Source organism: Conexibacter sp. JCM 18997 (genome assembly GCF_055391915.1).
Genome location: NZ_AP043885.1, coordinates 3,752,946 through 3,975,661, shown reverse-complemented (window position 1 = coordinate 3,975,661; position 222,716 = coordinate 3,752,946). Strand labels below are relative to the sequence as shown.

Here is a 222,716-nt window from a genome sequence, read left to right as displayed (position 1 = left end):
GTACCTGGCCGGCGCGATGGTCGTCGCGCTGGTGGTCTACGTGCCGCTGGCGCTGGTCGCCAGCACGCTGGCCGGGATCTGGTGGGCCCTGCTGGCGTTGATGGCGGTGCGCCTGGTGACCGTCGGCTGGCGCTACGGGCGCCGGCGCTGGCTGGTGCTGGGCGTCAGCCCGCAGGAAGCGTGATCGAGCCGTCCGTGGCCAGCGGCCAGTCGGGGTTGTGGGCGACCTCCCACACGTAGCCGTCGGGATCGGCGAAGGCGCCGCTGTAGCCGCCCCACTCCATGACCTGGGCGGCCCGGCGCAGCTCGCCGCCGGCGGCGACCGCCTGCTCCAGCACGGCGTCCACGGCCTCGGGTGACTCGACGTTGTGGGCGATCTCGATGCCCGGCGCGCCGTGGCCGCCGAGCTCGGTCCACAGGCCGAAGACCATGGGGCCCGCCTGATAGAAGGCCACCTCGCCGTCGGGGGCGAGCGGTTGGCTGAAGCCGAGCGCCTCGTAGAAGGCGCGGGCGCGCGCGAGGTTGCGCACGCCGAGGGTGATGAGCGTGATGCGCGGTTGCATGCCCTCATGGTCGCGGGTGCGCGACGGTCCGTCTTGGAGGAAACGGACGCAAATGTTGTGGTCGATGTTGGTGGTCGATCCCATTGCGCGGGTGGCCTCGGGCGATCTAGCGTCGCGTCATGCTCGCTCGCGCCGTCGTCGCCGCCCTCCTGTCGTTCGCCGTCGCGCTGCCGGTCGCGTCGGCCACCGCCGCGCCCGCCAAGGCCAAGAAGTGCAAGTCGGGCCAGGTGCGCAAGGGCAAGAAGTGCGTGAAGAAGAAGAAGACGCCGGCGGTCACCCCCGCGGCGCCGGTCGCGCCGACCGCCCCGGTGGCCCCGACGGCGCCCGCCACCCCGGCGCCCGCGCTGCCCACCCAGCCGCAGGTCCAGCTCACGCCCGACGACGCCGCCGCCCAGCAGGCGCTGGCCAACGGGCTGTGGCTGGAGCGCTCCGAGTTCGCCAGCAACGGCATGTTCGCCACCTACTACCGGCTCTTCTTCTACGCGGGAGGCGCGTTCAAGGCGGTCACGGCCGAGTGGAACACGGTGTCGGGCGAGATCTGCTCCAAGGTGACCCGCGGCACCTGGTCGGTGCTCAAGGGCTACCGGTTCGACGTGGGCGGCGGCGGGGTGGTCGCGCAGGTGCAGATCACGGCCGGCGGGACCAGCGGTCCCGAGCTGCTCGTGGGCTACAACGCGGACCGCAGCCACGTCGGCGTGGGCAACAACGAGGTCAAGTTCGAGGTCAACCCGAACATGCTCGACGGCTGCAACTGAGGCCAAACCTGCGCGTCCGTGCCCCAAAGCTGCGCAAAGACGCAGCATGCTCCACGCGCGCGGGCCGGCCCGGCGACAAATGCGCACATGAGCCAGATCGTCCAAAGCAGTCGCCTCGGGCTGACCGCGTCGCAAGCGGCGCGCGCCCTCGGGGTGTCGGTGAGCACCGTGCGCCGCTGGTCCGACAGCGGCGCGCTGCGCGGCTATCGCACCCCCGGCGGTCAACGCCGCTTCAGCCGTGACCAGATCGACGAGTTCATCGCCTCGCTGGAGCCCGCCGACGGCCCGCAGTGACCCGTTCCTGCCGGCGCACGTGATCTTGCGTCGTGCAGGGCGGCTTGCGCCGCTTGCGCAAACCTCGCCAAAGCTCGACAACTGCTGGGCGATGAGCGTCGTCCGAACCAACGCTGCTGCGGCCATGCTGGGGGTCAGCCCCAACACGCTGCGCTCCTGGGAGCGCCGGTTCGGCTACCCGCGCCCGCAGCGCACGCAGGGCGGCCATCGCCAGTTCGAGCTGGCCGAGATCGAGGCCCTGCGCCAGGCCTTCAGCGAGACGCACAACATCTCCTCGGCCATCTCGATCGCCCAGCAGCGCGGCGAGGGTCCCGCGTCGCCGTCGCGCCTGTCCGACGCCTTCGCCCGCTTCGACGAGGACCGCGCCGACCGCCTGCTCGAGGAGAGCCTGGCCGTCCGCTCCGTCGAGCGCACCGTCGAGGAGGTCCTGCTCGTCGCCGTGGACGCGCTGGTCACGTCGACCGCGCCGCGTTCGCCCGAGGTCGGCTTCGCCTGGCGCTACGCCACTGGCTGGCTGGCCGCCAACCAGCGCGTGGCCCCGCCCGCGCACCGGGCCGACGGCGTCCTGATCTTCGACGCCTGCGCCCCGATCGACGTCGACGCGCTGCGCGTCCAGGCGCTGGAGCTGTCGCTGCGCCGCAGCGGCGTGCGCACGCTGACGCTCAGCGTGGATCTCGACGTGGACCGCATCGCCCGGGCCCTGCGCGCGCTGTCGCCGACCGCGATGGTGCTGGCCGGCGGCCCCGCCGACCTCGACGTGCTCGGCCGCCTGGTCTACGCCGCGCGCCGGTACGCACCGGGCGTGGACGTCCTCGACTTCTGCGGCGCGCTGCCCGACACCGGCGCGTCGACCGTGCCCCGCCTCGGCCACGCGCCGATGGCCGCGCGCGACCTGCTGCTCGATCGCCTCAGCCGGCGGGCGCCCCAGCACGTCGACGACGCGCTCGAAGCGCTCCTCGAAGCCCGCTAGAGCGCCCGAGGACGTCCGCCTCGGCGGGTACGTTCCCGCCCGCGATGAGTCTCGTTCCCGGCGACCCGCTGGCCCACCGAGCGCTGGAGTCGTTGTTGCGCGCCGAGGCGCAGGTGCGCCGTCGTCTGAGCGCCGATCTGGAGCGCGAGGGGCTGTCGGCCACCGGGTTCAGCGTGCTCGTCGTGCTCAGCACCGCCGGCGGCGAGCTGGAGCTGCGCTCGCTGCGCATGCGACTGCGCACCAGCAAGGCCAACGCGACCGAGGTGGTCAGCACGCTGGAGACCCGCGGGATGGTCATCCGCCGGCGCCTGCCGCACGACCGCCGGGCCGCCTCCGTGCTGCTGACGCCGACCGGCCAGGAGATCGTCGACCGGCTGTTCCCCGAGCACACCGAGCGCGTCTCGGCCGCCTTCGCCGTGCTCGACGAGCAGGAGAAGCGCTCGCTGGCCGAGATCTGCCGCAAGCTCGCCGCGTAGCCCGGCTACAGCGCCACGAACGCGACCGCGGCGAACTGCAGCGCGGCGGCGGCGATGACCAGCGCGTGGAAGACCTCGTGGTAGCCGAAGACCATCGGCACCGGGTCGGGCTTGCGCGTCGCGTAGACCACCGCGCCGATCGTGTAGAGCACGCCTCCCAGCGCGACGAGGATCGTCGACCCGAGTCCGGCGTGCTCGAGCAGCTGCGGGAACACGGCCACCGCGACCCAGCCCAGCGCGACGTAGCAGAGCGCGCCGAGCCATTTGGGCGCGTCGATCCAGCCCAGCTTGAGGACGATCCCGCCCGCGGCGCCGGCCCACACGGTGATGAGGATCACCGTGGCCATCGTCCCGTGCAGCACGAGCAGGGCGAAGGGCGTGTACGTGCCGGCGATGAGCAGGAAGATCATCGAGTGGTCCGCGCGGCGCATCCAGGCGCGCGCGCCCGCCGAGCGCCAGGGGATCCGGTGGTAGAGCGCGCTGACGCCGAACAGGCCGGCGATCGACACGGCGTACACCGCCAGAGCGATGCGCGCGCGGCCGTCGGGCGCGAACGCGACGAGCAGCAGGCCGCCGAGCACGGCCACGAAGAACGCGTAGGCGTGGCTGCGGCCCCGCCACAGAGGGCGGGCGGCGACGTCGGGAAGCAGAGGCACGGACACGACTGCCACCCAGCGTACGCATCCCACAGCGGACTTTTTGTGACACTGGTGCCAAATGTCTGGCGATGTCGCGCGTGAGCGCCCTTGGGAGGACCTGCCGCCGGGCATCGCCGCCGTGCTCCGCCCGGCGCTGCCCGGCCTGACCGAGTCGATCATCGGCGCGATCGCCGTCTCGATCCCCGAGTACAAGCGCCCGATCGACGGCGCCTTCGGCGACGGGTTGCGCCTGGGCGTCTCCGAGGCGCTGGAGCGCTTCGTGCGCCTGATCGAGGAGCCCGGCCTGCGCGTCGGCGAGTCGCCGGTCTACCGCGCGCTGGGTCGCGGGGAGATGCGCGCCGGGCGCAGCCTCGACGCGCTCCAGGCCGCCTACCGGCTGGGCGCGCGCATCGCCTGGCGCCACCTGGCCGACGCGGCCACCGCGGCCGACTTCCCGACCGACGCCTTGCCCACGCTGGCCGAGGCCATCTTCGCCTACATCGACGAGATCGCGGGGCAGTCGGTCGAGGGCTACGCCGAGGCGCAGTCCGCCGCGGCGGGCGAGCGCGGACGCCGGCGGGCGCGCCTGCTGGACCTGCTGCTGACCGACGACGAGGTGGCGATCGACCGCGAGGCGGTCGAGGCGGCGGCCACGCGCGCGGGCTGGCCGCTGCCCCGCACGGTGGCCGCCGTCGCGCTGCGCCGCGGCGCGGACGCCGAGCTGATCGCTCGCCGGGTCGGCGCCGACGTGCTGGCCGGGCGCACGCCCGAGGGGCCCTGCGCGCTGGTCCCCGACCCCGCGGGGCCGGGCCGCGGCGACCTGCTGGCCGCCGCGCTGGCCGGCCGGGCGGCCGCGATCGGCACGATCGTCGAGCCGCTGCACGCCTGCCGCTCGCTGCGCTCGGCCCGCCGCCTGCTCGTGCTGGCCGTCGCGGACGCCCCGCTGCGCGTCGACGACCACCTCACGCTGCTGGCGCTCGACGCCGCGCGCGAGCCGCTGGCCGCGCTCGCGCTGCGCCGCCTGGAGCCGCTGACGGGCCGCACCGACGCGTCGCGCGCCCGCCTGGAGGAGACGCTGCTGGCCTGGCTGGAGCTGCAGGGCAGCGCACCGGCGGTGGCCCGCGCGCTGCACGTGCATCCCCAGACCGTCCGCTACCGGCTGGCGCGGCTGCGCGAGGCGCTCGGCGACCAGCTCGACGACCCGCAGGCGCGCTTCGAGCTGCAGCTCGTGCTCCGGGCCAGGCAGCTTGCGCCCCGTTCGTAGACTCAGGGGTCAGATGGCCGTCGATCCCAACGTGAACTTCCCGCAGCTCGAGGAGCGCATCCTCCAGCGTTGGCGTGACCGCGACGTCTTCCAGGAGTCCGTCCGCCGCCGCGAGGGCGCCCCGCCGTTCGTCTTCTACGAGGGCCCGCCGACCGCCAACGGCCGCCCGGGCAGCCACCACGTGCTGGCCCGCGTGTTCAAGGACATCTACCCGCGCTACAAGACGATGCAGGGCTTCCAGGTCGACCGCCGCGGCGGCTGGGACACCCACGGCCTGCCCGTGGAGATCGCCGTCGAGCAGCAGCTGGGCCTGACGAACAAGCACGAGATCGAGGCCTACGGCATCGCCGAGTTCAACCAGCGCTGCCGCGACTCGGTGTTCGAGTTCCTGGAGGACTGGAACGCGCTGACCGAGCGGATCGGCTTCTGGGTCGACCTGGAGCACGCCTACCGCACGCTGGACCCGACCTACATCGAGTCGGTCTGGTGGGCGCTGAAGCAGATCGCCGACAAGGACCTGCTCTACGAGGGCCACCGCGTGGTCCCCTACTGCCCGCGCTGCGGCACCGCGCTGTCCAGCCACGAGGTCGCGCTGGGCTACAAGGACGTCCACGACCCGTCGGTCTACGTGCGCTTCCCGGTCATCGAGGACGGTGGCCCCGCCCAGCGCGGCGACGACCTGATCGCCTGGACGACGACGCCGTGGACGCTGGTCTCCAACGCCGCCGTCGCGGTGCATCCCGAGCTGACCTACGTGCGCGCCACCTACTCCGGCGGCGTGGCGATCGTGGCCGAGGCGCTGGTCGAGAAGGTGCTCGGCCCCTCGGCGCGGGTGATCGCCCGCTTCCAGGGCGCGGCGCTGGACGGCGTGCGCTACGAGCCGCCGTTCGCCTACATCCCCGGCGCCGACTACGGCGAGCGCGGCCACACCGTCCTGCTGGCCGACTTCGTCACCGCCACCGACGGCACGGGCATCGTCCACACCGCGATCGCCTTCGGCGAGGACGACTACCAGCTGGGCCTGCGCTACGGCCTCAACGTGATCAACCCGGTGCGCCTGGACGGCACCTACGACGAGCGCATCGGCACCTACGAGGGCGTCTTCGTCAAGGACGCCGACCGCGACCTGATCGAGGACCTGCGCCGCCGCGGCCGGCTGCTGCGCGAGGAGTCCTACGAGCACGCCTACCCGCACTGCTGGCGCTGCGGCACCCCGCTGCTCTACTACGCCAAGCCCTCCTGGTACATCGCCACGTCGACCCTGCGCGACCGCCTGCTGGCCGCCAACGAGACGGTCAACTGGCACCCGCCGCACATCAAGCACGGGCGCTTCGGCGACTGGCTGAACAACAACGTCGACTGGGCGCTGTCGCGCGAGCGCTACTGGGGCACGCCGCTGCCCGTGTGGCGCAGCGAGGACGGCGAGGAGATCCACGTGATCGGCTCCTTCGACGAGCTCGAGGAGCTGTCGGGCGTGCGCCTGGAGGACCCGCACCGGCCCTACGTCGACGAGGTCACGTTCACCTCGCCGACCAGCGGGAAGCTGATGCGCCGCGTGCCCGAGGTGATCGACGTGTGGTTCGACTCGGGCGCGATGCCCTTCGCGCAGGAGCACGCGCCGTTCGAGAACCAGGAGTACTTCGAGAGCCACTTCCCGGCCGACTACATCTGCGAGGCGCTGGACCAGACGCGCGGGTGGTTCTACTCGCTGCTGGCCGTCTCCACGCTGCTGTTCGACCGCGCGCCCTACAAGAACGTCGTCTGCCTCGGCCTGATCCTCGATGAGGAAGGCCAGAAGATGAGCAAGTCCAAGGGCAACATCGTCGTGCCCTGGGACGTGCTGGAGGAGCACGGCGCGGACGCGTTCCGCTGGTACTTCTTCACCTCCAAGCAGCCGTGGGACGGCTACCGCTTCTCGACCGAGTCGATCGGCGAGGGCTGGCGCGGGTTCATGCGCCAGCTGTGGAACACCTACGCGTTCCTGGACCGCTACACGGCCGAACGGCCGTCGCAGCCCACGGAACTGGATCGGTGGGCCCTGTCGCGCCTGAGCGCCACGGTCAGCGAGGTCACGGAGCGGCTGGACGCCTACGACGCCACCACCGCCGGCCGGGCGATCGCCGCCTTCGTCGACGATCTCTCCAACTGGTACGTGCGCCGCTCGCGGCCGCGGTTCTGGGCCGGCGACCAGGCCGCGTTCGACACGTTGCACACGTGTCTGGTCACGATCAGCCAGCTGCTGGCGCCGTTCACCCCGTTCGTGGCCGACGAGATCTACACCGAGCTCGACGGCACCGAGCCCTCGGTCCACCTGACCGACTGGCCGGTGGCCGGCGAGCGCGACGAGGCGCTGGAGGCCGCGATGGCCGTCGCCCGCGAGACCGTGCGCCTGGGCCACTCCGCCCGCAAGCAGTCCAAGATGAAGACCCGCCAGCCGCTGCGCGCCGCCGTGGTCGTGGCCGACGGCACCGAGCGCGCGGCGATCGAGCGCCTGGCCGACGTGGTCTCCGACGAGCTCAACGTCAAGGAGCTGCGCTTCGTCGACACCGCCGACGAGCTCGGCTCCTACGAGATCAAGGCCAACTACCGCTCGCTCGGGCCGCGCTTCGGCAAGGCGATGCCGCAGGCCGCGGCCGCGATCGCCGCGCTCGATCCGGCCCACGTGGCCGCCGCGCTGCGCGAAGGCCGCCACATCGGCCTGTCGATCGACGGCAAGGACCACGAGCTCGGGCCCGAGGACCTGCAGCTGGCCATGCAGCCGCTGGAGGGCTACCAGCTCGAGCGCGAGGGCTCCCACGCCGTCGCCCTGGAGCTGGGCCTCGACCAGGAGCTGATCATGGAGGGCCTGGCCCGCGAGGTCGTGCGCGCCGTCCAGGAGACGCGCAAGCGCGCGGGCCTGGAGGTCGAGGACCGCATCGCGCTGACGCTCGGCGGCGACCTGGACCTGCTCGACGCCGCCCGCGCCTTCGAGGGCTACGTGAGCGGCGAGACGCTGGCCACGTCGGTCATCTACAACGGGGCCGACATCCCGGGCGAGCCGGCCACGATCGAAGGCCGCGAGCTGTTCATCGCGGTCGCCAAGGCCTAGGCCCGACGGTGCCCAACACGTTCGCCGGGGCGTCGCTGGATCGGGTCTCCTGGCGCCGCACCGACGAGGCGTGGCTGGCCCAGTGCGCGGCGGATCCCGCGGCGCGGGCGCTGGTCAGCGTGCGCGGCGAGCTGGCCGTCGGCGCGGACGGCCAGCCGGCGGAGCGGCCGCTGGGCGAGGTCGCGCCGCTGGAGGGCACGATCCCCGCGCTGCTCGGGCTGCGCGACGGCGCCACGCCGGTGTACGCGATCGAGGCGGCGGCGCTGCCCGCGGACACCCGTGCGGCGTCCCTGCGCGACCTCGTGCCGCTGCTCACCCAGGACGCCGGTGGCACCGTTGCCTACGCCACCGCGATCGGCAACTGGCACCGCACCCACCGCTTCTGCGCCAACTGCGGTCAGGCCACCGACGTGGTCTCCGCGGGCTTCCAGCGCACCTGCCCCAACTGCGGCACGCATCACTTCCCGCGCACCGATCCCGTGGTGATCATGCTCGTCGTGGACCCGGCGCGCGACCGCGTGCTGCTGGGGCGCCAGGCGGCCTGGCCGACCGGCCGCTACTCGTGCCTGGCCGGGTTCGTCGAGCCGGGCGAGTCGCTGGAGGAGGCGGTCGCCCGCGAGGTCGACGAGGAGTCGGCCGTCGCCGTCGACGAGGTCCAGTACCGCTCCTCGCAGCCGTGGCCGTTCCCGGCGTCGCTGATGCTCGGGTTCCGCTGCCACTACACCGGCGGTGGGGCCTACCGCCGCGACGGGGAGCTGGAGGACGTGCGCTGGTTCGAGCGCGCGGAGCTGGCGGACGGGTCGGCGATCCTGCCGCCGCCGCTGGCCATCGCGCGCGTGCTGATCGACGAGTGGCTGGAGGAGGCCAGGTGATGGTCGTACACGAGTTCGGCGACAGCGCCGATCCGCCGGTGATCGTGCTGATGCCCGCCCCGGGTGTGATCCCGGGGCTGCTGGAGCTGGCCCAACGGCTGGCCGACGAGGGGTTCCACGCGCTGGTGCCCGAGCTCTACCACCGCCTGGGCGACGGCGTCACGTTCGACTCGGCCACCCAGCGCGACGAGATGGTCCAGGCCATGGGCACGTTGAGCGACGCCATGGCGGTCGCCGACGTCGGAGCCGTCCTGGCCGACCTCGACCCGAACACCGACGTCGGCGTGATCGGCTTCTGCATGGGCGGGCGCTTCGTCGTGCGGGCCATGGGCGCCTTCCCCGAGCGCATCGTGGCCGGCGCCGCGCTGCACCCGTCGCGGCTGCTGCAGGACGGTGAGGACTCCCCGCACCTGGACCTGGCCCGGATCAGCGGCCCGCTGTACGTGGGCTTCGGCCGCGACGACGAGATCGTCCCGCCGGAGCACTGGAGCGCGGTCGACGCGCAGGCCACCGCGCACGGCAAGGCGGTGCAGATCGAGGTGCACCCGGGCGCCGAGCACGGCTTCATGATCCCGGGCCCGCGCTACCACGAGGCCGCGGCGGAGGCGTCCTGGGACGGGACGCTGGACGCGCTGGACGCATTGCGGGACTAGGAGCGGCGCCCGCCGGGAAGGCTCCGGATCGGGATGCGCAGGATCGATGCTGCAGAAGGTGGTCGCTTGACGGCCGAGTTCGCGTTGCGCCGCAGCGCTGACGGCGCCGTCTACGACGGCCCGCACGGTCCGATCACGGTCGTCAGCGCGTCCGCGCTGCGCACCCCGCACGGTCCGGCGACGATCGACTGGGCGCGCGACATGCCCGACGACCTGCTCCTGGAAGGCGACGGCCTGGCGGTGGCGATCGCCGGCGCGGCGTCCGGGCGCCTGCGGCGCCACGGGCGCGCGCTGCACATGGCCGGCGAGGATGGCGAGACCCTCGCCGTCGTCCGCCCCAAGCGCTTCGGGCGCCTGCGGATGGAGCGGCCCGACGGGACCGAGCTGGCCACCTGGAAGGACTCGCGCGGCAAGGTCACGACGTCGGCCACCTTCGCCGACGTCGTGTTGATGCTGCTGGTGATGGCCTCGCGCGTCGACGTGCGGCTGGACCGCCCGGCGCTCGCGCTCTGACACCTAGCCCAGCGCGGGCTCCAGCTCCTTCTCGATCTTGCGCTTGGGGTAGGCGCCGATGATCTTCGTGGCCACGTCGCCGTTCTTGAAGAGGATCATCGTGGGGATCGACAGGACGCCGTACTTGGACGCGGTCTCCTGGTTGTCGTCGACGTTCAGCTTGACGACGCGCAGGCCCTTCTCGGCCGCGATCTCCTCGAGCACGGGGCCGACGACGCGGCACGGACCGCACCACGGGGCCCAGAAGTCGACGAGCACCGGCTCACCGGACTCGATGACCTCGGCCTGGAAGTTGTTGTCGGTGACGTCCTGCAGGTCGGCCATGGCGTACTCCTCGGAAAGGTTGCACGGGACACTATACAAAATGAAGCGCTATCGACGACGGCGGTTGCGGCGCAGTCGGGGGACCAACAGGGCTGCTTCCGGGACGATGCCCCAGTGCATCTTGGACTGCCCCAGGCGGCGGTCGCGGAAGCGGATCGGCACCTCGACGATCCGAAAGCCCGCCTGCGCCGCACGGTAGGTCAGCTCGACCTGGAAGGCGTAGCCCTTGGACTCCACCGTGGGCAGGTCGATCGCCTCCAGCACCTCGCGCCGGAAGCACTTGAAGCCGCCGGTCAGGTCCCGCACCGCCAAGCCCAGCACCAGCGACGCGTACAGCGAGCCGCCGCGCGAGATCACGCGGCGCAGCAGCGTCCAGTCCTCGACCCCGCCGCCCGCCGCGTAGCGCGACCCGAGCGCCAGATCGGCGGTGCCCGAACGCACCGTGTCCAGCAGGCGCGCGAGGTCGGCGGGATCGTGGGAGAAGTCGGCGTCCATCTCCAGCACGAAGGCCGCGCCGGCGGCCAGCGCGTGGTGGAAGCCGGCCAGGTAGGCGGGCCCCAGGCCCTCGCGGACCGGGCGGTGCAGCACCTGCACCTCAGGCAGCTCGGCGGCCAGCGCATCGGCCATCTGCCCCGTCCCGTCGGGCGAGCCGTCGTCGACGACGAGGATCGTGAACCCCTCCGGCGAGGACTGTGCGAGCACCGCGTGGGACGCGCGCACGATCGCATCCACGTTGGGCGCCTCGTTGTAGGTGGGCAGGACGAGCCAGGGACGCGAGGACACGTGAGCGGGGTACTGTAGGCCAGCGCCGTGCCGGACTTCTCCAACATGGCCATCGCCGCCGCCTTCGACGAGCTCGGGGACCTCTACGAGCTCGACGGCGCCGTGGTCCACCGCGTGCTGGCCTACCGCAACGCCGCGCGGGCGATCCGCGACGCGCCCGTGTCGGTGGCCACGCTGACCCGCGAGGGCAAGGTCACGTCGCTGCCCGGCGTGGGCAAGACGATCGAGGAGAAGACGATCGCGCTGCTGGACACGGGCACGATCCCGGCGATGGAGAAGCTGCGCGCGAAGTTCCCGCCCGGCCTCCTGGAGCTGACCCGCCTGCCCGGCCTGGGCCCCAAGCGGGCGCGCATGCTGTTCGACACGCTGGGCATCGACTCGCTCAGCGCGCTGCGCGAGGCCGCCGAGGCCCAGCAGCTGCGCGCGATCCGCGGCCTGGGCCCGCGCTTCGAGGCGCAGGTGATCGAGGCGATCGACGCCGGCCTGGGCGAGCGCCCGGCCCCGCGGGTGCTGCTGCCCCGCGCGCTGGGCCTGGGCGAGCAGCTGCGCGACGCGCTGCGCGCCCATCCGGCCGCGGTGCGCGTCGAGCTGGGCGGCGGCGTGCGCCGGCTGGCCGACAGCGTCAAGGACCTCGACATCGTCGCCGCGGCCGAGGACCCCGGCGTGCTGGCCGCCGCGCTGTCGGAGATCGACGTCGTCGAGTCCGCCTCCAGCGCAGGGCCGAACGCCGCCCGCGCCCGCACGCACAACGGGATGCCGGTGGACCTGCGCGTGGTCGAGCCCGACCAGTTCGGCAACCTGTGGCAGCACTTCACCGGGTCGGCCGCGCACAACGTGCAGCTGCGCGAGCTGGTCACGCGACGCGGGCTGCACGTCAGCGAGTACGGGATCCTCGACGACGCGACCGGCCAGACGCTGCGCTGCGCGACCGAGGAGGAGGTGTACGGCGCCCTCGGGCTGGCCTGGATCCCACCGGAGCTGCGCGAGGGGCGCGGCGAGCTGCAGGCCGCGGCCGACGGGACGCTGCCCGAGCGCCTGATCGAGGCCACCGACCTGCGCGGCGACCTGCACATGCACACGACGGCCAGCGACGGGCGCAACTCGATCGAGCAGATGGCCATCGCCTGCCGCGACACGCGCGGGCTGGAGTACATCGCGATCACCGACCACTCGGCCACCCACGGGTTCGGCAACCACGTCACGCCCGACCACCTGAAGGCGCAGATCGAGGCGGTCCGCGAGGTGGATGCCCAGGTCGACGGGATCCGCGTGCTGATCGGCACCGAGACGAACATCCTGCCCGACGGCTCGCCCGACTACGACGACGAGCTGCTGGCCCAGTTGGACTGGGTGATCGGCTCCGTGCACACGTCGTTCGGGATGAGCGAGGCGGAGATGACCAAGCGCATGGTCACCGCCTGCGAGCACCCGTACATCGACGCGATCGGCCACCCGACCGGTCGCAAGATCGAGTCGCGGCCACCGTACGCGCTGAACACCGACGCGCTGTTCGAGGCCGCGGCCCGCACGCACACGATGATCGAGATCAACTCGTCGGGCGACCGCCGCGACCTCAACGACGTCAACGCGCGCGCCGCGCGCGACGCGGGCGTGCGGATCCTGGTCAACACCGACGCGCACGGCGTGTCGACGCTGTCGATCGTGCGCTGGGGGATCGCCACCGCGCGGCGGGCCTGGCTGCAGGCCGGCGACGTGGCCAACACGTTGCCCTGGGACGAGTTCGCGCCCCTGCGCAAACGTTCCATGTGAGGCTGTGATGGATCTGCGGCGTGGTCGTAGTAAGGACGTGACCACGCTCGCCGCTTCGCCACCAGTCGCCGACGCCCGGTTGAGCTTTGACGCTGTCTACCGCGAGAACCGCGACGCCGTCTTCGGCTACGTCACGGGGATGCTCGGGGACCGTCACGCCGCCGAGGACGTCACCGCGCTCGCCTTCGAGCGCGCGTTCCGCAAGCGCAGTTCGTACAAGCCGTCGCGCGGCACGCCGCGCGCCTGGCTGTTCACGATCGCGCGCAACGCCGCCCTCGACGAGCTGCGCCGGCGCCGGCGCTCCGCGCCGCTGCTGGGTGAGCTGCCCGACGAGGGCATCGCCGATCCGGCGGCCAGCGCGGAGGGCGCGCTGCGCCGCAACGCGCTGCTGGCCGCGCTGCGCGAGCTCGAGCCACGCGAGCGCGAGATCGTCGCCCTGAAGTTCTGGGGCGGCCTGACCAACGCCGAGCTGGCCCGCGTGCTCGACGTCAGCGAGTCCAACGCCGGCACCCTCTTGCACCGTGCCATGACGAAGCTCCGGGAGACCTGCCATGTCTGATCCAACGACGCTGTTCGCCGACGAGCAGGACCTGCTCGACGAGCTGCGCGCGATGGCGCCGCGGCCGTCGGCCGAGTTCGCCAGCACGCTGGACGCGCGGGTGGCCGAGCGGTTCGGCGAGCCCGAACGTCCGGCCCCCGCGCCGCGTCCGCGCCGCCGGTGGCGGCTCCCGTCGGTGCCGCTGCTGGCCGGCTCGCTGGCCTCCGCGTGCGTCGCGGTGATCGTCGTCGTGGCGATCGTGACCGGCGGCAGCAGCGACAGCAGCGAGTCGTTCTCGGCCAGCACCAGCGCGGGCAGCGTGACCCAGTCCTCGTCCGCGGCGACCGAGGTGGCGCCGCAGCGTTCCGCCGACGCGACGTCCGGGGCCGGCGCGGCCGCGGCCGATTCCGCCGCTCCCGCGCCCACGACGGCGGGCTCGGAGCCCCGCCGCGTCGAGCGCCAGGCCCAGCTGACCGTCTCCGTGGAAGCCGGGAAGTTCGACGACGCGGCCGCGCGCGTGCCCCAGATCGCCGCGGGCGCCAACGCGATCATCGACACCTCGCGGGTGTCCAGCGACAGCACCGGCGGCCAGGCCAGCTACACGCTGCGCGTGCCGGTCTCGCGGCTGGGTGACACGCTGGCGCAGCTGTCCAAACTCGGTCGCGTCACCTCGCGTGACGAGACCGGCAACGACATCACCGGCGCCGTGGTCAGCACCGAGGACCGCCTGGGCGACCTGCGGGCGGAGCGCGACTCCGTGCGCCGGCGGCTGGCCCAGGAGACCGACGACGAGCGCGCCGCGCAGCTGCGCGACGAGCTCAGCACCCTGCGCCGTCAGGTGGCCGAGGTGCGCGGCGAGGCGATCCGCCTGCAGCAGCGCACGAGCTACGCCGTCGTCAGCCTGACGCTCGACGAGCGTCGCTCGGGCGACAGCAGCAGCAGCGCCGACGACGACCAGGGCGGCATCGCCGGCGCGCTGGACGACGCCGGGAACATCCTCAGCGGGATGGCCGCCGCCGGCATCGTGATCGCCGCCGTGGCGATCCCGGTCCTGCTGCTGCTCGGGCTGCTGTGGAAGGGCGGGGCTATCGCCCGGCGCCGGCGCCGCGAAGCCGGGCTGGCCTGAGCGGCAGCGGCTCGCGGTAGTACGCGGCCGCCAGGCGGTAGAACAGCCCGCCGTCGGTCTGCGCCGAGGTGGTGCCCTCCGCGCCCCCGCCGAACAGCAGCGCGACGACCCCCGCGTCGCGCAGCTGGACCAGGCGGGGGCGCTGGCCCAGCCAGGTCTCCACCCGCGTGTCCTGGAAGTGCTCCCATTCGTTGGACAGCGTCGAGTTGCCCAGCGGGATCTGCCAGATGACGATCGGCTGGCGGGTGCGGGCGTGGAAGGCCTGCAGATAGGCGGCGTTGCGGTCGTAGTCGGTGGCGTCCCAGCCGCTGTCGGGGTCGCCGTTGATCTTCGCGTTGAAGCCCGCGTCGCGGTCCTCGACGTCGACGAAGGTCAGGTCGAACCGGTTGCCGTGGGCGGCGCGCCAGAAGCGGGCCGACTTCGCGGCCAGCGCGGCCATGTGACCGACCGGCGGGTTGGAGTACGTCGGGTCCTCGCCGGTGCCCCAGATCGACAGGTGCCAGGCCAGCACGACGTTGGGTGCCAGCCGGTTGCGCAGGCGCACGACGCGGTCGGCGAAGCGGCGCGCGGTGGTGCTGTCACCCGCCTGCTGCAGGTAGCCCCACAGGTCCGGCTCGATGTGGGCGACGACGGTGCCCTGCCCCTTGGCCCGGCGCAGGAAGAGCGAGAAGTCCTTCCAGTAGGCGGCCATCGTGGCCGCGTTGCGCAGGTTGGCCAGGTCCTTGGCCTTCTCGTCGCCTCCCGCCGCGGGCTGGGAGTTCAGCAGCTGGTAGTAGGTGAACACCGGCGTGATCCCGGCCGCGCGACTCTCGTTGACGTAGCGCGTCACGAACGTGCCGTTCTCGTTCCAGGTGGCCCAGCCGCTGCCGGTGTTGACCCCGCCGGCCAGGTACTGGTAGCGAAAGCCCAGCGGGGCTCGCTGCTTCAGCGCGGCGGCGCCGTCGGGCTGGTCGGTCAGGCCGATCTGCAGCTGCGTGGGCCAGCTGGACGGCAGCTTCGCGCCGGCCGAGGCAGGCAGCAGCAGGACGAGCAGGCAGACGAGGAGGACCCGGCGCATGGCCGCAGTGCTACCCGGGGAGCAGGCGCGGCAGCAGCGCTTCGGCCACGATCCGGTCGACCGCCGCGGGCGTGAACGGCTCCAGCAGTGCCGCCGCCTGGACGGGGTAGGCGGGGTGCGTGTCGTCCAGTCCGACGCGCAACGCGCGGGCCAGGTCTTCGCTGACCAGCCGCGGGTTGAGCTCGCGGGCCAGCGGCAGCGCCTCGTAGGGACCGGGCGCGGGGGTGGTGACCAGGCGGCAGCCGTCGGCCAGCGCCTCCAGCTGGGCGATGCCGTAGTCCTCCTGGCGCGGCGCGGTGACGAACACGCGCGCGCGGCGCAGGAGCGCGCGGTAGTCGTCGGGTCGCAGTCGCCCGGCCCAGCGCACGCCGTCCGTGCGCGGCCCCTCCGTGGTGCCGGCCACCCACAGCTCCTCACCGGCGCGCCGCGTCCGCGCCCACGCGGCGAGCACGCGATCCAGCCCCTTCTTGGCCGGGTTGGCCGCGTAGGTGATCGCCGCGATGTCGCGCGGCCCGGCGATCGGGCCCGACGGGGCGACGGGGATCGGCACGACGACGGCGTCGGCGTGCGGGGTGGGCACGTCGTCCAGCGTGCGCGCGCTGACCGGGATCAGCAGCGGCGTCTCGCTCACCCGCCGGCGCTCGACCGGGCGCTGCCACAGGCCGTGGCGGCCGGGCCGGTTGGCGGCCATCGGGGCGTCCAGGCGGATCGCGCCCGGGCGCGGCCACAGCAGCGCCGCGCCCATCGCGCCGTAGACGACGGCCCGCGGGCGATGCTGCTCCAGCGCGCGCGTGGCCGCCGCGTGGGCCGATTGCGCCCACACGAGATCGGTCAGCGCCAGCGTGCGCACGTCGCGCCGGGGTGGCGTGGTGACCAGCGCGACCGAGGCGCCCGCCCGCTCCAGCGCGCCGGCCAGCGCCGCGTCGGCGACGCGCAGCCCGGCCGTCGAGGCCAGCGAGACGAGCAGGATGTCGGTCATACCCCCGGCGATGCTGTCATGCCGGCCATCGCTTCAGTAATCTCGCGCGGATGGTGCGACGCGTTCTGGCCATCGGCCTGGGCTTCGGCGTGGTGATGATCGCGGCGGTGGCCGGGCTCAACCTGTACGTCGCCGCGCGGGCGGGCGACCAGACCGCCGACGTCTCGCGGGTGCCCCATGCGCAGGCGGCGATCGTGCTCGGCGCGGGCCTGAACCCGAGCGGCTCGATGAGCGGCATGCTCGCCGACCGTGTCCACCAGGCGATCGCCCTCTACCGGGCGGGCAAGGTCGACCGCATCATCGTCTCCGGCGACCACCACCGGTGGGGCTACGACGAGCCCGGCACGATGCGCCACGCGCTGCAGCGGGCGGGTGTCCCCGACGCGGCGATCTTCACCGACCACGCCGGCTTCGACACGTGGGCGACGATGGAGCGCGCGCGCAAGGTGTTCGGCGTCCGCTCGGCGATCGTCGTCACCCAGGGCTTCCACATGGACCGGGCGTTGTACCTGGCCCACGCCGCCGGCCTGGACGCGACCGGCCTGACCGCCGACCTGCATGGCTACGGCCGCCAGGGCCAGATCTCCGACGTGCGCGAGCTGTTCGCGCGGGTCAAGGCGGTGGGGGAGGTCGTCGTGGGTCGCCAGGTCCTGCTCGGCCCGGCCCACCCGATCGACGGCGACGGTCGCACGACCTGGGGCCCGCCGGCACCCGCCGGGCAGGGCCCGCCCGGCGACTTCGACGCGTTCAGCTGAGCACCGCGCCGGCGGCCGTTGTCCGCTCGAGCCCGGTATCCGGGTCGAATCGGACAACGACCCGCTCCGCGTGGCGCGTTCCCGCTCCCCGACCGGTCGGTTGTCCGCTTGAGCCCGGTATCCGGGTCGAATCGGACAACGGACGCCTGATCCGGCTCAGCCGATCGCGCGGCGCAGCGCCGGGGCCAGGTCGCCGCGGTCGCGCACCTCGACGCGCTCCAGCCCGAGCCAGCCCGCCATCAGGCGCAGCTCCTCGGCCAGCTCGGCGGCGGTCTCGGGCGGCGCGCCGTCCTCGGCGTGCGCGGCCTGCACGAGCAGCGCGCCGCCGGCCCGGTCGGACTTCAGGTCCACCCGGGCCACGAGCCGGTCGCCGAGCAGGAAGGGCAGCACGTAGTACCCGTGCACGCGCTTGGGCGCGGGCACGTAGATCTCGATCCGGTAGCGGAAGCCGAACAGCCGCTCGGCCCGGTCGCGCTCCCAGACCAGCGGGTCGAACGGCGCCAGCAGCGCGCGCGCCCGCACCCGGCGGGGCACCCGCGCGCCCGCGGCCAGGTAGCCCGGACCGCGCCAGCCCTCGACCTCGACCTCGGCGATCTCACCGGCCTCGACCAGCTCGGCCACGCGCTCCTTGAAGCCCGCCACCGGGAGGCGGTAGTAGTCGCGCAGGTCCCGCGCCGCCGAGATCCCCAGCGCCCGGGCGGAGATGGCGATCAGCTCGCGTTGCGCGTCGGCCTCGGTCGGCGTCGGCGCCTGGAACACCGCGCGCGGGAGCACGCGCTCGGGCAGGTCGTAGAGCCGCTCGAAGCCGCGCCGGCGCGCCGACGTGACCGCGCCGCTCCAGAACAGGTACTCGATCGCCCGCTTGACGTCGGACCAGTCCCACCACGGCCCGGTGCGCCGGGGCGCCTCGTCCTCGGCCAGCGTCGCCGCGCTGACCGGCCCGCGCGCCCGCACGTCCTCCAGCACCCGCGCCACCAGCTCAGGCTGCTCGGTGGCGATCCGCCGCATCCCGCCCCACGCCTCGTCGTGCGCGCGGGCCATGCGCCAGCGAAACAGCGGCTGCAGCTGCACCGGCAGCAGCGACGCCTCGTGGCCCCAGTACTCGAACAGCCGCCGGGGCGCACGCCACGAGGCCTGGTCGAAGCGATCGCGGTCGTAGGGCCCGAGCCGGCTGAACAGCGGCAGGTAGTGGGCGCGCGACAGCACGTTGACCGAGTCGATCTGCACGACGCCGAGCTTCTGGACCGTGCTCAGGACTGCCCGGGTCGTCGCCTCGGCGGGCCGGGGCGTCGCGAAGCCCTGGGCGGCCAGCGCGATCCGTCGCGCCTGCGCCGCCGACACCCGCTCCCGGCTCACAGCACCGGCGCCGCCAGGTCGCGACGGAAGCCCTGGGTGCGCACGAGCTTGATCGGGGACATGGGCGAGGTGCTCTCGACGAAGAAGGCGACCCCGTCGCGCTCCTCGATCGCGGTGACCGCCTTCTCCTGGTGGCGCCAGGCCAGCGACCAGATGATCGCGAAGCCGGTGGCGATCCCCGCCACCTGCGGGGCCAGGAAGGCCAGCGCGCCCGCGGCGATGCTCGACAGCAGCAGCGGCCACAGCCGGTTGAGCAGGATCATCCCCGGGCGCTGCTCGGGCAGCACGGTGGCCGACTTGGCCTGGGCCAGCAGGCGGGCGATCGGCGGCGAGGTCTCGTGCTTGCGCCCCAGCCACAGCCCGTAGAGCGTGGCCAGGATCCACCACACCGCGATCACCGGCACGAGCAGCGACTCGTCGCGGTTGGCCGCCCCGGCCACCGTCACGACGCCCAGCGCGGTGGCCGCGCCGGCGCTGATGAACACCGTGGCCTTGAGGAAGTCGGTGAACTTCAGAGCAGCGCCTCGAGCACGCTGCGGACACCGTGGGGCCCGTCGACGAGCAGATCCGCTTCGCGCTCCAGCTCGGGCGGCGTCTCGTCGGAGCGCACCCCGACGCACACCGCCGACTCCAGGCGGCCGGCGGTGACCAGCGCGCGCAGGCCGCGGAAGGCGTCCAGGTCCGTCGTGTCGTCGCCCACGTACAGAGCGTGGTCGACGTCGGCGTCGGCCAGCAGCCAGGCGATGCCGGCGCCCTTGTCGACCTCGACCGGAGGGCGCACCTCGAGCACCTTGCGGCCCCAGTGGACGTGCAGGCCCTCGGCCTCGGCCTCGTCGGCGATCTGCCTGACCGCCGCCTCGGCGGCGTCCTCGTCGGGCGCCCCGCGCCAGTGGAACGCGGCGATGTCGGCCTTGTCCTCGGCGCGCACGCGCAGGCGGCCCAGGCCGCCGTCCTCCCACGTGCGCTGGGCGAAGGCCCGCACCTGCTCGCCGCCGCGGGCGAAGGCGGGCTCGGTCTCGGGCTCCGTGCGCCCGGCGCGCAGCAGCTCGCCACCGTGGTTGCCCACGTAGGAGATCGAGCCGATCGAGACGATCCGCCGGGCGGTGGTCGCGCGCCGGCCGCTGACGCAGGCCACGACCCCGTAGGCGCGCGACACGCGGATCAGCACCGCGCGGGTCGGCTCGGGCACGTGCGCGTCGTCGGCGTGGCGCACGATCGGGGCCAACGTCCCGTCCACATCGAGCAGAACGGCGGCCCGCGCCGGGCCGCCGCGGAGGGGCTCCAGCGCCTGTTCGATGGTCAGCGCTTGGGACACGTCACTCAGTATGGCGCGCCGTCCGATGTGGGTCGGATACTCGCGGTCTCATGTCCCGTCGGGAGCCCGCAGCGGCGACGATCGTTCGCGTCGTCCTCATCATCGTGGGCGTCGTCGTCTCGCTCTATCTGATCTACCTGCTGCGCAAGCCGCTCAGCTGGGTGTTCATCGCCGGCTTCCTGGCCATCGCGCTGACCGGTCCGGTGAACTTCTTCAGCCGGTGGATGCCGCGCAAGCTGGCCATCGCGGCCACCTACGTCGGCCTGATCGCCATCCCGGCGGCGCTGATCGCGATCCTCGTGCCCCCGATCGTCACCGAGGGCACGCAGCTGGCCCAGAAGGCGCCGCAGTACGCCCAGGACGTCCAGGACTACGTCAACAACAACCAGAAGCTCCGGGACCTGGACGACAAGTACGGCATCGTCACCAAGCTCCAGCAGGAGGCCGAGAAGCTCCCCAGCCGGATCGGCGACGCGGCCAGCGCGCTGGGCGACATCGGCGTCGGCCTGGTCAACTCGATCTTCGCGACGGTGACGATCCTGATCCTGTCGATCTTCCTGGTGGCCAGCGGACCACGCTGGACGGCGAGGATCGTCGAATGGCAGCAACCCGAGCACCGCGCGCGCCTGGAGCGCGCGTTCCAGCGGATCGGGCGGGCGGTCGGCGCCTACGTCGCCGGCGCGGCGGTGCAGGCCACGCTGGCCGGGGTCAGCACGTTCATCGTGCTGACGATCCTCGGCGTGCCGTTCGCGGCGCCGCTGGCCGTCGTCACCGCGTTGGCCGACCTCGTGCCCCTGGTCGGCGCGACGATCGGCGCGATCCTGGTCGGGCTGGTGACGCTGTTCCAGGACTTCCCGACGGTCACGATCATCTGGATCGTCTGGGCGATCATCTACCAGCAGGTCGAGAACAGCGTGATCCAGCCGCAGATCCAGCGGCGCGCGGTCGAGGTGCACGCGTTCGCCGTGCTGGTCGCGGTGCTGTTCGGCTCGACGCTGTTCGGGATCATCGGCGCGCTGCTGGCCATCCCGGTGGCGGCGACCATCCAGATCAGCCTGCGCGAGTACCTGGCCTACCGCAAGGAGATCCGCGAGCGCTCGGAGGGCGGTCCGGCGATCCTCGAGCCGCCGCCGGGCCGGCCGCCGCCGGGCGCGCCACCGACACCGCCGGGCGCCGTTAGCTCCTAGTGAGCTAGATCGGGTACAAAGCGGCGGGTGCGTCTGCCCGCCGCTCTGCTCCTCGCCTGCGCCTGCGCCGCGCCCGTGCTCAGCGGCTGCGGCCAGACGCATTGGCGCACGACCACGGTGACCGCGTCGGGCGAGCCGGTGCCGCCGCCGCTGCCCAACCTGCGCTCGACGATCACCGTGACCACGCCGTCCTCCACCGTCGACGCGGCCAAGACGTTCGTGATGATCGGCGATTCGATGGCGGTGGTGACCGCGATCGACCTGCCCAACGCGCTCCCCGAGATGAACGTCGTCACCGACGCGCAGGGCGGACGCAAGACCGAGCTCGGCCTGGCGGCGCTGCGCGCGCGCACCGAGCCCGCCGACGTGCTCGGCATCGGCCTGTTCACCAACGACGACCCGGCGGACGTCGACGACTTCGAGGCCGCCGTCCGCGAGACGGTCGACGGCGGATCGGCGCCCTGCGTGATCTGGGCCACGATCGTGCGCGGCGACGACGACTTCTCCGCGGTCAACGACAAGCTCGCGGACCTGGAGCAGGAGTACGCCGGCCAGCTGCAGGTGGTCGACTGGGCGGCGATGGTCGAGGCCGATCCCGCGCTGCTGGCCGACGACACGGTCCACCCGACGCCCAAGGGCGCGCTGGAGCGGGCGCGGGCCTACGCCGAGGCGGCCACGCGCTGCCCGTCATGATCGCGCGCGCCCTCTGCGTCCTGCTGCTGGCGACGGCGCTCGGCGGCTGCGGCGGATCCCCGACCCCGACGTCGACCACCGGGCCCGCGACGACGCAGGCCGCGACGCCGCCCGCCACCACGCCGCCCACCGCCACGGTGCCGGTCACGCCGAGCGGCATCACCACGCCGGAGAACCTGGGCGGCCCGATCGTCCAACGCACCGACGCGACCGCGCCCAAGGTCTCGCCGGCGCCGACGCTGCTGCTGATCGGCGACTCGCTCGCGGTGGGCATCGCGCCGCTGCTGCCCCCGCTGCTGCCGGACTTCAACGTCGAGGTCGACGCGCTGGGGGCGCGCATCACCGGCAGCGCGATGGACGTCTTCCGCGCCCACACCGACCCGGTCGACGTCGTCGCCTTCAGCGCCTTCACCGCCGATCCGCCCCAGGACGTCGCCACGCTGGAGATGTCGGTACGCGAGTCGGTCGAGCGCGTCTACGCGAAGTGCGCGGTGTGGGCCACGCTGGCCGCACCGGCGCGCGACGGCCAGACCTTCGACGCGGCCAACGCCAAGCTCTACGAGCTGCAGAAGGAGTACCCGGGCAAGCTGCTGATCGTCCCCTGGGCCGAGACGGTGGCCAAGCGCCCCGAGCTGCTGGCCGACGGCGTGCACGGCACGCCGGAGGGCTTCCGCGTACGCGCCGAGCTCTACGCCGACGCGGCGCGACGCTGCGTCGGCGACGCCTGACGCCGACGGCGCGCGGCCAGCACGCGCAGGCCCCAGTCCAGGCCCATCGCGGCCAGCACGACCAGCGGGATCTCGGCGGCCAGCCGGTAGCGGCTGAAGCCGAAGGTCAGCGCCGCGGAGATCGTCACGAGCAGGAAGGGCACGAGCAGCGGCCACAGGGGCGTGCGCGCGCGCCGGATCGCGATCAGGCCGGCGATCCCGACGAGCACGAGCAGCACGTACATGACCAGCCCCGCCTTGGCCACGGGGATCGAGCGGCTCCACAGCTCGCCGTAGCCCAGGTCGTCCTGGTAGCGGTACAGCTCCCACACGCGCAGGATCCGCACGGCGGCGACGATCGGCACGCGGCCGGCGTGGTCCTCCATGTAGCGCCGCGCCTGGTCGCGCTGGCAGCTGGCCTGGTCGAGCTCGTCGCGGATGTCGACGCACGGCCCCTGCAGCGCGCACTCGTGGCGGGCGAAGCCGAGATACGGGCTGCCCGCGTCGAACGTCGCATCGCAGACCGTGGCCGCCGCGGTGTGCCCGGAGTTGGACGTGAACAGGATCGGCTCGCCCATCGAGACCTCGTTGCGCACCACCCAGGGCACGAGCACGATCGCGGTGGCGGCCACGGTGACGAGCACGAGCGCCAGGGTGCGCCCGATGCGCCGCCCGGCGATCACCGCCGCGGGCAGCGCCAGCAGCACGACGAGGAAGATGGCCTCCGAGCGCGTCAGCACCGCCGCCCCGATGGCCAGCCCGAGGAACGCCGCCGACCACGGTCCCGGGTGGTCCAGCAGCCGGTAGGTGAGCAGGAGGATGCCGGCGATCAGCGGCGCGTACAGTGCCTCGGTGATGACCGTGCCGTCGACCATCACCAGCTGCGGGTAGATCGCGGCCAGGCCGGCGGCCAGCAGCCCCACGCGCGCGCCGCCGACGCGCCGGCCGAGCAGGCCGATGAGGATCACCGCGACCGGCGCCAGCAGGCACGAGACCGCGCGGTGGGCGTCCAGCGAGTCGAACCCCAGCGCCGACCAGAACGACAGGTAGAGCGGGAACAGCGGGGGATAGGAGGCGGTCGGCAGCGGCTCGCCGTACTGCAGCTCGGAGAACGGGCGGATGTAGCCCTTGCCGTCGGCGATCCCGTTGGCCAGGTAGTGGTAGAGCAGCGTGTCGCCGCGCGCCGGGAGGCCGGGCGCGACGGCCAGGCCGTAGATCAGGCTGGCGGCCAGGCCGACGAAGGCGATCGCTCCCAGCCAGGTCCAGAAGCGGCGGTCGGTCACGGGGCGTAGCGCTCCAGGGCCGCGCGCAGGTCGTCGTTGGGCTTCTTGGCCCAGGTCGCGGGATCGACGGCCACGTAGCGCAGCTCGGCCTGGGTCAGCACGGTGCCGTCGCGCACGATGCGCCCGTCGAAGCGCACCGAGGTCGTGCCGAAGTGCGTCGCCGCCATCTCGACGCAGATCAGGTCGTCGGCGCGGGCGGGAGCCAGGTAGACGAGGCGGCTCTCGGCCAGCACGAGGTCCGTGCCGCGCGCGACCAGCTCGGCGTAGGAGCCCGCCGCCTCGCGGAACATCTCGACCGACGTGACGTCGAAGAAGACCAGGTAGTTGGCGTTGAACACGATCCCCTGGGGGTCGCACTCGTTGAAGCGCACGCGCAGCTGGTGGCGGAAGGGCTCGCCCATCGGGCCGGGAGCATAGGGGTCATCGCGCCGCGCAACCCAGGTTGACAGGCCCGCAACTGTCAACTACGGTTGACGCATGACGACGATCGATCTCGAGGCGATCGAGGACCCCGGCGACGGCCTGCGCGCCGTCGTGGCGCTGCGCGTCCTCGCCGACCGGCTCGAGGCGCGCGAGGTGCAGCGGGCGCTGGACAGCGGCTGGACCTATGCGGAGATCGCCACCGCGCTCGGCGTCACCCGCCAGGCGGTCCACAAGAAGCACAACCGGAGGTAGTCGATGTTCGAACGATTCAGCAAGGACCTCTCGCGCGGCGTGATGCTCCACGCCCAGCGCGAGGCCGACGCGCTCGGGGCGCCGGCCATCGGCGCCGAGCACCTGCTGCTGGCCACGCTGCTGAACCTGCCCCAGGAGGAGCCGGTGCCGATGCTGGCCCAGGCCGGCCTGGACGGCCCGTCGGTGCGCGCGTCGCTGGAGCAGGAGCTCGTCGACGCGCTCGCCCCCCTGGGCATCACGGCCAACGCGGTCGATGCGGTCGGGCCGCCGGCGGCCACCGGGCGCAAGATGCGCTTCTCGCCCGCGGCCAAGGACGCGCTCAAGGACGCCTTCATGGTCGCCGTGGAGCGCGGCGAGCGGGTGGTGCGCGCCCGCCACCTCGTGCTGGGCATCCTGCGCACGCCCTCGCCCCCGGTGCAGCGCGTGCTCGACCGCGCGGGGGCCGATCGCGATGCGCTCCTGCAGGCGCTCTAACGCACGCTGGCGGCCGGCGCGGCGTCGGCCGCGCGCACGCGCCGCAGCATGGCCACCGCGACCAGCGCCGACAGCAGGCTGATCGCGCCGGCCACCCAGTAGGCCGAGGACACGGCCGTCGTGACGGCGTCTCTGAGCATCTCGATCACCGCGGGGTCGGCCGCGGCGGTCGGGGCCGAGGCGGGGTTGGCCAGCACCGCGGCGATCTCGTCGGCGTCGCCGGCCCGCTGCGACGGGTCGGCGGCGATCCAGTCGGTCACCTGGCTGTGCTGGACGTTGGCCACGATCGCGCCCAGCACGGCGATGCCGATCGTGCCGCCCACCTGGCGCATCGTCTGCACGACGCCGGAGGCCTGCCCGCGCAACGCCGGGTCGGCCGCGTTGAGCGCATCGGTCGTGGTCGGCGTGATCATCAGGGCCAGCCCGACGCCCATCAGCAGGTACCCGGGCACCAGCCAGGCGTAGTCGAGCTGGTCCAGGACGAGCGCCGACCACACCAGCGACAGCCCGAGGAGCACGGCGCCGACGGTCACGGGAACGCGCGGTCCGATGCGGTCGTACAGGCGCCCGGTGGGGACCGACAGCAACAGCAGCGGGATGGTCAGCGGCAGCAGCGACAGGCCCGCCGAGATCGGGCCGAACCCGAGCACGTCCTGCACCCAGATGGCGCCGAACACCGACACGCCCATCAGGCCGAACTGCATCGCCGCGATGACGATGCTGTCGGCGGTGAAGTTGCGCGACCGGAACAGGCGCAGCTGGACGAGCGGATCGCGGGCCCGCAGCTCCCACCAGACGAAGGCCGGCAGCAGCACCGCGGCGGCGACCAGCAGGCCGATGACCGCGGGCGAGCCCCAGCCCCAGGTGTTGCTCTGCATCAGCCCGAGCACGAGCGCGCCGACGCCGCCGATCAGCAGCGGCACGCCGGGCCAGTCGATCCGTCCTCGTGGGTGGGGTTCGATCGTGGCCTTGCGCGGCAGGGTCGTCTGGGCCATGACGAGCATCGCGATGCCGATCGGCAGGTTGACGAAGAACACCGCGCGCCAGGAGATCGCCTCCACGAGCACGCCGCCGATCAAGGGCCCGAGCGCCAGGAAGACCATCGACACGCCCGAGTAGACGCCCATCGCCTTGCCCCGCTCGGACGGGCCGAACGCGTTCATCACGATCGCACCGCTGGCCGGCGTCATCAGCGCGGCGCCGATGCCCTCGACGATGCGCGCGCCGATGATCATCGTGTCCGACTGGGCCAGGCCGCAGGCCGCGGAGGCCAGCACGAAGATCAGCCCGCCCAGGCGGAACGTGCGCTCGTTGCCGATCAGGTCGCCGATGCGCCCGCCCAGCGCCACGAACACGGCGATGGCCAGGAGGTAGGCGTTGATGACCCACTGCAGCCCGGTCTGCGTCAGGTCCAGGTCGCGCTGCATCGTGGGCAGGGCGACGGAGACGACCGTCTGGTCGATGAGGATCATCGAGAGCGAGCCGGTCATGGTGATCAGCACCCACCAGCGCTTGGCCGGGTCGATCGTCATGGGCTGATGGAGGCCGCGGGCGCGATGCCGTGCTCGATCGCCTGCTTGATCGCGGCGTCGACGGCGTTGAGGCGATACAGCGCGATCGCCTCGGCCGAGCCGAAGCGCCCGCCGGGGGCGCCGGTCGGCCCGTGATGGGTGAGCACGCAGTGGGCCAGCGCGACCCGCCGGGCGTCGTCGAGGATGCCGGTCCCGCGCGCGTCGAGCAGGCGCAGCCCCAGCTCGACGTGGCCGAGCAGGCGCCCGGCGTCGGTCAGGCCGATCTCGGCCCCGTAGGTGAACTCCTCGGTCTTGCCGAGGTCGTGGACGATGGCGGCGGTGAGCAGCAGGTTCTGGTCCAGGCGCGGGTGCAGCTGGCAGGTCTCCAGCGCCAGGTGCGTGACCGCCACCGTGTGCTCGAGCAGCCCGCCCAGGTAGGCGTGATGGCCGTTGCGGCTGCACGGCGCCCGCCGCCACTGCCGCCGCAGCTCGGCGTCGCCCAGCAGCGAGGCCAGCAGCGCGGCGAAGGCCGGATCGCGCACCTCACCGGCCAGCGACTCCAGGAAGCCGTCGAGCTCGTCGAGGTCGCGGTAGGCCGTGGGGAGGAAGTGCGACGGATCCGCCTCGGCTCCCTCGGCCTTGGCGATCGCCTTGACCTCGAGCTGCAGCGCGTCGCGGAAGCGCTCGACCCGCCCGGCCACGCGCACGAGGTCGCCACGCTCGAAGCGACCGCCCAGCACGTCGGCGTCGCGGAACACGCGCGCGGCGATCGCGCCGGTCGCGTCGCGCAGCTCCAGGGCCAGGTAGGGGCTGCCCGACCGGGTCATCAGCCGGTCCTTGCGGGTGCACGCGAACACGCCGACGACGTCCTGTCCGGGGCGCAGCGTGGCGATCGTGACGGTCTCGGCCGTCTCGGAGGTCACGAGGCCATGATGTACCGTGACCCGGATGCAGCCGCTCATCTGGGAACGGCGTCCAGACGGTCTGAGGGCACCGGCACTGGTGTGCGCGTTCAAGGGCTGGAACGACGCCGGCGACGCGGCATCGGCGGCGTTGACGTTCCTCGGAGCCGGTCTCGGCGCCACCCGCTTCGCCCACATCGACCCCGAGGAGTTCTACGACTTCCAGGCCACCCGGCCGAAGATCGAGCTCGTCGAGGGCCGCACCCGCGAGCTGCAGTGGCCCGACGTGGAGATCTGGGAGGCGCGCATCCCGCGCGCCCCGCGCGACCTGATCCTGCTCAGCGGCCCCGAGCCGTCGATGCGCTGGCGCACCTTCTGCGGCCTGATCGTCGACATGGCCGAGGCGATGGGCGTCCAGCTCGTCGTGACCCTCGGCGCGCTGCTGGCCGACGTGCCGCATTCGCGCCCGGTGGGCATCACCGGCTTCGCCACCGACGAGAGCCTGCAGGCGCGCAGCGACCTGCATCCGTCCTCCTACGAGGGCCCGACCGGCATCACCGGCGTCCTGCACGCCGCCTGCAGCGACGCGGGCCTCCCGTCGGCCTCGCTGTGGGCCACCGTGCCCCACTACGTCGCCGCCGCGCCCAACCCCAAGGCCGCGCTCGCGCTCGTGCGCAAGCTCGAGGGCCTGGTCGGCGTGACCGTCGACGGCTCCGAGCTGGAGACCGCCGCCGCCGACTACGAGCGCCAGGTGTCCCTCGCCGTCCAGTCCGATCCCGATGTGCAGGCCTTCGTCGAGCGCCTCGAGAAGGCCGCCGAGGAGGAGGACGAGCCGGTCGATCCCTCGCAGCTGCCCTCCGGCGACTCGATCGCCCGCGAGTTCCAGCGCTTCCTGCGCCAGCGCGGGCCCGACGAGAAGTAGCACCGTCCGTGTCGTCCATTCGGCGGATCGCCCACATCGGCCCGGACTCGGCGCGCCTGGCCCACACGATCGGCGTGCTCAGCCGCTGGGGCCTGGGCGCGCACCTGGTCGATCGGGCGCCCGAGTGGGTCAGCCGCCACGTGGTGGCCGCCGACGGTGAGCTGGTCAGGGGCCGCTCGCAGGCCGATCGCGTGCGCGGCGCGCTGCAGGAGCTCGGACCGATCTACGTCAAGCTCGGGCAGCTGCTGAGCGTCAGCGGCGCGGTGCCGGCCGAGTGGGAGGCCTCGCTGGCCGAGCTGCAGGAGCACGCGCAGGCCCAGCCGGTGGAGCAGGTCATCGCGGTCATCGAGGCCGAGCTGGGCGCGCCCATCGACGAGCTGTTCGCCAGCTTCGATCCGAAGCCGATCGGGGTCGCCTCGATCGCGCAGGTGCACGCCGCGACGCTGTCGGACGGCACGCTGGTGGCGGTCAAGGTCCAGCACGACGGCATCAACGCCGCCGTGCACGCCGACCTGGACATCATCAGCGCCCTGGCCGGCGTGGTCGAGGACCGCGTGCCCGCCGCCGCGCCCTTCCGCCCGCGCGACCTGGCCGCGCAGTTCCGCAAGCGCACGCTGGCCGAGCTGGACTTCCGGCGCGAGGCGGTCAACGTGCGCCGCTTCGCCGAGGCCTTCCACGACGAGCCCGACGTGCACTTCCCGACGGTCATCGCCGACCACTCGGCCGGGCGCGTGCTGACGCTCGAGCTGCTGGAGGGCAGCTCGCTGGGCGACGCGCTGGCCACCGCCGACGGCTCCCTGGACGGGCCGGCCTTCGCGCGGCGCACCGCCGAGCTGTGGCTGACGATGATCTTCCGCGACGGCTTCGTCCACGCCGATCCGCACCCGGGCAACATCTTCGTCCTGCCCGGCGGCCGCGTCGGCGTGATCGACTGCGGCATGGTGCTGCGGGTGGAGCCGTCCACGCGCAACGCGCTGGCGGCGATCGGCGCTGCGGCCAGCTCCGGCGACGCCGAGCAGCTGGCCACCACGTTGCTGGCGGTGTGCGAGCACTCCCGCCCCGTCGACGAGGAGGCGTTCGCCGAGGACCTCGAGCGGGGCCTCACGCTGATCGGCGGCGGCGGGGCGATCCCGCTGCGCGAGCTCGTGCTGGAGATGCGCACCGTGGTGCGCACGCACGGCCTGGCCATCCCGGCCAAGCTGAACCTGCTGGCCCAGGTGGCCGGCGAGCTCGAGGGCACCGCGCGCGGCGTCGATCCCGGCTTCCACATCATGCCCGCGCTGCAGTCGGTCGTCCGCCACGTCGCCGAGGCCCATCTGCGCCCCGACGCCCTGATCGCCCGCGCCGAGCAGGCCGTGCGCGAGCTCACGATGGGCCGGCCGCATCCCCTGAAGGACCTGCGCGCCGCCTTCGACCGCCTCACCTCCGGCGACTTCGAGGTCACGGTCAAGCACACCGACGCCGACGAGGCGATCGACCGCCTGACCTACGGCCTGCTCACCGCCGCCCTGCTCGTCGGCGCCCCGATCGTCTGGCACGCCGACCCGCCCCCGCGGCGCAACGGCGTCTCGCTCGTCGGAGCGGGCCTCACCGGCGCCAGCGTCGTGATGGCCGGCGACCTCGTGCGCCGCCTGCGCCGCGGCAGCCGCGCCCGCGGCTGAGCGCGGTCAGCGCGGCCGCGGGCGGAAGACCAGGAACGCCCCCAACACGACGGCCGCTGTCCTCAGCGGCCGGTGTCGAGCGAGCCGAGCCAGGCCAACAGGCTGGGCGAGGGCTCGTTGCGGATGCCCGCCAGGGCCTCGGGATCGCGCACGCCTACGGTGGCCCAGGCGCTGGTCTTGCCCACCTCGACGCGGACCTGCCAGACCACCGAGGTCACGCCGCCGTTGTGCAGCGTCGGGGGGAGACCGGCCGGGACCTCGACCGTGAACGGCAGCTCGAGGCTCTCGCCCGCAGCCAGCGACGGCTTGGCGGCCAGCTTGGTGTCCGACGTGGCCTTGAAGCGCGCGCGCTGCTGGAGCTGGTTGCGGCCGGCCACCTGGACCAGCGTGTCGATCAGCGGGCCGAGCTCGAGCTTGACGTCGTCGCCCGACACCGGTTGGGCGGCGAACAGCGTCACCCGGCCCGACACCGTGCCGCCGGCGTCGACCACGTCGGCGTCCAGGGCGATCGTCACGCGCACGTCCTGCGGCCCCTCGCCGCCCGTGCGCGGGCCCTCGGGCCAGTACAGGTCCTCGGGCCGCCCGACGACGTCGACCCGCTTGGCCGCCGTCGAGGCCATGCCCTTCGTGCGCGACAGCTCGCCCTGGAAGGTGTACTCGGCGTACTTGGCGCAGGCCGGCGGCGCGTCGTCGGGGATCGTGACCTCGAACGCGTGCGTGCCCACCACCACGGGGTCCAGGTGGGCCAGCGGCCAGCGCCGCTTGCCGTCGTAGCCCAGGCCGGTCATCTCCAGCCACACGTCGACGCGCTCCTGCGTGCCGTCGTCCTCGCCCTTCACGGACACGACCACGCGCGCCGTCTGGCCCGCCCGGACCAGCTCGTCGGAGTCCTGGTCGGCCATCCAGATCGTCATCGGCGACCACATCCACCGCTTGGCGGCACCCAGCTTGTCCTTCAGGCCCATCCGTGGCCTCCTATTTCTCGGCCGCCGGGCAGGCGATCCGGTAGTCGCACATCGAACAGGCAGTGAACGACGGGGTCGGCTCGAAGCCCTGAGCGAGGATCCCCTCGGCGACCTCGAAGACGGTCTCGGTGATCCACGCCGGGTCGATCTCCTCGGTCGGCACCTGGACCTTCTCGTCGTCGAGCACGTACAGGTAGGCCTGCTGCGCGGCCTCCAGCTGCCAGGCCTCGCGGGCGCCGATCGCGTACAGCGACAGCTGCACGTCCTCGCGCAGCTGGGCCACCGTTCGCGGCCGGCCGGTCTTGTAGTCGATCAGCTCGTAGCCCCCCTCGGCCAGCCGGTCGACGCGGTCCACGCGCCCGCGCATCAGGTGCGGGCCCAGGTGGAACGAGAACGAGCGCTCGAACCACACCGGCTCGGCCGAGTCGTCGCGCGAGCGCTCGAAGTAGCGCCCCAGCGAGGACGCCGCCTTGACGCGCAGTTGGCGCTCCTCCTCGCTCTCGCCGAACCCGCCGCGCCGCCACCCGGCCTCCAGCAGCCGGTGCATCTCGTCGACGCCGCCCTTGCCGCCGCCCGCGTGCCAGCGCTCGAGCACCTGGTGGACGAGGATCCCGAACCGCTGGTTGAGCGTCGGCTCGGCCGGGATCCGGAAGACGCGGGCGAACTTGTACTTCAGCGGGCACGAGCGGTAGGTCTCGATGTCCGAGGCGCTGAGCACGAGCCCGTCGCCGCGGGTGGGCAGGAACGCCTCCAGCGACGGCTCCGCGCGCCGGGCCACCGTCGCCGCCCGCTGGCGGTCGTCGCGCTCGGCGTCGAGCAGCAGGTCGTCCAGCGACGACGTCAGGAAGATCTCGCGCTGCTCGCTGGTCGCCGCCGACAGCAGCCGGGCGTTGACGTCGCCCAGCGCGTCGGCCACCGACTGCCCGGCCGGGCGGCGCAGCAGCGCGCTCAGCTTGAGCAGCTCCAGCAGCCGCACCGACGCGTGCGACACGTCCATGTCGGTGTCGAAGCGCAGCTCGCCCAGGCGGCCGCCGACGATCTGCACCTGGTCGAGTAGCTCGTCGCGCATCATGCGGAACGTCGAGTGCAGCGTCTCGGCCGGGCCGAACAGCTCCTCGCCGCGCTCCTCCCAGCTGCCGCCGACCGCGTCGCGCGCCTCCTCGGCGAACGGCGACGGCGGCCCGGGCGCCGCGTGGGCCAGCACGAGCGTCTCGCGGGTGCGGGTCATGGCCAGGTGCAGCAGCCGCCGCATCTGGGCCACGTGCGCCGCGCGATCCTCGCGGGGCAGCTGCTCGCGCAACAGCTCGTCGGGCAGCGGCTCCATCGCCCGGCGCCGGACGCCGGGCAGGCGCGTGGCCTCCAGGCCGAGCACGAAGACGTGGTCGAACTCCAGCCCGCGGGCCTGGCGCATGGTCAGGATCTGCACGGCGGGCGCGTGCGTCTCGGCGACCGCCTCCTCCTCGGGCAGGCCCGCCTCGGCCACGGCGGTGATGTAGCGGGCGAAGTCGCGCGCACCCGCCTGCGGGGCCCGCCGCGAGAACGCCGCGGCCAGCTCCCCGAAGCGGGCCAGGTTGACCAGCCGCTCGACGACGTCGGCCTGGGCGGCGAACAGCTGCTGGCGGCGCATCCCCAGCCGCTCGATCAGCCGGTGCACGAACAGATCGGGCCGGGCGGTGGCGAAGTCGGCGGCGGTCTGGCGGTGCAGGCGCAGGAAGGTGAGGATCCGCTCGCGCGCCTCGGGCGTGATCTGTGGCGACTCGGTCGCGCCGACCAGCCCGCCCACCATGTCGAGCTTGCGCCGCTTGGCGATCTGCACGGTGCGGGCCATGTCGAGCTGGCGCAGCTCGATCGGCGGCCGCGACAGCGCGCGCACGACGGCGCTGGCGTCGCCGGGATCGGCCAGCAGGCGCAGCCAGGCCAGCAGGTCGCGCACCTCGGTCCGCTGGAAGAACGCCGCGGCGCCGACGATCCGGTAGGGCACGGCGCGCTCCTCCAGCGCGACGGCCACCGCCTGGCCCTCGGTCTCGACCGAGCGCACGAGCACGCCGATCCGCTGCGGCGTCGCGCCCCCGCGGGCCAGCAGCCGCTCGATCTCCGCCGCGGTCGACTGCGCCTGGGCGCGCTCGTTCTCACAGCGCCAGAAGCGGATCGAGCCGGTCTCGTTCTGCGGGGCGGCGCGCAGCTCCTTGCCGATGCGGTCCTCGTTGGGCACGACGACTGCGCGGGCCGCGTCGAGCACCGTCGCCGGGCAGCGCTGCGACTCCTCCAGGCGCACGAGCAGCCCGTCGGGATGCTCCTCGGCGAAGTCGCGCAGGTTCTTCGTCGACGCGTTGCGCGGGCGCTCGACCGCCTGGTCGTCGTCGCCGGCCACCGTGATGTTCCCGTGCGCCCCGAGCTGGCGGGCCAGCTCCATCGCCGCCCAGCCCAGCTCCTGCACGTCGTCGACGAGCACGGCCCGGAAGCGCCCGAGGATCCGCTCGCGCACGTGCGGACGGTGGCGCAGCAGCGCGATCGCGCCGAGCACGAGGTCGCCCAGGTCCGGCGTGCCGCGCTCGCCGAGCATGCGGTCGTGGGCGGCGTACATCGCGGCGAACTCGCGCTCGCGCGCCGCCCGCGCCTGCTCGTCCACCCCGCCGGAGGGCAGCCCTTGGGCCCAGCGGCCGAAGTCGGCGGCGGTCACGCCCTGGGCCTTGAGCGCGTCGATGCGCTCGACCCAGCCGCCGACCAGCGCGGCCGGCCGCCCGCGGAAGTCGTGCTGGCGCACGGTCAGCTCGTCGACGCGGTCCAGCAGCATGGCCACGCGGTCCGCCGCGGTGGCGGGCACCGTCCACGGATCCAGCCCGCTCTCCAGCGGCTCGCCCCGCAGCAGCTGGGCGGCCAGGTCGAAGGGCGCGAGCACGCACAGCTCCTCGTAGCCGCCCTCGAGGCGGTCCTCGATCGCCTCGCGCAGCGTCTGCGCCCCGTGCGCGGTCGGCGCCAGCACGGCGATCCGGGCCGGGTCCAGGCCGTCGTCGACGAGGTGGGCGAAGCGCTCGACCAGCACCCGCGTCTTGCCGGTCCCGGCGCCGCCCAGCACGAGCAGCGGCGACGCCGAATGATCGACGGCACGCTGCTGGACAGGGGTGAGCCGGCCGGCTGCTGCGAGCACGCTGCAAGGATATGGAGGAATGACCCCGTCCCAAAGCGTGTTGGCCGCCGATTGGCTGGGTGCCTCCCGGCGGGCCGCCCGCGAGATCCGCGCGCAGCTCGACGAACCGCGCACCCGCACCGAGCGGCTGGCCGAGACGGGCACGATCGGCGAGGGCGGTGACCGCACGCTGCTGCTCGACGCCGCGGCCGAGGACGCCGTGTTCGCCCAGCTCGACGCGCTGCACGCCGAAGGGCTGGACTTCATGGTTCTCAGCGAGGAACGCGGCGAGGTCGCCTACGGCAGCCCGGACCCGGCCGACTGCGTGCGGGTGATCGTCGACCCGATCGACGGCTCGCTGAACGCCAAGCGCGGCCTGCCCCATCACGCGCTGTCGATCGCCGTGGCCGACGGCCCCACGATGGCCGACGTGGCCTTCGCCTACGTGTACGACTTCGGACCCGACGAGGAGTGGTCCGCGCGTCGCGGTCAGGGCGCCTGGCTGGACGGCGTGAAGCTGACCGAGACCCCGACCGAGCGCCGCAGCCGCGACGGTCGCCTGGAGATCCTGGCCATCGAGTCGGCCGACCCGCGCTACCTGTACCTGGCCGGCGAGATGGCCAACACCGCCCGGCGTCTGCGCATCCTGGGCGCGATCGCCGTGTCGCTCTGCCAGGTCGCCGCCGGTCGCGTCGACGGGATGGCCTCCCTGTGGCGCTGCCGCGCCGTCGACGTCGCCGCCGCCCAGCTGATCGTCCGCGAGGCCGGGGGCCTGGTGGCCTTCCCGCGCTGCTCGGAGCCGCTGGGCGCGCCGCTGGACATCGAACCCCATTCCCCGGTCGTGGCCGCGCTCAGCGAGGCCTCGCTGGCGATGCTCGCGAACGTCCCCGTTCCCCAAGCATTGGCGGCCTCATGATCGACTGGAAGCTGGCCCGCCGCGTGGCCAAGATGGTCGCCGGAAACCAGCCCTCCGTTCGCCTGCCCGGCGATCTGAACGCGCTGGCCGCCGAGGCCGAGCAGCGCGTCGTCGCCTACACCGGCCTGGTGCCCGCCGGGCCGCTGCCGCCGCCCGAGCCGGTCGACCGCCCGCAGTGGGCCGACATCAACCTGGCCGGCATGCGCGCGATCCTCGATCCGGTGGCCGACAAGATGGGCCCGCAGTCCGGCCCGCTGCGCGCGCCGCTGCGCTCGGCCGCCGGCGGCGTGCTGGCCGTCGAGATCGGCGGCCTGACCGGCCTGCTGTCCCAGCGCGTGCTGGGCCAGTTCGAGCTCGTGCTGCTCGACGCCGACTCGCCCACGCGGCTGCTGTTCCTGGCGCCCAACCTGCTCGAGTCGGCCGACAAGCTCGACGTCGACCGCGCGTCGCTGGTCAAGTGGGTCGGCTTCCACGAGGTCACCCACGCCGTCCAGTTCACCGCCGTGCCCTGGCTGCGCCCGCACCTGGCCGGCCTGTTGCGCGAGCTGCTGGACGGGATGGACGTCGACGTCGACTGGAAGCAGCTGAGCGCGATCCGCGATCGCGAGAGCCTGGAGGCGCTGATCAAGACCGTCCGCGAGGACGGCCTGGTCATGTGGCTGGCCGGCCCCGAGCGCAAGGAGCTGCTCGATCGCCTGCAGGCCACGATGGCGATCGTCGAGGGCCACGCCGAGCACGTGATGGACGCCGTCGGCCGCGACGCGCTGCCCGACCTGGATCGGCTGCGCGAGGCGCTCGATCGCCGTCGGGCCAACAAGACCGGTCCGTGGAAGCTGTTCGAGCGGCTGCTCGGCCTGGAGATGAAGATGAAGCAGTACGAGGTGGGCAAGCGCTTCTGCGACGCCGTCGTGGAGGCCGAGGGCGTCGTCTTCCTGCACCGCGTCTTCTCGGCGCCCGAGGCGCTGCCCACGTGGACCGAGCTCGAGGCGCCCGAGACCTGGATCGAGCGGATCGGGCGGACGCTGCCGCCCCCGGCTCAGGCCGCCTGAACCCACCCGCGCACGAGCTGCGTGCGCGACTGGATGCCCAGCTTGCGGTAGGCCAGGCGCAGGTGGTGCTCGACCGTGCGCTCGGAGAGGAAGAGCGCGGTGGCGATGTCGCGGTTCGTCGCGCCGGCGGCGACGAGCTCGCACACCTCACGCTCGCGGGCGGTCAGGACCTCCAGCGGGAGGTCGGCGTCCTCGGCCGGGGCGGGGGCGCGCACGAAGCGCGCGCCGCAGGCGGCCAGCTCGCCGGCCGCGCGCCGGGCCCAGGCCTCGGCCCCGAGCGTGGCGAACGTGGCGTGCGCGGCGGACAGCAGCGCGCGGGCATCGGCCCGGCGGCGGGCGCGGCGCAGGCGCTCGCCGAAGGCCAGCTGGGTGCGGGCCAGCTCGAAGGGCAGCGTGACCCGGGCGTGGGCGGCCAGCGAGGCCTCGAGCAGGTCGTCGAGCGCCTCGTCGGGGGCGGTCAGCGCCCGGCAGCGGGCGGCGGCCGCCTCGGCCCAGGCGCCGCCGGTCAGCGCGGCCAGCGCGGCCAGCTCCTCGGCCAGCGCGGCGGTGCGCTCCGGGCGCCCGCAGCGCAGGTGCGCCTCGGCCAGGTCGGCGGCCGTGTAGAGCTGGGAGGGATCGACCCAGCCGATCGCCTCCTGGTGGTTGCGCGCGCGCTGCAGGTGGACGATCGCGGTCTCGGCATCGCCCTCGGCCAGGGCCATCGCGCCCAGCGCCTGCTCGGCGCACGACAGCGTCGTGGTCACGCGCACCTCGCTGCCCTGCGTGAGGACGCGCTCGGCCGCGGCGGCGCAGGCCTCGGGCCGGCCGAGCTGGCTCTGCAGCAGCGCCTCCATCGCGAACGCGAAGCTGCCGGCGAACCCGTGCCCGGTGCCGTCGACCAGCGCGATCGCCTCCTCCGCGCAGGCGGCCGCGCGCTCCCAGTTGCCGCGCCGCCGGTCCAGGCCGCTGCGCACGGCCAGCGGGAGCGCCAGCGCGCTGACCGCGCCGTGCTCGCGGGCGTGGCGGATCAGGTGGCTGAGCAGCGCGTCGGCCTCGGCGTGGTCCTCCATCCACAGGTGGCAGAGCGCGACGACGCCCAGCAGCTCGTGCAGCGGCCCGACCGGATCGATCTGGGCCAGCGCGTCGCGCTGCGCGGCCAGCACCTCGCGCGCCTGGCGGTGCTCGCCGCGCGCGACCAGCGCCTGTGCCCGCAGCGTCTCGGGCACGACCTTCAGGCCGTCGTGCGCCAGCGCGGTCGTGCGCGCGGTGACCTCGATCAGCCGCTCGATCGAGCCGTGGGAGACGAGCGCGACGCAGGCCGAGGTCAGCAGCACCGCGGCCTGCGCGGGGTTCGTCGGCTCGATCCGGTCGGCCTCGTGCTCCAGCAGCGCGTAGGCGGCCACCGGGTCGCCGCCCTTGAGGATGGCCATGCCGCGCAGCAGCTGGACGTTGGCCAGCAGGCTGGGATCGGCGATCTCGGCCACCAGGGGGTCCAGCAGCCGCTGCGCGCGCTGGGGGTCGCCGGCCACGATCGCCGCGGCGGCGGCGCCCATCGTGCGCCCGACGGCGGCGACCGGGTCGGGCGTCAGCTCGGCGGCTCGCTGCAGGACGGCGGAGGCGGTCGCGGGAGCCGCCCGCCGGCGGGCCTCGTTGGCCAGCGCCTCCAGGTCGGCGGCCAGGCCCTCGTCCACCTCGGGCGCGCCCACCGCGCGGTGCCAGGCGCTCTCCGGGCCCGGGATCGCCGCGGCCAGCGCCAGGTGGGCGGCGCGGCGCCGGCTGGGCGCGGCGGCGTGGTAGACCGAGGAGCGGATGCTCGGGTGCCCGAAGCGGATGCGCTGCGGCGTGACCTCGACCAGCCCGTGGTCCTGGGCCAGCGCCAGCGCGGCCAGCCCGCCCTGCTCGGCCAGGGCGGCGGCGATCGGCCCGCTGGCGCCGTCGGCGCTGGCGGCGGCGACCAGCAGCGCGTCGCGGTCGGTCAGCGGCAGCGCGTCGATGCGCGCCGCGGCCAGGCGCTGCAGTCGTCGCCCGGCGGGCAGGGCGTGCGGCAGGACCGCGCGGCCGTCGCGCTGGTCGGCGCTGAGCTGCGCGGGCGCCTCGATCAGGGCCAGCGGGTTGCCGCCGACGGCGTCGACGAGCGCCTCGGCCACGGTCGGCGCGATGCCCTGGCGGCGGGCCAACGTCAGCGCGTCGGGGCGGCGCAGCTCCTGCACCGTCACGCGCGGGAGCTCGGACCACAGGGGCTCGGTGGTGTCGCGCTGGGAGTGCACGGCGAGCACCGCGACCCCGATGCGGCGCGCGCGGCGGGCCACGAACGCGACGGCGTCGCGCGAGGTCGGGTCCAGCCACTGCACGTCGTCGACGAACAGCGCCAGCGGCCGGCTGGCGGCGGCCAGGTCCAGGAGCGCGAGCACGGCGTGCAGCAGGACGATCGGCGGCTCGTCGCGCGGCGGCATCGCGTCGATCCCCAGCGCGCTGCGCAGCAGGCGGGCCTGGCCCTCGGGGAGGTCGGGCAGGTGCTGGGCCAGCGGATGCAGCAGCTCGGTCAGCCCGGCCAGCGGCAGATCGATCTCGCTCTCGACGCCTGTCACCTCGAGCGCGACCAGACCCGCGCGGTCGGCGGCGGCCAGCAGCGCGCTCTTGCCCGTGCCGGGCCGGCCCTCGATCAGCAGCGCGCCGCCGCGCCCGATCCGGGCGCCGTCGAGCACCGCGGCAAGCGCGGCCAGCTCGTCGTCGCGTCCTACGAGTCCATCGTCCCTGCCTTGGGCCCCCGCCACAGGCGGGAGACTACATTTGCGACGTCAGCGTCTCAACCGGTGCGCTTCAGCGTCACCACGATGTGCGTCTTCAGCGTGCAGTCCTCGACGTAGGCGGCGGGCACGGCCAGCGGCGCCGGGTTGACCAGGAAGCTGTCGCAGGCGCCGCCCGCGCGCACCGAGCTCTTCAGCCGCGAGCCGACCTTCATGTTGCGCAGCTCCATGGACCCGATGCCGTTCAGCGGCAGGTCGATGCCGCTGGAGCCGGTGAAGGCCATCGTGCCCGCCTTCGCGTCCCCGGAGCGCGGTGCGAAGTTCGAGAAGCCGGGGCAGTCGTCCGAGCTCGGCCACGGTCCGCTGAAGCGGTTGAGCAGGAGCCCGGCCTGCTGGCTGAGCGGCTCCAGCTCGTCGAGGTCGTCGGCCACCACGTTCTTCAGGTTCGGTGCGCGGGCGATGCCCAGGACGATCTTGCTGGAGATCTTGGCCGGGCAGTGGTCCGCGGGCCGCATGTAGCTGCTCTCCTCGGTGGGCCGATCGCAGTTCTTCGTGGTCCGGTAGCCCGAGATCACGGTGGTGATCGTCACGCCGTCGCCCGGTGTCACGACCGGCTCGCTGGCCACCGCGCGCCCCACGATGTTGATCCTGATGGGCATCGGCCTGCCGGTCTCGAACGAGGCCTCCTGCTTGCCGCCCCAGGCCTCGCCGGGCGCGCACTCCGACGTGGAGTCGTAGGTCGTGGTCGCGGTCGAGTAGCCGGCCAGGTCGATCGTGCCCTGCCACGCCGTGAGCTTGGGGATCTTGGGCAGGTCGACGCCCGGGGGCAGCTTGGGCGCGGCGGACGCGGTGGCGCTGAGCGCGGCGAACAGGAGCACGGCGCACGGCAGAAGACGGCGGGGCATGCGTGCAGCCAACCAGCGCCCGTCGCGCTCCGCATCCGTGGAAGCACGGGTCGCGTTCCGGGCCCGTGGTGGCACGGATGCGGGCCGGCGCGGCGTCGACTTGGGTGGCGGGCATGCTTCGCCCGCTTGCCGCGCTGACCTGCGCGTTCGCCCTCGTTCCCGCTGCCGCCTCGGCCGCCACCTCGGTCTCCCGATCCGGTCCGACCATCGCCATCACCGGCGACGACGGGCCCAACGTCGTCGTGGCCGACGACGACTACGTGGGCGGGTATCCGGCGATCGTCGTGCAGGACCCCAGCGGCGGCCCGATCGTCGCGGGCGGCGAGTGCGTGCAGGCGACCGCGTCGCGCGCGGTGTGCGGGACGCCGGCGCTCGGTGTCTCGCTGACCGTCGCGCTGGGCGGTGGCGACGACACCTTCCGCGACGACATCTCCCAGGCCGACATGCGCCTCGATCTCGACGCGGGTCCGGGCAACGACACGATCGTCGGCTCGATGAACGGCGACGCGCTGCGCGGGGGCGACGGGAACGACCGCATCTCGGCGATGAGCGGCGACGACACCGTCGACGGCGGCGCCGGCGACGACACGCTGCTGGGCATGTCGGGCAACGACACGCTGGTCGGCGGCGCCGGGCGCGACACCCTCAACGGCGACGGGCGCACGGTCGACGTCACGTCGGTGGCCTACGGCAACGACACGATCGACGCGCGCGACGGCGAGCGCGACACGGTGGCCTGCGAGCTGGGTGGGGACGTCGTGTCGGCCGACGCGCTCGACGTGGTCGAGGGCGACTGCGAGCAGGTCGACCGAGCGGCGGCGGCCGCGCCCGGGGGATCGGCCGGCGGGCTGTCGGTGTCGTTGTCGGGGATCAGGATGCCCTCGCTGAAGGCGGCCCTGGGCGGTGCCGCGATCCGCATGCGGGTGACGTTCTCGGCGCCCTGCACCGCGGCGGTCGGGCTGGTGGTCCCCCGGGCGTCGGCCCGGCGCCTGGGGCTGGGCGCCAAGGACACGGTGATCGCGTCGGACACCGCGTCCGCGCAGGCCGGCACGTTCAGCGCCTCGGTCACGCTCGCGTCGCGCTACCGGTCCAAGCTCAAGCGGGCCAAGCGGGTGTCGGCGGCGCTCGGGGTGGTGTGCGTGGGGGCCGACGGGACCCAGGTGCAGGACGGCGCGCGGGTCACCCTGCGCTGAGCGGGAACGCCTGTTCGTGTAACCCTCGCGCGAGGGGGGTTTACGTACAGGTGTTCGATGGGTATGCTATTGAACAAGCTTACTTCTAATAACGCACCTGGAGGGGACTGACACCATGGCTTCCGACGCCACCGACACCACCAAGACCGTCAACGCTGACACCGCCGCCACGGCGCGCAAGACGGCCGCCACCAAGCGGTCGACCGCCGCCAAGAAGGGCGCCGCCACCCGTGCTTCCAAGCGCACGACGGCCGCCACGAAGGCGACGACCACCCGCGCCAAGACCCAGACGCGCGCCACCACGCGCAAGGTCGAGGCCAAGACGCAGACCGCGGCCAAGACCGCCGTGGCCGAGTCGCAGAGCACGATCGACAAGGCCGGCGACGTCGTCGAGCGCGCCGCGCTGACCTCCGTCGGCGCCGTGCTGATCGCTCGTGACACCGTCGAGAAGGCCGTCGCCGAGCTGCGCAGCAACTACAGCACGCCGACCAAGCGTGAGGCGCGCCTGAAGAAGTTCGAGCGCCGCGGCACGACCGCCCGCAAGTCGCTGGAGCGCGACGTCAAGAAGGCGCGCACCCGCGTCGAGCGCGAGCTGAAGGCGCGTCGCACGACGATCACCAAGGCCGTCAACACGACGCCCCCGGCGCCCGACGCCGTCGTGCGCAACGTGCGCGCCCAGGCCGACCTGGCCGGCGCCCGCGTGGGCAACGCCGTCGAGACCGCCCAGCTGGCCGGCGCGACCGTCGTCGCCAAGGTCAGCGAGCGCGTCGCTTCGCTGGTCTAGTCACAACCGCCGTTCGCAGCACCCGCGGGCGCCCTCAGGGGCGCCCGCGTCGTTTTGGGACAATGAAGGCATGACGACGAACGATGAGATCCGCAAGGCGCTCGAGGCGGTCATCGATCCCGAGCTGCACCAGAACATCGTCGAGCTGGACATGGTGCGCTCGATCGACATCCGTGACGGCGGCGTGGTCGACGTCGTCGTCTCGCTGACCACGCCCGGCTGCCCGATCCGCAGTCATTTCCAGAACGGCGTGGCCAACGCCGTCAAGGCCCTCGACGGCGTCACCGCGGTCAACGTGACCTTCGACGTCCTCAACGACCAGCAGAAGGCCGCCATCCAGCGCAAGCTCGGTCGCGGCGGCGACCTGCCCAGCGGCGCGCTGGCCCAGGTCGAGAACGTCATCTGCGTCGGCTCGGGCAAGGGTGGCGTCGGCAAGTCGACGCTGACCGCGAACCTGGCCGCCGCGCTGGCCGCCGACGGCAAGCGCGTCGGCGTCCTGGACGCCGACGTGTGGGGCTACTCGATCCCGCGCATGTTCGGCCTGGGCGCCCAGCGCCCGCCGGTCTCCGCGCAGCGCAAGATCGTCCCGATCGAGGCCGAGGGCGGCATCAAGGTGATGTCGATCGGCTTCTTCCTGGGCGAGGAGGACAGCGCGGTCGTGTGGCGCGGGCCGATGCTCCACAAGGCGCTGACCCAGTTCCTGGAGGACGTCGACTGGGGCGCCCTGGACTACCTGCTGATCGACCTGCCGCCGGGCACCGGCGACGTCTCGATGACGCTCGCCCAGCTGCTGCCCCAGGCGCAGTTCCTGATCGTCACCACCCCGCAGGCCACGGCGCAGAAGGTCGCGCGCCGGTCGGCCGAGATGGCCGAGAAGGTCAACCTGGAGATCTGCGGCATCGTCGAGAACATGTCCGGCTTCACCACCCCCAGCGGCGAGCGCTTCCAGCTGTTCGGCGAGGGCGGCGGCCAGGCCCTGGCCGACGAGCTCGACGTGCCGCTGTTGGGCAAGGTGCCGCTGACCATGCCGCTGCGCGAGGGCGCCGACGCGGGCCAGCCGCTCGTGTTCGCCGATCCCGACGATCCGGCGTCGCAGGGCATCCGTCAGGCCGCCCGCGGCCTCGTGGCGCTGGCCCCGGTCCCGCTGCCGTCGCTGCCGGTTCTCGACGTGATCCCGCCGAGCGCTCCCACGCCGTCGGGCCTGTCGCTGCCGATGGCCGGCTAGGGCACTAGCCAGCCGCCTCGTCGATCGACTTCGCCACCTCGCGCTGACGCTGCTCGCAGCCGGCGGCGCCGAGGTCGCGATACAGGTCGGCGATCTCCAGCACCCAGCGGCGCACCGCCGCTGGGTCGTCGCCGTCCGGCGAGTCCGCGTCGCCGCGCTCGAGCAGGCGGTCGTGGGCGTCCTGCAGCTCGCTGGGCGGATCGAGGTCGCGCACCGTCTCCTCGAACTCCGCACCGGCATCCTCGGCGATCTCGCGCGCCTGGTCGAGATCCAGGTCCTCGTCGCGCATCCGCACGGGCAGCTGGGCGTTGGCGTCGGCCAGCTTGACGCAGGCCGTCTCGAGCTGGGAGCGGTATTCGTCAGCCGAGAGGCTCCCACCGCCGCCACACGCGGCCAGCAGGAGGGCGGACGCGGTCAGGGCCGCGACGGTCAGGGTGCGCATCGTCCACCCGGCGTCCCCGACGACGCCGGGCTTTATGCGGCGTTCACCGGCAATTAGCTGAGGTTCAGCGAATCCTTTGCGGGCGCTGAACGTCGGAGCCGATGATCATGCACATGGAGCTGACCATCGACCAGGCCCGCGAGATCGCTCGCCTGCGCCGTCGCTACCGCGACGCGCAGCTGGTCGTGCACGAGCGCCCGCGCGACGTCATCGTCGAAGTGCAGCGCCACGGGCACGCCGTGACGCTCAAGCGCTTCGGGGCAGACGGCACGGTGGCCGGCGAGCAACCGCTCGCCGCCGCCGCTTAGCTCTTGGCGAAGTAGTCCGCGTTGATCTGGACGTACTTCGACCATTCGCCGGGGAGCTGGTCCTCGGCGAAGCACGCGTCCACCGGGCACGCCTCGACGCAGGCGTCGCAGTCGATGCACTCCTCGGCGTCGATGTAGAGCTGGTCGACCGTGTCGTAGTCGGGCTCGTCCGGGGTCGGGTGGATGCAGTCAACCGGGCAGACCTCGACGCACGAGTTGTCCTTGGTGTTGACGCAGGGCTCCGCGATCACGTAGGCCATGTGGGTGGTGGTCGTCCTTCTTCGTCTCGGTAGAGGTCCGGCGTTGACGCGTACTCTAACGAGCATGGCTGTCACGGCGAAGCTCCTGGGTGCCCGCGGTCGCAAGCAGGCCGCAAAGCTGGGCATCGATCCGGCTCGGATTCCGCCCGGTCAGTACCTCACCGAGCGCTTTCCGGTCCTGACCTACGGGCGCAATCCGAGGTATGACCTCAACGACTGGTCGCTGGCGATCGACGGCGCGGTGCAGCGCCCGTTCGCGCTGACCTGGGACGAGCTGATGGCGCTCGAGCAGGTGACCATCCAGACCGACATCCACTGCGTCACGCGCTGGTCCAAGCTCGACACGCAGTGGACGGGCGTGCGCGTCCGCGACCTGCTGGAGCGGGCCGGGGTGAAGCCCGAGGGCGCGTTCGCGATGGCGCACTCCGACGGCGGCTACACGACGAACATGCCGCTCGAGCTGCTCTACGACGACAACGTGCTCGTGACCCACACCTACGACGGCCAGCCGCTGGAGCCCGATCACGGCGCGCCGCTGCGCCTGCTCGTGCCGCAGCGCTACTTCTGGAAGTCGGCCAAGTTCCTGCGCCGCCTGGAGATCCTCACCGAGGACGAGCAGGGCTTCTGGGAGCTCAACGGCTACCACAACGACGGCGACCCGTTCAAGGAGCAGCGGCACTGGTTCTGATCACCGGAGCGACCGGTCAGGTCGGCTCCGCGCTGGTGCAGCGCCTCGTCGAGCGCGGCACCCCGGTGCGCTGCCTGGTGCGCGACCCCAAGCGCCTGGGACCCGAGCGCGTGCGCGTGCAGATCGCCCTCGGCGATCTGACCGACCCGCCCTCCTTCCGCAACGCGATGCGCGGCGTGGGGACCGTCGTGCACCTGGCCGCCAGCGCCCGCGACCAGCCCGGCGGCTCGATCGAGGAGCTCAACGCGATCGCCACCTGGCGCATGGTCGACGCGGCCGAGCGCGCCCGCGTCGAGCGCTTCGTCTACTTCTCCGCGTTGGGGGCGACCACCCACCACCGCACGCGCCTGCGCCGCTCCAAGGCGCTGGCCGAGCGGGTCGTGCGCGAGTCCGATCTGGCCACGACCGTGCTGGCGCCGTCGCTGCTCTACGCCCGTGGCGGGCGCTGGCTGGACGCCCACAGCCGCCTGGCCCTGCTGCCCGCCGTGCCGATGTCCGGGCGCGGCAGCGCGCGCTTCCAGCCGATGTGGGCCGCCGACGCGGCCGACTGCGTGGTCGCCGTGCTGGACAGCGCCGCGCCGCCCGAGCGCGTCGAGCTGGCCGGCCCGCAGGTGCTCAAGCACGCCGAGATGGTGCGCCTGGCCGTGCGCGGCCGCCCGGTCGTGCCGATCCCCGCCCCGATCGCCCGCGCCGGGCTGAAGCTGGCCGAGACGACGCTTGGGTCGGGCATCCCGCTGACCTGGGACGAGGCCGAGCTGCTCGAGGTGACCACGGTGACGCCCGACGGCCCGCGCGACGCGCAGGCGCTGGGCGTGACGCCCCGCGCGATGGCCGACGTCCTCTAAGCCGCGCTGATCCGCGGGCGCCGGTCGGCCCACGGCCGGGCGCGCTCGATCTGCGCGCCCAGGGCCAGCAGCACGTCCTCCCCCGCCGGGCGCCCGATCAGCTGGATCGCCGCCGGCAGGCCGTCGGCGCCGTGCACGAGCGGGAGCGAGATCGCGGGCTGACCGGAGGCGTTGAGCCCGGCGGTGAACGGCGTGAACTGGCCCGCGCCGGCGAAGGCCGCCCACGGGTTCTCGTCGTCGTCGGACCGCAGCGTCCCGATCGGCAGCGGGCGCTGGGCCAGCGTCGGCGTGAGCACCGCGTCCCACGGATCGAGCTCGACGATCAGCGCGCGCATCATGCCCTGCATCTGCGCGTGGCCCATCTGGTACTCCAGCGCGCTGACCTCGCGCATGCGCTCGTAGATGGCCCAGCTCAGCGCCTGCATGTCCTCGCGCTGGGGATCGCGCCCGGCGATCATCCCCGAGAAGGCGATCGACATCGAGATCGCCGTGCCGAAGGACAGCGTGAACAGCGGCAGCAGCGCCGGGTTGGTCCACGACGGCGTGATCTCGACCACCTCGTGGCCCAGCTCGGTCAGCAGCTCGGCCGCCTGGCGGACCGCGTCCAGCGCGATCGGATCGACCTCGGCGTCGGGCAGCGGCGGGTTGGTGGCCACGCCGATGCGCAGCCGCCCCGGATCGGACAGCACCGCGTCGGCGTACGGGCGCGCGGGCGGCGGGGCCCACGTCGCGTCGCCCGTGAACGGGCCGCTGAGCACGTCGAGCAGCTGCGCGGTCTCGGCCACGGTGCGGGTCAGCACGCCATCCTGGGCCAGCGGGTGGTCGCCGATCTCGGGCCCCAGCGAGATGCGCCCGCGCTGCGGCTTGAGGCCGACGAGCCCGCAGCAGGCCGCGGGGATGCGGGTCGAGCCGCCGCCGTCGTTGGCGTGGGCGATCGGGACCATCGCGCTGGCCACCGCGGCCGCCGAGCCGCCCGACGAGCCGCCGGGCGTGCGCTCGCGGTCCCACGGGTTGCGCGACGCGGGGAAGCGGCGCGGCTCGCTGACCGGCTGGATGCCGTACTCGGGCAGGTTCGTCGTGCCCACGATCACGAAGCCGGCCTGCTTGAGGCGCACGACGACGTGGTGGTCGAAGTTCGGCACGAAGTCGCCCATCAGGTCGCAGGCGTTCGTGTAGCGCCAGCCCTCGACCGGACGGTTGTTCTTGATGGCGATCGGGACGCCCGCGAACGGGCGCGGATCGTCCGGGCCGATCTCGACCGCGACGGCCAGGGCGCGCTCGCCGTCGACGTCGATGAACGCGTCGAGCTGGCCGTCCACCGCCTCGATCGCGCGCAGCGATTCCTCGACCAGCTCGGTGGCCTTCAGCTCACCGCTGCGGACCAGGCCCGCAAGTTCGTCGACAGGGCGCAGCAGCAAGGGAGCATCGGGCATGGCGGAACCCTACGCTTTCGCCCATGAGCACCGATTCCGAGGTCCAGTCCGGACTTGAGGGCGTCGTCGCCTTCGCCACGACGATCGCCGAGCCCGACCGGGCCGGCGGGGCGCTGCGCTACCGCGGCGTCGACATCGAGGACCTCGTCGGTGCGGTGCCCTACGAGCAGGTGTGGGGCCTGCTGGTCGACGGCAGCCTCCACCCGGGCCTCCCGCCGGCCGAGCCGTGGCCGCTGACCGTGCGCTCGGGCAACGCCCGCGTCGACGTGCAGGCCGCGCTGGCCATGCTGGCGCCCGAGTGGGGCTTTGAGGAGCTGATCGACATCAGCGACGAGCAGGCCCGCACGGACCTGGCCCGCGCGTCGGTGATGGCGCTGTCGTTCGTGGCCCAGTCGGCGCGCGGCGCGGGCCGGCCGCCGGTGCCCCAGACCGAGGTCGACAAGGCCACGTCGATCCCCGAGCGCTTCCTGATCCGCTGGCGGGGCGAGGCCGACCCACGCCACGTCAAGGCGATCGACGCCTACTGGATCAGCGCCGCCGAGCACGGCATGAACGCCTCGACCTTCACGGCCCGGGTGATCGCCTCGACCGGTGCCGACGTGGCCGCCGCGCTGAGCGGCGCGGTGGGTGCGCTGAGCGGCCCGCTGCACGGCGGCGCGCCGTCGCGCGTGCTGAAGATGCTCGACGAGGTCGAGGCGCTGGGCGACGCCGATCGGTGGGTCAAGGACGCGCTCGACCGGGGTGAGCGGCTGATGGGCTTCGGCCACCGCGTGTACCGCGCGGAGGACCCGCGGGCCCGCGTGCTGCGCCGCACCGCGGCCGAGCTGGGCTCGACGCGCTACGAGGTGGCCGAGGCGCTGGAGCAGGCGGCGCTGGCCGAGCTCAAGGCCCGCCGGCCCGACCGCGTGCTGGCCACCAACGTCGAGTTCTGGTCGGCGGTGATCCTCGACATGGCCGAGGTTCCGGCGCCGCTGTTCACGCCGATGTTCACCTGCGCACGGGTGGCCGGCTGGTCGGCGCACATCCTCGAGCAGAAGCGCGAGGGACGGCTGATCCGCCCGACGGCGAAGTACGTCGGCGAGGGCCCGCGGGCCGTCAGCGACGTGGCCTGAGGTCAGTCAGACGGCTTGTCGAGCGCCTTGCGCAGCAGGTCGCGCAGGGCGCCCTGCTCGTCGGGCGAGAGGCGCAGCAGCTGCGGGGGCGCCTGCTCCATGCGCTCCTTGATCTGGCGGCGCAGCTCCTGCCCCTTGGGCGTGACGACGAGCATCTTCACGCGCCGGTCGTGCGCGGCGGCGCGCCGCTCCACCAGCCCGCGATCCTCCAGGCGGTCGATGATGCCCGTGACGTTGGAGTTGTCGCAGGCCAGGGCCGCGGCCAGGTCGCGCATCGGCTTGGGCGACTCGGGATCCAGCCATTTCAACGCGTGCAGCTGGCCCGGGGCCAGATCGAACTCGGAGCTGACGCACATGGTCCGGGTGCGCTGGCTGACGAACAGCTCGGCGATCAACACCCAGGCTTCGCTCGCCGCGGATGCGCGAGCCGGAGCGATGGTGGACATGCCTGTGATGGTACTTGTTCTCGACAACGTTTGACGATGGCAAGTTTCAAGGCGACACGACGTGCACGGCGTCGCCCTGGCGGATCGTGGCCGAGCCGACCGGGCGGGCGTTGATGCCGAACCACCCGCCGTGCTCGCGCGTCAGGTGCCGCAGCAACTGCGCCCACTTGACCTGGCTGTCGGGATCGCGGGTCGGGATCGCGCAGCGCACGCACGGCCACATCAGCTCCAGCTCGAGGTCGCCGACGATCATCCGCGCGCCCTCCCAGCCGTTCTCGGCGTAGGCCGGCGCGTCGAGCTCGACGTGGATGTTCGTGCGGAAGCGGCGCAGGTCGATCGGCCGGCCCAGCTCGGCCTCGACCGCCGCGAGCGTCGCGCTCGTCGTGACCAGCACCGACTCGCCCAGGTCCTGCTGCCCCCACGCCTCGCGACGCAGCCCGACATCGCGGCCCAGGTCGGCGCTCAGCGCGGCCGGGAGCGCCGCGTCCTCCCAGGCGTAGGTCGACCCGTCGGGAGCGGTGAGGCGCGCCGTCGGGGGTGCGCCGGGGTCGACGTCGGCGCCCTCGTAGGAGGCGCGCCAGGCCAGCAGGCGCGGTGCCTCGCGGGCGGTCAGCGGCTTCGTCTCGCCCTTGTGCTCGTGGGTGATGGCGTGGGTGCGGTCGCCGCCCGCGCCACGCAGATCCACGCGCAGCGCGTCGACCGGCTCGCCGGCCATCGACTTGACCGGCCAGCGGTGCAGCTCGGTCACCCGACCGGTCGAAATCACACGTGCATCCACAGGTCCTGAAAGGGTACGCAGCGATCGACTCATGAACCCGCCCACGCATCCCATCCAGATCGTCCTGCGCGACACCGACCTGGAGCGCAGTCGTCTGACCACGTTCTTCCGGGTCATCCTGTTCATCCCGCACGCGATCTGGTGGACGATCTGGGGCATCGGCATCGTCGTGGCCCTGCCGGTGCAGTGGGTGTGGGCCCTGATCGTGGGCGGCTCGACGGGCATGCAGGGCTTCTACAGCGCCTACATCCGCTACTCGGTGCAGCTGTACGGCTACCTCTGCCTGGCCGCGAACCCCTGGCCCACCGGGCTGCTGGGCGAGCGCGAGTACCCGGTCGACGTCGTCCTCCCGGAGAAGACGCGCCAGAACCGGTGGACGATCTTCTTCCGCGGGATCCTGTTCCTGCCGCCCTACGTCCTGGCCGGGGCTCTGCTCGGGGGCGGCGGGGGCGGAGGCTCCTACTCAACCTCCAACGACTCGTCGTCCGGGGCCTCCTGGGACTCCGCCGGCAGCGTCGGCGTGGTGCTCCTGGCCGCGATCGGCGCGTGGTTCGTGATCATGGCTCGGGGCCGCACCACCACCGGCCTGCGCGACCTGACCGTGTACGCGATCGGCTACTCCGCGCAGGTCTACGCCTACCTGGTGATGGTCACGGGCGCCTACCCCAACAGCGCTCCGGCGCTCTCGCAGCCCGTGCCGGGTCCCGAGCACCCCGTGCGCGTGACCGTCGAGGACGACCTGCGCCGCAGCCGGTTGACGGTGTTCTTCCGCGGCCTGCTCTTCCTGCCGCATCTGCTCTGGCTGATCCTGTGGTCGATCGTCATGTTCTTCGTGGCGATCATCAACTGGTTCGCGGCCCTGTTCACCGGCCGCTGTCCCGATGCGCTGCAGCGCTTCACGATGGCCTACGTGCGCTACCGCCTGCACATCTACGCCTTCCTCTCGCTGGGCGGCAACCCGTTCCCCGGGTTCGTCGGCGCCGCGGGCAGCTATCCGATCGATCTGCAGGCCGATCCCAGCGCGCGCCAGAACCGCTGGGTCACGTTCTTTCGCGTCTTCCTGGCCATACCGGCCTGGCTGTTGGCCAGCGCGCTGTTCAGCGTGATCCTGATCGCGGCGGTCGGCGCCTGGTTCGTCGGCCTGTTCACCGCGAAGATGCCCGCGGGCTTGCGCGACCTGATCGCGTACGGCCTGCGCTACGACGCGCAGACCAGCGCGTACTACCTGATCGCCACCGACCGCTACCCCTACGCCGGTCCGACGCTGGCCACCGGTCCTGTGCCGGTCGCGGAGTCACCGGCCGCGCCCTCGGGCTGGGACCCAGCGCCCGTGCCGCCGCCCGCTCCGCCGCCGCCCGGTGCCGCGCCCGCGGGCTGGGAGCCGCCCGTCCCCAGCCGGGACTGGCCGACCAACCCGGAGTCCGTCTAGGTGAACCCGAGCCCCGCCGTCCGCCGCGGCCTGTGGATCGCGGCGGCCGTCGCGGTCGTGATCGCGGCGGTGATCGGCGGCCGCGCGCTGTGGGCGACGATCGTCCCGGGTGGCCTGCCGACGCCGGCGGTCGACGTCGACGAGACGTTCGGCGCCGACGCGGTGGACAAGGCAAAGTCGTTCGAGGCGTTCATCCGCGTGATGACGATCCTCGGCATCGTCGTCGAGCTGATCGTGCTGAGCCTGTACGCCTGGCGCGGCGCGCGGTTCGCGCGCGAGTCCGCCGCCGGGCCGATCGGCACGGGCTTCCTGCTCGGCATGCTCGGCTTCGCGATCCTGTGGCTGGTCCAGCTTCCGTTCACGGTCGTCGAGCTCTGGTGGCTGAAGGACCACGACGTGGTGACGATCGGCTACGCCGAGGCGCTGCTGCAGGACTTCCTGTCGCTGGGCGGGACGTTCCTGTCGATCTGCATCGTCCTGCTGGTCGCGATGGGCCTGGCCCGCCTGCTGCGCTCGGCCTGGTGGCTGCCCGCGGCGGCCGCGTTCGTCGGCGTGATGGCGCTGCTGACCTTCAGCGGCACGGCGCTGATCGCCGGCCTGCACAAGCCGCCGGCCTGGGCCCAGAACGAGGTCGACCGGCTGGCCAAGATCGAGGGCGTCAAGCGCCACATCCCGCTGCAGGTGATGGACGTGCGCGAGTTCACCAGCCAGCCCAACGCGTTCGCCACCGGTCTGGGGCCGTCCCAGCGCGTGGTGCTGTTCGACACGCTGGCCGAGGACTTCCCCCGCGACCAGGTGCGCGTCACGCTCGGCCACGAGGTCGGCCACCTGGCCCACCGCCACCTGGGCAAGGGCATCGGCTGGTTCGCGATCACGATCGTCCCGACGGCGCTGATCATCGCGCTGCTCACGCGCCGCCGCGGCGGCATGGGCGAGGCCGCGGCGGTCCCGCTGGCCGTGCTCGTGTTCGTCGTCTGCGGGCTGCTGCTGACGCCGCTGAACTCGGTCACCACCCGCCGCTACGAGGCCGAGGCCGACTGGACCGCGCTGCAGGCGACCAAGGACCCCAAGGCGATGGAGGGGCTGTTCGTGAACTTCACCCGCAAGGGCCTGTCGGACCCCGACCCGCCGGGCTGGTGGCACTTCCTGTTGGACAGCCACCCGTCGGGCAAGGAGCGCGTCGAGATGGCCCGCGCCTGGGCGCAGCTGCACCCGTAGCGCCGGGGCAGGCCAGCGACGGGCACCTCCAGAAACGACGAGGGCCCGGCGCAAGCGCCGGGCCCTCGATACGACTGAGTCAGCGGTAAGCCGAAGCGGCCTACATCATCCCCGACATGTCGGGCATGCCACCGCCGCCGCCGCCATCCTTGTCCGGGATCTCGGCGACGATCGCCTCGGTCGTCAGGATGTTCTTGGCGATCGACGCGGCGTTCTGCAGCGCCGAGCGGGTGACCACGACGGGATCCACGACGCCGGCCTTGACCAGGTCGACGATCTCGCCGGTGGCCGCGTTCAGGCCCTCGTTGCCGGTGGCCTTGCGGACGTCGTTGACGACGACCGAGCCCTCGAGGCCGGCGTTGAAGGAGATCTGACGCAGCGGCTCCTCCAGCGCGCGGACGACGATGCGCGCACCCGTGCGCTGGTCGTCCTCCCACGCGTCGGCCGTGACGGCGTCCGCGGCGCGCAGGAGCGCGACGCCACCGCCGGGCACGATGCCCTCTTCGAGCGCCGCGCGGGCCGCCTGAAGGGCGTCCTCGACACGGTGCTTCTTCTCCTTGACCTCCGTCTCGGTGGCCGCGCCGACCTTGACGACGGCGACGCCACCCGACAGCTTGGCCAGGCGCTCCTGCAGCTTCTCGCGGTCGAAGTCCGAGTCGGTCGACTCGATCTCGCCCTTGATCTGGTTGATGCGGCCCTTGATGGCCTCCACATCGCCCGCGCCGTCGACGATCGTCGTGTTGTCCTTGGCGACGACCACGCGGCGGGCCCGGCCCAGCTGCGAGACCTGCGTGTTCTCGAGCTTCAGCCCGAGGTCCTCGGTGATGACCTCGCCGCCGGTCAGGATGGCGATGTCCTCGAGGATGCGCTTGCGGCGGTCACCGAAGCCCGGCGCCTTGACGGCGACGGAGGTGAAGGTGCCACGCAGCTTGTTCACGACGAGCGTCGCGAGGGCCTCGCCCTCGACGTCCTCGGCGATGATCAGGAGCGGCTTGCCGGCCTGGATGACCTGCTCCAGCACGGGCAGCAGGTCCCGCACGGCGCCGATCTTCGAGTTGGCGATGAGGATGTAGGGATCCTCGAGCACGGCCTCCTGGCGATCCTGGTCGGTGACCAGGTACGGGGAGATGTAGCCCTTGTCGAACTGCATGCCCTCGGTGAACTCGAGATCGAGGCCGAACGTCTGGCCCTCCTCGACGTTCACGACGCCGTCCTTGCCGACCTTCTCGATGGCGTCGGCGATGACGTCGCCGATCTCCTCGTCGCCGGCGGAGATGGTCGCCACGCGGGCGATCTGCTCCTTGCCGTTGACCTCGGTGGCCATGTTCTTGATGTAGTCGACGACCTGGTCGACGGCCTTCTCGATGCCGCGCTTGAGCTCAAGCGGGTTGGCACCAGCAGCGACGTTCTTCAGGCCCTCGCGAACGATGGCCTGGGCCAGCACGGTCGCGGTCGTCGTGCCGTCGCCGGCCACGTCGTTGGTCGCCGTGGCGACCTCGCGGACGAGCTGCGCGCCCTGGTTCTGGAAGACGTCCTCGACCTCGATCTCACGAGCGATGGTCACGCCGTCGTTCGTGATGGTGGGGGCGCCGAACTTCTTGTCGAGGACGACGTAGCGGCCCTTGGGGCCGAGCGTCACCTTGACGGCGTTGGCGACGGCGTCCACGCCAGCCTGCAGGGCGTTGCGCGCGTCGACGTCGTACTTCAGTTCCTTGTGTGCCATGTGTCTCTCAAATCTCCTAAGACTCGACCTTGGCGAGGACGTCGGACTCGCGCAGGACCAGCAGGTCCTCGCCGTCGACCTTGATCTCGGTGCCGCCGTACTTGGAGTACAGGACCTCGTCGCCAACGGCGACGTCGAGCGGGATGCGCTTCTCGCCGTCCTCGTCGTACTTGCCGTCGCCGACAGCCAGGACCTTGCCCTTCTGGGGCTTCTCCTTGGCGGTGTCGGGGAGCACGAGACCGCTAGCGGTCGTCTGCTCCTCGTCGATCGCCTGGACGATCAGGCGATCGCCCAGCGGCTTGAGCTTCAAGCTCATTCTCGGTTACCTCCGGTGCGGGTGGGACCAGTTGGCACTCGACCATTCAGAGTGCCAAACACGTCGTCGATGCTAGCAGTCTTGGCACTCTCGCCTCAAGAGTGCCAAACGACTTGTTCACGACCTCCGCGTTAGGCTCGCGCGCCATGCAGGTCCGCCTCTTGCGACATCCCACCCGCGACGTCGACTTCATCTCGCTGCTGGAGACGTTCCTGGTCGCCGGCGTGACCACCGTCCTGGTCATCCGCACGCAGCTGTGGGCCACCAACTACCCGCAGCTCGGCGGCGGCGGACTGCACATCGCGCACCTGCTGTACGGCGGCATCTTCATGGTGATCGCGATCGGCCTGCTGCTGATCTACCTCAACCGCGGGGTGCGCCGGCCGGCGGCGATCATCGGCGGCGTCGGGTTCGGGTTCTTCATCGACGAGCTCGGCAAGTTCATCACCTCCGACAACAACTACTTCTTCCAGCCCGCCGCGGCGCTCATCTACCTGGTCTTCGTCGGGCTCTACCTGATCATCCGGGCGCTGGACAAGCGCCGGGGGCTGACGCAGATGGAGTACGTCGTCAACGCGCTGGACCTGGTCTCCGAGGCGGCCCGCCACGACCTCGACCAGCGCGAGAAGGACCGGGCGCTGCGGCTGCTGGACAAGGCCGATCCCGCCGATCCGCTGGTCGCGCCGGTGCGCGAGCTGCTGGTCCGCCTGGACGCGATCCCCAGCAAGCCCCCGGCCTGGCCCGCCCGCCAGGCCAAGCGGGCGCGCGACCTGTACCTGACGTTCTCCCGCAAGCCCGCGTTCGACCCGATCGTGATCGGCGTGCTCGTCTTCTGGGGCGCGACGAGCCTGTTCTTCACCTTCGAGCTCGTGCTGTCGATCGGCCTGCACCTGGGCGGCGCGGCGAAGGGCTCGGTCAGCGACGACATCGGCGACCTCTCGACGATCAACTGGCTGAGCCTCGGCTCGTCGACGCTGTCGGGGATCCTCGTGCTGATCGGCGTGGTCGCGCTGCGTCAGGGCAAGCGGGCCACGGCGTTCGAGTGGTTCGAGCGCGCGCTGCTGGTGTCGATCTTCCTGACGCGCTCGTTCGCGTTCGTCGAGTCGCAGTTCGGCGCGGTGTTCGGCCTGGCGGTCGATCTCGTGCTGCTGGTCAGCGTGGAGCTGGCGCAGCGCAGCGAGCGCGTGACAGCAGCCGAAGAGCTGGAACCGGCGCCGTTGGTCCCCACCACGGCGCCGGCCCAACCCGTTCAGTCAGGCGGCGCCTAGGCCGCCGACAGCTGGAAGCGGCCGACGAGCGACTCGAGCTCGTTGGCCGTGCGCGCCAGCTCCTGCGCCGACGCGGCGATCTGCTGCGCCGAGGCGCTGGTCTGCTGCGTGGAGGCGGAGACCTCCTCGGTGGAGGCCGACGACTGCTCGGCCACCGCGGCGACCTCGGACGTCGAGGTGGCGATCGCCTCGATGCGGCAGGCGACGTCGCTGACGGCCTCGCCGATCTCGTCGAACGCGACCCGCGCCTGGGCGACGATCTCGGCGCCCTCGTCGGAGCGACGCGCGCCCTCCTCGACGACCCGCACGGCGGTCGCGGTCTCGGTCTGGATCTGCTCGATGAGCCCCGCGATCGAGCCGGCGGCGTCCTGGGACTCCTCGGCCAGCTTGCGGACCTCCTCGGCGACCACGGCGAAGCCGCGGCCCTGCTCGCCGGCGCGGGCGGCCTCGATGGCCGCGTTGAGCGCCAGCAGGTTGGTCTGCTCGGCGATGCCGCCGATCGTCTCGGCGATGCCCGACACCTCGTCGGACTTCGCGGCCAGCGCACGGATCGCCTCGCTGGCCTCGATCGTGGCGTCGCGGACGGCGCCCATCGCGGCGGTGGCCTGATCGGAGGCGCCGACGCCGTCGACGACGAGCTCGCGAGCCCGCTCGGCGGCGGTCGTGGTCGCCTCGGCGGCGACGCGGGCGTCCTCGACCATGCGCACCTGGCGCTCGGCGCCTTCGGCCATGTCGGTCACGGCGTGGGCGATCTCGCCGACCGCGCGGCCGGCCTCCGACGACGTCTCGGCGACCTCGCCGCTGGACGTGCCGATCGTGCCGGCGACGGTCGAGACCTCCCCGATCATCTCGCCCAGCGCACCGCGCGTGGCGTTGTAGGCCTCGACGGAGCCGACGGTGGCCTCGCGGATGCCGTTGACGGCGATCGCGGCGTCACCGAGCTCGTCGCGGGTGATGCGCTCGATCAGCGGGGTGACCGGCGTGACGGTGATGGTCAGGTCGCCCTCGGCCATGTGCTCCAGGCCGTTGCGCAGGCCGCCGACGCAGTGGGTGCGCAGGCTGTCCAGGCGCGACCGCAGGTCGGCCACCGAGCGGCGGATGGAGCGGGTCAGCAGGAAGGCCAGGACCGCGCCGATCACCAGCGCGCCGATCAGCAGGGCGAGCACCAGGGCCCGTGAGCTGGTGTAGGTCGACCGGGCGTCGGTGTCCATCGCGGCGGCGACGGCCTGCTTGGACGCGTCGAGCTTGTCGAAGGCGGCGTTGACCGCGTTCCCGGCCGGCGTGACCTTGGCCACGCTGTAGGCGTAGGCCGCGTCGCGCTCGCCGGTGGTCGACAGCGCCAGCAGACGCTCGCGCAGCGGGTTGTAGCGCGCGATGTTGGCGGTCAGGTTGGCGAACTCGGCCTTGCCGGTCGCGGTCATCAGCGTCGGGCGGACCTTGGCCAGCTGCGCGTCGATGCTCTTGGAGTTGGCGGCGATCGTCGACTGCAGCTCGCGCATCGTCTGCGCGTCGCCGTCGAGCAGATGCTTGAAGGCCAGCGCCCGGTTCAGGTTGAAGGTGGCGCGGGCGTCGGACAGCGCGGCCATCGGCTGCACGCTGTTGACGTAGGTCTTGTGGCCGTTGTCGGCCACCTTGCCGAGCGCGACGACGGCCAACGTCACGATGATCGCCATGAAGGCGAGCAAGATGGCGCTGAGGCCGCCGAGCTTGAGCCCCAGGGGGACCCGACGACGGTGAGAAGTGGAGGAGCTCATGATCGGAGTGTTCGGCGCATGCACGATGCGCTGAATGCTCCGATCGGTGGATTCGAACGGCTAGTTCTGTGCCCCGCCGATACCCAACCGGCGGTCGGTGAACTCGGTCGGCGAGTCGACGATCTGGGAGAAGCGCACGACCGTCACGACGTCGTCCATCGACACCTCGCGCCCGTAGATCTGCTCGAGGAAGTGGATCATCTCCTCGTGGCGGCGGAACTCGGGGTTGTCGTGCTCGATGTCGCGCGGCGACAGCTCGCGCACGCGCTTGACCTCGACCTGATCGATGACCGCCTCGAAGATGCGCTCACGCGGCGAGTACTGGTAGCCGATGGTGACCAGAACCAGCTGGTTCTTGCGGTACTTGTGGGACTTGTCGCCGAGCCGGATGGTGGCCGTCTTGCGACCACGCTTGAGCTGGTCGGCGAAGATCCGGGAGTAGAAGTTCAGTACCTGCACAGGCGGGGCGGGACTCTACCCGGTTTCAGCGCCGAACTCGGTCCAGGGCGCGCTGGACCATCTCCTTCTCGCCCCGGTAGGTCAGCTGCTGCAGCGCCTCGTCCAGCGGCACCCACCGCGCCTCCTCGACCTCGGCGTCGTGATCGGCCACGTCGCCCGAGCGGTAGTCGAACAGGTAGAAGCTGACGACCTTGGCGATCCGCTGGCCGTCGCGCTGGTACCAGTAGCGCACGTCACCGAGCTTCTCGACGAGATCGGCGTCGACGCCGGCCTCCTCGCGCACCTCGCGCGCGGCGGCCTCGGGCGCGGTCTCCCCGGGGTCCACGTGCCCCTTGGGCAGCGCCACCACGGCGCGACCGTTGGCGGCCCGCCGCGTGGGGACGATGACGATCGTCTCGTCGCCGCGGATGACCACGCCGCCGGCCGAGAACTCAGTAGACGTAGCCACGCAGGGCGCCGGGATCGTTGACGACGATGCGGCCGCGCCCCTGGGTGATGACCCCGGCGCGCTCGAGCACAGCCAGGAAGCGGCTGGCCGACTCGCGCGACGAGCCCGCCAGCTGGGCGATGTCGGCCTGGGTGACGGTGACGAGCACGTCGCGCTCGCCCGCGCCCTCCTTGCGGGCGCTGTCGACCAGGTCGGTCAGGACGGTGGCCACGCGGCTCTGCACGGTCTGGAAGGACTGGCGGGCCAGACGCTCGTTGGCCTCGCGCAGCCGGCGCCCCAGCGCGACGACGAGCTTGACCGCCATCTGGCCGTGCTGGTCGAGCAGGCGGCGGAAGTCGGGGCCCAGGATGGCGATCGTGCTCAGCGGGTCGAGCGCCTCGATCGTGGCCGAGCGGCTCTCGTCGTCGAAGATCGCCAGCTCGCCGAAGATGTCGCCCGGGCCGAAGTGGGCCAGCGTGATCGTGCGGCCGTCGCCGTGCTCGCGGATCGCCCGCGCGTGGCCGGCGGAGACGACGTAGCACGTGTCGCTGGTGTCGCCTTCGCGGAACACCACCTCGCCCGCGGCGAAGCTGCGCGGAACGGCCAGCTGCGCGATGCGCTGCAGGTCGGGCTCCGCCAGGGTCTCGAACACGCCGACGCCTCGCAGTAGCGCGACGGCCTCCTCCGTGGTCGCTCCCATCACCGCAGGGAGCATAAGGGGCGCGGACCGAGCGACGCTATGGTGGCCGCGATGGCCCGCCTGGGACTTGCGCTCGTTCTGTTGGCCCTCCTCCTGCCGAGCACCGCGGGTGCCGCGACGCCGGACGTGTGGGCGACGGTCAACGTCTGCGACACCGCCGACCACCCCAACGCGGTCGGCGTGCGCGCCTCGATGCCCGGGGCCCAGCGCAAGGCCGTCAAGCTCTTCATGCGCGTCCGGGTCCAGTGGAAGGACCCGACCGACGGGCTGTGGCACAACCTCATCGACCAGGGTGACTCCGGCTTCTTCTCGGTCGGCCGGCCCAAGCCGGGCGCGCGTCGCCAGGGCGGCTTCCTGTTCCGCTTCGAGGCGCCCGACGGCACGGTGCTGCGCCTGCGCGGGCGCGTGGACTTCGAGTGGCGGATCGGCCGGCGCGTGGTCCGCTCGGACCGCGCGCTCACCGAGGCCGGCCACCGCAGCGGCGCCGGGAGCGACCCGAAGGGCTACTCCGCGGCGACCTGCCTGCTGCGGTAGGACCTGCGCTACTTCTTGCCGTCGGCCTTGCGCACCAGGTGCCAGGCCGAGGGAACCGCGATGGCGGCGACGGCGGCCTTGATCAGCCCGCCGACGATGAAGATCGTGAAGCCGTCGTGGATGGCCGTCGACCAGTCCATGTCGGCCGAGACCTTCAGCCAGGGCACGCCGATCCCGAAGACGATCAGCTGGCCGACGCAGAAGGTGGCGAAGGCGGTGAGGATCTTGCGGTCGCCGCCGCGCTCGGCCAGGTAGCCGATCGCGTAGGTGGCGACGATGAAGCCGATCAGGTAGCCGCCGGTGGCGCCCCAGATGATCTCGGGGCCGGAGTTGCCGTCGGCGTACACGGGCAGGAAGAGGCCCATCACGACGTACAGGGCCATCGCGAGAACACCGCGGTTGGCGCCCAGCGCGGCACCGCAGACCACGACGCCGAGCGTCTGGCCGGTGATCGGCACGGGGGACGGTGGGACGTGGATCGAGATCTGCGCCATCAGCACCATGAAGAGGGCGCCGCCGAGCACCAGCAGGACGTCGCGGACGCGCGTTCCCGGCAGGGTGTCGGCCAGCACCATCCGGCGCGGCGCGGCATATGTGGTCAAGACTGCTCCTTTCGGCAGGGCCAGGCCGGTATTGGTAGCGGCTTGCGCGCCGCAGTGTCGTGCAGTTCGACGCGCACCGCGCCGTTGTCGACCCGTGCTACCCCGCGAACAGGCGCGGATCGTTGGAGATCACGGCGTCGACGCCGAGCGCCTCCATGCGGGCGATCGTGGCCGCATCGTCGACCGTCCACACGTACAGCTCGCCGCCCGCCGCCTGGATGTGGTGCACCAGCGCGGGGGTGACCAGACGCCAGTTGGCCATCAGCGCGTCGACGCGGCCGTCGCGGATCGCCTTGGCCGCGTAGCGCGGCAGGGCGGCGCGGTAGCTCAGCCCCCAGGCCAGTGCCGCCGGGCGCTTCCACCAGGTGGCCATCGGGTCGCTGCGCAGGCGCGGGACCGACCAGCCCAGGCGCAGCGCCGGCTCGGTGGCCCGCAGCAGGTCCAGCGACGGGACCTCCATCGTCGAGACGAGCACGCGGTCGACGAGGTCGTGCTCGCGCAGCGCGTCGAGCACGCGCAGCTCGTAGCCCTGGAGCTTGAGGTCCACATCGAACTCCAGGCCGCCGAACGCGGCGCCGGACAGGTGCGCCAGGCCCTCGGCCAGGGTCGGCGCGGTCCCGGCACGCAGCGCGGAGTAGTCGTGGGCCAGATACAGCTCGCCGGTGCCGTCCAGCTGCTCGGAGAGCACGTCGAACTCGACCATGTCGACGCCGGCGGCCAGCGCCGCGTCGAACGACGCGGGCGTGTTCCCGGGCGCGATCAGGTCGGCGCCCTTGTGGCCGACGCGCCGCGGACGCGCGGGCGGGACGCTCACGTCTGGCATCCGGGACACCAGAACGTCGTGCGGTTGTCGTCGCCCATGCCGCGCCGCAGGATCGTCGTGCCGCAGCGCGGGCAGGGCCGGCCGGCCTGCTTGTAGACGACCCGCCAGCGGTCCTGCATCCCGTCCAGGGCCGACTGCTGCATGCGCGGGCGCGTCTGGTGGACGATGGCCAGCGCCTCGGCGTCGGTCACCTGGCCGGTCGGGCGCCACGGGTCGATCGCCGCGGCGTGGCAGCCCTCGGCCTTCCACAGGTTCCCGATGCCCGCGATCGTGCGCTGATCCAGCAGCGCGTCGCCGATCGGTCGGGTCGGGTCGTCGGCCCGCAGGCGCCGCAGGAAGGCGTCCTCGTCGAGCTCGGGGGCCAGGATGTCGGGCCCGAGCGCGGAGATGTCCAGGCGGGCGCGGGCCCGGGCCGCGGTCAACAGCTCCAGCACCGGCCCGTCGAACTGCACGACCACGCCGCCGCGGGCGCGCGCCACCAGCCAGGCGCGCCGCGGCGAGCGCCGCCAGCGCTGGCCCTCGCGGTAGGTGCCCCAGCCGCCGGTCATGCGCAGGTGCGAGTGGATCACCAGGTCGTCCTCGAAGCGCAGGAACAGGTGCTTGCCGTAGGCGTCGACGCTGGTCACCGCGCGGCCCGCCAGACGCTGCGGCCAGCGGTCGGCCCCGAAGCGCGGATGGGGCGTGGTCAGCTCGTCGGGAACCGCGCCCTCCAGCAGCGGCCGGATGCGGTTGGCCGCGTAGTGGATCGTGTCTCCCTCGGGCATGGCTCGCTGACCAGGGTATGGACGCTCGTTGGATCTTCACCGGATCTTGAGCAACCGCTGAGGTTGGCCCGGAATGGTGTCTCCACGACCGGATGCCTCCCCAGGCGACGGGCCTCCCCCTCGTGGGTCGCGGGCAGCAAGAGCCGCGACGCCATGCACGGGCTCGGCGCGTCTGGGGAGGGGCGACGGATAGCGTTGCGACCGTGACCGTCGCCTCTCTGCTCGCCGCGCGCCGGGCCAGCGCCGACCGCGTGCTCGACCACATCCCGCCGGGGGCCGACGTGATCGTCGGCGCCGGCAACGCCGAGCCGCGGACCGTCGTCGACGCGATCGAAGCCGCCGCCGACCGTCTGCAGGGCGTGCGCGCCCACCAGATGCTGCCGCTGCGCCCGCGGCCCTGCTTCGGCGTCGGCGGTCCCGGCCTGCGTCACGTCTCCTGGTTCCTGACGCCGGCCGACCGCGACGCCTTCCACACCGGCGCCTGCGACCTGGTGCCCAACAACTTCAGCGAGGTGCCGCGCCTGCTGCGCACCACCACGAAGTGCTCGCTGGTCGTCGTCTCGGTCGCCCCGCCCGACCGCCACGGCTACTTCTCCCTCGGGCTGCAGGCCGACTACAGCGCCGCGCTGATCGGCCACGCGCCGTTCTTCGTCGAGGTCAACCCGCAGATGCCGCGTACGTTCGGCGAGAACCAGATCCACGTCAGCCAGATCGTCGGCTGGTGCGAGGCCGACTACGCGCCCACCGAGCTGCCCCAGCGCACGGGCGACGCGCTGGACGCGCGCATCGCCGAGCTGGTGGCCGAGCGGATCCCCGACGGCGCGACGCTGCAGGCCGGCATCGGCGCGGTGCCCAGCCTCGTGCTCAGCCGCCTGCACGACCACCGCGACCTCGGCGTGCACACCGAGATCCTGGCCGACGGCTTCGTCGATCTCGTCGAGTCCGGCGCCGTGACCGGCACGCGCAAGCGCACGCACCGCAACACGATCGTCACCACCGGCACGCACGGGTCGCCGCGGCTGTGGGACTTCGTGGCCGACAACGGCGGCGTCGAGTTCTGGCCGGTCGACGTGACCAACGACTCGCGGCTGATCGGCCAGGAGGACGACATGGTGGCCATCAACGCGACGCTCGAGGTCGACTTCCTCGGCCAGTGCGCGTCGGAGTCCCTGGGCAGCCACTACTGGTCCTCGACCGGCGGCCAGCTCGACTTCGGGCGCGGAGCGATGTACGCCGAGCGCGGCCAGGCCTTCATCGTGCTGCGCTCCACGGCCGGCGCCGACGGCGAGATCTCCCGCATCGTCCCGCAGCTGCAGCCCGGCGCGGCGGTCACGACCCTGAAGAACGTCGTCGACAAGGTGGTCACCGAGCACGGCGTGGCCGAGCTGCGCGGGACGCCGATCGCCGAGCGCACGCGCCGCCTGATCGCCATCGCCGACCCGCGCCATCGCGACGAGCTCACCCGCCGCGCGCGCGAGCTGGGCTACGTGACCGCGTAGCGCCAGTGCCAGGGCTCGGCGTCGTAGGTCTGGACGAAGCCGAAGGCGCCCGCGTGGTCGGTCAGCCAGCGGTACTCGTCCGTCGCGGCGAAGGCGCCGGGCGGCCCGCCGTTGATCGCCGGGGTGGTCAGGTCGACGGCGTGGTGCGTCGGATGGCAGTGCTCGCTGCGCGCCGGCGTCTCCGTGCGAGCCGGATCGTCGAGCCACAGGATGAGCAGCGCCTGGTAGGCCGGCGAGCGGTATCCGGACGCGGCGACGGGCGCTCGGCCGAGGTCGGCGCGCATCGCCGTGCCCAGCCGGCGCCAGGCGGCGTGGGTGGGTCGGGCGAACCACGACGGACGCACGGGCGCCAGCCCGTCCTCGGCCTGCGCGCCGGGCGGGGCCGGGCTGTCGACGCCGTCCAGCAGCGCGTCGACCAGCGCCAGCGTGGCCGGCGGCAGCCAGGGCGTCAGCTGACCGCGCGTGAGCAGCGGGAGAGTCCGCTCGATCGCCGTGGGCGTGCGCTGCAGCAGCGCGAGGGTCGCGGGAGCGCTCATCGCAGCCGTCCGCTGAGCACCTGCCCGGCCGCCTTCGCCCGGGCCAGCCACTCGCGCCGGCGCAGCCGCCGGCAGGCGCCACCGCAGGGCGCGTAGGCGACCGCGTCGACCCCCAGCGCCGCGGCCAGGAACAGCGCGCGCGGAACATGCCAGGTCTGGCCGATGAGCACGATCTCGCGCACCCCGCGGCGGGCCGCCCAGCGGACCGTGGCCAGCGTGTCCACGCCGGCGTCGTCGCCGACGATCGCCGCGGCGGGCACCCCGAGCGCGACGAGCGCGTCGGTCAGCTCGCGCACCTCCGGCGGTCCGCCGCTGACCACCACGGTGCGCACGCGCCCGCGGTGGAAGGCGTCGGCGGCGGCCTGCGTGCGGGCGACGAAGTGCCGGTTCTCGCGGCCGGTGCGGGTCAGGCGCGAGGTCCCCGGGACCAGCCCGTGCTCGCGCGCCGGCACGCCATCGACGCCGGCGTGCACTCGCCCGCGTGTGGTGGCCAGCACCCAGGCGTTGGTGGCCAGCAGCGCCACCGCGGGCGCCGCGACGACCGCCCCGCCGGCCGTGATCCACCGCCTCACGCGGACCGCTCCCCAGCGCGCTCGAGCGCCGCGTACCGGCCACCGGCGGCGCGCAGCGCGGCCGGCGTCCCCTCCTCGACCACGTGGCCCGCGTCGAGCACGACGATGCGGTCCGCGCTGCGGATCGTGGTCAGGCGGTGGGCGATGACCAGCGCGCTGCGCCCCGCGCGCAGGCGCTCCAGGCCGCGCTGCACACGTGCCTCGGTGGCCACGTCGATCGACGCGGTCGCCTCGTCGAGGACCAGCAGCGCGGGGTCGACGAGCATCGCCCGGGTCAGCGCGACGAGCTGGCGCTGGCCGCCGGACAGGCGCTCGCCGCGTTCGCCGACCTCGGTGTCCAGGCCCTGGGGCAGGCGCTCGAGCACGTCCAGCGCGCCGACGCCGTCGGCCGCCGCGCGCAGCTCGTCGCGGGTCGCCTCGGGCTTGGCCCAGACCAGGTTGTCGGCCACCGTGCCCGCGAACAGGAACGGCTCCTGAGTGACGTAGGCGATCTCGCTGCGGACCGCGCGCCAGTCGAGCTCGCGCACGTCGACACCGCCGACGCGCAGCGTCCCGCGGTTGGGCAGGTTGAAGCCGACGACAAGCTTGACGAAGGTGCTCTTGCCGCAGCCGGACGGGCCGATCAGCGCGACGGTCTCGCCCGGATCGATGCGCAGCGACAGGTCGCGCAGGATCCAGTTCTCGTCGCCGTAGGCGAACCACAGGCCGTCGGCCTGGACCGCGCCGGGGTGCGTCGACGGGCGGCGCTGGGCGCCCTCGACGAGCGCCGGGTCGGCCTCCTCGCCCAGCAGCTGGGCGATCTCGCTCAGGCCGGCGCCCGCCTGCTGGGCCGAGCCGACGAGCGACCCCAGCTGGGTCAGCGGCCCGAGCGCCTGGGCCACGTAGGCCGTGAAGGCCACCACGGTGCCGATCTCGACCCCGCCGGCGATCGCCTCGCGCCCGCCGTTCCGCAGGACGATGGCCACGGCCAGCGACGCGACGAGCTGGGTCGAGGGCAGGAAGATGCGCGTCAGGCCCGCGGCCACGTCGTGTGAGGCGCGGTTGTCGTCGTTGAGCTGCTCGAAGCGCGCGCGGTGGCGCTCCTCCTGCGCGAACGTGCGGACGATCGCCCGCGCCGCCATCGTCTCGGTCGCGTACGCGGTCAGCCCGGTCAGCGTGCCGCCCGCCCGGCGCCAGGCCACCGCGGCGGCCCGCGAGAACAGCGTCGTCAGCAGCGCGACCAGCGGGAACGCGAAGAAGGTGACCAGGGCCAGGCGCCAGTCCTGGACGAGCATCGCGATGACCGTGCCGGCGACGATCAGCACCGCGGACAGCAGCTGGTTGAGGCCGCCGGCGACGAGCTGCTGCAGCGACTGCACGTCGTTGGTCACGCGCGAGGTCAGGCGACCGGTGCTGGCGCCGTCGTGGTAGCTGATCGGCAGGCGCTGGGCGTGGTCGATCAGCCGCACCCGGAGGCCGGCGAGCACGCGCTGGCCGGTCGCGGCGATCAGGTAGGACTCGGCCAGCCCGGCCACCCAGGCGACGACGAGCAGCACGCCGATGATCGCGGCGAGCAGGCGCAGCTGCGCCGTGTCGCCGGCCACCACGACGGTGTTGATCACCCGGCCGGCCAGGTAGGGCAGCGCCAGCGTGCTGGCCGCGGCGACGACGGTGGCGACGCACGCGCCGGTGACCGCCAGGCGGTGCGGCGCCAGCAGCTCGCGCAGCAGCGCAGGTCCGGTGGGCGTCACGACGCCAGCCCCACGAGGTCGCGGTAGCGCTCGCTGCGATCCACCAGCTCGTCGTGCGTTCCCCGCTCGACGATGCGCCCGCCGTCGAGCACCACGATCTCGTCGGCCAGCCGCAGCACGGACGGCCGGTAGGCGACCACCAGGCGCGTGGGCGCGTCATCGCCCTCGGCCCCGAGGCTTTCGACCACGGCCTCCTCGGTCAGCGCGTCGAGGTTCCCGGTGGCGTTGTCGAGCACGAGCAAGCGGGGCGCCGACAGCAGCGCGCGGGCGATCGCGATGCGCTGGCGCTGTCCGCCCGACAGCCCGATGCCCCGCTCGCCCACCACGGTGTCGTAGCCGTCGGGCAGCGCGCTGACGAACGCGTGCGCGGCGGCCCGCCGGGCCGCCTGCTCGATCGCCTCGTGGGGCGCGTCGGGCTGCGCGTAGGCGATGTTCTCCGCGATCGTCCCGGCGAACAGGAAGTTGTCGTCCGCGGCGACCGCGATCGCGCCGCGCAGCGTGGCCAGCGATAGCGCGTCGACCGGGGCGTCGCCGACCCGCACCGCCCCGGAGTCGGCCTCGACGAGCCGGTTGACCAGCCACAGCAGCGTCGACTTCCCCGAGCCGGTCCCGCCGACGATGGCCACCGTCGCGCCGGGTGCGACGGACAGGTCCGCGCCGTCGACGATCACCGTGTCGTCATCGCCGGTGACCCGGGCCGCCGCCACCTCGATGCCCAGCGGCCCCGCCGGCAGCGGCGTGTCGCCCCCGGTCTGGTGGGGTGCCCGCAGCAGGTCGTCGACCCGGCTGGCGGAGGCGACCGCGTCCTGGGCGCGGCCGAGCAGCGTGCCGGTCGACTGGATCGAGGGCACCAGCACCACGAGGTAGGTGTAGAAGACGGCGAAGTCGACGACGGAGAGGTCGCCGGCGATGGCCATCGCGCCGCCCACGACGACGACGATCGCTTGGCCCAGCAGCGGCAGGACCCGTACGGTCGGACCGAGCAGCGCATCGAGACGGGCCACGCGCAAGGCCGCGTCCAGCGCCTGGTCGGCGGCGGCGCGCACCCGCGCGTCCTGCGCCTCCTCGCGGCCGAACGCGCGCACGGTCGTGACGCCGTCCAGCGTCTCCTGCGCCAACCCGGCCAGGCGCGCCTGACGCGTGCGTTGCTCGCGCAGCGCCGGGCGCACCACCCGGCCGTACCGCCAGACCGCGAACACCGCGACCGGGACCGGCGATAGCGCCAGCACCGCCAGCAGGGGATTGAGCACGAGCATCACCGTGGCGGCGAAGACGATCGTCGCGATGCCCTGCAGCAGGTTGGCCGAGCCGAGCCCGACGAACGTCGACAGCGGCATCAGCTCCGTGGTCAGGTAGCCGACCAGCTCGCCGACGGGGCGGCGGCCGAGCACGCCCGGCGCGACCGCCTGCAGGTGGGCGAACACCCGGTCGCGCAGGTCGCGCTCGATGCGCAGGGCCAGGCGTCCGGCCAGCCAGCCCTGCAGCGACGACAGCACCGCCGACGCACCACCGGTCAGCAGCACGAGCACGGCCGAGCGCACGACGGCGTCCTCGCGGCCGGCCTGCATCTCGTCGATGGCCTGCCCGACGATCAGCGGGGTGACCACGAGCAGCGCGACCGAGGCGAGCGTCACCAATGCGACCAGCGCGACGCTCCAGCGGCGCTGGGCCAGCAGGGCGGGGACGGTGACCGGCGCGTTCATCCGCGCGACAGGTAGGGCAGCGCCCAACTGCCGGTTCCGGGGTCGATGTAGGCCCGCACGTCGGCCGAGCGGACGTTGAGGTCGGTGGACCACTCGATCGGCACCCCGGGGGCCAGCGCGGCCAGGTCGCGGTCGATCTCACCCCAGGCGGCCGCGCGGTCGCCGGCGCCCTGCAGCCGCGCTGCGTCGGCCATCCGCCGGTCGAGCGCGGGATCGTCCAGGTGCGACAGGTTGGTCGCGCCCGCGTCGGCGCCGAACAGCGGCTCGAGCATCGCCTGCGGATCGCGCAGCTCGGGCACCCATGAGAAGAAGCACGACGGCCCGTCGACGCCGCCGGCTCGGCAGCGGTCCAGGTAGTCGGCCGGAGCGATCTCCTCGATGCGGGCGCGTAGGCCGACGGCGCGCAGGCGCGCGACGAACCGGGCGACCGTGCCGTCCGCGGCCGCCAGCCCGGGGACGCCGATGCGGATGGTGCCCTCGACGGGGCCGGCTTGGCGCAGCAGCGCGCGCGCCGTGGCCACGCTGCCGTGCGGGTCGGCCAGCCAGGGCAGCGGCGCGCCGCGCGTGCCGCCGGCCTGCTCGAAGCCGGGGAGGCCCGGCGGGATCCAGTGCGTCGCCACCTGGTCGTCGATCACGCCGCCGAAGCCCTGGCTCAGCGCGCGCCGATCGGCGGCGGCCACGACCGCGCGCCGGACGGCGACGTCGTCCAGCGGACGGGCCTGCACGTTGAGGGCCAGGAACGTCGTCGAGCCCGCCTGGCCGGCCACGAGCTGGTCGCCGCGGCCGGGCGGGACCTGGTCGGCGGATCCGGGGATCACGTCGGCCGCGATCCGTCCCTGGCCCTGGAACGTCTCGTCGAGCACCGACGCCGCGTCGCCGGCGCGCAGCCGCAGGACGAAGCGGTCGACGAACGCCGGGCGGTCGTCGGTGTCGGCGTCCCAGTTGGGGTTGCGCACGAGCTGGAGCCGGTCGGCCACGGGATCGAGCAGACGGCCGTCGGGCGCCGCCGCCAGCCGGTAGGGACCGCTGGCCACCTGGTGCTCTGCGTAGGTCGAGCGCGGGCGATCGTCGAACGGCTGGGCGTACTCGCGCGGGACCGGCGCGGCGACCTCCAGCGTCATCGCCTCGGCGACCACGCGCCCCGCGGGCTTGGTCAGCTGGACGACGAGCGTGTGGTCGTCGGGCGTCTGCAGCCCGGAGGCGACGACCGCCTCGCCCCGGCGCACCGCATCGACGCCCTCGACGGCGGCGAACCAGCGCCGCGCGACCTCGCCGTCGACGCTGGGGCGGAAGGCCCGCGAGATCGCGTAGGCGATGTCGGCCGAGGTGATGGGGCGGTTGACCGGCGGGGCGAAGCGCACGTCCGAGCGCAGCTGGATGGTCACACGCCGCCCGCCGTCGGTGATCTGGGGCACGCCCTCGGCCAGATCGGGCACCGGCGCCAGCGGCCGATCGGGGCGCCACGTGTACGGCGTGCGCAGCGTCGCCCGGGTGACGATCGTCGTCTCGACGGCCTGGACGCGCGCGGGATCGAGATCGGTCAGCCCGACGCGCGAGTAGAGCACTTCGATCGTGCCGCCGGGCGTGCCCTCGACGGTGATCGCGCGGGACAGGATGGTGCCGCTAAGCGCGAGGATCGTGATGGTGACGAGCGCGATCGTGGCCGCCGAGAGCGCGACGATCACCCAAGGTGGTCGCCTCACCGACGGCCCGCGCCGACGGTGGGACGGGACACGGCGCGACCCTAACCGAGACAGTCAGGTGCTTGAGCCGGAACCCGGTTCGTTGGCCGAATGTCCGATGTCAGGCGCTGAGCGTGAGCTTGCGCGGCCCGGCCCGGAAACCGAGCTCGATGAGCAGCGCCTCGACGTCGGAGCCGACCACCGGCTCGCCGTCGACCTTCTCCAGCGACAGCTTGGTGCCGCGACCGGCGCGGCCCTCGCGCACGAAGTCGGCCAGCGTCTCCAGCGCGGGGCGCAGGCGGGGATCCGCGCGGTCGACGAGCAGCTGCAGGCCGCGCCCGCCCTTCTCGACGAACACCACCGGCTCGGCGCCGGCCAGCACGACGTAGGCGCCGCGCACGCGCCGGGCCCGCGGGCTGGTCTCGCCGTCCTTCTTGGGCCAGGAGAGCGCCGCGCCGTAGGGCTGCGCGGGATCGGTGGCGGCCAGCACGACCGCCGGGACCTCGTCGAGGTCGCGTTGCGCGCGCAGCCGCTCGACCGCGCCCGGCAGCGCGAACTGCGCCCCGCCCAGGCCCTCGATGAAGTAGCCGCGGCGGCACACGCCGAGCGTCTCCAGCGACGACAGCGCGTCGTACAGGCTGGAGAAGCCGCCGGGGATCGACTCGGCCAGCACCTGCTCGCGGGTGACGATGCCGTAGCGCTCCAGCAGCAGCTCGGCCACCGTGCGCCGCTTCTGCCCGGGCTCCGGCTCGGTGCGGAAGATCGACGAGGTCAGCGACCAGCGGCCCTGCACGGTCGGCGTGGCCCCGCGCCGGCGCGAGCCGAAGCGGCGAGCCTGCGCCCGGGTGGGCGCCGCGGCCCGCTGCGCGCGGGCCAGGGTCAGCCGCGGTGCGCGCAGCGGCGCGAACGCGTCGTTGGTCACCTGCCCGGCCCACACCAGGTCCCACAGCGCCTCCTGCACCTGCTCGGGCGTCAGCGGCAGCTCGGCCAGCAGGTCGGTGAAGAAGCAGGGCGCGCGGGCGATGCGCTCGCGCACCGCCTCGTGCTCGGGATCGGCCGCAACGACCACGTCCTGGGCGCCCGGGGGCAGCCCGATCGCCTCGGCGTCCTCGCGGAAGTACAGCGCGACCTTGCCGGTCGAGCGGCCGAGCGAGCCGGCCCCCACCCACACGACCTCGCCCGACGCGCACAGCTGGTCCAGCCACACGGCCGAGTACGCGCCCGTCCGGCGGGGCAGCACGTCGCGCTCCCACACGTCGGCGGGCAGGGCCAGGCCCTGCAGCGGCACCAGCACCTCGCGCAGGCGGTCGATCCCCGCGCCGGCCGCCGGATGGCGGTCGACGCCCTGCCAGGAGGGCAGGAACGCCGCGAACGCGCGCTGGTCGGTCGGCTCGATCTCGCTGCGCAGCACGGCCAGCGAGGCGCGCCGCAGCCGGCGCAGGACCTCGGGGTCGCACCACTCGCGCGACGTGCCGCCGGGGCGCAGCTCGCCCTGCACCAGCTCGTTCTCGCGCTCCAGCTCGGCCAGCGCCGGCGTCGGATCGACGCGGTAGCGCTCGCGCAGCTCGCCGGTGGTGAACGGACCGTGGGTGCGGGAGTAGCGGGCGATCAGCTTGCGCAGCGCGCCGTCGACGTCGCCGGTGAACGCCTCGGGCAGCCCGCCGGGCGGCACGACGCCGAGCGCGTCGCGGTACAGGCCCGCGTCGTCGGCGGCGATCCAGCGCTCCTCGCCGCCGACGCGCACCCGCACCGCGCGACGCTCGCCGGCCAGCGCTTCGAGCATCGCCGCCGCGTCCAGCTCGGGCAGCACGCGGGCGCGCGCCTCGTCCAGCGTCAGGTCGCCCACGCGGCGCAGCACGTCGGCCAACGCGTCGCGCGAGGTGGCCTGCGTGCGCGTCGAGCGATGCTGCAGGTCGGCCTCGACCGAGGCCAGCGCGTCGGCGTCGATCAGGTCGCGCAGCTCCTCCTGGCCCAGCAGCTCGCGCAGCAGGTCGCGGTCCAGCGACAGGGCGGCGGCGCGCCGCTCGGCGTTGGGCGTGTCGCCCTCGTACATGTACGTCGCGACGTAGTCGAACAGCAGCGACGAGGCGTACGGCGACGCGGTCGGCGTCTCCACCTCGACCAGCGACAGCTCGCGCCGGTGCAGCGCGCCCAGCAGCTCCTGCAGGCCGGGCAGGTCGAGCACGTCGCGCAGGCACTCGCGGTAGGTCTCCAGGATGATCGGGAAGTCGGCGTAGCGCTTGGCCACCTCCAGCAGCGACTGGGACTTCAGGCGCTGCTGCCAGAGCGGGGTGCGCTTGCCGGGATAGGCACGGGGGATCAGCAGCGCGCGGCCGGCGTTCTCGCGGAAGCGCGCGCCGAACAGGGCCGACGCGCCCAGCTCGCCCACCACCAGGTCCTCGATCTCGTCGGGCTCGACCAGCACGAGCTCGGCCCCGGGCGGCTCGTCGGCGTCGGGCAGGTGGACGATGATCCCGTCGTCGGACCAGATCGCGTCGGACTCCAGCCCGTAGACATCGCGGATGCGCGCGCTCAGCGCCAGCGCCCAGGCCGCGTGCACCCGCCCGCCGTAGGGCGTCAGCACGCACAGGCGCCAGTCGCCGATCTCGTCGCGGAAGCGCTCGATCACCACGGTGCGATCCGAGGGGATCACCCGCGTGGCGGCCTGCTGCTCGCGCAGGTAGTCGAGCAGGTTGCGCGCGGCCAGCGCGTCCAGGTCGTAGTCGCGCTCGAGCACCTCGACGGGCTGGTCGACGGCCCAGCGCGCGAACGCGCCGATGGCCAGCCCGAGCTCCTTGGGCCGCCCGACGCTGTCGCCCCGCCAGAACGGCACGGCGCCGGGGACGCCGGGCGCGGGGGTGACGATCACGCGATCGCGGCCGATCTCCTCGATCCGCCAGGACGACGCGCCGAGCAGGAAGGTCTGGCCCGGGCGCGCCTCGTAGACCATCTCCTCGTCGAGCTCGCCCACGCGGCGGCCGTCGGGCAGCGTCACCGCGAACAGGCCGCGGTCGGGAATCGTGCCCGCGTTGGTGATGGCCAGCGCGCGGGCGCCCTTGCGGGCCCGGATCGTGCCGCCCACGCGGTCCCACACGATGCGCGGGCGCAGCTCGCCGAACTCGGCCGACGGATAGCGGCCGTCGAGCATGTCCAGCACGTTCTCCAGCAGCGCCCGGGGCAGCTCGCCGTAGGAGTACGTGCCGGTGACCAGCGCGTGCAGCTCGTCGACGGCGATCGGATCCTCCTCCTCGCGGGAGGCGGTGATGGCCACGATCTGCTGGGCCAGCACGTCGAGCGCGTTGCGCGGCACCACGGTCGGCTCGATCTTGCCCTCGCGCATCTGGCGCACGACCACCGTGCACTCGAGCAGGTCGGAGCGGAACTTCGGGAAGATGCGGCCCTTGGACGTGTCGCCCACGTTGTGGCCGGCGCGGCCGATGCGCTGCAGCCCGGAGGCGACGGACTTGGGTGACTCGACCTGCAGCACGAGGTCGACGGCGCCCATGTCGATGCCCAGCTCCAGCGAGGACGTGGCCACCAGGCAGGGCAGCTCCCCGGCCTTGAGCAGCTCCTCGACGACCGTGCGCTCCTCACGGGCCAGCGAGCCGTGGTGGGCGCGGGCGATGTCGTCGTCGGCCAGCTCGTTCAACCGCAGCGCCAGGCGCTCGGCGCCGCGGCGGTTGTTGACGAAGACGATCGTCGAGCGGTGCTCGCGCACCAGCTCGAGGATCTGCGGGTAGATCGCCGGCCAGATCGACTTGCGCGTGGCCTCCGTGCCGCCCAGCAGCGGGTCCAGCTCGGCCGCGCCGGGCGTGGCGTCGGGCTCGACCATCGACTCGACCGGCACCTGGATCTTGATGTCGAGCGGCTTGCGCACCCCGGCGTCGATCACCCGGCAGGTGCGGCGCGGGCCGACCATGAAGCGGCCGACCTCCTCGAGCGGGTTCTGCGTGGCCGACAGGCCGATGCGCTGCACGTCGTGGCGCGAGTTGGCGTCCAGGCGCTCGAGCGTCAGCGCCAGGTGCGCGCCGCGCTTGGTCGACGCGACCGCGTGGATCTCGTCGATGATCACGGCCTCGACGGAGGTGAGCATGTCGCGGGCCTGGGAGGTCAGGATCAGGTACAGCGACTCGGGCGTCGTGATCAGGATGTCCGGCGGCGTGCGGCGCATCGCGGCCCGGTCGCGCTGCGGCGTGTCGCCGGTGCGGATGCCCACGCGCGTGTCGCCGCCGATGCCCCGCAAGGGGGCCCGCAGGTTGCGCTCGACGTCGTAGGACAGCGCCTTCAGCGGCGACACGTAGACCAGACGGGTGGCGCCGTCACCGGGCTCGCGCGAGAGCTTGTCCAGCGCCCACAGGAACGCGGCCAGCGTCTTGCCCGAGCCGGTCGGCGCGCTCAGCAGCACGTGCTCGCCGGAGGCGATCGCCGGCCAGGCCTGCTCCTGCGCGGCGGTGGGCGCCGCGAAGGCCGAGGTGAACCACTCGCGGACGCGGGGAGAGAAGGATTTCAGCGCGTCGTCCACCGTCCACACAGGGTACGGGCGCAATCAGGTCAGGGATCGACCGCTTTCAGGCGTCGAGCAGGCGGTGCAGGCCGTCGAGCAGGTGCGTCGCGGCCGCGCGCCGAGCCGGGTCGGCGGTGCGCAGCGCCCGGCTCAGCGGGGCGAGCTCGTCCTCCTCGTCGGACTGCGCCCGGCGGGCCTCCTCGACGGCGGCCAGCGCGTGCGCGGCCAGGCGGGCCAGGCGGCCCAGCACCTCCATGTCGGCCAGGCCGACGGCGCCCGCCGCACCCCGATCGAGCACGTTGATGACGCCGTGGGCGTGCTCGTCGTGCAGCAGCGGGAACACGGTGAGCCGCGTGGGGACGTACCCGGTCGACTCGGCCACGTCGCGGGCGAAGCGCGGATCGTGGACCACGTCCTCGATGGCGATCGGCTCCTCGGAGGCCAGCACCCAGCCCGCGATGCCCGTGCGCGACGGGATCCGGCGGCCGACCAGCGTGTCGGCGCCCTCGCCGGCCACCGCCTCGAACACGAGCTCGTCGGCCGCAACGTCGAAGCGCATGATCGAGCACGCCTTGGCGCCGAAGGTCGCCCGCCCCAGCTCGACGATCGACTGCAGCAGCGCGCGCTGCTGCGCGGGGTTCATCGCGCCACCTCGACGACGTTGCTGGCCGCCGCGCGCAACGCCGCCTTCAGCTCCAGCGGCGTCATCGACGGGTGCTTGGCGCGCACCAGCGCGGCCAGGCCGGCGATGTGCGGGGCGGCGAACGAGTTGCCGCTGGCCCGGATCGTCGCGCCGTCGCGCCAGGCCAGCTCGATGTCCACGCCGGGCGCGGCGAACTCGACCGGCGGGGCGGGGTTGACGTAGTACTCCCACGGGTCGGTGCCCGCGTGGCTGCCCACCGACGCGACCGCGGCGAAGCGCCACGGGAACGACGCCACCGGCATGTTGTGGGCGGAGGCGACCAGCAGGCTGCCCTGGAAGTAGGCCAGGTCGGCGAGCTCGTGCAGCTCGGGCACGAAGCGGCTCTTCGTCGTCGACAGGCTGAGGTTGATCACGTCGAAGCCCTCCTCGATGGCCCAGCGCAGCCCGCGCAGCAGCACCGGGCCGCCGCCGGTCAGCTCGGCGCCGAGCACGCGCACCGAGTGGATCTCGCAGCCGGGGGCCAGCGCGCGCACGACGCCCGCGCAGGCCGTGCCGTGGCCGTACAGGTCGCCCGCCCGGTCGTCGGCGATGGCCAGAGTGCCGTCGCCCGCATCGACCACCGCGACCGCGCCCTGGATCGGGCCGACCGCCGGATGGCTGGCGTCCACGCCGCTGTCGACCAGGCAGACGCGCACGCCGGCGCCCGTCGAGCCGCCCCAGGCCCAGGCCCGCGCGTCGTCCAGCGGCCAGGCCGAGCGGACCGGGTCGGCGATGGCCGCATCGCGGTCGATCGACCAGGCCGGTAGCGCCGGTGCGTCGGTGCCCTCGGGCATCGGCCGAGACTACTTGCGGACGAATTTCCCGCCGCCGGGAAGAAAACCGCCGGCACCCGCGTCTCCCAGGTGTATGTGCCGTGCAGTGCGGCGCCCATCGGGAGGCGCTCGGGGCGGCGGCGGATGACACGCCCGCCGTCGCCCCACCGATTTTCGCCCATGGCCACCACCGCTCACCCCATGCCCCACGCCGCCACATTGCGCGCCGCGCTGGAGCAGGCGCTGAGCTTCGCCGCCACCCACCGCGGCCGGATCGCCGGCTACGACGCCGCCGCGCTGCACGATGCGCTCGAGCAGCTCGAGCTCGTCCAGGAGGCGCTCGCGCAGGCCGAGACGGTGGCCGCGTCGCACCCCGACGGCGCCGAGTGGCTGGCCGAGGTGGAGGCGCTGACGCTGTTCTTCGATCGCGAGTGGGAGGCGCTCCCCGCCGCCCGCGCCGACGCGCTCATGGCCGACCCGCAGTTGGCCGCCTTCGCGCACTTCCTGCGCGTGGCCCGGCGGATGCCCGCCGAACGGCCCACCGAGGCCGAGGAGCGGCTGCTCGCCGACCAGGCGATCGCCCGCGCCGTCTCCCGGATCCTGGCAGGATCCCGGGCGTGGACTTGACCGATCCGGCCGGCGCTCTCTCCGACGTCGCGGCGGCCCTGGCGCCGTCCTCGCCCACCCCGGGCGCCGGTGTCGTGGCCGGCGGCATCGTCACGCTGGTCGCCGGCCTGTGCGAGTCGGTCGCGCGCGCCTCGATGGCGCAGTGGGACGGCGGGCGCGGGGCGGTCGTGCAGGCGGTCGAGCTGCGCCGACGCGCGCAGACGCTGGCCGCCGAGAACGCCGCGGCCTACCGCGCGGCGCGCGAGCGGCTGGCCGCACCGCCGCAGACCGGCGCCACGGGCCGCGACGCCAACCTGCGGGCCGCGCTGATGCGCGCGGCCGAGGCGCCGCTGGGGATCGCCGCCACGGCGGCCGACTGCGCTCAGCTGGCGGCCGCGCTGGCCCACGACGTCGATCCCAACCTGCGCGTCGACGCGGTCGGGGCGGCCGAGCTGGCCGCGGGCGCGGCCCGCGCCGCCGCGGCGCTGGTCGACATCAACCTGGCGCTGCTGTCGGGCGACCCGCGCAAGATCCAGGCGCAGGCCTGCGTGGCCGCGGCCGAAGCCGCCTGCCTGCAGGCGCGCGCGGCGCTCGCCTAGGCCGAGAGCCGCTCGCGCACGGCGGCGACGAGCGGCACCGACGGGGTCAGCCCCGCGTCGGTCAGGGCCTGCTCGGGGTCGCGAGCGAACGCGTCGCGGAAGTCGCCTTCCGCGATCAGCCGGTCGATCGAGGCCAGGTCCGCCAGCATCGCCGGGATCGCCATCGCGGCGTCGACCCACGCCTGCGGCGGCGCGGCCGTCGCGCGCAGCGCGGCGGCAAGCTCGATCTCGAGGTTCAGTTCGTCGGACATCTGCTGTTCAAGACGTGGCGGGCGCCGCGGATCTTCCATCGGGTTCCAGTTCCCGGCGCAATGCCGCCAGCGCGCGCGAGATGCGGCTGGCGATCGTGCCCGGCGGCAGGTCGAGCGCCTCGGCGATCGTGCGGTAGCTCTCGTCGCGGGCGAAGAAGCGATCGAGGATCTGCCGCTGGTGCTCGGGCAGGCGGTCCAGCGCGGCGCGCACGGTCAGCGCCTGGTCGACCGCGGCCAGCGGCTCGTCGTAGGCGCCGTCGTCGATCGCGTCGGTGGCCACCTCGTGGCCCGAGCGGCGCAGCCAGTCCAGCGCCGCGTTGCGGGTGATCTGCCCGATCCAGGCGCGCACCGCGCTGTCGTCGCGCACGCTGCCCAGGCGCATGTAGACCCGGGTGAAGACGTCCTGGAAGACGTCCTCGGCGGCGTGGTTGTCCAGGCGGAACCCGCCCCGGAGGATGGCGTGCACCATCGTGGCGTGGCGGCGCACGAGCTCCTGCCAGGCCTCCTGGTCGCCGGCGCGGCAGCGCGCGACGAGCGCGTGATCGTCCAGGTTCTGCGCGACCGACAGCACGCGGGCGAGTCTACGTCAGGTCTCGCGCCCGGCGAAACACCGCGTCGGTCATGGGCTCGGTCAGCACGCCGGTGAACGTGTTCTGCTGGGACGGGTGGTAGCTGCCCAGCAGCGTGTACGGGCCGACCCGCGCCTCGGCCAGGTGCCCGAAGCGCGGCTTCGGGCGCGGCACCTCGAGCGGGGCCAGGATCCGCAGCGCGGCGTCCCAGGCGAACGCGCCCAGGCAGACGATCACGCCGACCTGGTCCAGCAGCGACAGCTCCTCGCGCGCGAAGGGCAGGCAGGTGTCGCGCTCCACCGGCGTCGGCTTGTTGGCGGGCGGGGCGCAGCGGACCGCCGCGGCGACCCACAGGTCGGTCAGGGCCAGGCCGTCGTCGACCGAGATCGACGTGGGCTGGTTGGCGTAGCCGGTGCGGAACATCGAGGCGAACAGCCAGTCGCCCGACCGGTCGCCGGTGAACACCCGGCCCGTGCGGTTGGCGCCGTGCGCGGCGGGGGCCAGGCCGAGCACCAACACGCGCGCCGCCGGGTCGCCGAAGCCGGGCACCGGTCGGCCCCAGTACGTCTCGTCGCGGAACGCGGCGCGCTTGACCTCCGCCACCTCCTCGCGCCAGGCCACCAGCCGCGGGCAGGCGCGGCAGGTGACGATGCGCGCCTGCAGGTCAGCGAGTGAGGAGCCCAACGGCGAGGCGCTCGATCACGGGCTCGAGCTCGAGCAGCGTCTCGGGCACGCCGAGGCGCAGCTGACGCGAGCACAGCTCGACGACGGCGCCGACGATCGCGTGGGCGTCCAGGGGCGAGTGGAAGCGCGGGGTGCCGTGGCGCCGGTGGGCGCTGGCGTTCTCGGCCTCGATCAGCGCCGCGAAGTGCTCGAGCATCGTGTCGCGGCGCTCGACGGCGCGCGGGCCGGCGCCGATGATCTCCACCAGCAGCGTCTGGGCCCGGTCGGGGTTCTCGGCCAGCGTCTCCAGGAAGGCCCGCCCGCCGGCCCGGATCTGCGACTCGGGCTCCTCGGGACCGGCCGCGGTGGCCTCGGCCATCCGCTCGGCCACCAGCCGCGCCGACGAGTCGAACAGGGCCAGGATCGCGTCTTCCTTGTTCGTGAAGTGCTCGTAGAACGTGGCCTTCGACATCCCCGCCTCGCGGGCGATCGCCTCGGCGGTGGCGCGCGCGTAGCCCTCGCGGGCGAAGACCGCGGCCGCCGCGTTCAGCAGCCGGTCGCGCTGGACCTCGAGGCGCACCTCGAGCGGCGGAGCGTGACGGCCACGGGGGACGGGGGCGGGCGTGGACATGCCCCGCGAGGATAGGAAAGCCGCCGGGCGGCGATCCAATACGCTGGACGACCGTGCGTTCCGCCCCCGCCCTCCTCAGCGCCGTCGTGGCCGTCGTGGCCCTCAGCGGCTGCGCCTCCCAGAGCAAGAGCAAAGCCGCCGACGACTACTCGGGCGACCAGAAGGCCGTCGCCACGATCGTCGACGACTTCGTCAACGCGGCGTCCAAGAAGGACGCCAAGGAGATCTGCACCTCGGTCTTCGCCAGCGCGCTGGCCGACCAGCTGACCTCGGGCGCGAAGGACTGCACCGACGCGGTCAGCGATCAGCTCGACGACGCCTCGAACTTCGACCTCGACGTCACCAAGGTGACGGTCACCGGCGACACCGCCCAGGTCCTGACCAAGTCCGACTTCAACGGCGACGACCAGACGGTCCGCACGCTGACGCTGGGCAAGCAGGACAACGACTGGCGCATCACCGGCATCGAGGGCAGCTAGTGCCCTGAGTCACTCATTCGCCCGCATCTGGCGGCGCCGGAATCGACCCGCCCCGGCATCCACCAGCTGCACACGAATTACCGACTCAGGACACTAGCCCGCGAGCCGTTCCAGCGTGGCCATGGCCGCGCGCACGTCGGGCGCATAGGAGACCCGCGGATCGTCGCGCAGCGTGCTGGGCACCCCGCTGCCGCCCACCAGGATCGGCAGGTCACCGCGGCCGGCCAGCCCGTCGACCGCCTCGACCAACGCGGTGGTCGGCGTCGCCACCGACACGCTCAGGCAGACGATCTCGGGCCGCAGGCGGGCGGTCAGGTCCAGCAGCGCGTCCAGCGGCACCGCGCCGCCCAGGTAGCGCACGTCGAAGCCGGCGCCCTCGGCCAGGTCGGCCAGCATCCGCAGCCCGACGACGTGGCCCTCGAGCTCGACCCCGGCCATCAGGACGCGTTGGCGCGAGCGCTTGGGCAGACGCGTCGCCGAGCGCCCGACGCGGGCCATCACCGACTCGACGATGCTGGTGGCCAGGTGCTCGTCGGCGACGGTCAGGTCGCCGGCCGCCCAGCGCTCACCCACCTCGGCCAGCGCGGGCGCCAGCACGTCGACGTACAGGTCGGCCAGCGGCACGCCCTCGGTGACGGCCTCCAGCGCGACGAGCTCGGCATCGACCTGGTTCCCGGCCAGCAGGGCGTCGCGAAACGGCCCGACCAGGTCCGACGCCCGCACCGCCATGCTCAGTTCAGCTTGCGCCCGTACTGGCGCTCGTAGTACTCGCGGTAGTCGCCGGAGCGGATCGGCTCCCACCAGGCGGCGTTGTCGCGGTACCACTGCACGGTGCGCTCCAGCCCCTCGGCGAAGTGCACCTGCGCCTCCCAGCCCAGCCCGCGGATCTTCTCCGAGCCGAGGCTGTAGCGGCGGTCGTGCCCGGGGCGGTCGGTCACGTACTCGATGATCGAGGGGTCGGCGCCGGTCTGCTCGACGATGCGGTTGACCACCTCGATGTTCGGCGCCTCGTCGGGGCCGCCGACGTTGTAGACCTCGCCGGCCTCGCCGTGGGCCAGCGCGTGGCCGATGCCCCGGCCGAAGTCCTCGACGTAGAGCCAGTTGCGCACCTGCATGCCGTCGCCGTAGACCGGCAGCGGATCGCCGTGCAGCGCGTTGAGCACCATCAGCGGGATCAGCTTCTCGGGGTACTGGTAGGGCCCGTAGTTGTTGGACCCGCGGCAGATCAGCGCCGGGACGCCGTAGGTGTGGAAGTAGGAGAGGACCAGCAGGTCGGCGCCCGCCTTGCTGGCGCTGTAGGGCGAGGACGGGACGATCGGCGACTCCTCGGTGAACGAGCCCTCCTCGATCGAGCCGTACACCTCGTCGGTGGAGATCTGCACGTACCGCGCGACCGCGTGGCGACGGGCGGCCTCCAGCAGCTGGTAGGTGCCCTGCCCGTTGGTGGTCACGAACGCATCGGGCTCGCTGATCGAGCGGTCCACGTGCGTCTCGGCGGCGAAGTTGACGATCGCGTCCACGCCGTCGCCGATCGCCTCGTCGACCGCGGCCTGGTCGGCGATGTCGCCCACGACCAGCGGCACGTCGAGGTCGGCCAGGTTCTCGCGCCGGCCGGCGTAGGTGAGCTTGTCGAGCACGACGACCTCGTCGCCCTCGTCGCGCACGCGCAGGCGCACGAAGTTGGAGCCGATGAAGCCGGCTCCGCCGCACACGAGCAGCTTCATTACGACGTCACCTTTCGTTCGCTGAGATGGCCGCGCACGCCGTCCTGCCAGGGCGGCAGCATGATCGGGTCGCGGCGCTCGGTCTCCAGCACGCTGTAGGCCGGTCGCGGCGCGGGCCGCTTGAACGCGTCGCTGGTCGTGGGCAGCACGCGGCAGGGGACGCCGGCCTGGTGGAAGACCTCGAGCGCCAGCTCGTTCCACGAGCACGAGCCCTGGGCGGCCAGGTGATGCACGCCGACGTCGTCCTCGCGTTCGGCCAGCTCGATCAGCGCGTCGGCCAGATGGCCGGTCCACGTCGGGCAGCCGACCTGGTCGGTGACGACGGAGACCTCGTCGCGCTCGGCGGCCAGACGCAGCATCGTGTCGACGAAGTTCGCGCCGCCGACGCCGAACAGCCAGGCGGTGCGGGCGATCGCGTGGCGCGCCGTGGCCTCGGCCACCAGCTCCTCGCCGCGCAGCTTGGTCAGCCCGTAGACCGACTGCGGGTCGACCGGGTCGGACTCCAGCCACGGCTCGTCCTTGTGGCCGTTGAAGACGTAGTCGGTCGAGACGTGCACGACGCGCGCGCCGTTGGTCGCGGCCGCCTTGGCGACGTTGCCGGCGCCGGTCGCGTTGACCGCCATCGCGCCGTCGCGGTCGCTCTCGGCGCCGTCGACGTCGGTGTAGGCCGCGCAGTTGACGATCGCCTCGGGCAGGTGATCCTCGACCGCCCGTAGGCAGGCGTCGGGATCGGTGATGTCCAGGTCGGCCCGGGCCACCCCGGTCACGTCGTGGCCGAGCTCGCGGGCGCGTACGCACACCCGATGGCCCAGCATCCCGCCCGATCCCGTGACCAGCACGCGCATCGGCTAGAGGATCCCGATCTCCGAGTTGTCGCCCACCATGAAGCGGTACGCGCGCGGCTGCGCGGCGGGATCGCGGCGGATCTTCACGTTGCGGCCCAGCAGCGAGGACTCCATGCGGCCCGGGAGCGAGTGCACCTCGCTGCCGCCCAGCAGGATCGAGTGCTCGATCTCGGCCTGCTCGACCAGGCAGTTCTCGGCGATCGCGCTGTAGGGGCCCACGTAGGCGTCGACCAGCCGGGAGCCCGCGCCGATGATCGCCGGCCCGCGCACGGTGCAGCGCTCCAGGCGCGCGCCCGCCTCGATCACGACGCGCCCCTCGACGACCGTGTCGATCAGCTCGCCGTCCAGCCGCGTCTCGAGGTTGTCGAGGATCAGGCGGTTGGCCTCGAGCATGTCGTCCAGACGGCCGGTGTCCTTCCACCAGCCGCGCACCACGTGCGGCTCGACGCGCGCGCCGATGTCGACCAGGTGCTGGATCGCGTCGGTGATCTCCAGCTCGCCGCGCGGGCTGGGCTGGATCGCGCGGGCGGCGTCGTGGATGCGCGCGCTGAACAGGTAGACGCCGACCAGCGCCAGGTTCGTCTTGGGCTCGGCCGGCTTCTCGGCCAGCGCGATCACCCGGTCGCCGTCGAGCTCGGCCACGCCGTAGTGCTGCGGGTCGTCGACCGGCGTGAGCAGGATCAGCGCCTCCGGGCGGGCGGACTCGAAGGCGCGCACGAGATCGGTGATGCCGCCCTGCAGCAGGTTGTCGCCCAGGTACATGACGAACGGGTCCTGACCGAGGAACGCCTCGGCGGTCAGCACCGCGTGCGCCAGCCCGGCGGGCTCGTCCTGGACGATGTAGGTGATCGCCACGCCGAACTGGCCGCCGTCGCCGGCCGCCTGGCGGATCTCCTCGCCCGTCTCGGGGGCGATGATGATCCCGATGTCGCGGATGCCCGCGGCGGCCATCGCCTCGATGCCGTAGAACAGCACCGGCTTGTTGGCCACCGGCACCAGCTGCTTGGCGCTGGTGTGGGTGATCGGCCGCAGCCGCGTGCCCTTGCCGCCCGACAGGATCAGGCCCTTGAGGGCCACTAGTACACGCCTCCGAGCTTGCGGTGGTCCCAGCTCACGCGGGTGCGCTCGACGAACTGCAGGCCGACGCGCTTGGACGCCTGCTTGGCCACCATCGCGCGGGCGTTCTCGTCGAGCTCGACGCCGTTGCCGTAGCGGGTGAAGATCTCCACGCCGAGGTCGGCGACGGTCTCGACATCGCGATGGATCACGACCTCGGCCTCGAACATGACGCCCCGCAGCAGGTGGTACTCCACGCCGGCCTCCACCTGAAGCGTGACGCGCGGGTCGCGCTCGAGGTTGCGGACCTTCTGGGACTTCCCGTACGTCCAGGCCCAGATCTCGCCGTCCCGCACGACGAACCACAGCGGCATCAGGTGCGGGAAGCCGTCGCGGCCGTTGGTCGCGCAGGTCACCGTGCGCTCCTCCTGCAGGAAGGTGCCGACCTCGTCGTCGGACATGCGGATCTGATCTCGGCGGCTCATGGGCAGCCAGGGAGGCTAGTAGCTCTACTACCGCACGGGGGCGAGCCGCGACACCGCGGCGAGGACCGCTTCGCGCGCGTCCTCCGGCTCGAGGACGACGGCGTCGCCGGCCTCCTTGAGCACCTCGCGCACGAGGTAGTCGAGCCCCGCGAAGGGCAGCTCGATGACGATCGCGCCGTCGGCCAGCTCCTCGCTGACGCGGCGCTCCTCGCGCGACCAGCGCGCGCGATCGGGCGCGATCCACACGCGGGCCACGCGGGAGGCCTCGACCTCGCCGGTGCGCAGCCAGCCGTCGACCTCCGCGGCGGGATCGACCTCGGGCCGGGGCACGTAGGTGTCCTCCAGCACGGTCACGCGCTTGATGCGGTCCAGGCGGAAGTGGCGCATCCCGTCGCCGTCGGCCGACGGATCGAAGGACGCGACGTACCAGCCCTCGCGGCCGTTGGTCAGCGCGTAGGGCTCGACCGTGCGCACCGAGAACTGGTCCTCGTTGGCCTTGTAGTAGTCCAGCTCGATCATCCGCCGGGCGGCGATCGCGCCCGAGACGACCTTGGCCACCGCCGAGTCGTCGCCGCCGGCCGCCGCGATCTGCAGGCCGGCGTGGGTCGGGTCCTCGCCCAGCGCGGCGACGATCTTCTCGCGGGCCGAGGCCAGCGAGCCCTCGGGGATGTGGTCGCCGATCAGGTCGATCGCGGCGACCAGCGCCTTGGCCTCGACGGGCAGCAGCCGCGCGGGGCGGGCGAAGTTGTCGGAGTACGGCTCGGGATCGACCTCGATCTCGCCGTTGTCGAGCACCTCGGCGTAGAGCACGTAGGAGCCGCCGCCGAAGTTGACGACGTTGAGGACGTTGATGTCCTCGCGCAGCTCGGCGTCGGAGATCTGCAGGCGCTCGAGCACGTCGGCCACCTGCAGGCGCAGGCCGGCCCGGCCGGCCTCGATCAGCACCGAGGCGAGCGTGACCAGGCGCGCGAAGCGCTCGGGGCGGATCGCCGTCTCGCGCCGGCTGGCCGCGGTCGGGGCCTCGTCCTCGTCGGCGGCGGCCGCGGGCCGGCCGCGGGTGGTGGCGGTGTCGAAGGCGCCCTCGTGGCGCTCGGTCACGCGGGCGGCGCGCTCGGCCACCTCGGCGGCCAGCTCGGCCGGCGCCTGCACGGTCGCGTGCTCGCCCAGGCCCAGCACCCACGCGGCCAGCAGGCGCGCGTCGGCGTAGTCGGTGACGAACACGATCGCGCCGTCGTCGGCCGGGCGCGTGGAGCCGAAGCGGCCGAAGTGGCGCTCGACCTGCCAGGCGATGCGCTCGGAGATGCGGATCTCCGCCGTCGCCTGCGCGTCGCCGAACTGCCAGGGCGCGCGGTTGGCGTACGGGCGGGGGTCGAAGTCGGTGGGGCGCTTGAAGTCGTGCTCGGCCTTGGTGGCGTAGGCGACCTTGCCGCGCATGCGCGACAGGCGGAACACGCGCAGCGCGTCGCGCTCGTGCGAGCGGCCCAGCAGGTAGAACTGCCCACCCTGGTAGAGCAGGTGGTAGGGATCGACCTTGCGGTGGCCGACCTCGTCGCGGGCCAGCGTGTAGTAGTCGAAGGTGATCGTCTTGTGGCGGAAGATCGCGGTCTCGACCTTGGCCAGGCGCTGGGACAGCTCGTGGCCGCCGGCGCTGGCGGTCAGGCCCAGCGCGACCGAGCTCTGATCGGGCGCGCGCAGCGGCGACGGGCGGCCCCAGCTGATCTGCTGCAGCGCGAGGCGCAGCGGCTCGGCGTAGGCGAACTCCCCGTCGAGCAGGCTCAGCGCGGTCTGCAGCGCGGCCAGCTCGTTGTCGGAGAAGGCGATCGCCGGGAGATGGAAGTTCTCCGGGCGCAGCGAGTAGTTCTCCTGCTCGGCGATGCCGTCGGCCGGCTTGTCGACGGTCAGCGCGATCCCCAGCGAGTCCAGCTCGGCGCGGTCGGCGTAGAAGCGGCGGGCGAACGCGTCCTCGTTCATCCCGCTGTAGCCCTCGACATCGCGCCGGATCTCCGTGGCCGTCACCGGGCGACGTTCCGCCATCAGGTACGAGATCAGGGAGAGCTGGCGGATGAGCTTCTCGGTGTCCTTCGCCATCGTCACCGAACGATAGGGCGCGGAGGGCGGCGGGAGTTGCGCCATTTCTTCCCTGTTTGCGGCAATCGAGCGCTACGGTTGCGCCTAGATGACCCGCCTCGCCATCGTCGACGACCACGAGGTGCTCCGCGAGGGACTGGAGTCGATGCTCGTGGGGAGCGACCTCGAAGTGGTCGGCACGGCGGGCAACGTGGCCGCCGCGCTGGACCTCGTCGAGCACGCGCAGCCCGATGTCGCGCTCGTCGACATCCGCCTGCCCGACGGCTCGGGGATCGAGCTGACGCGCAAGCTGCTGGCCCGGCGCCCGCAGCTGCGGATCGTGCTCTACACGGGCGAGACCGACGCGGATCTGCTCTACGAAGGGCTCGACTCGGGCGCCCAGGGCTACGCGCTGAAGGCCGGTCCGATGAGCGAGCTGGTCGGCGCGATCACCCAGGTGGCGGCGGGCGGCAGCTACGTCGATCCGCGCCTGGACCGGATCCTGCTCTCCGAGCGGGCCACCGTGCGGGTGTCGCAGCTGTCGCCGCGCGAGCGCGAGGTCATGCACCTGATGGCCGAGGGCCGCACCGCCGAGGGCGTCGGCGAGGAGCTGGGCGTCTCCGTGGAGACCGTGCGCACCCACGTGCGCAATGCGATTCGCAAGCTGCAGGCCCGCAACCGCGTCCACGCGATCGCGCTGGCGCTGGAGCGAGGCGAGATCGCGCTCGACCGCCAGGACGGCGCGTGAGCGAGCGCGACCCGATGTCGGCGCTGGTCCACGACCTGCGCACCCCGCTGGCCGTCGTCTCCGGGTTCGCCGAGCTGCTCGAACGCCGCGGCGACGCGCTGACGCCGGAGCAGCGCGCCGAGTACCTGGCCCGCATCATCGAGGGATCTCGCCAGATGGACGAGATCCTCCAGAACGTCCGGCCCTAGTGCCCTGAGTCAGAAATTCGCCCGCATCTGGCGGCGGCGGCATCGTGCCTGCCCGCACCCGCCATCCACAGCCGTACCACCAGTACGACGGTGGATGGCGGTCACGGGCAGGCCCGCCCCGCCATCCACCAGCTGCACACGAATTACCGACTCAGGACACTAGGACGACTGCCGCGTCGCGGTGAAGGTGATCGGGCCGTTCTGACCGGGCCCGCCCGCCTCGGAGCACTCCTGCTGCAACGACGCCGGAGCGACGACGATCGTGCCCGTGACCTTGGTGCCGGCCTTGTTCCACGTCCCCTTGATGACGGCCTTGGGGGTGTCGGTCTCGGTGGCCTTGAACGTGTAGGCACCGCCGGCCTTCTTGAGGCCGAGGTTGACCCCGTCGATCAGGATCTCCCCGCCGACGTTCTCGGACTGCTGCTGGCAGGTGATCGGGAAGTACGCCTGCACCGTGGTGACCTTGCCGTTGTCGACGTCCACGACGAACTTGCCGCCGTTCTTGACCGTGCCGCGGTACTGCGCGTCCGCTGGCTTGCCCGCCGCGTCGGCGATCGGCGCGGCGATGAGGAGGGCGGCGGCCGCTGATGCCGCAACGACGGTTGAGCGCTTCATACGCCGACCATAACGAGCGGCGACGCGCCAATGGAAAGAAATTTGGCGCGTCAGGCCGCGGCGGCGGGACGGTCGGCCAGCGCGGGGGCCGGCGTCTGGCGGCTGGCGAAGTAGGCGCCGCCGCCCAGCGCGCGGTCCCACGCGCTCCAGCGATCGCCCTCGGGCAGCTCCTTCTCCAGGCGGTCGAAGCTGCCCAGGCGCCCGCCGAGGTTGTCGACGAAGTGCACGAGCGTGGCCTCGCGGGTGCAGGGCACGACCGGCGAGCCGTGCTCGAGCGAGCCGTGGTGGCTGAGGATGATGTGCAGCAGCGCCTCGGCGCGGTCGGCGGGGAAGCCCTCGATCGACTCGATCACCCGGCGCACCCGCGTGTAGCCGAGCACGATCTCGCCCTGCAGGCGGCCCGCGTCGGTCATCTCGATGCGCAGCCCGTCGCTGGCGTAGGCCTCGAGCTTGCCGATGTCGTGCAGCAGCGCGCCGGTGACGGCCACGTCGTGATCGATGCCCGGGAACGTCGCGCTCATCGAGTGCACGGCCTGGCCGACGGTCAGCGAGTGCTCCAGCAGCCCGTGGCGGTAGGCCTGGTGGTAGAGCTTGGCGGCCGGCGCGTTGCGGAACGCGGGCCAGGTGCGCGCCTGGGGCCCGATGATCCGGTCGAGCACCTGGGCCAGGTAGGGGTCGCGCACGGTGGCCACGAGCTCGCGCAGCTCGCCCTCCATCGCGTCGACGGGGCGCGGCGGCCCGTCGAACAGGTCGTTGAGCTCGAAGCTGCCCTCGGCCGGGCGGCGCAGGGCGCGGATCGTGATCTGCGCGCCGTAGCGGGGATGGTCGTCGTAGCGGCCGATCACGCGCACGGGCACGCCCGGGCGCACGTGCGGCTGCAGCTCCGGCACCCCGTCCCAGATCATCGCGCTGACGACGCCGGTCCGATCACCGAGGTCCAGCTTGAGGAACTCTCCGCCGTCGCGCTTCTGGCACACCTCGACGGCGCGCACCAGCAGGACCTGGTCGATGTCACATCCGTCGGCGAGCTCTCGCACGAGCATGCAGGCAACGTAGACGTGCATGCGGACGAAACCGCCGCAATCGGGGTAGGGTCGGGGGCAATGGCAGCGACGGTGATCGTCACGGGCGGCACGGGGGGACTGGGCCACGCCGTGACCGAGACCTTCCTCGACGCCGGCTGGCGGGTCGTCGTGCCGTGGGTCGCGGAGCGCGAGCTGGAGCGGGTCGGCACGCGCGACGGGCTCGAGCTGATCCAGGCGGATCTGTTCGACGAGCAGTCGGTCGCGTCGGTGGTCAAGCTCGCCGCGCAGGACGACGCCCGCCCGCTGCACGCGGTCGTCAACCTCGTCGGCGGCTTCAGCGAGGGCGGGCGCATCCACGAGACGCCGATCGACGACTTCGAGGCTCAGCTGCGCCTCAACCTGCGCCCCACCTACCTCGTCACCGCGGCGGCGCTGGGGCACTTGATCGACGCCGGCGGCGGCTCGGTCGTGTGCGTCTCCACGCGTGCGGCGCTGCGGCCGTTCCCCGGCGCGGCGGGCTACATCACGGCCAAGGGCGCGGTGCTGTCGTTCGTCGACGCCGCGGCCGCCGAGTACAAGAAGGACGGCGTGCGCGTCAACGCGGTGCTGCCGTCGATCATCGACACGCCCGCCAACCGGGCGGCGAACCCCGATGGCAAGTTCGACACGTGGGTGCAGCCGGAGGAGATCGCCGCAGTGATCGCCTTCCTGTGCTCCGACGCGGCCGCGGTGACCAGCGGCGCACACGTTCCCGTCTACGGGAGGGCATGAAGATGGCGCTGCGCGGCGGAATCGACCTTGGTGGGACGAAGATCCAGGCGATCATCGCCGACGACGATCATCAGGTGGTCGGCGAGGCCCGGCGGCCGACGCCGACGGAGGGCGGCCCCGACGACGTGATCGCCGCGCTGGCCGACGCCCTGCGCGAGGCGGCGTCGGCGGCCAGCGTGCAGACCGGTGACCTCGTCGGCGTGGGTCTCGGCTCGCCCGGCGACGTCGAGCAGGCGGCCGGCACGATCGCCCAGGCCGGGAACCTGCCCAACTGGCAGGCCGCGGTGCCCGTGGGCCAGCTGCTGGGTGAGGCGCTCGACGCCAAGGTGGCGATCGGCAACGACGTCTCGGTGGCCACCAAGGCCGAGTTCGAGCTGGGCGCCGGCAAGCCGTTCGAGTCCGTCCTGGGCGTCTTCTGGGGCACGGGCGTGGGCGGCGGGCTGATCCTCAACGGCCAGGAGTGGAACGGCCGCGGCGCGGCCGGCGAGATCGGCCACATGGTCGTCAAGGAAGGCGGCGCGCTGTGTCCCTGCGGCCGCCACGGCTGCATGGAGGCCTACGCCGGCCGCAAGGCGATGGAGACCGAGGCCCGCAAGCGCCACGACGACGGTGAGCACACCCACCTGTTCAAGTTCATGGAGGAGAAGGGCCGCGACCGGCTCACCTCCAGCATCTGGTCCAAGGCGCTCGAGCACCACGACAAGCTGGCCGGTCACCTGATCGACCGGGCCTACGAGGCGCTGGGCACCGGCGTCGCGTCCGCGGTCAACCTGCTCGACATCGAGGCCGTGATCCTCGGTGGCGGGCTCGGCGTGCGCTTCGGCGACGGCGCGGCCCAGCGCCTGGCCACCGAGATGCAGCCGCACCTGTTCAACGACGACCGCCCGCCGGTCGTCGCGGTCGCCTCGCTGGGCGACTACGGCGGTGCCCTGGGCGCCGCCATGCTCGTTTCCTGACCCGCGGGCGCCGGGCCGGACCGCTTCCGTTCAAGCCAGGCGACGCACGGGGCGATACTCCTGGGCAGCGATGCGCCTGCCGCCCAGCCCCACCGAGGTCTCGTCCGCCGCGGCCAACGTCTACGACATGGTTCTGGGCGGCGGCCTGGCCGACCTGCGCCGCACGCCCGCGTCGATCATCGACGAGGGGCCGCAGCGCACGGTGTTCCGCTACCTGGTGCCCGACGGGGCCGCGCCGCCGCGCGACCTGCCGGTGCTGCTCGTGCCGCCGCTGGCCGCGCCGCCGATCTGCTTCGACCTGCGCCGCGGCTGCTCGCTGGCCGAGCACCTGCTGGCCGTGGGCCACCCGACCTACCTCGTCGACTACGGCCGCATCGGCTTCTCCGACCGCGACCTCGGGTTGGAGCACTGGATCGAGGACGTGATCCCCGAGGCGGTGCGGCAGGTCAGCGCCGACGCCGGCGGCCTGCCCGTGCAGCTCGTCGGCTGGTGCCTGGGCGGGATCATGGCGCTGCTGTCCGTGGCCGCCGATCCCGCGCTGCCGGTCAACGCGATCGCCGCGGTGGCCAGCCCGTTCGACTTCACCCAGGTGCGCCTGCTGCAGCAGCTCGGCCCCGTGATGAGCCTGGGCGGCGATCGGCTGCTGAACCCGCTCTACCGCGCGCTCGGCGGCGCGCCCGCCCCGCTCGTGCGCCGTGCCTTCCAGCTGACGTCGATCGACAAGGAGCTGACCAAGCCGCTGGCCAAGCTGCGCAACCTCGACGACCGCGACTACCTGGCCCAGATGGAGGCCGTCGACCACTTCACCCGGCACATGCACGCCTATCCCGGGCGCACGTTCGGCCAGCTCTACCACCGCTTCTTCCGCGTCAACGACCTGGCCGACGGCCGGTTCGCGCTCGACGGGCGCGACCTCGACCTGCACGACGTGTCGGTGCCCGTGCTCGCCGTGGCCGGTGATCGCGACGTGCTCGCGCCCGCCGCCGCCGTCCACCACATCGGCGAGCTGCTGCCCAACGCCACCGAGGTGCGCCTGCAGACCGGGCCCGGCGGGCACCTGGGCGTCCTGGCCGGACGCAGCGCCCAGCCGACGACGTGGGCCTGGATCGACCGCTTCTTCGCCGACCACGGCTCCGACCAGCGCCCGGTCTCCCTGCGCGTCGTCGCCTGATCGAGCGCTCCTGCGCGCGGGCGCGGAATTGCAGGTCGACGTGCAGGCGATCACTACCGTGACGCGCCGCATGGAAGCTCGCCGCCTCGCCCTCGCCACCGTCGTCGCCTCGCTGTGTCTCGCCGCCCCGGCGGCCGCCGCCACCGACGACGACACCGCCGTGATCGGGGCCGGGACGCTCGTGGGCGGCGTCGACGTGGGCGGCCAGACGATCAGCCAGGCCGCCACCACGCTGGACACGCAGCTGGCGCCGAAGCTCAACGCGCCGGTCACCGTGGCGATCGGCAGCCGCCGCTTCCAGCTCGGGGGCGCGCGGGCCGAGGTCAAGCTCGACGCGCTGCGCACGGCCCGCCGCGCCTACTACGCGGCCCGCGACGCGGCGCCGACCACGACGAGCACGACCACCACGACCGCGCCGGCCTCCTCCCGCACGGCCGGGGGCACGGTCAGCGGCCTGTCGGTGCCGGTCGCCGTCAGCGTCTCCAGCGCCGCCGTGCGGGCCTGGGCCGACAAGGTCGCCGGCGACGTCACCCGCCAGCCGCGCAGCGCCGCGCTGAAGATCGGCCTGACCAGCATGCGCGTGACCAAGGCCCGCCGCGGCTTCACCGTGGACGCCTCGACGCTCGCGCGCAAGGTGGTCGACGCGTTCTCGGACGCCACCGCCACGCGCACCCTGCGCCAGCCGCTGAAGGCGCTGGAGCCGGCGACGACCCTGGCCGAGCTGCGCAGCGCCAACCGGACGATCATCACGATCGACCGGTCGGGCTTCAAGCTGCGCCTGTTCCAGAACCTGCGCCTGAGCAAGACCTACGGGATCGCCGTGGGCATGGCCGGCCTGGAGACGCCGTCGGGCACCTACAGCATCCAGAACAAGCAGGTCGATCCGGCCTGGCACGTGCCCAACTCCGACTGGGCCGGCTCGCTGGCCGGTCAGGTGATCCCCGGCGGCGCGCCGGACAACCCGCTGAAGGCCCGCTGGATGGGCATCTACAACGGCGTCGGCATCCACGGCACGGCCGAGGACTGGTCGATCGGCTCCCAGGCCTCGCACGGCTGCATCCGGATGCACGTCTCCGACGTGATCGACCTGTACCCGCGGGTCCCCGTGGGCGCGAAGGTCCTGATCCGTTAGCTGCGCTTCTTGCACCGCTGATCAAACGATTAGGTCGCCTTCACGGGCGGCTTCAGGTTGGGCTCGAAGCTCTCGTCCATGTACGACCACGACGAGGCACTGACGCAGTACCTGGAAGAGATCGGCCGTCACAAGCTCCTGACCGCCGCCGAGGAGATCGACCTCGCCCAGCGCATCGAGAAGGGCGACCTGGCGGCGAAGGACCGGATGATGACGGCCAACCTCCGCCTTGTCGTGTCGCTGGCCAAGCGCTACCAGGATCGCGGTCTTCCACTGTTCGACCTGATCCAGGAGGGCAACGTCGGCCTCATACGTGCGGTCGAGAAGTTCGACTACCGCAAGGGGTTCAAGTTCAGCACCTACGCGGTGTGGTGGATCCGCCAGTCGCTGGCGCGCGCGCTGGCCGACAAGGGCCGCACGATCCGCCTGCCGGTGCACATCGCCGAGCGGCTGCACCGCGTGCAGCGCACGGAGCGCAAGCTCGTCCTGAAGCTGGGCCGCGACGTGACCGACGCGGAGCTGGCCGAGGAGCTCGGGCTGACGCTCGACGAGGTGGCGCTGGTCCGCGGCGAGCTGCCCAACACCGTCTCCATCCACGTGCCGGTCGGCGAGGACGAGGCCGAGCTCGGGGACTTCCTCGAGGACCGCGCCTCGCTGTCGCCCTTCGAGGAGACCGCCCAGGTGCTCGATCGCGCCGCGATCGACCTGGCCCTGGAGAACCTCCCGGGTGGCGAGCGGCGGGTCATCCAGCTGCGCTACGGCCTGGACGGCGGGCGCGAGCGGACGATGCACCAGGTCGCGCGCGAGATGAAGCTGTCGGCCGACCGGGTCCGTCGCCTGGAGGAGCAGGCCCTGCGCAAGCTGCGGGCGCTGCCCGAGACGCGCGCGCTGCAGGCGGCTTGAAGAGAAGGCGACCGGTTCGGCCGGCACCTGACCGATCGGACAGGCGTGCCACACTGATGGTCCGATGGGGAGCGAGGGACTGACAAGCACCGCATCCGGCTACGGCCGGGTGCAGGAGCTGCTGGCGGCGCAGCGCTGCGTCGTGCTCGACGGCGGCGTCGGCACCGAGCTGCCGGGGATGCGCGAGAGCGACGACCGCCTGTGGGGCGTGCGCGCCGTCCTCGACGACCCGGCCGGCGTGCTCGACGTGCACCGCCGTTACGTCGCCGCCGGCTGCGACGTGATCTCGACCGACACGTGGGGCCTGCCGTCCGGGCTGCTGGAGAACGGGCCGCGGCTGTGGCCCAGCTCGGCCCAGCCCGTGCACTGGATGGACGTGGCGCGCCGCGGGCTGGCGCTGGCCCGCGAGGCCGTGGGCGACGCGCAGACCGCGGTCTCGTTCTCGCTCAACGGCGACGTCGACGCCAACGAGGGCCAGGAGACGATCCGTCTGCTCGATCGCGTGTTCGCCGACGACGCGCCCGACCTCGTGCTGGTCGAGACGCTCTCGCTGGTGCGCCCGTCGCTGTACGACACCGTCGAGCGGCTGCTCGACACCGGCCTGCCGATCTGGCTGTCCTTCCGCCGCTGCCGCCACGGGCTGTGCGGCGTCTACGGCGAGCACTGGGGCGGGCCCGAGGGGGACGCCTTCGGCCGCGCCGCGCGCCGCTTCGAGGAGATGGGCATCGGCGCGCTGCTGGTCAACTGCATCCCGCCCGATCACGTCGACGGGATGGTCTCGTTCCTGCGCGACTTCACCGACCTGCCGTTGGGCGTCTATCCCAACCTCGGGTACCTGACCAGCGCCGGCTGGCAGTTCGCCGAGGGCGTCGGCGGCGAGGAGTACGCGCAGATGGCGCTGCGCTGGCGGGCCGAGGGCGCGCAGATCATCGGCGGCTGCTGCGGCGTCACGCCCGACCACATCGCCTCGGCCAAGGCCGTGCTCGACGACACGCGCCCCGGCCGCGCGCGCCCGCAGGTCGATCTGAACGGCAACGGGCCGGACACCGACGTCGCGCCCGCGCAGTGGACCGACCGGCGCGGTCGCGCGCTGTACCCGATCGCCTTCCCCGACCTGGTCTGCGAGGAGGGCGTGTTCGCCCCCCGCGAGCAGTCGTTCCTGGCCTGGCGCTATCTGCAGGCCGAGGCGATCGGCGCGCACCAGCGCTGCCTCGACGTGGGCTCAGGCACGGGCATCCTCGGCGTGCAGCTGGCGCTCAACGGCGCCTCGCACGTGCACGCGATCGACGTCGACGACCGCGCGGTGGCCAACACGCGCGACAACGCCTTCCGCAACGGGGTGGCCGACCGCATGTCGGTGGCGCGCGTCGACCTGTACCCGTGGGTGCCCGAGGAGCGCTACGAGGTGATCGTCGCCTCGCTGTTCCAGATCCCGTCGGACCCCTTCCAGCAGGTCCACAGCCACGGCCCGGTCGATTACTGGGGGCGCAACGCCTTCGACCAGCTGCTGGCCAAGCTGCCCAAGGCGCTGGCCCCCGAGGGCGTCGCCTATCTCGTGCAGCTGTCGATCCTCTCCCAGGAGCGCACGGCCGCGCTGCTGGCCGCGGCGGGCTTCGAGGCGGCGGTGGTCGACTACGCGCTGTTCCCCTATCCCGAGGCCTTCGCCGAGCAGCGCGCGCAGATCGAACGCGTCGAGGAGCTGTCCGACAGCTACCACGTGCGCATGTCCGACGAGGACGTCGTGGTGGCCTACCTGCTCGAGGTGCGGCGCACCGGCGAGGGCGTGGGCGAGGCCGGCGTCGCGCCCTGGGCGGTGCGCCGGTGAGCGTGGCCGTGTCGGGCGTCGAGGCGCAGCTGGCGGCCCTGCAGGGCGTGCGGCTGGCCATCGGCCGGTTGGCCGAGCTGGGGCCGGTCAGCGAGATCGTCGACCGCGGACCGGGCGAGGCCGCGGTCGCGCTCGGGCTGGAACGCGTACTGCTGTCGCGCATCGACGACGGGCGGCTGGTGGCCGAGGCGCTGCACGCGCCCGCCGATCCCGAAGGCGCCGCGGTGACGCTGGCGCGCCTGCAGGAGGCGCCGGTGCCGATCGACTACCCGCTGGTGGAGGGCGAGGTGCTGCGCCGGCGGCGGCCGCAGCTGGTCGAGGCCGACGGTGGCGGTCCGTCGCGACACGCGTTCGCCTCGGTGCTGGGCTGGGAGACCTACGTGGCCGCGCCGATCGTGCTGGAGACGCGCGTGATCGGGTTCTTCCAGGCCGATCGCGAGGCGATCGGCGAGGTCGAACGCGACGGCCTGGGCGCGTTCGCCGACGGGTTCGCGCTCGTCTTCGAGCGGGCGATCCTGCGCCGGCGACTGCGCATCCAGCGCCGCGAGATGCGCCAGGTCGCCTCGTGGGCCGACGCGCGCACCGGCGAGCTCAGCGATCGCGCGGTGACGCTGGCCATCGACCGCGAGACGGCCGGCGACGACGACGGCGGCCGCGCCGCGGTCGGCTCGGGCGGCGGCGACTCGGCGCTGCGCGACCTGCTCACCCGCCGCGAGCTCGACGTGCTGGAGCTGATGGTCAAGGGCGAGACGAACGCGGGCATCGCGCGCTCGCTCGTCGTCTCCGAGGGCACGGTCAAGTTCCACGTCAAGAACATCCTGCGCAAGCTGCACGCCTCCAACCGCGCGGAGGCGACGTCGCGCTACCTGCGCCTCACGCTGCGCCGCGGCGACGCGCCGCCGGCGCCCTAGCCACCCGGGTAGGCAAGACCCCTCCCTGTGGGGGTGTGTGCGTGGGCCTGCGCGCGCGAGGATCCGCTGCGATGCACTGGGTCACGGCTTCGGCCTACGAGACGCTGCGGGAGGGGTTGGCGGCGCAGCGCTGCCTGATCCTCGACGGCGCGGTGGGGACCGAGCTCCCCGACGAGGCGCTCAGCGCCGGTCCCTACGACGAGCGTCTGTGGGGCGTGCGCGCGCTGGCCACCACGCCGGCCGAGGTGCAGGCCGTGCACCGCCGCTACGTCGACGTCGGCTGCGACGTGATCACCACGAACACGTGGGGCCTGGCCGCCGCGGTCGGTGGCGGTGACGCGCACTGGCTCGAGGTCGCGCGCCGCGGCGTGCGGGTGGCCCGGTCGGCCATCGCCGAGGGTGGCCGCGAGGGTCAGACGGCGGTCGCGTTCTCGCTGAACGGCGACATCGACGGGCCCGACGGCGCCGAGACGATCCGGCTGCTGACCCGCGCCTTCGCCGACGAGGCGCCTGACCTGGTGCTGGTCGAGACGCTGTCGCTGGTGCAGCCGGGCCTGCTGGACGCGGTCTCCGGGCTGTTGCAGACGGGCGTCCCGGTGTGGCTGTCCTTCCGCCGTTGCCGCCATGGCCTGTGCGGCGTCTACGGCCAGCACTGGGGCGGTCCCGAGGGCGATGCGTTCGGGCGCACGGCCCGGCGCTTCGAGGAGATGGGCGTCGATGCGCTGCTGGTCAACTGCATCCCGCCCGATCACGTCGACGGGATGGTCTCGTTCCTGCGCGACTTCACCGACCTGCCGTTGGGCGTCTATCCCAACCTCGGCTACTACACGAACGCCGGCTGGCAGTCGACGGACGGCGTCGGTGGCGAGGAGTACGCCGCGATGGCCCTGCGCTGGCGCGAGGAGGGCGCGCAGATCATCGGCGGGTGCTGCGGCACGACGCCCGAGCACATCGCCGCGGCCAGCGAGCGCCTGGCCGGCACCAGGCCCGGCCGCCGCCGTCGCGACGAGCCGCCGACCGGCGAGGGCCGGATGGGCATCACGTCGCGCGCGCAGCGGTCGACCCCGTGGACCGACGCCCGCGGTCGCAAGCTGTTTCCCTTGCCCGTCCCGGACCTGATCGCCGACGGCACGACGGCCACGCCGACCCAGGGCTCGTTCCTGGTCTGGCAGCACCTGTTCGAGCAGGGCGTGGGCGCGGGCCGTCGCTGCCTGGACATCGGCTGCGGCACGGGCCTGCAGGCGGTCCAGCTCGCGCTCAACGGCGCCGCGCACGTGCACGCGATCGACGTGGATCCCGACGCGATCCGCGACACGCTGGCCAACGCGTACCGCAACGGCGTGGCCGACAAGGTCTCCGCGGCCGCGGTCGACCTGTTCCCGTGGGTCCCGCTGGAGCGCTACGAGACGATCGTCGCCGCGCTGGACCAGACGCCCCTGGATCCCTTCCAGACCGCCACGTCGCACCGCCCGGTCGACTACTGGGGCCGCAACCTCGTCGACCACCTGATCGGCCTGCTGCCCGATGCCCTGACCGACGACGGCGAGGCCTACCTGCTCCTGCTCTCGGTGCTCTCCCAGGAGCGCACCGCGGACCTGCTCGGCCAGCACGGCCTCGTCGGCGAGGTCGTCGACTACGTCTGCCTGCCCTTCGACCGCAGCGACCAGATCGCCCGCGTCGAGGGCCTGTCGGACGCCTACCACCTGCAGGTCGCGGGAACCGACGTGATGGTCGGCTACCTGCTGCGCATCACACGCGGCTAGGAGGCCCGCACGGCGTACGGTCGTGCCCGACCGCGGAGCCCGGCGCGGCCGTTGTCCGATCCGTCCCGCTATGCGGGTCGGATGCGACAACGGTCGTTCAGGCGCGCTCGAGCGTCGGGACGGTGGCGAGGACGGCCGCGGCGGCGACCAGCGTGTCGACGGGCACGATGCGGGTGGCGACGGTGTCGTTCTCGACCAGGGCGGCGAGCGCGAGCGCGCGCAGGCGGTCGGCCTGGTTGCGGGTGGCGGGCGTGGCGGTGTCGGCGCAGATGGCGGTGACGCTGGCCATCTAGAAGACGACCGTCGAGTTGCCGTGCACGAGGACGCGGTCCTGGCAGTGCCAGCGCACCGCGCGTTGGAGGACGGTGCGTTCGACGTCGGCGCCGGCGCGGGTCAGCTCGGCGGCGCTGTCGGCGTGGGTGACGCGGACGACGTCCTGTTCGATGATCGGGCCTTCGTCCAGGTCGGCGGTGGCGTAGTGGGCGGTGGCGCCGATCAGCTTGACGCCGCGTTCCTTGGCGCGTTCGTAGGGGCCGGCGCCGGCGAAGGCCGGGAGGAAGGAGTGGTGGATGTTGATGACCGGGCAGCCCACGGCGCGCAGGAAGTCGTCGGACAGGATCTGCATGTAGCGGGCCATGACGACGAGGTCGTATTGGCCGCCGCCGAGCAGCTCCAGCTGTGCGGCTTCCGCGGCGGGCTTGGTGTCCTTGGTGACCGGGATGTGGTGGTAGGGCAGGCCGAAGCCCTCGACCTCGCCGCGCAGGTCCTCCCAGTTGGACACGACGACGCCGACGTCCATGGGCAGCTCGCCGCGGCGGGCGCGCCAGAGCAGATCGACGAGGCAGTGGTCGTAGCGGGAGACCATGATCGCCACGCGCTTGGGCACCGACGCGTCGTACAGGCGCGCCTGCATGTCGAACGGCTCGGCCACCTCGCTGGCGAACTCGCCGCGCAGCGCGTCGAGCCGCCGGGCCGCGTCGTCGAGGTGGAAGACCACGCGCATGTAGAACCGTCCGCCCTGCGGATCCGTCGAGTACTGGTCGGACTGGACGATGTTGCCGCCGTGATCGCGCAGGAAGCCGGTGATCGCGGCGACGATTCCCGGCTGGTCGGCGCAGGAGACGAGCAGGCGGGCGGTATCGGCCTCGCCGCGGGGGTCGATCGCGGCGGGCGTGGGAGTCGGGGCGACGGAGGTGGACATGCGACCACGAAACCTAAGCGGCCCACCGCGCCCTGACGCCTCCTCACCGGAAGGGTCTTCGCCTGCCGACTGGACAGGTTGCCCGTTCAAACCCACCCGGTCCGGCCGGGGATCCCTCCCGTTCGGGAGGCGCTCGCGCGCGAGGCCCGGCGTAGCGTGCCCACCTCATGACGGGTCTCGAGGAGATGCTGGGCAAGGCCGGGGCGGTGTTCGTCCCCCGCAACGGTGCGCTGGTGGCCGCCCACTTCGGCTCGGCCGCCGCCGAGCTCGCCGTGTGCCGCCACGGCGTCGGCGTGACCGACCGCTCCGATCTGGCCACGCTGGAGCTGCGCGGCACCCCGGCCGCCGTCGCCGCCGTCACCCAGCGCGTCACCGGCCTGCGTCCGATCGCCGGGCAGTCGCACCGCTCGGCCGGCGCCTGGTGGTGCGCCGCCACGGAGCACCGCGTCCTGATCGTGGCCGAGCCCCGCGCGGCCGCGGACCTCGCCGTCGTCGTCCAGACCGCCGTCCGCTCGGCTCCGGGCGCCTCCCTGATCGACCTCAGCGGCGACTACGCCGCGATCGGCCTCGTCGGCCCGCGCGCCGGGCTGCTGGCCCGCGACACCCGCCTGCTGAGCGCTGCGCCGGTCGCCGCCGCCTTCGTGGCGGCCAGCGACCCCTTCGACGGACTGCGCCCCGCGCTCGTGCTCTGCGAGGACCCGGATCGCCTGCTCGTGCTGGTGCCCGTGGCCCACGGCGCGGGCGCCTGGACGCAGCTGATGGCGGCCGGTCGGATGCACGGCGCCTCGTGCGTCGGTCGCGACGCGCTGGACCGGCTCAGAGCCGTCTCGCGCCCCGCTTCGATCGCCTGACACTACCCTCCGACGCTCTCGGCACGACCGAAGCGGCAAGCCACTAGAGGAGCTTCCTCCCCACCATGAGCAACAGCGAGTACCTGTTCACGTCGGAGTCGGTGACCGAGGGGCACCCCGACAAGGTCGCTGACCAGATTTCCGACGGCGTCCTCGACGCGGTCCTGACCGACGACCCGACGGGCCGCGTGGCCTGCGAGACCCTCGTGAACACGGGTCTGGTCGTCGTCTCGGGCGAGATCTCGACCTCCACCTACGTGGACGTCCAGGACATCGCCCGCAGCACGATTCGCCAGATCGGCTATGTCGATGCGGATCTGGGGTTCAGCGCGGATTCGTGTGCGGTGATCAACGCGATCGACAAGCAGTCTGCGGATATCGCGCAGGGTGTGGATGCGGCGTTGGAGACGCGTGAGGGCGGCGATTCGGGTGAGTTGGACATCGCTGGTGCGGGCGATCAGGGGATGATGTTCGGCTACGCGTCCAATGAGACGGCGGAGTTGATGCCGTTGCCGATCAGCTTGGCGCACAAGTTGGCCAAGCGGTTGGCTGATGTGCGTAAGGACGGGTCGGTGGGCTATCTGCGTCCGGATGGCAAGACGCAGGTGTCGGTCCGTTATGTCGATGGTCGGCCGGTGGCGATCGAGAAGCTGTTGATCAGCACCCAGCATGCCGACAGCGCGACGAACGACCAGATCCGCAAGGACTTGTGGGAGCAGGTCGTCCTGCCGGTGCTGCCGGCCGATCTGTTCGATGAGAACGCGTTGGCCAAGGAGTTTCTGGTCAATCCGACGGGCCGGTTCGTGATCGGCGGCCCGGTCGGTGACTGCGGTTTGACCGGGCGGAAGATCATCGTGGACACCTACGGTGGGATGGCTCGTCACGGCGGTGGCGCGTTCTCGGGCAAGGACCCGAGCAAGGTGGATCGCTCGGCGGCGTATGCGGCGCGGTATGTGGCCAAGAACATCGTGGCTGCGGGGTTGGCGGATCGGGCGGAGGTGCAGGTGGCCTACGCGATCGGTGTCGCGCATCCCGTGTCGGTGATGGTGGAGACGTTCGGGACGGAGAAGATCGGCCGGGGCCGGATCGCGGAGTTGGTCAACGAGCACTTCGACCTGCGTCCGGGCGCGTTTCGTGAGTACCTCGATCTGCATCGGCCGATCTATCAGAAGACCGCGGCGTACGGCCACTTCGGCCGCGACGATGCGGACTTCACGTGGGAGCGGACCGACCGTGCCGAGGCCCTGGCCGACGCCGCCGGCGTCGCCGCTCCCGCCGCCGCCTGACGCACCGTCGCTTCGCCGGTTGGACGCATGGTTGGTTGCGTCCGACCGGCGGGGTTCCTATATCTTCCTGCTCCCGTTGGTAGCAGGGAGAGAGAGGGGCGCCGCGCTCACATGTCGCGACGGATACTCGTGGGGCTGGATCATTCGGAGGAGGCGGCCGCAGGCCTGCGGCGCGCGATCGGCCTGGCCAAGGCCCATCGCTCGCAGCTGACGCTCGTGCACGTCGCCGTACCCCCGCCCGCGTGGGTCGGCGTCGGCCTCCTGGCCATGCCCCTGGTCGACGACGTCGTGACCACCGGCTGCGAGCTCGTGCGCAAGGCCGTCGAGGAGCTCCCCGACGAGCTGTGCGTCCGCTGGCACCTGATCAGCGGTCCCGACGCCTCCACCGGCCTGTCGCGCGTGCGCTGCGTCCGCCGCGCGCTGGCCTGCGCGATGGAGCGCGGCGACCACGACCTGCTCGTGCTCGGCACCGGCACGCGGCCGGGCCGCATCGCCTCGAGCCTGCTGCGCCAGCTGGGCGAGGATCGGGTGGCCACGGCGCCCTACGTGCCCGCGCCCGAACCCGTCGCGCTCGCCGGCACCATGGTGCCCTCCGTCTCACGCTGAAGTAGCGTCTGGCGCGGTTCGAAACCGCAACCAGGAGCCGGGCTATGAGCAAGGTGCTGTACACCGCTGGAGCGCACGTCGTCGGCGGTCGCGAGGCGGGCCACGGGCGCACGTCCGATGGTCGTCTGGAGGTCGACCTGCGTCTGCCCGCCGAGATGGGCGGGACCGAGGAGTCGGGGACCAACCCCGAGCAGCTGTTCGCCGTGGGCTACGCGGCGTGCTTCGAGGGAGCCCTGGGCGCCGTCGCCCGCCGTCGCAAGGCGGACCTGGGCGACGTCGCGATCGACTCGGAGGTGGCGCTGATCACCACCGAGGACCGTGGCTTCAACGTGTCCGTCGTGCTGAACGTGACGCTGGGCGGGATCGCCGACGCCGAGGAGGCCGCCGCGATCGTCCATGACGCCCACCAGGTGTGCCCGTACTCCAACGCCACCCGCGGGAACATCGACGTCACCCTGACCGCCAACGGCGGTCCGGTCGACGCGTAGGGCTCAGCCGCCCTCGTCCTCGCGGGCGTCCGGGCCGGTCAGCGGTTCACACTGCGGCCGGTCCGGGTGGCCGGGGCCGGTGCCGGGGCGGCAGTCGGGATCCTGCGGGACCGTCGTCGTCGTGCCCCCGTCCTGAGGGATCGTCGTGCCGCCGGTGTCGCCGCTGCCGTCGTCCTGGGGGATCGTGGCGCCGCCCGTGTCGGCGGGCGTCGACGTGGTGGCGGGCGCGCCACCGGTGTCCGACGGGACCGTCGACGTGGTCGTCTCGGTGGTCTGCGTCGTCGTCTCGGTGGTCGTCGTCGGCGCGACCGTGGTCGTGATCGCCTGCGGTGTCGTCTGCGTGTCGATGAACGTCACCGAGGAGTCGTCGGAGTTGCCGCCACAACCGGCGCAGATCGCGGTCACGGCGAGCAGGGCGAGTGCGGTGCAGAAACGAGCCATCGCCCTTCAACCTAGTGACCACGGCGGCGGGCTACGTACACGTACGTGGTCTACGTAGAACGGCGTTCAAAGTGACGTAGTGGCCTACGGACGACCGCGGGCGGGGCGGCGCGCAGTATGCGCATCACACCAACCCCTGCACCGCAAGGAAGCCCCGAATGCGCCTCATCACCACCACCCCCGGCCAGGCCCGCGTCCCCGAGCAGCTCCCCGCCGTTCCACCGGTCGACCGCCGGTACGCCCCACCGGGAAAGCGCCGGCTGGCCGGCTCGATGGTCTGGGTCCTGATCCTGGCCGGCGCGATCGCCGGCACGATGTGGGCCTCGTCCACGCCGCCGCAGCACGACTGCCCGACGGTGCCCCAGGTCAACCAGTGCACGCTGCAGAAGGTCTACCTGGCCCAGGGCACCAAGGTCGTCGCCGGCGCCGCCGGTGGCCTGCTCGTCGCCCTGCTGATGGAGGGCATGGCCGGAGCTGTCGCCCCGCCCAAGCGCCGCCCGGTGGCCCCGCCGGCCCAGCCGCAGCCGAAGGCCGCCCCGCCGACCTGGGGCGAGATCCCCTCGGTCAAGGCCCGCCGCCCGCAGCGCGTCCTGCGTGAGCCGGTGCTCGCCCGCCCCGCGCTGGACCTCGGCTCGCTGCCGCCCGCGCTGCGCGACGCCGTGATCGCCCCGCCCACCCTCGACCGCGAGATCCGATGACCCCCACCGAACGCATCACCCGCGACTCGCTGCTTCGCCGGCTCCCCCTCGCGCACGCCGTCGCCGTGCGGCTGCGCGAGGCGGGCGCCGACGACGAGCTGATCGCCGCCGCCCTGGACATCGAGCCCGAAGGCGTCGAGCCGCTGCTGGCCATCGCGTCGGCGAAGCTGCGGCGTTTGGGCGGCGACTGAGGCGGCTCCGGCGCTGGCGCGCCCGCGCTAGTGGCTCAGGGCACTAGGCTCGCGCCATCCAAGACAACGAGGTCCAGCGGAAGGCCGGGCGCTTCGCCCGGCTGTGGCCGTTCGTCGGCCGTGACGAGGAGCTCGAGCGTCTGTTGCTCGCTCGGGACGACCCGACCTGTCCGGGCGCGGTGATCAGCGGACCGGCCGGCGTGGGCAAGTCGCGCCTGGCCCGTGAGCTGCTGGCGGCCACGGCCCAGCACGGCGCCGCGACCGAGTGGGTGCAGGCCACGCGCACCGCGGCGACGATCCCGCTGGGGGCGTTCGCGGACCTGGTCCCCGAGGGCGCGCGCTCGGACGATCGCCTGCAGCTGCTGCGCGGCAGCGTCGAGGCGTTGCGCGAGCGCGCCGGCGGACGCCCGCTGGTCGTCGGCGTCGACGACGCGCAGCTGCTCGATGCGGCGTCGGCCGCGCTGGTGCTGCACCTGGCCGCGACCGGCACCGCCTTCGTCGTGGCCACCGTGCGCAGCGGTGAGATCCCGCCGGACTCGGTGACCGCGCTGTGGAAGGACGCCGGGGCCGCGCGCCTGGAGTTGCAGCAGCTCTCCGAGGAGGAGACGGGCGCGCTGCTGGAGGCGGTGCTCGGCGGCCCCATCGAGCAGGACGCGCGCCGGTGGGCCTTCTCGATCAGCGAGGGCAACGCGCTGTACGTGCGCGAGATCGTCGCCGGCGCCCTGGAGAGCGGGGCGCTCGGGCAGGACGGCGGTTGGTGGCGCCTGCGCCGGCGCCCGGCCGTCGCGCCCGCGCTGGTCGAGCTGATCAGCGGCCGCATGGCCGAGCTCGACGCGCAGGAGCGGGGCGCGATCGAGCTGGTCGCGTTGGGTGAGCCGCTGCCCCTGGATCTCGTCGTCGGGCTGACGGGCACCGCGCCGCTGGCCGCGCTGGAGCGCCGCGACCTGATCGAGGCGGACGCGCCCACCCGAGGCGGCGCGATCCGCGTCGCCCACCCGCTGTACGGCGAGGTCGTGCGCGAGGGCATCTCGACCATCCGCGCGATGGAGCTGCGGCGCACGCTGGCCGCGGCGCTCCAGGAGCGCGGGCTGCAGACGCCCGGCGAGGCCCTGCGCGTGGCCACCTGGCTGCATCAGGCGGGCGCACCGGTCGATCCGTCGCTGCTGCTGCAGGCCGCCTGGCAGGCGACGCAGTACGGCGACGCCGACCTCGGCGCCCAGCTGGCCGAGCAGGCGGTCAAGGCCGGCGGCGGCTTCCAGGCGGCGCTGCTGCTCGCCCACGCGCACGTGGTGCGCAAGGACTTCGCGCGGGCCGACGCGCTGCTGGCCGAGCTGGAGGACGACATCCCGGACCGCTACGCCGCGCTGGGCTACATCTGGGAGCGCGGCGTCAACGTGCTGTGCTGGGGCCTCAAGCGCCCCGACGAGGCGCGGGCGCTGCTGGACCGGGCGATGACCTGGGAGGACGGCGCGGAGGACTGGATCCGCATGCTCGGGCCGATGCGCCTGACCGTGACCGCGCTGACCGCCGGCTGGCACGCGCTGGTCGCGGTCGGCGAGGAGATCCTGGCCGATCCCAAGCTGGACGCCGAGTCGCGCCGCCAGCTGATCTACGGGCACGCGGGCGGCCTGTTCTTCGTCGGGCGCACGGCGGAGGCGGTCGCGCTGGCCGACAGCGCGCCGATCGCCATCCCGCTGCGCGACGACTTCGACGACCAGACGCTGATCATCCAGGCGGCGGTGCACATCGAGTCCGGCCGCGAGTGGCCGCAGCTGCGCGCCCGGCTGCTCGAGCTCGAGCGCCAGGCGGTGCGGGCCGACGACCGCGCCGCGATGGGCTCGACGGCGCTGATGCTCGGCGGCCTCAGCGTGATGCGCGGGGTGCCCGACCGGCGCTGGGCCCACGAGGCGGTGGCCCGGCTGGAGCGCCGCGACCGGGCCGGGCTGCTGACCACGGCCCACGCGATCAGCGCGATGCTTGCGCGCGTGGCCGGCGACCGCGACGGGACGCTGGCCGCGGCGGCCAGGCTGGAGGAGACGCTGGGCGGCGAAGAGCCGTTGATCAACCAGCTGCCCTACGTCGTCGTCGCGCGCGCGTGCGCCGCGTTGGCCGAGGGCGACGCCACGCGCGCCCAGGCGATCCTCCTGGTCGGCGTGCAGCTGTTCCCCGAGAGCCCGATGTACCGCGGCTGGTTTCTGTACGAGACGCTGCGCGCGGGCGCCGACCCGCGCTCGATCCAGACCGAGCTGGCCCGCGCCGCGGCGGAGACCGACGCGCCGCTGACCCACGTCTACGCGCGGCATGTCGACGCGCTGGTGGCCGGCGACGGCGCCGCGCTGATGGAGGTCTGCGAGGCGTTCGGCGCGATCGGCGCCGTGCTGTTCGGCGCCGAGGCGGCCGCCCACGCCGCCGCGGTGTACGGCGCCGCCGGCCGCACCGACTCGGCCCGGCGCGCCACGTCGACCGCCGCCCGCCTGATGGAGGCCTCGGGCGCCGCGCCCACCGCCGCCGTCCGCGCCGCCCGCGACGACGCGCCCGACCTGACCGCGCGCGAGCGCGAGATCGTCGCGCTGGCCGCCCAGGGCGCCGCCAACGCCGAGATCGCCGAACGTCTGACGCTGTCGGTGCGCACCGTCGAGACGCACCTGTTCCGGGCGATGAAGAAGCTCGGCGTCAGCTCGCGCGCCGAGCTCGCCCCGCAGTAGACTAAGTCATATGGCTAAGTCCGTTGGCGTCCACCAGGCGAAGACGCATCTGTCGCGCCTGCTCGAGGACGTGGCCGCGGGCGAGGAAGTGACGATCACGCGCCGAGGCGAACCGGTTGCGCGGTTGGTCCGGCCGGACGGGCCGCCCAAGCGCGTCTTCGGCGCACACCGAGGTCTGATCGAGATCGGCGACGATTTCGATGATCCGCTGCCGGACGACATCGCCAAGGCGTTCGGCATGTGAAGGCACTCCTCGACACGAACGCCTTCCTCTGGCTGGACGAGCGGCCGGAGCGACTCGGCGACGTCGCCGACACGTTGGCCGAAGCTGATACGGACTTGCTGGTGTCCGCCGTGGTGTCTTGGGAGATCGCGATCAAGTTCGCGCTCGGGCGCCTGCGTCTGCGGCTGGCACCCGACCGGCTCGTCCCCGAGGCCATCCGTCTCATGGGCGCTCGTGCGATCGCCGTCGAACACCGGGAGGCGCTCGCCGTCGCGACGTTGCCACCGATCCACGGCGACCCGTTCGACCGCCTGCTTGTGGCCCAGGCGATCGCCCATGACGCGACGCTCGTCACCGGCGACCGCCGGCTCAGCGAGTACCCGGTGCGGACCCTCGTCGTCTAGCGGCCGATCGCCTGCAGCCCGCGCACGAACGCGCGGTAGGCCGGGCGGGGCGTGCCGTCGGCGTTGACCATGCCGGTGTCCATGCGGGTCGAGCAGCCGGTGCCGACCCAGTTGTAGACGTAGGCGCGATCGATCTCCTGGCGGTACTTGCGCAGCAGCGCGAACAGGTACGTGGTGCGGTTGGCCGCGCGCGACGGGCTGCAGCGGAACGTCGTGCCCAGCTCGACGATTCCGCCCGTCTCGGTCAGCCAGAAGCGGGCGCGGGTGTGCTGGCGCACCGCGGCCATGATCGTCCGCGTGCCCTTCGTCGTGCGGCGGTTGACGTCGGAGTAGTTGTGGATGCCGACCAGCCGCGCGGCGCGCCGGGCGCCGCGGGGCAGCGCGTCGTAGAAGCGATCGACGTAGTCGGCCACGTCGGACAGGTCCAGCACGTCGAGGGCGACGATCGTGCAGCCCCGGCAGATCGCGCGCATCTGGACGAAGTACTCGGCGGCGCGCTCGGGATGGCGCCAGGTGGGCTGCGACGGGTGGTTGGCCTCGTTCCACACGCCCCACTCGCGCACGCCGAGCGGGCGCAGCGCCCGCACCAGGCGGCCGACCTCGCGGCGGTAGGTGGCCGGGCGCGGGAGCGTGCCCTGGCCGGGGCGCAGGTCGTCGGTGGAGATGTGCACGAGCACCGAGATGCCGCTCTCGCGGGCGCGCCGCACGTAGTCCTGGGCGGCGCGCAGCTGCGCGGGGTGCCGCGCGGCGTTCCACGGGACGAAGTAGCGCGCGTGGCCGACCTGCGCCTGCTGGAACAGGGGCTGGTCGAACATGAACGTGTTCTGATCGCTGATGCCGACCTGCTGCGGGGCGGCCTGGGCGACGGCGGGGGCGGCGAGGGCGATCGCCGCGCCGGCGAGGAGGAGGGCTCGGCGGAACATGCCAGCGATCCTCCGCGCCAGCGGGCCGCGCGTCTGTCAAGCGCGCGACACTGCGAGCGTCTACTCGGGTGGGAACTCGGCCAGCGCCCAGGCGCCGTCCAGCACCGGGCGCCGGTACGAGCGCCCGTTGACCTTCACGTAGTCGCGCGTGCGCAGGTCGACCGGCAGGCGGCGCTCGATCGGGTACCACTCGTTGTGCTGGGCGATCAGCTCGTTGAGCTCGGGGTCGAAGCTCCAGGCCTCGACGGTCGCGCGCCAGGCCTGCGCGAAGGCCTGCGGATCGCCGTCGTGGCGGTGGCGCAGTGCGCGGTAGGAGCGCTCCAGCTCGGCCCGCGCGCGCTCGGTGCCGCGATCGACCGCGCTGACCCGTTCCATCCAGCGCGGCGGGGCCGAAGCGCGGAAGTAGCCCTCCAGCGAGCGGGTCGCCTGCAGCGTGCGCCGCGAGAGCGTGTGGGGGTCGTCGGGATGGCGGTCGGCCGCGCGCTCGATCAGGCGCTCGGCCGGAGTCCGGTCGTCAGCCACTTTCTCAGCGTAGGCGGTCACCAGGCAGTCACATGACCCAAGCGACCGACTTGGCGCGTGGCGTACTGTGAGCACCAGGATGACCGCCGTGGAAACCACCCCCCAGCCCGCGGCCGAGGAGCGCCGCCGCCGCCCTGCGATCGTGGCCGTGGACGACGAGCCGGCCGTTCTCGCCGCCGTCGCGCGCGACCTGCGTCGCGGCTTCGGCGAGCGCTTTCGGATCCTGCGCGCCGGCTCCGGCGACCAGGCGCTGGAGCTGCTCACCGAGCTGCGCACGCGCGGCGACGACGTCGCCCTGCTGATCGCCGATCAGCGCATGCCCGGCCTGTCGGGCACCGACTACCTGGTCAAGGCCCGCACGATCGTGCCCGAGGCCAAGCGCGTCCTGCTGACCGCCTACGCCGACACCGAGGCGGCGATCTCGGCGATCAACGACGTCGCGCTGGACTACTACCTGCTCAAGCCGTGGGACCCGCCCGAGGAGCACCTGTTCCCGGTGCTCGAGGACCTGCTGACCACCTGGGAGGCGGGCGCCGCGCTGGAGTCCGGCGGCGTGCGCGTGATCGGGCATCGCTTCTCCAAGGAGTCCCACGACCTGCGCGACTTCCTGGCCCGCAACCGCGTGCCGGCGCGCTGGCTGGACGTCGAGCGCGACGGCGAGGCGCGCGAGCTGCTCACGCTCGTCGGCGTCGACGCTGATCGGCTGCCCGTCGCGCTGCTGGAGGACGGCACCGTGCTCGAGCGCCCGACCGCGCGCGAGCTGGCCACGCGCCTGGGCATCGCCTCCCAGCCACTGCAGGACCACTACGACCTGGTGATCATCGGCGGGGGCCCAGCCGGGCTCGCCGCCGCGGTGTACGGCGCGTCGGAGGGCCTGCGCACGGTGATGGTCGAGCAGGAGGCCACGGGCGGGCAGGCCGGCCAGTCCAGCCGGATCGAGAACTACCTGGGCTTCCCCGCCGGTCTGAGCGGCTCCGACCTGGCCCGTCGGGGCACCGATCAGGCGCGCCGCCTGGGCGCCGAGCTGCTGACCGTGCGCGAAGTCGTCTCGCTCGAGGTCGACGGCGCCGGGCGCTTCGTGCGGCTCGGGGGCGAGGACGGGCCGCCGCTGAGCGCCAACTGCGTGCTCGTCGCCTCCGGCGTCTCCTACAACCAGCTGCAGGCGCCCGGCTTCCCCGAGCTGACCGGGCGCGGCATCTACTACGGGGCCGCGCTGACGGAGGCGCGGTCGTGCGCCGACCAGCACGTGTTCATCATCGGCGGCGCCAACTCGGCCGGGCAGGCGGCGGTGTACTTCTCCGGGTACGCCAAGCAGGTGACGATGCTCGTGCGCAGCCCGCTGAGCAAGTCGATGTCGCACTACCTGATCGAGCAGATCTCCAACCTGCCCAACATCGACGTGCGCACCGGCAGCCAGGCGGTCGGCGCCGAGGGCGACGACCAGCTGCGCCAGCTGCGCGTCCGCGACGCCGACGGCAACGAGACCGTCGAGGACGCCGATGCCTGCTTCGTGTTCATCGGCGCGGTGCCGCGGACCGAGTGGCTGGACGGCGTCGTCGCCCGCGACGAGCGCGGGTTCATCCTCAGCGGGCCCGACGTGCCGGCCGCGGCCTGGCCCCTGAAGCGCGACCCCTACCTGCTGGAGACCAGCGTCCCGGGCGTGTTCGTCGCCGGCGACGTGCGGGCCCGCTCGATCAAGCGCGTGGCCAGCGCGGTCGGGGAGGGCTCGATGTCGGTCTCGCTCATCCACCAGTACCTCGAGGGCGTGTGAGCACCGTCCAGACGGCCACCGTCGCCGACCTGCGGCCCGTCGACCTGTTCGACGACCTCGACGACGAGGCGCTGGCCCCGTGGGCCGCCGCCGCGCAGCTGCGCGAGACCGCCGCCGGGGAGACCTTCGTCGAGCAGAACGCGCCCTCCAACGGGCTGATCCTCCTGCTCGACGGCACGTTGCGGCTCTCGCAGCTGGACGGTGACCGCCTCGAGCCGTTCGGGCGCCAGTACGGGCCCACCTGGATCGGCGCGATCGCCGCGCTGACCGACGGCCTGGTGCCCGTCCAGATGGACTGCGAGACGGCGTGCCGCGTGGCGATCATCCCGCCCGAGGCCTTCGAGACGCTGGCGCTGGCCACGCCGCCCGTGCACCGGCGGATCATGAAGCAGGTCGCGCCGGTGCTGACCAACCTCGGCGCGATCGAGCAGAACCGCGAGCGCCTGACGTCGCTGGGCACGATGGCCGCGGGCCTGGCCCACGAGCTGAACAACCCGGCCTCGGCGGCCAAGCGCGCCGCGGCCGAGCTGAGCGAGGCGCTCGACGTGCTCGCCTCGGTCGTGGCGCACTTCGTCGAAGCCGGCCTGGAGCGGTCCGACGCCGTCGAGCTGGTGGCGCTGCAGCGTGAGGCGCTCGACCACGCCGCCGCCTGCACGATGCTCGACGTGCTCGACGCCGCCGATGCCGAGGAGGCGCTCCAGGAGCGCCTGGAGGACATGGGCGTCAAGGAGCCCTGGCGGGCCGCCGAGCCGCTGGCCGTCGCGGGCGTGACCGCCGACTGGCTCGATCGCGTCGAGCTCCACGCCGGCTCGGCCACCGACGTGGCCATCTCCTGGATCGTCGCCTCGCTGACCGCCCGCTCGCTGGCCAACGACGTCGGCGAGTCGGCCGACCGCATCAGCGGCCTGGTCAAGGCGATCAAGAACTACGCCTACATGGACCGCGGCGAGACGGTCGAGATCGACATCCACGAGGGCCTGGAGACGACGCTCGTGGTGCTCGGGCACAAGCTCAAGCACACGCAGATCGAGGTCGTGCGCGACTACGACCGCGACCTCCCGAAGATCATGGTGCGCGGCGCCGAGCTCAACCAGGTGTGGACGAACCTGCTCGACAACGCGATCGGCGCGCTCGGCCAGACCGGCACGATCACCGTGCGCACGCGGCGCGACGGCAACTGCATGGAGATCGACATCGCCGACGACGGCCCGGGCATTCCGGCGGACATCCGCGACCACATCTTCGACCCGTTCTTCACGACCAAGGCGGTCGGGTCGGGCACCGGCCTGGGGCTCGACGTGGCCCGGCGCATCGTCGTCGACCGCCACGACGGCTCGATCCGCGTCGCGTCCGAACCGGGCGAGACGACCTTCACCGTACGACTGCCGATCGGAGGCGACCGATGACCGAGTGCACCCACCTCGATTCGATCCAGGTGACCCAGCTCCCCGAGTCGGTCGAGGGCTGTGAGGACTGCCTGGCCATGGGCAGCGAGTGGCTGCACCTGCGCATCTGCCTGGAGTGCGGCCACGTCGGCTGCTGCGACGACTCGCCCAACAAGCACGCGACGGCTCATGCCGGCGCCGACAGCCACCCGCTGATCCGCTCGCTCGAGCCGGGTGAGGAGTGGTGCTGGTGCTTCGTCGACGAGGTGACGATGGTGATCCCGCAGATCCAGGGCCAGACGAAGATCCCGGAGTCGCCGCTGGCCCGGCGCTGGGGGATGCTCTAAGCCGCCGGCTGACGGACGAGCCACGCGGTGACCACGGCGCCGATCGCCGCGATCACGGCGACGGCGACGAACGTCATCACGTAGCCGTGCTCGGCCGCGTCGCGGGCCAGCAGCACGTAGCCCTGCATGACCGGGTCGATCTGGTGGAAGTGCAGCCCGGTGGCCTCGGCGCTCTGCAGGGTGCTGCGCAGCGTCTCGTACTGCTGGTCGGTCAGGTCCCGCAGCGGGCTGGCGTCGACGCGCTCGTGGAGGCGGTCGATGTAGGCGCTGTGGAAGATCGAGTAGAGCGCGGCGATGCCGATCGCCCCGCCGAACTGCTCGGCCGTGGCGCTGACGCCCGACGCCTGGCCCTGGTCGGCCTCGGGGATCTGATCGACGCTGACCGGGTCGTTGACCGTCAGCACCAGGGACAGCCCGACGCCGTAGACGAGCAGTCCGGGCAGCACGGCCGCGTAGCTGTGCTGGTCGGCCCCGATGGCCATCAGGACGCCCGACAGCGAGAGCAGCGCGAAGCCGGTGACCAGGGGCGGTCGCCCACCGGCGCGGTCGTACCAGCGCCCGGCCAGCGGCGCGACGATGATCATCGGCAGCGTCGTCGGGATCAGCGCCAGGCCGGCCAGCGCCGGGCTCATGCCCAGGTTGAGGATCAGCAGCAGCGGGAAGATCACGCCGAGCCCGATCTCGGCCATGCCCGACAGCAGCTGGCTCAGCGACGCGCCCGCGTAGTTGCGCTCGCGCAGCAGCGCGAAGTCCATCAGCGGGTTGGCCGAGCGGCGCTCGTGCGCGACGAAGGCCACGGCCGACGCCGCGGCCAGCGCCAGCGGCAGCCACACGCCGGGGTCCGACCAGCCCCACGGTTGCGACTGCGACAGGCCGAACACGATCCCGATGAGCGCCGCCGACAGCAGCACCGTGCCGACCGTGTCGATCCCGTCGCCCTGCTCCTCAGGCTGGTCGGCAGGCACGTGGCGCAGCGTGAGCAGGACGGTGCCCACGGCCAGCGGGACGTTGATCAGCAGCACGGCACGCCAGCTGAACGCGCTGGTCAGCAGGCCGCCGATCGTCGGGCCCAGCGCGGCCGCGACGGCGGCCGCGCCGCCCATCGTGCCCAGCGCCCGCCCGCGCCGCTCCGGCGGGAACGTCGAGGAGATGATCGCCACGGTGGCGGGCAGCATCAGCGCCCCGCCGACGCCCTGGCAGGCGCGGGCGACGAGCAGGATCGGGAACTCGGGCGCCAGGCCGCCGACCGCGGACGCGCTGGCGAACAGGATCGAGCCGAACAGGAACACGCGCCGGCGCCCGAGCAGGTCGCCCAGCCGGCCGCCGAAGATGAGCAGGCCGGCCAGCGGCAGGAGGCTGCCGTTGAGCACCCACTGCACCGACGCCGAGCCGATCCCGAAGCTCTCCATGATGTCCGGCAGCGCCAGCGGGACCGCGGTCTGATCGACCAGGATCATCGCGTTGGCCAGCGTCATCGCGGCCAGGATGAGGGTCAGGCTGCCGGTCGAGCGCGGGGCCGCGGACATGGGGCGCCGATCGTATGAGGATCGCCGCCGGCGTGCGGCCGCGCGCTCGGAGCCGGGACTACGGCAGGCTCTTGGTCGCCGTGTTGCTCCAGGCCGTGTTGGTGGTCAGCTCCGGCGGGCTGCCGACGAACGCCGCCCGCGCGGTCGCGTCGCCGCGCAACTGGTAGCGCATCCACGCGGTGACGTAGCCCAGGAACCCGCCGCCGGTGCCCTGGATGGTGTTGTGGTCAGCGCCCTTGAGCACGGCCTTGGCGGCCGCCCCGACCTTGGCGTTGTAGTAGCCCGTCACGGTGGACGGGCCGGCGATCAGGATGTCGTTGGCGCCGCCCAGGAAGAACGTCGGCACCGTCAGCTGGTTGACCGCGAACGCGTCGCCGGGGCTGACCCAGATCTGCGCCGGCAGCGCGATCGTCACCGCGGTGTCGATCCGCCCGCCCGAGTGGTTGGTCGCGTTGACCGTCCCGCCCGCACCCTGCGAGTGACCGATCGCGCCCTCCTTGGTCAGGTCCAGCTTGCCCGCGAACGGCGAGCCGGGGACCGTGTCCTGCGCCTCCATCCAGTTCAGCGCGGCGAGCATCTCGCTGCCCGTGCCGGTCGTCTGGTCGGTGCTGGCCACGACGACGAAGCCCCACGACGCCAGCTGGTTGAGCAGGCCCGTGTACTGCGACGGCGTCGCGTAGGAGCCGTTACCCCAGGTGATGATCGGCGCGCGCACGCCGCCCGCGCCGAGGTTGGCGGGGTAGAACACCTGCAGCGCGACGCCGTTGGCGTCGGTGCCCGATGCCGTCGCCACCGCCGACGGTCCCGCCGCCTTGTAGGTCGTCTCGATCGCGTTGGCCGCCGACGCGGTCGCGGTGCCCGCGCCGCCGCAGATCAGGAGCGCCGCCACCAGCGGCAGGGCCGCCCGCCGCGCTGTCGTCTTCCGCATGGTCTCTCCTCCGATGGGAATTAACTGATAGTTAGTAATGTACCCCAGGGAGCTCCCTGTGGCTATCGGCGGCGGCACGGACCACGATCGCGTTCCCATGCGACGCCTGGCCCCAGCCCTGGTGGTGGCACTCGCGCTCCTGACCGGCGCGGCGCCGGCCAGCGCCGAGGTGCTGGAGACGCTGACCGTCGATCCGGCTCGATCCGCCGCCACGGTCGGCACGACGACGCTGCAGCAGGGTCAGCGCTACCAGCTGACGGCCACCGGGACGTTCACGGTCGTGGGCCCCGAGGGCTACGGGTTCCAGTACGACGCGCTGTACTGCTTCGGCGGCGTGGGCTTCTCGTTCGTCGAGTGCCAGCCGCCTCGCGAGGGCGACCAGTTCAAGGTCGCCGTGGGCGGCGGGGCCTGGACGGCGATCGACCGGCTGGCCGGGACGCGGCCGCCGTACGCGGCCTCCCACGCCTACACCGTGGAGTTCGTCGCGCCGGCGACCGGGCCGTTGAAGGCCGGTGGCTACGAGGCCTACACCGGCTGCACGACGTGCCAGTCGACCTACACCGGCGCGCTGACCCTCCAGCTCGCCTCGACGCAGACGGCGACCGCGCCGGCGCCCGCCGGCTGCTCGGCCGGCCGCCGCGCGCGAGCGGCCGCGATCAACGAGGTGCGGATCGTCTCGCTGGCCGGCGGGGTCGAGGTGCGCCGCGGCGCCGACGGCGCGTGGTGCGCGACCGAGGTCAACGCCGTCCTGGGGCAGGGTGACGAGATCTCCACCGATCCGGAGGGCGAGATCGTCCTGGCCTTCGCCGACAACTCGACGGTCACCGTCCGCGCCGGCACGCAGCTGCGGATCGCGGCGTTCTTCACCGAGGGTGGCGTCGTGCGCACCGAGCTGCTGCTGAAGAACGGCGAGATCGCCGCGTCCGTCCGGCGGTCGGAGACCACGCCGTCGGACTTCCGGGTCCGGACCAGCGTCGGGCACACCGGGAGCGTGCGCGGCACCGTGTTCAGCGCGTTCGCCGACGCGGGCGGCCGCGCGTCGGTGTTCTCGGTCACCGAGGGCACGGTCGACGTCGCCGCCGCGCCCGGGGCGGCGCCCACGCCGATCACGGCCGGTCAGGAGGTCGCCGTCGTGGGGGCGACGGTGAGCCCGATCGCCGCGATCGGGCAGGCCGGAGCGCGCGGCGGTGTGAACCGCGTGCGGGCCGCGGAGCTCGCGCTGGGCGCGATCGCGCGCTCGACCTGCCGGGTGGCGCTGGTCCGCGGCCGGCCGCTCGGGGTGCAACCGACGGCCGGGGGCTGGCTGGTGTTCGTCCGCCTGAACGGCCAGGTGCGCGGACCGTCGCGCTGGAGCGTGACCGCGGGCGGCGCGACCGCGACGAACCGCCAATCGCGCCGGGTCGCGCGCAACTGCCGATGACCCGGGTGGGAAACCCCAGGGTGCTCCCTGTGGCTAGGGCCGCAGCAGCGGTCCACGATGGCCCGATGCGCTCCTTCGCCGTCCTGATCGCGACCCTCGTCCTCGCCCTGGCTGCCGTCTCCACCGCCGAGGCAGTGAGCATGAAGCTGACCGGCACCACGGTCGATCGGACCGGCATGCTGCTCGCCGACAAGTGGAGCGTGCCCGACGCCGCGGGCACGGTCACCTGGACCACGGAGAACTGGACGGGCACCTACGTGTTCGCGATGCCCGAGTCGATCCCGGCCGCCGGCGCGCCGGTCACGCTGACGGTCACGGCCGAGTCGCGCAAGAACGCCTTCGGCAAGGACACGAACTTCGCGCCGGACATGGCCATCAGGGGCTCGATCGTCACCCCGTCCGGCCGCGTGGACGCCTTCGCGCACTCCGACTCCGCAACCAAGCCGACCGACACTATGAGCGCCACGGCCACGCTGACGCCGACCACGGGGACGACGACCGTCACCGTGGGGATGCTGGACGGCCCGACGTACACCTTCACCTACGAGGCGGCGGCCGACAACTGCCCGGGCGGCCGGCGCGCCCGCGCCGCTCAGGCCGGCTGCCCGCCGCCGCCGATCGTCTCGACGTCGACCGTGCCGGAGATCGGCAAGACGACCGCCTACGCGGCGCCGGCGCCCGGCGCGGCGGCGGTGTTCCCCATGCCGAAGCCGGGCTCGCGGACGATCTTCTCGGGGACTATCGACTTCGTCGACGCCAACGGGGCCCTGATCCCCGGGCCGTCGGAGGTGGCCATCGCCGCACATTCCGCTGACGCCGTGAGCCTCTGCTACATGCTCCTGATCAGCGACAAGGAGAGCTCGGAGGACAACCTGAGCGAGTACGGATCGGCCTATCCGAAGTTCGCCGCGTGCCTCCTTGCCGTGTCCCGAATCCTCGCCCGGGCCGACGAGATCAAGGCCGCCAAGGCCAGGCCGACCGCGGTCCAGGCCCAGGCCGCCCAGCGCGCGTGCGGTGTCGGCGCCGTCATCCCCTCCCGTCGCAGCCGGGTCAAGCCGAAGCTCCGCGTGACCTGCACGCCGACGGCGACGGGCATGCGCGTGACCGTTCGGCCGCGCTCCTCCAAGCAGACGCTGCGTCAGGCCACGAGCGGGCGTCCGCTGAAGCTGATCGTCGGTCGCAGCACGCTCGGGACCACCGCGGCGCCGGGCGACCGCCTCACGATGCGCTGGACGTGACCTGGTCGGCCAGCGCCGCGGGCAGCTCGGCGCGCGAGGCGATGCCCAGCTTGCGGTAGACCTGCGTGAGGTGCATCTCGATGGTCTTGCGCGTGAGGAACAGCGCGCGGGCGATCTCGACGTTGGAGAGCCCGTCGGCGGCCAGCCGCGCGGTCCGCCGTTCGCTCGGGGTGAGCGCGTCCGTGCCGCTGCGCGGGGCGTCGCGGCGCCGGCGCGCGCCGGTGGCCGCCAGCTCCTCGTGCGCGTAGACGGCCAGCGGCTCGGCGCCGCACCGCTCGGCCTCGTCGAGCGCGGCGGCCAGCGGCTCGCGCGCCGCGGAGGCCAGGCCGTCGCGGCGCAGCGTGGCGCCGAGGTCGGCCAGCGCGCGGGCGTGCTCGAGCGCTGCGCCGCTGCCCGCCAGCGTGGTCACCGCGTCCTGCAGCCGGGTGATCCGCTCCTGGTCGACGGACAGCACGCCGACCAGCCGCTGGGCCATGCCGATGCCGCGCGCCGCACCCCACCGTCGCGCCAGCTCGAGCTCCTCCGCCGCGAGCTCGGCCGCCCGTTCGTGATCGCCCGCCGCGGCCAGCGCCTGGGCCAGGTAGCTGCGGAACGTCGGCGACCCGATCGTCGCGCTCCACTCGCGGCCGCTCGTCTGGCGCCCGAGCTCCTCGAGGTCGGCGATCGCCGCCCCGAACTCGCGGCGGGCGAGCCGCAGCCGCCCGCGCGCGACGAGGTAGGCGTGGTGGAGCATCCCGCTGGCGGTGTGCGCGCCGGCGTCGTAGCGCTCCAGGGCCTCGCGCGCCGCGTCGAGGTCGCCGCGTTCGATCAGCGCGTCGACGAGGAAGCCGACGGTCGCGGGCAGCCCCAGCTCCCAGCCGTGCAGCTCGGCCCCGTCGGTCGCCGCGCGCGCCTCGGCCGCCGCCCGGTCCAGCGCGCCCTGGCGGTACGCGCTGAGGGAGCGCAGCATCGACGTCGTCGCGCAGCCGATCCCCGACGCGCGCTCCTCGGCGATCGCGTAGGCCCGCTCGAGATGGGCGTCGGCCTCGGCGAACGCGTCGGCCTGGATGAGCAGCGCGACCGCGTACAGAAACGGTGCCGATCGTGGCCCGGCCTCCTCCAGCAGCAGGCCGTCGTCCAGCGCCCGGCGCGCGAGCGTCTGGACCTGCCGGGCCGACCCGCCGGACATCGCCACCCACTGGGCGACGTTGGCCATCATCCGCCGGCCCACGGGGCTGGCCACGCGGGCATCAGCCTGGCGTTCCAGGCCGGGCAGCACGGCGGCGGTGGCGGCGCCGTCGAGCGCGGCGATGGCCGAGACCTGCGCGACGATCTCCGCTTCCAGCTCGGGGTCGAGATCGCCCAGGTCCGCGCGGGCCTCACGCAGCACGGTCACCGCGCCGGGCACGGCGCCGGTGGTGATCAGGGCGGGCGCCAGGTCCAGCGCGCTGCGGGCCCGGGCCAGCGGACCCCGCGCGCGCGTGTGGACGGCGCGCAGGTGGACGACGGCATCAGCCTCCCCGGCCTCCCACGCGGCCAGCCCGAGCTCGCGCTCCAGCGTCTCATCCGGCGGGGGCTCGGCCAGCGCGCGCCGCAGCGCGGCCGACGCGACCGCGGGGGCGCCGCGAGCCCGCGCGTTCGCCGCCACCTCGCGCAGCACCGCGGCGGCCCACGGGCCCGCGGCCCCGGGCTCGGTCCGCAGCAGCTGGGCCGCGACGGCGCCGGCCGGCGCGCCGGCCTCGTGGAGCAGGACCGCGGCGCGCGCGTGCAGCGCCGCGCGCTCGGCTGCCGCCTGCTCGGCGGCGATCGCCTGGCCGACGATCGGCTGCGCGAACCGCAGCGGCAGCCCCTCGGCCAGGACGCCCTCGGCGCTCAGCGCCGCGACGGCCGCCAACGCCGCGTCCGGCGCCAGCCCGCTGAGCCGCGCGCTGTCGGTCATCGACGCCCCGTCGCCGAGCACGCTCACCGCCCGCGCTAGCGCGACCGCGTCCGGCGCGCTGCGGGCCAGCCGGGCGAGTGCGCGCTGCGCGATCACGATCGGCCCGATGTCGCGCAGCGCGGCGATCCCCGCCTCCTCCGGCCGGATCCCGCGGGCCGCCGCCTCCCGGGCGAGCTCGCCGACCAGGAACGGGTTGCCGCCCGTCGCCGCGCGGGCTGCGGCCGCGAACGCGCCGGCCACCGGCGCGCCGAGCCGCTCGCCGACGAGCTGGCCCACCGCGTCGGCGCCGAGCGGTCCGGGCCGCAATCGCACGGCCGTGCCGTCGGCGGCCTGCTCGATGCGCACGATCACGTCGGACCGCGCCCGCGCGGCCACGACCAGGACCACCGCCGGCGCGTCGCCCCGGGAGGCCACGTACTCCAGGAGGTCGCCCGACTGCGGGTCGATCCACTGCGCATCGTCGACGAGCAACGCGACGGGCGTTCGCTGCGCTCGCTCGGCCAGCGACCGGGCGCAGGCGATCAGGGTGTCCGCCCCGGGCAGCAGCTCCTGGGCGGCCGCGAACGGGACGTCGCCGGTCAGATCCGATCCGCGCGCGCGGTGCACCGCGAAACCGTGCTCGCGGGCCAGCCGCGCCGCGTGGGCCAGCAGCGCGGTCTTGCCCAGGCCCGGCGCCGCAGTGATCGTCACCAGCGTCCCGCGATCGCCCTCCGCGGCGAACGCCGATCGCAGCGCGTCCAGCTCCGTCTCGCGTTCCAACAGGTCGCGGGTGGCCCGCATGGTGGCGCGAGCCTAGACGGTGCGGCGAATGGCGAGTCCCGGACTCGAACCGGGGACACCACGATTTTCAGTCGTGTGCTCTACCAACTGAGCTAACTCGCCGGGTAGGCGGTCACGTAGGGTAGCGCCGCCGCTTGAGGCGGCGTGCGTGCGCGGCGCGGCAGTCGGTGTCGTGCGGGCGCTCCAGCGGCGACACGCAGGCGCCCGCGCAGGCCTTGCACGGCTCGGGTGCGGGGCGGCGGCCGCGCTTGGGAGGCTTGGGCTTCACGCCAGGCCCGCCCAGACCTGCAACTGCGGCAGTGGATCGATCGGCGCGCCGCCGCGCCAGCCGCCCTCCCAGATCTCGAAGTGCAGGTGCGGACCGCTGGCGTCGCCCGTCATCCCCACCCGGCCCAGCTGCGCACCTGCGGCGACCGGCTGGCCCAGCGCGACCGCGGTCGAGCCCTTCTGGAAGTGGCAGAAGAAGAAGTCGCGGCCGTCGACGGAGTGGACGACGACGTAGTAGCCCGCGCCGCTGCGCTGGAAGTCGACCGCGGTGACCGTGCCCGCCGTGGGCGACAGGACCGGCGTGCCCGACGCCGCGGTCACGTCCTGGCCCTCGTGGGTGTGGCCCCGGCGCCCGGCGCCGAAGCGCGCGTCCTCGCCGCCGAAGGTGTACGCGCCCGCGACCGGGAACACGCCCGTGGTCGTCGGGGTGACGGGGATCGTCGGGGTCGGCGTGGGGACCGGGACCGGCGCCGGCTCGGGCGCCGCCTTGGGCTTCGGCCTGGGCTTGGGCAGGATCCGCACGATCGTCTGGCCCGGCCACTGCTCGGTGCGGGCCAGCGTGCGGCCGGTCGGGTCGGTGGCGTGGAGGCTGACGACGTAGCGGCCGGGCGCGAGCTTCGTCCGCCGCGGCCAGCGCACGCTGGTGGTGTGGCCGACGCGCACGTCGCCCACGCGCACGTAGGTGGTCAGCCGGCGGGCGCGCGAGCGGGTCGCGGCGCGGTAGACGCGCAGCCGCACGTCGACCGCGGTGACGCCCTTCTGGCGGATACGGAACGCGACCCGGGGCAGCTTCCCGACCCGCAGCCGGCGCGGCGCGACCTGCAGCGACGCGGCGATCGGGCGCAGGTCCAGAGCACCGACCGCGCTGCCGTAGCCCGCCCCGCCGTTGGCCGTCGACGACGGGTCGTAGGGCGCCCCGCCCACCGGTGCCGCGGGCGCGACCGAGGCCAGGACGGCGAACGCCAACGCCAGCAGGACGGCGGCGAGGAACAGGCGGGGCACGGACATGCCCTCCCAAACTCGGCCTTCGCGCGCGGGATTCGCCGCCCGCTGCAGCCTTGCGCAGGTTTGCGCAGCGAAGCGTCAGCTTCGCTGCAGCATCTCGGCCATCAGCTCCAGCGCGCCCGCCTTGGAGAGCGGGTCGTTGAGGTTGCCGCACTTGGGCGACTGCACGCACGACGGGCAGCCCGACTCGCACGGGCAGTCGGCGATCAGCCGATGCGCGTCGGCCACCAGCGTCTCGAACGTGTCGAAGCCCCGCCGGGAGATCCCGATGCCGCCCGGGTGGCCGTCGTAGATGAAGATCGTCGGGCCGCCGGTCTGCGGGTGGATGTTCGTCGACAGGCCGCCGATGTCCCAGCGGTCGCACATGGCCAGCAGCGGCAGGACGGCGATCTGGGCGTGCTCGGCGGCGTGCAGCGCGCCCATCAGGATCTCCAGCGGCAAGGGCGTGGTCAGGACGCCGGGCAGCTCGTACCAGAGCGCCTGCGTGGTGAACTCGGTCTGCGGCAGGTCCAGCGCCTGCAGGTCGATCACCTCGTGGTCGGGCAGGTGCTTGCGCTGGTAGGCGGTGACGGTCTCGGTCACCCGCACCTCCCCGAAGCTGAGGATCGCGCCCATCGTGTCGCGGCGGTCCAGCAGGCGCAGGATCTCGGTCTGCGTCTCGCGCTTGGGCTGCGTGTACCAGTCGCCGTCGAACGGCTCGACCAGCGCCCGGCGCGAGCCGAGCTCGAGCTCGACCACCTCGTACGACCGCGCCTGGTGCAGGTAGATCGCGCCCTGGTGCGTCGTCGAGTAGGCGCGCGACGCCTCGACCGTGCCCAACAGCTCGCCGGAGCTGACGTCGACCACCGCGAACGAGTCCGGCGAGGCGGAGCGCAGCGAGATCTGGGCGGCCGGGAACGCCTCGGCGTGGCGCAGCGCGAAGGTGCCGCGCCGCTGCACCAGCTCCCCCTGGGAGACCAGCGCTTCGGCGTGCTCGCGCCAGTGCGGGCCCAGGACGCCGGCGTCCCGGGCCGAGAGCGGCCCCTCGTGCGCGGCGCACAGCAGGTGGGCGCGGTGGATCTGCTCGTTCTCGTGGTCGAGGATGGCCGACTCGACCGGCCGGGCCAGGAACTCGTCGGGGTGGCGGCAGAAGAACTGGTCCAGCGCGTCCTCGCCGGCCACGTACACGGCCAGCCCGTCGCGCCGCCGGCCCGCGCGCCCCCACATCTGGCGCAGCGAGGCGACGGTGCCGGGGAAGGTCACGACGACGCACGCGTCGAGCGCGCCGATGTCGATGCCCAGCTCGAGCGCGTCGGTGGTGACGACGCAGCGCAGCTCGCCGCGCATCAGCCGTCCCTCGATCTCCCGGCGCTGCTGCGCGGTGTAGCCCGCGCGGTAGGGCTCGATCGCGTCGGCCAACGTGTGGTCCTCGGCGGCGACCATGCCGGTCACCAGCTTGGAGACGAGCTCGACCGCCTTGCGCGACTTGATGAAGCAGATCGTGCGCGCGTCGGCCAGCACGAGATCGCGCAGCAGCGCCGCGGCCTCGCCGATCGCGCTGGCCCGCTGCGCGGTGGCCTCGTCGATGATCGGCGGGTTCCACATGGCGATCCGCCGGGGCGCCGAGGGCGAGCCGTCGTCCTCGACCAGCTCGATGTCCTCCAGGCCGGTCAGCCGGGTGGCCAGCTCGACCGGGTTGGCGATCGTGGCCGAGGCGAGCATGATCCGCGGCTCGCTGCCGTAGGCGGCGGCGACGCGCCGCAGCCGGCGCAGGACGTTGGCCACGTGCGAGCCGAACACGCCGCGGTACACGTGCGCCTCGTCGACGACCACGACGTCCAGGCGGGTGAAGAAGTCGGCCCAGGCCCCGTGGTTGGGCAGGATCCCGACGTGGAGCATGTCGGGGTTGGTCAGCACGATGTTCGCGTTCTGGCGGATCGCCCGGCGGGCCTCGCGCGGGGTGTCGCCGTCGTAGATGGCCGGGCGCACGCGGTGGCCCAGGCCGAACGCGTTGAGCGCGCGCGCCTGGTCCTGGGCCAGCGCCTTGGTCGGGTACAGGTACAGCGCGCGGCTGGTGGGCACCGACAGCAGCTGGTTCAGCGTGGGCAGGTTGAAGCACATCGACTTGCCCGAGGCGGTGCCCGTGGTGACGATGAACGGGTGCTCCATCGCCGCCTGCACGGCGTGCGCCTGGTGGGCGTACAGGCCGTCGGGCGGCAGCGTGGCCAGCAGCTGGGGGTGCAGTGGCGGCGCCGGGCGCAGCACCGGGCGCCGCGCGCCCTCGTACTCCTCGCGCACGAGCCGTCCGTCGGCCCGGCCGGCGGCCAGCAGCTCCGTCCAGGGCTCGACGACGGTGCTCACGGCGTCGGGGCGGGCGGCTCGCGGCGCAGGTGCTCGGCCAGCACCGCGTCACGGTCGAGCTCGACGTCGCCGCGCAGCACCTCGAGCACCGCCAGGAAGTCGCGGACGGCGGCGACGTCGTGCACGCGCAGGATCTGGCCCGGGCGCCCGGACAAGGCGGCGATCGCGCCGAGCGTGCCGGCCAGGCGCTCCTTGGGCCGCCGCTGCGTGATCGCGCCCACGAAGTCCTTGCGCGACAGCGCCAGCAGCACCGGGTGGCCGAGCGCCTCGACGCGGTCCAGCTGGCGCAGCACCTGCACGGTCTGGGCGGGCGTCTTGGAGAAGTCGGGGCCGGGATCGACGATGATGCGGTTGCCGCCCAGCCCCTGCTCGCCGGCCACGGCGATGCGCTCGTGCAGGAAGGCGACGACGTCGTCGGTCACGTCGGCGTAGCGGTCGGGGTCGTCCAGTCGCGTCTTGGGCAGCGCGCGCGTGTGCATGACGACGAGCGCGGCACCGGTCCGCGCGCAGATCGCCGCGACCTCGGGATACAGCAGGCCGCTGACGTCGTTGATGATCGACGCGCCCGCGTCGATCGAGGCCTGGGCGACCAGCGGCCGGTAGGTGTCGACCGACACGAGGATGTCCCGCTGGGCCAGCGCCGCGACCAGCGGCACGACGCGCTCGGCCTCCAGCTCGGCCGGGATCTCCGCCTCGTTGGTCACGCCCGACTGGCCGCCGACGTCGATCAGGTCGGCGCCCGCGGCGACCAGCTCCTCGGCCCGGGCGACCCGGTCCTCGAGCGTGCGCAGCTCGCCGGCGTCGGAGAACGAGTTCGGCGTGGCGTTGACGATGCCCATCACCAGCGGCCGCAGGCCGATCTCGACGTGCCCGCCGGGGGTGAGGAAGGCGCGATGCTGCATCGCACGGAACGCTAGCGTCGGCGGGGCATGCCGACCCTTCGCTGTGCCTACATCGATCTCGACGGCACCCTGCTGGGCCGTGGCGCCTCCCTGTTCCACGACGGCGAGGGCAAGCCGTCGATGGCCGGCGTGCGCGCGGTCGAGGCCTGCCTGCGCGCGCAGGTGGAGATCGTGCTCGTGTCCGGTCGTCGTTCCCAGCAGCTGCACGAGGACGCGCGCCTGCTGGGCCAGCCCGCCTTCATCTTCGAGGCCGGCGCGGGCATGGTCGTCGACGGCGACCTGTACTGGAACACGGGCGACCTGGTGCCCCGCGACGGGCGCACGATCCACGACCAGATCACCGACTCGGGCGCGCCGCAGCTGCTGCTGGACCACTTCGCCGGCCGCATCGAGTACCACGAGCCGTGGCACCTCAACCGCGACGTCAGCCACCTGTTCCGCGGCCACATCGACGCCTTCGAGGCCGACGAGCTGCTCAAGGCCAACGGCCACGCGGACCTGCGCCTGGTCGACAACGGTGGCGTGCACCGCCGCTCGGAGGCGCTGGCCGACCTCGAGCAGGTGCGGGCCTACCACCTGATCCCGTCGCCCGCCTCCAAGGCGGTCGCGGTCGCCCGGCACATGCGCATGCGCGGCTACCGGCGCGACGAGACGATCGGCGTGGGCGACAGCCGCGAGGATCTGCAGCTGCACGAGGCGGTCGGCACGTTCTGGCTGGTGGCCAACGCGCTGGTCAACGACCCGACGATCGAGCAGGCGATCGGCGCCGCCGGCAACGTGCGCGTGGCCGAGGCGGGCTACGGCGCCGGCGTGTACGAGGCGGTCCTCGAGACGCTCGCCGTCGGGCGCCCCCTTTAGCCGCTGGAGCTCAAGCGCGCGCGCAGGCGCGCCCAGAAGCCGGGCTCGGGTCGTCGCCGCCGCCGCGCCGGCGTGGGCACCGTGGTGCGCACCAGGCCGACCCATCCGTCGAGCGGCAGCTCGCCGGCGATCAGGCGGGCCAGCCCGCCGGTCACCGGCGCCTCGACCCCGGCCCGCTGCAGCGCCCGGGCCAGCAGCGGCACCAGGTCCAGCGACTCGACGGCCTGGCCGATGCGGGCGGGGATCTCGGCCGCGGGCACGCCCTCGGCCAGCAGCTCGCCCGCGCGACGATTGCGGCTCTGCGGCGCCAGCGCGGTGGCCACCAGGTCGCCGGTGCCGGCCAGGCCGATGAACGACTCGGGCCGGGCCCCCTGCGCCTCGGCGTAGCGCCACAGCTCGGCGAAGATGTGCCCCGCCGCCGCGCCCGCGGCGTTCAGGCCCTGACCCTCGGTCGCGCCCGCGGCCAGCGCCGCCGCGTTCTTCGCCGCGCCCGCCAGCTCCACCCCGACCGGGTCGTCGGCCTCCTCGCAGACGACCCCGGCGCGCTTGAACACGTCGGCCAGCGTGCCGGCCAGCTCCTCGGAGGTGGAGGCGGCGACCAGGCCGGCGCCCTCGCTGACCATCTCGCGTGCGTGCGCGGGTCCGCCGATGCAGGCCACGCGGTCCTCGCCGAAGCGGTCGCGCAGCAGGATCGTCGGGGCGATGCCGTCCGGTGGCACCAGACCCTTGGCCAGCGAGACGACCGCCGCGCGCGGCGGCAGGCCCGCGCTGCCCAGGGTGCTGATCACCTCGTCCAGCCCCCGCGAGGGCACGCCCAGGAAGACCAGCTCGGCCCGGGCCAGGCCCGCGTCGACGGTGTCGATGCGCAGCTGCGCGGGAAACTCCACGCCCGGCAGGTAGACCCGGTTCTCGCGGTCGGCCCGCAGCCGCTCGGCCTGCTCGGCGGTGCGCGCCTGGAGCGTCGTGCGCAGGCCCGCGCGCGCCAGCAACACGGCCACCGCGGTTCCGAACGAGCCCGCGCCGACCACGACGGCCCGGCGCGTGCCGGGCAGACTCAAGCTGAACGATGGGAGCGAGCGATCGGCCACGCGCGGCAGCGAGCGTAGCTCCCCGGCGCTCGTTCACTTGTCCAGCCGGTCGCTCTGGCGGTTCGATCGCTATTCAACCCGGCGCGCCAACAGCCGATCCTGGGTCCATGGGGACGGATCCCCAACCCACCGCGCTGCCCGTGCGCGACCGTTGGGTCGGCTTCGGCCAGGCCACCGACCACGGCGACCCTGTCGCCGCGGCGACCGACGCCGTCGCCCAGGCCCTGGCCGCCGGCCCCGACCCGGCCCTGCTGATCGCCTTCGCCACGGCGGCCCAGGCGCTGCCCACGCTGGCCGTCGCGCTGCGCGACGCCGCGCCGGGCGTGCCCGTCGTGGGCGCGTCGACGACCCGGCCGCTGGCCCCGCCCGGTGCGGACCTCACCGTCGTCGCGCTGGGCGGGCCCGGCATCGAGGTCTCGACCGTGGCCATCGAGTACGCGGGCGCCGACCTGCGCGACGCGGGCATGGAGGCGGCCGCGGCGCTCGGCGACGTCGCCGACCGCGACCACCACGCGCTGCTCCTGCTGGCCGACACGTCCACGGGCGACCAGCACGAGCTGGTGCGCGGCGCCTACTCGATCGCGGGAGCGGGCGTGTCGCTGATCGGCTCCACCACGCGCGTGCCGGGCGTCCAGCTGCACGACGGGCGCGCGTTGACCGGGGCGGTGGTCGCCGCGGCGATCGGCTCCGACGCGCCCTTCGGCGTCGGCGTGGCCCACGGCTGGCAGGCCATCGGCCAGCCGCTGCACGTCACGCGGACCGACGGCGCGGACCTGCTCACGCTCGACGGGCGCCCGGCCCTGGACGTCTACCTCGAACGCACGTCGGCCCCCGCCGGCCTGGACACCGATCCGGCCGGCTTCGCGCGCTTCGCCGACGCCCATCCGCTCGGCGTGCGCCTGCACGCCGACGAGGAGCACGTGCGCCTGGTGCTCGGCGCCGACCTGGAGCGCCGCAGCCTGCGCACCACGGCCGAGCTGCCGCAGGGCGGCCTGGCCTGGCTGATGGTGCGCGACGGGCACGCGGTGGCCCGCGCCGCGCGCGTGGCCTGCGACGACGCCGTGCGCCGCCTGGGCGACCACCCGCCGCTGGCGCTGCTGGCCTTCGGCGAGCTGGGCACGCTGCCGGACCTGGGCGCGCCGCTGGCCGGTCTGTCGGGCGCCGGCGAGTTCGCCCGTGCGCGCGGCGTCAACGGCTTCCACAACTACTCGCACGCGGTGCTGGCGGTCGCATGAGCTGGGAGACCGAGCGCCTGACGGAGTTCGTGGTCGCGCTCAGCCAGTTCGACGCGGCCGAGTCCGTGGCCGAGCGCGGCGTCGAGCGCGCCGCGGAGGCGCTGGACGCCGACGTGGCCGCGCTCGTGCGTGACGGCGCCGTCGCCGCCTCCTACGGGTGGCCGCGCATCGAGGTGCCCGAGCGCGAGCTGCTCGCCGTCGGGGCGTGCGCGGAGACCGAGCTGCCGATTCCCGGCGGGACGCCGTGCCCGGCGCTCTCGGTCGCGCTGGACGACGGCCGCGACGGGGTGCTGATCGTCGGCCGCCGGGGCGAGCCGTTCGACGCCGCCGAGACGACGCTCCTGCGCGGCCTGGCCCGCGGGCTGGCGCAGTCGCTGCAACTGCTCGGCGTCGTGGAGAACGAGCGCGCCCTGCGCATCCGCTCCGAGCAGCAGGCGCTGGAGAACACCCGGCTGCTGAAGGGCCTGCGCGAGCGCCAGCGCCTGCTGGAGGCGATCAGCGCGATCCAGCGCTCGATCTCCCATCGCGAGCCGCTGCAGGACACGCTGGACGCGGTGGTCAGCGCGGCCGCCGAGCTGCTCGACGACCCGCAGGCGGCGATCGAGCTGACCAGCTCCGGCCACCGGCCGGACGGGATCAGCGCTCGCGCGGTGGCCGACAACCGCCTGCACGTCGTCGAGGGCGCGCACGCGGCGATGGCCGCGCCCGTGCACGAGCAGGGCGAGGTCGTCGGCGCGCTGGTCGTGCGCTCCCGGCGCGGCGAGCGCACGTACTCGCGCGTCGAGCAGGGCATCCTGGTGGCGCTGGCCGAGAACGCGAGCCTCGCGGTGACCGACGCCAAGACCGTCGGCGCGATGGTCCACCAGGCGCTGCACGACACGCTCACCGGACTGCCCAACCGCGCCCTGTTCGTCGACCGGATGGCCCACGCGCTGTCGCGCCGCGGCACGGAGGTCGCGGTCCTGTTCTGCGACCTCAACCGCTTCAAGGCGATCAACGACACGCTCGGCCACGCCGCCGGCGACGCGCTGCTGATCGCGGTGGCCGAGCGCATCAACCGCTGCCTGCGCGGCGCCGACACCGCGGCACGCCTGGGCGGCGACGAGTTCGCCGTCCTGCTGGAGGACGTGCAGGACATGGGCGACGCGGTCGCGGTGGCCGAGCGCATCGCCAAGGCCTTCCGCGCGCCGTTCTCGCTCGACGGCCACGAGGTGTTCTGCGGCTGCTCGATCGGGATCGCCCGCGGCCACGGGGGCGGCGACGAGCTGCTGCGCAACGCCGACGTGGCGATGTACCGGGCCAAGGGCGACGGGCTGGACTGGGCCGTGTTCGAGCCGTCGATGCGCGCCGAGGTCGTCGAGCGCCTGGAGCTCGAGGCCGACCTGCGCAAGGCCGAGGAGCGCGGCGAGCTCGAGGTCCACTACCAGCCGCTGGTGGCGCTGGCCGACGGCGCGCTGTCGGGCTTCGAGGCGTTGATCCGCTGGCGGCATCCCCAGCGCGGGCTCGTCGCGCCGGCCGCCTTCATCCCGGTGGCCGAGGAGAGCGGGCTGATCCACTCGGTCGGCCGCTGGGTGCTGAACACCGCGTGCGCGCAGGCCGCCCATTGGGATCGCGTGTGCCCGACGCGCCCGGGGCAGGCGCCGCGCTGCATCACGGTCAACCTGTCGGGCCTGGAGCTCGAGCGCCCGGATCTCGTCGATCAGGTCGCCGCGGCGCTGAAGGCCAGCGGGCTGGCGCCCGAGCGGCTCGTGCTGGAGATCACCGAGACGGTGCTGATGCACGACACCGAGGCGACGATCGAGCGGCTGGCCGCGCTGAAGGAGCTCGGCGTGCGCCTGGCCGTCGACGACTTCGGCACCGGGTACAGCTCGCTGCGCTACCTGAGCCGCTTCCCCGTGGACCTGCTGAAGATGGCCAAGCCGTTCGTCGACGGCGTCGACCAGGGCGAGCAGGGCGCGGCGCTGGCCCGCACGATCATCGACCTGGGCGCCTCGCTGGACCTGGCCATCATCGCCGAGGGCATCGAGCTCGGCGCCCAGCTCAGCCAGCTGCGCGCGATGTCCTGCGAGTACGGCCAGGGCTACCTGTTCGCGCGCCCGCTGACCGTGCGCCAGATCGACGCGCTGCTGGCGGATCCGAGCAAGCTGGGCGGCTTCAAGGCCGGCACCGCGCTCTACGCCGTCGGCGGGTAGAGCCCCCGCTCCAGCACGGCCAGCGCCTGCTCGACCTCGGCCCGGGCCCGGTCCAGCACCGCCTGCGTGTCGCCGCCGTCGCGCAACCCCTGGACGATCAGCCGCATCATGCCCAGCTGCAGCCCGAGCAGGGCGCCGGCGACCGACCATGTGCGCGGGGACTCGGCGGGGATCTGCAGCGCCTCGCCGATCGCCACCGTCAGCGCCTCGGCGTTCTTGACCATCATCTCGCGGGCCCGGCGCTGCAGCGCCGGGCTGCCCGAGATGATGTCGGCCATGCCGACCAGCGGCTGACCGGGGAACGACGCGACGCGGGCCAGCAGCGCCTCGGGCACGCGCCGGAAGCCCTCGGCGATCGAGGTTCCGTCCGGCCGATCGCGGACCGCGGCGACGAGCGCCTCGCGCATCGCCTCCTCCTCGTCGAAGACGAGGTCCTCCTTGGCCGGGAAGTAGTTGAAGACCGTCTGCTCGGAGACGTCGGCCGCACGCGCGATCTCGGCCACGGTCACCGCGTCGTAGCCGCGCTGCGCGAACAGGCCCATCGCGACGTCCGAGATCGCCTTGCGGCGCTCGCGCTTCTTGCGCTCCCGCAGACCTTCGCTGGTCACGGGTTGATTCTATACCCGCTCCAATGTTAGAGTCACCCTAAGTTTATGGGCCTTGGACGAGAGAACCCCACGCGCGTCCTCGCCGTGATGGCGGACGACAGCCAGCGCGAGATGGTCGCGGGCGTGCTCGCCGCGCTCGGGCTACGCGGGCCCGACGGGGAGGTCGTCGCCGGGCTGACCGGTGCGCCCGTGGACGTAGCCGCGCACCGTCGCCCACAGCAGTAGCGCGCTGGCGTCGATCGTCGGCTCCAGCCCGGCGCCGCCGAACCGCACGATGCCGGCCAGGTGGCGCAGGCTGGCCTCCTCGACGTCGCCCGGGGGCGCGGCGTCCTCGGTGCGGGCCACGTTCCAGCCGTCCGCGTAGGCCCACAGCGCCGCGGCGCGCACGTCGCCCGCGGTGCCCTCCAGCTGGGCCCGCACGTCGGCCAGCGCGGCGGCCACCTCGGGCGCCCGGCGCGCCTGCGGGTCGCGCGGGAGCAGCTCGGCCTCGGTGGCCATCCGCGCGGCGACCTTCCCGGCCAGCGTGTCGGTCGGCGGGCCCTGCCGGCGCCGCCGCGCGCGGGCCGCCGCCGGTCCGGCCTCGGCGAGGATCGCGGCCACGGCCAGCACGATCACCGCGACCGAGCCCAGGGCGATGCCGGCGAGCAGGACGAGCGCCGCCAGCGACACCGCCGACATCCACGCCTGCTCGTCGAGGTGGCTGAGCAGGGGACGCCGGCCGAAACCGGCGCGCGCCGCCTGGGCGTGGCGGGCCCGCCGGCCGATCGCGTCCCACAGTCCCACGGCCAGCGTCAACGCCCCGGCGACCCCGAACGGCACGGCGGCGGGGACGAACAACCCGACGATCAGCGCCGCCGCGGCGCCGAGCATCAGGGCGATCCGGACGACGAGCCAGCGCGGCCCGGTCACAGCCAGCCCTTGTCGTCGGCGACGCGCACCGCCTCGGCCCTGGTGTGGGCGTCGAGCTTGCCCATCGCCGACGACAGGTAGTTGCGCACCGTCCCCGGGGACAGGTGCAGGCGCTGGGCCAGCGCGGCGACCGTGTCCCCGCCCCGGGCCGCCGCCAGCACCTCCCGTTCGCGGGCGGTCAGGGGGCTGTCGCCCTCGCTCAGCGCGGCCACCGCCAGCTCGGGATCGACGACGCGCTCGCCGGCGGCCACGCGCCGGATGGCCACGGCCAGCTGCTCGACCGGCGCCGTCTTGAGCAGGAAGCCGGCGGCGCCCTGCTCCAGCGCCCGCCGCAGGTAGCCGGGCCGGGCGAACGTGGTCAGCACCAGCGCGCGCACCTGTGGCAGCTCGCGGGCCAGCGCCGCGGTGGCCGCCAGCCCGTCGCCGCCGGGCATCTCGATGTCCAGCAATGCGACGTCGACCGCGCCCGCCCGCGCGGCGTCGACCACCTCGTCGCCCCGCGCGGCCTGCGCGGCGACCTCGATGTCGGGCTCCAGGGCCAGCAGCGCGGCCAGCGCGCCGCGCACCATCGATTGGTCCTCGGCGATCAGGACCCGGATCATGCGAGCGCGCCGAGCGGCACGCGCAGCTGCAGCTCGTAGCCGCCGTCGGGGCGGGGACCGGCGTTCATCTGCCCTCCGGCCGCGGCGGCCCGCTCGGCCAGGCCGCGCAGCCCGGTGCCGTCGCCGTCGGCGATCAGCTCGGCCTGCCCGTCGTCGGTCACCGCCAGCGTGGCCTCCCGGCCGGCCACGGCGATGCGGATCGCGCAGTGGCGGGCCTCGCTGTGGCGGATGACGTTCGTCGTGGCCTCGCGCACGCCCCAGGCCAGCACCGCTTCGCGGCTGGGCGGCAGGGCCACGTCGGCGTGCTCGACCGTGCAGGCGATCCCGGCGGCATCCAGCGCGCTGCGCGCGCCGGCCAGCTCGGAGGCCAGCGCGGGCTGGCGGTAGCCCGAGACCGCCTCGCGGACCTGCGACAGCGCGGTGCGCGAGACGTTCTCCACGTCGCGCAGCTCGCGCTGCGCGGCGTCCGGGTCGCGGTCCATGAGCCGCCGCGCGAGCTGGGCCTTGAGCGAGATCACCGACAGGTCATGCCCGAGCAGGTCGTGCAGGTCACGGGCGAAGCGCAGGCGCTCCTCGTCGACGCGGCGCACGGCCAGCTCCTCCTGCGCGCTGCGCAGCGCGTCGTTGGCCCGGATCAGACGCCCGAAGGAGAACATCAGGAAGCCGATGGCCAGGGTCGTCGCGGTCAGCGACACGCCGACGCCGTCCTCGTCACCGGACAGGCCGAACAGCACCACCGCGCACGCGGCCGTGCACGCGAAGATCCAGCGCGCGGCCCAGCGGTCGTTGGCCAGCGAGATGCCGCCGGCCGACGCGCAGTAGACGAACAGGACCGACCACGAGACGCGATCGACCGCCGTGAGCGCGAACGCTCCGGCCAGCAGCACGGTCAGCCACACCAGGTTCTCGCGGTCGCTGGGCTCGTCGACGCGCGCGATCACCCAGAACAGGTAGATCCCGATCCAGGCGACCAGCCCGGCGTAGATCGCCACCATCCGCCACGCCGGCTCGTGCGCGGTGGCCAGGTCGATGATCGGCCACAGCAGCCAGGCCATCGACAGGCCGATCCCGATCGACTTGCGCACGCGGCCGGCCCGCGTCACGGGACGCAGGCCGGGAGCGAAGATCGGCTCGCGCGTCCGCGACGCGCAGTCGGTCTCAGGCACGGCGGGACAGCGATCGCATGGTGTTGGCCATCATCGCGCAGCCGGCGATCGTCCACAGCGCCAGCACCACGAGGTCGTGGGCGGCGAAGCCCGGGGCGGCGGTCGACGGGTCGAACGCGGTGGCGATCCCGTCGGCCAGCGGCTTGAGCGGGAAGGCGCCGGCGATGTCCGTGACCCAGGTGGGCGCGTCGTCGATCGGGAACCACACGTTGGAGATGAACGTCAGCGGCAGCGTGATGACCATCAGGATGCCCATCCCGGTCTCGGGCTTGGAGACGATCCGCGAGGCGGCGACGCCCAGCGTGGTGAAGCAGGCGGTCCCCAGGATCAGCGTGACGAGCAGCCCCGGCAGCGTGTCCAGGCGCAGGTTGGCCCCGAACAGCGCCACGCCGACCACGAGCATGATCGTCACCGACAGCGCCACGACGAGCACGCACGAGCCGAGCACGCCGGCCACGTAGGCGGCCCACGGCAGCGGGGTCAGGCGCACGCGCTTGAACACGCCGTACGTGCGCCGGTAGGCGAAGCTCATCGCCGTCGAGTTGAAGCCGATCAGGACGATCGCGTAGGCCACGATGCCGGGCACGTAGAAGTCGATCATCGACAGCCCGCTGCGGGTGTCGAGCTTCGAGCCGTGGGTCAGCGCGCCGAACACGAGCAGGTACATCAGCGGGAAGGCCACGGCGAAGAAGGCGGCGCGGCGGTTGCGCCAGAACGAGCGCTGCTCGTAGCGCACCTGCCAGGCGGCGAGGGCGGCGGTGTCGCTCATGAGGTGGCCTCCGTGAGGGCGAGGTAGACGTCTTCCAGGGTCGGTTGGGCGACGGTGAAGCGGGCCAGCGGCACGTCGCGCTCCAGGGCCCAGCCGGTGATCAGGTGCGTGGCACCGACGCCGTCGTCGGTCGTGACCAGCACGCGGCCGTCGGCTTCGACGGACACCGCGGCGCCCGGCAGCGCGGGGAGATCGGCGGCGGTCCAGCCGCCGGGCAGGACGAAGCGGATCTCGGCCGGGGCGCGGTCGCGCCCGCCGATCGCCTCGGTCGGCCCGCAGTCGACGATGCGCCCGTCGACCATCACCGCGACACGGTCGGCCAGGAACTGCGCCTCGTCCATGTAGTGCGTGGTCAGCAGCACGGTCATCCCGCTGTCGGCGCACAGCCGGCGGATCGTCGACCAGGCCGCCCGGCGGGCGTGCGGATCGAAGCCGGTCGTCGGCTCGTCCAGGAACAGCACGTCGGGCGAGCCGACCAGCCCGAGCGCCAGGTCCAGGCGCCGGCGCTGGCCGCCCGACAGCGCGTCGGTGCGGGTGTCGCGCTTGGCGTCGAGCTCGACCAGCTCGATCAGCTCGTCCGGCGTGCGCGGGTGGCGGTACCAGCGGGCGCTCATCTCCAACAGCTCGCCGACGGTCAGGTCGGCGCCCAGCGCGGTGTCCTGCAGCACCACGCCGATGCGGTCGCGCAGCGAACGGGCCCGCTTGGCCGGGTCCTGGCCGAGCACGCGCACGCTGCCGGCGGAGGGGTCGCGATGCCCTTCGAGCATCTCGACCGTGGTCGTCTTGCCCGCGCCGTTGGGACCCAGCAGGCAGAAGACCTCGCCCGGCGCGACGCTCAGGGAGACGTCGCGGACGGCTTCGATCTCGCCGTAGGTCTTGCCCAGGTGGCGGGCGTCGATGGCGAATTCCATGATCGGTCCACGGTCCCACCGGCCCGGCCCGCCCGGTAGTGGAGCGCGTCCTCAGTTGGGCATGACATCTGTCATCAGCTGCGCGGCGAGCTGCGCGCCGGCGGCCTCCAGCTCCGCCGTCGAGCCGGCCACGACCACGTACTGCAGATCGAGGATCCGCTTGTCGAACGGGTCCAGCGCGTCCTCACCGGTCAGCGCGTGGCAGGGCACGCCGCCCTGACGCGCCCGCGTGGCCACCTCGAAGAGGCCGCGGCCCAGCGCGGCGCGGTCCAGCCGCGGCGCGCCCACGACGAGCGCGAACGACGCGCGCAGACGCCCATCGAACGTGTCCTCGATGCCGTCGGCCAGGTCGTACACGTCGGGCTCCGCCAGGCCCCCGGCGACCAGGCCGCGGGCGAACGCGTCCGGGGCCAGGCCGTCGAGGGCGAGCAGGAGCCGCATGGCGGCGAGGTTAGACCGGATCGACGAACCCGGTCACGTCGCGCAGCCGGCCGTCGGCGTCGACGATCGCGATGTCGCGACCGATGGCCACCGGGCCGTCCGGCCCGACGAGCGTCCAGCTGAAGCGGACGCGGTCGTTGTGGGCGTCGACGTCGTCGATCGGCTCGAGGTGGTGGCCCGGGAGCCCCTCCTGCGCGGCCGCGATCATCGCGTCCAGGCCGTCGTGCCCGGCACCCGAGCGGTGGGCGTCGACGTAGGTGGCGTCGGCGGCGAAGGCCCGTTCGACGAGCGCGCGGCGCGCGTCGGCGTCGGGCTCGTTCCAGGCGGCCAGGTAGTCGTCGACGACGGTGGTGATGGGGGTGATGGTGGACATGGACGGCAGCGTCGCGCGCCGTCGGCACCGCCGCGATTCCCTCCCAGGTAATGGAGCGGGCGCACCGGCGGCGGTAGCGTCGGCGTCATGGTCGGCCCGCTCCTGCGTGACTGGCGCCAGCGCCGGCGTCTCAGCCAGATGGACCTCGCCCTGGAGGCGGGCGTCTCGACCCGCCACCTGAGCTTCGTCGAGACCGGCCGGTCGCGGCCCAGCCCGGCGCTGGTGCTCAACCTGGCCGAGCAGCTCGACGTGCCGCTGCGCGATCGCAACCAGCTGCTGCTGGCCGCCGGCTACGCGCCCGTCTACCAGCAGCGCGACCTCGACGACCCCGAGCTGGAACCGATACGCGACGCGATCGAACAGGTGCTCCGCGGCATCGAGCCGCACCCGGCGGTCGTCGTCGATCGCCACTGGGAGCTGCTGGCCGGCAACAGCGGCCTGGCCTTCCTGACCGAGGGCGTCGATCCCGCGCTGCTGGCGCCGCCGGCCAACGTCCTGCGCGCCGCGCTGCATCCCGACGGGATGGCCCCGCGCATCGCCAACCTGGGCGAGTGGCGCGCGCATCTGCTCGAGCGGCTGACCGGCCAGATCGAGATCACCGGCGACGCGCAGCTGCGCTCGCTGCACGAGGAGCTGTGCGCCTATCCGGCGCCCGCCTTCGATCGCGAGGTGCCCCGCGGCGGCGCGATCGCCGTCCCGCTGCGCGTGCGCCACGACGCGGGCGAGCTGTCGTTCATCTCGACGATCACGACGTTCGGCACGGCGATCGACATCACCGCCTCCGAGCTCTCGATCGAGACGTTCTTCCCGGCCGACGCGCACACCGCCGAGGTCATGCGAGCCCGTTAGGACCGCTCCTGCGGTCGCCGACGGGCGTGGCGCTGATCAGCTGTCGAGCTGGTCGATCGAGCACGCGGACGGATCCTTGTCCTCGCGCCAGCGCTGCACCTTGGCGCCGTGACGGATCCGTCCGTCGCTGACGTGGTCGAAGGTCACCTCGACCACCAGCTCGGGGCGCAGGCCGACCCACGCGAGGTCGCGGCCCGCGCTCCAGCGCGAGGGCTCGCCGTCGCCGCGCTCGCCCGTCTCGTACGGCTTGAGCTTGGCGGGCAGCTCGCGCTTCTCCTTGGCGGTGAAGCCGGATGAGTGGCCGATCACGCGCAGCTCGCCGGCGTGGTCGTAGAGCCCGATGATCAGCGCGCCGACGGTGCCCTCCTCCTTGCCGGGCCGCCAGCCGCGCACGACGGCGTCGATCGTGCGTACGCGCTTGATCTTCACCATGCCCTTGCGCTCGTTGGGGCGGTAGGGCTGGTCGAGCTGCTTGGCGATCACGCCCTCGGCCCCGTGCAGCCAGGCCTCGGCGTCGGCGGGATCGGTGACGCTGGGCGTCAGGTCCACCGACGTGGCGTTGGTCACGTGGGCGGCGACGAACGCCTCCAGCCGGGCGCGGCGCTCGTGCTGGGGCAGCTCGAGCAGGATCTCGTCCTCGACGCTGAGCAGGTCGAAGGCCACGAACCGGCTGGGCGTCTGCTCGGCGAGCATGGCGACGCGGCTGGCCGCCGGGTGGATGCGCTGGCCGAGCAGGCCGAACTCCTGGCCGCCGTGCTCGTCGAGGATCACGATCTCGCCGTCGAGCACGTAGCGGCCGGGCGGGAAGGCCAGCTCGGGGAAGTAGCGCGTGAGCGGCTTGCCGTTGCGCGACTGGATCTCGGCGCGGTCGCCGTCGACGAAGACGATCGCCCGGAAGCCGTCCCACTTGGGCTCGTAGGACCACCCCGGCGCGGGCGGCAGGGCCTTACGCGAGAGAGCGAGCTGGGGCAGCAGCGGCGGGGACAGGGGCAGCGGCACGCTGCCTGGACCCTACCCGCACGTTGATCAACGCGACGGCCGCGATCACGCCCGCGCCGCCCAGCAGCTGCACCGGGCCGAGGCGGTCGCCGAAGACGACCATGGCCAGGCCGACCGTGAGGACCGGCTCCAGCGTGGCCACGATCGCGGCGGTGGCGGGGCCGACGCGGCGCAGGCCGACGAGGAACGCGACCGTGGGCACGACGGTCGAGATGAGCGCCACGCCGGTGACCGCCAGCCACCCCTGCGTGGTCACGTGCAGGTTGGGCCCGCCGTGGACGACGCTCCACGCGCCGACGGCGACCGCGGCGGCGGTGATGACCATCGCGGTGAGCAGGAACGGATCGGTGTCGGCCGCGTGGCGGTCGCTGACCAGGATGTAGCCGGTGTAGGTGATCGCGGCGGCGAAGACCAGCGCGATGCCGACCGGATCCAGCGCGCCGGCCGAGCCGCCGCCGAGCAGCACCAGGACGGTGCCGGCGGAGGCCAGCGCGAGGGCGCCGATGCGGCGGGCGGTGGCGCGCTCGCGGCCGATGATCACGGCGCCGACCAGCACGAGCGTCGGGTACACGTAGAGGAGCAGGCTGGCCAGCGAGGCGTCGAGGCGCTCGAGGCTGGCGAAGAAGGTGGCGGCCTGGAGGGCGTAGCCGATCGCGCCGAGGCCGGCGGCCACCAGCACCGCTCGCAGCGTCGGGCGCGCGGGGCGGCGGATGGCCACGATCACCCACAGCACGGCCGCGGCGATGACGAAGCGGGTCAGCAGCAGCGACGGGACGTCGAAGCCGGCCTCGTAGCCCAGCTTGGCGAAGATGGCCATCGCGGCGAAGCCCGCGGCGGCGAGCATGCAGAGCAGAACGCCCTGCTGCTCGCGCTGCTGGGATGTATGTGGGCCGCTCAACGAACCTGGGAGCGCTCGTCGAAGCCAGGGCGCTGTTCCACGCCGTACTTGGCTGCGAGTCCTCCGAGGACGATGGCGCCGATGATGGAGAGAATGGCGACCATGGACCTATTGTCGGCACCGTGAGCTAACGGCGGTAGCCTTGATTGACTTCGTCATCTCAAGGTTTTGCCTATGACTCTGCAGCAGCTGACCTATTATCTCGCCGCCGTCGAACACGGGTCGTTCTCGGCCGCCGCCGAGTCGCTGCACCTGGCCCAGCCGTCGGTCTCCGAGCAGGTCCGCCGACTGGAGGACGAGCTCGGCGTGGCGCTCTTCCACCGCGTCGGCCGAGGCCTGACGCCGACCGCCGCCGGGGAGACGCTGCGCCCGCACGCCGAGCGCGTGCTGGCCGAGGTGGAGGCCGCCCGCGAGGCGGTGGTCGACGTGCGCGAGCTGCGCGGCGGCGTGGCGACGTTCGGCACGTTCGGCAATTCGCGCTACTACCTCGGCGAGAGCGTCGTGCGCGACTTCCATCGCGAGCACCCCGACGTGCGCATCCGCCTGGTCGGCCAGAACTCCTCCGAGGTGGTCGACGCGATCCGGGCCGGCGAGCTGGAGGCCGGCGTCGTGGTGCTGCCCGTCGACGACAGCGGGCTGGAGGTGCACCCGGCGATGCGCGACGACGTCCTGTTCTGCTCGGCCGATCCGTCCCGGCTGCGCTCGGCGATGACGATGGAGCGCCTGGTGCGCGCGCCGCTGATCCTCTACGACGTGACCTTCGGCGCGCAGGACCCGACCCGCCGCCAGCTGGCCGAGGCCGCCCAGCGCGCCGGCGTGACGCTGGAGGCGGCGATCGACGTCGAGGACGCCGAGGTCGCGCTCGCGCTGGCCGCACAGGGCTTCGGCGACACCTACGCCTCGCGGGGCACGCTGCACGGACAGGGCCGCGCGCTGTCACGCGGCCTGGGCTGGGCCCCGTTCGCCGAGCCGATGTACGACGACTTCGCCTTCGTCTGGCGCCGCGGCGCCCGCCTGTCGCCGGCCACGCGCGCGTTCGTCGCCGCCGTCGAGCAGCGCTTCACGTCACTGCAGGAGCGGCTCGAGCAGGTGCCGCGCCGGCGGGCGCCAGAGGCCTAGCCCGCGGCGCGCGCGCGGTTCGAGTACCCCCGAATCCTGGCCCGTCCCCGCCCGGACCATTGTCAGTTCACCGTCGCTATCCGACGGCGAGCCGACAACGAGCGCCTGGGAGAGCGCCGACGTGCCAGAACCCACGGCCGCCGGCGTCGCCAGGACGCCTACCCTTCTTCGCTGCCGGCCGTAACCGCCGGAGCACTCAGTCCGAGTCCTCGCCCCGTCCCCGCTCTCCCGGCCGGACCATTGTCAGTTCGTCGTCGCTATGCGACGGCGAGCTGACAACGAGCGCCTGGGAGAGTGTTGGAGCCGTCAGTCGCGCCGGGGCGCCGCAGCGCCGCCTCGCAAGCGCCGCAGCAGCGCATCCGACGCCTTGGGCGAGACGTTGTGCAGCGCGCCGAGCAGCCGGACGATCGGCGGGTAGTACACCGCGCGCGCGTCGCCCTCGACGGCGGCCAAGATCTTCGACGCCAGCACGTCGGGCGAGGCGGCACCCGGTCCGCCGCGGTACCAGTCGGGCATGCTCGCCTTCTCATGGTCGTGCAGGGCCGTGGCGATCTCGCCGGGATAGACCATCGTCAGCGAGACGCCGGTGCCCGAGAGCTCGTGGCGCAGCGCCTCGCCGAAGGCCCGCTGGGCCGCCTTCGTCGCGTTGTAGACGCCCGACCACGGGAACGCGCGCAGCGCGCCGCCCGAGGAGACCACTACGATGTGGCCCTGCGCGCGGTCCAGCAGTCGCGGCAGCGCCGCCTGGACGGTCCACACCGTCCCGTACCAGTTGATCTCGGTCATGCGCACGACGTGCTCGGCCGGCTGGCTGGCGAACGGCCCGTAGTTCGTCACGCCAGCGTTGGCCACGACCAGCTCCAGCCCCCCGGTCTGGGCGACGAACTCGGCCACCATCGCCTCGACCGCGGCCCGATCGCTGACGTCGCAGGGCAGCACGACGTGCCCGGAGCCCGGCAGCGCCGCGGCGATCGCCGCGAGCTCCGGCTCGCGCCGGGCCAGCAGCCCGACGACCGCGCCCCGCGCGGCCAGCGCCTGCGCGACCGCCTTGCCGATCCCACTCGACGCACCCGTCACGATCGCCCGCGTGCCTGTCCCGATCTCCATGATCGGACCCTACGCGACGGGCTCGGGCTTGCGCTCCTGGCCGGCGGGCAGCAGCTTGCTCGGGTCGCCCTCGACGGAGACGTGGGGCAGCCAGCGGTCCAGCCACTTGGGCAGCCACCAGGCGTGCTTGCCCAGCAGGACCATCACGGCGGGCACGAGCATGCAGCGCACGATCGTCGCGTCGACCGCGACGGCGACCGCCATGCCCAGGCCGAACTGCTTGACCGTGACGTTGTCGTTGGCGATGAAGGCGGCGAAGACGCTGACCATGATCAGCGCGGCCGAGGTGATCACCCGGCCGGTCGAGGCGATGCCGTCGATCACCGCGCGGCGGGCGTCGCCCTGCTTTTGCCAATGCTCGTGGCAGGCGGATAGCAGGAACACCTCGTAGTCCATGCTCAGGCCGAACAGGATCGCGAACATCATCAAGGGCACGAAGCTCTCGATCGGGATCTCCAGGCCGTGCAGCCCGATCCACGAGTTCGCGCCCTCCTGGAACACGAGCGTGACCACGCCGTAGGCGGCGCCGATCGACAGCAGGTTCATGATCGCCGCCTTGATCGGCAGCAGGATCGAGCGGAAGGCCAGCAGGAGCAGCAGGAAGCTCAGGGCGATCACCGTCAGGATCACCTGCGGCAGGCGCGCGGAGATCTTGTCGGCCAGGTCCACGCCGTAGGCGGTCTGACCGCCCACGTACACCGTCACCCCGGTGGGCGGCAGGACGTCGTCGCGCAGCTTGCTGACCAGCGTCTCGGTCTCCAGCGCGCCGGGCGCGGTGGTCGGCGTCGCGGTGATCACCGCCGCTTGGCCGTCGGGCGCCGGCAGCGGGGGCGTGACCGCGGCGATCCCCGGCGCTTTCTTCAGCGCGGCGTCGACCTTGGCCAGCGCCGCCGTGTCCGGCTTCCCGGGCACGACGATCAGCAGCGGGCCGTTGAAGCCCGGCCCGAAGCCCTCGGCCAGGAGGTCGAACGCGACGCGCGGGCCGGTGCCGGCCTGCGCGGTGCTGTTGTCGTCCTGGCCCAGGCGCAGCGACAGCACCGGGATGGTCAGCGCGAGCAGGATGGCCACGCCGAGCACCAACCAGGGCCACGGACGCCGGGCGATCATCTCGGCCCACTTGGCCCAGCCGTGAGCGCCTGGCTTGCTGGCACGCTTGTGCAGGCCGGGCACCTTCAGCGCGTTGATCCGCGGGCCCAACACCGCGAGCAGCGCGGGCAGCAGCGTGATCGAGGTCAGCACCGCGATGACCACGACGATCGCGGCCGAGTAGCCCAGCGACGCGACGATCGGGATGTCGGCCAGCGCCAGCGAGCACAAGGCGATCACCACCGTGCCGCCGGCGAACACCACCGCGTTGCCCGACGTGGCGACCGTCAGCGGGATCGAGTCGGCGACGCTCATGCCGCCGGCCAGGTGCTGGCGATGTCTGGTGATCAGGAAGAGGGCGTAGTCGATGCCCACGCCCAACCCGATCATCGTGCCCAGCGTCGGGCCGATCGTCGGCACCGTGATCACGTTGGACAGCACGGTGACCAGCGACAGGCCGGCGCCCAGCCCGATCAGCGCGCTGAGGATGGGCATGCCGGCCGCCACGACGGTGCCGAACGTGAACAGCAGCACGATCAGGGCGATGAACAGCCCGATCGCCTCCTCGGGATCGCCGACCTGGGCCTCCGCCTGCTGGCCGACGACGCCGCCCACCGCGGTGCGCACGCCGCTGCTGGGGCTCTCGGCGGCGTCGACGATCGCGTCGGCGTTGTCGCGGGTCAGGTCCGCCGCCGACAGCGAGAAGGTCAGCGTCGAGTAGGCGATCTTCCCGTTCTTGGACAGCGTCGTCGGGCCGAGCGGGTCGGTCACCGAGGCGACGTCCTCGGCGCCCTTCAGCTTGCCGACGACCGCTTCGACCGCGCGCTGGTTGGCGCCCTGGTCGAGGCGCTCCCCGTTGGCCGACTGGAAGACGACCGGGCTGGTCAGGTCGTTGAGCGCCGGGAAGTGGTCGGTGAGCACGTCGGCGGCCTTCTGGCTGCCGGTGCCGGGCAGCGAGAAGTCATCGGTCGTGCGCGTGCCCAGCGTGCCCGCCAGCACGACGACCGCGACGAGCGCGGCCAGGCAGGAGGCCAGGACGATCCAGCGGTGCCGGACACAGAGTCGGCCGAGGGCGTGCAACGCAGAGCTCACCGGACGATCCAATCGGTCCGTCCGGTGAGAAGCAACAGCGCTGGTGGACGAATTGCGCTTTGCCGGTGCGTCAGGCCGTCGCGGGCGCGACGGCGCGATAGGCCTCGGCGAGGCGCTTGACGCCCTCGTCGATCTGGTCGGCGGTCACGCCGGAGTAGGCCAGGCGCAGCGTGTTCTCGCCGCCGTCGAGCAGGAAGTCCGTGCCCTTGACGATCGCCACGCCGCGCTCGGCCGCGGCCGCGAACAGCTCGTCGACGACGGTCCCCTCGGGCAGCTCGACCCACATGAAGTAGCCGCCCTCCGGGGCGACGAACTTCGCCTCGGGCAGCTCGCGCTCCAGCGCGGCCGCGAGCACGCGCACGCGCTCGGCCAGGGCGCCCTTGACCGTCTCCACCGAGCGCTCCAGGGCGCCCGCGGCGGCGAACTCGTAGACCGTGGCCTGCGAGAGCATCGACGGCGAGATGTACGTGTCGGTCGCCCAGGTGACGATCTGGCCGATCAGGTCGGCCGGACCGACGAGGTAGCCCACGCGCACGCCCGGGCACACGGTCTTGGAGAACGACGACGCGTAGATCACCCGGTCGTGCTGGTCGAGCGACAGCATCGTCGGCAGCGGCTCGCCGCTGAAGCGCAGCTCCACGTACGGGTCGTCCTCGAAGATCAGGAAGTCGTACTCCTGGGCCAGCGCCAGCAGCTCCGAGCGCTTCTCGCCCGACAGCGAGTAGCCGGCCGGGTTCTGGAAGTTCGGGATGATGTGGGCCAGCTTGGGCCGCAGGCCGTCGCGCAGGCGCCCGCGCAGCTGCTCGACGTCGATCCCGTCGGCCTCTAGGTCGATCATCTCGATGTCGGCGCTGCGGTAGCGCCCGAGCGTCTTCAGCGTGCGGTCGTACGTCGGCTTCTCCACCACGACCGTGTCGCCGGCCTGCACGAGCAGCTCGAACAGGAACGCGTCGGCCTGCATCGAGCCGTTGGTGACGATCACGTTGCTGACGTCGACGCCGTGCTTGTCGGCGATCCACTTGCGCAGCTTGGGGTAGCCGATGGCGGTGCCGTAGCCGGTCACGCCGGCGGCGTCGTTGACGAAGGCACGGTCGGCGGCCGCGCGCAGCCCGTCGACGTCGACGATGTCGAGCGACGGCGCTCCGCGGGCGAAGGAGATGGTCTCGGAAGCGGGCATCGCTTCCCAGGGTACGTCAACCCGCGAGCGCGGGCTCAGCCGCCGCCGCGCGACGACACGCCGGGGATGCCCGAGCTCTCCGGCGTGGTGGCCACCGTGGGCGTCGTCGTGGTCCGCGCCGGGGTGGTGATCGTCTGCACCGTCGTCGTGCCCGAGGGGGTCGTCACGGTGCGGGTCGTCACGGTCTGCTGGGTGGTGGAGGCCGCCGGGACCTCCTGGCCGCCGTTGTTGGCGATCGCCAGCTCGTTGGCCAGCTGCGCGTCGGTGATCGGCACCAGGCGGTTGGCGGTGGCCACCGCCTGGGCGCGGTTGAGCGCCGCGGTGATGTACTCGACGACCTCGTCGCGCTCGAGCGCCTGCTTGTAGGTGTACAGGTAGATGCGCCGCGAGAACGGATACGCGCCCGAGGTGATCGTCACCTGCGACGGGAACACGCAGTTGGGGCCGGGGTAGATCTTCTCGCCGTCCTTCGTCTCGTCGGGCAGCTGCGAGGCGGGCAGGTCGGGGATCGCCCGGGCCGTCGGCACGGTGGTGATCTCGCCCGAGACGGTCTGGGTCGGCTGCACGTCGACGCCGGGGACGGTCGACGCCGTCGCGGTGGTCTGGCTGCGCAGGCGGCGCTGATCGGCCTCGGAGAGGTCCTCGAAGGTGACCGGCTGGCCGCTGGAGGTGACCGGCACGCCGTAGTCGATCTCCATCGGGCGCAGCTGGTCCTCGAACAGCTCGTAGTAGGTGAAGCGGAAGCCGCCCACGACGCCGGGCGCCTCGGCCTCGGCGATGATGCCGCGCGCGTAGCGGCGCACGCGGTCGTTGAGCTCCTTGTCGTAGCGCGCGTTGACCTTCGCCTCGGCGATGCGCTTGGCCCGCTCGTCGCGAGCCCGGTTGCGAGCCACGATCCGCGCGGCCTGGACCGTCGACAGCGTCACGCCGTCGCGCTCGCGCTCGGCGTTCTCGCGGGCGATCTCGCGCAGCACGGCGCGGTCGGCGGCCGACACGGCCTCGTCGATGTCGCGCTGGCGCTCGCGGGCGTTGCGGGCGCGCAGCGTCTCGCGGTAGCGGGCGATGCGCTCCTCCGCGCGGTTGACGCGCCCCGTGCCGATGACCTCCTCGCGCTCGGCCAGATCGGTCGAGTGGGGGACGTAGTCGGCGCGCACGTCGGCCAGCGACGGATCGGGTACGCCGAGCACGACCTGGCCGAAGAAGGTGAAGTTCGGGGAGCCGTCGTTGCGGCCCGTCGCGGTGATCGGCAGGTCGAAGAAGCCCAGCTGCGCCCACGAGTTGTAGGGCGAGCCGGCCCGGAAGATGTCGCGCGCCTGGTTGACGGTGATGCAGTCGCCGCCGACGTCGGCCTCGTTCTTCGTGGCGATCACCTCGGCGTCCGCGGCCACCTGCAGCGGCTCGGACAGCTCGACGCCACGCCGGCGGCAGGCGGTGACCTCGTCGTCGGTGGGCAGGCGCGAGACCTCGACGACGTCGACCCGGCCGGCGCACAGGTCGGAGAACGACTGCTCCGAGGAGGCGCGGATGAACGCGACGTTCGTGCCCGTCTCGTTGGCGAAGCGCTCGGAGAAGTCGGCGCTGAGGCCGCCCCGCAGGCCGTCGACGCGCACGGTGTTGTCGGGCGCGGCGGGCAGCGGCACGGTCGTCGTGCGCGTGACCGTCGCCGTCGTGCCGTTGGTCCCCACCGGGTTGGGCGCGGTGGGCGTGCCCGAGTCGCCGGTGTCGATGCCGCAGGCCACCAGCACGGCGGCGCCCACGCCGCACAGGCCGGCGGCGATCAGATGTTGGACCCTCATGGCACCACCGGCGTGAACGTCTGCTGGGCGACCTCGGTCGAGCCCAGCGGCGGGAAGCGATAGACCTGCCCGAGCGTCAGGACCTCGAAGTCCGACAGGCGCAGGAACTGGACCTCGTTGCCGCGCAGCAGCGGCGTGGACTGTGCGCGCTTCTGCAGCCGCCGGGTCAGCGGCGTACGCCCGTCGGCGGCCAGGTAGCGGCCGTCGCTGGCCCGCAGTGGCTGGCCCCAGTCGGCGTTCAACTTGGCGTACATCGTCGGCGACTGCGAGCGGTCGACGATGATCGCGCCGTAGTCGCGCAGCGCCTTGAGGATCGCGCGGGCGGCGCGCCGGTTGGTGCGCGGCGGCAGGCAGTCGTCGCGGATCTCGCCGCTGGAGTCCAGGTTGCGCCCCGGGCCGCAGACCGGCATGCCCAGCATCTGCTCGTAGCGGTCGGCGCGCAGGCGGATGCGCGCGCCCTCGGGCAGCGAGCTGGCCTGGCCGTTGCCGTCGGTGGCCGACGCGGGCTGCACGTAGCTGCGCTGGGCCGGGCCGGGAACCGACATGGCCAGCGCGTGGTCGATGCGCCCGGCCTCGACCTCCTCGGGCAGCAGCAGGCCCGCGAACAGCGGGAGTCCGGAGCCGCGCGCGCTGACCGAGTTGGGCTGCTGGAAGCCCGGCCCGTTGAGCGCCCACTTGCGCATGAACTGGTAGGAGATGACGTTGCCGGTGCCGCCGCGGCGCGCGCGCCACAGGTCGTAGCCGACGCCCTCGCGCCGGTTGAGGATCGTGAACCAGCCGTCGTACTGGGGCAGCGGCGACACGTTCTGGGGCACGATCAGCGTCTCGACGTTCTTGCCGTCGCCGCAGTCGGGCGGGATCTGCCGGCAGACCATGCGCGTCTCGACGCCGTTCTCCTCGTCGACCACCGGCACGGTCCAGCGCTTGGTGTTGATGAACAGCGGCTCGTCGTTGGTCCGGCGCTGCGTGGTGATCGTGTCGCCGCGCTCGGTGATGCCGATGCGCTCCTGCGCCTGACGGATCATCCGGTCGGAGTTCTGGTCGACGCGCTGCCCGGTGACCGTGGTGTTCCACGGGCTGTTGGAGGCGAACGGGCGGAAGATCGAGCCGCTGCTGAACGAGCCGGTCGCGCCGACGTCGGACGAGGCGGCGCCGGGCGTGCCCTCGGTGCCCGCGCCCTCGGTGACCGGCGTGGTCGTCGTCGGGGTGGTGCGCACGACGGTCTCGGTGCGCACGACGGTCTGTGTGTTGTCGTCGCTGCTGTCGCCGCCGCAGGCGCCCAGGCCGAAGCCGAGCGCCAGCGCGCCCGCGGTGATGAGTGCGGCCGGCGCCGCGCGGCGGGCCGTCATGCGGACTCGGACGGTCGGGGAGGCAGCGAGGCGCGCACGCGGGCGATCGCCGCGGCGGGGTCCTCGGCGGTGATCGGCGGGGCGGGCGGCGGCGGGGGCGCCGGCTCGGTCGCGTCGATCTCCGGCAGCTTGATGGCCGGCCGGCCGGCCTCCCGAGCGGCCTGCTCGGCGGCCGCGCCCAGCGCGACGATCAGGTCGTCGACCTGGCGGCGGACCTGCGTGGCCTCGGCCAGCTTCTCCGGCAGCCCGTCGGCCGCCGCGGTCAGCGCGTCGGTCAGCTCGGCGATCCGGCGCACGCGCGCGTCGGCGAAGGCCTGGACGCGGCGGCGCGACTCCTCGAGGTGCTGGGTGGCCTGGGCCTGGGCGGCGGCCAGCACCTGGCGCGCGTCCTCTTCGGCCGCCAGACGGACCTCGGCGGCCCGCCGGGCCGTCGCCTCTTCCACCTCGCGTTGCAGTGCTTCGCCCGCCTGGCGGGCCGAGGCCATGATCTCCTCGACGCGCGCGCCGAGGGACGCGGTCAGGTCGCCAGCCATGGTCGTTGTCACGCTACCAGTGAATCCGGCGGGGTCAGCCGTTGCCACGGGTCGAGGACGACGACGTCGCCGGGCGCTGCTGCTGCGCGCCCGGGTTGCGCGTCGCGACCCGGACGAGGACGTAGCGGTCCGTGCGGTAGACGGGCGTCATGCCCGGCACGGTGCCGGCGTTGATCTGTGGATAGTGGCGCTGGATGAGGTCGCCGGAACGCGGGTTGTAGGCGACCAGCAGGTAGCGGACCTTGCCGTACGGGTCGTCCAGCACGCTGTTCCACTTCGCATCGCCCTTGTCGATGCGGTCCCAGAACACCTGCGGCTGGCCGTTGAGCAGGATCACGCCGAACGTCTGCGCGTTGTCGGTCAGGACCGAGTTCTTCGTGTCGATGTTCGACTTGATGTACTGGGCCATCTGGGCTTCGGGGTCGATGCCGACCGTGAAGCCACCGCGCGACGACGTGCCCTCCTGGGACTCGCCGGTGAACAGCGTGCGCGTGAAGGCCTGCTCCAGCGACTGGAACGGGTAGTTCTGCATGCCGCGCCAGGCGGTGAACAGGCCGATCACCAGGATCACCATGGTGACCCCCCAGGTGACGAGCCGGAAGCCGGGGAAACTTCGATAGATCCAGGCGGCGCCGATCAGCGCCGTGAGCGCCATCGGCATCGCGTCGCGCAGCGTGAGCAGGCCCTCGTTGCCGGCGACGTAGGCGTGGACGCCCATGATCACGATGCCCAGGACGACGAACGACGCCAGCCACAGCGCCATGTCGTTGCGCTGGGTGACGAAGGCGATCACCAGCGCGGGGACCGCGGCGAAGGCCAGCGGGAAGACGGCGACGTTGAGCTCCAGCAGGCGCGAGGAGACCTGGTCGAAGCCCAGCGAGCCGCTGGTGTCGATGCCGGTCGCGTTGACCGCCTGCGTGGAGGTGGTGTCGGTGATCCACCCGAAGGGGTCGCCGACGATCAGCGCGTTGAACAGGATCCACAGCGCCAGCGAGTAGACGACCGGCGCCGCGAAGGCGACCACCGAGCCCTCCACCTCGACGCGCGACGCGCGCCGGCGCACGAGCGCCACGCCGATCAGCAGGGCCACCAGGACGGCCCAGATGATGAACATGTAGCGCGTCATGATCAGCACGGCGATGCCGAACCCGGCGGCGATCAGGAAGCGTGGCTCGGTCGTCTCGTACCAGCTGACGAAGCCGTACAGGGCGAACGCCAGCATCGACAGGTAGAGCGCCTCGCTCATGCCGTTGCCCGCGTAGAACAGGAACATCGGGTTGACGCCGAACAGCACCAGCATCGGCATCCGGAACAGCAGCGGCATCTCGCAGCGGGCCAGCGTGCGGTCGATCCACACCAGCGCGCCGGCGGCGCACATGGAGGTCAGCAGCGGCAGCGCGATCAGGGACGTGGCCACCGGCTTGATGACCGCGAACGGCAGGAAGGCCAGCGTGGTCAGCGGCGGGAACAGGAAGCCGATCGCCGCCAGCTTGGGCGGATCGTTCCACCACACCAGGTAGGCGTCGGTCAGCCGGTTGAGCGCGTCGAAGACGACGACGTGGGCGTCGATCGTCACGCGGTAGCCGACGAAGAAGTAGAAGGCCGTCGCGACGACGAAGATCAGCAGGCCGATACGGCCGCTGGGGATCGGGACCGACGGCTCGTACGGCCGGTCGTCCAGCGGCGTCCCCGACGTGTGCGCCCGGTGCAGCGACTGGTCGGGCGGCGGCGCGGCGACGGCCATCAGCCGGTCTGCTGGGTCGAGGCCGGCGGGGGCGCGGTCGTGTGACCGGCGTCGAGCCCGTGCACCGTCTTCTCCCAGTAGAACGGTGCGTAGAAGAGCTGCAGGAAGCCCTTCCATGCGGCGATCGACATCAGGCCCCAGTACAGCGGTGACAGCAGCGCGTACTTGGCCAGGTCGAAGTACCCGCGTTGCACCGACCCGGCGACGCTCAGGTACATGAAGACGAAGTTGCCGATGAACAGCTGGAACGCCGCCGCATAGAAGATGAACGACGGGAACAGCTCTCGGATGAAGCCGGACTCGGTGAAGAAGAACACCGTGGTCAGGCCCCAGAAGATCGGGTTCAGCAGGAAGATGAACGTGCCGCCGATGACCATCTGGAAGCTGAAGAAGCTCTTGGGGCCGATCTGGCGCAGCATCTTGAACGGGTGGCGCATGTGCACCAGCCACGTCTGGATGTAGCCCTTGATCCAGCGTGAGCGCTGGCGGATCCAGTTGTTCAGCTCGGAGTTGGCCTCCTCGAGCGTCGTCGAGTCGATCATCGCCGTCTTGTAGCCCGCCTTGTGCAGGCGGATGCCCAGGTCGGCGTCCTCGGTGACGTTGAACGGATCCCAGGCCGCCAGGTCGATCAGGCGGTCGGTGATGAAGTGGTTGCTGGTGCCGCCCAGCGGGATCGGCACGTCCTGCGCGTCCAGGCCCGGAAGCAGCAGGTCGAAGTGCATCGAGTACTCCGTCGCGAACCAGCGGGTGAGCAGGTTCTGGTCGGAGTTGAAGTAGTTCAGCTTGGCCTGGATGCAGGTGACCGACGGATCCACCTTGCTGAAGGCGATGACGATCTTCTTCAGCTGGTCGGGATCGGGGCGATCCTCGGCGTCGAAGATGACGACGTACTTGCCGTCGGCCTGCAGCAGCCCGTAGTTGCAGGCCTTCGGCTTCGTCTTGGGCTGGGCGTCGGGAACGATGACGATCTTGAAGTGCGGCGGCAGGTCCATCGCCTGGATGGCCGGCACGGTCTCGTCGTCGTCCTCCTCACACAGCAATCGGACGTCGAGCTTGGTCTTGGGGTAGTCCAGCCCGCCGATGCCGGCCACCAACCGCGGTACCACCGATGCCTCGCGGTAGAGCGGGATCAGGATCGTGTACATCGGCAGGTCGCGTTCGTCGAGCGCGTCGAGCTCTTCCTGGCTGATGTTGACCTCGTACTGATGGCCGAGCGCGTCGTAGGTCAGCTTGAACTTGTAGACCGAGGTCGACAGGTAGAAGACCGAGCACAGCGCCATCGTCACGATCAGCGTGGTCTTCGGCCACAGGACCAGGCAGATGATCCAGATGGCCACGACCGACAGGAAGAAGATCTTCTGGCCCTGGTCGATGACGCGGTTGGCCGACTCCTCGGGGAAGCGGCGCAGCAGCTCGGAGCGCGCGACCTCGGCGTAGTCGCCGCCGTGCACGCGCTGCAGGAGCTCGTCGATCGAGTTGCGCGAGGCCAGGAAGCCGCGCAACTCCAGGTGGGTGTGCTCGCGCAGCGCCGCGACGGTGTCGTCGTCGAGCACGTCGGCGATGGCCAGGTACAGCGTGGTGTCGTCGACGGCGATCGGGACGACGCGCAGGTGGCGGGCCAGCGGCTCGGGGATCAGCTCCAGCGCGGCCGGGTCCGGCTCGTACTCCGACAGGTCGACGAGCGGCAGCTGGAACTGCTCGGCCAGGATGGCCACCAGCTCCGCCTCGCGGACGATGCCGGAGTGCACGAGGATGTCGCCGACGCGGCTGCCGGTGCGCTGCTGCTCGTCGAGCGCCTCGCGCACCTCGTCGTCGGTGGCCAGCCCGCGGGCGACGAGCAGGTCGCCCACGCGGGTGGGGTAGTTCGGCTCGGTGACGCGCCCGTTGGTGCGCTCACCGGGCATCGCCTCGAAGATGCGGTCGATCGCGACGTCGATGTCCTCGTCGGGCGTGACCACGAAGCGGACGGAGCGGCCGGTCAGCGCGGTGGCCACCTCGCGGGCGACCTGGTCGAACGGCTCAGGGGTGGCGATCGTCACCACGCCGTTGGCGTAGGAGACCGGCAGCATCCGGTGATAGCGGCAGATCTGCTCCGACAGCAGGCGCGCGGCCAGCGGGTTGATCTCGAGGTACTCGGGCTCGTCGGCGCGCGTCGGATCGAGCGTCACGAACTCCAGCCCCGCGTGCTGCGCGAGGCGGCGGTAGAAGGACCGGCTGGGCTCGGGTGCGGTCGTGGTCTGCATCAGCTGGTCCCCGGCAGTCGCTGGAGGGCTTGGTCTATCTCAATCGCAGGCGCGATGACGATATCCAGGGCCAAGTACGGAAAACGTGTTCGGACAACGCTGAGGTCAGGATCGGGTGTGGCGCTGGCCACCTTGAGCGTGTCGCCCACCAGGATGACCGGCACGACGCGCTCACGCGCGGCCAGGGCCGCCGGCAGGTAGTGGCACAGCTTCGGATCGGGCACGAAATCGCGCAGGCCGGTGTAGCCGATGCCCGCATCGAGGGCGGTGGAGAGCGCCTCGCGCGCCTCGGACCTCATCGCGGCGGCGTCTCTTGGTTGGACTGCTCGAGCGTCGCGCGATCGAGCGACTGACGGCGGTACTGCGCCTCACGGGCCAGCGCCTGGGCGCGCCGGTCGGCCTCGTCGGGCTCGGTCGCCACCGGCTCGGCCGTGGTCACCTCGGCGGCGGCCGGCGGCGCCGAGTTGTTGCGCTTGGACCGGTCCGACGCGGCGAAGCCGACGTAGAAGATCAGCAGGATGGCCAGCGGGGCGACGAGGAACGACAGGAAGAACACGGCGAAGCCGAGCAGCGCGATCAGCGTGACGCCGATGAGGGCGAGCGGCTGGTAGCGCTCTTGGGGCTGCTCGGGTTCCATGGCGGTCAGCTCCCGGCGGCGATGGCGGTGACGTCGAGTCGCAGCCGGCCGGCCGCGGCGTCGGTGACGGTGAAGGTGGCGGGCACGACGGCGCGCATCTCGCCCACCAGCGCGATCGGGGCGCTGAGGCGCATCTCGACCAGCGCGCGGTTGCCCTCGAAGCCGGACACGTAGACGTCCTCGGCGCCGGGCACGCGGGCCAGCCCCTGCTCGAACGTGCTGAGCGCGGCGATGTCGGTGAACGGGCCGGCGTCGAGCACGATCGCGCCCTCGAACGGCGTGTCCTCGTACAGGGACACCGTCGGTGCGGCCGGGAGCGGCGCCGGGGCGACCGGTGCGGCGGCGACGGGCGCGGCGGCGACGGGCGCGGGCGCGACGGGTGCCACCGCGACGGGCGCGGGCGGGATCGGGGCCGGCGGGATGGGCGCGGCGGCGGCGGGCGGGGGCGGCGGCGCGGGCATCTCCTGGTGCATCGGCGCGACCGGCGGCGCGGGCGCCGGCGGCGGCTCGACGGCCGGGGCGGCCAAGTGCTGCTCGGGCTGGGCGAAGGCGGGGTGGTTGATCAGCAGCGCGGCCTCGTCGACGGCGCCGGCGGCGATCGGCGCGCGCAGCGGCCCGGCGGGGGCGACCGGCGGCGGGGGCAGCGGCTGCGCGGAGATCGGGGTCGGCGCGGGCGGGAACGCCTCGGCGGCGGGCGCCGGCGTCGGGGCGTTGGCGCCGAGACGGGCCAGCACGCGGCTGTACTCGTCCTCGAGCTCCCGCGCGGTGCGGTGCAGCTGCTCGCGGAAGCGCAAGAGCTCGTCGACCTGACCGTCGAGGCTGCCCAGACGGGCGCGGGCCTGGGCGATCAACGCGTCGGCATCACGCGCGGGCGCCGGTGCTGGGGCAGGGGATTGGGGCACGGAAGCGGGGGTAACGGATGACGGTGCAACCGCCGGCGAGGCCGCGCTGGTGCCGTTGACGGGCGGTGCGGACGTGGCACCCAGCTCATGCTCGAGCTCACGCAGTTTGCGCTCGAGTTCGCCGAGAGTCGCGGAGACGTCTCCGCCTCCGGCCTGATATGGAGTCCGTGCCGTCACCAGACCTGCATTCCCGGGCGGCTTTCGCCCGGTCGGGGTTGGAGAGCAAGCCTACCAGCCGTATGGACTGGCACTGCGTCAAACAACGGTGTACTTCCTGTCCAAAATTCTGCTTGGCTCGTCACCGCTGGACCACGAGGCGACCGCCATTGGCCGGACCGGCAGGCGGTTCGACCGTGTCCGCGCCAGCTTAGGCGCAGACACGGTCGGAATCACCAGAGTGGTCAGCCGCCGAGGATCTCGACGGCGATGTCGGCGACCTGCGTGGGGGTGCGACCGACGCGCACGCCCTTGGACTCCAGCGCCTCGGCCTTCGCCTTGGCGGTGCCCGCGGTGCCGGAGACGATCGCGCCGGCGTGGCCCATCGTCTTGCCGGGGGGCGCGGTGAAGCCGGCGATGTAGCCGACGACCGGCTTGGTCACGTTGGCGGCGATGAACTCCGCCGCCTCCTCCTCGGCCGAGCCGCCGATCTCGCCCGACATGACGATCAGCTCGGTCTGGGGGTCGTCCTGGAACAGGCCGATCACGTCGATGAACGACGAGCCCGGCACCGGGTCGCCGCCGATGCCGACGATCGTCGAGTTGCCGAAGCCGCGCTGGGCCAGCTCGTTGCCGATCTGGTAGGTCAGCGTGCCCGAGCGCGACACGACGCCGACGTTGCCCTCCTTGAAGAAGGACGCCGGGATGATGCCGACGCTGGCCTTGCCCGGCGACAGGATGCCCGGGCAGTTGGGGCCGACGAGGCGCACGTTCGGCGTGCGCTTGAGCTGGGTGTAGACGCGCAGCTCGTCGTGGGCGGGGATGCCCTCGGTGATCGCGATGATCAGCTCGATGCCGGCGTCGGCCGCCTCGAGGATCGAGTCGGCCGCGAAGCGCGGCGGCACGAAGATCATCGCGGTGTTGGCGCCGGTCTCGGCCACGGACTTGGAGAACGTGTTGAAGACCGGGATGCCCTCGACGTCCTGGCCCTCCTTGCCGGGCGTGACGCCCGCGACGACGTTCGTCCCGTAGCGCTTGTTGTTCAGCGCGTGGAACGTGCCCTCACGGCCGGTGATGCCGGAGACGACCAGCTTGGTGTCGTTGTCGACCAGGATGCTCATTCGACCACCCCCGCATCGGTCTTGGTACTCGCAGCGTCCGCGTGGGTGGTGCCCGCCACCTCCACGACCTTGGCGGCCGCCTCGTCCATCGTGGCCACCGTGTAGACGTTCGGGAGGTCCGCCTCGGCCAGGATCTTGCGTCCCTCGACGTCGTTGGTGCCGTCCAGGCGCACCACGAACGGGACGGTCGGCTTGATCTGCGCGAACGCGGCGATCAGGCCCTTGGCCACCTCGTCGCAGCGGGTGATGCCGCCGAAGATGTTGAACAGGACCGCCTTGACCTTCGGATCGCTGAGGATCACCTCGACCGCGCTGGTCACCGCGTCGGCCTTGGATCCGCCGCCGGCGTCCAGGAAGTTGGCGGGCTTGCCGCCGGCCTGGGCCACGACGTCCAGCGTCGACATGACGAGCCCGGCGCCGTTGCCGAGGATGCCGATGTCGCCGTCGAGCTTGACGTAGGTCAGCCCGCGCTCCTTGGCCATCTGCTCCTGCTCGTCCTCGGCGCCGACGTTGCGCAGCTCGGCGTTCTCGGCGTGGCGGAACAGGGCGTTGCCGTCGAGCGTCACCTTGGCATCGAGCGCGACGACGGAGCGGTCGCTCTTGATGATCAGGGGGTTGACCTCGATGAGCATCGCCTCCTCCTCGGCGTAGGCCTCGTACAGCTGGCCCAGCAGCGCGGAGATGGGGCGCACGACGTCGGCATCGACGCCGGCCTCGAAGCACAGCTTCCGGGCGTGGTAGTCCTGGAAGCCGAGCAGCGGATCGATGTGCAGGTGGGCGATCGCGTCGGGGTCCTCGTCGGCGACGGTCTCGATGTCCACGCCGCCGTGGGTCGAGAGCATGGCCAGGGTGGCCTTGGCGGCGCGGTCGAACACGAACGACGCGTACAGCTCGGAGGTGATGTCGCTCGCCTCTTCGATCCACAGCTCGTGGACGGTGAGGCCCTTGATGTCCATGCCGAGGATCGCCTCGGCGTGGGTCGCGACCTCGTCACGGCTCTGCGCGACCTTGATGCCGCCGGCCTTGCCGCGGCCGCCGATCAGCACCTGCGCCTTGACCACGACTGGGTATCCGAGTCCGTCCGCGACGTCGAGCGCTTGGTCGACGGTGGCGGCGTAATCGCCCCGGGGCACTGGGACCCCGTGGCGAGCGAACAGTTGCTTGCCTTGGTATTCGAGAAGGTCCATGGAAGTCCTGAATGTATGGGTTTGGGACAATGCGCGGCCTCATGGCCCTCCCGAGCAACGTCACCTTCGTCACATTCGATGTCTACGGGACCCTCATCGACTGGGAGGCCGGCGTAGCCGATGCCTTCGAGAAGGAGGCGTCCCGTGACGGCTTCACCATCGATCGTGACGAGGTCATCACCCTCTTTCACGAGATCTCGCGCGAGATCGAGTCGGGCTCCTATGAGCTCTACGCCGAGGTCCTGCGCCGCACGGCGATCGAGATCGCCAAGCGGATCGGCTGGGATCTGGAGCCCTCGCGCTCGGGTTTCCTGCCCGACTCCGTCCAGCGGTGGCGGCCCTTCAAGGAGACCAACGCGCAGCTGACCAAGTTCAAGAAGGCCTACGACGTCGGCCTGATCAGCAACATCGACGACAAGCTGCTGGGCCAGACGCGCCGGCACATCCCGCTGGACTTCGACCTCGTGGTCACCGCCCAACAGGTGCGCTCCTACAAGCCCGATCCGGCGCACTTCAAGGAGTGCGCGCGCCGCGTCGGCGGGAAGAAGGGCTGGGTCCACGTCGCCTCGTCGCTCTACCACGACGTCGAGCCGTGCATCAAGGAGAAGATCCCGGTCATCTGGGTCAACCGCCGCAAGGAGACGCTCGAGACCGGGGCCAAGAAGCCGACCGCCGAGGTCAAGAACCTCGCGGAGGCCTTCAAGCTCCTGGCCGGCTAGGGCGGTGAAGGTCCGCGCGCTGCATCGCGACGTGCTCGTCGCGACCAGCCGCATCTGGCAGACGACGTGCACGGTGGTGCGCTCCGGCGAGGAGGGGTTCGTGATCGACTCGCCGGTGCTCCCCGACGAGCTCGAGGTGCTGCCGGCGATCATCGAGCAGTCCGCGTTCCCGCTGTCGGGCCTGCTGGCCACCCACGGCGACTGGGACCACCTGTTGGGGCGGACCGCCTTCCCGGGCGCGGCGCTGGGCTGTGCCGAGACCACGGCGGCGCGCCTGACCGGCGCCCCGGGGCGGCCGCAGCGCGACCTGCGCCACTTCGACGACGAGCACTACGTCGCTCGGGAGAAGCCGCTGGCGCTGGGCCAGATCGAGGCGCTGCCGGTGCCCGGCCGCCTGGACCTGGGCGCGGTCGAGCTCGAGCTGCATCCGGCCGACGGCCACACCGAGGACGGGATGGCGGTGTGGATGCCGTCGACCGGCCTGCTCGTCGTGGGCGACTACCTGTCCCCGGTGGAGATCCCGATGCTCTCGCCGGGCGGGTCGCGCAGCGCCTACCTGGCCACGCTGCAGCGGTTGGAGCCGCTGGTGGCCGAGGCGACCTGGATCGTCCCCGGCCATGGCGACGTGCTCGACAGCACGCGGGCGCTGGCCATCCTGCGCGAGGACCGCGCCTACCTGGAGGCCCTGCCGGACGCGACGCTCCCGCTGGCTCGCCGCACGGCGGCCCAGAAGGCCATCCACCAGGAGAACCTGACCCGCCCGTGATCACGCACGGCCTGCATCACGTCTCGCTGGAGGTGCGCCGGCCCGACGCCGAGGCGTGCCGGGACTTCTTCGTGCTGCTGGGCTTCGACAAGGTGCCTCACCCGCCCGCGCTCGACGACATCGCCGTGTGGGTCCAGCACGGCGACCTGCAGCTGCACATGCTCTACGTCGACGAGCCGGTGATCCCCCCGCGCGGCCACATCGCCGTGGTCTGCCCCGACTACGACGCGGCGCTGGCCCGGCTGCGCGCCGCCGGCCATCGCGTCGAGGACCACGACAACGTCTGGGGCTCGCCCCGCTCGTTCGCCTACAGCCCGGTCGGCCACGTCGTCGAGGTCATGCAGTTCCCGCCCGGCGGCGCCCCGCCCGGTTGAAGTCGTGCGCTGATCGGCCGATGACCGGGACACCATGTCCCGGACCTTCCGCATCGTTCCCCTCGCGGTCGTGGCCTGCCTGTCGCTGACGGGTGTGGCCAGCGCCGACGAGTCGGGGATCACGACGACCAAGACGCGCCTGTGCGTCGTCAAGAAGAGCAAGCGCGCCCGCGTCGTGCGCACGACCGAGCGCTGCCGCACCAACGAGACGCGCATGACCTGGAAGCGCTATCAGCAGCTGGCCAGCTCCAGCGCGGCGTCGTCGGACAGCTCCGAGACGGCGGGCCCCGTGGGTCCGATCGGCCCGACGGGCCTGACCGGCGAGCAGGGCGCGCAGGGACCGCAGGGCGCTCAGGGCGCGCGCGGCGCGACCGGGGCGACGGGTGCCACCGGCGCGACGGGCGCGCAGGGCGACCGCGGCGCGACGGGCGAGACCGGCGCCCAGGGCGCGCAGGGCGCGGCCGGTCCCAGCGACATCTACACGACGACCGGCACCAGCGGCGCGACCTCCTCGTCGGAGGACACGCGCGCCACGCTGAGCCTGCCCGCCGGCTCCTACTTGCTGCTGGGCCAGGCCGACGCCTTCTCCTCCAGCGAGTTCGGCCAGTTCTGGATCCGCTGCCGCATCCGCGACCGCGGCACCTCCGTGCGCGCGACCGATGCCCGCTGGGAGGACACGACCAGCGATGCGGCGTCGTCCAGCCAGCCCGACACCGCCAACCTGTTCCTGACCGCCCCGCTGGTCACCACGGGCGGCAACATCACGCTGCACTGCCAGGGCTTTCTCGGCCTGCCGCTGGTCGGCAACGTGCAGCTGACCGCGATCAAGACGGGCGCGCTGCACACGTAGAGCATCCATCGGGCAGCGTGGGTCCCGTCGTGCGGGACCCACCCGCCGCGGAAGACCAAAAAACGCTCACTCCTCGCGTTGAGCATCTCAGTCCTCCGGCGGCGTGAGTTTGCGCCCCAGGAACAGGTCGAGGGCGGGGTCGCTCTTGGAGCGCTCGCTGAAGCCGAGCCGGTGATACAGCGCCAGCGCGGGTGCGTTGGCGTCGTTGGTGTCCAGCTCGATGCGCCGGCAGCCGCGGGCCGTCGCGCGCTCCAACGCGGCCTCCACGAGCGCCTGGCCCAGGCCCGACCGGCGTGCGTGGGGCAGCACGTACAGGTCCTCCAGCCAGCAGTCGGCCGCGGCCGTCCACACCGACGGGCGGAAGCGCAGCTGGCACACCCCGGCGGGCGGCGAGTCATCGTCGGGCGCACCGAGCAGGTACTCGGTCATCGGGTCCTCGATCAGCCGGTCCAGCACCGCCAGCATCGCGTTGTCGCTGGGCTGGTCGTAGCCGTTGTGGTCGCGAAAGGCGATCAGCAGCTCGCCGACCGTCTCGACCTCGTGCAGTTCGGCGACCCAGACCCGTGCGCTCATGCGCCCAGGCTACGCCGCTCAGGCGGGCAGCACGGTGGCGATGATCGGGTGCTCGAAGCTGCGCCCGTACTGCTCGCCGACGTTGCCCGGGTCGCCGGGCAGCAGGACCATGTGCCAGTCCGAGACGATCTCGGTCAGCGGGATCGTCTGGCGGGCGTTGTCGGAGTCGGCCAGGAACAGCAGGTGCAGGCCGTGCGTGCCGATCGAGCCCTGCCAGTAGCGCTGGTCCTCGTTGGGGATCGACGGCTTGCCCCGCCAGCACTGCCGCGGCGCGCCGTTGGGCGCCGTCGACTTCGCCTCCTTGGCGGGCTCGCGCGGGAAGAGCTCGGGCCCCGGGTTGGAGCCGGTGCCGTCGTCGAAGCAGGCGTCGTCGCGGTAGTACGGGACCGCGGCCACCGACTGCACGGCGCCGCCGGGCGTGAGCGACTCCACCGAGGTCTGGATGCGGTCCACCAGCGTGCCGTTCGGTCCCGACGTCTCGGTCCAGCCGAGCATCGCGTTGGCCTCGCTGAGCGTCAGGTCGGGGAGGTCCACGGACTGGTGGAAGGGCGCCTGGCAGAGCTGCAGCGCCCGGTACAGCGAGCGGTAGGTCTGCGTCGTCTGGCCGGTGTCGCTGGCGTCGTACTTGGCCTCGCACGGGTCGTCCAGGTTCCCGAACGGCTCGTCGTTGCGCCCGTCGATCGGCACGCCGTCGGGCTTGCGCGTGGTCCGGAACGTGCGCACGGCGCCGGCGTTGAAGTCCCACTGGGCGTAGATGCCGTCCAGGGGCGGGATCACGTGCACCCGCAGCCAGGTCTTCTGCAGCACCTGCTCGCGGTAGAAGGTCTCGCGGCGGATGACGTTGGTGCCCGAGTCGGCGCCCCACGTCTCGCGGATCGCCCGCACGGGTCCGACGCGCTCCCCGAGCAGCGTCGAGGAGCCGCCCCAGTTGGTCTGCTCCTCCTCATAGCCGCAGCACGGCGTCTCCGAGCCCGGATCCTGCGCGAAGGCGCGGGCCTTCCAGCGGTCGACCAGGTCGCGCCCGTAGGTCTGCTGATCGTCACGCTTGACCTGGATCGCGGTCATCAGCCAGCGGCCGTCGTAGCGGAAGCGGTAGCGCGGCGTGGTCACCGTGGCGGTGTCGCGCGGGCGCCGGCGCCCGGTCCCGACGACGTTGCCGTCGGCGTCGCAGTAGGTGCCCTCGGCGGCGTTGCCGTAGTTGTCGTAGGTCGACTCGGAGTGCTCGAACAGATCGGCGTTGGCGTCGCGCTGGTAGTGCACGTAGCCGTTGGCCGCGCTGAACGTCGGGGCCACGCCGAGGGCCACGTAGATCGTCCCGCCGTCGCTGAGGTCCACGCGGCGCAGGTCGGTGGCGCCCGCCGGCGCGGGCGTGCCCGCCGGGGGTGTCGTGCCCGCGTCCCGGGCCATGAAGGCGAGCTCGTCGTTGGTGTCCAGCCCGGGCACCGGGTCGGGCGCCGGGCCGCCGGCCGCCTGCGCGCGGCAGGGATCGTCGGCCGGGCCGTCGAGCGTGTAGCGGAAGCCCTCGCGGTCGAACGCGTAGGTCGTGTGCTGGTCGTCGCCGGAGTAGGGCGCGAAGCCCGAGGCGCTGTTGTCCAGGTAGCGGGTGAAGACCTCGTCGACCTGGAACGGGATCTGGCGCCAGCGCTGGCCGTCCCAGCGGAACCCGGCGATCCGGTCGACGGCCGGCCCGGCGGGTTGCGCGCCGCTGGTGTCGACCTCGGGATCGACGTAGTCGTTGTGCGGGCAGTCCTTGGGGTCCAGCGCGGACACCAGCCCGCCCGCGCCGCCGGACAGCAGCGTCGTCGGGTCGAGCTTGGCCGGATCGAGCTGGTAGCAGGCCAGGTCGGTCAAGGGGAGCTTGACCGTGGCGTTGGCGGGCACCGCCCAGCCGGCGAAGTCGCTGCCGTGCAGGACCACCGGCTCGACGTCGCGCGGGTTGGCCGCGGACGCGCCGACCGGCAGCCCCAGCAGGGCGACGGAACAGACGGCAGTGGCGGCGGTGACCAGGCGGCGCATGACGGCTTCAACGCCGCCTATGCCCAAACCTGGCGGTTGCTAGCCCTCGGCCGGAGCCTCGGCGTCCTTGATGACCGCCAGCGTGGCGCCCGACGTGACCGCATCGCCGACGCTGATGGGGAGCTCGGCGATCACGCCCGCCTTGTGGGCGGTGATCTCGTTCTCCATCTTCATCGCCTCGATGATCGCGATCATCGCGCCCTCCTGCACGGTCTGGCCCTGCTCGACCAGCACCTTGAAGATGTTGCCCTGCATCGGCGAGGGCAGCGTGTCGCCGCTGGCGCCGGCCTTGGAGGCCGAGCGCGCCGAGCGGCCCGGCTTCTTGGCCCCGGCACCGTTGGCCGCGGGTGCGGCCGTGTAGGCCGGGGCGGCGCCGATGACCTTGACGTCGAAGCGCTTGCCCGAGACCTCGACCGTGTAGGTCTGCTCGTGCTTCTCTTCGGCCTCGTCGTCGACGGGCGCCACCTTCTCGAAGGCCAGCGTCTTGAGCCAGTCGCGGTCCTCGATCAGGTCGCGGCAGGTCTCCGCCTTGGCCCACTGCTCGCTGGCCATGATCGCCTGGTGGAACGGGATCAGGGTCTTCAGGCCCTCGATCTCGTACTCGCTCAGCGCGCGCAGCATGCGCTTGGTGGCCTGCTCGCGATCGACGTCCCAGACGATCAGCTTGGCCACCATCGGGTCGTACATCGGCGAGACCTCGCCGCCCGTGCCGACGCCCGAGTCGACGCGCACCCCGGGACCGCTGGGCTCCTTGTAGGCGCCGATCTGCCCCGGCGCCGGAGCGAAGTTCTTGCTCGCGTCCTCGGCGTTGATGCGGCACTCGATCGCGTGGCCGCGCAGGACGACGTCGTCCTGGGTCACGCTGAGCGCCTCGCCGGCCGCGGCGCGGATGCCCTCCTTGACGATGTCGATCCCGGTGACCATCTCGGTCACGCAGTGCTCGACCTGCACGCGGGTGTTCATCTCCAGGAAGAAGTACTCGCCGTCCTGCAGCAGGCCCTCGATCGTGCCGGCGCCCTTGTAGTCCACGGCCTTGGCCGCGTCGGTGGCGACCTTGCCGATGTGCTCGCGCAGCGCCTCGTCGACCAGCGGGCCGGGGGCCTCCTCGATCAGCTTCTGATGGCGGCGCTGGATCGAGCAGTCGCGCTCGCCCAGGTGGATCACGTTGCCGTGACCGTCGGCCAGCACCTGCACCTCGACGTGCCGCGGATCGGGCAGGTAGCGCTCGATGTAGACCGTCGCGTCGGAGAAGAACTTCTCGCCCTCGCGCGCCGCGCCCTCGAACGCCTTCTCCAGCTCGTCCTCCGACAAGGCCACGCGGAAGCCCTTGCCGCCACCGCCGCCGGCCGCCTTGATGGCCACCGGGTAGCCGATGTCGGCATCGATGATCTTGCGCGCCGCGGCGACATCCTCGACCGGCTCGGTGGTGCCCGGCACGATCGGCACGCCAGCCGCCTGCATCAGCTCACGGGCGCGCGTCTTGGAGCCCATCGCGTCGATCGCCGACGCGGGCGGGCCGATGAACACGATCCCCGCCTCCTCGCAGGCCCGCGCGAACGGCGCGTTCTCGGCCAGGAAGCCGTAGCCCGGGTGCACGGCCTGCGCGCCGGACTCCTTGATGACCTCGAGGATCTTGTCCACGTTGAGGTAGCTCTCGGCCGCCGTCGGCCCACCCAGCAGATAGGCTTCGTCGGCGCGCTGGACGTGCAGCGCGTCACGATCGATCTCCGAGTAGACGGCGACCGACGCGACGCCCAACTCCTCCAGCGCCCGGATGACCCGGACGGCGATCTCGCCTCGGTTGGCGACGAGCACCTTCTCGAACATGCCGGCGATCCTATCGTCGCCGCGTTTTCGTTGACTCGCGGGTCAACGCCGCAAGTCCTCGCCGCGCGCGACGTTCGATCTGCCATGCGCCCGCGTTCCCTGGTCATCGCCGCCGTCGTCCTGGCCCTCGTCGCCGTCGCCGCGCCCGCCGCTTCGGCCTCGCCGCCCCTGTTCCAATCGGCCAACGTCACGCTGCTGGGCGAGCTGCCCGAGGCGGCCGGCGCGATCGGCGCGCGCTTCAGCGCGGACGGGAACACGATGTACGTGACGACGGCGGCCGGGCTGCTGATCTACGACGTCTCCCAGCCCGAGAGCCCGCAGCGCCTGAGCGTGGTGCCGCTGCCCCACTTCGAGAACGAGGACGTCGACGTCGGCCACATCGGCGGGCGCGACGTGCTGATCATCTCCAACGACCCGGGCTTCACCGGCGTCGGCGTGCTCTACGTCTTCGACGTCAGCGACCCGGCCAGCCCGCAGCAGATCGCCATGCGCACCACGCAGGTGCCGGGCGCGGGCGGCCTGATCGGCGCCGAGCAGACGAACAACGGCCACATCGCCAACTGCGTCGACAGCCGCACGTGGGGCTGCCGCTGGCTGTGGACCACGGGCAGCAGCGACGGCGTGACGGTCTACGACATGCGCAACCCCGCCAACCCGCAGTTCAAGGGCAGCTTCACGCTACCCGGCGAGGGCTTCACCCACGACGTCGAGATCGACGGGATGGGCATCGCCTGGGTGACCGGCGAGGACGGCACGTTCGGCTACGACGTGGCCAACATGACCGACCCGCTGCACCCGGCGCTGATCTACCGCTCCGACGACCGGGTGGTCAACTCGGGCAACAGCGGGCCGCTGTCGCCCGACACCGCCGAGAGCGGGCCGCTGGACTTCCTGCACCACAACTCGCGGCGCATCCGCGACGACGTGATGGCCATCACCGAGGAGGACTACACGCGGCCCGGCTGCCCCGGCCAGGGCTCGCTGCAGACCTGGAAGATCTCCCAGCAGCGCAACGCCGACGGGACCCAGCGCCTGCTGCTGATGGACCTGTTCACCACCGAGCTCAACGAGCTGGCCGAGCTGCGCGGGCGCTCGAACCCCTACGGCGCGCCGACGACCGTCAACTGCTCGGCCCACTGGTTCGACGCACGCGACGGGCTGATCGCCCAGGGCTGGTACGACCAGGGCGTGCGCTTCCTGGACGTCAGCAACCCGCGCGAGATCAAGCAGGTGGGCTACTTCGTCACCGCGGGCACGTTCTGGGCCTCGTACTTCGCGCCCAGCGACCCGACCGGCCAGACGGTCTACGGGCTGGACACCGCGGGCGGGATCGACGTGCTGCACATCGACCGGTCCGCCGCCGGCGACCCGGCCACGATGCCCGCAGCCGACACCGCGACGCTGCTGGACCGCCTCAGCGCGGCGGGCGCGCGCTACACCGCCGACGCGCGCTTCCAGCTCGCCTGCCCGCTGCTGATCGGGGCCGCCGTGCGGCCCGTCTGACGCGCGGTCAGGCGGGCGGCAGGACGCCCGCGTCGCGCAGCGCCTTGAGCAGCTCCTCGACGGAGCCGTCGGTGTCGCCGGGGCGCAGCGTGACGTCGGCCGCGGTGGGCGCCTCGTAGGGCGCGTCGATGCCGGTGAAGTTCGTGATCTCGCCGGCCCGGGCCTTGGCGTACAGGCCCTTGGGATCGCGGCGCTCGCACTCCTCCAGCGGCGTGTCGACGTAGACCTCCAGGAAGGACAGGTCGTCCTCGCCGTGGGTCGAGCGGGCCTGCGCGCGGTCGGCCTCGTAGGGCGAGACCAGCGAGACGATGGCGATCGTGCCCGCGTCGGCCAGCAGCTTGGCCGCCTGGGCCGTGCGGCGCACGTTCTCTGCGCGGTCCTCGGGGCTGAAGCCGAGGTTGCCGTTGAGGCCGTGGCGCAGGTTGTCGCCGTCCAGGCGGTAGGCGGGGATGCCCTCGTTGACCAGCCGGGCCTCCAGGGCGCCGGCGATCGTCGACTTGCCCGACGAGGGCAGGCCGGTCATCCACACGGTCGCGCCGCGATGGCCGAGCGCCTGCCAGCGTGCCTCGCGCGTGAGCTGCGAGCGCTCCCACACGACGTTGGTCGACTTCGACTGGGCGGCGGCCTCGACGGCGTGCGCCTCCTCGTCGGTGATCGGCTCGTCGGGATCGAGCAGCATGCCCGCGCCGAGCGTCTCGTTGCTGGCCTCGTCGATCAGGATGAAGCCGCCGGTCGAGCGGTTGCGCCGGTAGGCGTCGAAGGTCAGCGGGCTGCTGGTGCGCAGGCGCACGCGGCCGATCTCGTTGAGCTCCAGCCCGGCCGCGCCCTCCTCGCGATGCAGCGTGTCGACGTCGATGCGGTGCAGCAGCTCCTCGGCCACCACGCGCACGGTCTTCGTCGTGTGCTTGAGCAGGTAGCGGCTGCCGGGCTGCAGCGGCGTCTCGCTCATCCAGCAGATCGTCGCGTCGAGCTCGCGCGAGACGATCGGGTGGTTGTGCGGGCGGGCGATCAGGTCGCCGCGCGAGATGTCGATGTCGTCCTCGAGGCGCAGCGTCACGCTCATCGGCGGGAACGCCTCGTCGACCGTGCCGTCGAAGGTGTCGATCGCCGCGATCCGCGACGTCGCGCCCGACGGCAGGATGATCACGTCGTCGCCGGCGCGCAGGACGCCGCCGGCCACCTGGCCGCCGTAGCCGCGGTAGTCGTGCTGGTCGCCCTGGGCGTCGCCCGGGCGCACGACCCACTGCACCGGGAAGCGCGGGTCGATCAGGTTGCGGTCCGACGCGATGTGCACGTGCTCGAGGTGGTAGAGCAGCGGCGAGCCCTCGTACCAGTCCATGTTCGTGCTGCGATCCACGACGTTGTCCCCGTTCAGCGCGCTGATCGGGATGAACGTGATGTCGGTGATCTCCAGCTTGGAGGCGAACTGGGTGAAGTCGGCGACGACCGCGTTGAAGACCGACTCGTCGTAGTCGACGAGGTCCATCTTGTTGATCGCCACGACGAGGTGGGGGATGCGCAGCAGCGAGCTGATGAACGCGTGGCGGCGCGACTGCTGCACGACGCCGTTGCGCGCGTCGATCAGGACGATGGCCAGGTCGGCGGTCGAGGCGCCGGTGACCATGTTGCGCGTGTAGCGGACGTGGCCGGGGGTGTCGGCGATGATGAACGTGCGCTTGGGCGTGGCGAAGTAGCGGTAGGCCACGTCGATCGTGATGCCCTGCTCGCGCTCGGCCCGCAGGCCGTCGGTCAGCAGCGCCAGGTCGACCGTGCCGTCGTCGCCGTGGCGGCGCTTGGAGGCCTCGGCGACCTGCTCGAGCTGATCCTCGAAGAGCGACTTGGAGTCGAACAGCAGGCGGCCGATCAGGGTCGACTTGCCGTCGTCGACGCTGCCGGCGGTGGCCAGGCGCAGCAGGCCCGAGGCGGCCGTGTTCTCCAGCGCCTCGATCGAGCCGTTGGCCGCAGGTCCGGGAGCCATGGCTAGAAGTACCCTTCCTTCTTGCGGTCTTCCATCGCCGCTTCGGTGGCGCGATCGTCGGCGCGCGTCTCGCCGCGCTCGGTGATGCGGGTGGCCGAGATCTCGGCCACGACGGTCTCCAGCGTGACCGCGGTGGAGGCCACGGCGCCGGTGCAGCTCATGTCGCCCACCGTGCGGTAGCGGACGGTCTCCTGGAAGGGGACCTCACCCGGGATCAGCTCGGTGAACGGCGACGTGGCGTAGAGCATCCCGTCGCGCTTGAACACCTCGCGCTCGTGGGCGAAGTAGATCGGCGGCAGCTCGAGCTGCTCGCGGGCGATGTACTGCCACACGTCGAGCTCGGTCCAGTTGGAGATCGGGAAGACGCGCACGTTCTCGCCGCGCTTGATGCGCCCGTTGTAGACGTTCCACAGCTCCGGGCGCTGGTTCTTGGGGTCCCAGCCGCCGAAGTCGTCGCGGAAGCTGAAGATGCGCTCCTTCGCCCGGGCGCGCTCCTCGTCGCGGCGGGCGCCGCCGAAGGCCGCGTCGAAGCCGTGCTGGGCGATCGCGTCCAGCAGCGTGACCGTCTGCAGGCGGTTGCGCGAGGCGCGCGGGCCCGTCTCCTCGACGGCGCGGCCCTGGTCGATCGACTCCTGCACGGAGGCGACGATCAGGCGCTCGCCCAGCTCGGCGACGCGGCGATCGCGGAACTCGATGACCTCGGGGAAGTTGTGCCCCGTGTCGACGTGCATGAGCGGGAAGGGGAAGCGGCCGGGGCGGAAGGCCTTCTCGGCCAGGCGCAGCAGCACGATCGAGTCCTTGCCGCCGCTGAACAGCAGGACCGGCTTCTCGAGCTCGGAGGCCACCTCACGGAAGACGTGGATGGCCTCGGACTCGAGCGCGTCGAGGTGGCTGATTTCGTAGCTCATGAGGAAGTGGTCTGGGGTTCGGGAGGCCGGTTGAGCGCGCGGTAGACGAAGAAGGAGATGATGCCCAGCAGGATGGGGACGCCGATCACCACGCCCAGGCCGTAGTTGGCCCCTGCCTTCTGCAAGATCCCGAATGCGGAGGCGAACAGCACGATAGCCAGGCCGATGCGCAGGCCGGCGGTGGGGACGTGGGCCATCAGGTTCGTGCCCAGCCACACGCCGGGCAGCGAGCCGATCAGGATGTTCAGCATCAGGCCGTAGTCGATGTTGCCGAAGGCCATGTGCACGAGCGCCGCGACCCACAGCAGACCGGCGGCGTGGAAGACGTCGGTGCCGACCACCCGCTGGGGCGTCAGCTTGAACACGAGGATCAGCGCGAGGCCGATCAGCGCGCCCGAGCCGACCGAGGTCAGGCCGAGGATCGCGCCGAGCACGAAGCCCAGCGGGACGGCGGTCAGCTTGGCCCCGCGCGTCATCACCACCTCGTCGCGCTCCTGGTCGATCAGCTTCTTGAGGAACAGCGCGCGCACCAGCAGCGCGGTGCCGACCAGGAACAGCGCGACGCCCAGCGAGGCGAGCATGAACGTCTCGAAGTCGTCGCCGTAGTGGCGCTGGATGTACTCGATGGCCAGCACGCCGAGCACGGCGCCGGGCCAGGAGCCCGCCGACATCCACACCGTCAGGCCCAGGTCGACGGTGCCCTTGCGCAGGTGGCGCCAGCCGCCCAGCGTCTTGGTGATCGCGCCGTAGGCCAGGTCGGTGCCGATCGCCACCACCGGCTTGGTGCCGAAGACGAGGATCAGCAGCGGCGTCATCAGCGACCCGCCGCCCACGCCCGTCATGCCGATGAGGACCCCGACCCCGAGGCCGAAGAGGATGATCAGCGGATCCATGCCGATGGCAGCCTAGGACTCAGGCGGCGACGTGGATGCCGCACTCGTCCTTGGCGGCGCCGGCCCAGCGGCCGTCGCGGCCACTCCCGGCCTGGGTGCACGGCCAGCAGCCGATCGACTCATAGCCGCGATCATGCAGGGGGTGGTACGGCACGTCATTGGCCGCGATGTAGCGCCACACGTCGCGCTCGGTCCAATCGGCCAGCGGATGCAGCTTCCACAGGCCGTGCTTGAGGTCCCACTTCAGCTTGGGCGTGTCGGCGCGTGAGGCCGACTGGTCGCGGCGCAGGCCGGCCACCCAGGCGTCGGCGGTGGACAGCGTCTCGCGTAGCGGCTTGACCTTGCGCAGGTCGCAGCAGCTGTCGGTCGAGCGCTCCCAGTGGCGATCGAGCAGCGTCCCGCGGACGCCCTCGATCTTGATGTCGTAGTGCTCCTCCAGGCGCGCCCACGTCTCGCGCGTCTCGGGGAACAGGGCACCGGTGTCGAGCGTGAACACGCGCACGGAGGGATCCACCCGCATGACCAGGTCGAGGATCACCGAGGCCTCCTTCTGGAAGGAGGTGGCCACGGCCAGGCGCGGGTAGCGCGCCACGGCCTCGGCCACCAGCTCCTCCGCGGAGAGGTGCTCGAGATCGTCGGCGGTGTGCTCGACGGCGGTCATCAGACCGCGCACTCCCCCTCACCGCGTTGCACGACGAACGGGACGTTCTTGGACCAGTCGATGAACGTGTTCATGGTCTCCAGCGAGAACTCGGCCGCCATCGCCAGATCGCGTACCTGATCCTCGAACGCGGTCGTGCCGACGCGCTCGGCGAAGCGGTTGAAGACCTCGCCCTCCTCGCGCTCGGACTCGTAGAAGCGGATCCAGCGCTCGACGGCCTCGGGGGCGCGCTTGGCGGGGATCCGCAGCTTCAGGCGGGTGCCGTAGACGATGTCCCCGTTGGGCGCCCCGTACTGACCGCCGATGTGCGGGATGTAGGCCGGGATCGTGTGCTCGCCGACCTTGATCGACGCGCCGTAGAAGCCGATGTTGGCGATGTGATGCTGGCTGCAGCCGTTGGGGCAGCCGGACATCTTCACGTGCATCTGCTTGGTCAGCGGATCGGTGATCTGCATCTCGGCCAGGCGCTCGCGGATGGCCGCGTTGAGGCCCATCGACGAGGTGATGCCGAGCTTGCAGGAGTCCGTGCCGGGGCAGCTGACGACGTCTTCGATCTCGTCGGCGCCCGGGCGGTTGAGGCCCAGCTCGCCCAGCGCCTGCCACACGTCGTAGACCGACTCCTCGCGCACCCAGCGCAGCAGGAAGTTCTGGTGCACGGTGGTGCGCGCGTGGCCGCCCGTGAAGTCGCGCATGAGCTGGCCCAGGCCGCGGAACTGCTCCGGGGTCAGGTCGCCGCGTGGGACGTGCACGTGCACGGTCACGAAGCCGGCCTGCTTCTGGGGCTGGACGGCCGAGGCGACGAAGCGCTCGTACTCCGACAGGTCGCCGTTGGGCGTGCCGTAGGTGGTCGGGACGGGCGGCGCGGTGGCCTCCTCGTCGACGACGTACAGGCGCGGCTGGACCGAGAAGTCGCGCTCGTTGACCCAGTCGAGCTCGAGCTCCTCCTCGACCTGCTTGCGCAGCTCGTCGATGCCGAACTTGTCGACGAAGACCTTGATGCGGGCGCGGGCGCGGTTGACGCGCAGCCAGTCCTGGCGGTCGAAGATCCGGAAGACGGCCTCGGCGATCTTCAGGTACTCGCCGTCGTCGGCGGTGGCGAACTCGTACAGCGTGGGCGCGACGCGCGGCATGATCGACGTGCCGCCGCCGACGCGGATCTCGAAGCCCTTGACGCCGTCGTCGTTGATCTTGGAGATGAAGGCGATGTCGTGGATGCCGGTCAGCGCGCGGTCGGCGGGGGCGCCGTTGAACGCGGTCTTGATCTTGCGCGGCATCAGCTGCGTCGTGGGGTGGCGCACGAAGTAGCGCACGTAGGCGCCGGCGTACGGCGTCGGGTCGAACGGCTCCTCGTCGTTGACGCCCGCCCACGGGTCGCCGGTGACGTTGCGCACCGTGTTGCCGCAGCCCTCGCGGCTGGAGATGCCGGCGTCGGACAGCTCGCGGATCGCGGCGGCCGTGTCGCGCAGCGGCATGTGGTGGATCTGGACGTTCTGGCGCGTCGTGATGTGGCCCTTGTTCAGCGGCGCGTACTTCTCGATCACGTCGGCGTACTTGTCCATCTGGTCCGGCGTGATGCCGCCCATCGGGACCTTCGCGCGGATCATCTGCACGTCGGGCTGACGCTGGCCGTACACGCCCTGCTTCAGGCGGAAGCCGATGAACTGCGGCTCGGGCGTCTCACCGGCCAGGAACTTCTCCGCTTCGTTGTCGAAGTCGTCGAACTCCTGGACGATCGTGTTGATCAGGTGGCCCGGAATGTTGTCGTAGACCTCGGGGTTCGCGAGCGACCCGGCCCGGCCCCGCGGCTTCGTGCTCGTCGGCTCCATGACGACAAAGTATCAATTCCCGGGTGGGATTGAGGTTTTTCGCTCTGGCGCCGGGATTCGGGCCGCGAGAGCCACGCCGACGAGTCGCCTCTGACTCCCGCCCAGCGGGAGCGAGATGCGAGTCGGTGGCGCTGACCGCCACTCAGACGCGACTCGCGCGGGAAGGGCGCGGACGCGCACCCCTCGCCGCAGACGGCGCCGCCGGAACGGCCCACGCGCCCTGGGTCAGGCGCCCCAGGGCATGCCGTCGCCCCACGCGGTGAGCCCGTCGCTGTCGCGGGCCACGCCCTCCAGCAGCGCGGTGCGCTGCCACGGGTCGCGCTTGGGGCGCGGGTCGGCCGGTGGCGGGGCGGTGTCGCGCATGAACTGCTCCAGCGCGGCGACGACCGCGGCCGCCTCCTCGGGGGTGGCGCCGGGCGCGACGATCTGCAGCTGGGGGCGACGGTTGGGCACTTTCCGAAAAGCTACCGGTTGATGCCCGACCTCCACGTTCTCAACCGCGACGCCGTGCTGGCCGCCGTCAGCGCCGCCGCCGCCATCGACCACGTCCGCGACGCCTTCCTGCGCCACCACCAGGGCGAGTGGGTGATGCCCGCCAAGGTGTACCTCGACAGCCCGCCCTACGGCGACTTCCGCGCCATGCCCGCGCGCGGCGGCGACCTGGCGATGCTCAAGTGGATCGCCTCGTTCCCCAGCAACCCGGCGACCAACGGGCTGCCCGCGGTGATGGGGATGGTCTGCATCAGCGACGCGCGCACGGCGCTGCCGTTGGCGCTGCTGGACGCCGCGGCCGTCACCGCGCTGCGCACCGGCGCGGTCGCCGCCGTGGCCGCGACGGCACTGGCCAAGGAGGGCGCGGCGACCGTCGGCATCATCGGCTGCGGCCTGCACGGCGCCTGGACGGCGCGCTGCCTGGCCGCCGCCGGCTTCGGCCCCGGGATCTGCTTCGACCCGCGCGAGGCCGCCGCGCAGGCGCTGGCCGACGAGCTCGGCTGGAGCGTCGGCACGCTGCCCGAGGCGCTGGCCACCGACGTGGTCAACTGCGTCACGCCCGGCAACGCGGTCGTGGTCGACGTCAAGGACCTGCGCCCCGGCCTGCACCTGAACATGCTCGGCGCCGACGGCCCGGGCAAGGCCGAGGCCACGGTCGGCGCCGTGCGCTCGTGCGCGCTGTTCTGCGACGAGTGGGCGCAGGCCTCGCACGGCGGCGAGCTGACCGGCGCCGTGGAGGCGGGCCTGGTCAAGCGCGACGACGTGACCGACCTCGGCGCCGTGCTGGCCGGCCAGGCGCCGGGCCGCCCCGGGCCCGCCGCGGTCACGCTGTTCGACTCGACCGGCCTGGCCATCCAGGACCTGGCGATCGCCGCCGCGGCCCTGGAGGCGCTCGACGCGGGCCGCGTCGAGGCCCAAACCGTGTCCCTCTAACCGGCCTTCAGGACCTTGCGGGCCATCGTCGGGTCGTCGGTGATCAGGGCATCGACGCCGGCGGCCGCGGCGGCCCGCACCTCGTCGGCCTTGTCGAGCGTGTAGGGCACGACCTTCAGCCCGGCGGCGTGCGCGGCCTGGACGTAGGCGGCGTCGATCGGGAACTGCGGCGAGACCCACGCGCTCCCGGCGTCGACGGCCGCCTGGATCGAGGTCGCCTCGGCCACCTTCAGCGTCAGCGTCGCCGTGGCCACCCCGGGCATCGCGGCGTGGGCGGCGGCCAGGTTGGGCGGGAAGAACGACTGCACGATCACCTTCGACAGCGGCACGCCGGCCTTGCTCAGCCCCGCGGCCAGCGCCTTGGCCGAGGCCCCGGTCGGGTCGTACTGCTTGAGCTCGATCGACGCGCTCGCGCCCGTCTTCTTCACCAGCGCCAGCACCTGGGCCAGCGTCGGCACGGGGATCCGCTCGCGGGTGGACTTGGAGCCCAGCGCGCTGTCGGGCGAGCCGAGCTTGTCGGTCGGGCAGTGCTTGACGATGTCCGCCGCCGTCTTGGCCGACACCGGACCGGTGCACACGGTGGTCCGCTCGAGCGTGTCGTCGTGCATGACGATCGGCACGCCGTCCTTCGTCATCTGGATGTCGAACTCGAGCACGAAGCCCTGCTTGGCGGACGCCTTGAAGGCGGGCAGCGTCGCCTCGGGGTAGGTGGCGCGGCCGTCGACGAACGACCCGCCACGGTGGGCCTGGATCTGCGGCATCGGCGTCGCGGCGGCGATCACGGCGAGGGCGGTGGCGAGGAACATGCGGGCAGGCTAACCCGCGGGGCCGGGCTCCGGCGTCAGCGCGGCGCCGGTCTCCGGACCGGCCTCCGGCGGCGGCGCCGGCGGCAGGCCGGGGTCGACCGGCGGGTTGGGGTGCGTCATCCGCCACCACTCCCCGAGCGCGATCTGGATCGTCGCCGCGGCGGGAATCGCCAACAGCGCGCCCAGGATGCCCAGGACGGACGCGCCGGCGAACACCGACAGGATCACGATGATCGGGCGCATCTGGACCGTGCGCTTGTAGACGAAGGGCCCCAGCACGTGCGTCTCGAGCTGCTGGTAGATCACGAAGTAGACGACGAACGCGATCGCCGTGCCCGGCCCTTCGAACAGCGCGACGATCGCGATCACCACGGCGCCGATGGCCGAGCCGACCAGCGGGATCAGCGCGAAGAAGGCCATCACCACCGCGAGCGGGACCGCGAACGGGATGCCCAGGATGGTCATGGCCACGAACGCGGCCAGGCCGGCCAGCGTGGCCACGGCGAAGGCGCCCGCCACGTAGCCGCCGATCGCGCTGGCCGCCTCCGACGCCAGCCGGCGCGCCTGCTCGGCCCGGTCGGGCGCCATGCGCGAGTAGCCCAGCTCGAACAGCCGGGGCGAGTCGAGCAGCAGCAGGAAGGCGATGGCCAGCACGGCGATCGTCTTGGCCGCGCTCTCGGCCGCGCCGATCGTCACCGACTCCAGGTCGCCCGCGGCCTTGCCCAGCAGCGACGGCAGCTTGTTGGCCTCGCCCTCGAGCTTGGCCACGATGCCGTACTGCTCGTCCCAGTGCTCCAGGACCGAGTCGTTCTTGACCTCGTTGATGTAGCGCGGCACGTGGCGGACGAACGCCTCGATCTCGTCGACCAGCGGCGGGATCACGATCAGCCCGACCCCGACGATCAAGCCGATCGCGATCAGGTACACGAGCAGGATCGCCACCGCGCGCGGCCCCTTGATCAGCCGCTGCACCACGGCCACCGGACCGCTCAGCGCCGCGGCGACGAAGACCGCCAGCACGGCGAGCAGGACCACGTCCCGGAGCAGGTAGACGAGGTACAGCAGGCCAACGATGGCGGCGACGGTCAGGACCGTTCGCGCCGTCTGCTTCGGTGTGGCGTTCACGCGCGCGGGAACGCTACCGCCTCGCGTCGCGTCAGGCCGGCGTGATGATCGACTTCTGTCCGCGGGAGACGGTCCAGTGGAACGGATCCACCGGTTCGGTCGCGGTGCTCTTGCGCTTGATCGTCTGCATGCGCACGAACCGCACGTCGAACGCGTCCTGCGTGGCGCTGACCAGGCCGTAGCCGTGGCGGTCGAAGTCCGCGCTCTGCACCCACGGGTTGATGCCGCGCAGCGCCTCGATCAGCGCCGGGGCGGTCGACGGGTTGGCGTCGTTGCCCTTGATCACCGTGCCGCCGCCGGCGTCGAGGTCGATCTCGCCCAGCCCGGGCGAGGTGATCGAGCCGCCCACGAACTCCAGCGCGACGCTCGGGCCGGCGCCCATCTGGGTGCGCACGTCGCCGGCGATGAACGTGTGGATGTCGCCGGTCACGAAGACCACGTCGGCGATGTTGTTCGTGGCGATGTGCTGCAGGAGCTCCTCGCGCTCGCGCGGGTAGCCCTGCCAGGAGTCGAAGGTGAAGTACGAGCCGCCGAGCACCTTCGTCGGCATGATCATCACCTCGTTGCCGATGACCTTCCAGGCCGCCTTGGACGACGACAGCGCGTTCTTGGCCCAGGCCATCTGCTTGGCGCCCAGGAAGTCGCGCGGCTGGTCCCAGTCGGCGCAGGCCGGGGCGACGGCGTCGTCGCACGGCTGATCGGCCCGGTAGCGGCGCTGGTCGAGCATGACCAGATCGACCGTGGAGCCGAACTGCAGGCGCTGGTAGATCGGGTCGGCGAAGGTGGGCATGTTCTCCCACCAGGCGCGATAGGCGGCCTGCTGGCGCTTGCGCGAGAACGCGTGGTTGGCCGGCAGGCCGCCGTCGGCCTCCTCCCCGGCGTAGTTGTCCTGCACCTCGTGGTCGTCCCAGATCACGACCATCGGGACGCTGGCGTGGAGGTCGCGCAGCGCCTTGTCGGACCGGTACAGGGAGTACTTCTGGCGGTACTGGTCCAGCGTCACCGCCGACAGCAGGTCGTAGCCGGGCAGCTGCTGGCCCACCTTGTCGTCGCGCACGCCCTTGCCGTTGGCCAGCGAGTAGTAGGCCTCGTCGTAGATGTAGTCGCCCAGGCACACGACGAAGTCGACGTCCTCGTCGGCCATCTTCTCCAGCGCGTTGTACCAGCCGTGGGTGTAGTCCTGGCAGGAGAAGTAGGCGAACTTCACCGGCTCCTTGGAGTCCGCCGGCGGCGCCGTGCGGAACCGGCCCACGGGCGAGTCGGCCGTCTTGGTGGCGAAGCGGTAGTAGTACTGCTCGTGGGGCTTGAGCCCCTTGACCAGCGCCTTGACCGAGCCGTCGCTGGCCGGGCTGGCCACGATCGAGCGGTGCGCGACGACCTTGCGGAAGGTCTTGTCGGTGGCCACCTCGAGCTCGACCGTGCCTCGCCGGGCGGCCTCGTCGATCCGGGTCCACAGGGAGATCGAGCTCGACGTGGGGTCGCCCGAGGCGATGCCGTCGGTGAACTTCCCGCCTCGCAGCGGAGGCGCCTTGCGCGCCCCGGAGGCGAGCGCGGTGGGCACGAGCACGGTGGCTGCGGTGGCGCCTCCGGCGATCAGGAACTGGCGACGGGTGGTGGGCACGGCGCGACCGTACCCCCGCGCACGTGACCGTTCGGTGATCGAATCGTGAACGGGCGCGGAGAGGGACTCCCCCGATGTGGCCGCGGCGGCCAGCCGCGACGGTGACGCCATGAAGCGAACGATTCTCCCCGTCGCCCTTGCCGCGCTCGCGCTGGCCCCCGCCGCCGCCACCGCCGCCACCCCGCAGGGCACCTACTCCGGCAGCTACGGCCCCGAGGAGTCCGAGGCCACCGCGATGGTCACCGTCGACCAGGGCAAGGTCACCGGCCTGTCGGTCAGCTGGACCTGCGACGACAAGCGCACCCAGGCGACGCTCATCTCCAACGCGGCCGGTGACGGCGGGGCCACGATCCGGCTGAAGAAGAACCGCTTCACGCTGAAGCGCGCCGCGCAGATCACCCAGGGCGCCATCGGCGAGAACGGGTTCCAGCACGGCAAGGGCACCGCCGGCTTCACGATGACCTTCACGGGCTCGTCGTGGAAGGGCACCGTCAAGGCCTCGGGCCTGGGCTGCTCGACCTCCGGATCCTTCACCGCGACGCGGATCTAGGCCGATCCCGGACCAGCAGCCGGACCAGCGGCGGGGCGGCCAGGACCATCACGAACACGCGCAGGGCCTGGACGGCCACGACGAACGTCGTGTTGCCGCCCAGGCTCGCCGCGGCGGCCAGGATCGCGTACAGCCCGCCCGGCGTGGTGGCCAGGTAGGCGTCGCCGAACGTCACGCTGGTCAGCGGCAGCAGCAGGAGCGCCAGCCCCGCGCAGGCCACGATCAGGAACACGATCGACAACAGCGTCGGCACCAGCAGCCGGCCGACCTCGCGCAGGCTGGCCATCGTGAAGCGCAGGCCGACCTGCAGGCCGATCGTCGCGAAGGCCAGCTGGGCCAGCAGGTCGGGCAGCTGCGCATCGCCGGCCAGACCGCTGATCGACGCGGCGGCGGCCAGCAGCAGCGGCATCAGCAGCGCGCTGGCCGTGAAGCGCAGCAGGCGGCCCAGCGCGACGCCGCCGATCGCGCACACCGCGGTGAAGGCCAGGTCCTTGGCCAGCCCCGCATCGCCGGAGCCGCCGGCGCCGATCGCGCTGCCGCCGTCGGTGATCAGGAGGTGGGCCAGCAGCGGCGCGGTGACCACGATCACCAGCACCCGCAGGTACTGCATGAAGGCGACCATCCGCCCGTCCGCGCCCAGCTCGTCGGCCATCGCCACGATCCCGCTGGCGCCGCCCGCGATCAGGCCCAGGCAGGCGGTCGGCTTGTCCAGGCCGGTGAAGCGGGCCATCAACAGGCCCGCGGCCAGCGACACGCCCAACGTCCCGACGGTGACCAACAGGACCGGCGCCCAGTCCTGACCGACCGCCTTCAGCGTGTCGGCGTCGACCGCCGCCCCGAGCGAGATCCCGATCAGCGCCTGCGCGGCGATGCTGCCCGGATGGGGGATGGCCAGCGGCGCGGGGCCGGCGAACGCGAGCGCGTAGACGACGCCGACCAGCAGCGCCGCGAAGAGCGTCGGGCTGGGGAAGCCGATGGCCGAGAAGCCCAGCGCGACGCCGATCGTCGCGCCCGCGAGGGCCAGCCAGCGGATGATGGTCGAGCGGGGCGGCACGCGCCCTTCGACGCTAGGGCCGCTAGACCACCGTCACCGCGGGGCTGCCGTGCGCGATGCGCACGACCGTCGGATCCAGCTGCGCGCGGCTGTGCTGCTTGATCGTCTGCATCTTGCGCATCGTGGCCTGGAAGCGATCGGGCGTGACCTCGCAGATCACGTAGCCGTGATGGTCGGCGTCCAGGTAGGTCCACTCGGGGTTGGCGGCCAGGCGCTGAGCGGTCACGGCCTCCGGCTCGGTCGGCGCGGCCAGCGTGCCCCAGCCGGGGTCGTTCTGGAGCGCGTGGCCCTCGGTCGTGCTCAGCGAGGTGATCGACGAGCCGCACACCTCGGGCGCCGCCGGCGTGCCGTCGCCGAGGCGCGCGGTGCCGGCGATGAACTCGTGGATGTCGCCGGTGCAGAAGACGGTGCCCGGCGTGTCCTTGGCCACCCGCAGCAGCGCCTCGCGCTCGGCCAGGTAGCCGCCCCAGGCATCGCGGTCGTCGACGCCGGAGGAGCCGTCGGCCTCCAGGCGCCGGGTGATCTGGACCTCGTTGGCGATCACCTTCCAGTTCGCCTTGGACGCCTTCAGGCCGCCCTGCACGAACTGCTGCTGGGCGGCGCCGAGGAACTGCTGCGAGGGGTTGCTGGCGTCCGGGCAGGAGGGCAGCGTGTCCTGGCCGCAGGGCTGGCGGCTGCGGTACTGGCGCTCGTCGAGCACGAACAGGTCGACGAGCCCGCCGAACCCGGCCTGGTGGTAGAGCCGCGTGGGGCCGCCGTAGCTGTAGGTCGGCTGCTGCTCGAAGAACGCCTTGTAGCCGTTGGTCTTGCGCGCCGGGTCGTAGGCCGACGTCGTCTCGCCGCCGGCCGCGTCGGCGCCCGCGTAGTTGTTCTGCACCTCGTGGTCGTCCCACAGGTTGATCCACGCGGTCGCGGCCTGCGCGGCCTGCAGGTCGCGGTCGCTGCGGTACAGCGCGTACTTGTCGCGGAACTGGTCCAGCGACGTGGCCACCTGGTTGGGGTCCTTGCGCACGCCGAACGGGGCCGGGAAGGCGACGTCGGCGTAGATGTAGTCGCCCAGCTGGAGGACGAAGTCGAGGTCCTTCTCCTGGGCCAGCGCGGCGAGCGCGTTGTACCAGCCGAACGTGTACTCCATGCACGAGACCATCGCGAAGCGGATGGTCTCCTTGGAGCCTGAACCGGGGGCGGTGCGGAAGCGGCCGACCGGGCTGTGCTCGTCCTTGCTGTCGAAGCGGTAGTAGTAGTCGCGGCCGGGCTTGAGGCCCTTCACGCGCGCCTTGGCCATGTGGCCCAGCGCCGCGCTCGTGCGCACGAGCTCGTTGGCCACGACCTTGGAGAAGCCCTTGTCGGTGGCCACCTCCAGGCGCAGCGCGCCGGAGCCGCCCACGTGGCCGGCGTGGGTCAGCAGCGTGATCGCGTTCGCGGTCGGGTCGCCCGACATCACGCCCTGGTCGAAGGCCACGCGTGACAGCAGCGGCGCCTTGCGCGTGCTGGTCAGCCCGGCGGCGAGCGCCTGGGGCGCGAGGACGGCAGCGAGGGCGCCGCTTCCGGCGCCGACGACGAACTGGCGGCGGGTGTGCATGGCGCCACGTTAAAGCCCTGTCAACGTCCGGGTGCCGGTTAGGGGCCTCCCTGATGCGCGCGTGGCGCACCGCCGCTGGGATGGCGTCATGCCCAGTTTCATGAAGAAGGCGCTCGACGCCGCCACGGTGGCCAAGGGCCGCATCGACGACTACCGCACCGCGCAGGACGCCGCCTCGATCGCGCCGGTGGACGCCGCGCCGCAACCGCACGACGTCGCGGCGGCGGCCGGCGCGCTGCGCCGAGGCGCCGTCGATCCCCGCCCGCTGCTCAGCGTGCAGGAGGCCGCCGAGGTCGCGGGCCAGCCGCTCGGCGCGCCGCAGCTGACCTACAGCGACCAGTCGCTGGGCGTGCGCTACGCGGCCGCGGACCGGCGCGGCCGGCAGTGGGCCGTGGAGGTCGCGACGTGGTTCTTGGAGGACACGTCCGGCACCGACGAGGTGTGGGCGATGCTCGAACCGACGCGCGCGCTGGGCGAGCCGGTCGACGGCGTCGGGCGTGAGGCCGTGTGGGACGGCCGCCGCATGTACGTGCGCGCCGACGCCGTCGTCTTCCACGTCGAGGTCACGGTCCCCGACGAGGTCAGCTCGCGCGGGCGCGCCCGGCTGGCGGCCCAGGACGTGCTCGCGCGGCTGTGAGCCGGCCTACAGCGGGATGTTGCCGTGCTTGCGCTTCGGGCCGGGCTCGCGCTTGGTCTGCAGCGTCTCCAGCGCGGTGATCAGCTTCACGCGCGTCTCGCTGGGCACGATCACGTCGTCGATGTAGCCGCGCTCGGCCGCCGTGTAGGGGTTGGCGAACCGCGCCTTGTAGTCGGCCATCAGCTTCTGGCGACGATCGTCCGGCGTCGGCGAGTTGGCCAGGTCGCGGCGGTAGATGATGTTGACGGCGCCCTCGGGCCCCATCACCGCCACCTCGGCGGTGGGCCAGGCGAAGTTGAAGTCCGCACCCAGGTGCTTGGAGGACATGACGTCGTAGGCGCCGCCGTAGGCCTTGCGCGTGATCACGGTGATCTTCGGCACGGTCGCCTCGGCGAAGGCGTACAGCAGCTTGGCGCCGTGGCGGATGATGCCGCCCCACTCCTGCGTCGTGCCGGGCAGGAAGCCGGGGACGTCGCACAGGGTGATGATCGGGACGTTGAAGGCGTCGCAGGTGCGCACGAAGCGCGCGGCCTTCTCGGAGGCGGAGATGTCGAGCACGCCGGCCATCGCCCGCGGGTTGTTGCCGACGATGCCGACCGAGTAGCCGTTCAGGCGCGCGAAGCCGACGATGATGTTCTGGGCGAAGTGCTCCTGGATCTCGAAGAACTCGCCGTCGTCGACCAGCAGGCGGACGACGTCACGCATGTCGTAGGGCTTCTGCGGGTCGGCGGGGACGACGCTGTTGAGCTCCTCGTCCATCCGCATCGGATCGTCCGTCGGCTGCACGCGCGGCGGGATCTCGAGGTTGTTCTGCGGGAGGAACGACATCAGGTAGCGCGTGTCCTCGATGCACTGGTCCTCGTCGTCGGCGGCCAGGTGGGCCACGCCGGACTTGGAGTTGTGCGACATCGCGCCGCCGAGCTCCTCGAAGCCGACCTCCTCGCCCGTGACCGTCTTGATCACGTCGGGGCCGGTGATGAACATGTGCGACGTCTCCTTCACCATGAAGATGAAGTCGGTGATCGCCGGCGAGTAGACCGCGCCGCCCGCGCACGGCCCCATGATCAGGCTGATCTGGGGGATCACGCCGGAGCAGCGCACGTTGCGCAGGAACACGTCGCCGTAGGCGCCCAGTGAGACGACGCCCTCCTGGATGCGCGCGCCACCCGAGTCGTTGATGCCGATCACCGGGCAGCCGATCTTGGCCGCCAGGTCCATGACCTTGCACATCTTCTCGGCCATGACCTCGCCCAGCGACCCGCCGAAGACGGTGAAGTCCTGGCTGAACACGCACACGCGCCGGCCCTCGATGGTGCCGTGCCCGATGACCACCGCGTCGCCCCACGGGCGGTTGCGCTGCATGTCGAAGTCGATCGTGCGGTGACGGACGTAGGTGTCCATCTCCTGGAAGCTGCCCGGATCGAGCAGCTTCTCGATCCGCTCACGCGCGGTGTACTTCCCCCGCGCGTGCTGCTTCTCCTCGGCCTCTGGCGACGAATGCGCCGCGGCCTGGCGCAGCTCCTCGAGCTGGGCGAGCTTCTCCTCGAACGTTTCCGGGCTCTTCTGGCGCTGTGTCATAGGCGGGCCAGATCGTATTGACCCGTGGGTCAGCGGAGCGGTCAGGCCGGGCGCAGCGTCACCGTGCGGCGGGTCACGACCGCCGCCGCGCCGGGCTGCTGCAGGCGGATCTCCAGCGTTGCCGTGAGCGGGCGGCGGCGCTCGCGCAGGCGCGCGGCGATCGCCTTGGACGGCTTCAGCCGCAGGTTCGCGCGCCCGCGGGTCAGGTCGTGCACGGCGCGGGCCAGGACGTCGCCGTTGGCGCGCAGCGTGAGCGTCAGCTTGGCCGGCGCGTCGACGGTCAGGCCGACGGCCAGCCCGCGGCGCGTGAAGGTCGGGATCGTCAGGCGGCGCGTGGCCTCGACGCCCAGCGGCACGACGCGCACGGGCGGGGTGGTCGCCGGCCCGGTCGGCGCGGTGCTCGACGGGGCGGTCGCGGGCGCCGGCGCCGCGCTGTCGGCCCCGGCGGGCTCGAAGACGACCGGCGGCTCCGGCGCGGCCGGGGCGCCGACGCCGGGCGCGCCGCCTCCGGGCGTGGTGCCGCCCGGGCGCTCGGTCCGAAACGGGCCCGTGACCTCGTAGACCTTGCCGAAGCCGCCCGCCCGCTGGGAGCCGAAGTACAGCCGCGAGCCGTCGGGCGAGAAGGCCAGGCCGACGGTCTCCGAGGTCAGCTCGCCGCCCAGGAAGTGCTCGTCGCCGGTCAGCTTCAGGAAGCGCGAGACGAGGCGGTCGGGCGTGATCAGGCACACGTCCATCGCGTCGGGGTCGTCCTCGTAGGAGTCCTCGCACACGAACAGGTCTCCCGAGCGCGAGACCATCACGTTGTCGACCCCGCGCAGCGGGCTCACCCCACTGCCGGCGGCGTCGGCCGCATCGGCGTTGTAGAGGACGCCGATCGTCTCGCTGCGGGTGTCGTAGGCGTGGATCGTCTCGTCGCTGGTCGTGGCCAGGTAGACGATGCCCGAGTCGAACCAGATGCCCTCGCCGCGGGCGAACGTCGTCGCGGCGGCGACCTGGTCCTTGGTGGCGGTGCCGCCCGTCATCAGCGGATCGGGCACCTCGGCCCAGATCACCCGACCCGACGGGCGCACGCAGGCGATCTCCAGCAGGCCGGCGCCGAGGTCCGGGTACACGTCGGGCGTGTAGCGGTACAGCCCACCATCGCCGATGTCCTCGCTCAGGTAGACGCGCTGGCCGACGGGATCGACGCACACCGCCTCGTGCTTGAAGACGCCCATCGCCGGATGCTCGACGGCGTCGTTGGCGCCGGTCGGATCGCACTCCCACACGGTGCCGTTGTCGACCTCCTCGCACGACAGCCAGGTGCCCCACGGCGTCGGGCCGCCGGCGCAGTTCGTCGAGGTACCGCCCAGGATGCGCTGGGCCGCGACGATCGTGCCCGACGCGTCGAAGCGGATCGCCGAGACGCCGCCCACCAGCGGGATCTCCGAGTTGACCACCAGGATCCAGCCGCCGTCGGGCGTCGCGAAGGTGGCCGAGCCATCGGGGAACCACGGGAACGGGTAGGTGGTGCCGTCCACGAGGCGGTCGGCCTGCGCGATCACCCGCGAGCTGAACCCCGCGGGCAGCCGGATGCCGTTGGCGTCGGGCGGGCGCAGCGGGCCGTACGGGCTCGGGCCGGGCACGGCCGGGGTGGCGGCCAGCGCGTTGCGCCAGAACCCCGGCCCGAAGGAGACGGTGACGGCGGCCAGCAGGCCGCCCTGGACCAGCGATCGGCGGGTGAGGGTGCGGGTCATGCGGTCCTTCGCGGGAGGGTCAGGGTCCGGGTGGTCACGACGGAGGTGTTGCCCGCGCCGTCACGGGCCCGGACGGCGACGCGGTAGCGGCCGGGCTTCAGCGCCCGCGGCAGGGTCAGGCTCCAAGCCGTCGTCCCGCGCGCCGCGCGCCAGGTCCGCTTCGACGAGCCGACGCGCGTGATCGCGACCTGCACGCGCGTCAGGCCGGCGCAGCCGCGGTCCGTCGCGCGGCCCGACAGGCGTCGCGTCGCGGCGCGGAAGCCGGTCACGCGGGCGGACGGGGCCAGGACGTCGGTGCAGGCGCTCGCGGGTGCGGGCACCGTGGTCGAGGGCGCCGTGTCGGTCCTGGCCGCCGGCGGCGGCTCGGTCGGTCCGGCGTCGCGCCCGACCGGGGCGGACACCACGACCGCGCCGCCGCCTCCGCCGCTCGGGGGCGTCTCCGGCGCCGGGTCGCCGACGGTCACGGTCGCCGCGCGCGCGGCCGGGTCGTCGGCGCCCAGGCGCAGCCACAGCGGCTGACCGGCCGCGGCGGTCACGGTCAGCTCGATCGGCGCGTTGGCCGCCGCGCGGCTGTCGCAGGCCAACGCGCTGTCGCCGGTCGGCGCCGGACCCGGCGCGAACAGGGCCAGGGTGTCGGCGCCGGTGGCGCGCACGCGCAATGGGCCCGAGACGGCCGGCGTGACCTGTCGCCACACGGTCCCGGCGGCCGGGCAGCGCGGCAGCGCGGGGTCGGCCTCGCCCAGGGTGGCCCCGGCCAGCGGCACCGTGGCGCCCACCGCGGGGGCGGCCGCCGGGTCATCGCCCACCGGCGCGGCCCGCGGCGACAGCACGGTCGCCGCGACCGTGGCCAGCACGGCCTCCTGGCCACCGGAGACGGGCCGCCCGACCTGGACCAGCACCTGGCGTCCCGCGGGCACGCGCAGGTCGACGCTGGAGGAGCCCTGTCCGGCCAGGCCGCCGGGCCCGTGCGCGCCGTCGCAGGCCTGCGGTTCGCTGACGGCCGGATCGGTCGCGCCGGCCGGCTGGACGAAGGCGGCCAGGTCCGGCGGGTTCGTCGTCTCGCCCGACGCGTCGATGCGCAGCCGCCGCGTGCTGGCCGACGACTCGATCCGCAGCCACGCGGTGCGCTGGAAGCTCGCGCCGCCCAGGCAGCGCGGCACGCCCTCGTCCGGTCCTGCGCCGTCGAGCACGACGATCGCCTGGCGTTCGGTCGGGGTGCCGTTCTCGGCGGTCACCGATTGGAAGGCGGCGGCGTCCGCGGGTGCGTCGTTGGCCGGCGCGGCGGCCGCGGCGGCCGGCCCGACGACGGTGGCCAGCAGCGCGAGGCCAAGGGCGCGCAGCATCAGCGAGCCCTCCGGCGCAGGTCGGCTTGGACCGCCTTGGCGTACCGCGCGCGGCGCTGGGCCAGGCCGCTGCCGGGGAGCGCCGGCAGCGCGACCGGGTCCTGGCCGACGGTCTGCTTGCGCTGGATGCCGAGGATGCCGCCGTCGACGCGCTCGAAGTCGTTCGCGCCGGCGGGCTGCACGAACTCGGCGACGGTCGAGCTGGTCGCGCCGTCGGTGAGGATGTCGGAGGTGCGGTAGGCGACGCGCAGCTCGGCGGCGCTGGCGTCGACCCGCGCCCACCCGTGCTGCCCGCCGCTGAAGTAGCGGATGTGCGGGTTGGCGGTCTGGATCAGCACCGACGCGAGCCCGTCGATCTCCGCCGGGACGCCCGAGGAGGTGACCGAGCCGCCCACGAACTCGGTGGCCACCGGCGTCAGGCCGTCGAGCACGCGGTTGGCCATGTAGATGTGGATGTCGCCCGACAGGAACACCACGTCGTCCAGGCCCCTGGAGCGGATGTGGGCGATCAGCTCAGCGCGCTCGTCCGGATAGCCGTCCCACTGGTCGGTGTTGGGGTTGATCACGCCGAGCACGCCGAGCGGCGCGAACATCGTCTCGCTGCCGATCAGCTTCCAGCGCGCGGTCGAGGCGGCCAGCCCGCTCTTCAGCCAGTCCACCTGGCGGCGCCCGAGCATCGTGCCCTCGCCCCGGTACTGGCGCTGGTCGGTCAGCAGCAGCTCGACGTTGCGGCCCCAGCGGAAGCTGTTGAACACCCGATAGCGCTCGCTGGGAAAGGCGATCCGCGGCAGCCACTCGAACGCCGCGCGATAGCCGGCGGCGCGCTGCTGGGCCGACGGGGCGGGGTCGCCGTCGGTGTAGTTGTCGGCCACCTCGTGGTCGTCCCACACGTGGACCATCGGATGCAGCCGGTGCAGCTCGCGCAGCCCGGGGTCGCCGCGGTACAGCCGGTACTTGTCGCGGTAGGTGGTCAGATCGACCGACGCGAGCTCCGCGCGGCCCGCCACGCCGGGCTCCGGCTCGTCGTACTCGTAGGTGTAGTCGCCCAGTTGGACGATCAGATCGAGGTCCTGGGCGGCGGCGTCCCGATGGGCGTTGTAGAAGCCCTCGGAGTACTTCTGGCACGACGAGTAGCCGATCGCCACCGGCACGTTGGAGTTGGCCGGGGGCGCGGTCTTCGTGCGCCCGACCGGGGAGGCTTCGTCGGCGCTCTCGAAGACGTACCAGTAGTGGCGGGCCGGATCGAGGCCGTCGATGCGGACCTTCAGCGACCCGTCGACGGCACCGGAGGTGGGCACCACCACGGTGGCCACGGTCTGGCTCATCCCGGCGTCCGCGGCCACGGTCAGCCGCGCACCGCTCGTCGGGCGGTCGGTGGTCAGCCGCGACCAGAACGTGACCGCGTTCGGGCCGGGCTCGCCGGACGCGACGCCGTCGAGGAACCGACCCGGACCCACGCGGGTGGCGGGGTCGATCAGCCGGGCGAACGAGGGGGGCGCCAGCGCCGCGGCGCCGGCCACCGTGGCGGCGAAGACGAGCTCGCGGCGAGTGAGTCGGGAACGCATCGCGAAGGCGATCGTGCCCGGCGCGCGGTCAGCAAACGCCCGCGTTCACCGAATCGACACAGAGGCGTCCCGGTCTCAGCGCTGAAACGGGCGGTGGTGCGCCTGGCCGAGGTCGTCCAGGACCCGGCTCAGGAGCGCTTCGGTCTCGGTGGGATCGAAGCGGATCTGCGGTGGGTTGGGGTCCGGCGGCGGTGGCGGGCCGGGTGCGGGCGTGGGCGTCGGCGGGACCGGATCGGGCCCCGGGGTCGGGCCGGGCAGCTCGGCCCGCGACCAGAAGCGCCAGCGGCGGCGGGGCGCGGCGACCGCGACGGCGACCGGTTCGGGCTCCGGCTCCGGCTCGACGGGCTGGAGCGGCTCCGCGGGCGCCTCGCGCTCCACCGGCTGCGCCCGCAGCGTGACCTTCGTTCCCCATCCGGATGCGCTGAGCTCGACGGTACCGCTGGCCAGCTCGCCCTCCCAGGCGACCGTCGTCTCAGGCACGACCCGTTTGATGGTGATGTCGCCGAACGCCGCTAGGTGGCGGGTGAGTGCTTCGACATCCGAGAGCTCCGCCCACAGCTCGGGCGGAGACTTGACCAACGTGCGGTGGACCTCCATCGGCAGCGGGCTTCCCCGGGCCGCGGCGATCTCCTCCAACGGATCTGGTTCTGCAGGCTGTCGCCCGGTGGCGCGTTGGCGCTCTTGCTTTTGGGCGAACCGATACGGCAGGATCGCTCTTGTGCGGGACCTTGGCAGGGGAACCGGGCACGCGACGCGTCCCCGACGGTTGTGGCCATTGCTGGCCGTGTTGGCGTTCGCGTGGCCGGCAGCGGCGCACGCGGCCGACTACCACACGCCCGGCTACAAAGGACTGACCAAGGCGCCGAAGGTCAAGACGCCGCCCCAGCCGCCGCCGATCGACATCGGCGCGGGCACCGACCCCGACGTGCTCGTCGACGCGGCGGGCACCGCGCACATCACCTGGACCAGCGACCCGCCCACCGGCTCGGACACGCTGGAGTACTGCCGCCTGCCGCGCGGCGCCACGACCTGCGCGGTGCGCCAGTCGCTGGTGCCCGGCGCGCCGATCGACGCGCTCGGCGGCGAGGCGCTGGACGTCGAGATGGGCGGGCCGACGGTGCTCGCGCTGGGCGACGAGGTCGCCCTGCTGACCCATCGCTACCCGAACATCCGCCAGCACCCCGGGCGCACCTCGGATCGCACCACCTGGCTGTACACGTCGGAGAACGGCGGCACCAGCTTCGGCGAGCCCGGCATCATCGGCGACGCCGAGGCCAGCGGCGGCGCGCTGGTCTACGGCTCCGACCCGCCCTCGATCGGCGTGATCAGCGACACGCGCACGGGCGGCACCTTCTTCCAGGGCTCGCCCGCCGGCCAGTACGTCGCCGCGCAGGCGCTGCTCGGTCCCGGCGACGGGGCCTACGACGGCCGCCTGGCGCTGCTGCCCGACGGTCGGCCGCTGGCCGCCTTCGCGGACCTGACCAACCACGTGCTCGTGCGCGAGTGGACCGGCACCGGCTCGGTCAACGACGCCGCCAACTGGACCGCCCCGCAGGTCCTGGCCGGCGAGCAGCCGCGCGTGGCCGGCGGCCCGACCGGCACCTACCTGATGAGCCGCGCCGACTCGGGCGCGAAGTACGACGTGCGCCAGCTGGCGCCCACGCCGGGCGCGCCGACCATCGTGTCCGACCATCGCGGCTCCGCGCCGGCGCTGGCCATGGACCCGTCCGGCGGCCTGCACGCGATGTGGGTCGACCCGATGGACGAAGGCGCCGTCGAGGTGCGCAACGCGATCTCGGGCACGGGCTTCGGTCCCGCGGTGACGCTGACCAAGGACCTCAACGCCGGCGACACGGCGATCGCCGCGGCCGCGGACGGCGGCGGCCTGGCCGTGTGGGGCACCAAGGACGACGCCGGCGCCTCGGTCATCCGCGCGGGCATCTTCGGCTCGACCGCCGCCACCGGCAAGCTCGGCCTGGGCAGCCTGGCCGGCGGGGGCGACGACGGGGGCAGCTCCAGCTGCAGCGCGATCAACTTCGGCGCGGTGACCGCCACCACGAACGGCATCGGCTGCTTCCTGGCCGACACCAAGTCCTCCAGCGGCGCCAAGGTCTCGACCGGCACCGTGCGGCTCAACGGCCTGGACATCGTCCCCGACGCGGGCGCGCGCATCGTCGTCGACCGCCGCCAGAAGACGCTGGACACGTTCGGCTCGGTCACCGTGCTGATCGGCGACGTCCAGCTGTGGCGGGGCGAGCTGCACATCAAGCTGCCCAGCGACAAGGCCGGCACCGTCCTGGCCAGCTTCGACACGTCGAAGTTCCCGGTCCTGCTCAAGGGCTTCCCGGTGCGCGGCAACATCGACATCGAGCTGCTCAAGGACAGCGTCCGCATCCCGATCTCGATCGAGCTGCCGCCCGCGTTCGGCGGGATCCGCGGCAACGCCGTGCTGACCGCCGACAACGCGCGCGGCCTGCACCTCGACAGCCTCCACATCGCGGCCGACACCGTGCCGCTCGGCCCGCTCGTGCTCAAGGACCTGGCCGTCGACTACCAGGGCGCCGGCGAGGTGTGGGAGGGCAAGCTGACGCTGCTGCTGCCGCCCCAGCCGACCGGCGGCAAGATCGCCGGCCTGGTGCGCTTCGAGATGGGCAGCCTCAAGCGCGCCTACGCGGCGTTCACGCCGCCCGCGCCGGGCATCACGCTGGGGCCGGGCGTGTTCCTGACCACGATGGACATCGACCTGTCGCTGGATCCGACGCGCCTGCAGGGCAGCGCGACCGTGGTGGCCGGGCCGGTGGTCCAGGACAAGTCCCTGGTCGACGTGAAGGGTTCCTTCGACTTCCAGTTCCCCGACGTGGGCCCGTCGACGCTGTCGATGAGCGGCGTCCTGCACCTGGCCGACGTCCAGGTGGCCGACAACAACTTCACCTTCCGCACCGACGGGACGGCGAACCTGTCGGGCAACGTCGGCATCGACCTCGAGGTGGCCAGCGTCACCGGTGCGGTGCGCGGCTCGCTCGACGGACCGGCCGGCGTGTTCGACGCCGCGATCACCGGCGAGGTGTGCGTCGCCTTCCCGGTCGCGGGCAAGCTGTGCCTGGATCAGACCGGGCTGATCTCGTCGCGTGGCTTCGCCGTCTGCGCGGGCTTCAACGTGCTGGGCGAGACGGTCAGCGCCGGCTACGGCTACCACTGGGGCGGCAACCCCTACGACCCCGACAACCTGCTGATCCCGTGTGACGTCGGGCCGTTCACCTCCGGCGGCGGTGGGCGCCTGAAGGCGAAGGCGGCGCAGGCGGGTTCGAGCGTGACCATCCCACGCGGCGCGCAGCGCGCGACGGTGCGGATCGTCGGCCAGGGCGGCGCCCCGGCGGTCACGCTGACCGGGCCGGACGGCGCCAGCATCGTCACCTCCGACACGCCCGAGCAGCTCGAGCGCGTGGGCGGCGCGCTGGTCCTGCGCGACGCCAAGCGCACCGCGACGTACATCGTCCTCGACCAGCCCGCCGCCGGCAGCTGGCAGGTGCAGGCGCACCCGGCCTCGGTGCCGATCAGCTCGGTCGCCGTCGGCGTCGCCGCGCCCGTGAAGGTCAGCGGCACCGTCGCCAAGGCCAAGAACGGCCGCGTGCTGCGCTACCAGGCCTCGGGCCTGGGCGGCCGCCAGGTCCGCTTCGTCTCCCAGAGCGCCGACGCCACCGACGCGCTCGGCCTGGCCAAGGAGGGCAGCGGCACGCTGCGCATCCCCGACGACGGCGCGCCGGCGGGGCAGCGCACGGTGGTCGCGCTGGTCGAGCGCGACGGCCTGATCGTCGAGCAGCACGAGGTGGCGCGCTTCACCGCCGCCGCGCCGCGCGCACCCAAGCGGCCCAGCAGCGTGCGCGTCACGCGCAGCGGCAAGGGGCTCGTCGTGCGCTGGGGTGCCTCGGCGGGCGCCAAGAGCTACCAGCTGCGCGTCGACACCGCTCAGGGCAAGCGGCTGATGCTCACCGCGGGGGCCAAGGCCCGCAAGCTGACGGTGCCGGGCATCGCCCGCTACGACACGGCGAGCGTCGCGCTGACCGCGATCGGCGTCGGCGACCTGCGCAGCCCCGCCGCCCGGGCGAAGTCCAAGGCGACGATCAAGCTGCGCGCGTAGTCGTCGGGCTCGGCGCCGCGCTCGAGCGTCATGCGCGCGTGCCACTCGGCGGCGGGATCAGCGTGGGGAGGTCGGATGTCGGCCATCGCGGCGCCACGCTACGGCCGCGCGGGCGCCCGCCTCAACCGCCTTCACCGGATGGCTACTGGCTGAACGGGCCGGGGCGCTCGGCCTTCTCGACCGCGCGCCCCAGCGGCAGCCCGCCCGGGGTGTTGCGCAGCAGCAGCCACGAGAACCACAGGCCGACGACGAACAGCGGCACGCCCATGCCGATGCGGGCCGCGCCCAGCGCGACGAGCGCGTCGGCGAAGTACAGCGGCAGCTGCACGACGATGCGCAGCGTGAACAGCACGGCCCATACCGCGGTGGCCCGCTTGTAGGCCTTCATCAGCGTCGGGTTCTGGCGCCAGCTGTAGTCGCCCTTGGACAGCGCGGAGACGAGCACGCCGATCAGCGGCCAGCGCACGGCGATCGAGATCAGGAAGGCCGAGGCGTAGCCGATGTTCAGCACGAACCCGAGCAGGAAGAAGTTCTCCGCCTTGCCGGTGCGCTGCGCGATGTAGCCCGAGATGGCCACGCCGATGACGCCGGCCAGCGCGTAGATCGGCGTCTGCCTGCGCACGACGCGGGCGAGGCCGAGCACGAGCGCGACGGCCACGGCGGCGATCGCCGAGGTCTTGATGTCGTTGCCCGCGGCCGTGTAGACGATCACGAAGACCAGCGCGGGGCTGACCGTCTCGGCGATGCCCAGGGGCCCGCCGACCGCGTCCGCGATCGACGGTGGCGGCGCCGGCTCGGTGACCGGCGCCTCCTCGGGATCAGTCGCTGGGCTTGTACTCACCGAAGACGTCGCGCATCGCCCCGCATACCTCACCCATCGAGCAGCGGTCGCGCAGCGCGTCCTTGAGGAAGGGCAGCAGGTTGTCGGTGCCGCGGGCGGCCTCGCGGATGTCCTCGAGGCGCTGGGCCGCGAGCTCCTGGTCGCGGTCGGCCTTGAACGCCTTGAGGCGGTCGACCTGACCGCGCTCGGTGGCCGGGTCGACCTTCAGCAGGTCCTCGATCTCGATGTCGTCCTCGACGAACTTGTTGACGCCGACGACGATGTCCTGCTCGAGGCGGTAGCGCTCCTGGTAGCCCCAGGCCGACTCCTCGATCTCGTTCTTGATGAACGCGATCGCCTGGACCGAGCCGCCCAGCTGGTCGACCTTCTCGATCAGCTCGGTCGCGCGCGACTCGATCTCGTCGGTCAGCGACTCGACGAAGTAGGACCCGGCGAACGGATCGACCGTGTCGGCCGCGCCGGACTCGTAGCCGATCACCTGCTGGGTGCGCAGGGCGATCTTGGCGGCGCGCTCGGTGGGCAGCGCCAGCGCCTCGTCGTAGCCGTTGGTGTGCAGCGACTGCGTGCCGCCGCACACCGCCGCGAAGCCCTGCAGGGCGACGCGCATGATGTTGTTCTGCGGCTGCTGGGCGGTCAGCGTCACGCCGCCGGTCTGCGTGTGGAAGCGCAGCATCAGCGACTTCGGGTTCTGGGCGCCGAAGCGCTCCTTCATGATGTGCGCCCACATCCGCCGGGCCGCGCGGAACTTGGCGACCTCCTGGAAGACGTTGTTGTGGCCGTTGAAGAAGAAGGCCAGGCGCGGCGCGAAGTCGTCGACGGCCAGGCCGGCGTCGATCGCCGCCTGCACGTAGGCGATGCCGTTGGCCAGCGTGAACGCGACCTCCTGCACCGCCGAGGAGCCCTTCTCGCGGAAGTGGTAGCCCGAGATGGAGACCGTGTTCCACTTGGGCACGTTCTCCTTGCAGTAGGCGAACAGGTCCGTGGTCAGCCGCATCGACGGCTCCGGCGGGTAGATGAAGTTCCCGCGGGCGATGTACTCCTTGAGGATGTCGTTCTGGACCGTGCCGCGCAGCTGCTTGCTCTCGACGCCCTGCTCCTCGCCGACCAGTTCGTAGAGCAGCAGCAGGACGCTGGCCGGCGCGTTGATCGTCATCGACGTCGTGACCTGGTCCAGCGGGATCTGGTCGAACGCCGTGCGCATGTCGTCGAGCGTGTCGATGGCCACGCCGGTGCGGCCGACCTCGCCCAGGCAGCGCGGATCGTCGGAGTCCAGACCCAGCTGGGTGGGCAGGTCGAAGGCCATCGACAGGCCCGTGCCGCCGTTCTTCAGCAGGTAGCGGTAGCGCTCGTTGGACTCCTTGGCCGTCGCGAAGCCCGCGTACTGGCGCATCGTCCACAGCTGCTTGCGGTACATGTCGCGGTGCGGCCCGCGCGTGTAGGGGTAGCTGCCGGGCTCGCCGAGGTCCAGCTGCTCGGGGACGTCGGACTGGTCGTACAGCGGCTTGATCTCGATGCCCGAGTCGGTGAAGCGACGCGGGTCTTCCGGCCCCACGATGGGGGCGACGGTCAGCCGATCGGGCGTCGTGGCCATCTTCGGAAGGCTACCCGGGGCGGGCGAATGAGCGATCTCCCACGAAACTGGACGCATGTCGTATGGCGCCGCGGGCGTCCAGTCGGCGAATGTTGCCAGCACGGCGGGCGCATGGATGCGACCCGCCTCTTTCTTCGCCTCCACCTGCAGGAGCCCCATGTCCCGGCTGGTCTCGGTGTCACTCGTGATCGTGGCGATGTTGATCGTCGTGCCGGCCGCGTCCGCCGCCACGCGTTATGTCGACCCGGCGGGGTCCGACGCCGGCAACGACTGCTTGGTGCACGCGTCGCCCTGCCAATCGATCCAGCGGGGCGTCGACGTGGCTGCGACGAACGACACCGTCGTGCTGGCGCCGGGCGACTACGCGGGAGGCGCGATCATCGCCAAGCAGGTGACCGTGAACGGGGCGCAGGCCGGCATCGATGGGCGCACGCGCTCGGTCAGTCTGAGTCAGGAGTCCCGCATCGTCGGGTACTCGACGCTCCTCGGGGGCCACGCGGTCCTCGATGGCGTCTACTTCGACGCGCCGGCCGGCACCGCCCTATCGGTGGGCACCGCCACCGTGCGCAACGCAGTGTTCGCCGCTGCGGATTCCGCGGTGATCATGCGGCCGTCCAGCGGGGCGCTGATCGAGCGCAGTCGCTTCACCGCGTCGGTGGGCGTCGCGGTCCACAGCGTGTCGATCCCCGCGATCCCCATCGCCGGCCTGACCGTTCGCGACAACGTCGCCTCGGGCCCGCTGATCGAGGCGAGCGGGTCGCCGAACCTCACGATCAGCGGCAACGTCGTCACCGCCATGAGCGGCAACGTCGTCAGCCTCGGTACCGACGTGACCGGCGCGGTCATCACCGGCAACGACCTCACCACCGCCGGCGGTGGTGCCTGGGGCGTCGGGTTCGATCCTCTCGGGGCCGGGTCGGCGCCGAGCGCGCAGATCACGCAGAACCAGATCGTCGCGCCGACCGCCGTCTCCGGCGGAAGCGGCGTCGCGTTCACGCTGACGGGCAACCGACTGGTCGGCGACCTCACCGGTTCTGGCTTGACCACGACCAGCAACTGGTATGGGTGCAACGCCTCCTGTCCAACGTCGGCCGTGTCGGACGCCCAGCGAATGTCGTTCGGCAACCTCACCGCCTCGGCCGGGCCGTACATCTCGGGCGTGCCGGTCACCATCACGGTCAAGGTCGGCCCCACGACGGCGGGTGCGCCGGCGGCCGGCTGGCCGGTCACCTTCAGCGCCGATTCGGGCACGATCGGCTCGCCGGTGACGACGGTCAGCGGCGGCGTGGCGACCACGACCTGGACGCCCGGCGCGGGCGGTGCGGCGACCGTCACCGCGACGCTCGATGGTGAGGCGCTGACGCTTCCGCTGACGGTGATCCCCAACACCGAGCCGCCCAATGCGGTGATCGACACGGCGCCGGCGTCGCCGCGCAATGGGGTCGCCGATGCGACGTGGACCTTCCACGCGACCGATGTCGACACACCCGGCGGCCCCTTCACGTTCGAGTGCCAGTTCGATGGTGGTTCGTGGACGGCCTGCGACGCGGGCACCTTCACGGTCGCCGCCGTCGGCGAGGGCGCGCACACGTTCGCCGTGCGCGCCAGCGACTCCGGCGGCCTCGTCGACGGCTCGCCCGCCTCGCGCGCGCTGCTCGTCGACCTGACCAAGCCGACGATCACGGTCACCAACCCGCCCGTGCGCAGCCAGGACGGCAGCGAGAACGTGCTGCCCACCTATCTGTTCGACTCCGATCCGGCCGAGGCCTTCGGTTGCGTGGACCCGCTGGCGGGCACGCCGGCCGGTGCATCCGGGGTGGCCAGCTGCGGTCCGGACTCGATCGACACCGGGACGCTGGGCGTGCACGGGTTCGCGATCGGCGCGACGGACAACGCCGGCAACGCCTCCGACACCGTCTACCGCACCTACCGCGTGCACCCGCCGCGCTATGGCGACTACGTCAACGCGGACTCGCCGCGCGTGTTCTGGCGCATGGACGACGCCAAGGGCGCGACGTCGACCACGGACAGCGGGACGTACCACACCAACGTGGCCGACAAGCGCGTCGTGCTGCGCCGCGATCCGGCGATCAGCTGCGAAGGCCGCCCGCCCGCGCCGCACCGTCCGGCCGGCTGTGAGGTCACCAACGACCCGCAGGGCTACAGCGCGTTCTTCCCCGGCGACAACGGCGCGTACGTGAGCGTCGACGGCGGTCTGGCCGCCACGCCGAGCTACGCGATGGAGGCCTGGATCAAGCCGGTGTCCAGCGCGGACGGCGGGATCATGGACCACGGCGTCAACAACGGCGCGCTGTTCATCCGCGGCGGGCGGATCGTGTTCCACGCCCAGGACGTCGAGATCACCGGCCCGGTGATCACGCCGGGCGCTTGGTCGCACGTGGCGGGCACCTACACCGGCGGCGTCGCGCGGCTGTACGTCAACGGCACGTTCTTCTCCAGCACGGCCACCAACCAGCTGCCCAGCGGCGGCGGCACGACGTTCTACGTCGGGCGCACCGATCACGCGATCAGCCCCAAGGCGTTCCACGGCTTCATCGACGAGGCGGCCTACTACGACCACGCGCTGTCCGCGCGGCGGATCTGGGCGCGCTGGCACATCGGCACCTTCCAGGAGGCGGCCGGGCCGGCGATCCCGCCCTACCAGGACATGAACCGGCCGACGATCGACACGCGCACGCCGGCCAACGGCGCGCTGTACTCGCTGACCTCCGACAAGGTGCCGCTGGCCGACTTCTCGTGCGCGGACATCGAGGATCCGGCGCCCGCCTGCGTGGCCACGGTCGACGGCGCGCCGATCGCCGATGGTGCCGCGCTGCCGCAGACGGCGGGCGAGCACACGTTCACGGTGGTGGCCACCGACGCCTCGGGGCTGCACTACACGCATGCGCACCGCTACTACGTGGAGTCGTTCCGCGATCTGATCGCCGGGGCCGAGCCGTGGTCGCTGGCCAAGGACGTGCCGACGCTCTACTACCGCTTCGACGAGCCCGACGCGGACACGACGGCGGCCAGCCAGACCGGCTATCCGGCCACCTACAAGAACGACCCGGTCAACGGCCCCGTGGGCATCTCCGGCGACGGCAACACGACCCGCTCGTTCCTGGGCCGGGGCGGCTACGCCTACGTGCCCAGCGTGCCGTCGGCGCCCAACGGCTTCTCGATCGAGGCCTGGGTGCGCCCGAGCGACGCCGGCAACATGGGCATCTTCGACCACGGCGGCACCGGCGGCGGCCCGAGCCTGTGGATCGAGGGCGGGCAGGTGCGCTTCCGGATGCCCGACGGCACCACGGTCAGCGCGGCCCGGCCCGCGGTCGGCACGTTCTTCGCGGTGCACGCGCGCTGGGACGGCGTGCTCATGTCGCTGTGGATCGACGGCGCGAAGGTGGGCGAGGCCGAGACGACGAAGGCGCCGTCCGGGTCGCCGTCGCTGTACGTCGGGATGGTCAACGGCCTCGGGCTGGCGCAGCCCTGGTTCCGCGGGCTGATCGACGAGGTGTCCTACTACGCGGCGCCGTTGCGCGACGGGCGCGTGTTCGACCACTACTTCGCCGATCCGCCGGCGCCGGGCAGCACCCCGCCGAGCACCCCGACCACGCCCACGCCGCCGGTCACCGGCGGTGGCGGTGGCGGTGGCGGTGGCGGTGGCCTGCCGGCCACGCCGAAGACGCCCGCGGCCCCGACCCCGGATCCGGTGCCCGCCAGCGCGCCGTCGGTGGCCACCCCGCCGGCCCCGGCCGCGACCGGTCCGGTGACGACGCCCAAGCCGACGACCGCGACGACACCGGCGAAGAAGAAGACCGGGTGCGCCGCCAAGAAGACGAAGAAGCAGCGCTCCGCCTGCTACGCCGCCAAGCGCAAGGCCGAGGCGAAGGCGAAGGCCAAGGCCAAGAAGAAGCGCGAGGCGGCGCGGCGCCACGGCTGACGCGTAGCCTGCATGGCGTGCTGGTTCACGTCCGTCTCTTCGCCCAGCTGCGCGAGCGCGCCGGGGTCCCGGTGCTCGAGCTCGAGCTGCCCGAGGGCGCGCGCGTGGCCGACGCGCTGGCCGCCGTGGGCGAGCTGGCCGCCGGCCTGCCGCTGGTCATGGCCGTCAACCGCGAGTACGCCGACGCCGACGCGCCCCTGCACGCCGCCGACGAGCTCGCGCTCGTGCCGCCCGTGTCGGGCGGGAGCGGGCCCGTGCTGCACTGGCGGGTGACCGAGGAGCCGCTGTCGCTGGACGCGCTCGCCGCGCGCGTGGCCGACCCGCGCGCGGGCGCCGTGGTCACGTTCAGCGGCACGACGCGCGACGTCGCCTTCCTGGACTACGAGGCCTACGCCGAGATGGCGGGGGTCGAGCTGGAGCGGATCGTGCGCGCGGTGGCCGCCGAGCACCAGCTGTGCGCCGCCGCCGCCGAGCACCGCACCGGGCGGGTCGCCCTCGGTGAGGCGTCGGTGATCGTCGCGGCCTCCGCGCCCCACCGGCCCGCCGCCTTCCTGGGCGCGCGCGCCCTGATCGACGAGATCAAGGCGCAGCTGCCGATCTGGAAGCGCGAAGAGGGCGAGTGGGTGCCGGGCACCGTCCCGCAGTCCCGGTAGACGCGGTTAGGGCGCCCTACCATGGGGCGTCCCGGATGGCCAAGAAGCTCAAGCCCAAGAAGAAATGCTGCAAGAGCCGACCGCGCTGCAAGCGCTGCCCGGTGCGGCTGAAGCAACTGGCCGCCCAGGGCAAGACCGCCTGAACGGATAGCCTCTGCGCCCATGGCGACCTGCTTGGTGACCGGTGGCGCCGGCTTTCTGGGATCGCATCTGTGCGATGAGCTGCTCGCGCGCGACCACCGCGTGATCTGCGTCGACAACCTGGAGACCGGCTCGCTGCGCAACATCGCCCACATCCGTGGGCCCCGGTTCACGCACCTGAACCTCGACATCACAGAGCCCTACTTCGTCGAGGAGCAGGTCGACTTCGTCTTCCACTTCGCCTCGCCGGCGAGCCCGATCGACTACCTGCGCCTGCCGCTGCACACGCTCAAGGTGGGCTCATACGGCACGCACCACACGCTCGGCCTGGCCAAGTTGCATCGCGCGCGCTTCCTGACCGCCTCGACGTCCGAGGTCTACGGCGACCCGCAGGTGCATCCGCAGCCCGAGTCCTACTGGGGTCACGTCAACCCGATCGGGCCGCGCGGCGTCTACGACGAGGCCAAGCGCTACGCCGAGGCGCTGACGATGGCCTACCACCGCCAGCAGGGCGTCGACACGGCGATCGTGCGGATCTTCAACACCTACGGGCCGCGCATGCGCCCGCACGACGGCCGGGCGATCCCGACCTTCCTGCGCCAGGCCCTGCAGAACCGTCCGCTGACCGTGTTCGGCGACGGCAGCCAGACGCGCTCGTTCTGCTTCGTCTCCGACTTGATCCGGGGCATCATCGGCCTCGCGGAGTCCGGCTACCACCAGCCCGTCAACATCGGCAACCCCGACGAGTACACGCTGTTGCAGCTCGCCGAGACGGTCATCGAGGTCACCGGGTCGTCCTCGGAGATCGTCTACGAGGCGCTCCCGACCGACGACCCGCAGGTTCGCCAGCCGGACACCAGCCTGGCCGAGCAGGTTCTCGGCTGGCGTCCGGAGGTCAGCCTGCGCGAAGGACTCAGGCGCACGATCGACGAGGCCGGGGTCGAGACCCTCGTCGGTGGCGGCCTGCGCTGATCTACTTCACAACTTCTCGTTCGCTGCGTCGTTGCAGCGCATTGGAGTAATGCCGCAAGAGACAGCCCGATCCAGAGCGAAGGAGGCCCAAGGTGGCGACGGGGAGATCCCGTACGTCCGCATGCCCACCTACGCGCCCCTGGGTCAGGACATGCGGCGCAAGCGCCCGCCGGCGCTGTCCTTCCTGCTGCGGCTGGACACGGCCCGGCGGACCGCCCGCGTCGTCTCGCTCATGGCGCTGGACCTGGCCGGGGTGTTCCTGGCCATCTTCACCGCGCTCGCGCTGAAGGCCTGGGTGCGCGACACGCTCGACGTCAACGCGACGTTCGAGCAGACCAAGGACTTCGTCTCCTTCGCCTTCCTGCTCACCGTGCTGCTGTTCGCGCGCTCCGGGCTGTACGCCAACCGCGGCGAGCGACCGGGCCTGACGCGCATCGTCGCCGGGCTGTTCCAGGTGACGGTCGTCGCGCTGATCTTCGCGATCGTCAACGGCGAGGACTTCTCCAGCTACTACATCTTCTACGGCTCGCTGTTCTTCAGCGTCCTCTACGTGGCCGGCTTCCGCTACCTGTACGAGGGCGTCAGCGGGGCGCTGCTGCGGGCGGCCGGCTACCAGCGCCGCACCGTGCTGGTGGGCAGCGGCGGCCACATCGAGGACGTCGGCCACGCGCTGGCCGACGCGCCGCACTCGCCGATCAACGTGATCGGCTTCGTGTCGCTGACGCCGCGCCCCGACAACGGGCTGGTGTCGCTGGGCAAGCTGGACGCGATCGCCGACGTGCTGCGCGAGCACCGCATCGACGAGGTGATCATCGCCGACCCCGACTTCCCGCAGGACAAGGCTGTCGATCTGGTCGACAAGTGCCACGCGATGGGCGTGCGCGTGCGCATCGCCCCGTCGACGATGGAGATCCTCGTCCATCGCGCGGAGTTCGTGCCCGGCGAGTCGGTCCCGCTGTTCGAGCTCAAGCCGCCGGTCTTCGAGGGCTTCGACTACCTGCTCAAGCGCACGTTCGACCTGGTCGGCGCGACGCTGCTGCTGTTCGCCTTCAGCCCGATCCTGCTGGTCTCCGCGCTGGCCGTGAAGCTGACCTCGCGCGGGCCGGTGCTCTACCACTCGATCCGCCCGGGCGTGGGCGGCGTGCCGTTCGCCTGCTTCAAGTTCCGCACGATGTACACCGGCGCCGACCTGCAGCAGGCCGAGCTGGAGGCCCTCAACGAGGCCCAGGGCGCGATCTTCAAGATCCGCGACGATCCGCGCGTGACGCGCGTCGGCCGCTACCTGCGCCGCTTCTCGATCGACGAGCTGCCGCAGCTGATGAACGTCCTGCGCGGCGAGATGTCGCTCGTCGGCCCGCGCCCGCTGCCCGAGCGCGACTTCGACCGCCTCGAGGACTGGCACAAGAAGCGCTACCTGGTGCTGCCCGGCATGACCGGCCTGTGGCAGGTCTCGGGCCGCTCCGAGCTGGACTTCGACGACCTCGTGCGCCTCGACTTCCTGTACCTCGAGCGCTGGTCGCCGTTCCTGGATCTGACGATCCTGCTGAAGACGCTCCCCGCCGTGCTCATGCGGCGTGGCGCCTTCTGAGTCGCCCGATCGGGTAGGACGCAACCATGCGTCGCTGTGCTGTTGCCGTCCTCGCCGCCGGGCTGCTGGCGGGCTGCGGTGGCGGCAGCGCGACGACCGCGCCGACGATGACCCTGGACCCGCATCCGCCCCGCGCGGTGGCGCCCGGCCAGACGATCCGCATCACCGAGCCCGGCTCGACGCGCATGGTCGGCGACGGGATGACGCCGCTGAAGTCGTTCGCCGCGGCGCGCACCGAGTGCGGCTACTGGCACGCGTTCTACGTCGGCGAGGTGTACGGCGGCCACATGTACCACTTCGACTCGATCGCCCACGCGTTCGCCACCCACCGCGCGGCGCCCGGCTACCTGGACACCGTCGAGCGCGGCTGCCGCGCCGGGCTGCACAAGTAGCCGTCTACGGGCGCGCGCCCGACGCCGGGGACCGCAGGCCGGCGCGACAGCCGCGCTGCACCTCGTCGAGGTGCCCCGGGGCCGCCTGGCGCACCGCGAAGACGTGCGCGGTGCGGTCGAGGTCGGCGGCGGTCATGTCGCCGATCAGCTCCTGGCCGTAGGTGAACGCGACGTACTTGGCCCGCCAGTCGCCGCACTGGATCCGCCCGGCGGCGTAGGTCGAGGGCGCGGTCACCACGGGGGCGGGGCCGGTCTGGGTGTGCGACAGCGTGATGCCCTGCGGGATGTGCCGGCGGGCGACCGCCGCCTCGCCCTCCAGCTGTGCGGCGCTCGGCCGCGGGCCGTCGTCCCCGCAGGCGCTGAGCCCGATGGCCAGCGCGGCGGCCACCAGCAGGATCGAGCGCGACGGACCGGACATGCCCGCTAGGCCGGCGTGGGCGCCTCGCCGGCCAGCTCGCGCGACAGGCGATCGATCGCCGCGTTGAGCTCGGCGTCCTCGTCGGGCTTCCACTCCGCCACGAGGTCGCTCAGGCACTGGCGCCGGGCGCCCAGCAGCCGCTGCGCGGTGGCGCTGCCCTCCGCGGTCAACGCGCCGTCGGCCACCAGGCCGCGGGTGCGCAGCTCGACCAGGCGTTCCTCGACCCAGGCGGGCTCGACGGGACGGTTGGCGGCCAGCGCGTCGGGGTCGTCCAGCGGCTCGCCCTCCGCGCCGCGGACGAGCAGCCACGCGTCGCCGGGCGGCAGGTCGACCCCGGCCGCCTCGACGGTGCGCTCGACGAAGCGGCGGGTGCGGTCGCGGCCCACGAGGCGGGCCAGGTCGCGGGTGACGATGCTCAGCGAGTCGATCTGCGCCGGCGCCGCGAAGGCCTCGTTGAGGTCCGCGGTCTCGACGGTCTGACGCAGCGGTCGCTCCTCGATCAGCCAGCTGAGGATGAAGGCCACGGCGATCGCCGCGGTGGCGACCAGGAAGACGGTGGAGATCGAGTCGGTGAAGGCGTGCGTGAACGTCTCACGGGCCGCGTCGGGCAGCTGCTGCAACGCGCTCGGATCGAGCTGGGCGCCGCCGGCCAGCGAGTCGCCGGCCGAGGTGCCCGCCAGCTCGCCGTTGAGCTTGTTGGTGAACACCGCGCCCAGCGCCGCGGTGCCCAGCGAGCCGCCGATCGAGCGAAACAGCGTCGCGCCCGAGGTGGCGACGCCGAGCTGTGCGTAGCCGACCGCGTTCTGCACGGCGAGCACGAGCACCTGCATGACCAGGCCCAGGCCGAGGCCCATGATGAACATGAACACCGAGGCCAGCGCCGTCTGCGTGTTCTCGTCCAGCGTGGAGAGCAGCAGCATGCCGACGGTCGACAGCGCGGTGCCGACGATCGGGAAGAGCTTGTAGCGGCCGGTGCGGCTGATGATCTGGCCCGAGCCGATCGAGCCGAGCAGCACGCCGGCCATCACCGGGATCAGCTGCAGGCCCGACTCGGTCGGGCTGTCGCCGCGCACGACCTGCTGGAAGAGCGGCAGGTACGTGAGCGCCCCGAACAGCGCGAAGCCGATCACGAAGCCCACCGCGCTGGTCACCGCGAAGACCCGGTTCTTGAACAGCGACGGCGGCAGGACCGGTTCGGCGGCGCGGTGCTCGACGGCGAAGAACAGGACGATCGCCGCCACGGCCAGGACGCCCAGGCCGACGATCTGCCAGGAGGCCCAGTCGTAGGTCGTGCCGCCAAGCGTGGCGGCCAGCACGATCGCGCTGAGCCCCACGGCCAGCAGCACGGTGCCGGCGTAGTCGATCGCGTGCTCGACCTTGTCGCGCACGCTGGGCAGGGTGACGGCCAGCGCGAGCAGCGCGATCACGCCCAGCGGCAGGTTGACGTAGAAGATCCACCGCCACGAGAGGTGGCTGGTGAAGAAGCCGCCGATCAACGGGCCGGCCACGCTGGAGACGCCGAACACCGCGCCGAACAGCCCGGTGTAGCGCCCGCGCCGCGAGGGCGGCACGACGTCGCCGATGGCCGCCTGGGCGCTGACCATCAGCCCGCCGCCACCGAGCCCCTGGATCGCCCGGAAGGCGATCAGCTCGGTCATCGACTGGGCCAGCCCGCACAGCACCGAGCCGATCAGGAACAGGACCAGGGCCGTCTGCAGCACGCGCTTGCGCCCGTACAGGTCGCCGAGCTTGCCGTACAGCGGCGTGACCGCGGTGATGGCCAGCAGGTAGGCGGTGACCACCCACGACAGGTGCTCCAGGCCACCGAGCTCGCCGACGATCGTGGGCAGCGCGGTGGAGACGATCGTCTGGTCCAGCGACGCCAGCAGCATCACCAGCATGAGCGCGCCCATGATGAGCCACAGCTCGCGCCCGGTGCGCTCTCTCCCGGCGACCCCGTCCGTCACCGCATGGACGTTACCCCTCGGCGGGCCGCGGGCGTCGGGCGATGCCGGGGTCGATGCGGTCCTCGGCCAGCGTGCGCAGGCGCTGCAGGGCGGGCAGGCTGAGCAGGATCGTGCCGCCGCAGACCAGCCACATGGCCGAATAGCCCTCCGTCGCGGAGAACGGGTCGTGCAGGTACTGGATCGCGATGCCGGCCAGCAGCGGCCCCAGCGCCGTCCCGATCCCGCGGCTGAGGCTGTAGAAGCCGGTCAGCACGCCGTGGCGGCCCTTGGGCATCAGCGGCTGCAGCAGCGCGTAGGGCAGCGTCATGACCAGGCCGCCGCCGAAGCCGGCGATCAGCATCACCGGGATCAGGATGGCGATCGACTGCGTGAAGGCCGGGATCAGCATCCCGACGCCGTAGAACGGCAGCACCCAGGCCATCGCGCGCAGGCGGCCGTAGCGGTCGGCCAGCTTGCCGCTGACCACCGCGGCGGGCAGCACGAGCAGCGCGACGCCGCCGACGATGCCCGCCGACGCGGCGCTGCTCTGGCCCAGGCCGATCGTGATGTAGAGGAAGACGAAGGTCTTCAGCGCGCCCAGCGACGCCTCCCACAGCGCGTTGGCCACCAGGTACGCGCGCAGCTCCGGGTGGCCGCGCAGCACCGATCTCAGATCGGACGCCTCGGCCATCACCGTCTCGGCCTCCGACGAGGGCGCCCGGCGCCCGTTCTCGCGGGCCCGCGGCACCGCGACGCGCAGGAACAGGGCCATGCAGACCGTGAACAGGATCGCCGCGCCGATGAACGGCGCGATCACGCCCCAGGCGATCAGCAGGCCGCCGCCGACCAGGGCCAGGCCCGTGCCCGCGCCGCGCCAGATCGCCTGCGTGGACTGGGCGCGCGCCGCGATGTCGTCGCGGATCAGGTCGGGGTACAGCGCCCGGTAGGGCTCGTAGGCGATGAAGTAGGCGACGAAGAAGATCGTCACCACGACGATCATCACCGGGAGCGAGTTGGCCAGCCCCATCAGCGCCAGGCTGACGATCGCGATCGGCGTGCCGGCGATCAGGAAGGGCAGGCGGCCGCCGACCGACGTGTGCAGGCGGTCCGACCAGCTGCCGACGACGAGCGGCAGCCACAGCGCGAGCACGCCCTCGATCGCGATCAGCCCGCCGATCACCACCGACGAGTCCAGGAAGTCGTTGGCGGCCACCGGCACGTACGTGGTCACGACCGTGATGGCCAGCGCCAGCGCCGCCGTGGGCAGCCCGAGGATGCTGAGCGTGCGCCGCTCGGTGGCGGTCAGGGTGCGCGCGCTCACCCCGACATCATGGCAACGCCGCTGACGGGGTCAGCGGGCGAAACGCGTCAAGCCGCGACGCAGGGCCCGGTAGCTCGGTCGAGCGGTGCCGTCGCCGTTGACCACGCCGGTGTCCATGCGCGTGCGGCAGCCGACGCCGAACCAGTTGTAGACGTAGGCGCGATCGATGTCGCGGCGGTACTTCTTGAGCAGGGCGAACAGGTAGTCGATCCGGTTGGCCGCGCGCGACTGGCTGCAGCGGAAGCTGCGCCCCAGCTCGACGATGCCGCCCGTCTCGGTCAGCCAGAAGCGGGGCGCGTGCACGAACGTGCGCACCTCGCGCATGATCGACGCCGTGCCGGTGGACGTGCGGCGATTGACGTCGCCGTAGTTGTGGATGCCGACCACGCGGGCGCTGCGGCGCAAGCGCTTGGGCAGCGCGCGGTAGAAGCTGTCGATGTAGGACTCGACCTTGCGCTGGTCGAGCACGTCGAGCGCGACGATCGTGCACCCGCGGCAGATCTGGCGCATCTGCTCGTAGTACTGCGCCGCGCGCTTGGGGTGGTTCGACGTGGGCTGGGACGGGTGGTTGGCCTCGTTCCACACGCCCCACTCGCGCACGCCGAGCGGACGCATGGTGCGCACGAGGCGCCCGACGAGGGAGCGGTAGCCCGCCGGGCTGGGCAGGTGGCCGCGGCCTGGGCGCAGGTCGTCGGTCGAGATGTGCATGGTCACGGAGATGCCGTCCTGGCGGGCGCGGCGCACGTAGGCCTCGGCCTCGCGCAGCTCGCCGCGATGGCGCACCGCGTCCCAGGGGATGAAGTAGCGCACGCGTTCGATCTCGGCGGCCTGGAACAGCGGCTGGTCGAACAGCTCGACGTTCTGGTCACCGATCCCGACATGGACGTCGTAGCGGGCGCAGGCGGCGGCGGGCAGGGCCAGCGCAGCGGCGATCAGGACGGCGAGGGACACCAGGTGTCGGGACATGTGTCGCCCACAAACCGGCACACCCGGCTGCGCTGCGCTGCGATGTCCGACCACTGACATCAAACAGTTCGCCCTTGACAGGCCCCCCTGCGTGCGGATTAGGATCCGCGCACGGTTTCCAAAACCGTTTTCGGAACATGCGACAGGAGAGAGTCACCATCCGCGAACTGGCCCGCCTTTCCGGCGTGTCGGTCGGCACCGTGTCCCGGGCCCTGAACGGCTACGCCGACGTCAATCCCGAGACGCGCGAGCGGATCGCGCAGCTGGCGCGCTCGCTGGAGTACACGCCGAGCTCGGCGGCCCGGATGCTGGTCACCCAGCGCTCGCACGTGGTGGGGATCTTCCTGGAGACCGGCGAAGGGCACCCCGACCTGCAGCACCCGTTCTTCCACGAGGTGATGGTCGGCATCAAGCACTGCCTGGGCGCGCGCGGCTACGACATGCTGCTGTTCGCCTCCGAGCAGCCCGGCAACGGCTACGGTCCGCACTCCTACGAGAAGCGCTGCCGCCACCACAACGTCGACGGGGCGATCCTCATGGGCGTCGATCCCGACGACGAGGAGACGCGCCGGCTGGTGCGCTCGTCGCTCCCGTGCGTGGGCGTCGACGTCGAGCTGACCGGCACCGCGACCGGCTACGTGATCTCCGACAACTCCACCGGAATCACCGATGCCGTCGCGCATCTGCACGGTCTCGGGCACCGCCGGATCGCCCACATCACCGGCCTGATGGACAAGCGCCCCGGGGCCGAGCGCCTGCGCGCCTACCGCGACGCGCTGAAGGCCCACGGCCTCGGCTACCGCGACGAGTACATCGCCTACGGCGACTTCTACGTCGACAGCGGGCGCGAGGCGACCGCCCGGCTGCTGGCGCTGGACGAGCCGCCCACGGCGATCGTGGCGGCGTCCGACCTGATGGTCCTGGGCGCGCTGCGCGCGGCCGCCGACGCCGGCGTGTCGGTCCCCGGGGACCTGTCGATCGTCGGCTTCGACGACATCCAACTTGCGGCCCACCTGCCCGTGCCACTGACCACGGTGCGGCAGGACAAAGCTGGGCTGGGGGCCGCCGCCGGTGAGGCGCTCACGCGCTGCATCGCCGGTGAGGACGCACCCGCTGTGACCACGCTGCCGGTCGAGTTGATCGTCCGGGAATCGACCGCCCCGCCTCGCGCGGGCGCCTGAGCCGGGGAGGCGACGCCGGGCACCCAGGACATTCACGGAGACATCTACAAAACCGTTTTCGTCTTGTTCATTTCGCGTACGAGGAGGAGGAGCATCGTGCGACGTAGCTTGGGGATCGTCTGGACGGCGATCGCCGCCATTCTGGTTGCCGTGGCCCTGGGGGCCTGTGGCAGCTCGGACACCAACGACAGCAGCACCGGCGACACAGGTGGTTCGGCCGCCACCGGCGCTTCGACGACGGCCGCTGCGCCGTCGCTGAAGGGTCAGAAGATCACGTTCTGGATCATGAACAACGGTCCCGACCCGGTCGCGGACACCGAGAAGATCGTCAAGCCGTTCGAGGATCAGACGGGCGTCGACGTCGACGTCCAACTCGTCGGCTGGGACGTGCAGTTCGACCGCATCCGCAACGCCGCGGTCTCCGGCGAGGGTCCCGACGTGACCCAGGCCGGCACCACGCAGGTCCCGTTCTTCGCTGCGTTGGGCGGGTTCGAGGACCTGTCCGACCGCATCGGCGACATCGGCGGCGAGGCCGCCTACGCCCCGGGCATCTGGGGCACCAGCCAGGTCGTCGGCCAGGACGGCACGTGGGGCATCCCGTGGTTCACGGAGGCCCGCACGATCTACTACCGAACCGACGCGCTGAAGCAGGCCGGCGTGGATCCCGCGACCGCCTTCACCGACCTCGATGCGATGCATGCGACGTTGGAGAAGCTCAAGGCGGTCAAGGACATCGACGGCAAGCCCATCATGCCGTTCGGCATCCCGGGCAAGAAGGCGTTCGACCTCGTCCACAACGTCATGCCGTTCGTGTGGGACGAGGGCGGCCAGGAGCTGACCGACGACAACGCAAAGTCGTCGATCAACTCGCCGGAGGCCGTCAAGGGCGTCATGTACGTCAGCGACCTGTTCCCGCAGGGCCTCGCCGATCCGGCGATGCTGGAGCGGGACGGCACGCAGGTGGAGAACATGTACAAGGGCGGTCGTCTGGCCGTGTGGATCGGTGGGCCGTGGGTGCTCGGCTCGATCCCGCGTGAGGACGACACGAACTGGACCGACGCGGCGCGCAACAACACCGCGGTGGCCCCGATGCCCAAGGGTCCGGACGGCAAGGCGAACACGTTCGTCGGCGGTTCGAACCTGATGATGTTCAGCTCGTCGGAGCACAAGGACGCGGCCTGGGCTCTCATCAAGTACCTGTCGCAGGACAGCGTCCAGAAGGACTACGCCAACCTGCTCGGCATGTTCCCGGCTCGCCTGGAACCGCAGAAGCAGGTCGGGGAGAAGGGTCCCGACTGGCAGGCGTTCTACGACGCCATCCAGACCGGTCGGTCCTACGCGGCGATCCCGCAGTGGGGCCAGATCGAGAACGCGTACAAGACGCGCTTCGGGAACATCCTCGACTCGGCCGCCGGACACGGCGAGCCGTACTCGCAGGCGACGGTGCAGTCGCAACTGGACGACGCGGCCAAGGAGGCCGACGGGTTCCTCGCCCAATCTGCTGGTTAGCGCTCCTCCAGCAGGCCCCAACCCCCGTCCGCCGAACTCTCCCCGGCGGACGGGGGTGCCTCTGATCGCCAATGGCATCTCTCGACACCACACGTCCCACCGCCTCGCCGCCCACGCCGGCCGAGCCGACGCCGCCGCAGCGGCCGGTCAACCCCCGCCGCGGCCACCGCTGGCGGCGCGACCGCTTCGCCTGGGCGCTGATCGCCCCGGCGGTCGTGTTCATGATCCTCATCCACCTGCTGCCGACGGTCGGCGGCGTGGTGCTGGCGTTCAAGAACCTCAACACCTTCACGTTCCGCAAGCTGTTCGGCGCGCCCTGGGCGGGCCTGGACAACTTCCGGGCGATCCTCACCGACGACGCCAACCCGCTGCACAGCGGGTTCATGAACGCCGCCGGCAACACGCTCGTCTACGCGGCCACGACGGTCACCGGCGTGCTCGTCGGCGGCATGCTGCTGGCGCTGCTGATGCACCGCGAGTTCCCCGGCCGGCGCATCGTGCGCACGCTGATGCTGACGCCGTGGGTGGTGCCGAGCTTCGTGGTCGCCGTGCTGTGGCAGTTCATGTGGCAGAGCGACGTCGGGATCATCAACAAGATCCTGGTCGACTACACCGGGCTGGTCGACGACCGGCCGGTGTGGCTGCTGGGCCCCAACTCGATGTGGGCGATGGTGATCCCGTCGATCTGGCGCGGGCTGCCGTTCTGCATGCTGATCTTCCTGGCCGGGCTGCAGTCGATCCCCCAGGAGCTGCACGAGGCGGCGGCGATCGACGGCGCCGGGCCGATCCGCCGCTTCTTCTCGATCACGCTGCCGCTGCTGCGCCCGCTGATCGCGGTCCAGCTGCTGATCCAGGTCATCTACGCGGCCTACATGTTCACGATCCCGTGGATCATGTTCGGGTCCAACCCGGGCGAGCACGCGGACCTGGTGATGACGCTGATCGTCCGCGAGTCGTTCTCCAACAGCCTGTTCGGCTTCGGGGCGGCCGCGTCCGTGCTGGTGATGTTCGCGATGGCGCTGTGGGCGGCCATCTGGCTGGCCGCCTTCCGCCGCGACCTGGAGGCGCAGGCATGACCCGCAAGCGGGCCGGCAACTGGGGGCTGAACACCCTCACCTACCTCGTGCTGGTCGTGATGCTCGCGCCGGTGGCCTGGCTCGTGCTCAGCGCGCTGCAGACCAACGGCGCGCTGGCCAGCGGCGACTACGACTTCCTGTCGCCCACGCTGGACGCGTTCACCGGCATGTGGCGCAACGTCGACTTCGGCAAGTACTTCGCCAACAGCCTGATCATCTGCACGGTGTCGGCCGCGCTGGCCACGCTGCTGGCGGCGTTCGCCGGCTACGCGCTGGCCCGCTTCCGCTTCCGCGGCGCGGGCACCTACTCGGCCGCGGTGATCGGCACGCAGCTGATCCCCGGCGCGCTGTTCCTGCTGCCGCTGTTCATCGGCTTCATCTGGCTGCGTCAGCACACGCCGATCAACCTGTACGACAGCCGCATCGGGATGATCCTCGTCTACACGGCGTTCTTCACGCCGGTGGCGATCTACTTCATGCGGTCGTTCTTCCAGGCGATCCCGCGGGATCTGGAGGACGCGGCGATGGTCGACGGCTGCTCGCGCCTGGGCGCGCTCGTCCGCGTCGTGCTGCCCAACGCCGCGCCCGGCCTGCTGGCCACCTTCGTCTACGCGTTCCTGTTCGCCTGGGACGAGCTGCTGTTCGTGCAGGCGCTGACGGAGACCCATGCCGAGACGATCCCGATCGGGATCCGCAACTTCATCGGAAACTACTCACAGGAGTACGCACAGCTGATGGCTGCCGGAGTCGTATCGACCATCCCGGTGATCGTGGCGTTCTTCGCCACGCAGCGGTGGCTGGTCAAGGGCCTGACCGCCGGGGCGGTGAAGGGATGACCGAGCTCGCCGGCCAGCCGACAGCCGGGGTGGACGGGACGCGCGTCACCGACCCGCTGCCCGAGGGGTTCCGCTTCGGCGTGGCCACCGCCGCGTACCAGATCGAGGGCGCCGTCCGCGAGGACGGGCGGGGCGAGTCGATCTGGGATCGCTTCGCCCACACCGAGGGGCACGTGGCCCGCGGCGAGACCGGCGACGTCGCCTGCGACCACTACCACCGCTGGGCCGAGGACCTGGACCTGATCGCCGGCCTGAACGTCGAGAGCTACCGCTTCTCGATCGCCTGGCCGCGCATCCAGCCCACCGGCAGCGGCGCGGTCAACCAGGCGGGCCTGGACTTCTACCGGCGCCTGGTCGAGGGCATGCTCGAGCGGGGCATCGAGCCGATGGCCACGCTCTACCACTGGGACCTGCCGCAGGCGCTGCAGGATGCCGGCGGCTGGGGCGCGCGCGACACCGCGCTGCGCTTCGCCGAGTACGCGGAGATCCTCGGGGCGTCCTTGGGCGACCTCGTCTCGCAGTGGATCACCGTCAACGAGCCGTGGGTCGTGGCCTTTCTTGGTCATATGGAAGGTCGCAAGGCCCCGGGTGTACGCCACTGGCCGACCGCGCTGCGCGTCTCGCACCATCTGCTCCTCGGCCACGCCCTGGCCGCGCAGCAGTTGCGAGGGCACGGTGCGGTCGGCCCGGCGTTGAACCTGTCGCCGATCCGCGGCGACGCGGCGGCGATCCGCCAGGACGGCTACCTCAACCGGTGGTTCCTGGACCCGCTGTTCCGCGGCGCCTACCCGCAGGACATGCTCGACCTGTACGAAGGGATGTTCGGCCCGTTCGACGCCGTGCGCGACGGCGACCTGGCGCTGATCAGCGAGCCGGTCGACTTCCTCGGGGTCAACTACTACAACCCGATGCGGGTGCGGATGAACCCAGGCGACCTCCCGTTGCAGCTGGAGCTGGAGCCCGGGCACGGCACGCTCACGCACATGGGCTGGGAGGTCGATCCGGACGGGCTGCGCGAGATCCTCGTGCGGATCCGTCGCGACTACCGCGACGTGCCGATCTACATCACCGAGAACGGCGCCGCCTACGTCGACGCCGATCCGGTCGAGGACCCGGAGCGCACGGCCTACCTGGCCGGCCACCTGGAGGCGCTGCGGGCGGCCGCGGCCGAGGGCGTCGACGTGCAGCGCTACTGCGTGTGGTCGCTGCTGGACAACTTCGAGTGGGAGCAGGGCTACGACCAGCGCTTCGGCATCGTCCATGTCGACTTCGAGACGCAGGAGCGCACGCCCAAGCGCAGCGCGCTGTGGTACCGCGACGAGATCGCCCGCACCCGCGACGCACGAGGAGGTGCGTGATGGCCCCGATCACCTTCGATGCCGTGTCCAAGGTCTTTGCGGACGGCACCACCGCCGTCGACCGGCTCAGCCTGGGCGTCGACGACGGCGAGTTCCTGATCCTGGTCGGACCCTCGGGCTCGGGGAAGTCGACGGCGCTGCGCATGCTGGCCGGCCTGGAGGAGGTCAGCGACGGCGAGGTGCGCATCGGCGAGCGCGTGGTCAACGACGTGGCGCCCAAGGACCGCGACATCGCGATGGTCTTCCAGAGCTACGCGCTGTACCCGCACATGACCGTCGAGCGCAACATGGGCTTCGCGCTGAAGATGGCCGGCGAGCCCAAGGCCGCGATCCATGATCGCGTCGGCGCGGTGGCCGACAAGCTCGGCATCGGCGACCTGCTCCAGCGCCGCCCGCGCGCGCTGTCGGGCGGCCAGCGCCAGCGCGTCGCGCTCGGGCGGGCGATCGTGCGCTCGCCCTCGGCCTTCCTGATGGACGAGCCGCTGTCCAACCTCGACGCCAAGCTGCGCGTCGAGATGCGCGCGTACATCGCGCGCCTGCACGGCGAGCTGGGCGCGACGATGGTCTACGTCACCCACGACCAGGTCGAGGCGATGACGATGGGCGACCGCGTCGCGGTGATGCGCGACGGGCGCCTGGAGCAGTGCGACGTCCCCCAAGCGCTCTACGACCGGCCGGCCAACGTGTTCGTCGCGGCGTTCATCGGCTCGCCGTCGATGAACCTGCTGCGCGGGCGGCTGTCGGGCGACGACGACGGCCTGTGGCTGGCGTTGGGCGCCCAGCGCATCCGCGTCCCCGCGCGGCCGGAGCTCGACGGCTACGTCGGTCGCGACGTGCTGGCCGGGGTGCGGCCGGAGGACTTCGACCGCGCCGGCCCCGGCGACGACGATCGCGTGCTGGCGCTGCCGGTGCTGCTGACCGAGTCGCTGGGCTCGGACCTGTTCGTCCACGTCGAGCTCGACGTGCCGCCGGTGGTGGCCGACGAGGAGGTCCTGGCCGAGCTGGGCGGCGCGGACCCGGTGCTGCCCGGCGGCCACACGACCGCGATCACCGCGCGCCTGGCCCCCGACGCGGTCGTCGTCGCGGGCCAGACGCTGCGGTTGGCGGTCGACGTGGACCGGGTCCACTTCTTCGATCCGGCCACCGAGCAGCGCATCGGGTAGCGGCCGCCGCTAACGCTCGGCGATCGCCTCTTCCTCCAGCGTGGCCAGCGCCGGCGCACGCTTGGGGCGCAGCGCGACGGCCGCCAGCACCACGCCGACGGTGACGACGCCGGCGGCCCCGTACATGGCCAGGTGATAGCCGGACAGCAGCGCGTCGGTGGCGCTGTGGCCCGCGGCCTGGAGCGTGTCGGTGTGGTTGGCCGACAGCGTGCCGAAGACGGCCAGCCCGAGCGCCGCGGCCACCTGCATCGAGACGTTGACGATGCCCGAGGCGATGCCCGCGTCGGCGCGGGGCACGCCGGTCATGGCCAGCGTGAGCAGCGGGATGAACGAGCTGCCCGCGCCCAGGCCGATCAGCATGAAGGCGATCAGGGTGACCGGCGCGTAGTGAGAGTCCGCGCTCTGGGAGGCCAGCAGCAGCAGCCCGGCGATCATCGACACCAGGCCGGTGAACAGCGGCGGCAGCGGGCCGTAGCGGCGCACGACGGCGGCGACGATGCCGCTGGACAGGGCCGCGACGGTCAGCGTCATGGGCAGGAACGCGAAGCCCGTGGCCACCGGCCCGAAGCCCAGGACGTTCTGCAGGTACAGCGTTCCGAAGAAGAACGCGGTGTACATGCCCACGGCGACGAACGACCGCACGACGCTGGCGTCGATCAGCGACCGCAGCCGCAGCAGGCGCAGCGGGAGGATCGGGTTCTTGACGCGCCCCTCCCAGGCCACGAACCCGCCGATCATGGCGGCGGCCAGGGCGAGCAGGCCCAGCGTGCGCAGTGAGGCCCAGCCGTGGTCGGCCGCGCCGACGATCGCGTAGACGCCGACCATCAGGGCGACGGTGATCAGCGTCGCGCCGCCGGCGTCGACGCCCTCGCGGACGCCCAGGCCGCGGTCGCTGGACAGCAGCGCGCGACCGAGCAGGATCGCCACGATCGCGATCGGGATGTTGATGAAGAAGATCCAGTGCCAGGACAGCGCGTCGGCCACCAGGCCGCCGATCAGCAGCCCGAGCGAGCCGCCGCTGACCGCGACCAGGACGTACATGCTCATCGCGCGTGCGCGCTCGGCCGGGTCGGAGAACTCGGCGACGATGATGGCCAGCACGGTGGCCGCGGCCAGCGCGCCGCCGACGCCCTGCGCCAGCCGCGCGGCCACCAGCAGACCAGGGGAGCTGGCCAGGCCGCACAGGGCGGAGGCGATCGCGAAGGCGGTCACGCCGTACAGGAAGGCGCGCCGCCGCCCGATCAGGTCGCCGAGCCGACCGGCGACCAGGAGGAAGGCGCCGAAGGTGATCAGGTAGCCGTTGATGACCCAGGTCAGGCCGGAGGCGCTGAACCCGAGATCCAGCTGGATGGCCGGGAGCGCGACGTTCACCACGGTCGCGTCGAGCACCGTCATCGCGTACGCGAGCAGGACGACACCGAGCATCGCCCAGCGCCGCCGCTCGTCTGTCATAGAAGCCATAGGGTCACTGTAGCAAGATCATCCCGAGTCCGTGATGATCTCGTGAAGGTGACGGTTCTGCTATACTGCGGCGCGTTATGGCAGAGGTCATGCATCAGTCAACCTCCGTCCTGGTGGGTCGTCTGTCGCGCCGCGTGTACCGCGTCGCCAACGAGCAGCGCCTGGGCATGTCGATGAAGCAGTACGCCGTGCTCAACTACGTGCGCGACCAGGACGGGATCCCGCAGCAGACGCTCGGGGACATCACGGGGATGGACGCGAACATGCTCGTCCTGGTCCTCAACGGCGCCGAGGACGCGGGCTTCGCCCGCCGCGTGCGCGATCCCAAGGACCGCCGCCGGCACATCGTCGAGCTGACCGACGAGGGCCGGGCCGCGCTCGAGCGCGCCGAGGCGGGGGTCGAGGAGGTCGAGGACGAGGTCCTGGCCGCGCTGGACCCCGACGAGCGCGCCCGGTTGCGCGCGCTGCTCGTCAAGGCGCTGACCGCCGACGACGACAGCTCGTAGCCGTCCGCCGCGCCTCACCCGCGCCGTTGTCCGCTCGAGCCCGCCATGCGGGTCCCAGCGGACAACGTTCGGCGCTGCGCTAGCTCTTCCGGCCCACCGACAGGGCGGCGAACAGCGGCTGGGCCATCCACTGCGGTGGGCCGGCCAGCTGGAACACGTCGCGGTACTCGCGCAGGAGCGGCGCGAAGCTGATCAGCGAGGGCTTGCCCTCCATGCGGTCCAGCGCCGACCACCAGTCCTCGGTGCGCAGGTCCGGCGTCGTCGTCCAGCGTGCCCGGGCCGTGGCGGTCGGGTGGGCGTTGAACATCTGGTGCGGCGTGCGGCGCGGGATGTCGATCGACTCCCCCTTGCGGACCGTGTGGCGCGTGCCGTCCAGGTCGACGGTGATCTCGCCTTCCAGCACGACGAACTGCTCGTCCTGCGCGGGGTGCAGGTGCGCGGGCGGCGGCCGGCCGGCCGGGTCGTAGCGAACCTCGGCGACGATCTTGCTCGGGGCGCGCTCGAGGATGGTGACCTGCTCGCTGGGGGTGAGGTTGTACGTCGACACGGCACGAGTCCTTTTCGCTTGATCCAAAGTATCTTGATATCAAGATAACCGACATCGAGACAATCTGTCAAGCTGTGCGCGATGAGCGACCCGGTTGAGGCGATCGTTGAGCAGTGGGCGGCGCAGTTGCCCGACCTCGACGTCACGACGATGGCCGACGTCGCCCGGCTGCTGCGCGTGGCCGACCTGATCGACCGGCGCATCGGCGCGCTGGCCACCGAGCACGGGCTGGACCGCGGTCAGGGCGACGTGCTCTTCACGCTGCGCCGCGCCGGCCCGCCCTACCGGCTCTCGCCGGGCGCGCTGACCGCCAACCTGCTGGTCACCACCGGCACGATGACCAACCGCATCGACCGCCTCGAGCAGCGCGGCCTGGTCCGCCGGCTGCCCAACCCCGACGACCGCCGGGGCGTGGTCGTCGAGCTGACGGCGGAGGCGGTCGAGCTCGTCGACCGGGCCGTCGAGCGCCACGTGGCCGGCGAGCAGGAGATGATCGCGCCGCTGACCCAACGCGACCGCGACGAGCTGCGGCGGATCCTGCGCAAGCTGCTCGCGCACCTGTCCTGACGCTCAGCGCTGACGGCGCAGCACCGACCACAGCTCGGCCGTCGCGTCGATCGGCGCGCCGGCGGCGGTCGTCGGGTAGCGGTGCGGCCAGTCGACGATGCTGATCAGGCGCACCGAAGCACCGCCGTCGCAGTGCCCCCACGTCTGGCGCACCACGCCGGCCTGGGCGCGGGTGACGGGCGTCGGCGCGCACCCGTCCCGCTGGACCCAACGGGTGATCGTCTCCAGCGCGGACGGCACCGGCTGCGTGGTGGCGATCCCCGGCACGTTGGGGATGCCGCCGGCGTAGGGGACGGTGGTGTCGGCCGTCCCGTGCACGGCGACCACCGGGATCGGCGGGACGTCCGGATCGGCGCAGTCGGCGAGCGGGGCCCCGGCCACCGGTCCGATCGCCGCGACCAGTTGAGGGCGCTCGCAGGCGAAGCGGTAGGTCATGAACGCGCCGCTGGAGTGGCCGGTCACGTAGACGCGATCTCGGTCCGCTCGCTCGGCGCGCACGACGTCGGCGATCATCCGGGCCAGGAAGGCGACGTCGGCGGTGGCCGCCGCGCCGCTGCGCCAGCCCGCCTCGTAGGAGGTCGGGTAGACGACCACCGCGCCCGCCGCGCGCGCCGTGGCGTCCCAGCCGCTGGCGCGCTCGAACTGCGGCCCGGACCCGTACAGCCCGTGGAGCGCGACGATCAGCGGGGCGCCGGGCGCGGACGCCGACGGGGCGACCACGCGGTAGGTGCGCGCCTCGCCCGCCACGGTCACCGCGACGTCGCGGACCCGCTGGGCTCCATCGGCCCGGGCGGTCGCGGGGTCGGCCGCGACGCCCGAGGCGATGGCGATGGCGATGACGAACGGCACAAGGGCGCGGCGCACACCGTCATCGAAGCGGGGCGCCGGCCCGAGCGGGAGGCCGCTCTCATCGAATGCTCATGGAGCGGCCTCCGCCCGCTACCTGCGCACCGCGACCGACACGACGCTGCCGTGCGGCACGCTGCGCCCGCCCGGCCGGGATTGGCGGATGACGCGGGTGCCGTGGCCGTCGACCTGACCCAGCGCGCAGCCCGCGCGGACCAGGGCGCGGCGAGCGTTGGACACCGTCTTGCCGCGCACGTCGGGCACGACGCAGCGCCGCGCGGGGGGCGCGCTGACCGCGCCGGTGGACGGGCTCGGGGCGACGACCGCCTCCGCCGCGGCCGGCGGGGCGTCGACCGGCACGTCCGCCGAGGGCGCCGTGACCGTCACCCCGGGCGCCGGAAGGCTCACGCCGCCGCCCCCGGAACCGCCGCCGCCGGTGGCGGGCGGGGTCTGGGGCTGCTCGGGCTCGCCGGGCTCCTCGGTCGGCGGAGCATCGCTCATCGCGAACAGCGCCCGGAAGGCGAGGTCGTAGTCGGCGCTGTCGGGGAACGTCGTCCACGGCGTCGTGGTGAACGAGGTGCGGTCGGGCCCCTCGAAGAGCACGAACTCGCCGCCGCCGTAGCGGTCGTCCCACGGGCCGTTGTCGCCGGCGCCGACCCAGCTGGCGTACCCGTAGGTCGTGGTGGCGTCGAACGCGCTGAGCACGAGGACGTACTGCTGCCCGCCCACGACGGGCACGGGTGCGAACGTCCACGACTTGGCCTGGCGGGTCTCGGTGATCACCTGGCGTTCGCCGGCGTACAGCTGGGTGGTCGGCTTCTCGCCGTCCCAGCCCCAGATCTCCGCGCGCACGCCCGGCGCGCTCCAGCCGTAGGTGTCGAAGTCGACGCGCTTGATGGCGCTGGCGCCCGCGGGCGCGGTCACCACCTGGCCGACCGCACGCATCGAGCGATGCTCGCGGCCGTTGTAGAAGAAGTCGACGTTGCTCAGCGGCGTCGTGCTGTAGCCGCCGGGCGAGTTGGTCAGCGTGTCGACCATCAGGTCGTCCGCCGCCAGGGCGCTCGCGGGCACCGCCAGGACGGCGACCGCGGCGAGGGTGGTCAGAAGGGGAAGTCTCATGCCGCGGACCCTCGCGGCCCGCTCTTGCCGCGCCCTTGCCGAACCGCGTTCGAGGCGCCGGCAAGCCGGCGGCAAGCGGCGCGTCAGAGCGCGGCGCGGGCCTCGTCGTAGACCTGCCAGGTGGCCCGGGCCGCCTGCTCCCAGGTCCAGGCCGGCGGCGCGGGGGCCGGGCGCTGCACGCGCTCGGCGGCGGCCAGCAGGCCGGCCACGTCGTGGCGCTCGACGAAGGTGGCGCGATCGGCCAGCACCTCGCGCAGGGCGGGCACGTCGCAGGCCACGACCGGGGTGCCGCAGGCCAGCGCCTCGACGGCGGGCAGGCCGAAGCCCTCGTCGTCGGAGGGCATGACCAGCGCGCGGGCGCCGCTGTACAGGGCGGCCAGATCGTCGTCGGAGACGTGGCCGGTGAGCGTCACATCGGGCAGCTCCTCGGCCCAGCGGCTGGTCGAGCCGACGAGCACCAGCGGCAGGGTCCGCGGCGCGCCGGCCATGTCGGCGATGCGCTTGCGCGGCTCGGGGTGCTCCATGCCGCCCACCCACAGCAGGTACTCGTCGGGCAGGCCGTAGCGCGCGCGGGTCTGGGCGACCACCTCGGGCGGGCGCATGGTCAGCGATGCGGCGGCGGCCTCGGGGATCACGACGATCTGCTCGGCGGGCAGGCGCAGGTGCTCGATCGCGTCGGCGGCGACCGCCTCGGTGGGGACGATCACGCGGGTCGCGCGCTCGACGGCCAGGCGACGCAGCTTGAAGCGCATCCCGGAGCGCAGCGCCTCGCCGCGGCGCTTGAGCTGATGCAGGTCGTGGATCGTCACCACCGTGGGGCAGGTGGGGCGCAGCGGCGCGCCTTCCAGCCACGGCGCGTGGAAGACGTCCACCCGGCGGGGCCGGTGGGTCGGGATCAATTCGGCATCGGTTGGGGCGGACGTCAACAACGCGTCGAGCAGGCAACGCGCGTAGCGCCCAATGCCGCCGCCGTCCGTGACAGGACGGGCATCGAAGGCCACCCTCATCCCGCCCGACTGTACTTCTCCGTTCATGCTCATGGGTTTCTGATCGCAGAGCCCCAGCTATGGTCCACATTCGTGAGTCATGCGGAACTGCTCGAGGCCGTGTGGGAGGGCGTCGCGGACGACGCGCAGCCCGAGCGATTCGGTCTGCGGCGCGATTGGCTGCTGGCTCGTGTGCGGCCCGGTGAGCGCGTTCTGGATCTCGGATGCGGGGCCGGTCAGTTCACCGCGGCGCTGCACGAGCACGGCGCGCACGCCATCGGGATCGACGTCGTCGCCGAGCCGGTGCGCCGCGCCCGCGCCCGCCATCCGGACCTCGACTTCCGCCTCGGCGCGCTGGACGGGCCGCTGGTGCTGGACGACGGCGCGTTCGACGTCGTGTGGGCCGGCGAGCTGATCGAGCACGTCGTCGATGTCGTCGGCTGGCTGTCGGAGGTGCGCCGCGTGCTGCCCTCCGGCGGGCGCCTGCTGCTGACCACGCCCGACCACCCGCCGGGCCTGCTGCACGTGCTGGCCGAGGATCCCGCCGCCTTCCAGGCCCACTTCGAACCGCGCGCCGATCACCTGCGGTTCTTCAACGCCGGCGGCCTGACCGAGCTCCTGGACGACCTCGGCTTCGAGCAGATCGCGATCGACTCCGACGACCTGACGCTCTTCGCCCAGGCCGTGCGATCGAAGTACTGACTACTTCCCGGCCACCATGCGGCTGACCGCCAGGTAGGCGCCGAGGGTCTGCGCGTTGCGCGGGTCCAGGCCCACGGCGCGCTCCAGCGAGCTCAGCGCCGCCTTGGGCTGCTTGAGCTGGTTGAGCTGGAAGTCGGCCAGCCGCACCCACGGCTCGGGGTTGGCCGGCTGCAGCGCGACCTCGCGCTTGAGCGTCGCCTCGGCGCCGGTGATGTCCTGCGAGCGCACCTGCGCGACCGCGAGCACCGACAGCGGCTCCAGCGACAAGGGATTGCGATCGCGCGCGGTGTAGGCCTCGTCGATCGCGCCCTTCACGTCGCCGGACTCGAGCTTGGCCAGCGCGTCGTTGGAGGCGTTCAGCGAACGCAGCGGCTGCCACACCGCGTAGCTGACGATCAGCGCGGCGACGACGCTCAGCAGCGCGCCGGCCAGCGCGCCGTTGGCCCGCAGCCACTGGCGCGGCCCGCGCAGCGGGGCCGGGCGCAGCGCCTGCACGTCCAGCGGTCCGCGACCGGCCACCCAGCCCGCGCAGAGCAGCGCGAACACCGTGCAGCCGGGGACGAACCACGTCCAGTCGATGAACGAGTGCACGCCGTAGACGACGACGATCGAGGCCAGCGTGATCAGGCCGATCCGCTCCGGTGGGTACCCGCGGCCGCGGTCGCGCCGGCGCAGGCCGGTCGAGCGCGCGGCGGCGTAGACCCAGGCGGCCAGCGTGGCCAGCGAGAGCAGCAGCCCGACCAGGCCCAGGTCGGCCAGCGTCTGGACGATGAAGCCGTGGGCGTGGCGGACCTCCAGCGTGTCCTGGCGGTAGAACGGCCGCACGGTCGCGTAGCCCTCGGCCCCGACGCCCAGGATCGGGTGGTCCTTGAACGCCTTCAGCGCCTCGTTCCAGTAGCGCGAGCGCACCGAGCCGATCGCGGTCAGGCGGCTGGGGTCGTTGGGTGGGGTCGACGCGTTGGGGTCGGTCAGCGTCGTCCACGCGTGGGAGATCGAGCCGCCGAAGCCGCGGTCGGTCGTGAACAGGTAGCCGGCGAAGACGACGGGGGCCAGCGCCAGCGCGACGAGCAGGACCGTGCCGATCCGGCGCCGGGCCAGCGCGCTGGGCGGCCGGGTCAGCGCGCGGAACGTCACGGCCAGCCCGACCAGCGTGAGCACCGCGACCATCACGACGAGCAGCACGCCGAGCTGGTGGCCGGCCGGCCCGCGCAGGTCGGTGGGCAGGCGGTCGGTGGTCAGCCCCTCGCGCGCGAAGGCCCACAGCGCCACGGGCACGGCCCCGGCGAAGCCGACCAGCAGCACGGCGGCGCCCCGCAGGCGCAGGGGGACGAAGACGAACCAGAAGATCAGGCCGATGGCCAGCGCCAGCAGCGTGCCGCGCGAGTAGGCCAGCAGCTGGGTGACGATCAGGATCCCCAGCGCCGGATAGGCCAGCGCGCAGGCCGGGCTCGCGCGGTGGCGCCGGGCCCCCAGCCACACGCAGGCCGGGACGGCCATCGCGGCGAACAGGCCGGTCGCGTTCCAGTAGCCGAACGGGGCGCGCAGGCGGGCGTACAGCTCGTCGGCGCTGAGCGTGCCCGGGAAGACCTTGGTCACCAGCGCGTACACCGAGACGATCACCGAGGCGAGGATCAGCCCCTGCAGGACGCCGGCCCACTGGCCCGGGGCGATCCGCACCAGCGCGAGGCCGAAGGCGAACACCGCGACGTAGGTGATCGTCCGGTTGGCCTCGATCCAGGTGTCCGACGGCTGGACCGACCAGGTGATCGAGACGAGCGTCCACCCGGCGAACAGCGCGAACGCGGCGACGCCGCCGGCGCCCCACCAGCGGCCACGGTCGGGCGTGGCCAGGATCACGCCGGCGCCGCCGATGCCGCAGCCGAGCAGCAGGCCGATCTCGACGGTCGTCGTCTCGCCCAGGCGCAGGCCGCCGTTGGCCGCGAACGCGACGAGCGCCAGCAGCGCGCCGACGCCGAGCGTCATCCAGCCGCCGGCCGAGACGCGCAGGAAGGTCAGCGACCGCGGCCGGACCGCGTAGGCGTCGCTAGGCGCCGCGACGGTCGACAAGGCGGCGCCGGAGGTCGAGGGCGAGGAACACGAGCAGCGCCAGGCCACCGATGGCCAGCGCGCCGATCAGCGGGGTGGGCAGGCCGACGCTGGCCTCTTCGACGGGGTCGTCGTCGACGACCTCGTCGCGGGCCTGCTCGATCGCCGCGCGCTCGGCGGGCGTGGCGGCCGCGGCCGGGTCGTCGGGGACGCCGGTGAAGCCGCCGAACGCGCCGGTCGCGCTGCCGGTGCCGTCGGCGGCGGTGTCGCCGCCGGTCCCACCGGTGTCGGTGCCCGTGCCGCTCCCGGTGGACGTGCCGTTCCCGGCGGAGGTGGTTCCGCCGTTCCCACCGTTGGAGGAGCTGCCGGTGGCCAGCGCGAGCTGGGCGGCCCGGATCACGTCACGGCAGTTGGTGTACTCGTCGACGTCGCTGGGGATCGCGGCCAGCGCCTGGCGCAGCTCCTTCTGCGTGTACGTCTTGTCCAGGCGCCCGTCCAGCGTGCAGTCGCGGATCACGTCGGCCGGGCTGGCGGCGGCGGCCGATGCGGGAAGCGCCAGCGTCGCCAGGGCGGCGATGAGGGGAAGGACCCGTCGCATTCGGCTCATCGACGTTAGCCGCTCGCCTCGGCCAGCGCGGCCTGCACGCCCGCCGCCCACGCGTCGGGGGTGTAGGGCGCGGCGTCGAGCCGCGCCTGGCGGCGGAAGGCGGCACGGGTGCCGGGATCGTCGCGCAAGCGGGCGATCGCGGCCCGCAGCGCGGGCACGTCGCCGGCCGGCACGACGAGGCCGTTGCGCTCGTGGCGCACGAGGCCGCCGGCGGCGGCGCCGACCTGGTCGGAGGCGATGACGGGAACGTTTCGGTGCATGGCTTCGTTGGCGATCAGCCCCCACGGCTCGCGGAAGGTCCGCGTCCGCAGCGAGGGTATGACCAGGACGTCTGAGCCATCCAGGAAGTTGCGCACCTGCTCGGCGCCGACCGGCGGATCGCCGATCAGGACGGCGTCCGGCCAGGCCGCCTCGAGCACCGCGCGGCCCTTCTCGGCGTCCGGTCGCCCGACGAACAGCACCTGGAAGTCGCGTTCGCGCCGGGGCGCGGGCGGCGGATCGACCCAGAACGCCGGATCCACGGCCTGCGGCGCGACGGACACGCGCCGCGCGCCGCGCGCCCGCACGTAGGCGCTGACGTGCGGCCCGTAGGTGACCACGGCGTCGGCCTGGCGGTACAGCGCGAGCGTGGGCAGGTAGGAGAGCGCGTGCGCGGCCGAGCGCGGATGGGCCCACAGGCCGGTCCACAGGACGAACGGCACGCCGGCCCGGCGCGCGCCCGCGGCGGCGGCCAGCGGGGCGACGCGCCCGCCCAGGCCGGCGACGACCGCGCGGTAGCGGCCCGACGCGGCCAGCGCCTGCAGGCCGCGCTGGCTGACCTGGCGGTGGGGCACCGGCAGCGGCGCACGCTCGGCGGCCCCGTGGCGGTCGCGCCCACCGAACAGCGCCACCTCGATCGGCAGGCGCGCGTGCAGCGCGGCGAACGGCGCCACGCGGTCGGGCGGCGCGTGGCCGGTGACCAGCAGGACGGGTCGCATCTGGCGGCAGAGACTATGCGCGCTACGCTGTAGTGCATGACCGTCCCGACCAGCTTCAGGCTGCGACCGGAGACGTTGCGTGAGCTTGATCGCATCGCCGAGCTGCTGACCGACCGCGCGCGCCGCGAACGCTCCTCGGCCGAGCCGGGCCTGGCGACCACCAGCCGCAGCGTGACCCGGGCCGAAGCGTTGGCGGCGGCGGTGCGACAGACGCACGAGCGGCTGGAGCGCGAGCTCGAGGTCGAACCCGGCAGTGGACCGCACCGCTCGGCCGCGGACGCCGGTCGCGGGATCCTCGTGGTCGATGTCGGTGTCTCGCTCGCGGATGATCTGGTGCGCGAGCGTCGCGCCGAAGCCGCCGCCGAGCGTTGATGCGACGCGTCCTGGACGCGTCGGCGCTGCTGGCCTACCTGCAGGACGAGCCCGGCGCGCAGCTCGTGGCCGACGCGATCGCCGACGGCGCCACGATCTCGGCCGTCAACCTGGCCGAGGCGCTGTCCAGCGTCGCGGCACACGGCGTGGACCCCGCGGCGCTGGTCGAAGAGCTGGAGATCCGAGGCGTGCTCGGGATCGCCCTGATCGTCCAGCCGTTCGACGCGCTCGACGCCGCGGAGGTGGCGCGCCTGCGGCCCCTGACCCGGCACCTCGGCTTGTCGCTGGGCGACCGCGCCTGTCTGGCGCTGGCCCGTCGCCTGCGGCTCCCAGCGCTGACGGCCGACACCGCGTGGGTCGATGTCGGACTGGCGCAGGTCGACGTGCGCCTGATCCGCTGAGGCCGGTCAGGTCGGGCGCAACGCGTCCTCGTAGGCGGCGACGGTCGCACGCCCGCACTGCTCCCACGTGAAGTGGCGCACGACCGTGTCGCGGGCCTGGTGGCCGAGCTCGTGCAGGTAGCGCGGCTCGTCCAGCAGCTCGTCGATCTGGCCGGCCAGCGCCTCGACGTCGCCGGGCGGCACGAGCACCAGCCCGTCGCCGATCTCCTGCGGCCCGGGCTCGCCCATCGACCCGATCGCCGGGACGCCGGCGGCCATCGCCTCGACGTAGGCCACGCCGAACGCCTCGTCGATCGACGGCATCACGAACAGGGCGCAGCGCCGGGCGGCGGCCAGCGCCTCGGCGTGCTCGAGCTGGCCGGCGAACTCGACGTCCACGCCGAGATCGCGGGCCAGCTGCTCCAGCGCGCCGCGCTCGGGGCCGTCGCCGATCACCAGGTAGCGCAGCCGCGGCCGCTTCTCGCGCAGCAGCCACATCGCCCGGATCACGTCGGCGTGGCGCTTGCGGGCGATCAGGTGCCCGACCGTGACGAGCGTCTCGCGGCGCTTGATCGTCTCGCCGGGCAGGTCGGTGCCCAGATGCACGACGCGCACGTCGGGCGCTCCCTGGCGCCGAGCCAGCGCGGCGATCCCGGCTGAGTTGGCCAGCGTCAGGCGCGCGGCGCCCAGCGCGCGGCGGACCGCGCCGTCCCCGCCGGGGACGTGGTCGGGCACCCACAGGACGTCGGGACCGTGGACGGAGACGACCAGCGGGGCGCGCACCCGCGCGCGGCGCACCGCGTCGGCCGAGGGCACGCCGTTGTGGGCGTGGATCACGTCGAAGGAAAAGCGCCGGCGCACCGCGCGCAGCGTCGCGGCCAGCGGCACCGCCGCCCACGCGCCCCACTGCGCGTAGCTGCGCTCGCGCGGTGGGGAGACGAACGGCACGTAGTGGACGCGCAGGCCCTCGCGCTCCTGCACGCGCGGCTCGCGCATCCGCCGCCCCAGCTCGCCCAGCGCGCGGCGGTCGCGCAGCGCGGCGCGCGGCGGCACCAGGCGGTGCAGCACGACGACCTCCACCTCGGCCCCGGCGTCGCGCGTGGCCACCGCCTGGCGATGGGCCCACAGCCCGAGGACCGGGTCGCGCTCGG

The 222,716-nt window shown here is 72.8% G+C and carries 211 protein-coding genes, 1 tRNA gene and 1 pseudogene (2 of these 213 cut by a window edge); 92 read left to right on the top strand and 121 right to left on the bottom strand.

The features are described from left to right. A protein-coding gene (locus ACZ5UI_RS19995; protein WP_464190250.1) for an MATE family efflux transporter crosses the window boundary here: on the top strand, nt 1-184 show its end. The gene continues 1,118 nt to the left of window position 1, outside the view; the window shows 184 of its 1,302 coding nt (coding positions 1,119-1,302); its start codon lies beyond the left edge, outside the window; it ends in the stop codon at nt 182-184. Here the strand turns inward: ACZ5UI_RS19995 and ACZ5UI_RS19990 are convergent. After that, nucleotides 165-563 (bottom strand): VOC family protein, encoded by a 399-nt coding sequence (locus tag ACZ5UI_RS19990; protein WP_464190248.1) that lies wholly within the window; start codon nt 561-563, stop codon nt 165-167. The two genes, ACZ5UI_RS19995 and ACZ5UI_RS19990, sit on opposite strands and share 20 nt — an antisense overlap. A 119-nt stretch (nt 564-682) precedes the next feature. Here ACZ5UI_RS19990 and ACZ5UI_RS19985 point away from each other — a divergent pair, with 119 nt between their 5' ends. The 4 genes and pseudogenes from ACZ5UI_RS19985 (at nt 683) to ACZ5UI_RS19970 (ending at nt 3,058) form a co-directional block, all read left to right on the top strand. Continuing rightward, on the top strand, nt 683-1,318 hold the full coding sequence (locus tag ACZ5UI_RS19985; RefSeq protein ID WP_464190246.1) for a hypothetical protein: 636 nt from the start codon (nt 683-685) through the stop codon (nt 1,316-1,318). 87 nt (nt 1,319-1,405) lie between these two features. Then, nucleotides 1,406-1,552, top strand: a pseudogene (locus ACZ5UI_RS19980) (helix-turn-helix domain-containing protein); the annotation flags it as partial. 151 nt (nt 1,553-1,703) lie between these two features. Next, nucleotides 1,704-2,582 (top strand): MerR family DNA-binding transcriptional regulator, encoded by an 879-nt coding sequence (locus ACZ5UI_RS19975; RefSeq protein ID WP_464190244.1) that lies wholly within the window; start codon nt 1,704-1,706, stop codon nt 2,580-2,582. 44 nt (nt 2,583-2,626) lie between these two features. Beyond that, complete coding sequence (locus ACZ5UI_RS19970; protein WP_464190242.1) at nt 2,627-3,058, top strand: MarR family winged helix-turn-helix transcriptional regulator; 432 nt, start codon at nt 2,627-2,629, stop codon at nt 3,056-3,058. 5 nt (nt 3,059-3,063) lie between these two features. Here ACZ5UI_RS19970 and trhA read toward each other — a convergent pair whose 3' ends face one another. Continuing rightward, a complete protein-coding gene (gene trhA, locus ACZ5UI_RS19965; protein ID WP_464190240.1) occupies nt 3,064-3,720 on the bottom strand; it encodes a PAQR family membrane homeostasis protein TrhA in 657 nt (218 codons plus the stop codon). Between the two features lie 55 nt (nt 3,721-3,775). Between trhA and ACZ5UI_RS19960 the strand changes: the two genes are divergently transcribed. From ACZ5UI_RS19960 to ACZ5UI_RS19940, 5 genes are all read left to right on the top strand, one after another. Further along, the gene (locus ACZ5UI_RS19960) at nt 3,776-4,960 is read left to right on the top strand and encodes a PucR family transcriptional regulator (RefSeq protein WP_464190237.1); all 1,185 of its coding nucleotides are present in this window, start codon (nt 3,776-3,778) and stop codon (nt 4,958-4,960) included. Nucleotides 4,961-4,973: 13 nt separating this feature from the next. Beyond that, entirely contained in the window at nt 4,974-8,048 is a 3,075-nt protein-coding gene (ileS, locus tag ACZ5UI_RS19955; protein WP_464190235.1) for an isoleucine--tRNA ligase, read from the top strand. 8 nt (nt 8,049-8,056) lie between these two features. Further along, the gene (gene nudC / locus ACZ5UI_RS19950) at nt 8,057-8,920 is read left to right on the top strand and encodes an NAD(+) diphosphatase (RefSeq protein ID WP_464190233.1); all 864 of its coding nucleotides are present in this window, start codon (nt 8,057-8,059) and stop codon (nt 8,918-8,920) included. Then, complete coding sequence (locus ACZ5UI_RS19945; RefSeq protein ID WP_464190231.1) at nt 8,920-9,573, top strand: dienelactone hydrolase family protein; 654 nt, start codon at nt 8,920-8,922, stop codon at nt 9,571-9,573. Before nudC ends, ACZ5UI_RS19945 begins: the two co-directional genes overlap by 1 nt. Nucleotides 9,574-9,639: 66 nt before the next feature. Continuing rightward, nucleotides 9,640-10,086 carry a hypothetical protein gene (locus ACZ5UI_RS19940; RefSeq protein ID WP_464190229.1) on the top strand — a complete coding sequence of 149 codons (447 nt, stop codon included), beginning with the start codon at nt 9,640-9,642 and terminating at the stop codon, nt 10,084-10,086. 3 nt (nt 10,087-10,089) lie between these two features. On the opposite strand, the gene trxA is transcribed toward ACZ5UI_RS19940, so the two are convergent. Continuing rightward, on the bottom strand, nt 10,090-10,410 hold the full coding sequence (gene trxA, locus ACZ5UI_RS19935) for a thioredoxin (protein ID WP_464190227.1): 321 nt from the start codon (nt 10,408-10,410) through the stop codon (nt 10,090-10,092). 48 nt (nt 10,411-10,458) lie between these two features. Continuing rightward, nucleotides 10,459-11,193, bottom strand: coding sequence for a polyprenol monophosphomannose synthase (locus ACZ5UI_RS19930; protein WP_464190225.1), 735 nt, complete (start codon nt 11,191-11,193; stop codon nt 10,459-10,461). A 27-nt stretch (nt 11,194-11,220) separates the two neighbouring features. On the opposite strand from ACZ5UI_RS19930, the gene polX reads away from it, so the two are divergent. The 3 genes from polX to ACZ5UI_RS19915 all read left to right on the top strand — a co-directional run bounded on the left by polX (nt 11,221) and on the right by ACZ5UI_RS19915 (nt 14,627). Next, nucleotides 11,221-12,963 carry a DNA polymerase/3'-5' exonuclease PolX gene (gene polX, locus ACZ5UI_RS19925; RefSeq protein ID WP_464190222.1) on the top strand — a complete coding sequence of 581 codons (1,743 nt, stop codon included), beginning with the start codon at nt 11,221-11,223 and terminating at the stop codon, nt 12,961-12,963. Between the two features lie 79 nt (nt 12,964-13,042). Further along, nucleotides 13,043-13,522 (top strand): RNA polymerase sigma factor, encoded by a 480-nt coding sequence (locus ACZ5UI_RS19920; RefSeq protein ID WP_464190220.1) that lies wholly within the window; start codon nt 13,043-13,045, stop codon nt 13,520-13,522. After that, nucleotides 13,515-14,627, top strand: coding sequence for a DUF4349 domain-containing protein (locus ACZ5UI_RS19915; protein ID WP_464190218.1), 1,113 nt, complete (start codon nt 13,515-13,517; stop codon nt 14,625-14,627). Before ACZ5UI_RS19920 ends, ACZ5UI_RS19915 begins: the two co-directional genes overlap by 8 nt. Here the strand turns inward: ACZ5UI_RS19915 and ACZ5UI_RS19910 are convergent. Further along, the gene (locus ACZ5UI_RS19910; RefSeq protein WP_464190215.1) at nt 14,587-15,684 is read right to left on the bottom strand and encodes a hypothetical protein; all 1,098 of its coding nucleotides are present in this window, start codon (nt 15,682-15,684) and stop codon (nt 14,587-14,589) included. The two genes, ACZ5UI_RS19915 and ACZ5UI_RS19910, sit on opposite strands and share 41 nt — an antisense overlap. Nucleotides 15,685-15,694: 10 nt before the next feature. Next, nucleotides 15,695-16,663 carry a glycosyltransferase gene (locus ACZ5UI_RS19905; protein WP_464190213.1) on the bottom strand — a complete coding sequence of 323 codons (969 nt, stop codon included), beginning with the start codon at nt 16,661-16,663 and terminating at the stop codon, nt 15,695-15,697. A gap of 50 nt (nt 16,664-16,713) precedes the next feature. Here ACZ5UI_RS19905 and ACZ5UI_RS19900 point away from each other — a divergent pair, with 50 nt between their 5' ends. Further along, nucleotides 16,714-17,418, top strand: a complete 705-nt coding sequence (locus ACZ5UI_RS19900; protein ID WP_464190211.1) for a SanA/YdcF family protein — start codon at nt 16,714-16,716, stop codon at nt 17,416-17,418. Between the two features lie 156 nt (nt 17,419-17,574). Here the strand turns inward: ACZ5UI_RS19900 and ACZ5UI_RS19895 are convergent, their stop codons facing one another. From ACZ5UI_RS19895 to otsB, 3 genes are read right to left on the bottom strand one after another with little or no spacing between them, the layout of a single operon-like run. After that, nucleotides 17,575-18,774 (bottom strand): winged helix-turn-helix domain-containing protein, encoded by a 1,200-nt coding sequence (locus ACZ5UI_RS19895; RefSeq protein ID WP_464190208.1) that lies wholly within the window; start codon nt 18,772-18,774, stop codon nt 17,575-17,577. Further along, nucleotides 18,771-19,259: a hypothetical protein gene (locus ACZ5UI_RS19890; RefSeq protein ID WP_464190206.1), complete on the bottom strand. Its 489-nt coding sequence runs from the start codon at nt 19,257-19,259 to the stop codon at nt 18,771-18,773. Before ACZ5UI_RS19890 ends, ACZ5UI_RS19895 begins: the two co-directional genes overlap by 4 nt. 26 nt (nt 19,260-19,285) lie before the next feature. Continuing rightward, nucleotides 19,286-20,089, bottom strand: coding sequence for a trehalose-phosphatase (otsB, locus tag ACZ5UI_RS19885; protein WP_464190204.1), 804 nt, complete (start codon nt 20,087-20,089; stop codon nt 19,286-19,288). A 50-nt stretch (nt 20,090-20,139) separates the two neighbouring features. On the opposite strand from otsB, the gene ACZ5UI_RS19880 reads away from it, so the two are divergent. Genes ACZ5UI_RS19880 through ACZ5UI_RS19870 form a run of 3 tightly spaced genes read left to right on the top strand, consistent with a single transcriptional unit; the run spans nt 20,140 to nt 22,697 of the window. Continuing rightward, nucleotides 20,140-21,276: an AI-2E family transporter gene (locus ACZ5UI_RS19880; RefSeq protein WP_464190202.1), complete on the top strand. Its 1,137-nt coding sequence runs from the start codon at nt 20,140-20,142 to the stop codon at nt 21,274-21,276. Nucleotides 21,277-21,303: 27 nt separating this feature from the next. Beyond that, nucleotides 21,304-21,969, top strand: coding sequence for an SGNH/GDSL hydrolase family protein (locus tag ACZ5UI_RS19875; protein WP_464190200.1), 666 nt, complete (start codon nt 21,304-21,306; stop codon nt 21,967-21,969). After that, nucleotides 21,966-22,697, top strand: a complete 732-nt coding sequence (locus ACZ5UI_RS19870) for an SGNH/GDSL hydrolase family protein (protein WP_464190198.1) — start codon at nt 21,966-21,968, stop codon at nt 22,695-22,697. Before ACZ5UI_RS19875 ends, ACZ5UI_RS19870 begins: the two co-directional genes overlap by 4 nt. On the opposite strand, the gene ACZ5UI_RS19865 is transcribed toward ACZ5UI_RS19870, so the two are convergent. Together ACZ5UI_RS19865 and ACZ5UI_RS19860 are read right to left on the bottom strand one after the other, a co-directional pair. Next, nucleotides 22,658-23,959 carry an ArnT family glycosyltransferase gene (locus ACZ5UI_RS19865; protein ID WP_464190196.1) on the bottom strand — a complete coding sequence of 434 codons (1,302 nt, stop codon included), beginning with the start codon at nt 23,957-23,959 and terminating at the stop codon, nt 22,658-22,660. The genes ACZ5UI_RS19870 and ACZ5UI_RS19865 overlap by 40 nt on opposite strands. Beyond that, complete coding sequence (locus ACZ5UI_RS19860) at nt 23,956-24,360, bottom strand: acyl-CoA thioesterase (protein WP_464190194.1); 405 nt, start codon at nt 24,358-24,360, stop codon at nt 23,956-23,958. Before ACZ5UI_RS19860 ends, ACZ5UI_RS19865 begins: the two co-directional genes overlap by 4 nt. Before the next feature lie 76 nt (nt 24,361-24,436). Between ACZ5UI_RS19860 and ACZ5UI_RS19855 the strand changes: the two genes are divergently transcribed. Both ACZ5UI_RS19855 and ACZ5UI_RS19850 read left to right on the top strand, forming a co-directional pair. Further along, nucleotides 24,437-24,634 (top strand): helix-turn-helix domain-containing protein, encoded by a 198-nt coding sequence (locus tag ACZ5UI_RS19855; protein ID WP_464190191.1) that lies wholly within the window; start codon nt 24,437-24,439, stop codon nt 24,632-24,634. 3 nt (nt 24,635-24,637) lie between these two features. Then, nucleotides 24,638-25,108, top strand: coding sequence for a Clp protease N-terminal domain-containing protein (locus tag ACZ5UI_RS19850; protein ID WP_464190189.1), 471 nt, complete (start codon nt 24,638-24,640; stop codon nt 25,106-25,108). Here ACZ5UI_RS19850 and ACZ5UI_RS19845 read toward each other — a convergent pair. Both ACZ5UI_RS19845 and ACZ5UI_RS19840 read right to left on the bottom strand, forming a co-directional pair. Beyond that, nucleotides 25,105-26,640: a DHA2 family efflux MFS transporter permease subunit gene (locus ACZ5UI_RS19845; RefSeq protein ID WP_464190187.1), complete on the bottom strand. Its 1,536-nt coding sequence runs from the start codon at nt 26,638-26,640 to the stop codon at nt 25,105-25,107. The genes ACZ5UI_RS19850 and ACZ5UI_RS19845 overlap by 4 nt on opposite strands. After that, nucleotides 26,637-27,542 carry an HDIG domain-containing metalloprotein gene (locus ACZ5UI_RS19840; RefSeq protein WP_464190184.1) on the bottom strand — a complete coding sequence of 302 codons (906 nt, stop codon included), beginning with the start codon at nt 27,540-27,542 and terminating at the stop codon, nt 26,637-26,639. Before ACZ5UI_RS19840 ends, ACZ5UI_RS19845 begins: the two co-directional genes overlap by 4 nt. 25 nt (nt 27,543-27,567) lie before the next feature. Here ACZ5UI_RS19840 and ACZ5UI_RS19835 point away from each other — a divergent pair, with 25 nt between their 5' ends. Together ACZ5UI_RS19835 and ACZ5UI_RS19830 are read left to right on the top strand one after the other, a co-directional pair. Beyond that, nucleotides 27,568-28,443, top strand: a complete 876-nt coding sequence (locus tag ACZ5UI_RS19835) for a PAC2 family protein (RefSeq protein ID WP_464190182.1) — start codon at nt 27,568-27,570, stop codon at nt 28,441-28,443. 8 nt (nt 28,444-28,451) lie between these two features. Then, on the top strand, nt 28,452-30,104 hold the full coding sequence (locus ACZ5UI_RS19830; RefSeq protein WP_464190180.1) for an ABC1 kinase family protein: 1,653 nt from the start codon (nt 28,452-28,454) through the stop codon (nt 30,102-30,104). A 62-nt stretch (nt 30,105-30,166) separates the two neighbouring features. Here ACZ5UI_RS19830 and ACZ5UI_RS19825 read toward each other — a convergent pair whose 3' ends face one another. Both ACZ5UI_RS19825 and ACZ5UI_RS19820 read right to left on the bottom strand, forming a co-directional pair. After that, a complete protein-coding gene (locus ACZ5UI_RS19825; RefSeq protein ID WP_464190178.1) occupies nt 30,167-31,069 on the bottom strand; it encodes a hypothetical protein in 903 nt (300 codons plus the stop codon). A 10-nt stretch (nt 31,070-31,079) separates the two neighbouring features. Next, the gene (locus ACZ5UI_RS19820) at nt 31,080-34,217 is read right to left on the bottom strand and encodes an ATP-dependent helicase (protein ID WP_464190176.1); all 3,138 of its coding nucleotides are present in this window, start codon (nt 34,215-34,217) and stop codon (nt 31,080-31,082) included. Nucleotides 34,218-34,236: 19 nt separating this feature from the next. On the opposite strand from ACZ5UI_RS19820, the gene ACZ5UI_RS19815 reads away from it, so the two are divergent. Together ACZ5UI_RS19815 and ACZ5UI_RS19810 are read left to right on the top strand one after the other, a co-directional pair. Continuing rightward, nucleotides 34,237-35,112, top strand: a complete 876-nt coding sequence (locus tag ACZ5UI_RS19815; protein ID WP_464190174.1) for an inositol monophosphatase family protein — start codon at nt 34,237-34,239, stop codon at nt 35,110-35,112. Then, the gene (locus ACZ5UI_RS19810; RefSeq protein WP_464190172.1) at nt 35,109-36,161 is read left to right on the top strand and encodes a zinc-dependent metalloprotease; all 1,053 of its coding nucleotides are present in this window, start codon (nt 35,109-35,111) and stop codon (nt 36,159-36,161) included. The genes ACZ5UI_RS19815 and ACZ5UI_RS19810 overlap by 4 nt, the downstream gene beginning before the upstream one ends. Here ACZ5UI_RS19810 and ACZ5UI_RS19805 read toward each other — a convergent pair. Both ACZ5UI_RS19805 and ACZ5UI_RS19800 read right to left on the bottom strand, forming a co-directional pair. Next, nucleotides 36,149-38,914 carry a helix-turn-helix transcriptional regulator gene (locus tag ACZ5UI_RS19805; protein ID WP_464190170.1) on the bottom strand — a complete coding sequence of 922 codons (2,766 nt, stop codon included), beginning with the start codon at nt 38,912-38,914 and terminating at the stop codon, nt 36,149-36,151. The two genes, ACZ5UI_RS19810 and ACZ5UI_RS19805, sit on opposite strands and share 13 nt — an antisense overlap. 32 nt (nt 38,915-38,946) lie before the next feature. Then, entirely contained in the window at nt 38,947-39,792 is an 846-nt protein-coding gene (locus tag ACZ5UI_RS19800; RefSeq protein WP_464190168.1) for a hypothetical protein, read from the bottom strand. 113 nt (nt 39,793-39,905) lie between these two features. Between ACZ5UI_RS19800 and ACZ5UI_RS19795 the strand changes: the two genes are divergently transcribed. From ACZ5UI_RS19795 to ACZ5UI_RS19785, 3 genes are all read left to right on the top strand, one after another. Next, nucleotides 39,906-40,985, top strand: coding sequence for a calcium-binding protein (locus ACZ5UI_RS19795; protein WP_464190166.1), 1,080 nt, complete (start codon nt 39,906-39,908; stop codon nt 40,983-40,985). Nucleotides 40,986-41,100: 115 nt separating this feature from the next. After that, entirely contained in the window at nt 41,101-41,769 is a 669-nt protein-coding gene (locus ACZ5UI_RS19790; RefSeq protein ID WP_464190164.1) for a hypothetical protein, read from the top strand. Nucleotides 41,770-41,839: 70 nt separating this feature from the next. Further along, on the top strand, nt 41,840-42,994 hold the full coding sequence (locus ACZ5UI_RS19785) for an Mrp/NBP35 family ATP-binding protein (protein WP_464190162.1): 1,155 nt from the start codon (nt 41,840-41,842) through the stop codon (nt 42,992-42,994). A gap of 4 nt (nt 42,995-42,998) precedes the next feature. On the opposite strand, the gene ACZ5UI_RS19780 is transcribed toward ACZ5UI_RS19785, so the two are convergent. Further along, complete coding sequence (locus tag ACZ5UI_RS19780; protein ID WP_464190160.1) at nt 42,999-43,436, bottom strand: hypothetical protein; 438 nt, start codon at nt 43,434-43,436, stop codon at nt 42,999-43,001. A 113-nt stretch (nt 43,437-43,549) separates the two neighbouring features. Here ACZ5UI_RS19780 and ACZ5UI_RS19775 point away from each other — a divergent pair, with 113 nt between their 5' ends. Beyond that, complete coding sequence (locus tag ACZ5UI_RS19775) at nt 43,550-43,744, top strand: hypothetical protein (protein ID WP_464190158.1); 195 nt, start codon at nt 43,550-43,552, stop codon at nt 43,742-43,744. Here the strand turns inward: ACZ5UI_RS19775 and ACZ5UI_RS19770 are convergent. Beyond that, nucleotides 43,741-44,004, bottom strand: coding sequence for a 4Fe-4S dicluster domain-containing protein (locus tag ACZ5UI_RS19770; RefSeq protein ID WP_464190156.1), 264 nt, complete (start codon nt 44,002-44,004; stop codon nt 43,741-43,743). The genes ACZ5UI_RS19775 and ACZ5UI_RS19770 overlap by 4 nt on opposite strands. Nucleotides 44,005-44,068: 64 nt before the next feature. Here ACZ5UI_RS19770 and ACZ5UI_RS19765 point away from each other — a divergent pair, with 64 nt between their 5' ends. Both ACZ5UI_RS19765 and ACZ5UI_RS19760 read left to right on the top strand, forming a co-directional pair. Then, nucleotides 44,069-44,692 (top strand): sulfite oxidase-like oxidoreductase, encoded by a 624-nt coding sequence (locus ACZ5UI_RS19765; RefSeq protein WP_464190154.1) that lies wholly within the window; start codon nt 44,069-44,071, stop codon nt 44,690-44,692. Nucleotides 44,693-44,727: 35 nt separating this feature from the next. Next, nucleotides 44,728-45,537 (top strand): NAD(P)H-binding protein, encoded by an 810-nt coding sequence (locus tag ACZ5UI_RS19760; protein ID WP_464190152.1) that lies wholly within the window; start codon nt 44,728-44,730, stop codon nt 45,535-45,537. On the opposite strand, the gene ACZ5UI_RS19755 is transcribed toward ACZ5UI_RS19760, so the two are convergent. Further along, entirely contained in the window at nt 45,534-46,970 is a 1,437-nt protein-coding gene (locus tag ACZ5UI_RS19755) for an amidase (RefSeq protein ID WP_464190150.1), read from the bottom strand. The two genes, ACZ5UI_RS19760 and ACZ5UI_RS19755, sit on opposite strands and share 4 nt — an antisense overlap. 23 nt (nt 46,971-46,993) lie before the next feature. Here ACZ5UI_RS19755 and ACZ5UI_RS19750 point away from each other — a divergent pair, with 23 nt between their 5' ends. After that, entirely contained in the window at nt 46,994-48,082 is a 1,089-nt protein-coding gene (locus ACZ5UI_RS19750; RefSeq protein ID WP_464190148.1) for a citrate synthase 2, read from the top strand. Between the two features lie 2 nt (nt 48,083-48,084). Here the strand turns inward: ACZ5UI_RS19750 and ACZ5UI_RS19745 are convergent, their stop codons facing one another. Further along, nucleotides 48,085-48,528, bottom strand: coding sequence for a MarR family winged helix-turn-helix transcriptional regulator (locus tag ACZ5UI_RS19745; protein WP_464190146.1), 444 nt, complete (start codon nt 48,526-48,528; stop codon nt 48,085-48,087). Between the two features lie 46 nt (nt 48,529-48,574). Further along, a complete protein-coding gene (locus tag ACZ5UI_RS19740; RefSeq protein ID WP_464190144.1) occupies nt 48,575-49,276 on the bottom strand; it encodes an MOSC domain-containing protein in 702 nt (233 codons plus the stop codon). Between the two features lie 61 nt (nt 49,277-49,337). Here ACZ5UI_RS19740 and ACZ5UI_RS19735 point away from each other — a divergent pair, with 61 nt between their 5' ends. Together ACZ5UI_RS19735 and ACZ5UI_RS19730 are read left to right on the top strand one after the other, a co-directional pair. Continuing rightward, nucleotides 49,338-50,735, top strand: coding sequence for a DUF4389 domain-containing protein (locus tag ACZ5UI_RS19735; protein ID WP_464190142.1), 1,398 nt, complete (start codon nt 49,338-49,340; stop codon nt 50,733-50,735). Further along, nucleotides 50,736-51,953: a M48 family metalloprotease gene (locus ACZ5UI_RS19730; RefSeq protein WP_464190140.1), complete on the top strand. Its 1,218-nt coding sequence runs from the start codon at nt 50,736-50,738 to the stop codon at nt 51,951-51,953. 100 nt (nt 51,954-52,053) lie between these two features. Here the strand turns inward: ACZ5UI_RS19730 and groL are convergent, their stop codons facing one another. Beyond that, nucleotides 52,054-53,676: a chaperonin GroEL gene (gene groL, locus ACZ5UI_RS19725; RefSeq protein WP_464190138.1), complete on the bottom strand. Its 1,623-nt coding sequence runs from the start codon at nt 53,674-53,676 to the stop codon at nt 52,054-52,056. Nucleotides 53,677-53,692: 16 nt separating this feature from the next. Continuing rightward, nucleotides 53,693-53,992 carry a co-chaperone GroES gene (gene groES / locus ACZ5UI_RS19720; RefSeq protein WP_464190136.1) on the bottom strand — a complete coding sequence of 100 codons (300 nt, stop codon included), beginning with the start codon at nt 53,990-53,992 and terminating at the stop codon, nt 53,693-53,695. A 146-nt stretch (nt 53,993-54,138) separates the two neighbouring features. Between groES and ACZ5UI_RS19715 the strand changes: the two genes are divergently transcribed. Next, a complete protein-coding gene (locus ACZ5UI_RS19715; protein ID WP_464190134.1) occupies nt 54,139-55,260 on the top strand; it encodes a hypothetical protein in 1,122 nt (373 codons plus the stop codon). Here the strand turns inward: ACZ5UI_RS19715 and ACZ5UI_RS19710 are convergent. From ACZ5UI_RS19710 to ACZ5UI_RS19695, 4 genes are all read right to left on the bottom strand, one after another. Beyond that, nucleotides 55,257-56,933, bottom strand: coding sequence for a methyl-accepting chemotaxis protein (locus tag ACZ5UI_RS19710; RefSeq protein ID WP_464190132.1), 1,677 nt, complete (start codon nt 56,931-56,933; stop codon nt 55,257-55,259). The two genes, ACZ5UI_RS19715 and ACZ5UI_RS19710, sit on opposite strands and share 4 nt — an antisense overlap. Nucleotides 56,934-57,074: 141 nt before the next feature. Further along, on the bottom strand, nt 57,075-57,473 hold the full coding sequence (locus ACZ5UI_RS19705) for an ASCH domain-containing protein (RefSeq protein WP_464190130.1): 399 nt from the start codon (nt 57,471-57,473) through the stop codon (nt 57,075-57,077). A gap of 25 nt (nt 57,474-57,498) precedes the next feature. Continuing rightward, nucleotides 57,499-57,921 carry an NUDIX hydrolase gene (locus ACZ5UI_RS19700; protein ID WP_464190128.1) on the bottom strand — a complete coding sequence of 141 codons (423 nt, stop codon included), beginning with the start codon at nt 57,919-57,921 and terminating at the stop codon, nt 57,499-57,501. Beyond that, the gene (locus ACZ5UI_RS19695; protein WP_464190126.1) at nt 57,905-58,600 is read right to left on the bottom strand and encodes a Crp/Fnr family transcriptional regulator; all 696 of its coding nucleotides are present in this window, start codon (nt 58,598-58,600) and stop codon (nt 57,905-57,907) included. Before ACZ5UI_RS19695 ends, ACZ5UI_RS19700 begins: the two co-directional genes overlap by 17 nt. A gap of 51 nt (nt 58,601-58,651) precedes the next feature. Here ACZ5UI_RS19695 and ACZ5UI_RS19690 point away from each other — a divergent pair, with 51 nt between their 5' ends. Then, nucleotides 58,652-59,134, top strand: a complete 483-nt coding sequence (locus ACZ5UI_RS19690; RefSeq protein ID WP_464190124.1) for a hypothetical protein — start codon at nt 58,652-58,654, stop codon at nt 59,132-59,134. 8 nt (nt 59,135-59,142) lie between these two features. Here the strand turns inward: ACZ5UI_RS19690 and ACZ5UI_RS19685 are convergent, their stop codons facing one another. The 3 genes from ACZ5UI_RS19685 to ACZ5UI_RS19675 form a co-directional block, all read right to left on the bottom strand. Next, the gene (locus ACZ5UI_RS19685) at nt 59,143-59,736 is read right to left on the bottom strand and encodes a biotin transporter BioY (RefSeq protein WP_464190122.1); all 594 of its coding nucleotides are present in this window, start codon (nt 59,734-59,736) and stop codon (nt 59,143-59,145) included. 97 nt (nt 59,737-59,833) lie between these two features. After that, nucleotides 59,834-60,550 carry a glycerophosphodiester phosphodiesterase gene (locus tag ACZ5UI_RS19680; RefSeq protein WP_464190120.1) on the bottom strand — a complete coding sequence of 239 codons (717 nt, stop codon included), beginning with the start codon at nt 60,548-60,550 and terminating at the stop codon, nt 59,834-59,836. After that, a complete protein-coding gene (locus tag ACZ5UI_RS19675) occupies nt 60,547-61,323 on the bottom strand; it encodes an Fpg/Nei family DNA glycosylase (protein ID WP_464190118.1) in 777 nt (258 codons plus the stop codon). The genes ACZ5UI_RS19680 and ACZ5UI_RS19675 overlap by 4 nt, the downstream gene beginning before the upstream one ends. Nucleotides 61,324-61,526: 203 nt before the next feature. Here ACZ5UI_RS19675 and ACZ5UI_RS19670 point away from each other — a divergent pair, with 203 nt between their 5' ends. Beyond that, the gene (locus ACZ5UI_RS19670) at nt 61,527-62,822 is read left to right on the top strand and encodes an acetyl-CoA hydrolase/transferase family protein (RefSeq protein WP_464190116.1); all 1,296 of its coding nucleotides are present in this window, start codon (nt 61,527-61,529) and stop codon (nt 62,820-62,822) included. On the opposite strand, the gene ACZ5UI_RS19665 is transcribed toward ACZ5UI_RS19670, so the two are convergent. The 8 genes from ACZ5UI_RS19665 to ACZ5UI_RS19630 all read right to left on the bottom strand — a co-directional run bounded on the left by ACZ5UI_RS19665 (nt 62,807) and on the right by ACZ5UI_RS19630 (nt 75,025). Continuing rightward, nucleotides 62,807-63,358, bottom strand: a complete 552-nt coding sequence (locus ACZ5UI_RS19665) for a D-alanyl-D-alanine carboxypeptidase family protein (RefSeq protein ID WP_464190112.1) — start codon at nt 63,356-63,358, stop codon at nt 62,807-62,809. The genes ACZ5UI_RS19670 and ACZ5UI_RS19665 overlap by 16 nt on opposite strands. Continuing rightward, nucleotides 63,355-63,930 carry a SanA/YdcF family protein gene (locus ACZ5UI_RS19660; RefSeq protein WP_464190110.1) on the bottom strand — a complete coding sequence of 192 codons (576 nt, stop codon included), beginning with the start codon at nt 63,928-63,930 and terminating at the stop codon, nt 63,355-63,357. The genes ACZ5UI_RS19665 and ACZ5UI_RS19660 overlap by 4 nt, the downstream gene beginning before the upstream one ends. Continuing rightward, nucleotides 63,927-65,660, bottom strand: coding sequence for an ABC transporter ATP-binding protein (locus ACZ5UI_RS19655; protein ID WP_464190108.1), 1,734 nt, complete (start codon nt 65,658-65,660; stop codon nt 63,927-63,929). The genes ACZ5UI_RS19660 and ACZ5UI_RS19655 overlap by 4 nt, the downstream gene beginning before the upstream one ends. Beyond that, nucleotides 65,657-67,363 (bottom strand): ABC transporter ATP-binding protein, encoded by a 1,707-nt coding sequence (locus ACZ5UI_RS19650; RefSeq protein WP_464190106.1) that lies wholly within the window; start codon nt 67,361-67,363, stop codon nt 65,657-65,659. Before ACZ5UI_RS19650 ends, ACZ5UI_RS19655 begins: the two co-directional genes overlap by 4 nt. Continuing rightward, on the bottom strand, nt 67,360-69,066 hold the full coding sequence (locus ACZ5UI_RS19645; protein WP_464190103.1) for an ABC transporter substrate-binding protein: 1,707 nt from the start codon (nt 69,064-69,066) through the stop codon (nt 67,360-67,362). Before ACZ5UI_RS19645 ends, ACZ5UI_RS19650 begins: the two co-directional genes overlap by 4 nt. A 100-nt stretch (nt 69,067-69,166) precedes the next feature. Beyond that, nucleotides 69,167-73,567, bottom strand: coding sequence for a DEAD/DEAH box helicase (locus tag ACZ5UI_RS19640; protein WP_464190101.1), 4,401 nt, complete (start codon nt 73,565-73,567; stop codon nt 69,167-69,169). Between the two features lie 46 nt (nt 73,568-73,613). Then, entirely contained in the window at nt 73,614-74,192 is a 579-nt protein-coding gene (locus ACZ5UI_RS19635) for a GAF domain-containing protein (RefSeq protein WP_464190099.1), read from the bottom strand. After that, nucleotides 74,189-75,025 carry a S8 family serine peptidase gene (locus ACZ5UI_RS19630; protein WP_464190096.1) on the bottom strand — a complete coding sequence of 279 codons (837 nt, stop codon included), beginning with the start codon at nt 75,023-75,025 and terminating at the stop codon, nt 74,189-74,191. Before ACZ5UI_RS19630 ends, ACZ5UI_RS19635 begins: the two co-directional genes overlap by 4 nt. Before the next feature lie 159 nt (nt 75,026-75,184). Between ACZ5UI_RS19630 and ACZ5UI_RS19625 the strand changes: the two genes are divergently transcribed. Together ACZ5UI_RS19625 and ACZ5UI_RS19620 are read left to right on the top strand one after the other, a co-directional pair. Then, a complete protein-coding gene (locus tag ACZ5UI_RS19625) occupies nt 75,185-75,631 on the top strand; it encodes a hypothetical protein (RefSeq protein WP_464190094.1) in 447 nt (148 codons plus the stop codon). Beyond that, a complete protein-coding gene (locus ACZ5UI_RS19620) occupies nt 75,622-76,209 on the top strand; it encodes a cyclodeaminase/cyclohydrolase family protein (protein WP_464190092.1) in 588 nt (195 codons plus the stop codon). Before ACZ5UI_RS19625 ends, ACZ5UI_RS19620 begins: the two co-directional genes overlap by 10 nt. Here ACZ5UI_RS19620 and ACZ5UI_RS19615 read toward each other — a convergent pair. The 4 genes from ACZ5UI_RS19615 to ACZ5UI_RS19600 are packed head-to-tail and all read right to left on the bottom strand — an operon-like array spanning nt 76,206 to nt 78,323. Then, a complete protein-coding gene (locus tag ACZ5UI_RS19615; protein WP_464190089.1) occupies nt 76,206-76,460 on the bottom strand; it encodes a hypothetical protein in 255 nt (84 codons plus the stop codon). The two genes, ACZ5UI_RS19620 and ACZ5UI_RS19615, sit on opposite strands and share 4 nt — an antisense overlap. 7 nt (nt 76,461-76,467) lie before the next feature. After that, on the bottom strand, nt 76,468-77,031 hold the full coding sequence (locus tag ACZ5UI_RS19610; RefSeq protein ID WP_464190087.1) for an RNA polymerase sigma factor: 564 nt from the start codon (nt 77,029-77,031) through the stop codon (nt 76,468-76,470). Nucleotides 77,032-77,041: 10 nt separating this feature from the next. Then, a complete protein-coding gene (locus ACZ5UI_RS19605) occupies nt 77,042-77,713 on the bottom strand; it encodes a uracil-DNA glycosylase (RefSeq protein WP_464190085.1) in 672 nt (223 codons plus the stop codon). Beyond that, the gene (locus ACZ5UI_RS19600; protein WP_464190083.1) at nt 77,694-78,323 is read right to left on the bottom strand and encodes a TetR/AcrR family transcriptional regulator; all 630 of its coding nucleotides are present in this window, start codon (nt 78,321-78,323) and stop codon (nt 77,694-77,696) included. The genes ACZ5UI_RS19605 and ACZ5UI_RS19600 overlap by 20 nt, the downstream gene beginning before the upstream one ends. A gap of 53 nt (nt 78,324-78,376) precedes the next feature. Between ACZ5UI_RS19600 and ACZ5UI_RS19595 the strand changes: the two genes are divergently transcribed. After that, nucleotides 78,377-78,802, top strand: a complete 426-nt coding sequence (locus ACZ5UI_RS19595; RefSeq protein WP_464190081.1) for an Rv0361 family membrane protein — start codon at nt 78,377-78,379, stop codon at nt 78,800-78,802. Between the two features lie 93 nt (nt 78,803-78,895). Here the strand turns inward: ACZ5UI_RS19595 and ACZ5UI_RS19590 are convergent, their stop codons facing one another. From ACZ5UI_RS19590 to ACZ5UI_RS19565, 6 genes are read right to left on the bottom strand one after another with little or no spacing between them, the layout of a single operon-like run. After that, entirely contained in the window at nt 78,896-79,531 is a 636-nt protein-coding gene (locus tag ACZ5UI_RS19590) for a cobalamin B12-binding domain-containing protein (protein ID WP_464190079.1), read from the bottom strand. A gap of 2 nt (nt 79,532-79,533) precedes the next feature. Beyond that, nucleotides 79,534-80,526, bottom strand: a complete 993-nt coding sequence (gene rfbB, locus ACZ5UI_RS19585) for a dTDP-glucose 4,6-dehydratase (RefSeq protein WP_464190077.1) — start codon at nt 80,524-80,526, stop codon at nt 79,534-79,536. After that, nucleotides 80,526-81,371, bottom strand: coding sequence for a dTDP-4-dehydrorhamnose reductase (rfbD, locus tag ACZ5UI_RS19580; RefSeq protein WP_464190075.1), 846 nt, complete (start codon nt 81,369-81,371; stop codon nt 80,526-80,528). The genes rfbB and rfbD overlap by 1 nt, the downstream gene beginning before the upstream one ends. 3 nt (nt 81,372-81,374) lie before the next feature. Then, nucleotides 81,375-82,448 carry a glucose-1-phosphate thymidylyltransferase gene (locus ACZ5UI_RS19575; protein WP_464190073.1) on the bottom strand — a complete coding sequence of 358 codons (1,074 nt, stop codon included), beginning with the start codon at nt 82,446-82,448 and terminating at the stop codon, nt 81,375-81,377. Beyond that, nucleotides 82,448-82,912, bottom strand: a complete 465-nt coding sequence (locus ACZ5UI_RS19570) for a pyridoxamine 5'-phosphate oxidase family protein (RefSeq protein WP_464190071.1) — start codon at nt 82,910-82,912, stop codon at nt 82,448-82,450. The genes ACZ5UI_RS19575 and ACZ5UI_RS19570 overlap by 1 nt, the downstream gene beginning before the upstream one ends. A 27-nt stretch (nt 82,913-82,939) precedes the next feature. Further along, entirely contained in the window at nt 82,940-85,000 is a 2,061-nt protein-coding gene (locus ACZ5UI_RS19565; RefSeq protein ID WP_464190069.1) for a helix-turn-helix transcriptional regulator, read from the bottom strand. An 88-nt stretch (nt 85,001-85,088) separates the two neighbouring features. Here ACZ5UI_RS19565 and ACZ5UI_RS19560 point away from each other — a divergent pair, with 88 nt between their 5' ends. Together ACZ5UI_RS19560 and ACZ5UI_RS19555 are read left to right on the top strand one after the other, a co-directional pair. Then, nucleotides 85,089-85,727: a response regulator gene (locus ACZ5UI_RS19560; RefSeq protein ID WP_464190067.1), complete on the top strand. Its 639-nt coding sequence runs from the start codon at nt 85,089-85,091 to the stop codon at nt 85,725-85,727. Next, entirely contained in the window at nt 85,724-85,915 is a 192-nt protein-coding gene (locus tag ACZ5UI_RS19555; RefSeq protein WP_464190065.1) for a histidine kinase dimerization/phospho-acceptor domain-containing protein, read from the top strand. The genes ACZ5UI_RS19560 and ACZ5UI_RS19555 overlap by 4 nt, the downstream gene beginning before the upstream one ends. A 159-nt stretch (nt 85,916-86,074) precedes the next feature. Here ACZ5UI_RS19555 and ACZ5UI_RS19550 read toward each other — a convergent pair whose 3' ends face one another. Both ACZ5UI_RS19550 and ACZ5UI_RS19545 read right to left on the bottom strand, forming a co-directional pair. Next, nucleotides 86,075-86,530, bottom strand: coding sequence for a hypothetical protein (locus ACZ5UI_RS19550; RefSeq protein ID WP_464190062.1), 456 nt, complete (start codon nt 86,528-86,530; stop codon nt 86,075-86,077). 50 nt (nt 86,531-86,580) lie between these two features. Further along, on the bottom strand, nt 86,581-87,573 hold the full coding sequence (locus tag ACZ5UI_RS19545; protein ID WP_464190060.1) for a 3'-5' exoribonuclease YhaM family protein: 993 nt from the start codon (nt 87,571-87,573) through the stop codon (nt 86,581-86,583). A gap of 60 nt (nt 87,574-87,633) precedes the next feature. On the opposite strand from ACZ5UI_RS19545, the gene ACZ5UI_RS19540 reads away from it, so the two are divergent. From ACZ5UI_RS19540 to ACZ5UI_RS19505, 8 genes are all read left to right on the top strand, one after another. After that, the gene (locus ACZ5UI_RS19540) at nt 87,634-88,326 is read left to right on the top strand and encodes an SDR family oxidoreductase (protein ID WP_464190058.1); all 693 of its coding nucleotides are present in this window, start codon (nt 87,634-87,636) and stop codon (nt 88,324-88,326) included. Further along, complete coding sequence (locus tag ACZ5UI_RS19535) at nt 88,323-89,282, top strand: ROK family protein (RefSeq protein ID WP_464190056.1); 960 nt, start codon at nt 88,323-88,325, stop codon at nt 89,280-89,282. The genes ACZ5UI_RS19540 and ACZ5UI_RS19535 overlap by 4 nt, the downstream gene beginning before the upstream one ends. A 76-nt stretch (nt 89,283-89,358) precedes the next feature. Continuing rightward, on the top strand, nt 89,359-90,453 hold the full coding sequence (locus ACZ5UI_RS19530) for an alpha/beta fold hydrolase (protein WP_464197846.1): 1,095 nt from the start codon (nt 89,359-89,361) through the stop codon (nt 90,451-90,453). A 70-nt stretch (nt 90,454-90,523) separates the two neighbouring features. Next, complete coding sequence (locus tag ACZ5UI_RS19525; protein WP_464190054.1) at nt 90,524-91,585, top strand: L,D-transpeptidase; 1,062 nt, start codon at nt 90,524-90,526, stop codon at nt 91,583-91,585. Nucleotides 91,586-91,663: 78 nt separating this feature from the next. Beyond that, nucleotides 91,664-92,488: a sigma-70 family RNA polymerase sigma factor gene (locus ACZ5UI_RS19520; RefSeq protein ID WP_464190051.1), complete on the top strand. Its 825-nt coding sequence runs from the start codon at nt 91,664-91,666 to the stop codon at nt 92,486-92,488. Between the two features lie 64 nt (nt 92,489-92,552). Beyond that, the gene (locus ACZ5UI_RS19515) at nt 92,553-94,313 is read left to right on the top strand and encodes a homocysteine S-methyltransferase family protein (protein WP_464190048.1); all 1,761 of its coding nucleotides are present in this window, start codon (nt 92,553-92,555) and stop codon (nt 94,311-94,313) included. Further along, on the top strand, nt 94,310-95,224 hold the full coding sequence (locus tag ACZ5UI_RS19510; protein WP_464190046.1) for a helix-turn-helix transcriptional regulator: 915 nt from the start codon (nt 94,310-94,312) through the stop codon (nt 95,222-95,224). Before ACZ5UI_RS19515 ends, ACZ5UI_RS19510 begins: the two co-directional genes overlap by 4 nt. Before the next feature lie 71 nt (nt 95,225-95,295). Next, complete coding sequence (locus ACZ5UI_RS19505) at nt 95,296-96,987, top strand: homocysteine S-methyltransferase family protein (protein WP_464190044.1); 1,692 nt, start codon at nt 95,296-95,298, stop codon at nt 96,985-96,987. A gap of 97 nt (nt 96,988-97,084) precedes the next feature. On the opposite strand, the gene ACZ5UI_RS19500 is transcribed toward ACZ5UI_RS19505, so the two are convergent. Both ACZ5UI_RS19500 and purU read right to left on the bottom strand, forming a co-directional pair. Continuing rightward, nucleotides 97,085-97,276, bottom strand: a complete 192-nt coding sequence (locus tag ACZ5UI_RS19500; RefSeq protein ID WP_464190041.1) for a hypothetical protein — start codon at nt 97,274-97,276, stop codon at nt 97,085-97,087. Then, nucleotides 97,277-98,188, bottom strand: a complete 912-nt coding sequence (gene purU, locus ACZ5UI_RS19495) for a formyltetrahydrofolate deformylase (RefSeq protein WP_464190039.1) — start codon at nt 98,186-98,188, stop codon at nt 97,277-97,279. It abuts the gene before it with no gap. A 167-nt stretch (nt 98,189-98,355) separates the two neighbouring features. On the opposite strand from purU, the gene ACZ5UI_RS19490 reads away from it, so the two are divergent. The 4 genes from ACZ5UI_RS19490 to ACZ5UI_RS19475 all read left to right on the top strand — a co-directional run bounded on the left by ACZ5UI_RS19490 (nt 98,356) and on the right by ACZ5UI_RS19475 (nt 101,419). Next, the gene (locus ACZ5UI_RS19490; RefSeq protein WP_464190037.1) at nt 98,356-99,039 is read left to right on the top strand and encodes a hypothetical protein; all 684 of its coding nucleotides are present in this window, start codon (nt 98,356-98,358) and stop codon (nt 99,037-99,039) included. A 65-nt stretch (nt 99,040-99,104) separates the two neighbouring features. Next, nucleotides 99,105-100,325 (top strand): methionine adenosyltransferase, encoded by a 1,221-nt coding sequence (gene metK / locus ACZ5UI_RS19485; protein ID WP_464190034.1) that lies wholly within the window; start codon nt 99,105-99,107, stop codon nt 100,323-100,325. 111 nt (nt 100,326-100,436) lie between these two features. Further along, nucleotides 100,437-100,931, top strand: coding sequence for a universal stress protein (locus ACZ5UI_RS19480; protein WP_464190032.1), 495 nt, complete (start codon nt 100,437-100,439; stop codon nt 100,929-100,931). Nucleotides 100,932-100,975: 44 nt separating this feature from the next. Next, on the top strand, nt 100,976-101,419 hold the full coding sequence (locus tag ACZ5UI_RS19475; RefSeq protein ID WP_464190030.1) for an organic hydroperoxide resistance protein: 444 nt from the start codon (nt 100,976-100,978) through the stop codon (nt 101,417-101,419). 3 nt (nt 101,420-101,422) lie between these two features. On the opposite strand, the gene ACZ5UI_RS19470 is transcribed toward ACZ5UI_RS19475, so the two are convergent. Then, nucleotides 101,423-101,860 carry a hypothetical protein gene (locus tag ACZ5UI_RS19470; RefSeq protein ID WP_464190028.1) on the bottom strand — a complete coding sequence of 146 codons (438 nt, stop codon included), beginning with the start codon at nt 101,858-101,860 and terminating at the stop codon, nt 101,423-101,425. Between the two features lie 158 nt (nt 101,861-102,018). Here ACZ5UI_RS19470 and ACZ5UI_RS19465 point away from each other — a divergent pair, with 158 nt between their 5' ends. From ACZ5UI_RS19465 to ACZ5UI_RS19445, 5 genes are all read left to right on the top strand, one after another. Next, the gene (locus ACZ5UI_RS19465; protein WP_464190026.1) at nt 102,019-102,558 is read left to right on the top strand and encodes a hypothetical protein; all 540 of its coding nucleotides are present in this window, start codon (nt 102,019-102,021) and stop codon (nt 102,556-102,558) included. After that, on the top strand, nt 102,555-102,749 hold the full coding sequence (locus ACZ5UI_RS19460; protein ID WP_464190024.1) for a hypothetical protein: 195 nt from the start codon (nt 102,555-102,557) through the stop codon (nt 102,747-102,749). Before ACZ5UI_RS19465 ends, ACZ5UI_RS19460 begins: the two co-directional genes overlap by 4 nt. 143 nt (nt 102,750-102,892) lie before the next feature. After that, complete coding sequence (locus tag ACZ5UI_RS19455; protein ID WP_464190022.1) at nt 102,893-105,454, top strand: LuxR C-terminal-related transcriptional regulator; 2,562 nt, start codon at nt 102,893-102,895, stop codon at nt 105,452-105,454. A 10-nt stretch (nt 105,455-105,464) separates the two neighbouring features. Next, entirely contained in the window at nt 105,465-105,698 is a 234-nt protein-coding gene (locus tag ACZ5UI_RS19450; protein ID WP_464190020.1) for a type II toxin-antitoxin system Phd/YefM family antitoxin, read from the top strand. Further along, on the top strand, nt 105,695-106,081 hold the full coding sequence (locus tag ACZ5UI_RS19445; RefSeq protein WP_464190018.1) for a type II toxin-antitoxin system VapC family toxin: 387 nt from the start codon (nt 105,695-105,697) through the stop codon (nt 106,079-106,081). The genes ACZ5UI_RS19450 and ACZ5UI_RS19445 overlap by 4 nt, the downstream gene beginning before the upstream one ends. On the opposite strand, the gene ACZ5UI_RS19440 is transcribed toward ACZ5UI_RS19445, so the two are convergent. Both ACZ5UI_RS19440 and ACZ5UI_RS19435 read right to left on the bottom strand, forming a co-directional pair. Further along, the gene (locus tag ACZ5UI_RS19440) at nt 106,078-107,004 is read right to left on the bottom strand and encodes a hypothetical protein (protein WP_464190016.1); all 927 of its coding nucleotides are present in this window, start codon (nt 107,002-107,004) and stop codon (nt 106,078-106,080) included. The two genes, ACZ5UI_RS19445 and ACZ5UI_RS19440, sit on opposite strands and share 4 nt — an antisense overlap. 60 nt (nt 107,005-107,064) lie before the next feature. Next, nucleotides 107,065-107,526: a hypothetical protein gene (locus ACZ5UI_RS19435; protein WP_464190014.1), complete on the bottom strand. Its 462-nt coding sequence runs from the start codon at nt 107,524-107,526 to the stop codon at nt 107,065-107,067. 79 nt (nt 107,527-107,605) lie between these two features. Between ACZ5UI_RS19435 and ACZ5UI_RS19430 the strand changes: the two genes are divergently transcribed. The 3 genes from ACZ5UI_RS19430 to ACZ5UI_RS19420 are packed head-to-tail and all read left to right on the top strand — an operon-like array spanning nt 107,606 to nt 111,029. After that, nucleotides 107,606-109,297, top strand: a complete 1,692-nt coding sequence (locus tag ACZ5UI_RS19430) for an NAD(P)/FAD-dependent oxidoreductase (protein WP_464190012.1) — start codon at nt 107,606-107,608, stop codon at nt 109,295-109,297. Next, complete coding sequence (locus ACZ5UI_RS19425) at nt 109,294-110,703, top strand: ATP-binding protein (protein WP_464190010.1); 1,410 nt, start codon at nt 109,294-109,296, stop codon at nt 110,701-110,703. Before ACZ5UI_RS19430 ends, ACZ5UI_RS19425 begins: the two co-directional genes overlap by 4 nt. After that, on the top strand, nt 110,700-111,029 hold the full coding sequence (locus tag ACZ5UI_RS19420; protein WP_464190008.1) for a UBP-type zinc finger domain-containing protein: 330 nt from the start codon (nt 110,700-110,702) through the stop codon (nt 111,027-111,029). Before ACZ5UI_RS19425 ends, ACZ5UI_RS19420 begins: the two co-directional genes overlap by 4 nt. Here ACZ5UI_RS19420 and ACZ5UI_RS19415 read toward each other — a convergent pair. Then, nucleotides 111,026-112,555, bottom strand: coding sequence for an MFS transporter (locus ACZ5UI_RS19415; RefSeq protein WP_464190005.1), 1,530 nt, complete (start codon nt 112,553-112,555; stop codon nt 111,026-111,028). The genes ACZ5UI_RS19420 and ACZ5UI_RS19415 overlap by 4 nt on opposite strands. Before the next feature lie 58 nt (nt 112,556-112,613). Then, nucleotides 112,614-113,483 carry a poly(ethylene terephthalate) hydrolase family protein gene (locus ACZ5UI_RS19410; protein WP_464190003.1) on the bottom strand — a complete coding sequence of 290 codons (870 nt, stop codon included), beginning with the start codon at nt 113,481-113,483 and terminating at the stop codon, nt 112,614-112,616. A gap of 97 nt (nt 113,484-113,580) precedes the next feature. Here ACZ5UI_RS19410 and ACZ5UI_RS19405 point away from each other — a divergent pair, with 97 nt between their 5' ends. Continuing rightward, nucleotides 113,581-114,903, top strand: a complete 1,323-nt coding sequence (locus tag ACZ5UI_RS19405; protein ID WP_464190001.1) for a FecR family protein — start codon at nt 113,581-113,583, stop codon at nt 114,901-114,903. A gap of 65 nt (nt 114,904-114,968) precedes the next feature. Then, on the top strand, nt 114,969-116,141 hold the full coding sequence (locus tag ACZ5UI_RS19400; RefSeq protein ID WP_464189999.1) for a hypothetical protein: 1,173 nt from the start codon (nt 114,969-114,971) through the stop codon (nt 116,139-116,141). On the opposite strand, the gene ACZ5UI_RS19395 is transcribed toward ACZ5UI_RS19400, so the two are convergent. The 5 genes from ACZ5UI_RS19395 to folP form a co-directional block, all read right to left on the bottom strand. Further along, nucleotides 116,122-118,839 (bottom strand): LuxR C-terminal-related transcriptional regulator, encoded by a 2,718-nt coding sequence (locus ACZ5UI_RS19395; RefSeq protein WP_464189997.1) that lies wholly within the window; start codon nt 118,837-118,839, stop codon nt 116,122-116,124. The two genes, ACZ5UI_RS19400 and ACZ5UI_RS19395, sit on opposite strands and share 20 nt — an antisense overlap. 29 nt (nt 118,840-118,868) lie before the next feature. Next, nucleotides 118,869-118,941: transfer RNA gene (locus ACZ5UI_RS19390), tRNA-Phe, on the bottom strand. 162 nt (nt 118,942-119,103) lie between these two features. Continuing rightward, complete coding sequence (locus ACZ5UI_RS19385; protein ID WP_464189995.1) at nt 119,104-120,114, bottom strand: M23 family metallopeptidase; 1,011 nt, start codon at nt 120,112-120,114, stop codon at nt 119,104-119,106. Between the two features lie 75 nt (nt 120,115-120,189). Continuing rightward, complete coding sequence (locus ACZ5UI_RS19380) at nt 120,190-122,451, bottom strand: DEAD/DEAH box helicase (protein ID WP_464189993.1); 2,262 nt, start codon at nt 122,449-122,451, stop codon at nt 120,190-120,192. Then, nucleotides 122,448-123,353 carry a dihydropteroate synthase gene (folP, locus tag ACZ5UI_RS19375; RefSeq protein ID WP_464189991.1) on the bottom strand — a complete coding sequence of 302 codons (906 nt, stop codon included), beginning with the start codon at nt 123,351-123,353 and terminating at the stop codon, nt 122,448-122,450. The genes ACZ5UI_RS19380 and folP overlap by 4 nt, the downstream gene beginning before the upstream one ends. A 27-nt stretch (nt 123,354-123,380) precedes the next feature. Between folP and ACZ5UI_RS19370 the strand changes: the two genes are divergently transcribed. Then, complete coding sequence (locus ACZ5UI_RS19370; protein WP_464189989.1) at nt 123,381-124,211, top strand: HAD family hydrolase; 831 nt, start codon at nt 123,381-123,383, stop codon at nt 124,209-124,211. Here ACZ5UI_RS19370 and ACZ5UI_RS19365 read toward each other — a convergent pair. Then, complete coding sequence (locus ACZ5UI_RS19365; RefSeq protein WP_464189987.1) at nt 124,208-125,269, bottom strand: NAD(P)H-dependent glycerol-3-phosphate dehydrogenase; 1,062 nt, start codon at nt 125,267-125,269, stop codon at nt 124,208-124,210. The two genes, ACZ5UI_RS19370 and ACZ5UI_RS19365, sit on opposite strands and share 4 nt — an antisense overlap. Nucleotides 125,270-125,406: 137 nt before the next feature. Here ACZ5UI_RS19365 and ACZ5UI_RS19360 point away from each other — a divergent pair, with 137 nt between their 5' ends. Further along, nucleotides 125,407-126,534, top strand: coding sequence for an FIST signal transduction protein (locus ACZ5UI_RS19360; RefSeq protein ID WP_464189985.1), 1,128 nt, complete (start codon nt 125,407-125,409; stop codon nt 126,532-126,534). Continuing rightward, entirely contained in the window at nt 126,531-128,726 is a 2,196-nt protein-coding gene (locus tag ACZ5UI_RS19355; RefSeq protein WP_464189983.1) for a putative bifunctional diguanylate cyclase/phosphodiesterase, read from the top strand. The genes ACZ5UI_RS19360 and ACZ5UI_RS19355 overlap by 4 nt, the downstream gene beginning before the upstream one ends. Here ACZ5UI_RS19355 and ACZ5UI_RS19350 read toward each other — a convergent pair. From ACZ5UI_RS19350 to ACZ5UI_RS19315, 8 genes are all read right to left on the bottom strand, one after another. Beyond that, nucleotides 128,708-129,334 (bottom strand): TetR/AcrR family transcriptional regulator, encoded by a 627-nt coding sequence (locus ACZ5UI_RS19350; RefSeq protein ID WP_464189981.1) that lies wholly within the window; start codon nt 129,332-129,334, stop codon nt 128,708-128,710. The genes ACZ5UI_RS19355 and ACZ5UI_RS19350 overlap by 19 nt on opposite strands. Before the next feature lie 141 nt (nt 129,335-129,475). Then, the gene (locus ACZ5UI_RS19345; protein ID WP_464189978.1) at nt 129,476-130,243 is read right to left on the bottom strand and encodes a hypothetical protein; all 768 of its coding nucleotides are present in this window, start codon (nt 130,241-130,243) and stop codon (nt 129,476-129,478) included. Then, nucleotides 130,240-130,845 carry a response regulator transcription factor gene (locus tag ACZ5UI_RS19340; protein WP_464189976.1) on the bottom strand — a complete coding sequence of 202 codons (606 nt, stop codon included), beginning with the start codon at nt 130,843-130,845 and terminating at the stop codon, nt 130,240-130,242. The genes ACZ5UI_RS19345 and ACZ5UI_RS19340 overlap by 4 nt, the downstream gene beginning before the upstream one ends. Continuing rightward, nucleotides 130,842-132,011, bottom strand: coding sequence for a sensor histidine kinase (locus ACZ5UI_RS19335; protein ID WP_464189974.1), 1,170 nt, complete (start codon nt 132,009-132,011; stop codon nt 130,842-130,844). Before ACZ5UI_RS19335 ends, ACZ5UI_RS19340 begins: the two co-directional genes overlap by 4 nt. Next, nucleotides 132,004-132,780, bottom strand: coding sequence for an ABC transporter permease (locus ACZ5UI_RS19330; RefSeq protein ID WP_464189971.1), 777 nt, complete (start codon nt 132,778-132,780; stop codon nt 132,004-132,006). Before ACZ5UI_RS19330 ends, ACZ5UI_RS19335 begins: the two co-directional genes overlap by 8 nt. Then, nucleotides 132,777-133,691 carry an ABC transporter ATP-binding protein gene (locus ACZ5UI_RS19325; protein WP_464189969.1) on the bottom strand — a complete coding sequence of 305 codons (915 nt, stop codon included), beginning with the start codon at nt 133,689-133,691 and terminating at the stop codon, nt 132,777-132,779. The genes ACZ5UI_RS19330 and ACZ5UI_RS19325 overlap by 4 nt, the downstream gene beginning before the upstream one ends. Nucleotides 133,692-133,742: 51 nt before the next feature. After that, nucleotides 133,743-134,132, bottom strand: coding sequence for a hypothetical protein (locus tag ACZ5UI_RS19320; RefSeq protein WP_464189966.1), 390 nt, complete (start codon nt 134,130-134,132; stop codon nt 133,743-133,745). 10 nt (nt 134,133-134,142) lie between these two features. Continuing rightward, on the bottom strand, nt 134,143-134,505 hold the full coding sequence (locus ACZ5UI_RS19315) for a nuclear transport factor 2 family protein (protein ID WP_464189964.1): 363 nt from the start codon (nt 134,503-134,505) through the stop codon (nt 134,143-134,145). A gap of 87 nt (nt 134,506-134,592) precedes the next feature. Between ACZ5UI_RS19315 and ACZ5UI_RS19310 the strand changes: the two genes are divergently transcribed. Continuing rightward, nucleotides 134,593-135,354: a helix-turn-helix domain-containing protein gene (locus ACZ5UI_RS19310; protein WP_464189961.1), complete on the top strand. Its 762-nt coding sequence runs from the start codon at nt 134,593-134,595 to the stop codon at nt 135,352-135,354. Between the two features lie 36 nt (nt 135,355-135,390). Here ACZ5UI_RS19310 and ACZ5UI_RS19305 read toward each other — a convergent pair whose 3' ends face one another. Together ACZ5UI_RS19305 and ACZ5UI_RS19300 are read right to left on the bottom strand one after the other, a co-directional pair. Continuing rightward, nucleotides 135,391-136,353, bottom strand: coding sequence for an ATP-dependent DNA ligase (locus ACZ5UI_RS19305; RefSeq protein WP_464189959.1), 963 nt, complete (start codon nt 136,351-136,353; stop codon nt 135,391-135,393). Then, nucleotides 136,301-137,197, bottom strand: a complete 897-nt coding sequence (locus tag ACZ5UI_RS19300) for a DMT family transporter (protein WP_464189957.1) — start codon at nt 137,195-137,197, stop codon at nt 136,301-136,303. The genes ACZ5UI_RS19305 and ACZ5UI_RS19300 overlap by 53 nt, the downstream gene beginning before the upstream one ends. A gap of 228 nt (nt 137,198-137,425) precedes the next feature. On the opposite strand from ACZ5UI_RS19300, the gene ACZ5UI_RS19295 reads away from it, so the two are divergent. After that, nucleotides 137,426-138,370, top strand: coding sequence for a LysR family transcriptional regulator (locus ACZ5UI_RS19295; protein WP_464189955.1), 945 nt, complete (start codon nt 137,426-137,428; stop codon nt 138,368-138,370). A 306-nt stretch (nt 138,371-138,676) separates the two neighbouring features. On the opposite strand, the gene ACZ5UI_RS19290 is transcribed toward ACZ5UI_RS19295, so the two are convergent. From ACZ5UI_RS19290 to sucC, 13 genes are all read right to left on the bottom strand, one after another. Next, nucleotides 138,677-139,477: an SDR family NAD(P)-dependent oxidoreductase gene (locus tag ACZ5UI_RS19290; RefSeq protein WP_464189953.1), complete on the bottom strand. Its 801-nt coding sequence runs from the start codon at nt 139,475-139,477 to the stop codon at nt 138,677-138,679. Between the two features lie 9 nt (nt 139,478-139,486). Next, nucleotides 139,487-141,655, bottom strand: coding sequence for an MMPL family transporter (locus tag ACZ5UI_RS19285; protein WP_464189951.1), 2,169 nt, complete (start codon nt 141,653-141,655; stop codon nt 139,487-139,489). Between the two features lie 70 nt (nt 141,656-141,725). Continuing rightward, nucleotides 141,726-142,832 carry an aminotransferase-like domain-containing protein gene (locus ACZ5UI_RS19280; RefSeq protein WP_464189948.1) on the bottom strand — a complete coding sequence of 369 codons (1,107 nt, stop codon included), beginning with the start codon at nt 142,830-142,832 and terminating at the stop codon, nt 141,726-141,728. Between the two features lie 35 nt (nt 142,833-142,867). Then, entirely contained in the window at nt 142,868-144,628 is a 1,761-nt protein-coding gene (locus ACZ5UI_RS19275) for a substrate-binding domain-containing protein (RefSeq protein ID WP_464189946.1), read from the bottom strand. Beyond that, nucleotides 144,625-145,977 carry a hypothetical protein gene (locus ACZ5UI_RS19270; protein ID WP_464189944.1) on the bottom strand — a complete coding sequence of 451 codons (1,353 nt, stop codon included), beginning with the start codon at nt 145,975-145,977 and terminating at the stop codon, nt 144,625-144,627. Before ACZ5UI_RS19270 ends, ACZ5UI_RS19275 begins: the two co-directional genes overlap by 4 nt. After that, on the bottom strand, nt 145,974-146,510 hold the full coding sequence (locus tag ACZ5UI_RS19265) for a hypothetical protein (RefSeq protein WP_464189942.1): 537 nt from the start codon (nt 146,508-146,510) through the stop codon (nt 145,974-145,976). Before ACZ5UI_RS19265 ends, ACZ5UI_RS19270 begins: the two co-directional genes overlap by 4 nt. A gap of 34 nt (nt 146,511-146,544) precedes the next feature. Beyond that, nucleotides 146,545-148,254: a hypothetical protein gene (locus ACZ5UI_RS19260; RefSeq protein ID WP_464189940.1), complete on the bottom strand. Its 1,710-nt coding sequence runs from the start codon at nt 148,252-148,254 to the stop codon at nt 146,545-146,547. Further along, the gene (locus ACZ5UI_RS19255) at nt 148,254-150,497 is read right to left on the bottom strand and encodes a GspE/PulE/PilB domain-containing protein (protein ID WP_464189938.1); all 2,244 of its coding nucleotides are present in this window, start codon (nt 150,495-150,497) and stop codon (nt 148,254-148,256) included. The genes ACZ5UI_RS19260 and ACZ5UI_RS19255 overlap by 1 nt, the downstream gene beginning before the upstream one ends. Beyond that, nucleotides 150,497-150,796 carry a GspE/PulE/PilB domain-containing protein gene (locus ACZ5UI_RS19250; protein ID WP_464189936.1) on the bottom strand — a complete coding sequence of 100 codons (300 nt, stop codon included), beginning with the start codon at nt 150,794-150,796 and terminating at the stop codon, nt 150,497-150,499. The genes ACZ5UI_RS19255 and ACZ5UI_RS19250 overlap by 1 nt, the downstream gene beginning before the upstream one ends. Then, complete coding sequence (locus ACZ5UI_RS19245; protein ID WP_464189934.1) at nt 150,793-151,134, bottom strand: hypothetical protein; 342 nt, start codon at nt 151,132-151,134, stop codon at nt 150,793-150,795. Before ACZ5UI_RS19245 ends, ACZ5UI_RS19250 begins: the two co-directional genes overlap by 4 nt. 5 nt (nt 151,135-151,139) lie before the next feature. Beyond that, complete coding sequence (locus ACZ5UI_RS19240; RefSeq protein ID WP_464189932.1) at nt 151,140-152,036, bottom strand: hypothetical protein; 897 nt, start codon at nt 152,034-152,036, stop codon at nt 151,140-151,142. Between the two features lie 401 nt (nt 152,037-152,437). Then, entirely contained in the window at nt 152,438-153,313 is an 876-nt protein-coding gene (gene sucD, locus ACZ5UI_RS19235) for a succinate--CoA ligase subunit alpha (RefSeq protein ID WP_464189930.1), read from the bottom strand. After that, the gene (gene sucC / locus ACZ5UI_RS19230) at nt 153,310-154,500 is read right to left on the bottom strand and encodes an ADP-forming succinate--CoA ligase subunit beta (RefSeq protein ID WP_464189928.1); all 1,191 of its coding nucleotides are present in this window, start codon (nt 154,498-154,500) and stop codon (nt 153,310-153,312) included. Before sucC ends, sucD begins: the two co-directional genes overlap by 4 nt. A gap of 41 nt (nt 154,501-154,541) precedes the next feature. Between sucC and ACZ5UI_RS19225 the strand changes: the two genes are divergently transcribed. The 4 genes from ACZ5UI_RS19225 to ACZ5UI_RS19210 are packed head-to-tail and all read left to right on the top strand — an operon-like array spanning nt 154,542 to nt 157,209. Continuing rightward, nucleotides 154,542-155,219, top strand: coding sequence for an HAD-IA family hydrolase (locus ACZ5UI_RS19225; protein WP_464189926.1), 678 nt, complete (start codon nt 154,542-154,544; stop codon nt 155,217-155,219). A gap of 4 nt (nt 155,220-155,223) precedes the next feature. After that, nucleotides 155,224-155,985: an MBL fold metallo-hydrolase gene (locus ACZ5UI_RS19220; protein WP_464189924.1), complete on the top strand. Its 762-nt coding sequence runs from the start codon at nt 155,224-155,226 to the stop codon at nt 155,983-155,985. Further along, entirely contained in the window at nt 155,982-156,359 is a 378-nt protein-coding gene (locus ACZ5UI_RS19215) for a VOC family protein (RefSeq protein WP_464189922.1), read from the top strand. Before ACZ5UI_RS19220 ends, ACZ5UI_RS19215 begins: the two co-directional genes overlap by 4 nt. A 34-nt stretch (nt 156,360-156,393) precedes the next feature. Next, nucleotides 156,394-157,209, top strand: coding sequence for a hypothetical protein (locus ACZ5UI_RS19210; protein WP_464189920.1), 816 nt, complete (start codon nt 156,394-156,396; stop codon nt 157,207-157,209). Between the two features lie 87 nt (nt 157,210-157,296). Here ACZ5UI_RS19210 and ACZ5UI_RS19205 read toward each other — a convergent pair whose 3' ends face one another. Genes ACZ5UI_RS19205 through ACZ5UI_RS19195 form a run of 3 tightly spaced genes read right to left on the bottom strand, consistent with a single transcriptional unit; the run spans nt 157,297 to nt 161,625 of the window. After that, a complete protein-coding gene (locus tag ACZ5UI_RS19205) occupies nt 157,297-157,782 on the bottom strand; it encodes a GNAT family N-acetyltransferase (RefSeq protein WP_464189918.1) in 486 nt (161 codons plus the stop codon). Nucleotides 157,783-157,800: 18 nt separating this feature from the next. Beyond that, nucleotides 157,801-159,798: a hypothetical protein gene (locus ACZ5UI_RS19200; RefSeq protein ID WP_464189916.1), complete on the bottom strand. Its 1,998-nt coding sequence runs from the start codon at nt 159,796-159,798 to the stop codon at nt 157,801-157,803. A 39-nt stretch (nt 159,799-159,837) separates the two neighbouring features. Continuing rightward, on the bottom strand, nt 159,838-161,625 hold the full coding sequence (locus tag ACZ5UI_RS19195; protein ID WP_464189914.1) for an acetyl-CoA carboxylase biotin carboxylase subunit: 1,788 nt from the start codon (nt 161,623-161,625) through the stop codon (nt 159,838-159,840). 84 nt (nt 161,626-161,709) lie between these two features. Here ACZ5UI_RS19195 and ACZ5UI_RS19190 point away from each other — a divergent pair, with 84 nt between their 5' ends. Then, nucleotides 161,710-163,128, top strand: a complete 1,419-nt coding sequence (locus ACZ5UI_RS19190; RefSeq protein ID WP_464189912.1) for an LVIVD repeat-containing protein — start codon at nt 161,710-161,712, stop codon at nt 163,126-163,128. 7 nt (nt 163,129-163,135) lie between these two features. Here ACZ5UI_RS19190 and cysN read toward each other — a convergent pair whose 3' ends face one another. The 6 genes from cysN to ACZ5UI_RS19160 form a co-directional block, all read right to left on the bottom strand. After that, a complete protein-coding gene (gene cysN, locus ACZ5UI_RS19185; protein WP_464189910.1) occupies nt 163,136-165,106 on the bottom strand; it encodes a sulfate adenylyltransferase subunit CysN in 1,971 nt (656 codons plus the stop codon). 2 nt (nt 165,107-165,108) lie between these two features. Beyond that, a complete protein-coding gene (gene cysD, locus ACZ5UI_RS19180) occupies nt 165,109-166,014 on the bottom strand; it encodes a sulfate adenylyltransferase subunit CysD (RefSeq protein ID WP_464189908.1) in 906 nt (301 codons plus the stop codon). After that, complete coding sequence (locus tag ACZ5UI_RS19175; RefSeq protein ID WP_464189906.1) at nt 166,011-166,907, bottom strand: sulfite exporter TauE/SafE family protein; 897 nt, start codon at nt 166,905-166,907, stop codon at nt 166,011-166,013. Before ACZ5UI_RS19175 ends, cysD begins: the two co-directional genes overlap by 4 nt. Before the next feature lie 19 nt (nt 166,908-166,926). Then, the gene (locus tag ACZ5UI_RS19170) at nt 166,927-167,568 is read right to left on the bottom strand and encodes a phosphoadenylyl-sulfate reductase (RefSeq protein ID WP_464189904.1); all 642 of its coding nucleotides are present in this window, start codon (nt 167,566-167,568) and stop codon (nt 166,927-166,929) included. After that, nucleotides 167,568-169,394, bottom strand: coding sequence for a nitrite/sulfite reductase (locus tag ACZ5UI_RS19165; protein ID WP_464189902.1), 1,827 nt, complete (start codon nt 169,392-169,394; stop codon nt 167,568-167,570). Before ACZ5UI_RS19165 ends, ACZ5UI_RS19170 begins: the two co-directional genes overlap by 1 nt. Nucleotides 169,395-169,619: 225 nt before the next feature. Then, nucleotides 169,620-169,847, bottom strand: a complete 228-nt coding sequence (locus tag ACZ5UI_RS19160) for a hypothetical protein (protein WP_464189900.1) — start codon at nt 169,845-169,847, stop codon at nt 169,620-169,622. Between the two features lie 21 nt (nt 169,848-169,868). Between ACZ5UI_RS19160 and ACZ5UI_RS19155 the strand changes: the two genes are divergently transcribed. Beyond that, nucleotides 169,869-170,819 carry an ornithine cyclodeaminase family protein gene (locus ACZ5UI_RS19155; protein ID WP_464189898.1) on the top strand — a complete coding sequence of 317 codons (951 nt, stop codon included), beginning with the start codon at nt 169,869-169,871 and terminating at the stop codon, nt 170,817-170,819. Here ACZ5UI_RS19155 and ACZ5UI_RS19150 read toward each other — a convergent pair. Genes ACZ5UI_RS19150 through ACZ5UI_RS19140 form a run of 3 tightly spaced genes read right to left on the bottom strand, consistent with a single transcriptional unit; the run spans nt 170,816 to nt 174,371 of the window. Further along, nucleotides 170,816-171,625 (bottom strand): glycerophosphodiester phosphodiesterase, encoded by an 810-nt coding sequence (locus ACZ5UI_RS19150; protein WP_464189896.1) that lies wholly within the window; start codon nt 171,623-171,625, stop codon nt 170,816-170,818. The two genes, ACZ5UI_RS19155 and ACZ5UI_RS19150, sit on opposite strands and share 4 nt — an antisense overlap. A 9-nt stretch (nt 171,626-171,634) precedes the next feature. Then, nucleotides 171,635-172,750, bottom strand: coding sequence for an AI-2E family transporter (locus ACZ5UI_RS19145; protein ID WP_464189894.1), 1,116 nt, complete (start codon nt 172,748-172,750; stop codon nt 171,635-171,637). 31 nt (nt 172,751-172,781) lie between these two features. Then, complete coding sequence (locus ACZ5UI_RS19140) at nt 172,782-174,371, bottom strand: alkaline phosphatase D family protein (protein ID WP_464189892.1); 1,590 nt, start codon at nt 174,369-174,371, stop codon at nt 172,782-172,784. 109 nt (nt 174,372-174,480) lie between these two features. Between ACZ5UI_RS19140 and ACZ5UI_RS19135 the strand changes: the two genes are divergently transcribed. Beyond that, nucleotides 174,481-174,921 carry a hypothetical protein gene (locus ACZ5UI_RS19135; protein ID WP_464189889.1) on the top strand — a complete coding sequence of 147 codons (441 nt, stop codon included), beginning with the start codon at nt 174,481-174,483 and terminating at the stop codon, nt 174,919-174,921. Here the strand turns inward: ACZ5UI_RS19135 and ACZ5UI_RS19130 are convergent. Together ACZ5UI_RS19130 and ACZ5UI_RS19125 are read right to left on the bottom strand one after the other, a co-directional pair. Further along, a complete protein-coding gene (locus ACZ5UI_RS19130; protein WP_464189887.1) occupies nt 174,902-175,975 on the bottom strand; it encodes an AbrB family transcriptional regulator in 1,074 nt (357 codons plus the stop codon). The two genes, ACZ5UI_RS19135 and ACZ5UI_RS19130, sit on opposite strands and share 20 nt — an antisense overlap. A gap of 22 nt (nt 175,976-175,997) precedes the next feature. Further along, complete coding sequence (locus ACZ5UI_RS19125) at nt 175,998-177,557, bottom strand: alkaline phosphatase D family protein (RefSeq protein WP_464189885.1); 1,560 nt, start codon at nt 177,555-177,557, stop codon at nt 175,998-176,000. An 88-nt stretch (nt 177,558-177,645) separates the two neighbouring features. Between ACZ5UI_RS19125 and ACZ5UI_RS19120 the strand changes: the two genes are divergently transcribed. After that, on the top strand, nt 177,646-178,194 hold the full coding sequence (locus ACZ5UI_RS19120; RefSeq protein ID WP_464189882.1) for a hypothetical protein: 549 nt from the start codon (nt 177,646-177,648) through the stop codon (nt 178,192-178,194). A 6-nt stretch (nt 178,195-178,200) separates the two neighbouring features. On the opposite strand, the gene ACZ5UI_RS19115 is transcribed toward ACZ5UI_RS19120, so the two are convergent. From ACZ5UI_RS19115 to ACZ5UI_RS19095, 5 genes are all read right to left on the bottom strand, one after another. Further along, complete coding sequence (locus ACZ5UI_RS19115; RefSeq protein ID WP_464189880.1) at nt 178,201-179,772, bottom strand: acyl-CoA carboxylase subunit beta; 1,572 nt, start codon at nt 179,770-179,772, stop codon at nt 178,201-178,203. A 41-nt stretch (nt 179,773-179,813) separates the two neighbouring features. Then, nucleotides 179,814-181,508: an alkaline phosphatase PhoX gene (locus tag ACZ5UI_RS19110; RefSeq protein WP_464189878.1), complete on the bottom strand. Its 1,695-nt coding sequence runs from the start codon at nt 181,506-181,508 to the stop codon at nt 179,814-179,816. Further along, complete coding sequence (locus ACZ5UI_RS19105; protein ID WP_464189876.1) at nt 181,505-182,851, bottom strand: Ig-like domain-containing protein; 1,347 nt, start codon at nt 182,849-182,851, stop codon at nt 181,505-181,507. Before ACZ5UI_RS19105 ends, ACZ5UI_RS19110 begins: the two co-directional genes overlap by 4 nt. After that, complete coding sequence (locus tag ACZ5UI_RS19100; RefSeq protein ID WP_464189874.1) at nt 182,851-184,416, bottom strand: alkaline phosphatase D family protein; 1,566 nt, start codon at nt 184,414-184,416, stop codon at nt 182,851-182,853. The genes ACZ5UI_RS19105 and ACZ5UI_RS19100 overlap by 1 nt, the downstream gene beginning before the upstream one ends. 75 nt (nt 184,417-184,491) lie before the next feature. Continuing rightward, entirely contained in the window at nt 184,492-184,896 is a 405-nt protein-coding gene (locus ACZ5UI_RS19095; protein WP_464189872.1) for a hypothetical protein, read from the bottom strand. Between the two features lie 295 nt (nt 184,897-185,191). Between ACZ5UI_RS19095 and ACZ5UI_RS19090 the strand changes: the two genes are divergently transcribed. Continuing rightward, nucleotides 185,192-188,554 carry a hypothetical protein gene (locus ACZ5UI_RS19090; RefSeq protein ID WP_464189870.1) on the top strand — a complete coding sequence of 1,121 codons (3,363 nt, stop codon included), beginning with the start codon at nt 185,192-185,194 and terminating at the stop codon, nt 188,552-188,554. 142 nt (nt 188,555-188,696) lie between these two features. Here ACZ5UI_RS19090 and ACZ5UI_RS19085 read toward each other — a convergent pair whose 3' ends face one another. Continuing rightward, entirely contained in the window at nt 188,697-189,395 is a 699-nt protein-coding gene (locus tag ACZ5UI_RS19085) for a DUF3159 domain-containing protein (RefSeq protein ID WP_464189868.1), read from the bottom strand. Next, the gene (locus ACZ5UI_RS19080; protein ID WP_464189865.1) at nt 189,373-190,986 is read right to left on the bottom strand and encodes an acyl-CoA mutase large subunit family protein; all 1,614 of its coding nucleotides are present in this window, start codon (nt 190,984-190,986) and stop codon (nt 189,373-189,375) included. Before ACZ5UI_RS19080 ends, ACZ5UI_RS19085 begins: the two co-directional genes overlap by 23 nt. Before the next feature lie 157 nt (nt 190,987-191,143). On the opposite strand from ACZ5UI_RS19080, the gene ACZ5UI_RS19075 reads away from it, so the two are divergent. From ACZ5UI_RS19075 to ACZ5UI_RS19055, 5 genes are all read left to right on the top strand, one after another. After that, nucleotides 191,144-194,929, top strand: a complete 3,786-nt coding sequence (locus ACZ5UI_RS19075; protein WP_464189863.1) for a LamG-like jellyroll fold domain-containing protein — start codon at nt 191,144-191,146, stop codon at nt 194,927-194,929. A 17-nt stretch (nt 194,930-194,946) separates the two neighbouring features. Next, entirely contained in the window at nt 194,947-195,582 is a 636-nt protein-coding gene (locus ACZ5UI_RS19070; protein WP_464189861.1) for a molybdenum cofactor biosynthesis protein, read from the top strand. Between the two features lie 162 nt (nt 195,583-195,744). Continuing rightward, on the top strand, nt 195,745-196,695 hold the full coding sequence (locus ACZ5UI_RS19065) for a UDP-glucuronic acid decarboxylase family protein (RefSeq protein WP_464189859.1): 951 nt from the start codon (nt 195,745-195,747) through the stop codon (nt 196,693-196,695). A gap of 121 nt (nt 196,696-196,816) precedes the next feature. Further along, complete coding sequence (locus ACZ5UI_RS19060) at nt 196,817-198,283, top strand: sugar transferase (RefSeq protein WP_464189857.1); 1,467 nt, start codon at nt 196,817-196,819, stop codon at nt 198,281-198,283. 26 nt (nt 198,284-198,309) lie between these two features. After that, nucleotides 198,310-198,675: a hypothetical protein gene (locus ACZ5UI_RS19055; RefSeq protein ID WP_464189854.1), complete on the top strand. Its 366-nt coding sequence runs from the start codon at nt 198,310-198,312 to the stop codon at nt 198,673-198,675. A gap of 4 nt (nt 198,676-198,679) precedes the next feature. On the opposite strand, the gene ACZ5UI_RS19050 is transcribed toward ACZ5UI_RS19055, so the two are convergent. The 4 genes from ACZ5UI_RS19050 to ACZ5UI_RS19035 are packed head-to-tail and all read right to left on the bottom strand — an operon-like array spanning nt 198,680 to nt 203,311. Further along, nucleotides 198,680-199,093, bottom strand: a complete 414-nt coding sequence (locus ACZ5UI_RS19050; protein WP_464189852.1) for a hypothetical protein — start codon at nt 199,091-199,093, stop codon at nt 198,680-198,682. 5 nt (nt 199,094-199,098) lie between these two features. Beyond that, nucleotides 199,099-201,060 (bottom strand): MDR family MFS transporter, encoded by a 1,962-nt coding sequence (locus ACZ5UI_RS19045; protein WP_464189850.1) that lies wholly within the window; start codon nt 201,058-201,060, stop codon nt 199,099-199,101. Between the two features lie 10 nt (nt 201,061-201,070). Beyond that, a complete protein-coding gene (locus ACZ5UI_RS19040; protein WP_464189848.1) occupies nt 201,071-202,360 on the bottom strand; it encodes an MFS transporter in 1,290 nt (429 codons plus the stop codon). Nucleotides 202,361-202,390: 30 nt separating this feature from the next. Further along, nucleotides 202,391-203,311, bottom strand: a complete 921-nt coding sequence (locus ACZ5UI_RS19035; RefSeq protein WP_464189846.1) for a glycosyl hydrolase — start codon at nt 203,309-203,311, stop codon at nt 202,391-202,393. Nucleotides 203,312-203,526: 215 nt separating this feature from the next. On the opposite strand from ACZ5UI_RS19035, the gene ACZ5UI_RS19030 reads away from it, so the two are divergent. The 6 genes from ACZ5UI_RS19030 (at nt 203,527) to ACZ5UI_RS19005 (ending at nt 210,449) form a co-directional block, all read left to right on the top strand. Continuing rightward, a complete protein-coding gene (locus ACZ5UI_RS19030; RefSeq protein WP_464189844.1) occupies nt 203,527-204,507 on the top strand; it encodes a LacI family DNA-binding transcriptional regulator in 981 nt (326 codons plus the stop codon). Nucleotides 204,508-204,603: 96 nt separating this feature from the next. After that, nucleotides 204,604-206,016 carry an extracellular solute-binding protein gene (locus tag ACZ5UI_RS19025; RefSeq protein WP_464189842.1) on the top strand — a complete coding sequence of 471 codons (1,413 nt, stop codon included), beginning with the start codon at nt 204,604-204,606 and terminating at the stop codon, nt 206,014-206,016. A gap of 71 nt (nt 206,017-206,087) precedes the next feature. Then, complete coding sequence (locus ACZ5UI_RS19020; RefSeq protein ID WP_464189840.1) at nt 206,088-207,092, top strand: carbohydrate ABC transporter permease; 1,005 nt, start codon at nt 206,088-206,090, stop codon at nt 207,090-207,092. Then, nucleotides 207,089-207,928 (top strand): carbohydrate ABC transporter permease, encoded by an 840-nt coding sequence (locus ACZ5UI_RS19015; protein ID WP_464189838.1) that lies wholly within the window; start codon nt 207,089-207,091, stop codon nt 207,926-207,928. Before ACZ5UI_RS19020 ends, ACZ5UI_RS19015 begins: the two co-directional genes overlap by 4 nt. Further along, a complete protein-coding gene (locus tag ACZ5UI_RS19010; RefSeq protein ID WP_464189836.1) occupies nt 207,925-209,286 on the top strand; it encodes a GH1 family beta-glucosidase in 1,362 nt (453 codons plus the stop codon). Before ACZ5UI_RS19015 ends, ACZ5UI_RS19010 begins: the two co-directional genes overlap by 4 nt. Then, nucleotides 209,286-210,449 carry an ABC transporter ATP-binding protein gene (locus ACZ5UI_RS19005; protein WP_464189834.1) on the top strand — a complete coding sequence of 388 codons (1,164 nt, stop codon included), beginning with the start codon at nt 209,286-209,288 and terminating at the stop codon, nt 210,447-210,449. The genes ACZ5UI_RS19010 and ACZ5UI_RS19005 overlap by 1 nt, the downstream gene beginning before the upstream one ends. Nucleotides 210,450-210,458: 9 nt before the next feature. Here the strand turns inward: ACZ5UI_RS19005 and ACZ5UI_RS19000 are convergent, their stop codons facing one another. Continuing rightward, entirely contained in the window at nt 210,459-211,910 is a 1,452-nt protein-coding gene (locus ACZ5UI_RS19000; RefSeq protein WP_464189831.1) for an MFS transporter, read from the bottom strand. A gap of 89 nt (nt 211,911-211,999) precedes the next feature. On the opposite strand from ACZ5UI_RS19000, the gene ACZ5UI_RS18995 reads away from it, so the two are divergent. After that, complete coding sequence (locus ACZ5UI_RS18995; protein ID WP_464189829.1) at nt 212,000-212,416, top strand: MarR family winged helix-turn-helix transcriptional regulator; 417 nt, start codon at nt 212,000-212,002, stop codon at nt 212,414-212,416. A gap of 79 nt (nt 212,417-212,495) precedes the next feature. Here ACZ5UI_RS18995 and ACZ5UI_RS18990 read toward each other — a convergent pair whose 3' ends face one another. Continuing rightward, a complete protein-coding gene (locus ACZ5UI_RS18990) occupies nt 212,496-212,963 on the bottom strand; it encodes a cupin domain-containing protein (RefSeq protein WP_464189827.1) in 468 nt (155 codons plus the stop codon). A gap of 81 nt (nt 212,964-213,044) precedes the next feature. On the opposite strand from ACZ5UI_RS18990, the gene ACZ5UI_RS18985 reads away from it, so the two are divergent. Continuing rightward, nucleotides 213,045-213,530 (top strand): MarR family winged helix-turn-helix transcriptional regulator, encoded by a 486-nt coding sequence (locus tag ACZ5UI_RS18985; RefSeq protein WP_464189825.1) that lies wholly within the window; start codon nt 213,045-213,047, stop codon nt 213,528-213,530. 3 nt (nt 213,531-213,533) lie between these two features. On the opposite strand, the gene ACZ5UI_RS18980 is transcribed toward ACZ5UI_RS18985, so the two are convergent. The 3 genes from ACZ5UI_RS18980 to ACZ5UI_RS18970 all read right to left on the bottom strand — a co-directional run bounded on the left by ACZ5UI_RS18980 (nt 213,534) and on the right by ACZ5UI_RS18970 (nt 216,367). Next, nucleotides 213,534-214,394, bottom strand: coding sequence for a CE1 family esterase (locus ACZ5UI_RS18980; RefSeq protein WP_464189823.1), 861 nt, complete (start codon nt 214,392-214,394; stop codon nt 213,534-213,536). A gap of 75 nt (nt 214,395-214,469) precedes the next feature. Continuing rightward, nucleotides 214,470-215,495, bottom strand: coding sequence for a PASTA domain-containing protein (locus ACZ5UI_RS18975; RefSeq protein WP_464189822.1), 1,026 nt, complete (start codon nt 215,493-215,495; stop codon nt 214,470-214,472). An 83-nt stretch (nt 215,496-215,578) separates the two neighbouring features. Further along, nucleotides 215,579-216,367: a glycosyltransferase family 4 protein gene (locus ACZ5UI_RS18970; RefSeq protein WP_464189820.1), complete on the bottom strand. Its 789-nt coding sequence runs from the start codon at nt 216,365-216,367 to the stop codon at nt 215,579-215,581. Nucleotides 216,368-216,574: 207 nt separating this feature from the next. On the opposite strand from ACZ5UI_RS18970, the gene ACZ5UI_RS18965 reads away from it, so the two are divergent. Beyond that, complete coding sequence (locus tag ACZ5UI_RS18965) at nt 216,575-217,183, top strand: class I SAM-dependent methyltransferase (protein ID WP_464189818.1); 609 nt, start codon at nt 216,575-216,577, stop codon at nt 217,181-217,183. Here the strand turns inward: ACZ5UI_RS18965 and ACZ5UI_RS18960 are convergent, their stop codons facing one another. Genes ACZ5UI_RS18960 through ACZ5UI_RS18950 form a run of 3 tightly spaced genes read right to left on the bottom strand, consistent with a single transcriptional unit; the run spans nt 217,184 to nt 220,813 of the window. Beyond that, nucleotides 217,184-219,250, bottom strand: coding sequence for an O-antigen ligase family protein (locus ACZ5UI_RS18960; RefSeq protein WP_464189816.1), 2,067 nt, complete (start codon nt 219,248-219,250; stop codon nt 217,184-217,186). It lies immediately after the preceding gene. After that, nucleotides 219,228-219,827: a hypothetical protein gene (locus tag ACZ5UI_RS18955; protein ID WP_464189814.1), complete on the bottom strand. Its 600-nt coding sequence runs from the start codon at nt 219,825-219,827 to the stop codon at nt 219,228-219,230. Before ACZ5UI_RS18955 ends, ACZ5UI_RS18960 begins: the two co-directional genes overlap by 23 nt. Nucleotides 219,828-219,841: 14 nt before the next feature. Continuing rightward, nucleotides 219,842-220,813, bottom strand: coding sequence for a glycosyltransferase family 4 protein (locus tag ACZ5UI_RS18950; RefSeq protein ID WP_464189811.1), 972 nt, complete (start codon nt 220,811-220,813; stop codon nt 219,842-219,844). A gap of 36 nt (nt 220,814-220,849) precedes the next feature. Here ACZ5UI_RS18950 and ACZ5UI_RS18945 point away from each other — a divergent pair, with 36 nt between their 5' ends. Both ACZ5UI_RS18945 and ACZ5UI_RS18940 read left to right on the top strand, forming a co-directional pair. Then, entirely contained in the window at nt 220,850-221,185 is a 336-nt protein-coding gene (locus ACZ5UI_RS18945) for a hypothetical protein (RefSeq protein ID WP_464189809.1), read from the top strand. Then, a complete protein-coding gene (locus ACZ5UI_RS18940; protein WP_464189807.1) occupies nt 221,185-221,586 on the top strand; it encodes a type II toxin-antitoxin system VapC family toxin in 402 nt (133 codons plus the stop codon). Before ACZ5UI_RS18945 ends, ACZ5UI_RS18940 begins: the two co-directional genes overlap by 1 nt. Nucleotides 221,587-221,592: 6 nt before the next feature. Here the strand turns inward: ACZ5UI_RS18940 and ACZ5UI_RS18935 are convergent, their stop codons facing one another. After that, on the bottom strand, nt 221,593-222,716 hold the 3' portion of the coding sequence (locus tag ACZ5UI_RS18935) for a glycosyltransferase (RefSeq protein WP_464189805.1). It continues 34 nt past the right edge of the window; only the last 1,124 of its 1,158 coding nucleotides appear in the window; its start codon lies off the right edge, out of view — the gene reads right to left on this strand; the stop codon is at nt 221,593-221,595.

Excerpts from the sequence above, each read along its gene's own strand:
- ACZ5UI_RS19395 (WP_464189997.1), bottom strand. The coding sequence starts at position 118,839 with ATGCGGGCCACCCGCGACCTGTTGGAACGCGAGACGGAGCTGGACGCG.
- ACZ5UI_RS19475 (WP_464190030.1), top strand. The coding sequence starts at position 100,976 with ATGAGCAAGGTGCTGTACACCGCTGGAGCGCACGTCGTCGGCGGTCGC.
- ACZ5UI_RS19210 (WP_464189920.1), top strand. The coding sequence starts at position 156,394 with ATGTCCCGGACCTTCCGCATCGTTCCCCTCGCGGTCGTGGCCTGCCTG.
- ACZ5UI_RS19635 (WP_464190099.1), bottom strand. The coding sequence starts at position 74,192 with ATGAACCCCGCGCAGCAGCGCGCGCTGCTGCAGTCGATCGTCGAGCTG.
- ACZ5UI_RS19440 (WP_464190016.1), bottom strand. The coding sequence starts at position 107,004 with ATGTTCCGCCGAGCCCTCCTCCTCGCCGGCGCGGCGATCGCCCTCGCC.
- ACZ5UI_RS19500 (WP_464190041.1), bottom strand. The coding sequence starts at position 97,276 with ATGGCCAGCGTCACCGCCATCTGCGCCGACACCGCCACGCCCGCCACC.
- ACZ5UI_RS19245 (WP_464189934.1), bottom strand. The coding sequence starts at position 151,134 with ATGGAACCCGAGCAGCCCCAAGAGCGCTACCAGCCGCTCGCCCTCATC.
- ACZ5UI_RS19420 (WP_464190008.1), top strand. The coding sequence starts at position 110,700 with ATGACCGAGTGCACCCACCTCGATTCGATCCAGGTGACCCAGCTCCCC.
- ACZ5UI_RS19850 (WP_464190189.1), top strand. The coding sequence starts at position 24,638 with ATGTTCGAACGATTCAGCAAGGACCTCTCGCGCGGCGTGATGCTCCAC.
- ACZ5UI_RS19780 (WP_464190160.1), bottom strand. The coding sequence starts at position 43,436 with ATGCGCACCCTGACCGTCGCGGCCCTGACCGCGTCCGCCCTCCTGCTG.
- ACZ5UI_RS19870 (WP_464190198.1), top strand. The coding sequence starts at position 21,966 with ATGATCGCGCGCGCCCTCTGCGTCCTGCTGCTGGCGACGGCGCTCGGC.
- ACZ5UI_RS19225 (WP_464189926.1), top strand. The coding sequence starts at position 154,542 with ATGGCCCTCCCGAGCAACGTCACCTTCGTCACATTCGATGTCTACGGG.
- ACZ5UI_RS19110 (WP_464189878.1), bottom strand. The coding sequence starts at position 181,508 with ATGACCCGCACCCTCACCCGCCGATCGCTGGTCCAGGGCGGCCTGCTG.
- ACZ5UI_RS19860 (WP_464190194.1), bottom strand. The coding sequence starts at position 24,360 with ATGGGCGAGCCCTTCCGCCACCAGCTGCGCGTGCGCTTCAACGAGTGC.
- ACZ5UI_RS19815 (WP_464190174.1), top strand. The coding sequence starts at position 34,237 with ATGACCCCGTCCCAAAGCGTGTTGGCCGCCGATTGGCTGGGTGCCTCC.
- ACZ5UI_RS19280 (WP_464189948.1), bottom strand. The coding sequence starts at position 142,832 with ATGCCCGCTTCCGAGACCATCTCCTTCGCCCGCGGAGCGCCGTCGCTC.
- ACZ5UI_RS19590 (WP_464190079.1), bottom strand. The coding sequence starts at position 79,531 with ATGGCGGTGCGGGCGTCGGACCTGGTCGGGCCGTTTCGCGACGCCCTG.
- ACZ5UI_RS19155 (WP_464189898.1), top strand. The coding sequence starts at position 169,869 with ATGCCCGACCTCCACGTTCTCAACCGCGACGCCGTGCTGGCCGCCGTC.
- ACZ5UI_RS19290 (WP_464189953.1), bottom strand. The coding sequence starts at position 139,477 with ATGGAGATCGGGACAGGCACGCGGGCGATCGTGACGGGTGCGTCGAGT.
- ACZ5UI_RS19540 (WP_464190058.1), top strand. The coding sequence starts at position 87,634 with ATGGCAGCGACGGTGATCGTCACGGGCGGCACGGGGGGACTGGGCCAC.
- ACZ5UI_RS19910 (WP_464190215.1), bottom strand. The coding sequence starts at position 15,684 with ATGCGCCGGGTCCTCCTCGTCTGCCTGCTCGTCCTGCTGCTGCCTGCC.
- ACZ5UI_RS19000 (WP_464189831.1), bottom strand. The coding sequence starts at position 211,910 with ATGGCTTCTATGACAGACGAGCGGCGGCGCTGGGCGATGCTCGGTGTC.
- ACZ5UI_RS19310 (WP_464189961.1), top strand. The coding sequence starts at position 134,593 with ATGGTCGGCCCGCTCCTGCGTGACTGGCGCCAGCGCCGGCGTCTCAGC.
- ACZ5UI_RS19650 (WP_464190106.1), bottom strand. The coding sequence starts at position 67,363 with ATGAACGCGCCGGTCACCGTCCCCGCCCTGCTGGCCCAGCGCCGCTGG.
- ACZ5UI_RS19275 (WP_464189946.1), bottom strand. The coding sequence starts at position 144,628 with ATGAGGGTCCAACATCTGATCGCCGCCGGCCTGTGCGGCGTGGGCGCC.
- ACZ5UI_RS19190 (WP_464189912.1), top strand. The coding sequence starts at position 161,710 with ATGCGCCCGCGTTCCCTGGTCATCGCCGCCGTCGTCCTGGCCCTCGTC.
- ACZ5UI_RS18940 (WP_464189807.1), top strand. The coding sequence starts at position 221,185 with ATGCGACGCGTCCTGGACGCGTCGGCGCTGCTGGCCTACCTGCAGGAC.
- ACZ5UI_RS19960 (WP_464190237.1), top strand. The coding sequence starts at position 3,776 with ATGTCTGGCGATGTCGCGCGTGAGCGCCCTTGGGAGGACCTGCCGCCG.
- ACZ5UI_RS19570 (WP_464190071.1), bottom strand. The coding sequence starts at position 82,912 with ATGAGCCGCCGAGATCAGATCCGCATGTCCGACGACGAGGTCGGCACC.
- ACZ5UI_RS19565 (WP_464190069.1), bottom strand. The coding sequence starts at position 85,000 with ATGGCGAAGGACACCGAGAAGCTCATCCGCCAGCTCTCCCTGATCTCG.
- sucD (WP_464189930.1), bottom strand. The coding sequence starts at position 153,313 with ATGAGCATCCTGGTCGACAACGACACCAAGCTGGTCGTCTCCGGCATC.
- ACZ5UI_RS19265 (WP_464189942.1), bottom strand. The coding sequence starts at position 146,510 with ATGGCTGGCGACCTGACCGCGTCCCTCGGCGCGCGCGTCGAGGAGATC.
- ACZ5UI_RS19745 (WP_464190146.1), bottom strand. The coding sequence starts at position 48,528 with ATGTCCACCATCGCTCCGGCTCGCGCATCCGCGGCGAGCGAAGCCTGG.
- ACZ5UI_RS18945 (WP_464189809.1), top strand. The coding sequence starts at position 220,850 with ATGACCGTCCCGACCAGCTTCAGGCTGCGACCGGAGACGTTGCGTGAG.
- ACZ5UI_RS19755 (WP_464190150.1), bottom strand. The coding sequence starts at position 46,970 with ATGCCCGATGCTCCCTTGCTGCTGCGCCCTGTCGACGAACTTGCGGGC.
- ACZ5UI_RS19175 (WP_464189906.1), bottom strand. The coding sequence starts at position 166,907 with ATGGATCCGCTGATCATCCTCTTCGGCCTCGGGGTCGGGGTCCTCATC.
- ACZ5UI_RS19330 (WP_464189971.1), bottom strand. The coding sequence starts at position 132,780 with ATGAGCGACACCGCCGCCCTCGCCGCCTGGCAGGTGCGCTACGAGCAG.
- ACZ5UI_RS19765 (WP_464190154.1), top strand. The coding sequence starts at position 44,069 with ATGGCTGTCACGGCGAAGCTCCTGGGTGCCCGCGGTCGCAAGCAGGCC.
- ACZ5UI_RS19080 (WP_464189865.1), bottom strand. The coding sequence starts at position 190,986 with ATGGCCACGACGCCCGATCGGCTGACCGTCGCCCCCATCGTGGGGCCG.
- ACZ5UI_RS19150 (WP_464189896.1), bottom strand. The coding sequence starts at position 171,625 with ATGTTCCTCGCCACCGCCCTCGCCGTGATCGCCGCCGCGACGCCGATG.
- ACZ5UI_RS19770 (WP_464190156.1), bottom strand. The coding sequence starts at position 44,004 with ATGGCCTACGTGATCGCGGAGCCCTGCGTCAACACCAAGGACAACTCG.
- ACZ5UI_RS19900 (WP_464190211.1), top strand. The coding sequence starts at position 16,714 with ATGGTGCGACGCGTTCTGGCCATCGGCCTGGGCTTCGGCGTGGTGATG.
- ACZ5UI_RS19005 (WP_464189834.1), top strand. The coding sequence starts at position 209,286 with ATGGCCCCGATCACCTTCGATGCCGTGTCCAAGGTCTTTGCGGACGGC.
- ACZ5UI_RS18995 (WP_464189829.1), top strand. The coding sequence starts at position 212,000 with ATGCATCAGTCAACCTCCGTCCTGGTGGGTCGTCTGTCGCGCCGCGTG.
- ACZ5UI_RS19665 (WP_464190112.1), bottom strand. The coding sequence starts at position 63,358 with ATGAGCGCTCCCGCGACCCTCGCGCTGCTGCAGCGCACGCCCACGGCG.
- rfbD (WP_464190075.1), bottom strand. The coding sequence starts at position 81,371 with ATGCGCGTGCTGGTCACGGGATCGGGCGGGATGCTGGGCCATCGGGTG.
- ACZ5UI_RS19515 (WP_464190048.1), top strand. The coding sequence starts at position 92,553 with ATGGGGAGCGAGGGACTGACAAGCACCGCATCCGGCTACGGCCGGGTG.
- purU (WP_464190039.1), bottom strand. The coding sequence starts at position 98,188 with ATGTCCACCTCCGTCGCCCCGACTCCCACGCCCGCCGCGATCGACCCC.
- ACZ5UI_RS19450 (WP_464190020.1), top strand. The coding sequence starts at position 105,465 with ATGGCTAAGTCCGTTGGCGTCCACCAGGCGAAGACGCATCTGTCGCGC.
- ACZ5UI_RS19525 (WP_464190054.1), top strand. The coding sequence starts at position 90,524 with ATGGAAGCTCGCCGCCTCGCCCTCGCCACCGTCGTCGCCTCGCTGTGT.
- groES (WP_464190136.1), bottom strand. The coding sequence starts at position 53,992 with ATGAGCTTGAAGCTCAAGCCGCTGGGCGATCGCCTGATCGTCCAGGCG.
- ACZ5UI_RS19845 (WP_464190187.1), bottom strand. The coding sequence starts at position 26,640 with ATGACGATCGACCCGGCCAAGCGCTGGTGGGTGCTGATCACCATGACC.
- ACZ5UI_RS19810 (WP_464190172.1), top strand. The coding sequence starts at position 35,109 with ATGATCGACTGGAAGCTGGCCCGCCGCGTGGCCAAGATGGTCGCCGGA.
- ACZ5UI_RS18975 (WP_464189822.1), bottom strand. The coding sequence starts at position 215,495 with ATGAGACTTCCCCTTCTGACCACCCTCGCCGCGGTCGCCGTCCTGGCG.
- ACZ5UI_RS19905 (WP_464190213.1), bottom strand. The coding sequence starts at position 16,663 with ATGACCGACATCCTGCTCGTCTCGCTGGCCTCGACGGCCGGGCTGCGC.
- ACZ5UI_RS19600 (WP_464190083.1), bottom strand. The coding sequence starts at position 78,323 with ATGTCCACGCCCGCCCCCGTCCCCCGTGGCCGTCACGCTCCGCCGCTC.
- ACZ5UI_RS19250 (WP_464189936.1), bottom strand. The coding sequence starts at position 150,796 with ATGAGGTCCGAGGCGCGCGAGGCGCTCTCCACCGCCCTCGATGCGGGC.
- metK (WP_464190034.1), top strand. The coding sequence starts at position 99,105 with ATGAGCAACAGCGAGTACCTGTTCACGTCGGAGTCGGTGACCGAGGGG.
- ACZ5UI_RS19560 (WP_464190067.1), top strand. The coding sequence starts at position 85,089 with ATGACCCGCCTCGCCATCGTCGACGACCACGAGGTGCTCCGCGAGGGA.
- ACZ5UI_RS19825 (WP_464190178.1), bottom strand. The coding sequence starts at position 31,069 with ATGGGCCTGAAGGACAAGCTGGGTGCCGCCAAGCGGTGGATGTGGTCG.
- ACZ5UI_RS19630 (WP_464190096.1), bottom strand. The coding sequence starts at position 75,025 with ATGCCCGAGGGCACCGACGCACCGGCGCTACCGGCCTGGTCGATCGAC.
- ACZ5UI_RS19270 (WP_464189944.1), bottom strand. The coding sequence starts at position 145,977 with ATGACGGCCCGCCGCGCGGCGCCGGCCGCACTCATCACCGCGGGCGCG.
- ACZ5UI_RS19125 (WP_464189885.1), bottom strand. The coding sequence starts at position 177,557 with ATGCACACCCGCCGCCAGTTCGTCGTCGGCGCCGGAAGCGGCGCCCTC.
- ACZ5UI_RS19360 (WP_464189985.1), top strand. The coding sequence starts at position 125,407 with ATGGGGACGGATCCCCAACCCACCGCGCTGCCCGTGCGCGACCGTTGG.
- ACZ5UI_RS18950 (WP_464189811.1), bottom strand. The coding sequence starts at position 220,813 with ATGCGACCCGTCCTGCTGGTCACCGGCCACGCGCCGCCCGACCGCGTG.
- ACZ5UI_RS19615 (WP_464190089.1), bottom strand. The coding sequence starts at position 76,460 with ATGTCCGACGAACTGAACCTCGAGATCGAGCTTGCCGCCGCGCTGCGC.
- ACZ5UI_RS18985 (WP_464189825.1), top strand. The coding sequence starts at position 213,045 with ATGAGCGACCCGGTTGAGGCGATCGTTGAGCAGTGGGCGGCGCAGTTG.
- groL (WP_464190138.1), bottom strand. The coding sequence starts at position 53,676 with ATGGCACACAAGGAACTGAAGTACGACGTCGACGCGCGCAACGCCCTG.
- ACZ5UI_RS19065 (WP_464189859.1), top strand. The coding sequence starts at position 195,745 with ATGGCGACCTGCTTGGTGACCGGTGGCGCCGGCTTTCTGGGATCGCAT.
- ACZ5UI_RS19505 (WP_464190044.1), top strand. The coding sequence starts at position 95,296 with ATGCACTGGGTCACGGCTTCGGCCTACGAGACGCTGCGGGAGGGGTTG.
- ACZ5UI_RS19205 (WP_464189918.1), bottom strand. The coding sequence starts at position 157,782 with ATGAGCGCACGGGTCTGGGTCGCCGAACTGCACGAGGTCGAGACGGTC.
- ACZ5UI_RS19135 (WP_464189889.1), top strand. The coding sequence starts at position 174,481 with ATGAAGCGAACGATTCTCCCCGTCGCCCTTGCCGCGCTCGCGCTGGCC.
- ACZ5UI_RS19470 (WP_464190028.1), bottom strand. The coding sequence starts at position 101,860 with ATGGCTCGTTTCTGCACCGCACTCGCCCTGCTCGCCGTGACCGCGATC.
- ACZ5UI_RS19320 (WP_464189966.1), bottom strand. The coding sequence starts at position 134,132 with ATGCGGCTCCTGCTCGCCCTCGACGGCCTGGCCCCGGACGCGTTCGCC.
- ACZ5UI_RS19430 (WP_464190012.1), top strand. The coding sequence starts at position 107,606 with ATGACCGCCGTGGAAACCACCCCCCAGCCCGCGGCCGAGGAGCGCCGC.
- ACZ5UI_RS19340 (WP_464189976.1), bottom strand. The coding sequence starts at position 130,845 with ATGATCCGGGTCCTGATCGCCGAGGACCAATCGATGGTGCGCGGCGCG.
- ACZ5UI_RS19020 (WP_464189840.1), top strand. The coding sequence starts at position 206,088 with ATGGCATCTCTCGACACCACACGTCCCACCGCCTCGCCGCCCACGCCG.
- ACZ5UI_RS19315 (WP_464189964.1), bottom strand. The coding sequence starts at position 134,505 with ATGTCCACCATCACCCCCATCACCACCGTCGTCGACGACTACCTGGCC.
- trxA (WP_464190227.1), bottom strand. The coding sequence starts at position 10,410 with ATGGCCGACCTGCAGGACGTCACCGACAACAACTTCCAGGCCGAGGTC.
- ACZ5UI_RS19200 (WP_464189916.1), bottom strand. The coding sequence starts at position 159,798 with ATGCGCCGCCTGGTCACCGCCGCCACTGCCGTCTGTTCCGTCGCCCTG.
- ACZ5UI_RS19695 (WP_464190126.1), bottom strand. The coding sequence starts at position 58,600 with ATGGGAGCGACCACGGAGGAGGCCGTCGCGCTACTGCGAGGCGTCGGC.
- folP (WP_464189991.1), bottom strand. The coding sequence starts at position 123,353 with ATGCAGCATCGCGCCTTCCTCACCCCCGGCGGGCACGTCGAGATCGGC.
- ACZ5UI_RS19355 (WP_464189983.1), top strand. The coding sequence starts at position 126,531 with ATGAGCTGGGAGACCGAGCGCCTGACGGAGTTCGTGGTCGCGCTCAGC.
- ACZ5UI_RS19835 (WP_464190182.1), top strand. The coding sequence starts at position 27,568 with ATGCAGCCGCTCATCTGGGAACGGCGTCCAGACGGTCTGAGGGCACCG.
- ACZ5UI_RS19415 (WP_464190005.1), bottom strand. The coding sequence starts at position 112,555 with ATGTCCGCGGCCCCGCGCTCGACCGGCAGCCTGACCCTCATCCTGGCC.
- ACZ5UI_RS19170 (WP_464189904.1), bottom strand. The coding sequence starts at position 167,568 with ATGACCGCCGTCGAGCACACCGCCGACGATCTCGAGCACCTCTCCGCG.
- ACZ5UI_RS19855 (WP_464190191.1), top strand. The coding sequence starts at position 24,437 with ATGACGACGATCGATCTCGAGGCGATCGAGGACCCCGGCGACGGCCTG.
- ACZ5UI_RS19400 (WP_464189999.1), top strand. The coding sequence starts at position 114,969 with ATGCGCTCCTTCGCCGTCCTGATCGCGACCCTCGTCCTCGCCCTGGCT.
- ACZ5UI_RS19370 (WP_464189989.1), top strand. The coding sequence starts at position 123,381 with ATGCCGACCCTTCGCTGTGCCTACATCGATCTCGACGGCACCCTGCTG.
- ACZ5UI_RS19775 (WP_464190158.1), top strand. The coding sequence starts at position 43,550 with ATGGAGCTGACCATCGACCAGGCCCGCGAGATCGCTCGCCTGCGCCGT.
- ACZ5UI_RS19055 (WP_464189854.1), top strand. The coding sequence starts at position 198,310 with ATGCGTCGCTGTGCTGTTGCCGTCCTCGCCGCCGGGCTGCTGGCGGGC.
- ACZ5UI_RS19535 (WP_464190056.1), top strand. The coding sequence starts at position 88,323 with ATGAAGATGGCGCTGCGCGGCGGAATCGACCTTGGTGGGACGAAGATC.
- ACZ5UI_RS19465 (WP_464190026.1), top strand. The coding sequence starts at position 102,019 with ATGCGCCTCATCACCACCACCCCCGGCCAGGCCCGCGTCCCCGAGCAG.
- ACZ5UI_RS19675 (WP_464190118.1), bottom strand. The coding sequence starts at position 61,323 with ATGCCCGAGGGAGACACGATCCACTACGCGGCCAACCGCATCCGGCCG.
- ACZ5UI_RS19410 (WP_464190003.1), bottom strand. The coding sequence starts at position 113,483 with ATGCGGAAGACGACAGCGCGGCGGGCGGCCCTGCCGCTGGTGGCGGCG.
- ACZ5UI_RS19990 (WP_464190248.1), bottom strand. The coding sequence starts at position 563 with ATGCAACCGCGCATCACGCTCATCACCCTCGGCGTGCGCAACCTCGCG.
- ACZ5UI_RS19880 (WP_464190202.1), top strand. The coding sequence starts at position 20,140 with ATGTCCCGTCGGGAGCCCGCAGCGGCGACGATCGTTCGCGTCGTCCTC.
- ACZ5UI_RS19325 (WP_464189969.1), bottom strand. The coding sequence starts at position 133,691 with ATGGAATTCGCCATCGACGCCCGCCACCTGGGCAAGACCTACGGCGAG.
- ACZ5UI_RS19385 (WP_464189995.1), bottom strand. The coding sequence starts at position 120,114 with ATGTCCGTGCCCCGCCTGTTCCTCGCCGCCGTCCTGCTGGCGTTGGCG.
- ACZ5UI_RS19795 (WP_464190166.1), top strand. The coding sequence starts at position 39,906 with ATGCTTCGCCCGCTTGCCGCGCTGACCTGCGCGTTCGCCCTCGTTCCC.
- ACZ5UI_RS19975 (WP_464190244.1), top strand. The coding sequence starts at position 1,704 with ATGAGCGTCGTCCGAACCAACGCTGCTGCGGCCATGCTGGGGGTCAGC.
- ACZ5UI_RS19260 (WP_464189940.1), bottom strand. The coding sequence starts at position 148,254 with ATGGCCGTCGCCGCGCCGCCGCCCGACCAGTCGCTGCACCGGGCGCAC.
- ACZ5UI_RS19105 (WP_464189876.1), bottom strand. The coding sequence starts at position 182,851 with ATGCTGCGCGCCCTTGGCCTCGCGCTGCTGGCCACCGTCGTCGGGCCG.
- ACZ5UI_RS19945 (WP_464190231.1), top strand. The coding sequence starts at position 8,920 with ATGGTCGTACACGAGTTCGGCGACAGCGCCGATCCGCCGGTGATCGTG.
- ACZ5UI_RS19460 (WP_464190024.1), top strand. The coding sequence starts at position 102,555 with ATGACCCCCACCGAACGCATCACCCGCGACTCGCTGCTTCGCCGGCTC.
- ACZ5UI_RS19300 (WP_464189957.1), bottom strand. The coding sequence starts at position 137,197 with ATGCTCGCCGCCGCGGGCTTCGCCGCGATGGCCATCTTCGCCAAGCTG.
- ACZ5UI_RS19550 (WP_464190062.1), bottom strand. The coding sequence starts at position 86,530 with ATGAAGCGCTCAACCGTCGTTGCGGCATCAGCGGCCGCCGCCCTCCTC.
- ACZ5UI_RS19480 (WP_464190032.1), top strand. The coding sequence starts at position 100,437 with ATGTCGCGACGGATACTCGTGGGGCTGGATCATTCGGAGGAGGCGGCC.
- ACZ5UI_RS19710 (WP_464190132.1), bottom strand. The coding sequence starts at position 56,933 with ATGGCGATCATCGTGACGTTGGCCGTCGTCGCGCTCGGCAAGGTGGCC.
- ACZ5UI_RS19545 (WP_464190060.1), bottom strand. The coding sequence starts at position 87,573 with ATGCTCGTGCGAGAGCTCGCCGACGGATGTGACATCGACCAGGTCCTG.
- ACZ5UI_RS19165 (WP_464189902.1), bottom strand. The coding sequence starts at position 169,394 with ATGGAGCCGACGAGCACGAAGCCGCGGGGCCGGGCCGGGTCGCTCGCG.
- ACZ5UI_RS19915 (WP_464190218.1), top strand. The coding sequence starts at position 13,515 with ATGTCTGATCCAACGACGCTGTTCGCCGACGAGCAGGACCTGCTCGAC.
- ACZ5UI_RS19690 (WP_464190124.1), top strand. The coding sequence starts at position 58,652 with ATGGCCCGCCTGGGACTTGCGCTCGTTCTGTTGGCCCTCCTCCTGCCG.
- ACZ5UI_RS19195 (WP_464189914.1), bottom strand. The coding sequence starts at position 161,625 with ATGTTCGAGAAGGTGCTCGTCGCCAACCGAGGCGAGATCGCCGTCCGG.
- ACZ5UI_RS19295 (WP_464189955.1), top strand. The coding sequence starts at position 137,426 with ATGACTCTGCAGCAGCTGACCTATTATCTCGCCGCCGTCGAACACGGG.
- ACZ5UI_RS19785 (WP_464190162.1), top strand. The coding sequence starts at position 41,840 with ATGACGACGAACGATGAGATCCGCAAGGCGCTCGAGGCGGTCATCGAT.
- rfbB (WP_464190077.1), bottom strand. The coding sequence starts at position 80,526 with ATGAAGCTGCTCGTGTGCGGCGGAGCCGGCTTCATCGGCTCCAACTTC.
- ACZ5UI_RS19790 (WP_464190164.1), top strand. The coding sequence starts at position 41,101 with ATGGCTTCCGACGCCACCGACACCACCAAGACCGTCAACGCTGACACC.
- ACZ5UI_RS19100 (WP_464189874.1), bottom strand. The coding sequence starts at position 184,416 with ATGCGTTCCCGACTCACTCGCCGCGAGCTCGTCTTCGCCGCCACGGTG.
- ACZ5UI_RS19120 (WP_464189882.1), top strand. The coding sequence starts at position 177,646 with ATGCCCAGTTTCATGAAGAAGGCGCTCGACGCCGCCACGGTGGCCAAG.
- ACZ5UI_RS19490 (WP_464190037.1), top strand. The coding sequence starts at position 98,356 with ATGACGGGTCTCGAGGAGATGCTGGGCAAGGCCGGGGCGGTGTTCGTC.
- ACZ5UI_RS19075 (WP_464189863.1), top strand. The coding sequence starts at position 191,144 with ATGTCCCGGCTGGTCTCGGTGTCACTCGTGATCGTGGCGATGTTGATC.
- ACZ5UI_RS19520 (WP_464190051.1), top strand. The coding sequence starts at position 91,664 with ATGTACGACCACGACGAGGCACTGACGCAGTACCTGGAAGAGATCGGC.
- ACZ5UI_RS19050 (WP_464189852.1), bottom strand. The coding sequence starts at position 199,093 with ATGTCCGGTCCGTCGCGCTCGATCCTGCTGGTGGCCGCCGCGCTGGCC.
- ACZ5UI_RS19625 (WP_464190094.1), top strand. The coding sequence starts at position 75,185 with ATGGCCACCACCGCTCACCCCATGCCCCACGCCGCCACATTGCGCGCC.
- ACZ5UI_RS19060 (WP_464189857.1), top strand. The coding sequence starts at position 196,817 with ATGCCCACCTACGCGCCCCTGGGTCAGGACATGCGGCGCAAGCGCCCG.
- ileS (WP_464190235.1), top strand. The coding sequence starts at position 4,974 with ATGGCCGTCGATCCCAACGTGAACTTCCCGCAGCTCGAGGAGCGCATC.
- ACZ5UI_RS19255 (WP_464189938.1), bottom strand. The coding sequence starts at position 150,497 with ATGCAGACCACGACCGCACCCGAGCCCAGCCGGTCCTTCTACCGCCGC.
- ACZ5UI_RS19970 (WP_464190242.1), top strand. The coding sequence starts at position 2,627 with ATGAGTCTCGTTCCCGGCGACCCGCTGGCCCACCGAGCGCTGGAGTCG.
- ACZ5UI_RS19015 (WP_464189838.1), top strand. The coding sequence starts at position 207,089 with ATGACCCGCAAGCGGGCCGGCAACTGGGGGCTGAACACCCTCACCTAC.
- ACZ5UI_RS19750 (WP_464190148.1), top strand. The coding sequence starts at position 46,994 with ATGAGCACCGATTCCGAGGTCCAGTCCGGACTTGAGGGCGTCGTCGCC.
- ACZ5UI_RS19735 (WP_464190142.1), top strand. The coding sequence starts at position 49,338 with ATGAACCCGCCCACGCATCCCATCCAGATCGTCCTGCGCGACACCGAC.
- cysD (WP_464189908.1), bottom strand. The coding sequence starts at position 166,014 with ATGAGCTACGAAATCAGCCACCTCGACGCGCTCGAGTCCGAGGCCATC.
- ACZ5UI_RS19985 (WP_464190246.1), top strand. The coding sequence starts at position 683 with ATGCTCGCTCGCGCCGTCGTCGCCGCCCTCCTGTCGTTCGCCGTCGCG.
- ACZ5UI_RS18955 (WP_464189814.1), bottom strand. The coding sequence starts at position 219,827 with ATGCGACGGGTCCTTCCCCTCATCGCCGCCCTGGCGACGCTGGCGCTT.
- ACZ5UI_RS19115 (WP_464189880.1), bottom strand. The coding sequence starts at position 179,772 with ATGACACAGCGCCAGAAGAGCCCGGAAACGTTCGAGGAGAAGCTCGCC.
- cysN (WP_464189910.1), bottom strand. The coding sequence starts at position 165,106 with ATGGCTCCCGGACCTGCGGCCAACGGCTCGATCGAGGCGCTGGAGAAC.
- ACZ5UI_RS19715 (WP_464190134.1), top strand. The coding sequence starts at position 54,139 with ATGCAGGTCCGCCTCTTGCGACATCCCACCCGCGACGTCGACTTCATC.
- ACZ5UI_RS19405 (WP_464190001.1), top strand. The coding sequence starts at position 113,581 with ATGCGACGCCTGGCCCCAGCCCTGGTGGTGGCACTCGCGCTCCTGACC.
- ACZ5UI_RS19010 (WP_464189836.1), top strand. The coding sequence starts at position 207,925 with ATGACCGAGCTCGCCGGCCAGCCGACAGCCGGGGTGGACGGGACGCGC.
- ACZ5UI_RS19800 (WP_464190168.1), bottom strand. The coding sequence starts at position 39,792 with ATGCCCCGCCGTCTTCTGCCGTGCGCCGTGCTCCTGTTCGCCGCGCTC.
- sucC (WP_464189928.1), bottom strand. The coding sequence starts at position 154,500 with ATGGACCTTCTCGAATACCAAGGCAAGCAACTGTTCGCTCGCCACGGG.